Annotated in this window: 206 protein-coding genes, 9 tRNA genes, 3 rRNA genes, 3 pseudogenes and 1 riboswitch (2 of these 222 cut by a window edge); of the genes and pseudogenes, 95 read left to right on the forward strand and 126 right to left on the reverse strand. The window is 46.6% G+C overall.

Annotated elements, in window-relative coordinates:
- The 6 genes from betB to LVJ86_RS08010 form a co-directional block, all read left to right on the forward strand.
- A protein-coding gene (betB, locus tag LVJ86_RS07985) for a betaine-aldehyde dehydrogenase (protein ID WP_047760366.1) crosses the window boundary here: on the forward strand, window positions 1-176 show its 3' end. 1,288 nt of this gene lie to the left of the window's left edge; only the last 176 of its 1,464 coding nucleotides appear in the window; its start codon lies off the left edge, out of view; the stop codon is at window positions 174-176.
- Between the two features lie 121 nt (window positions 177-297).
- Window positions 298-1,980, forward strand: coding sequence for a choline dehydrogenase (gene betA / locus LVJ86_RS07990; protein ID WP_047760367.1), 1,683 nt, complete (start codon window positions 298-300; stop codon window positions 1,978-1,980).
- 37 nt (window positions 1,981-2,017) lie between these two features.
- Complete coding sequence (locus LVJ86_RS07995; RefSeq protein WP_082131232.1) at window positions 2,018-3,826, forward strand: BCCT family transporter; 1,809 nt, start codon at window positions 2,018-2,020, stop codon at window positions 3,824-3,826.
- Between the two features lie 66 nt (window positions 3,827-3,892).
- On the forward strand, window positions 3,893-5,902 hold the full coding sequence (gene betT / locus LVJ86_RS08000; RefSeq protein ID WP_047760368.1) for a choline BCCT transporter BetT: 2,010 nt from the start codon (window positions 3,893-3,895) through the stop codon (window positions 5,900-5,902).
- A gap of 114 nt (window positions 5,903-6,016) precedes the next feature.
- Window positions 6,017-6,400 (forward strand): fluoride efflux transporter CrcB, encoded by a 384-nt coding sequence (gene crcB, locus LVJ86_RS08005; protein WP_152667029.1) that lies wholly within the window; start codon window positions 6,017-6,019, stop codon window positions 6,398-6,400.
- 28 nt (window positions 6,401-6,428) lie between these two features.
- On the forward strand, window positions 6,429-7,193 hold the full coding sequence (locus LVJ86_RS08010; protein WP_047760370.1) for a TatD family hydrolase: 765 nt from the start codon (window positions 6,429-6,431) through the stop codon (window positions 7,191-7,193).
- 130 nt (window positions 7,194-7,323) lie between these two features.
- On the opposite strand, the gene LVJ86_RS08015 is transcribed toward LVJ86_RS08010, so the two are convergent.
- A complete protein-coding gene (locus LVJ86_RS08015) occupies window positions 7,324-8,808 on the reverse strand; it encodes an alanine/glycine:cation symporter family protein (protein ID WP_047760371.1) in 1,485 nt (494 codons plus the stop codon).
- A gap of 498 nt (window positions 8,809-9,306) precedes the next feature.
- Here LVJ86_RS08015 and LVJ86_RS08020 point away from each other — a divergent pair, with 498 nt between their 5' ends.
- The 4 genes from LVJ86_RS08020 to LVJ86_RS08035 all read left to right on the forward strand — a co-directional run bounded on the left by LVJ86_RS08020 (window position 9,307) and on the right by LVJ86_RS08035 (window position 12,868).
- A complete protein-coding gene (locus tag LVJ86_RS08020; protein WP_047760372.1) occupies window positions 9,307-10,467 on the forward strand; it encodes an FAD-dependent monooxygenase in 1,161 nt (386 codons plus the stop codon).
- Between the two features lie 27 nt (window positions 10,468-10,494).
- Window positions 10,495-10,938: a GNAT family N-acetyltransferase gene (locus LVJ86_RS08025; protein ID WP_047760373.1), complete on the forward strand. Its 444-nt coding sequence runs from the start codon at window positions 10,495-10,497 to the stop codon at window positions 10,936-10,938.
- A 6-nt stretch (window positions 10,939-10,944) separates the two neighbouring features.
- Window positions 10,945-12,105, forward strand: a complete 1,161-nt coding sequence (locus LVJ86_RS08030) for a UbiH/UbiF family hydroxylase (protein WP_152667027.1) — start codon at window positions 10,945-10,947, stop codon at window positions 12,103-12,105.
- An 85-nt stretch (window positions 12,106-12,190) separates the two neighbouring features.
- Entirely contained in the window at window positions 12,191-12,868 is a 678-nt protein-coding gene (locus LVJ86_RS08035) for an epoxyqueuosine reductase QueH (protein ID WP_047760374.1), read from the forward strand.
- Window positions 12,869-13,043: 175 nt separating this feature from the next.
- On the opposite strand, the gene hflX is transcribed toward LVJ86_RS08035, so the two are convergent.
- From hflX to rsmA, 9 genes are all read right to left on the reverse strand, one after another.
- A complete protein-coding gene (gene hflX / locus LVJ86_RS08040; RefSeq protein ID WP_047760375.1) occupies window positions 13,044-14,153 on the reverse strand; it encodes a GTPase HflX in 1,110 nt (369 codons plus the stop codon).
- Window positions 14,154-14,407: 254 nt separating this feature from the next.
- Window positions 14,408-15,265, reverse strand: a complete 858-nt coding sequence (locus tag LVJ86_RS08045) for a phosphatidylserine decarboxylase (RefSeq protein WP_047760376.1) — start codon at window positions 15,263-15,265, stop codon at window positions 14,408-14,410.
- A gap of 141 nt (window positions 15,266-15,406) precedes the next feature.
- Entirely contained in the window at window positions 15,407-15,736 is a 330-nt protein-coding gene (locus tag LVJ86_RS08050) for a YegP family protein (protein WP_047760377.1), read from the reverse strand.
- A 381-nt stretch (window positions 15,737-16,117) separates the two neighbouring features.
- Window positions 16,118-17,041: a CobW family GTP-binding protein gene (locus LVJ86_RS08055; protein ID WP_047760378.1), complete on the reverse strand. Its 924-nt coding sequence runs from the start codon at window positions 17,039-17,041 to the stop codon at window positions 16,118-16,120.
- The gene (locus LVJ86_RS08060; RefSeq protein ID WP_047760379.1) at window positions 17,032-17,499 is read right to left on the reverse strand and encodes a Fur family transcriptional regulator; all 468 of its coding nucleotides are present in this window, start codon (window positions 17,497-17,499) and stop codon (window positions 17,032-17,034) included. Before LVJ86_RS08060 ends, LVJ86_RS08055 begins: the two co-directional genes overlap by 10 nt.
- A gap of 162 nt (window positions 17,500-17,661) precedes the next feature.
- Window positions 17,662-18,603 carry a 4-hydroxy-3-methylbut-2-enyl diphosphate reductase gene (ispH, locus tag LVJ86_RS08065; RefSeq protein WP_047760380.1) on the reverse strand — a complete coding sequence of 314 codons (942 nt, stop codon included), beginning with the start codon at window positions 18,601-18,603 and terminating at the stop codon, window positions 17,662-17,664.
- A 57-nt stretch (window positions 18,604-18,660) separates the two neighbouring features.
- A complete protein-coding gene (gene lspA / locus LVJ86_RS08070) occupies window positions 18,661-19,158 on the reverse strand; it encodes a signal peptidase II (protein WP_047760381.1) in 498 nt (165 codons plus the stop codon).
- 185 nt (window positions 19,159-19,343) lie between these two features.
- Complete coding sequence (locus LVJ86_RS08075; RefSeq protein ID WP_047760382.1) at window positions 19,344-20,069, reverse strand: amino acid ABC transporter ATP-binding protein; 726 nt, start codon at window positions 20,067-20,069, stop codon at window positions 19,344-19,346.
- 22 nt (window positions 20,070-20,091) lie between these two features.
- On the reverse strand, window positions 20,092-20,871 hold the full coding sequence (gene rsmA / locus LVJ86_RS08080; RefSeq protein WP_047760383.1) for a 16S rRNA (adenine(1518)-N(6)/adenine(1519)-N(6))-dimethyltransferase RsmA: 780 nt from the start codon (window positions 20,869-20,871) through the stop codon (window positions 20,092-20,094).
- Window positions 20,872-21,168: 297 nt separating this feature from the next.
- Here rsmA and dusA point away from each other — a divergent pair, with 297 nt between their 5' ends.
- Window positions 21,169-22,215, forward strand: coding sequence for a tRNA dihydrouridine(20/20a) synthase DusA (gene dusA / locus LVJ86_RS08085; protein ID WP_047760384.1), 1,047 nt, complete (start codon window positions 21,169-21,171; stop codon window positions 22,213-22,215).
- Window positions 22,216-22,574: 359 nt separating this feature from the next.
- Here the strand turns inward: dusA and gdhA are convergent, their stop codons facing one another.
- Window positions 22,575-23,915, reverse strand: a complete 1,341-nt coding sequence (gene gdhA / locus LVJ86_RS08090; RefSeq protein WP_047760385.1) for an NADP-specific glutamate dehydrogenase — start codon at window positions 23,913-23,915, stop codon at window positions 22,575-22,577.
- Window positions 23,916-24,203: 288 nt separating this feature from the next.
- Here gdhA and LVJ86_RS08095 point away from each other — a divergent pair, with 288 nt between their 5' ends.
- Both LVJ86_RS08095 and LVJ86_RS08100 read left to right on the forward strand, forming a co-directional pair.
- Window positions 24,204-24,998: a thymidylate synthase gene (locus LVJ86_RS08095; protein ID WP_047760386.1), complete on the forward strand. Its 795-nt coding sequence runs from the start codon at window positions 24,204-24,206 to the stop codon at window positions 24,996-24,998.
- Between the two features lie 270 nt (window positions 24,999-25,268).
- Window positions 25,269-26,768, forward strand: a complete 1,500-nt coding sequence (locus tag LVJ86_RS08100) for an ABC transporter substrate-binding protein (RefSeq protein WP_152667028.1) — start codon at window positions 25,269-25,271, stop codon at window positions 26,766-26,768.
- A 158-nt stretch (window positions 26,769-26,926) separates the two neighbouring features.
- Here LVJ86_RS08100 and LVJ86_RS08105 read toward each other — a convergent pair whose 3' ends face one another.
- A complete protein-coding gene (locus tag LVJ86_RS08105) occupies window positions 26,927-28,726 on the reverse strand; it encodes a bifunctional chorismate-binding protein/class IV aminotransferase (protein ID WP_047760387.1) in 1,800 nt (599 codons plus the stop codon).
- Window positions 28,727-29,120: 394 nt separating this feature from the next.
- On the opposite strand from LVJ86_RS08105, the gene ppk2 reads away from it, so the two are divergent.
- From ppk2 to LVJ86_RS08130, 5 genes are all read left to right on the forward strand, one after another.
- Window positions 29,121-30,050, forward strand: coding sequence for a polyphosphate kinase 2 (gene ppk2, locus LVJ86_RS08110; RefSeq protein ID WP_047760389.1), 930 nt, complete (start codon window positions 29,121-29,123; stop codon window positions 30,048-30,050).
- Between the two features lie 389 nt (window positions 30,051-30,439).
- Window positions 30,440-32,512, forward strand: a complete 2,073-nt coding sequence (locus LVJ86_RS08115; protein WP_047760390.1) for a carbon starvation CstA family protein — start codon at window positions 30,440-30,442, stop codon at window positions 32,510-32,512.
- Complete coding sequence (locus LVJ86_RS08120; RefSeq protein ID WP_047760391.1) at window positions 32,502-32,708, forward strand: YbdD/YjiX family protein; 207 nt, start codon at window positions 32,502-32,504, stop codon at window positions 32,706-32,708. The genes LVJ86_RS08115 and LVJ86_RS08120 overlap by 11 nt, the downstream gene beginning before the upstream one ends.
- 340 nt (window positions 32,709-33,048) lie before the next feature.
- Window positions 33,049-34,620 (forward strand): bifunctional peptide-methionine (S)-S-oxide reductase MsrA/peptide-methionine (R)-S-oxide reductase MsrB, encoded by a 1,572-nt coding sequence (gene msrAB / locus LVJ86_RS08125; protein ID WP_047760392.1) that lies wholly within the window; start codon window positions 33,049-33,051, stop codon window positions 34,618-34,620.
- Between the two features lie 242 nt (window positions 34,621-34,862).
- Window positions 34,863-36,056 carry an amino acid aminotransferase gene (locus LVJ86_RS08130; RefSeq protein ID WP_047760393.1) on the forward strand — a complete coding sequence of 398 codons (1,194 nt, stop codon included), beginning with the start codon at window positions 34,863-34,865 and terminating at the stop codon, window positions 36,054-36,056.
- 81 nt (window positions 36,057-36,137) lie between these two features.
- Here LVJ86_RS08130 and LVJ86_RS08135 read toward each other — a convergent pair whose 3' ends face one another.
- On the reverse strand, window positions 36,138-37,520 hold the full coding sequence (locus LVJ86_RS08135) for a nucleobase:cation symporter-2 family protein (protein WP_047760394.1): 1,383 nt from the start codon (window positions 37,518-37,520) through the stop codon (window positions 36,138-36,140).
- A 253-nt stretch (window positions 37,521-37,773) separates the two neighbouring features.
- Here LVJ86_RS08135 and dapA point away from each other — a divergent pair, with 253 nt between their 5' ends.
- The 8 genes from dapA to LVJ86_RS08175 all read left to right on the forward strand — a co-directional run bounded on the left by dapA (window position 37,774) and on the right by LVJ86_RS08175 (window position 44,858).
- Complete coding sequence (gene dapA / locus LVJ86_RS08140) at window positions 37,774-38,649, forward strand: 4-hydroxy-tetrahydrodipicolinate synthase (RefSeq protein ID WP_047760395.1); 876 nt, start codon at window positions 37,774-37,776, stop codon at window positions 38,647-38,649.
- Between the two features lie 16 nt (window positions 38,650-38,665).
- Window positions 38,666-39,802 carry an outer membrane protein assembly factor BamC gene (gene bamC / locus LVJ86_RS08145; protein ID WP_047760396.1) on the forward strand — a complete coding sequence of 379 codons (1,137 nt, stop codon included), beginning with the start codon at window positions 38,666-38,668 and terminating at the stop codon, window positions 39,800-39,802.
- 100 nt (window positions 39,803-39,902) lie between these two features.
- The gene (locus tag LVJ86_RS08150; protein WP_047760397.1) at window positions 39,903-40,145 is read left to right on the forward strand and encodes an NGO_0222 family membrane protein; all 243 of its coding nucleotides are present in this window, start codon (window positions 39,903-39,905) and stop codon (window positions 40,143-40,145) included.
- Window positions 40,135-40,749: an RdgB/HAM1 family non-canonical purine NTP pyrophosphatase gene (rdgB, locus tag LVJ86_RS08155; RefSeq protein ID WP_047760398.1), complete on the forward strand. Its 615-nt coding sequence runs from the start codon at window positions 40,135-40,137 to the stop codon at window positions 40,747-40,749. Before LVJ86_RS08150 ends, rdgB begins: the two co-directional genes overlap by 11 nt.
- A gap of 98 nt (window positions 40,750-40,847) precedes the next feature.
- The gene (gene hemW, locus LVJ86_RS08160; protein ID WP_047760399.1) at window positions 40,848-42,023 is read left to right on the forward strand and encodes a radical SAM family heme chaperone HemW; all 1,176 of its coding nucleotides are present in this window, start codon (window positions 40,848-40,850) and stop codon (window positions 42,021-42,023) included.
- 136 nt (window positions 42,024-42,159) lie between these two features.
- The gene (locus LVJ86_RS08165) at window positions 42,160-42,549 is read left to right on the forward strand and encodes a RidA family protein (protein WP_047760400.1); all 390 of its coding nucleotides are present in this window, start codon (window positions 42,160-42,162) and stop codon (window positions 42,547-42,549) included.
- A 119-nt stretch (window positions 42,550-42,668) separates the two neighbouring features.
- A complete protein-coding gene (locus LVJ86_RS08170; RefSeq protein WP_047760401.1) occupies window positions 42,669-43,490 on the forward strand; it encodes a symmetrical bis(5'-nucleosyl)-tetraphosphatase in 822 nt (273 codons plus the stop codon).
- 204 nt (window positions 43,491-43,694) lie between these two features.
- Window positions 43,695-44,858 carry an NAD(P)H-dependent flavin oxidoreductase gene (locus tag LVJ86_RS08175; RefSeq protein WP_047760402.1) on the forward strand — a complete coding sequence of 388 codons (1,164 nt, stop codon included), beginning with the start codon at window positions 43,695-43,697 and terminating at the stop codon, window positions 44,856-44,858.
- Window positions 44,859-45,213: 355 nt separating this feature from the next.
- Here LVJ86_RS08175 and LVJ86_RS08180 read toward each other — a convergent pair whose 3' ends face one another.
- From LVJ86_RS08180 to LVJ86_RS08225, 10 genes are all read right to left on the reverse strand, one after another.
- Window positions 45,214-46,443, reverse strand: a complete 1,230-nt coding sequence (locus LVJ86_RS08180) for an HlyD family type I secretion periplasmic adaptor subunit (protein WP_047760403.1) — start codon at window positions 46,441-46,443, stop codon at window positions 45,214-45,216.
- Between the two features lie 44 nt (window positions 46,444-46,487).
- Window positions 46,488-48,677, reverse strand: coding sequence for a type I secretion system permease/ATPase (locus LVJ86_RS08185; RefSeq protein ID WP_047760404.1), 2,190 nt, complete (start codon window positions 48,675-48,677; stop codon window positions 46,488-46,490).
- Between the two features lie 31 nt (window positions 48,678-48,708).
- Window positions 48,709-49,911: a TolC family protein gene (locus tag LVJ86_RS08190; RefSeq protein ID WP_235284581.1), complete on the reverse strand. Its 1,203-nt coding sequence runs from the start codon at window positions 49,909-49,911 to the stop codon at window positions 48,709-48,711.
- 686 nt (window positions 49,912-50,597) lie between these two features.
- Window positions 50,598-51,170, reverse strand: coding sequence for a 50S ribosomal protein L25/general stress protein Ctc (locus LVJ86_RS08195; protein ID WP_047760406.1), 573 nt, complete (start codon window positions 51,168-51,170; stop codon window positions 50,598-50,600).
- Window positions 51,171-51,238: 68 nt separating this feature from the next.
- On the reverse strand, window positions 51,239-52,225 hold the full coding sequence (locus LVJ86_RS08200) for a ribose-phosphate pyrophosphokinase (protein WP_152667030.1): 987 nt from the start codon (window positions 52,223-52,225) through the stop codon (window positions 51,239-51,241).
- Window positions 52,226-52,525: 300 nt separating this feature from the next.
- Window positions 52,526-52,601, reverse strand: a tRNA-Gln gene (locus LVJ86_RS08205).
- An 8-nt stretch (window positions 52,602-52,609) separates the two neighbouring features.
- A tRNA-Gln gene (locus LVJ86_RS08210) sits at window positions 52,610-52,685 on the reverse strand.
- A 13-nt stretch (window positions 52,686-52,698) separates the two neighbouring features.
- Window positions 52,699-53,550, reverse strand: a complete 852-nt coding sequence (gene ispE / locus LVJ86_RS08215) for a 4-(cytidine 5'-diphospho)-2-C-methyl-D-erythritol kinase (protein WP_047760408.1) — start codon at window positions 53,548-53,550, stop codon at window positions 52,699-52,701.
- Window positions 53,547-54,152: an outer membrane lipoprotein LolB gene (locus LVJ86_RS08220; protein ID WP_047760409.1), complete on the reverse strand. Its 606-nt coding sequence runs from the start codon at window positions 54,150-54,152 to the stop codon at window positions 53,547-53,549. The genes ispE and LVJ86_RS08220 overlap by 4 nt, the downstream gene beginning before the upstream one ends.
- An 80-nt stretch (window positions 54,153-54,232) precedes the next feature.
- The gene (locus LVJ86_RS08225) at window positions 54,233-56,092 is read right to left on the reverse strand and encodes a tetratricopeptide repeat protein (protein WP_047760450.1); all 1,860 of its coding nucleotides are present in this window, start codon (window positions 56,090-56,092) and stop codon (window positions 54,233-54,235) included.
- Between the two features lie 293 nt (window positions 56,093-56,385).
- Between LVJ86_RS08225 and LVJ86_RS08230 the strand changes: the two genes are divergently transcribed.
- Complete coding sequence (locus LVJ86_RS08230) at window positions 56,386-56,988, forward strand: CoA pyrophosphatase (protein WP_047760410.1); 603 nt, start codon at window positions 56,386-56,388, stop codon at window positions 56,986-56,988.
- Between the two features lie 28 nt (window positions 56,989-57,016).
- Window positions 57,017-57,844, forward strand: coding sequence for a bifunctional DNA-formamidopyrimidine glycosylase/DNA-(apurinic or apyrimidinic site) lyase (gene mutM / locus LVJ86_RS08235; protein WP_047760411.1), 828 nt, complete (start codon window positions 57,017-57,019; stop codon window positions 57,842-57,844).
- A gap of 64 nt (window positions 57,845-57,908) precedes the next feature.
- Here the strand turns inward: mutM and hpnC are convergent, their stop codons facing one another.
- The 5 genes from hpnC to LVJ86_RS08260 form a co-directional block, all read right to left on the reverse strand.
- Window positions 57,909-58,724 carry a squalene synthase HpnC gene (hpnC, locus tag LVJ86_RS08240; protein ID WP_047760412.1) on the reverse strand — a complete coding sequence of 272 codons (816 nt, stop codon included), beginning with the start codon at window positions 58,722-58,724 and terminating at the stop codon, window positions 57,909-57,911.
- 248 nt (window positions 58,725-58,972) lie between these two features.
- Window positions 58,973-60,013, reverse strand: a complete 1,041-nt coding sequence (locus LVJ86_RS08245) for an NAD(P)H-dependent flavin oxidoreductase (protein WP_047760413.1) — start codon at window positions 60,011-60,013, stop codon at window positions 58,973-58,975.
- Window positions 60,014-60,412: 399 nt separating this feature from the next.
- Entirely contained in the window at window positions 60,413-60,625 is a 213-nt protein-coding gene (locus tag LVJ86_RS08250) for a hypothetical protein (RefSeq protein ID WP_047760414.1), read from the reverse strand.
- 429 nt (window positions 60,626-61,054) lie between these two features.
- A complete protein-coding gene (locus LVJ86_RS08255) occupies window positions 61,055-61,831 on the reverse strand; it encodes a ferredoxin--NADP reductase (protein ID WP_047760415.1) in 777 nt (258 codons plus the stop codon).
- A gap of 129 nt (window positions 61,832-61,960) precedes the next feature.
- Window positions 61,961-62,386 carry a J domain-containing protein gene (locus LVJ86_RS08260; protein WP_053008298.1) on the reverse strand — a complete coding sequence of 142 codons (426 nt, stop codon included), beginning with the start codon at window positions 62,384-62,386 and terminating at the stop codon, window positions 61,961-61,963.
- 185 nt (window positions 62,387-62,571) lie between these two features.
- Between LVJ86_RS08260 and rep the strand changes: the two genes are divergently transcribed.
- Window positions 62,572-64,584, forward strand: coding sequence for a DNA helicase Rep (gene rep, locus LVJ86_RS08265; protein ID WP_047760416.1), 2,013 nt, complete (start codon window positions 62,572-62,574; stop codon window positions 64,582-64,584).
- Between the two features lie 193 nt (window positions 64,585-64,777).
- Here rep and tkt read toward each other — a convergent pair whose 3' ends face one another.
- The gene (tkt, locus tag LVJ86_RS08270; protein WP_047760417.1) at window positions 64,778-66,760 is read right to left on the reverse strand and encodes a transketolase; all 1,983 of its coding nucleotides are present in this window, start codon (window positions 66,758-66,760) and stop codon (window positions 64,778-64,780) included.
- A 305-nt stretch (window positions 66,761-67,065) separates the two neighbouring features.
- Between tkt and LVJ86_RS08275 the strand changes: the two genes are divergently transcribed.
- The 3 genes from LVJ86_RS08275 (at window position 67,066) to glcE (ending at window position 70,579) form a co-directional block, all read left to right on the forward strand.
- A complete protein-coding gene (locus tag LVJ86_RS08275; protein WP_047760452.1) occupies window positions 67,066-68,550 on the forward strand; it encodes an FAD-linked oxidase C-terminal domain-containing protein in 1,485 nt (494 codons plus the stop codon).
- A gap of 80 nt (window positions 68,551-68,630) precedes the next feature.
- Window positions 68,631-69,476, forward strand: a complete 846-nt coding sequence (locus tag LVJ86_RS08280; protein ID WP_047760418.1) for a DUF817 domain-containing protein — start codon at window positions 68,631-68,633, stop codon at window positions 69,474-69,476.
- Between the two features lie 23 nt (window positions 69,477-69,499).
- Entirely contained in the window at window positions 69,500-70,579 is a 1,080-nt protein-coding gene (gene glcE / locus LVJ86_RS08285; protein WP_047760419.1) for a glycolate oxidase subunit GlcE, read from the forward strand.
- Between the two features lie 144 nt (window positions 70,580-70,723).
- Here glcE and LVJ86_RS08290 read toward each other — a convergent pair whose 3' ends face one another.
- The 5 genes from LVJ86_RS08290 to LVJ86_RS08310 form a co-directional block, all read right to left on the reverse strand.
- Complete coding sequence (locus LVJ86_RS08290; protein WP_075968073.1) at window positions 70,724-70,864, reverse strand: FeoB-associated Cys-rich membrane protein; 141 nt, start codon at window positions 70,862-70,864, stop codon at window positions 70,724-70,726.
- Window positions 70,861-72,726: a ferrous iron transporter B gene (gene feoB / locus LVJ86_RS08295; RefSeq protein ID WP_047760420.1), complete on the reverse strand. Its 1,866-nt coding sequence runs from the start codon at window positions 72,724-72,726 to the stop codon at window positions 70,861-70,863. The genes LVJ86_RS08290 and feoB overlap by 4 nt, the downstream gene beginning before the upstream one ends.
- A 50-nt stretch (window positions 72,727-72,776) precedes the next feature.
- Window positions 72,777-73,040: a FeoA family protein gene (locus LVJ86_RS08300; protein WP_047760421.1), complete on the reverse strand. Its 264-nt coding sequence runs from the start codon at window positions 73,038-73,040 to the stop codon at window positions 72,777-72,779.
- A 468-nt stretch (window positions 73,041-73,508) separates the two neighbouring features.
- Window positions 73,509-73,880, reverse strand: a complete 372-nt coding sequence (locus LVJ86_RS08305) for a DUF4870 family protein (protein ID WP_047760422.1) — start codon at window positions 73,878-73,880, stop codon at window positions 73,509-73,511.
- 50 nt (window positions 73,881-73,930) lie between these two features.
- Window positions 73,931-74,410: a YbaK/EbsC family protein gene (locus LVJ86_RS08310; RefSeq protein ID WP_047760423.1), complete on the reverse strand. Its 480-nt coding sequence runs from the start codon at window positions 74,408-74,410 to the stop codon at window positions 73,931-73,933.
- An 86-nt stretch (window positions 74,411-74,496) separates the two neighbouring features.
- On the opposite strand from LVJ86_RS08310, the gene LVJ86_RS08315 reads away from it, so the two are divergent.
- Together LVJ86_RS08315 and LVJ86_RS08320 are read left to right on the forward strand one after the other, a co-directional pair.
- Window positions 74,497-74,874, forward strand: a complete 378-nt coding sequence (locus LVJ86_RS08315; protein WP_047760424.1) for a RidA family protein — start codon at window positions 74,497-74,499, stop codon at window positions 74,872-74,874.
- Between the two features lie 80 nt (window positions 74,875-74,954).
- Complete coding sequence (locus LVJ86_RS08320; RefSeq protein ID WP_047760425.1) at window positions 74,955-75,275, forward strand: hypothetical protein; 321 nt, start codon at window positions 74,955-74,957, stop codon at window positions 75,273-75,275.
- Window positions 75,276-75,724: 449 nt separating this feature from the next.
- Here the strand turns inward: LVJ86_RS08320 and LVJ86_RS08325 are convergent, their stop codons facing one another.
- Entirely contained in the window at window positions 75,725-76,498 is a 774-nt protein-coding gene (locus tag LVJ86_RS08325; protein WP_047760426.1) for a DeoR/GlpR family DNA-binding transcription regulator, read from the reverse strand.
- 82 nt (window positions 76,499-76,580) lie between these two features.
- Complete coding sequence (locus tag LVJ86_RS08330) at window positions 76,581-77,486, reverse strand: LysO family transporter (protein WP_047760427.1); 906 nt, start codon at window positions 77,484-77,486, stop codon at window positions 76,581-76,583.
- A 173-nt stretch (window positions 77,487-77,659) separates the two neighbouring features.
- Window positions 77,660-77,768, forward strand: a riboswitch (SAM-I-IV-variant riboswitch).
- Between the two features lie 121 nt (window positions 77,769-77,889).
- Between LVJ86_RS08330 and LVJ86_RS08335 the strand changes: the two genes are divergently transcribed.
- The gene (locus LVJ86_RS08335) at window positions 77,890-78,198 is read left to right on the forward strand and encodes a hypothetical protein (protein ID WP_047760428.1); all 309 of its coding nucleotides are present in this window, start codon (window positions 77,890-77,892) and stop codon (window positions 78,196-78,198) included.
- 262 nt (window positions 78,199-78,460) lie between these two features.
- On the opposite strand, the gene hchA is transcribed toward LVJ86_RS08335, so the two are convergent.
- The 4 genes and pseudogenes from hchA to LVJ86_RS08355 form a co-directional block, all read right to left on the reverse strand.
- The gene (gene hchA / locus LVJ86_RS08340) at window positions 78,461-79,330 is read right to left on the reverse strand and encodes a glyoxalase III HchA (protein ID WP_047760429.1); all 870 of its coding nucleotides are present in this window, start codon (window positions 79,328-79,330) and stop codon (window positions 78,461-78,463) included.
- 153 nt (window positions 79,331-79,483) lie between these two features.
- Complete coding sequence (locus tag LVJ86_RS08345; RefSeq protein ID WP_047760430.1) at window positions 79,484-80,413, reverse strand: formate dehydrogenase accessory protein FdhE; 930 nt, start codon at window positions 80,411-80,413, stop codon at window positions 79,484-79,486.
- A 38-nt stretch (window positions 80,414-80,451) separates the two neighbouring features.
- Window positions 80,452-81,279, reverse strand: a complete 828-nt coding sequence (fdhD, locus tag LVJ86_RS08350) for a formate dehydrogenase accessory sulfurtransferase FdhD (RefSeq protein ID WP_047760431.1) — start codon at window positions 81,277-81,279, stop codon at window positions 80,452-80,454.
- Between the two features lie 211 nt (window positions 81,280-81,490).
- Window positions 81,491-82,143: pseudogene (locus LVJ86_RS08355) on the reverse strand (IS1595 family transposase).
- 85 nt (window positions 82,144-82,228) lie between these two features.
- Here LVJ86_RS08355 and LVJ86_RS08360 point away from each other — a divergent pair.
- Complete coding sequence (locus LVJ86_RS08360) at window positions 82,229-83,716, forward strand: subtype B tannase (protein ID WP_047761273.1); 1,488 nt, start codon at window positions 82,229-82,231, stop codon at window positions 83,714-83,716.
- Between the two features lie 274 nt (window positions 83,717-83,990).
- Here LVJ86_RS08360 and LVJ86_RS08365 read toward each other — a convergent pair whose 3' ends face one another.
- On the reverse strand, window positions 83,991-85,031 hold the full coding sequence (locus tag LVJ86_RS08365; RefSeq protein ID WP_047761272.1) for a histone deacetylase family protein: 1,041 nt from the start codon (window positions 85,029-85,031) through the stop codon (window positions 83,991-83,993).
- 178 nt (window positions 85,032-85,209) lie between these two features.
- Here LVJ86_RS08365 and yajC point away from each other — a divergent pair, with 178 nt between their 5' ends.
- The 3 genes from yajC to secF all read left to right on the forward strand — a co-directional run bounded on the left by yajC (window position 85,210) and on the right by secF (window position 88,502).
- Window positions 85,210-85,506: a preprotein translocase subunit YajC gene (gene yajC, locus LVJ86_RS08370; protein ID WP_047761271.1), complete on the forward strand. Its 297-nt coding sequence runs from the start codon at window positions 85,210-85,212 to the stop codon at window positions 85,504-85,506.
- A gap of 209 nt (window positions 85,507-85,715) precedes the next feature.
- On the forward strand, window positions 85,716-87,563 hold the full coding sequence (gene secD / locus LVJ86_RS08375) for a protein translocase subunit SecD (protein ID WP_047761270.1): 1,848 nt from the start codon (window positions 85,716-85,718) through the stop codon (window positions 87,561-87,563).
- Window positions 87,564-87,566: 3 nt separating this feature from the next.
- Window positions 87,567-88,502 carry a protein translocase subunit SecF gene (gene secF / locus LVJ86_RS08380; protein ID WP_047761269.1) on the forward strand — a complete coding sequence of 312 codons (936 nt, stop codon included), beginning with the start codon at window positions 87,567-87,569 and terminating at the stop codon, window positions 88,500-88,502.
- A 147-nt stretch (window positions 88,503-88,649) separates the two neighbouring features.
- Here the strand turns inward: secF and LVJ86_RS08385 are convergent, their stop codons facing one another.
- Window positions 88,650-89,807, reverse strand: coding sequence for a trans-sulfuration enzyme family protein (locus LVJ86_RS08385; RefSeq protein WP_047761268.1), 1,158 nt, complete (start codon window positions 89,805-89,807; stop codon window positions 88,650-88,652).
- A 291-nt stretch (window positions 89,808-90,098) separates the two neighbouring features.
- On the opposite strand from LVJ86_RS08385, the gene folE2 reads away from it, so the two are divergent.
- Complete coding sequence (gene folE2, locus LVJ86_RS08390) at window positions 90,099-90,872, forward strand: GTP cyclohydrolase FolE2 (protein ID WP_047761267.1); 774 nt, start codon at window positions 90,099-90,101, stop codon at window positions 90,870-90,872.
- An 85-nt stretch (window positions 90,873-90,957) separates the two neighbouring features.
- Here folE2 and LVJ86_RS08395 read toward each other — a convergent pair whose 3' ends face one another.
- From LVJ86_RS08395 to mtnN, 10 genes are all read right to left on the reverse strand, one after another.
- Entirely contained in the window at window positions 90,958-91,590 is a 633-nt protein-coding gene (locus LVJ86_RS08395; RefSeq protein WP_047761266.1) for an esterase/lipase family protein, read from the reverse strand.
- 218 nt (window positions 91,591-91,808) lie between these two features.
- Window positions 91,809-93,287 (reverse strand): 4-hydroxy-3-polyprenylbenzoate decarboxylase, encoded by a 1,479-nt coding sequence (gene ubiD, locus LVJ86_RS08400; RefSeq protein ID WP_047761264.1) that lies wholly within the window; start codon window positions 93,285-93,287, stop codon window positions 91,809-91,811.
- A 508-nt stretch (window positions 93,288-93,795) separates the two neighbouring features.
- The gene (locus LVJ86_RS08405; protein ID WP_047761263.1) at window positions 93,796-94,770 is read right to left on the reverse strand and encodes a dipeptide ABC transporter ATP-binding protein; all 975 of its coding nucleotides are present in this window, start codon (window positions 94,768-94,770) and stop codon (window positions 93,796-93,798) included.
- A complete protein-coding gene (locus LVJ86_RS08410) occupies window positions 94,767-95,753 on the reverse strand; it encodes an ABC transporter ATP-binding protein (protein ID WP_047761262.1) in 987 nt (328 codons plus the stop codon). Before LVJ86_RS08410 ends, LVJ86_RS08405 begins: the two co-directional genes overlap by 4 nt.
- Entirely contained in the window at window positions 95,753-96,658 is a 906-nt protein-coding gene (locus tag LVJ86_RS08415; protein WP_047761261.1) for an ABC transporter permease, read from the reverse strand. The genes LVJ86_RS08410 and LVJ86_RS08415 overlap by 1 nt, the downstream gene beginning before the upstream one ends.
- Window positions 96,659-96,682: 24 nt before the next feature.
- The gene (locus LVJ86_RS08420) at window positions 96,683-97,696 is read right to left on the reverse strand and encodes an ABC transporter permease (protein WP_047761260.1); all 1,014 of its coding nucleotides are present in this window, start codon (window positions 97,694-97,696) and stop codon (window positions 96,683-96,685) included.
- 133 nt (window positions 97,697-97,829) lie between these two features.
- Window positions 97,830-99,470: an ABC transporter substrate-binding protein gene (locus LVJ86_RS08425; protein WP_047761259.1), complete on the reverse strand. Its 1,641-nt coding sequence runs from the start codon at window positions 99,468-99,470 to the stop codon at window positions 97,830-97,832.
- Window positions 99,471-100,129: 659 nt separating this feature from the next.
- Entirely contained in the window at window positions 100,130-102,592 is a 2,463-nt protein-coding gene (locus LVJ86_RS08430; RefSeq protein WP_047761258.1) for a heavy metal translocating P-type ATPase, read from the reverse strand.
- A gap of 155 nt (window positions 102,593-102,747) precedes the next feature.
- Window positions 102,748-103,509, reverse strand: coding sequence for a type I 3-dehydroquinate dehydratase (gene aroD / locus LVJ86_RS08435; protein ID WP_047761257.1), 762 nt, complete (start codon window positions 103,507-103,509; stop codon window positions 102,748-102,750).
- Window positions 103,510-103,543: 34 nt separating this feature from the next.
- Window positions 103,544-104,248 (reverse strand): 5'-methylthioadenosine/S-adenosylhomocysteine nucleosidase, encoded by a 705-nt coding sequence (gene mtnN / locus LVJ86_RS08440; protein ID WP_152667055.1) that lies wholly within the window; start codon window positions 104,246-104,248, stop codon window positions 103,544-103,546.
- A gap of 267 nt (window positions 104,249-104,515) precedes the next feature.
- Between mtnN and LVJ86_RS08445 the strand changes: the two genes are divergently transcribed.
- The 6 genes from LVJ86_RS08445 to LVJ86_RS08470 all read left to right on the forward strand — a co-directional run bounded on the left by LVJ86_RS08445 (window position 104,516) and on the right by LVJ86_RS08470 (window position 109,357).
- The gene (locus LVJ86_RS08445) at window positions 104,516-105,649 is read left to right on the forward strand and encodes a PilT/PilU family type 4a pilus ATPase (protein WP_047761255.1); all 1,134 of its coding nucleotides are present in this window, start codon (window positions 104,516-104,518) and stop codon (window positions 105,647-105,649) included.
- A gap of 27 nt (window positions 105,650-105,676) precedes the next feature.
- On the forward strand, window positions 105,677-105,997 hold the full coding sequence (locus tag LVJ86_RS08450) for an HLGFF motif protein (RefSeq protein ID WP_414629260.1): 321 nt from the start codon (window positions 105,677-105,679) through the stop codon (window positions 105,995-105,997).
- The gene (gene ccoS / locus LVJ86_RS08455) at window positions 105,997-106,191 is read left to right on the forward strand and encodes a cbb3-type cytochrome oxidase assembly protein CcoS (RefSeq protein WP_047761254.1); all 195 of its coding nucleotides are present in this window, start codon (window positions 105,997-105,999) and stop codon (window positions 106,189-106,191) included. The genes LVJ86_RS08450 and ccoS overlap by 1 nt, the downstream gene beginning before the upstream one ends.
- On the forward strand, window positions 106,175-107,506 hold the full coding sequence (locus LVJ86_RS08460) for an MFS transporter (protein ID WP_047761253.1): 1,332 nt from the start codon (window positions 106,175-106,177) through the stop codon (window positions 107,504-107,506). The genes ccoS and LVJ86_RS08460 overlap by 17 nt, the downstream gene beginning before the upstream one ends.
- A gap of 127 nt (window positions 107,507-107,633) precedes the next feature.
- A complete protein-coding gene (locus LVJ86_RS08465) occupies window positions 107,634-108,773 on the forward strand; it encodes a 5-(carboxyamino)imidazole ribonucleotide synthase (protein WP_047761252.1) in 1,140 nt (379 codons plus the stop codon).
- Between the two features lie 101 nt (window positions 108,774-108,874).
- Entirely contained in the window at window positions 108,875-109,357 is a 483-nt protein-coding gene (locus LVJ86_RS08470; RefSeq protein WP_047761251.1) for a GNAT family N-acetyltransferase, read from the forward strand.
- Window positions 109,358-109,456: 99 nt separating this feature from the next.
- Here LVJ86_RS08470 and adk read toward each other — a convergent pair whose 3' ends face one another.
- The 4 genes from adk to lpxK form a co-directional block, all read right to left on the reverse strand.
- Entirely contained in the window at window positions 109,457-110,104 is a 648-nt protein-coding gene (adk, locus tag LVJ86_RS08475) for an adenylate kinase (protein WP_047761250.1), read from the reverse strand.
- A 153-nt stretch (window positions 110,105-110,257) separates the two neighbouring features.
- Complete coding sequence (kdsB, locus tag LVJ86_RS08480; RefSeq protein WP_047761249.1) at window positions 110,258-111,025, reverse strand: 3-deoxy-manno-octulosonate cytidylyltransferase; 768 nt, start codon at window positions 111,023-111,025, stop codon at window positions 110,258-110,260.
- The gene (locus LVJ86_RS08485) at window positions 111,022-111,204 is read right to left on the reverse strand and encodes a Trm112 family protein (RefSeq protein ID WP_047761248.1); all 183 of its coding nucleotides are present in this window, start codon (window positions 111,202-111,204) and stop codon (window positions 111,022-111,024) included. Before LVJ86_RS08485 ends, kdsB begins: the two co-directional genes overlap by 4 nt.
- The gene (gene lpxK, locus LVJ86_RS08490) at window positions 111,204-112,238 is read right to left on the reverse strand and encodes a tetraacyldisaccharide 4'-kinase (protein WP_047761247.1); all 1,035 of its coding nucleotides are present in this window, start codon (window positions 112,236-112,238) and stop codon (window positions 111,204-111,206) included. The genes LVJ86_RS08485 and lpxK overlap by 1 nt, the downstream gene beginning before the upstream one ends.
- Window positions 112,239-112,494: 256 nt before the next feature.
- Here lpxK and xseA point away from each other — a divergent pair, with 256 nt between their 5' ends.
- The 5 genes from xseA (at window position 112,495) to LVJ86_RS08515 (ending at window position 116,585) form a co-directional block, all read left to right on the forward strand.
- Window positions 112,495-113,850, forward strand: coding sequence for an exodeoxyribonuclease VII large subunit (gene xseA / locus LVJ86_RS08495; protein WP_047761246.1), 1,356 nt, complete (start codon window positions 112,495-112,497; stop codon window positions 113,848-113,850).
- An 82-nt stretch (window positions 113,851-113,932) separates the two neighbouring features.
- On the forward strand, window positions 113,933-114,880 hold the full coding sequence (gene miaA / locus LVJ86_RS08500; protein ID WP_047761245.1) for a tRNA (adenosine(37)-N6)-dimethylallyltransferase MiaA: 948 nt from the start codon (window positions 113,933-113,935) through the stop codon (window positions 114,878-114,880).
- A 442-nt stretch (window positions 114,881-115,322) separates the two neighbouring features.
- A complete protein-coding gene (locus LVJ86_RS08505; RefSeq protein WP_152667053.1) occupies window positions 115,323-115,595 on the forward strand; it encodes a hypothetical protein in 273 nt (90 codons plus the stop codon).
- A 527-nt stretch (window positions 115,596-116,122) separates the two neighbouring features.
- The gene (locus LVJ86_RS08510) at window positions 116,123-116,311 is read left to right on the forward strand and encodes a hypothetical protein (RefSeq protein WP_200900173.1); all 189 of its coding nucleotides are present in this window, start codon (window positions 116,123-116,125) and stop codon (window positions 116,309-116,311) included.
- Window positions 116,280-116,585 (forward strand): nuclear transport factor 2 family protein, encoded by a 306-nt coding sequence (locus LVJ86_RS08515; RefSeq protein WP_200900172.1) that lies wholly within the window; start codon window positions 116,280-116,282, stop codon window positions 116,583-116,585. The genes LVJ86_RS08510 and LVJ86_RS08515 overlap by 32 nt, the downstream gene beginning before the upstream one ends.
- A 36-nt stretch (window positions 116,586-116,621) precedes the next feature.
- Here LVJ86_RS08515 and LVJ86_RS08520 read toward each other — a convergent pair whose 3' ends face one another.
- The 3 genes from LVJ86_RS08520 to LVJ86_RS08530 all read right to left on the reverse strand — a co-directional run bounded on the left by LVJ86_RS08520 (window position 116,622) and on the right by LVJ86_RS08530 (window position 118,743).
- Complete coding sequence (locus tag LVJ86_RS08520) at window positions 116,622-117,110, reverse strand: DMP19 family protein (protein WP_047761243.1); 489 nt, start codon at window positions 117,108-117,110, stop codon at window positions 116,622-116,624.
- A 130-nt stretch (window positions 117,111-117,240) separates the two neighbouring features.
- Window positions 117,241-118,410: a lipopolysaccharide assembly protein LapB gene (gene lapB, locus LVJ86_RS08525; protein ID WP_047761242.1), complete on the reverse strand. Its 1,170-nt coding sequence runs from the start codon at window positions 118,408-118,410 to the stop codon at window positions 117,241-117,243.
- Between the two features lie 6 nt (window positions 118,411-118,416).
- The gene (locus tag LVJ86_RS08530; RefSeq protein ID WP_047761241.1) at window positions 118,417-118,743 is read right to left on the reverse strand and encodes a LapA family protein; all 327 of its coding nucleotides are present in this window, start codon (window positions 118,741-118,743) and stop codon (window positions 118,417-118,419) included.
- 329 nt (window positions 118,744-119,072) lie between these two features.
- Between LVJ86_RS08530 and LVJ86_RS08535 the strand changes: the two genes are divergently transcribed.
- From LVJ86_RS08535 to waaF, 4 genes are all read left to right on the forward strand, one after another.
- Window positions 119,073-120,002 (forward strand): branched-chain amino acid transaminase, encoded by a 930-nt coding sequence (locus LVJ86_RS08535; protein ID WP_047761240.1) that lies wholly within the window; start codon window positions 119,073-119,075, stop codon window positions 120,000-120,002.
- 71 nt (window positions 120,003-120,073) lie between these two features.
- Window positions 120,074-120,256, forward strand: coding sequence for a zinc-finger domain-containing protein (locus tag LVJ86_RS08540; protein WP_047761282.1), 183 nt, complete (start codon window positions 120,074-120,076; stop codon window positions 120,254-120,256).
- Between the two features lie 17 nt (window positions 120,257-120,273).
- Window positions 120,274-120,624 carry an MliC family protein gene (locus LVJ86_RS08545; RefSeq protein WP_235284607.1) on the forward strand — a complete coding sequence of 117 codons (351 nt, stop codon included), beginning with the start codon at window positions 120,274-120,276 and terminating at the stop codon, window positions 120,622-120,624.
- A 220-nt stretch (window positions 120,625-120,844) separates the two neighbouring features.
- Window positions 120,845-121,870: a lipopolysaccharide heptosyltransferase II gene (gene waaF / locus LVJ86_RS08550; protein ID WP_047761239.1), complete on the forward strand. Its 1,026-nt coding sequence runs from the start codon at window positions 120,845-120,847 to the stop codon at window positions 121,868-121,870.
- Between the two features lie 241 nt (window positions 121,871-122,111).
- Here the strand turns inward: waaF and cls are convergent, their stop codons facing one another.
- The 3 genes from cls to LVJ86_RS08565 form a co-directional block, all read right to left on the reverse strand.
- The gene (gene cls, locus LVJ86_RS08555) at window positions 122,112-123,602 is read right to left on the reverse strand and encodes a cardiolipin synthase (protein WP_047761280.1); all 1,491 of its coding nucleotides are present in this window, start codon (window positions 123,600-123,602) and stop codon (window positions 122,112-122,114) included.
- 64 nt (window positions 123,603-123,666) lie between these two features.
- Window positions 123,667-124,074 carry a YqaA family protein gene (locus LVJ86_RS08560; protein WP_047761238.1) on the reverse strand — a complete coding sequence of 136 codons (408 nt, stop codon included), beginning with the start codon at window positions 124,072-124,074 and terminating at the stop codon, window positions 123,667-123,669.
- Between the two features lie 260 nt (window positions 124,075-124,334).
- Complete coding sequence (locus LVJ86_RS08565; protein WP_047761237.1) at window positions 124,335-125,327, reverse strand: Fe(3+) ABC transporter substrate-binding protein; 993 nt, start codon at window positions 125,325-125,327, stop codon at window positions 124,335-124,337.
- A gap of 383 nt (window positions 125,328-125,710) precedes the next feature.
- Here LVJ86_RS08565 and LVJ86_RS08570 point away from each other — a divergent pair, with 383 nt between their 5' ends.
- Genes LVJ86_RS08570 through LVJ86_RS08585 form a run of 4 tightly spaced genes read left to right on the forward strand, consistent with a single transcriptional unit; the run spans window position 125,711 to window position 129,939 of the window.
- A complete protein-coding gene (locus LVJ86_RS08570) occupies window positions 125,711-127,318 on the forward strand; it encodes an ABC transporter permease (RefSeq protein ID WP_047761236.1) in 1,608 nt (535 codons plus the stop codon).
- A complete protein-coding gene (locus LVJ86_RS08575) occupies window positions 127,315-128,391 on the forward strand; it encodes an ABC transporter ATP-binding protein (protein WP_047761235.1) in 1,077 nt (358 codons plus the stop codon). Before LVJ86_RS08570 ends, LVJ86_RS08575 begins: the two co-directional genes overlap by 4 nt.
- Before the next feature lie 59 nt (window positions 128,392-128,450).
- A complete protein-coding gene (locus LVJ86_RS08580) occupies window positions 128,451-129,296 on the forward strand; it encodes an SDR family NAD(P)-dependent oxidoreductase (RefSeq protein WP_047761234.1) in 846 nt (281 codons plus the stop codon).
- A gap of 37 nt (window positions 129,297-129,333) precedes the next feature.
- Window positions 129,334-129,939 (forward strand): Maf family protein, encoded by a 606-nt coding sequence (locus LVJ86_RS08585; protein ID WP_047761233.1) that lies wholly within the window; start codon window positions 129,334-129,336, stop codon window positions 129,937-129,939.
- On the opposite strand, the gene LVJ86_RS08590 is transcribed toward LVJ86_RS08585, so the two are convergent.
- Window positions 129,909-130,064 carry a hypothetical protein gene (locus LVJ86_RS08590; RefSeq protein WP_161796059.1) on the reverse strand — a complete coding sequence of 52 codons (156 nt, stop codon included), beginning with the start codon at window positions 130,062-130,064 and terminating at the stop codon, window positions 129,909-129,911. The genes LVJ86_RS08585 and LVJ86_RS08590 overlap by 31 nt on opposite strands.
- A 360-nt stretch (window positions 130,065-130,424) precedes the next feature.
- On the opposite strand from LVJ86_RS08590, the gene rng reads away from it, so the two are divergent.
- From rng to LVJ86_RS08620, 6 genes are all read left to right on the forward strand, one after another.
- The gene (rng, locus tag LVJ86_RS08595) at window positions 130,425-131,918 is read left to right on the forward strand and encodes a ribonuclease G (protein ID WP_047761232.1); all 1,494 of its coding nucleotides are present in this window, start codon (window positions 130,425-130,427) and stop codon (window positions 131,916-131,918) included.
- 172 nt (window positions 131,919-132,090) lie between these two features.
- On the forward strand, window positions 132,091-132,882 hold the full coding sequence (cysE, locus tag LVJ86_RS08600) for a serine O-acetyltransferase (RefSeq protein ID WP_047761231.1): 792 nt from the start codon (window positions 132,091-132,093) through the stop codon (window positions 132,880-132,882).
- Between the two features lie 113 nt (window positions 132,883-132,995).
- Window positions 132,996-134,975, forward strand: coding sequence for a cation:proton antiporter domain-containing protein (locus LVJ86_RS08605; protein WP_047761230.1), 1,980 nt, complete (start codon window positions 132,996-132,998; stop codon window positions 134,973-134,975).
- A 78-nt stretch (window positions 134,976-135,053) separates the two neighbouring features.
- Window positions 135,054-135,129: transfer RNA gene (locus LVJ86_RS08610), tRNA-Val, on the forward strand.
- 12 nt (window positions 135,130-135,141) lie between these two features.
- Window positions 135,142-135,218, forward strand: a tRNA-Asp gene (locus LVJ86_RS08615).
- Window positions 135,219-135,873: 655 nt separating this feature from the next.
- Window positions 135,874-137,013: a phosphoethanolamine transferase gene (locus tag LVJ86_RS08620; RefSeq protein WP_053008343.1), complete on the forward strand. Its 1,140-nt coding sequence runs from the start codon at window positions 135,874-135,876 to the stop codon at window positions 137,011-137,013.
- 208 nt (window positions 137,014-137,221) lie between these two features.
- On the opposite strand, the gene hemE is transcribed toward LVJ86_RS08620, so the two are convergent.
- From hemE to LVJ86_RS08655, 7 genes are all read right to left on the reverse strand, one after another.
- Window positions 137,222-138,283 carry a uroporphyrinogen decarboxylase gene (gene hemE, locus LVJ86_RS08625; RefSeq protein WP_047761228.1) on the reverse strand — a complete coding sequence of 354 codons (1,062 nt, stop codon included), beginning with the start codon at window positions 138,281-138,283 and terminating at the stop codon, window positions 137,222-137,224.
- A 200-nt stretch (window positions 138,284-138,483) separates the two neighbouring features.
- Window positions 138,484-139,695 (reverse strand): heme biosynthesis HemY N-terminal domain-containing protein, encoded by a 1,212-nt coding sequence (locus LVJ86_RS08630; RefSeq protein ID WP_047761227.1) that lies wholly within the window; start codon window positions 139,693-139,695, stop codon window positions 138,484-138,486.
- Entirely contained in the window at window positions 139,692-141,134 is a 1,443-nt protein-coding gene (locus LVJ86_RS08635) for a uroporphyrinogen-III C-methyltransferase (protein ID WP_047761226.1), read from the reverse strand. Before LVJ86_RS08635 ends, LVJ86_RS08630 begins: the two co-directional genes overlap by 4 nt.
- Entirely contained in the window at window positions 141,127-141,876 is a 750-nt protein-coding gene (locus tag LVJ86_RS08640) for a uroporphyrinogen-III synthase (RefSeq protein WP_047761279.1), read from the reverse strand. The genes LVJ86_RS08635 and LVJ86_RS08640 overlap by 8 nt, the downstream gene beginning before the upstream one ends.
- A 104-nt stretch (window positions 141,877-141,980) precedes the next feature.
- Window positions 141,981-142,919 carry a hydroxymethylbilane synthase gene (gene hemC, locus LVJ86_RS08645; protein WP_047761225.1) on the reverse strand — a complete coding sequence of 313 codons (939 nt, stop codon included), beginning with the start codon at window positions 142,917-142,919 and terminating at the stop codon, window positions 141,981-141,983.
- Window positions 142,920-143,035: 116 nt separating this feature from the next.
- On the reverse strand, window positions 143,036-143,917 hold the full coding sequence (locus LVJ86_RS08650; RefSeq protein WP_047761224.1) for a prephenate dehydrogenase: 882 nt from the start codon (window positions 143,915-143,917) through the stop codon (window positions 143,036-143,038).
- Between the two features lie 70 nt (window positions 143,918-143,987).
- Window positions 143,988-144,782: a 3'-5' exonuclease gene (locus tag LVJ86_RS08655; RefSeq protein ID WP_047761223.1), complete on the reverse strand. Its 795-nt coding sequence runs from the start codon at window positions 144,780-144,782 to the stop codon at window positions 143,988-143,990.
- Window positions 144,783-144,955: 173 nt separating this feature from the next.
- On the opposite strand from LVJ86_RS08655, the gene LVJ86_RS08660 reads away from it, so the two are divergent.
- On the forward strand, window positions 144,956-145,759 hold the full coding sequence (locus tag LVJ86_RS08660) for a DsbC family protein (RefSeq protein WP_047761222.1): 804 nt from the start codon (window positions 144,956-144,958) through the stop codon (window positions 145,757-145,759).
- A gap of 175 nt (window positions 145,760-145,934) precedes the next feature.
- Here LVJ86_RS08660 and LVJ86_RS08665 read toward each other — a convergent pair whose 3' ends face one another.
- The 24 genes and pseudogenes from LVJ86_RS08665 to LVJ86_RS08780 all read right to left on the reverse strand — a co-directional run bounded on the left by LVJ86_RS08665 (window position 145,935) and on the right by LVJ86_RS08780 (window position 167,186).
- On the reverse strand, window positions 145,935-147,365 hold the full coding sequence (locus LVJ86_RS08665) for a sensor histidine kinase (protein ID WP_047761221.1): 1,431 nt from the start codon (window positions 147,363-147,365) through the stop codon (window positions 145,935-145,937).
- Between the two features lie 19 nt (window positions 147,366-147,384).
- A complete protein-coding gene (locus LVJ86_RS08670) occupies window positions 147,385-148,062 on the reverse strand; it encodes a response regulator transcription factor (RefSeq protein ID WP_047761220.1) in 678 nt (225 codons plus the stop codon).
- 168 nt (window positions 148,063-148,230) lie between these two features.
- Window positions 148,231-150,048 (reverse strand): PglL family O-oligosaccharyltransferase, encoded by a 1,818-nt coding sequence (locus LVJ86_RS08675; protein WP_047761219.1) that lies wholly within the window; start codon window positions 150,046-150,048, stop codon window positions 148,231-148,233.
- On the reverse strand, window positions 150,041-150,406 hold the full coding sequence (locus tag LVJ86_RS08680) for a DUF2069 domain-containing protein (protein WP_047761218.1): 366 nt from the start codon (window positions 150,404-150,406) through the stop codon (window positions 150,041-150,043). The genes LVJ86_RS08675 and LVJ86_RS08680 overlap by 8 nt, the downstream gene beginning before the upstream one ends.
- A 449-nt stretch (window positions 150,407-150,855) precedes the next feature.
- Window positions 150,856-151,599, reverse strand: coding sequence for a twin-arginine translocase subunit TatC (gene tatC, locus LVJ86_RS08685; RefSeq protein WP_047761217.1), 744 nt, complete (start codon window positions 151,597-151,599; stop codon window positions 150,856-150,858).
- A 7-nt stretch (window positions 151,600-151,606) separates the two neighbouring features.
- Entirely contained in the window at window positions 151,607-152,146 is a 540-nt protein-coding gene (tatB, locus tag LVJ86_RS08690) for a Sec-independent protein translocase protein TatB (RefSeq protein WP_047761216.1), read from the reverse strand.
- 3 nt (window positions 152,147-152,149) lie between these two features.
- Window positions 152,150-152,353, reverse strand: coding sequence for a Sec-independent protein translocase subunit TatA (gene tatA, locus LVJ86_RS08695; protein WP_047761215.1), 204 nt, complete (start codon window positions 152,351-152,353; stop codon window positions 152,150-152,152).
- A gap of 112 nt (window positions 152,354-152,465) precedes the next feature.
- Entirely contained in the window at window positions 152,466-152,789 is a 324-nt protein-coding gene (locus LVJ86_RS08700; RefSeq protein WP_047761214.1) for a histidine triad nucleotide-binding protein, read from the reverse strand.
- A gap of 125 nt (window positions 152,790-152,914) precedes the next feature.
- Window positions 152,915-153,235 (reverse strand): phosphoribosyl-ATP diphosphatase, encoded by a 321-nt coding sequence (locus tag LVJ86_RS08705; protein ID WP_047761213.1) that lies wholly within the window; start codon window positions 153,233-153,235, stop codon window positions 152,915-152,917.
- 32 nt (window positions 153,236-153,267) lie between these two features.
- Window positions 153,268-153,666, reverse strand: coding sequence for a phosphoribosyl-AMP cyclohydrolase (gene hisI, locus LVJ86_RS08710; protein WP_047761212.1), 399 nt, complete (start codon window positions 153,664-153,666; stop codon window positions 153,268-153,270).
- A 38-nt stretch (window positions 153,667-153,704) separates the two neighbouring features.
- Window positions 153,705-155,192, reverse strand: coding sequence for an amidase (locus LVJ86_RS08715; RefSeq protein WP_047761211.1), 1,488 nt, complete (start codon window positions 155,190-155,192; stop codon window positions 153,705-153,707).
- A 42-nt stretch (window positions 155,193-155,234) separates the two neighbouring features.
- On the reverse strand, window positions 155,235-155,996 hold the full coding sequence (locus LVJ86_RS08720) for a sulfite exporter TauE/SafE family protein (protein ID WP_235284606.1): 762 nt from the start codon (window positions 155,994-155,996) through the stop codon (window positions 155,235-155,237).
- A gap of 95 nt (window positions 155,997-156,091) precedes the next feature.
- Complete coding sequence (hisF, locus tag LVJ86_RS08725) at window positions 156,092-156,859, reverse strand: imidazole glycerol phosphate synthase subunit HisF (protein ID WP_047761277.1); 768 nt, start codon at window positions 156,857-156,859, stop codon at window positions 156,092-156,094.
- A 140-nt stretch (window positions 156,860-156,999) separates the two neighbouring features.
- Window positions 157,000-157,317: a hypothetical protein gene (locus LVJ86_RS08730; RefSeq protein ID WP_047761210.1), complete on the reverse strand. Its 318-nt coding sequence runs from the start codon at window positions 157,315-157,317 to the stop codon at window positions 157,000-157,002.
- Between the two features lie 93 nt (window positions 157,318-157,410).
- Window positions 157,411-158,154 (reverse strand): 1-(5-phosphoribosyl)-5-[(5-phosphoribosylamino)methylideneamino]imidazole-4-carboxamide isomerase, encoded by a 744-nt coding sequence (gene hisA, locus LVJ86_RS08735; protein ID WP_047761209.1) that lies wholly within the window; start codon window positions 158,152-158,154, stop codon window positions 157,411-157,413.
- Between the two features lie 132 nt (window positions 158,155-158,286).
- A complete protein-coding gene (hisH, locus tag LVJ86_RS08740) occupies window positions 158,287-158,931 on the reverse strand; it encodes an imidazole glycerol phosphate synthase subunit HisH (protein WP_047761208.1) in 645 nt (214 codons plus the stop codon).
- A gap of 67 nt (window positions 158,932-158,998) precedes the next feature.
- A complete protein-coding gene (locus LVJ86_RS08745) occupies window positions 158,999-159,304 on the reverse strand; it encodes a hypothetical protein (protein ID WP_047761207.1) in 306 nt (101 codons plus the stop codon).
- 434 nt (window positions 159,305-159,738) lie between these two features.
- Window positions 159,739-160,467, reverse strand: coding sequence for an amino acid ABC transporter ATP-binding protein (locus tag LVJ86_RS08750; protein WP_047761206.1), 729 nt, complete (start codon window positions 160,465-160,467; stop codon window positions 159,739-159,741).
- Between the two features lie 2 nt (window positions 160,468-160,469).
- Entirely contained in the window at window positions 160,470-161,144 is a 675-nt protein-coding gene (locus LVJ86_RS08755) for an amino acid ABC transporter permease (RefSeq protein WP_047761205.1), read from the reverse strand.
- A gap of 1 nt (window position 161,145) precedes the next feature.
- Window positions 161,146-161,889 carry an amino acid ABC transporter permease gene (locus LVJ86_RS08760; protein WP_047761204.1) on the reverse strand — a complete coding sequence of 248 codons (744 nt, stop codon included), beginning with the start codon at window positions 161,887-161,889 and terminating at the stop codon, window positions 161,146-161,148.
- Between the two features lie 159 nt (window positions 161,890-162,048).
- Window positions 162,049-162,963, reverse strand: coding sequence for a glutamate/aspartate ABC transporter substrate-binding protein (locus tag LVJ86_RS08765; protein ID WP_479687130.1), 915 nt, complete (start codon window positions 162,961-162,963; stop codon window positions 162,049-162,051).
- A gap of 398 nt (window positions 162,964-163,361) precedes the next feature.
- Window positions 163,362-163,952: pseudogene (gene hisB / locus LVJ86_RS08770) on the reverse strand (imidazoleglycerol-phosphate dehydratase HisB); the annotation flags it as partial.
- 7 nt (window positions 163,953-163,959) lie between these two features.
- Window positions 163,960-165,042, reverse strand: coding sequence for a histidinol-phosphate transaminase (hisC, locus tag LVJ86_RS08775; protein WP_047761202.1), 1,083 nt, complete (start codon window positions 165,040-165,042; stop codon window positions 163,960-163,962).
- 395 nt (window positions 165,043-165,437) lie between these two features.
- Window positions 165,438-167,186, reverse strand: coding sequence for a potassium/proton antiporter (locus LVJ86_RS08780; protein ID WP_047761201.1), 1,749 nt, complete (start codon window positions 167,184-167,186; stop codon window positions 165,438-165,440).
- A 308-nt stretch (window positions 167,187-167,494) separates the two neighbouring features.
- On the opposite strand from LVJ86_RS08780, the gene LVJ86_RS08785 reads away from it, so the two are divergent.
- The 3 genes from LVJ86_RS08785 to rpoH all read left to right on the forward strand — a co-directional run bounded on the left by LVJ86_RS08785 (window position 167,495) and on the right by rpoH (window position 171,267).
- A complete protein-coding gene (locus LVJ86_RS08785) occupies window positions 167,495-168,373 on the forward strand; it encodes a DUF808 domain-containing protein (RefSeq protein ID WP_047761200.1) in 879 nt (292 codons plus the stop codon).
- 99 nt (window positions 168,374-168,472) lie between these two features.
- Entirely contained in the window at window positions 168,473-170,020 is a 1,548-nt protein-coding gene (gene lnt, locus LVJ86_RS08790) for an apolipoprotein N-acyltransferase (RefSeq protein WP_047761199.1), read from the forward strand.
- 377 nt (window positions 170,021-170,397) lie between these two features.
- On the forward strand, window positions 170,398-171,267 hold the full coding sequence (rpoH, locus tag LVJ86_RS08795) for an RNA polymerase sigma factor RpoH (protein WP_152667052.1): 870 nt from the start codon (window positions 170,398-170,400) through the stop codon (window positions 171,265-171,267).
- A gap of 104 nt (window positions 171,268-171,371) precedes the next feature.
- Here rpoH and gluQRS read toward each other — a convergent pair whose 3' ends face one another.
- Window positions 171,372-172,262 (reverse strand): tRNA glutamyl-Q(34) synthetase GluQRS, encoded by an 891-nt coding sequence (gene gluQRS, locus LVJ86_RS08800; RefSeq protein ID WP_047761198.1) that lies wholly within the window; start codon window positions 172,260-172,262, stop codon window positions 171,372-171,374.
- 206 nt (window positions 172,263-172,468) lie between these two features.
- On the opposite strand from gluQRS, the gene tsaB reads away from it, so the two are divergent.
- From tsaB to LVJ86_RS08815, 3 genes are read left to right on the forward strand one after another with little or no spacing between them, the layout of a single operon-like run.
- Complete coding sequence (gene tsaB, locus LVJ86_RS08805; RefSeq protein WP_047761197.1) at window positions 172,469-173,140, forward strand: tRNA (adenosine(37)-N6)-threonylcarbamoyltransferase complex dimerization subunit type 1 TsaB; 672 nt, start codon at window positions 172,469-172,471, stop codon at window positions 173,138-173,140.
- A 1-nt stretch (window position 173,141) separates the two neighbouring features.
- Window positions 173,142-173,588, forward strand: coding sequence for a ribosomal protein S18-alanine N-acetyltransferase (rimI, locus tag LVJ86_RS08810; protein ID WP_047761196.1), 447 nt, complete (start codon window positions 173,142-173,144; stop codon window positions 173,586-173,588).
- On the forward strand, window positions 173,582-174,370 hold the full coding sequence (locus tag LVJ86_RS08815) for a uracil-DNA glycosylase family protein (protein ID WP_047761274.1): 789 nt from the start codon (window positions 173,582-173,584) through the stop codon (window positions 174,368-174,370). Before rimI ends, LVJ86_RS08815 begins: the two co-directional genes overlap by 7 nt.
- 161 nt (window positions 174,371-174,531) lie before the next feature.
- Here the strand turns inward: LVJ86_RS08815 and LVJ86_RS08820 are convergent, their stop codons facing one another.
- The 9 genes from LVJ86_RS08820 to groES all read right to left on the reverse strand — a co-directional run bounded on the left by LVJ86_RS08820 (window position 174,532) and on the right by groES (window position 184,150).
- Entirely contained in the window at window positions 174,532-174,957 is a 426-nt protein-coding gene (locus tag LVJ86_RS08820; protein WP_047761195.1) for a ClpXP protease specificity-enhancing factor, read from the reverse strand.
- A 23-nt stretch (window positions 174,958-174,980) separates the two neighbouring features.
- On the reverse strand, window positions 174,981-175,586 hold the full coding sequence (locus LVJ86_RS08825; RefSeq protein WP_047761194.1) for a glutathione S-transferase N-terminal domain-containing protein: 606 nt from the start codon (window positions 175,584-175,586) through the stop codon (window positions 174,981-174,983).
- Between the two features lie 207 nt (window positions 175,587-175,793).
- Entirely contained in the window at window positions 175,794-176,582 is a 789-nt protein-coding gene (locus LVJ86_RS08830) for a cytochrome c1 (RefSeq protein WP_082131259.1), read from the reverse strand.
- Window positions 176,583-176,596: 14 nt separating this feature from the next.
- The gene (locus tag LVJ86_RS08835; protein WP_047761192.1) at window positions 176,597-177,946 is read right to left on the reverse strand and encodes a cytochrome b; all 1,350 of its coding nucleotides are present in this window, start codon (window positions 177,944-177,946) and stop codon (window positions 176,597-176,599) included.
- A gap of 17 nt (window positions 177,947-177,963) precedes the next feature.
- A complete protein-coding gene (gene petA, locus LVJ86_RS08840; RefSeq protein WP_047761191.1) occupies window positions 177,964-178,545 on the reverse strand; it encodes a ubiquinol-cytochrome c reductase iron-sulfur subunit in 582 nt (193 codons plus the stop codon).
- 121 nt (window positions 178,546-178,666) lie between these two features.
- The gene (locus LVJ86_RS08845) at window positions 178,667-179,416 is read right to left on the reverse strand and encodes a Nif3-like dinuclear metal center hexameric protein (protein ID WP_047761190.1); all 750 of its coding nucleotides are present in this window, start codon (window positions 179,414-179,416) and stop codon (window positions 178,667-178,669) included.
- 387 nt (window positions 179,417-179,803) lie between these two features.
- Window positions 179,804-181,786: a PhoX family protein gene (locus LVJ86_RS08850; protein WP_047761189.1), complete on the reverse strand. Its 1,983-nt coding sequence runs from the start codon at window positions 181,784-181,786 to the stop codon at window positions 179,804-179,806.
- Window positions 181,787-182,128: 342 nt separating this feature from the next.
- Window positions 182,129-183,775, reverse strand: coding sequence for a chaperonin GroEL (groL, locus tag LVJ86_RS08855; RefSeq protein WP_047761188.1), 1,647 nt, complete (start codon window positions 183,773-183,775; stop codon window positions 182,129-182,131).
- Window positions 183,776-183,862: 87 nt separating this feature from the next.
- A complete protein-coding gene (gene groES / locus LVJ86_RS08860; RefSeq protein ID WP_047761187.1) occupies window positions 183,863-184,150 on the reverse strand; it encodes a co-chaperone GroES in 288 nt (95 codons plus the stop codon).
- A gap of 271 nt (window positions 184,151-184,421) precedes the next feature.
- On the opposite strand from groES, the pseudogene LVJ86_RS08865 reads away from it, so the two are divergent.
- A pseudogene (locus LVJ86_RS08865) lies at window positions 184,422-184,805 on the forward strand (thiamine ABC transporter substrate-binding protein); the annotation flags it as partial.
- 163 nt (window positions 184,806-184,968) lie between these two features.
- Here LVJ86_RS08865 and rrf read toward each other — a convergent pair.
- The 5 genes from rrf to LVJ86_RS08890 all read right to left on the reverse strand — a co-directional run bounded on the left by rrf (window position 184,969) and on the right by LVJ86_RS08890 (window position 190,411).
- Window positions 184,969-185,081, reverse strand: a 5S ribosomal RNA gene (gene rrf / locus LVJ86_RS08870).
- A gap of 134 nt (window positions 185,082-185,215) precedes the next feature.
- Window positions 185,216-188,106: ribosomal RNA gene (locus LVJ86_RS08875) — 23S ribosomal RNA — on the reverse strand.
- A gap of 466 nt (window positions 188,107-188,572) precedes the next feature.
- Window positions 188,573-188,648, reverse strand: a tRNA-Ala gene (locus tag LVJ86_RS08880).
- 64 nt (window positions 188,649-188,712) lie between these two features.
- Window positions 188,713-188,789 (reverse strand) — tRNA-Ile (locus LVJ86_RS08885).
- A gap of 81 nt (window positions 188,790-188,870) precedes the next feature.
- Window positions 188,871-190,411: ribosomal RNA gene (locus LVJ86_RS08890) — 16S ribosomal RNA — on the reverse strand.
- The 16S, 23S and 5S rRNA genes sit together here with 2 tRNA genes alongside, the layout of an rRNA operon.
- 753 nt (window positions 190,412-191,164) lie before the next feature.
- On the opposite strand from LVJ86_RS08890, the gene thrB reads away from it, so the two are divergent.
- Window positions 191,165-192,106 (forward strand): homoserine kinase, encoded by a 942-nt coding sequence (thrB, locus tag LVJ86_RS08895; RefSeq protein ID WP_047761881.1) that lies wholly within the window; start codon window positions 191,165-191,167, stop codon window positions 192,104-192,106.
- 105 nt (window positions 192,107-192,211) lie between these two features.
- Here the strand turns inward: thrB and rpmA are convergent, their stop codons facing one another.
- Together rpmA and rplU are read right to left on the reverse strand one after the other, a co-directional pair.
- A complete protein-coding gene (gene rpmA, locus LVJ86_RS08900) occupies window positions 192,212-192,484 on the reverse strand; it encodes a 50S ribosomal protein L27 (protein ID WP_047761880.1) in 273 nt (90 codons plus the stop codon).
- A 26-nt stretch (window positions 192,485-192,510) separates the two neighbouring features.
- Window positions 192,511-192,819 carry a 50S ribosomal protein L21 gene (gene rplU / locus LVJ86_RS08905; RefSeq protein ID WP_152667084.1) on the reverse strand — a complete coding sequence of 103 codons (309 nt, stop codon included), beginning with the start codon at window positions 192,817-192,819 and terminating at the stop codon, window positions 192,511-192,513.
- 269 nt (window positions 192,820-193,088) lie between these two features.
- Here rplU and LVJ86_RS08910 point away from each other — a divergent pair, with 269 nt between their 5' ends.
- Both LVJ86_RS08910 and LVJ86_RS08915 read left to right on the forward strand, forming a co-directional pair.
- Window positions 193,089-194,060, forward strand: coding sequence for a polyprenyl synthetase family protein (locus LVJ86_RS08910; protein WP_047761878.1), 972 nt, complete (start codon window positions 193,089-193,091; stop codon window positions 194,058-194,060).
- A 43-nt stretch (window positions 194,061-194,103) separates the two neighbouring features.
- A tRNA-Arg gene (locus LVJ86_RS08915) sits at window positions 194,104-194,178 on the forward strand.
- 149 nt (window positions 194,179-194,327) lie between these two features.
- On the opposite strand, the gene LVJ86_RS08920 is transcribed toward LVJ86_RS08915, so the two are convergent.
- A complete protein-coding gene (locus LVJ86_RS08920) occupies window positions 194,328-194,756 on the reverse strand; it encodes an RrF2 family transcriptional regulator (RefSeq protein WP_047761877.1) in 429 nt (142 codons plus the stop codon).
- Between the two features lie 200 nt (window positions 194,757-194,956).
- On the opposite strand from LVJ86_RS08920, the gene LVJ86_RS08925 reads away from it, so the two are divergent.
- From LVJ86_RS08925 to argC, 4 genes are all read left to right on the forward strand, one after another.
- On the forward strand, window positions 194,957-195,340 hold the full coding sequence (locus LVJ86_RS08925; protein WP_075968096.1) for a hypothetical protein: 384 nt from the start codon (window positions 194,957-194,959) through the stop codon (window positions 195,338-195,340).
- Between the two features lie 99 nt (window positions 195,341-195,439).
- Window positions 195,440-196,597 (forward strand): NnrS family protein, encoded by a 1,158-nt coding sequence (locus LVJ86_RS08930; protein ID WP_047761876.1) that lies wholly within the window; start codon window positions 195,440-195,442, stop codon window positions 196,595-196,597.
- Between the two features lie 124 nt (window positions 196,598-196,721).
- Complete coding sequence (locus LVJ86_RS08935; RefSeq protein WP_047761875.1) at window positions 196,722-198,590, forward strand: potassium transporter Kup; 1,869 nt, start codon at window positions 196,722-196,724, stop codon at window positions 198,588-198,590.
- A gap of 117 nt (window positions 198,591-198,707) precedes the next feature.
- The gene (gene argC / locus LVJ86_RS08940) at window positions 198,708-199,751 is read left to right on the forward strand and encodes an N-acetyl-gamma-glutamyl-phosphate reductase (protein ID WP_047761874.1); all 1,044 of its coding nucleotides are present in this window, start codon (window positions 198,708-198,710) and stop codon (window positions 199,749-199,751) included.
- Window positions 199,752-199,902: 151 nt separating this feature from the next.
- Here argC and LVJ86_RS08945 read toward each other — a convergent pair whose 3' ends face one another.
- The gene (locus LVJ86_RS08945) at window positions 199,903-200,184 is read right to left on the reverse strand and encodes a hypothetical protein (protein WP_047761873.1); all 282 of its coding nucleotides are present in this window, start codon (window positions 200,182-200,184) and stop codon (window positions 199,903-199,905) included.
- A gap of 216 nt (window positions 200,185-200,400) precedes the next feature.
- On the opposite strand from LVJ86_RS08945, the gene LVJ86_RS08950 reads away from it, so the two are divergent.
- From LVJ86_RS08950 to LVJ86_RS08960, 3 genes are all read left to right on the forward strand, one after another.
- Window positions 200,401-201,087 (forward strand): S24 family peptidase, encoded by a 687-nt coding sequence (locus LVJ86_RS08950; RefSeq protein WP_047761872.1) that lies wholly within the window; start codon window positions 200,401-200,403, stop codon window positions 201,085-201,087.
- Between the two features lie 141 nt (window positions 201,088-201,228).
- Window positions 201,229-201,567, forward strand: a complete 339-nt coding sequence (erpA, locus tag LVJ86_RS08955; RefSeq protein ID WP_047761871.1) for an iron-sulfur cluster insertion protein ErpA — start codon at window positions 201,229-201,231, stop codon at window positions 201,565-201,567.
- Between the two features lie 300 nt (window positions 201,568-201,867).
- The gene (locus LVJ86_RS08960; protein WP_047761870.1) at window positions 201,868-202,542 is read left to right on the forward strand and encodes a hypothetical protein; all 675 of its coding nucleotides are present in this window, start codon (window positions 201,868-201,870) and stop codon (window positions 202,540-202,542) included.
- A gap of 458 nt (window positions 202,543-203,000) precedes the next feature.
- On the opposite strand, the gene accD is transcribed toward LVJ86_RS08960, so the two are convergent.
- On the reverse strand, window positions 203,001-203,864 hold the full coding sequence (gene accD / locus LVJ86_RS08965; RefSeq protein WP_047761869.1) for an acetyl-CoA carboxylase, carboxyltransferase subunit beta: 864 nt from the start codon (window positions 203,862-203,864) through the stop codon (window positions 203,001-203,003).
- A 78-nt stretch (window positions 203,865-203,942) separates the two neighbouring features.
- Window positions 203,943-204,728, reverse strand: coding sequence for a tryptophan synthase subunit alpha (gene trpA, locus LVJ86_RS08970; protein ID WP_047761868.1), 786 nt, complete (start codon window positions 204,726-204,728; stop codon window positions 203,943-203,945).
- Window positions 204,729-204,985: 257 nt separating this feature from the next.
- Here trpA and LVJ86_RS08975 point away from each other — a divergent pair, with 257 nt between their 5' ends.
- Complete coding sequence (locus LVJ86_RS08975) at window positions 204,986-206,425, forward strand: phospholipase D-like domain-containing protein (protein ID WP_047761867.1); 1,440 nt, start codon at window positions 204,986-204,988, stop codon at window positions 206,423-206,425.
- A 101-nt stretch (window positions 206,426-206,526) separates the two neighbouring features.
- Here the strand turns inward: LVJ86_RS08975 and LVJ86_RS08980 are convergent, their stop codons facing one another.
- Window positions 206,527-206,730 carry a hypothetical protein gene (locus LVJ86_RS08980; RefSeq protein ID WP_047761866.1) on the reverse strand — a complete coding sequence of 68 codons (204 nt, stop codon included), beginning with the start codon at window positions 206,728-206,730 and terminating at the stop codon, window positions 206,527-206,529.
- Between the two features lie 140 nt (window positions 206,731-206,870).
- Here LVJ86_RS08980 and LVJ86_RS08985 point away from each other — a divergent pair, with 140 nt between their 5' ends.
- From LVJ86_RS08985 to LVJ86_RS08995, 3 genes are all read left to right on the forward strand, one after another.
- A complete protein-coding gene (locus LVJ86_RS08985; protein WP_047761865.1) occupies window positions 206,871-207,194 on the forward strand; it encodes a rhodanese-like domain-containing protein in 324 nt (107 codons plus the stop codon).
- Window positions 207,195-207,373: 179 nt separating this feature from the next.
- Window positions 207,374-208,477: an anhydro-N-acetylmuramic acid kinase gene (locus LVJ86_RS08990; protein ID WP_047761864.1), complete on the forward strand. Its 1,104-nt coding sequence runs from the start codon at window positions 207,374-207,376 to the stop codon at window positions 208,475-208,477.
- A gap of 523 nt (window positions 208,478-209,000) precedes the next feature.
- Entirely contained in the window at window positions 209,001-211,295 is a 2,295-nt protein-coding gene (locus LVJ86_RS08995; RefSeq protein ID WP_244702568.1) for a DNA translocase FtsK, read from the forward strand.
- Window positions 211,296-211,964: 669 nt separating this feature from the next.
- Here LVJ86_RS08995 and LVJ86_RS09000 read toward each other — a convergent pair.
- The 3 genes from LVJ86_RS09000 to tpiA form a co-directional block, all read right to left on the reverse strand.
- Window positions 211,965-212,050, reverse strand: a tRNA-Leu gene (locus LVJ86_RS09000).
- Between the two features lie 19 nt (window positions 212,051-212,069).
- Entirely contained in the window at window positions 212,070-212,420 is a 351-nt protein-coding gene (secG, locus tag LVJ86_RS09005) for a preprotein translocase subunit SecG (RefSeq protein WP_047761862.1), read from the reverse strand.
- A 6-nt stretch (window positions 212,421-212,426) separates the two neighbouring features.
- Window positions 212,427-213,191, reverse strand: coding sequence for a triose-phosphate isomerase (tpiA, locus tag LVJ86_RS09010; protein WP_047761861.1), 765 nt, complete (start codon window positions 213,189-213,191; stop codon window positions 212,427-212,429).
- 363 nt (window positions 213,192-213,554) lie between these two features.
- On the opposite strand from tpiA, the gene LVJ86_RS09015 reads away from it, so the two are divergent.
- The 5 genes from LVJ86_RS09015 to LVJ86_RS09035 all read left to right on the forward strand — a co-directional run bounded on the left by LVJ86_RS09015 (window position 213,555) and on the right by LVJ86_RS09035 (window position 219,088).
- Window positions 213,555-214,091 (forward strand): GAF domain-containing protein, encoded by a 537-nt coding sequence (locus LVJ86_RS09015; protein ID WP_047761860.1) that lies wholly within the window; start codon window positions 213,555-213,557, stop codon window positions 214,089-214,091.
- Between the two features lie 51 nt (window positions 214,092-214,142).
- The gene (locus LVJ86_RS09020; protein ID WP_047761859.1) at window positions 214,143-214,799 is read left to right on the forward strand and encodes a protein-L-isoaspartate O-methyltransferase family protein; all 657 of its coding nucleotides are present in this window, start codon (window positions 214,143-214,145) and stop codon (window positions 214,797-214,799) included.
- 195 nt (window positions 214,800-214,994) lie between these two features.
- Window positions 214,995-215,531, forward strand: a complete 537-nt coding sequence (locus tag LVJ86_RS09025; RefSeq protein WP_047761858.1) for a glutathione peroxidase — start codon at window positions 214,995-214,997, stop codon at window positions 215,529-215,531.
- A gap of 350 nt (window positions 215,532-215,881) precedes the next feature.
- Window positions 215,882-218,008: a polyribonucleotide nucleotidyltransferase gene (pnp, locus tag LVJ86_RS09030; RefSeq protein WP_047761857.1), complete on the forward strand. Its 2,127-nt coding sequence runs from the start codon at window positions 215,882-215,884 to the stop codon at window positions 218,006-218,008.
- A gap of 426 nt (window positions 218,009-218,434) precedes the next feature.
- Complete coding sequence (locus tag LVJ86_RS09035) at window positions 218,435-219,088, forward strand: IS1595 family transposase (protein WP_244702552.1); 654 nt, start codon at window positions 218,435-218,437, stop codon at window positions 219,086-219,088.
- Window positions 219,089-219,482: 394 nt separating this feature from the next.
- On the opposite strand, the gene porB is transcribed toward LVJ86_RS09035, so the two are convergent.
- From porB to LVJ86_RS09060, 5 genes are all read right to left on the reverse strand, one after another.
- Window positions 219,483-220,580: a trimeric porin PorB gene (porB, locus tag LVJ86_RS09040; RefSeq protein WP_047761374.1), complete on the reverse strand. Its 1,098-nt coding sequence runs from the start codon at window positions 220,578-220,580 to the stop codon at window positions 219,483-219,485.
- Window positions 220,581-221,186: 606 nt separating this feature from the next.
- Window positions 221,187-222,200, reverse strand: coding sequence for a ketol-acid reductoisomerase (gene ilvC, locus LVJ86_RS09045; protein WP_047761375.1), 1,014 nt, complete (start codon window positions 222,198-222,200; stop codon window positions 221,187-221,189).
- A 201-nt stretch (window positions 222,201-222,401) separates the two neighbouring features.
- Window positions 222,402-222,893, reverse strand: coding sequence for an acetolactate synthase small subunit (ilvN, locus tag LVJ86_RS09050; RefSeq protein ID WP_047761376.1), 492 nt, complete (start codon window positions 222,891-222,893; stop codon window positions 222,402-222,404).
- Window positions 222,890-224,671: a biosynthetic-type acetolactate synthase large subunit gene (gene ilvB, locus LVJ86_RS09055; RefSeq protein WP_047761377.1), complete on the reverse strand. Its 1,782-nt coding sequence runs from the start codon at window positions 224,669-224,671 to the stop codon at window positions 222,890-222,892. The genes ilvN and ilvB overlap by 4 nt, the downstream gene beginning before the upstream one ends.
- A gap of 376 nt (window positions 224,672-225,047) precedes the next feature.
- Window positions 225,048-225,123, reverse strand: a tRNA-Arg gene (locus LVJ86_RS09060).
- 274 nt (window positions 225,124-225,397) lie between these two features.
- Here LVJ86_RS09060 and LVJ86_RS09065 point away from each other — a divergent pair.
- Window positions 225,398-226,249, forward strand: a complete 852-nt coding sequence (locus LVJ86_RS09065) for a c-type cytochrome (RefSeq protein WP_047761378.1) — start codon at window positions 225,398-225,400, stop codon at window positions 226,247-226,249.
- Window positions 226,250-226,488: 239 nt separating this feature from the next.
- On the forward strand, window positions 226,489-227,505 hold the full coding sequence (gene hemH, locus LVJ86_RS09070; RefSeq protein WP_047761379.1) for a ferrochelatase: 1,017 nt from the start codon (window positions 226,489-226,491) through the stop codon (window positions 227,503-227,505).
- 105 nt (window positions 227,506-227,610) lie between these two features.
- Here the strand turns inward: hemH and LVJ86_RS09075 are convergent, their stop codons facing one another.
- Window positions 227,611-228,237, reverse strand: a complete 627-nt coding sequence (locus tag LVJ86_RS09075) for a bifunctional 4-hydroxy-2-oxoglutarate aldolase/2-dehydro-3-deoxy-phosphogluconate aldolase (protein ID WP_047761380.1) — start codon at window positions 228,235-228,237, stop codon at window positions 227,611-227,613.
- Window positions 228,238-228,319: 82 nt separating this feature from the next.
- Window positions 228,320-230,158 carry a phosphogluconate dehydratase gene (gene edd / locus LVJ86_RS09080; protein WP_047761381.1) on the reverse strand — a complete coding sequence of 613 codons (1,839 nt, stop codon included), beginning with the start codon at window positions 230,156-230,158 and terminating at the stop codon, window positions 228,320-228,322.
- A gap of 407 nt (window positions 230,159-230,565) precedes the next feature.
- Here edd and zwf point away from each other — a divergent pair, with 407 nt between their 5' ends.
- Window positions 230,566-230,686 carry the beginning of a glucose-6-phosphate dehydrogenase gene (zwf, locus tag LVJ86_RS09085; RefSeq protein WP_047761382.1) on the forward strand. Its footprint extends 1,337 nt past the window's final position, so only the first 121 of its 1,458 coding nucleotides appear in the window; the start codon lies at window positions 230,566-230,568; the stop codon falls past the right edge of the window.

The raw sequence follows: 230,686 nt of genomic DNA on the forward strand, positions 1-230,686 counted from the left end.
AAATTCAGGCAGGTATCTGCTGGATTAACGCTTGGGGCGAATCACCCGCACAAATGCCTGTGGGTGGCTACAAACAATCCGGCATCGGCCGTGAAAACGGTATCCAAACTTTGATGCACTACACGCAAACCAAATCTGTATTGGTGGATTTGGGCAATTATCAGTCGGTGTTTTAAAGCCGTCTGAAATATCGCCGGGCATCCTGCCTTTCCATTATCTTTTCAGACGGCCTGTATAAATAGTTTTATATGCCCTTATAGACTGAAAGGCCGTCTGAAACACCCAAAAGGGATAACCATGACTCTCAAATCCGCTTACGACTACATCATCATCGGCGCCGGCAGCGCCGGCAATGTATTGGCCGCACGGCTTACCGAAGACGAAAATGTTTCCGTGCTGCTGCTTGAAGCCGGCTTGCCCGACTACCGTCTTGATTTTCGTACCCAAATGCCGGCCGCACTCGCCATGCCGCTGCAAGGCACAACCTACAACTGGGGTTATAAAACCGATCCCGAGCCGTTTATGAACAACCGTATTATGGATTGCGGCCGCGGCAAAGGTTTGGGCGGTTCATCTCTGATTAACGGCATGTGTTACATCCGCGGCAACGCACTCGATTTCGACCACTGGGCAAAAAAACCGGGGTTGGAAAACTGGAGCTATCTCGATTGTCTGCCCTATTTCAAAAAAGCCGAACACCGTGATGCGGGAGAAAACACCTATCACGGCGCTGATGGCCCGATACACGTTACCACCGCCAAGCCCGGTACTAATCCCCTGTTTGAAGCCATGATTCAAGCCGGTGTAGATGCCGGCTACCCTCGTACCGACGATTTGAACGGCTACCAACAAGAAGGCTTCGGACCGATGGACCGCTTCGTTACGCCAAACGGCCGCCGTTCTTCCACCGCCCGCGGCTATCTTGACATGGCAAAACACCGCGAGCGGCTAACCATTCTTACCGGCGCGCTTACGGATATTATTCTATTTGACGGCAAACGTGCCCGTGGTGTGCGTTTCGAACATCAAAAGCAAATGCACAGTGTCGAAGCGCGCCGCGAAGTAATTTTGTGTGCGGGTGCGATTGCCTCGCCGCAGATTTTGCAACGCAGCGGCATCGGCCCGGGAGAATGGCTGCAAGAGGCAGGCATCACCGAAATATTGGATTTACCGGGAGTGGGCAACAACCTGCAAGACCATCTCGAACTCTATATGCAGTACGAATGTACCCAACCGGTATCCATTGCCCCTGCCACACAGTGGTGGAACAAACCCGCCATCGGTGCAGAGTGGCTGTTTAACGGCACCGGCTTGGGTGCGACCAACCATTTTGAAGGCGGCGGCTTCATCCGCAGCGATGAAAAATTCGCTTGGCCGAATATCCAATACCACTTTTTGCCCATCGCAGTCCGTTACGACGGGCGCAACGCCAGCAAATCCCACAGTTTCCAAGCGCACGTCGGCTCAATGCGCTCTCTCAGCCGCGGCCGTGTAAAACTCAAGTCGCGCAACCCGGCAGAACACCCGAGTATTTTGTTCAACTACATGAGTCACGAGCAAGACTGGGAAGAGTTCCGCGCCGCTATCCGCATCACCCGCGAAATCATGAACCAACCGGCCTTAGATCCTTACCGCGGCAAAGCCATTACACCGCCCGAGCATCTGCAAAGTGATGCCGAATTGGACGAATATGTGCGTAACCACGCGGAAACCGCTTACCACCCTTCCTGTACCTGTGCGATGGGTGAAGGCAACGAAGCGGTAACAGACAGTCAAGGGCGCGTACACGGTATAGAAGCTTTACGTGTAGTCGACGCATCCATTATGCCCGACATCATTACCGGCAATCTGAATGCCACCACAATCATGCTGGCTGAAAAAATTGCCGACCAAATCCGCGGCCGCACACCGCTGCCGAAATCCAATGCCGCCTATTACGTTGCCAACGGTGTTCCGGTGCGTGGTGCCGCCAAACGATAAGGCCGTCTGAAACGGCTATAAAATAAGGAAGTCATGTATGACGAAACACGACACTTCTCCTCAGAGAACATATAAGCAGGTCAAACAAACCACTTATAAACACCTCGGTATGTTTGATTCCGATAAAAACTTCAAACCCCGCCCTTCCTCTTCACAGCCCAATACCCGTATTGATAAATTTACTTTTTTCGGCGTATTGCTGATTGTATTGAGCGTTACCGTACCGCTGGTACTGTTTCCTGCTGAAGGAGCCGATTGGGTGGCTCAAACCAAGCAATTCGTTACCCATAAATTCGGCGGTGCCTATTTGGCATTTGGTGCGTTAGCACTGATTTTCGTGATTTATATCTGCACTTCGGATATCGGTAATATCAAACTGGGCAAGCCTGAAGATGATATCGAATTCAAAACCGGCTCGTGGGCTGCAATGATGTTCTGCGGCGGCATCGGCGCCAGTATTATGTATTGGGGTATTTTGGAATGGGTCTACTACTACCAAGGCCCGCCCTTCGGAATCGAACCTGCCACACCCGAAGCCATACGCTGGGCGTCTACTTACGGTTTGTTCCACTGGGGACCCGTAGCTTGGGCAATTTACTTGGTACCCGCTATTTCCATCGCTTATTTCGCCCATGTGCGTAACTCACCGATTTTAAAAGTCAGCCAGAGCCTGATGCCGCTTTTCGGGGAAAAATTCACCAAAAGCAATTGGGGCAAAATGGTAGACGTCTTCTTTATTTTCGGCATGATAGGCGGCGGTGCCACCACTTTAGGTTTGGCCTCTCCGATGATTACCGAAGGACTGCATGAATTATTTAACGTACCCAGCAATATCACTACCCAATTGGTTGTCTTACTGGTAACTACCATGATTTTTGCCTACAGCGCCTATCAGGGGCTTCGTAGCGGCATTCAGTTTTTATCCAATATCAATTTCTATTTGGCCATTGCCCTACTGATATTTGTACTACTGGCCGGGCCGACGACATTTATCTTGGATACCGGTTTGGAAAGCCTCGGACGCTCCCTCACCCAAATGGTCACGATGATGACTTGGACGGAAGCATTCGGCCAATTTACCGATCACGGCTTTAAAAATACCGGTTTTCCGCAAGACTGGACAGTATTCTATTGGGCATGGTGGCTGGTGTTTGCCCCGACTATCGGCCTCTTTATCGCCAAAATCTCCAAAGGCCGCACCATCCGCCAAATGGCCGTAGGGTCAATCTTTTTCGGTTCGCTCGGTTGCGCCGTATTTTTCATCATTTTGGGTAACTACGGTCTGTATATGCAGTTAAGCGGCACGTTAGATGTTGTTGCCACACTGAACAACCAAGGTGCTACCGCAACCATCTTTGCCGTACTCAATACCCTGCCTATGCCTAAAATAGTGATCGCTGTGTTCACCGTATTGGCCGTTTTATTTACCGCAACCACTTTTGACAGCATTTCCTACATTCTGGCTTCGGTTGTGCAACATGAGGTAGACGACGAACCCCATCGTTGGAACCGCTTATTTTGGGCATTTACCTTGTGTCTCATGCCTGCCGTATTAATGTTTATCGGCGACTTGTCTACTCTTCAGACGGCCTCTATTTTTGCCGGAGCGCCCCTACTGGTAATCATGAGCCTCATCATGCTTTCTACCATTAAAGCGGCCAAATACGATTTGTATTACCAACCCGACTATTCGCTAAAAACCATCCATATCGAAGAAGTACCGCACAATTCGCCTTGGGAGCAAGGGCAAACTTCAGAAGCCCCGGAAGGTTCGGTATTGGCACAACAAGCTGTGTACGAAGAAAAACGCCAACAGCAAAATGTAAAAAAAGAAGAAGAAAACTAATTACCCGTGTGGCGGCATCAAGCATTATCAAACACTGCCGCCCCACACATATAAGGAGGATTAGCTATGCACAATAGCCAGCCAACCGGCACAGGACAAACGTTACAAGTCAACAAAACCGTTTTCCTTGCCTCTTCTGCACTAACAATCGCGCTGATTTTATTTACCATCTTATTTCCAGCAGCCGGCGAAGCCGTTTTGGGCAATTCTTTACGCTGGGTGTCCGACCACTTCGGCTGGTACTACATGCTGGTTGTGGCCGCTTACGGTATTTTTTCTCTATTTGTCGGTTTTTCCCGCTACGGCGACATCAAACTCGGACAAGACCAAGACAAACCCGACTTCCCCTTTCTTGCTTGGGCAGCCATGCTTTTCTCAGCAGGCATCGGTATTGATCTGTTGTTTTTCGGCGTTTCCGAACCGCTCACCCATTACCTCACCCCCAATATCGGCGAAGGCGGCACACCCGCAGCCGCACGTGCGGCTATGGCGCAAACCTTTCTACACTGGGGCTTGCACGGGTGGGGTATTTACGCACTAATAGGTATGGCCTTGGCTTATTTCGCCTACCGCAAAAATATGCCGCTCGCGCTGCGCAGCGCATTAGTACCGGTATTCGGCGCACGTTATGCAAATGGCTGGCTGGGTAATACCGTAGATATTTTCGGGGTAGTATGTACCTTACTGGGTATCGCTACCAGTTTGGGTATCGGCGTATTACAAGCCAATGCCGGCCTCACTCATGTTTTCGGTATCGAAACCAGTAAAACGGTTCAGACGGCTATTATTATCAGTGTCGTGATTGCAGCCGGCTTGTCGGCTATGTCGGGCGTAGAAAAAGGCGTCCGCCGTTTGTCCGAAATCAATATGCTTGGCGCCACCGGGCTATTGATTGCTCTACTGGTGATGGGTCCCACCGTCTTCCTGCTCAACGGCTTGGTCGACAACATCGGCTATTACTTCCAAAACATCGTCAATAAAACTTTTCAAGTTTATGCTTACGAAGGAGAAAAAGGCGCGGAATGGAAATCTTGGTGGACCATCTTCTTTTGGGCATGGTGGGTGGCGTGGGCACCGTTTGTCGGTCTGTTCATCGCCCGTATTTCACGCGGGCGTACCTTGCGCGAATTTGTGTTCGGCGTAATGTTTATCCCTCTCGGCTTTATCTTTGCGTGGTTCTCTATTTTCGGCAACAGCGCCATCGACTTAGTCAATAGCGGGCAAGCAGCCGATTTGGCCAAAATGGCGAGCGAAGAGCCTGCAATGGGCATGTTTTTACTGTTTGAACATTATCCGATGGCCACTCTTTGGTCTACCTTGGGTGTGATTATCGGGCTGATCTTCTTCGTTACCTCCGCCGACTCGGGTGCATTAGTTTTAGCCAATTTAAGCTCGAAAAACCTTTCCAACGATACCGATGCCCCGATTTGGCTGCGCTTGTTTTGGGCTGCCGCTACCGGACTCATTACACTCGGCCTTCTCTTTGCAGGCGGTTTCTCATCCTTGCAATCTGTATCTGTTGTGGCAGGATTGCCCTTCTCTCTGATTCTGGTAGTGTATATGGTTTCCATGTGGAAAAGCCTGCGCCAAGAAGGCAACAAACGAAAAGCCAACCAAGTGGATAAAGCTTTCGTACTGGATAACGGCCAAAACTGGCGCAATCGGCTTAACCGCTTGGTTAACTTCCCAAGCGCCAAAACCGCATTACGTTTTATAGTAAAAACCTTACAACCCGCCATGCTTGAAGTGGCACACGAACTGCAAAACAAAGGTATTGACTCCCGCCTCTCGCAAGATAAAACCAACCACCGCCTCAAACTTGAAGTACTGCACGGCGAAGAGGTTGATTTTCTGTATGAGGTTCGTTTGGTCGAAGCCATTAAACCGGTTTTCGCCCTAGGGCAAGCAGGTAATTTATCGCCCTCGAAAGAGCAGGAAAAATACTACCGTGCCGAAGTTTTCCTAAGCGAAGGCAGCCAAGATTATGACATTGTCGGCTATACCAAAGAGCAAATTATCATCGATATTCTGAGCCAGTATGAACGGCATATGCAGTTTCTGCATTTAGAACGCTGATAATTGCAGGTTGTTTTCAACAAAAGCAAACAAACTGCGTTTCTATACATTTGCATAGTGCGCTAAAATAGGCAGCCGTAAGCGGTTGCCTATTATTTATCCCATACCATGCCTATATTGACCAATCTCCTCCTCATTTCCACCGGTGCCGCAACCGGCGCCGTAATACGCTGGGCCTTGGGTTTGTGGCTTGCTGATACGCTTTCGTACCTGGCGCTAGGCACCTTGGCGGCCAATTGGATCGGCGCCTATATAATCGGTATCGCTGCCGCACTCATACAATATACCGATTTGCTTCCTCCGCAATGGCGGCTACTACTAATAACCGGCTTTCTCGGTAGTTTGACTACTTTTTCAGGTTTTTCGCTCGAAATCATCAATATGCTGCAAATGCATCGTTGGATGGCTGCATTTACAACTATCTCCCTGCATCTTTTCGGTTCCCTACTACTCACATTGCTGGGTATGCTGACCGTAACGGCCTTTTTCAAAGGCTGAAACATTCACCCCCAGTTAAGCATTTGATATGTTTACCGACTCTCACTGCCATCTTGCAGACAAAGCAATATTACCCAAACTGGATACCGTTATGCAGCAAGCGGCGGAAGCCGGTATTTGCCGCTTTATCGTTCCCGCTACCCATCACGGTGATTTTAATTCCGTCGCCACTCTCAACATATATCCGCAAATTCATACCGCTTTCGGCATTCATCCTTGGTTTACGAATAGTACCTTACCCGACCACCTGCAACAGCTCGAAAAACTACTTAGAAAATACCCCTATGCACTTGTAGGTGAAATCGGGCTGGATTTCCAATATGGAAGCCCTGATACGAACGCACGTCAGCGGCAAACCGAACTACTGCGACACCAGCTCGAATTAGCCGGGCAATACCGCCGCCCTGTGATTCTACATAACCTAAAATCCACAGAAGCTTTGGTTTCTGCACTCAAAACCGCACGCTACAGTTACGGCGGGATTGCCCATGCCTTTTCCGGCAGCTTGGAAGAAGCCCGCCGCCTGATAGATTGCGGCCTCTTAATCGGAATCGGCTCACTTTTACTCAATCCCAATGCAAAAAAAGCCCGGCAAGCGGCAACCGAACTTTCTCTCGAGCATATTGTTCTTGAAACCGACAGCCCCTTTATGCTCCCTAAACAAACCAACACACCCGCCAATCTGCGCCGTATTGCCGAAACTGTAGCGCTCCTACGCGGAATTTCTTTAGCTGAACTGGCCGAACACACTGAAAACAATATCAACCGCTTACTCGATTTTCAGACGGCATAAAATCATATCCGCACAAATAATCGGTTGGAGCAAACCAAACATCTCTTTTTCTTCACCCAAAACATTCATGAAAAATCCCGCCGTATTTATCCGGCGGGATTGCAGATTACAACTTACAACAGAAAATTGATTATTTATTGTCTTTAGAAGAATCGGCCTGTTGGGTAAACTTACGGCGGATCTCTGCCCACAGCTCGGTATTTAAATGTACGCCATTTTCTTCGGGAACATACATCGGATCCTTACCCTCTTTCAACTGACGCTCGTAGTCTTTCAAACAAGCCAAAGCAGGCTTTTGCAGGAACAGAATACCGATAATGTTCAGCCAAGCCATCAAGCCGACGCCCAAGTCACCCAAGCCCCAAGCCAATTCCGCTGTTTTCACGCTACCGTATACCACTACTACAATGATGCCAATTTTCAGTAACGTAATCGCCCAATCCATTTTAATTTTGCTACTTAGATATTTGATATTGGTTTCGGCGATATAGTAATAAGCCATAATCGTCGTAAAGGCAAAGAAAAACAATGCCAATGCCACGAAAACAGAGCCGAAGCCGGGCATAATACTTTCCATAGCGGTTTGCGTATAACCTGCGCCGGCCTGAATGCTCGAACTGGGAACACCTTGGTACACAAAACCCGAACCATCAGGTTTTACAACGTTATACATACCGGTAACCAGCAACATAAAACCTGTAGCCGAGCACACAAACAAGGTATCGATATATACTGAAAAAGCTTGTACCAAACCCTGTTTGGCCGGATGGCTCACATTCGCGGCACCCGCAGGATGCGGTCCGGTACCTTGGCCCGCCTCATTTGAGTATACACCGCGTTTCACACCCCATTGGATTGCCAAACCGATCATGGCACCAAATCCTGCATGCAAGCCGAAAGCGGATTCAAAAATCAGTGTAAGTACTTTTGGCAAATCATGGATATGCAACAACACAATCACCACTGCCACAATAATATAAGCCAAAGCCATAAAGGGAACGATAATTTCTGCCGCTTTGGCGATACGTTTTACGCCGCCGAAAATAATGAAGCCTAACAAAATGGCGATAATGGCGGCAGTAACCGATTGGGGCACATCCAAAGCATTGCTCATACTATCGGCAATCGAATTAGCCTGCACGCCCGGCAGCAGCAAACCACATGCCAAAATAGCCGAGACAGCAAACAAAATACCGTACCAAGTCTGCCCCAAGCCTTTTTCAAAATAATAAGCCGGACCGCCCCTGTATTCGCCGTCTTGCTTTTCTTTATAAATTTGTCCCAATGCAGACTCGATAAATGCCGTGCTGGCACCTAAAAACGCCACCACCCACATCCAAAACAAAGCACCCGGACCACCGAAAGTAATAGCGGTTGCAACACCGGCAATATTACCCGTGCCGACACGCCCTGCCAGCGACATAGCCAAAGCCTGAAACGATGAAACACCTTCATCACTACTTTTACCGTCAAACAGCAATTTGATCATTTGCCGTAAGTGGCGTAATTGTAAAAAACGGGTACGGATAGAAAAATACAATCCCACCCCCAAGCACAAATAAATCAGCGCAGGGCTCCAAACCCATCCGTTGAGCATATTAACGAATTCCAACATAATGCTCTCTTTTCCTAAAAAATGAATATTGACGCCCCTAAATCCGTTTCGGGGTCCGGTAACGGCTTCAATTGCCGTTATCTATTTATTCCCCACAACATTATTAACATAAATACAAAATATTTATAATTTTGTTATGAATCGTAAACAGACAAGTTGGTTTCTACCTCATTCGTATGCCCTAAGCAAGCTATTTCTCTCATCGGTCGCCGTTTTTACCTATTTAAATATAAACGGATATTTCGGCTTACAAGGGGATATTGATACCCGAACCGCATACACAAAATAAAAATATCGCTTTAATTTCATAGCCTATAACACTCGCCAATACCGGCCTAATCTTTACATTAATATTAAAACCAGTGTTGTGTGGCAAAAAACGTTCAAAATCAAATAAAACAACCTAGCAGTATCTTTTACGCAACCACTATCCAGCCGTTTAACCGCCGCTGTAAATCCGCTAAAATAAAGGCCATCTGAAACCCGAGGCACCAAATTATGCAAACTATTCCCACTCATACCCAAATTGCCGTTATCGGCGCAGGCCCGGTGGGCGTATTGGCGGCCTTGGCATTACAGCGTTCAGGGCATCAGGTATTATTGGTAGAAGCAAGGCCCCAAAATGCGGTCATCCGCGACAGGCGGACACTGGCTTTATCATTTAACAGCGTGCGCGCTTTCGAAGATGCAGGCGTAAAACTCTCATCGGCAGAGGGTACGCCCATTACCGACGTACACATTTCACAACAAGGCGTATTTGGCCGCACCCTCTTGCGTGCTGAAGATATGGGCGTCGCAGCCTTAGGACGTACTGTTGATTACGCCGTGATTATGCAAGCATGCACCGATGCGCTGTCTGCCCAACAATTACGTATTTTATGGCAAACGCCCGTACGGCAAGTCCGCACCCTCAGCCGTTTTGCCGAACTGGATATTGAACAAAACGGGCATACCCACAGCATCACCGCCGATTGGGTCATTCTGGCGGAAGGCGGCCACCTTACAGATAATCTTCCCGGCCTTCGCCGCCACAGCTACGATTACCGCCAATCCGCCTTAGTTACCACTTTGGAATTCGAGCAAGGCAACAACGGTACGGCATACGAACGCTTTGCCGATGACGGCCCCTTTGCCCTACTGCCCTACCACCAAGCCTACCGGCTGGTGTGGACACGTTCCCCCGCTGATGCCCGGTCATTGGCGGATATGCCGTTTGACGACTTCGCCCGGGTATTCGAAAATGCTTTCGGCAACCGTTTAGGCCGTCTGAAAGCACGCGGAGATGCGGCAGTGTTCCCACTGCAACTCAAACAGCTCAATAAAGTTTACAGCGGCCGCGTCATCTGTATCGGCAATGCCGCACAAACCATGCACCCCGTTGCCGCACAAGGGCTGAATTTGGGCGTACGTGATGCCCTTGCATTAGCTCAGTGTTTCGGCAGCAATCCCAACCTTAACAATAATCAACTGGCGCAACAATATGCTGCACGGAGACGTCTCGACGCCCATGCGATCGTCGGCTTTACCCATAGCCTGGTTACTCTGTTCGACCATCCCGACGCCCTGCTCAAACTCGGGCGCGGCGGCATCATGAGCCTGCTCGACAGTTTGCCTGCCGCCCGCAAAAAATTTACCGAACAGCTGATTTTCGGTTTATAAGCAAACATCTAAAGAAAGCCCGATAATATGCAAACTGTTTTGCGCTGCTTTTACGAACTCGGCATCCACGAGCTATATGCCATACTGGCCTTACGCAGCCGCGTGTTTGTTGTCGAACAAGAATGCCCCTACCAAGATCCGGACGGTGAAAAAGATTTCCAAGCACTACACCTTCTGATTCAAGACGGCCAACAGCTCGCCGCCTATGCCCGTATCCTCCCCCCGAGCCAAGGTATACCCGCTATCGGCCGCGTGGTTACCGCGCCCGAATACAGAGGTAAAGGCATGGCGCGAAACCTGATGCAGCAGGCCATCGCCGTCTGCCGTAACCGCTGGCCCCAAACTGCAATTGCCATTCAGGCACAAAGCTACCTGATTGATTTTTACAAATCATTAGGTTTCACACCCGTTTCCATAGAATACCTTGAAGACGGCATACCGCATGTGGATATGCAGCTCAAGGCCGTCTGAAAAGTGATGATGATGCAAACTGTTTACGATACCCTGATTATCGGCGGAGGATTAGTCGGCGCAGCCATGGCCGTTGCCCTCAAACGCCAAAATCGCGAAGTCGCCCTGCTAGAAATCCGCCCGCCCTCTACCGATGAAATTACTTTGCAACAAGGGTGGGACGCGCGTATTTATGCCATCAGCCCCGCCAACCAAGCATTCTTGCAATCTCTCGGCGCATGGCCGTCTGAAAGCCGTATCCAAGCCGTTGCCCGTATGGACGTACGCGGCGACAACGGCGGGCGTATCGAATTCAATGCCGCGGATATCCATTCCGAACGCCTCACGAGCATCGCTGAAAACCGTTGGCTGCTTGCAGCCTTATGGCGGCAAATCGAGGCTCTAGGCATTCCCGTCATCAGCGAGCCTGCCGCCGCTATAGAAACCGACAACGAAAAAGCCATCCTGACCCTGCAAAACGGCCAATGTCTCAACACCCGCCTGATTATCGGGGCAGACGGTGCCAATTCATGGGTACGCAATCAAGCAGGTATCCAAACGCGTGAAGATGCCTACAACCATCACGGCGTAGTCGCCAACTTCCACACTGAAAAAAACCACCATGGTACGGCCTACCAATGGTTTAAAAACGGTGAGGTTTTAGCCTACCTGCCCCTGCCGGACAACAAAATCTCCATTGTTTGGAGTACTGCCGAACCGGAAAAACTCACCGCCTTATCTCCCCAAGAATTGGCCGATGCCGTTATCCGCCAAGGAGAATATGCTCTCGGGCAGCTTTCCCTGCTTTCACCCGCCTTCGCCTTCAATCTAATTCTCCGCCGTCCCGAAAGTACCATTGCCCAAAGGATTATGCTGATAGGCGATGCCGCCCATACCATCCATCCGCTGGCCGGCCAAGGTGTGAATCTCGGCTTCGGCGATGTTATCGAATTTGCCAAAATCAGCAACGGTCTGCCTGATATCGGCGCACACCAAGTGCTGAAACGCTACGCGCAAAACCGCCTTGAGCCCGTCCGCACCATGCAGCTCGGCTGCGACGGCTTGTTCAAACTTTTCGGCGAACAAAATCTGCCCGCCCTGCCTTGGCTGCGCAATACCGGCCTGAATCTGGTCAATGCCGCCGCTCCGCTGAAAAACCGCCTAATCAAACACGCCATGGGTTTATAACACAACACTTAACATAGCAATCTGCTAAAATAACGGCCTTTATCCTATTTGCACGGTTGCGAAGCCGTCTGAAACACACACTATTATGAGCGACAATACCAACGAAAAAGCTTTCGAACGCCCCACACTGATTCCGCCCGGCGGTCATAAAAAAGTGCTGCTGCACTCCTGCTGCGCCCCCTGCTCCGGCGAAGTGATGGAAGCCATGCTGGCTTCTGGGATCGACTTCACTATCTATTTCTACAACCCCAATATCCACCCCAAAAAAGAATACGAAATCCGCAAAAACGAAAATATCGCTTTTGCCGAAAAACACGGTATTCCATTTATCGATGCCGATTACGATGTCGATAATTGGTTCGAACGCGCCAAAGGTATGGAAATGGATCCCGAGCGCGGCCGCCGATGCACCATGTGTTTCGATATGCGTTTCGAGCGAACCGCCCTCTACGCCCATGAAAACGGTTTCCCCGTCATCACCAGCAGCTTGGGCATATCACGCTGGAAAAACATGAACCAAATCAACGATTGCGGTGTACGCGCCGCCGAAAAATACCCCGGCCTTACCTACTGGGAATACAACTGGCGCAAGGGTGGCGGCAGCGCACGCATGATTGAAATCAGCAAACGCGAACACTTCTACCAACAAGAATACTGCGGCTGCGCCTACTCGCTGCGCGATACCAACCACCACCGCAAATCGCAAGGCCGCCCGCCGATTAAAATCGGTGTGAAATACTACGGCGACGAAGAAGAAAATTAAGCAAGCCGCGTATATCGCAATCATCATAAAGGCCGTCTGAAAACGATATTTTCAGACGGCCTTTATGATAGGAAAATATTCGGCTACGGCTTATGCCTACCGACTACTACAAACCAATAAAAATAAAGCTGCCATACATATTATCCCAATAAACAATATTTTCGAGGTATAGAAGTTACTTCCTATCCTGCTTTAGTGCGACATACTCCACCATAGCCACACGCAAATCATCCAAACCATCACCGTTTACTGCGGAAATATTAACCGCCGCCGCACGCCCTTCGTGGTCGCGCAATATGCCTGCTTGATGCGCTTTTCCAGGCAGCAGGTCGATTTTGTTATAGACCACCAATTGAGGGATCTCGTGTGCGCCGATTTCTTTCAGCACCTCGTTCACATCATCCATCTGCCGTTCGAAATGCGGATGGGAAATATCCACTACATGCAACAAAACATCGGCCAAAGCGGTTTCCTCCAGCGTTGCCGAGAAAGCAGAAACCAGCTTGTGCGGCAAATCGCGTACAAAACCTACCGTATCGGTAAGGATAACGCTTGCCTCTGGCGAAAGATAAAGCCGCCGTGCGGTGGTATCCAGCGTGGCGAAAAGCTGGTCTTTCGCCAGCACATCAGCCTTGGTGAGACGGTTAAACAGGCTGGATTTTCCGGCATTGGTATAACCGACCAATGCAAACGTGGGCAGGCTACCCGACATTCTGGATTTTCGGCGGGTCGCACGTTGTTTTTTCACTTGTTCCAGCTGTCGTTTCAGTGCGGTAATGCGGACATTAATCAAACGGCGGTCGGTTTCGAGCTGTGTTTCACCCGGCCCTTTCAGGCCGATACCGCCTCTTTGGCTTTGCAAATGCCCGTAACCGCGTACCAAACGGCCACTCAAATGGCTTAATTGTGCCAGCTCGACTTGCAACTTACCCTCTTGGCTTTGCGCCCGCTGGGCAAAAATAGCCAAAATCAGCCCTACTCTATCCAACACACGGCATTGCAGGACTTTTTCCAAGTTCCGCTCTTGGGTGGGCGTGAGTTCGTGGTTAAACACCACCAGCTCGATTTCATGCAGGCGAACTTGCTCTGCCAGCTCTTCGGCTTTACCCGTACCGACAAAAAAAGCACTCTGCGCCCGTTCGCGTTTTGCGGTTTCTATCCGCACCAAATCACCGCCGGTGGCGTGTACCAAATCGGCAGCTTCTGCCACGGCAGATTCAAAATCACGCTCGCGCGTTTCGTTTGCACCGGAATAATCGGTACTCAACATCACACCTACCAACATAACCCGTTCGGGCTTGCTAAGTGATTTGTCGATTTGGAATAAAGAAGGTTTTCGACTCAAAATATTTCCTTTTTTTCAGGCGGCCTGCTTTCTTTGGCGCAATACCGATAAAGACAAAACAATTATCTGTAACAAGCCTGTTTGGCGGCTATCAATCAAGCATTAGCATAACCGTATTAATCATATACCATTACCAGATAAAACAAAAAACGGTTTTCAGGCCGTCTGAAAACCGTTTCCAATGATTAACCGGATTATTTATCAAACTGCTTGTCTACGGCTGCTTGCACTTTGGCCGCCACATCTTCAATCATTTCCTGTTCGCCCGCTGCTTCGGGCTTTTCAGCCACTTCAACGTTTTCGGCAGAAACTTCGGCAGCATCGGTAGCCTCCTCACTTTCGATCGGCATCAAACCGGCTTCGGCGGCAGCAACCTCTGCCTGCGGAGCGGCAGCTTCAGGCGTACTCAACGGCAAACGGGCGAGAATGGTGCTGCTGGCACTGACTTTATCACCGATAGCGACTAAAGGTTCGGCATCCAGCGGCAAATACACATCTACCCGCGAACCGAAACGGATAAAGCCGTAACGGCCACCCCGATTTAACTTATCGCCCACTTTCACATAGCATAAGATACGGCGTGCTACCAAACCGGCAACTTGTACGAATGTGATTTCGCGACCGCTGGCAGTCGTTGCCAATACGGCATTACGTTCATTATCGGTACTGGCTTTATCCAAAGCGGCGTTCAAAAACTGACCCGGGTGGTATTGCACGCGGGTAACTTCCCCGTCTACCGGCGAGCGTTGCGAATGTACATTGAAAACATTCATGAATACGCTGATTTTCAACGCCTCTACCTGACGATAGGGGTCGGTTGCTTTACCGACGACTACAATGCGGCCGTCGGCAGGTGCCAAGATTGCATCGGGTTCTTGGGGAATATCTCGTGCAGGATCACGGAAAAATTGCAGTGCAAACACGGTAAAGAACCAAAACGGCAGCGACCACCAACCGGCACAGGCAGTTACCAGCAAACTGAGAACCAACCCTGCGGTAATAAACGGCCAACCCTCGCGGGCAATAATCGGATGCGGATAAAAACGAGGCATAGTGTCTGTCTTTCTTAGGTCAATATATAGGCGGATTATAGCCGATATTAGGCTGTATGGCGAAATACGGCAAATCCTACATACCAAGGCCGTCTGAAAATCATGGTGATTTCAGACGGCCTTACCTGCTTACAAAATCGGTTACATATCCTCTACCACACCTGCATTGGCCGCTCCGCTTTTCAATACGGCGATTGCAGTTTCACGAGCATCACTGCTTGCATACATACTGCTGCTGCCGATAACTTGACCATTGGCTGCTTTGAGGTTGAAATAAAATTTACCTGAACTGGTTTCTTTTAGCTCATAACGTGCTTCGTTCGCCGCGTTTTTCCGTACTGATTCGATGCCGTTTTGTGCAGCGGCTTTCGTACTGTATTGCTCACTGCGCAGGATGGTTTTATCTTTGTCATCCAAAAAATTGAAGTGAAATTGGCCTGCATCGTTTTTGCTCAGTTCAAACTTAGACATCTTGGTGGCTCCTTATCAAAAGCACTTTACATAAGGCCATTCAAGCGGTTTACCGCAACTTGACCCGATTTTCACTCAGGGATTAATGAATCTAAAAATAATTATTTCAATAACATTTACCAGATCATTACAACACTGAATATTTGCACTATATGAAGCGTCAAGATGCTTGTCAATACAAATAAATACCTGAAAATCCTTTGACACATAATTTTTCAATGCTTTACACGATTATATGAACGATACGAAAACATTGCACAATCCGCCTCAAAAACTTCTTGCTTTTCCGTTAACAAAGCCGTCTGAAAAATAGTTTTCAGACGGCTTTGTTAAATATGCTATGGAAAAGTTGTTGCCCATCATTGGAGCAGGCTGCCTCGCTTATTCCAAAGCTTCGGTAAGTTTTTTCTCGATTAAATCGGCATCAAACGATTTGGCAATCAGCTCGAAACGACTGTCCCTCCGCCACGAAACCTGATTTGCGCCCCATTGCCCGTCCACCCAATTGAGCCATACCCATGTACCCAATACTTGGAATACGCCTTTGGCACGCACCAAGCCTTCGGTCATCTTAGGCAAATCGTTGAAAAAGTTGGTCAGTCTTTCACCGTCAAAGTCTTGCCCTGCCGGAAATGTGAAACCTTGCGACTGAAAGCCCATCGTATTATCAGGCAATGCTTTAAGGCGGTAACGTGATTTCTCAATTACCGGCGTGTCCAGCCAGGCAATATCCATCTGTGCGTTTTCAACCTCGGCTACCAAAGCTTTAGGCGGAAACAGTTTGGCGGCTTTTTCGCGGAATTCAGCCATCGTTTCGGGTGTACACAAATCGGTTTTACTCGCTACCAAAATATCGCATACGCCGATTTGGTCTTTATACAATGCCTGCATGGCGTAATCAGGATTAACAAACTGACGCGGATCAACCACGGTAAATACAGCAGCGATTTCCAAACTCTGATCCAAAGGAGGTGCTTTAAGCTCGTCAATCACACTGGCGGCATGAGCCAAACCGCTGGCCTCAATCATTAAGCGGTCGGGGACGGTATCGCGCAACATTTTTTGAACCGTATTGCTCATTTGAGGGCCTGCGACACAGCATAAACAACCTCCTGCTATTTCGGCGACAGGTATGCCGTTATCACTCAATACGGCACCATCAATACCGATTTCACCGAATTCGTTGACGATAATTACCCATTTTTCGGCAGGGTCTTTTTGCGCCATCAAGCTTTTCAATGCGGTGGTTTTACCCGTACCCAAAAAGCCGGAAATCAAATGTACTTTGGTTTTTTTCACTGACATTGTTTGCAGATTCCTGTTAATACGACGTGTTCTTCTTTCAAGGCAAAGCCGCTGGCAGCCACACCTTCGCACAAAGCCGCCCATTCGCGGCTTAGAGTTTGCTCGTCTACCGAGCCGCACCCGGTACACACCAAAATAAACGCACTGTGGCGCGCCGCACTACCACCATCATGACAATGGCGGTCACATTGGTGGCGGGCATGACTGCACAATACATAACCGTTTACCGCAGCGACCTTATGCAGCACACCTTGCTCCGCCCAAAAATCCAATGCGCGGTAAGCGGTAGGCGGTGCGACAACACCCTCGCTTTGCTGCTGCATCTGTGCCAAAACGGTGTAGGCTTTGATAACACCGCTTTGCTGCAAAATAATATCAAGCACTTGTTCGCGTAAAGCAGTTACCTGCCCGCCCGTGCGTTTGGCTTGTTCGAGAATATTGTGCTTTACCGAGTTCATAATCTTTTCAGACGGCCTATCAAGATTGTTACATTATAGCGTTATTTGTTATCCAAATCCGCCACTAAACCATATTGTCGTGATAAAAACGCCGGACAAGCCGGCGCAGAAGAAAATACTGTCGGCCTGATAACAAACCGGACATAATACTTGCAGTTACATTTAATCTTTGCGCAACTCTTTGGGCAATACAAAGATAATATTCTCTTCTACCCCTTCGCCTTCGCGCACGGCATTAAAACCCCAGCCGTCTATCTTAGCCACAACTTCCTGCACCAACACTTCGGGGGCCGATGCGCCTGCGGTAATACCCACTTTACGCTTACCTTCAAACCATTCGGGCCTCAGATAACTTGCATTATCAACCATATAGGCATCCACACCACGCAAAGCGGCCACTTCGCGCAACCGGTTGCTGTTGGAAGAATTGGGCGAGCCCACCACCACCACTACGTCACAATCTTGAGCCAAAGCCTTAACGGCCTCTTGACGGTTGGTTGTGGCATAGCAGATATCTTCTTTATGCGGGCTGCGGATATTCGGGAACCGTGCTTTCAACGCATCAATAATATCCTTGGTTTCGTCTACCGAAAGTGTTGTTTGGCTCACATGCGAGAGTTTGTCAGTATCCACCACCTCCAATGAAGCCACATCTTCTACGGTTTCCACCAACAGCATATGCCCGGGTGGCAGTTGGCCCATCGTTCCCTCTACTTCGGGATGACCCTTATGGCCAATCATAATAATCTGATAGCCCTGCGCATCCAAACGGGCAACTTCTTTATGTACTTTCGTAACAAGCGGACAAGTAGCATCGAATACGCGGAAACCGCGTTCGGCCGCTTCATTTTGAACGGCCTTCGACACACCGTGCGCAGAATAAATCAGGGTAGCACCAGGTGGCACGTCCGCCAAATCCTCAATAAAAACGGCACCTTTTTCACGCAGGTTATCCACTACGAATTTGTTATGAACTACTTCGTGGCGCACGTAAATCGGTGCGCCGAACTCTTCAAGCGCACGCTCAACAATACTGATGGCACGGTCTACTCCCGCACAAAAGCCGCGAGGATTAGCCAGCATAATGGTTTTATTTGTTGTCATTTGTATTTCTCTGTAATCGGATAAATATCAGGCTTTCAGACGGCCCATCTATAATATTTAAGCGTTTTTTTCCGGCTCTTGTTTATGCTTAAATCCGTCTAAAACCAAAAGAACCGCGCCCACACAAATAAAACTATCCGCAACGTTAAATGCGGGGTAATACCAGTTTTGCCAGTAAAAAAGTAAAAAATCGATTACATGGCCGTGAAGCATTCGGTCAATCACATTACCCAGCGCGCCACCTATAATCATCGCCGCACCCAATTTTCCGCGACAGCCGAATTCATCTTTTACAATAGCTCTCGCCAAATACGCACACACGAGCACCGCTAAGGCCAAGAAAAAATATTTTTGCCAACCGCCAGCCTCGGCCAAGAAGCTGAATGCCGCACCGGTGTTGTATACCAACGTTAAATCGAAAAAATTAGGAATGATATTCAACCGTTCGGCAAATTCAAAACGCTCCAGTACGGTGATTTTGGTAATTTGGTCTAATACGATAGCCGCTGCCGCCAGCAGCCAATATTTCATTGTGGATTTTTTTTCAGTAGCCATACATCACAGACAACCAGTTAAACAAGAAAAGCATTTTACCCGATTAGCACCCTCTAGGGGCGAATTTGCAAAAGATTGGCACATTTCACACCCAAAGCTTACAAATAATGCCGTCTGAAAGCTTTTCAGACGGCATTATTAAAACAGAACATACCGAAACAGGTTTGAGTGCACTGCTTTCTTTATTAATGCATTACCTGTTGCAAGAATTGTTTGGCGCGTTCGGTTTTGGGATTTTTGAAAAATTCCTCAGGCACGGCATCTTCGAGGATTTGGCCGTGGTCAACAAAAATCACCCGATCCGCCACCTCGCGGGCAAAGCCCATTTCGTGGGTCACACACATCATGGTCATACCGCTTAAGGCCAAATCTTTCATAACGCGCAATACTTCTCCCACCATTTCAGGATCGAGTGCGGAGGTAGGCTCGTCAAACAACATTACCCGCGGCTCCATTGCCAAGCCGCGTGCAATAGCCACACGCTGCTGCTGCCCGCCCGAAAGCTGAGCCGGCATAGCGTCTTTTTTATGCTCCAAGCCGACACGTTTCAAAAGTTCGATGGCTTTTTTCTCTGCCTCTTCACGGCTAAGCTTTTTCACTTTCATCGGAGAAAGAATAATATTCTCCAACACCGTTAAATGAGGGTAGAGGTTAAAACTTTGAAATACGAAACCTACTTCGGCACGAACCTTATTCAAATCGGTTTTGGCATCGGCAACATTCACGCCGTCTACCCAGATTTCCCCCTCCTGAATTTGCTCAAGCTGGTTCACGGTACGGATAAGTGTTGATTTGCCGCTGCCCGAAGGGCCGCACACTACGACTACTTCGCCTTGTTTTACTTCAAGATTTACGCCGTTAATAACATGCAAATCTTTAAAATACTTGTGTACGTTCTTAAATTTAATCATTGCTCTTTGTTCTTCCAACTGTTCAGACGGCCTTATTCAACAAATAGTTGCTTAACGCCACATATAATTCCGGCTTCACATGCTCGGCTCTGTCTTGCGGATTGATACCAACGGCGGCCAAATCCTCATCAGTTGCCATGTCTTTCAGATTATTACGTATGGTTTTCCGCCGCTGTGCGAAAGCCGCTTTTACCAATTTGCCAAAATGCCCGAAATCCGCCGCTACTCCCAAACGTCCCGGCTGGGGAATCATCCGAACGACTGCCGAATCGACTTTAGGAGCAGGATCGAACGACTCGGGCGGTACATCCAGCAAATATTCCATATCGAAAAAATACTGAAGCATCACGCTTAAGCGGCCGTAATCATTACTTTTAGGCTCCGCCACCATGCGCTCCACCACCTCTTTTTGCAGCATAAAATGCATGTCGTATACATCATCCGCCACTTCGCTCAAACGAAACAGCAAAGGTGTCGAAATATTATAGGGCAGGTTGCCGACGATTTTCTTTTTACCCGGCACGCTGTGAAAATCAAAAGCAAGAACGTCTCCCTCATGAATCACCAACTTATCGGCAAACGGGAGCGTTTTCAAACGTTTGATAATATCTCGGTCAATTTCGATGACATGCAGACGGTTCAATTTTTTCGCCAACGGCTCGGTAATTGCCGCCAACCCGGGGCCGATTTCGATTACCACATCATCCGGCTGCGGGCGTACTGCGTTTACGATATCACTGATAATGCGCGTATCTTGCAAAAAATTCTGCCCGAAACGCTTGCGGGCCTTATGTTCTTTCATCATCTTTCCGCATCTGGAATTTCAAGCGCGTATTGTAACCGAAAACCACACATTGTTGCGGCGAAAATCAGTTCCGGCCGCCATCTTTTCCACTTCGCAGAGCCTATCCAAAATCCGCTATAATAAGCGGCTTTACTGATTTCAAATATTTGCCGTAATGAATCATTTTGCTCTTAAATAACGCTTCTCGAATCGGCCGGGCTTAAACTACCCGCATTTGCCCCATCATTGCTTGTAACATTATATGTATGTTGCCGCCGAATATATAAAAAAAGCACAAAGTACAAAATAAAACGTATGGAAACACCAGAAAAAACCAATAAAAACAATTTAGCTATTGATTACAAAGGTACGCGCCGATTATCGGTTGCCCCCATGCTCGACTGGACCGACCGCCATTACCGCTATATGGCCCGTCAGATTACGCGCCATACATGGCTCTACACCGAGATGATTAATGCCGGAGCGGTTATTCACGGGGATCCTGTCCGCTTTTTGTTGAAAGACGAATGCGAAAACCCCGTTGCTTTGCAATTAGGCGGCAGCGAACCTGCCGATTTGGCCAAGGCGGCCGCTAAGGCAGCCGCATATGGCTATGATGAAATCAACCTCAATTGCGGATGCCCCAGCCCGCGCGTTCAAAAAGGCGCGTTCGGAGCCTGCCTGATGAACGAACCCTTATTGGTGGCCGACTGCCTCAATGCCATGCAGGATGCCGCCCCCGATTGCAGCATCACCGTCAAACACCGCATCGGTGTCGACCGCCAAACAGACTATCAAGTCGTGGCCGATTTTGTCGGAACCTTACACGAGCGCACCGCCTGCACCACCTACATCGTACATGCCCGTAATGCTTGGCTGGACGGTTTATCGCCCAAAGAAAACCGTGAAATCCCACCGCTGAAATACGATTACGTTTACCGGCTCAAACAAGAATTTCCTCATTTGGAAATTATCATCAACGGCGGCATCACCACCAATCAACAAATCAGCGAGCATTTGCAGCATGTTGACGGCGTGATGGTCGGGCGCGAAGCCTATCATAATCCTATGCTGATGCGCGATTGGGATAAGCTTTTCTACGGTAGCGATACAGAGGGTATCAGTCATGCCGAATTGGTCACCAAACTGCAAACATATGCCGCCGCACAAATCTCTACTGGGCGCGGCACCATTCTGCGCCACATGGCCCGGCATTATCTCGGTCTGATGCACGGTCTCAAAGGAGCTCGGACTTGGCGGCGTATTCTTTCGGACGCTGAGATGCTCAAGCCTAACAACCCTGCCCTACTGGCCGAAGCTTGGGAACATGTTTCGAAGGCAAACTTTGAAAACGAGCGGTAAAGCAATTAAGAGCCGATCCTTAAAATGCACCGGATCTTAAAACAACACATCAGCTATACAATATTAATATCAAGTGTTATAAACATTCATACGGCAACACCCTAGTTTTCAGACGGCATCGCCACCGCACTTGAATGCAACACCCAAACCAATCTGCCTAAATGCACCTATAAAACCGTCATCCATACATTTCTTTGATTGGTCGATAGCAATCAAAGTCTACTTTTCCCGGAAAACAATAGCAGCTCCTTTTTGGTACTGACAAAAAATTCAGCTTTTATCCGACAAGTAACGGCAAATATAAAAATGCCGTCTGAAAATTTTCAGACGGCATTTCTACGAATAAACCAAAACTACACTTATACAACACCTTGTGCCAGCATGGCATCGGCCACTTTGACAAAACCGGCAATATTGGCACCGTTTACATAATTCACATAACCACCATCATCTTTGCCGTAGCGCAAACAAGCTTCGTGGATATCAGTCATAATGGTGTGCAAGCGGTTGTTCACCTGATCTGCCGGCCATGAAAGACGCAAGGCATTTTGGCTCATTTCCAAACCTGAAGTGGCTACACCGCCCGCATTGCTGGCTTTACCGGGCGCATACAGGATACGGGCTTTAACAAATACTTCCACCGCTCCCATAGTGCTGGGCATATTCGCCCCCTCTGCCACACAGAAACAGCCGTTCGACAACAATACGGCGGCATCTTTCTCATCCAATTCGTTTTGAGTGGCGCAAGGCAGAGCAATATCGCACGGAACACGCCATGGACGCTCCCCTTCAAAATACGGCAAACCTTGCTCTTGAGCATATACGGAAAGACGCTCGCGACGCTCGTTTTTCAGCTCCATCAAGGCTTTCAATTGGGCTTCCGTCATACCCTCGGGGAAATGTACGAAGCCTGCCGAGTCGGATACGGTCAACACTTTGGCTTCACGTTGGAGCAATTTTTCGCAAGCATATTGGGCAACATTACCCGAACCGGAAACGGTAACAGTTTTACCGGCCAAATTATCATTGCGTGTTGCCAGCATCGCTTCTGCAAAATAAACCGTGCCGTAACCTGTGGCCTCCGGGCGGATCAGGCTACCGCCGTAAGTCAGGCCTTTACCCGTCAACACAGAGGTAAACTCATTGGCCAACCGTTTATATTGGCCGTAAAGATAACCGATTTCGCGCGCACCCACGCCGATATCGCCTGCGGGTACGTCGGTATCCGGACCGATATGGCGAAACAATTCAGTCATAAATGATTGGCAAAAGCGCATTACTTCGGCATCACTCTTACCTTTCGGATCAAAGTCGGCACCTCCTTTGCCACCGCCCATAGGCAGCGTGGTGAGCGCGTTTTTAAACACTTGCTCAAATGCCAAAAATTTTAATACGCCCAAATCAACGCTTGGATGAAAACGCAAACCGCCTTTATAAGGGCCGATAGCCGAATTCATTTGTACACGGTATCCTCGGTTAACTTGCACGTCTCCTTTGTCGTCCACCCACGGTACACGGAACATAATCACGCGCTCCGGCTCCACGATACGCTCAAGCAGGCCCTGGCGGGTATAACGTGGATTATTGGCCAAAAACGGTTCAAGACTCATAAAAACTTCTTCTACAGCCTGATGGAAAACTGCCTGATTGGGATCACGCTGTTTAACTTTTTGAAAAAGGCTGTTTAAATCTGTAGCCATTTAGTTTCTCCGAATATTAGTCTAGGCAGGCCGGCTATCGGGCTCCAGATACCCTGAAATCAAGCTTCGGCCGACAGTGAGGCAAGCATAACACATAATGGCACATAATGACCGCATCTCGATATTCCGAATCGCCACAAAACATATCATGAACACTTTGTAACACTGCCTGGGCCCGAATCAAATACAGCCAAAAACGGGAGCGGCATACCGCTTAAAACTAATTTTTCAAGGCTAATTTTAATATTATAATGGAGACATTTTTCAAAAATCAGAAGGCATGAAGCCATGAAAGCATATCAAGATTTGATGCGCCACGTACTTGATAACGGCGTCGACAAATCCGACCGTACCGGTACCGGCACCCGTTCCGTGTTCGGTTATCAAATGCGCTTCGATTTAAGCAAAGGATTTCCCCTGCTCACTACCAAAAAACTGCATTTGCGTTCGATTATCCACGAACTCTTGTGGTTTCTCAAAGGTGATACGAACATCAAATATTTGAAAGAAAACAATGTTTCTATTTGGGACGAGTGGGCCGACGAAAACGGTGAGCTCGGGCCGGTTTACGGTTACCAATGGCGCTCATGGCCCGCACCCGACGGGCGCCATATCGACCAAATCAGTAATCTTGTCGAGCAGATTAAAAACAATCCGGATTCCCGCCGTTTGATCGTCTCTGCCTGGAATCCTGCCTTAGTTGACGAGATGGCGCTGCCGCCCTGCCATGCTTTGTTTCAATTTTATGTAGCCGAAGGCAAACTTTCCTGCCAACTCTACCAGCGCAGCGCGGATATTTTCCTCGGCGTACCGTTCAACATTGCCAGCTATGCCCTGCTTACTATGATGGTAGCGCAAGTATGCGGTCTGCAGCCGGGCGAATTTATTCATACATTCGGCGACGCCCATCTATATAGCAATCATTTCGAACAGGCAAAATTACAGCTTGGCCGCGAACCGCGCAAACTGCCGGTTATGAAACTCAATCCGGAGATAACTAATCTGTTTGATTTCACCTTCGATGATTTCGAACTGAGCGGTTATGATCCGCATCCGCATATCAAAGCCCAAGTTGCCGTATAGGCAATACTCAGATAAAGGCCGTCTGAAACGTATTTTACAGTTTTCAGACGGCCTGTTTTTTTATAATATTGCCCGACAACTCCAATCAGGCGGGACCGATAAAATCCCCGCCGTACTTTCTTACTCTGCAAAGGATTGCAATGAAACCTTCTTTCCGACTCTCCGCCGCCGCCCTAGCTGCGGCATTAGCCCTCTCTGCCTGTGCGCCCGGGGAAAAAACTGCCGAAGAAAAACCGGCTGAAGCCAAAGCAAGTATCGTTACCCGCAATAATGTTACCGAACCGCAATCCACTCGACCCCCACCAAATCACAGGTATTCCCGAAATCAATATCGTACGGGATTTGTTTGAAGGCTTGGTTGAAACCGATGAAAAAGGCGATGTTATTCCCGCAGCCGCCGAATCATGGGAAAGCAGCGACAATAAAATATGGCGCTTCAAGCTCCGCCCTGATGCCAAATGGAGTAACGGCGACCCGCTTACCGCGGAAGATTTTGTTTACAGCTGGCGCAGGCTTGTCGACCAGGCTACCGCATCCCAATACGCTTCTTACCTACAAGCTGCCAAAATTGAAAACATCGATGATATTTTGTCCGGCAAAAAATCACCCGATATGCTCGGTGTGAAAGCAATTGATCCGCATACGCTCGAAGTTACCCTTACCGCCCCTGTCCCCTATTTTCCGAAAATGCTCTTTCACGCAGCAACCAAGCCCGTGCACCGTGCTACCGTTGAAAAATTCGGCAACAAATGGACTCAGCCTGAAAACTTTATCGGCAACGGTCCTTACACGCTCGACAAATGGGTAGTTAACGAGCGTATCGAACTACGGAAAAACCCGCAATACCGCGAAGCGGGCAAAGTACAGATCGAACGTGTCGCCTTCTTACCTATCGGTTCTCAAACCGACGATGTTGCGCGCTATCTGGCCGGAGAAGTTGATATTACCGATGCCCTGCCGCCCGAAATGTTTGCCAAACTGAAAACAGAGCATCCCAAAGAGCTGATGTTCAGCCCTTCACTGTGTACTTACTACTTTGAAATCAACAACCAAAAGGCTCCGTTTAACGATGCCCGCGTGCGTAAAGCCCTTTCGCTAACACTCGATCGTGACACCATTGTCGAAAAAGTATTGGGACGCGGTGAAGAACCGGCCTATAACCTCACCCGTGTCGGTACTGCCGATTTCGTACCTTATGTGCCCGCCTGGACAAAAACCGACTATGCCGCCCGTGTTGCCGAAGCACAAAAACTGCTGACGGAAGCGGGATACGGCCCCTCGAAACCACTGAAGTTCACATTCCTATACAACACTTCGGAACAACATAAAAAAATCGCCGTTGCCGCCGCTTCAATGTGGAAGCAAGCTTTGGATTTCGTCGACGTCAAATTGGAAAACCAAGAGTGGAAGACCTACCTCGACAACCGCCGCAGCGGCAGCTACCAACTGGCGCGCGCATCTTGGTGCGGCGACTACAACGAGCCTTCTACCTTCCTCAACACTTTGCGCAGCAACAACAGCAGCAACCGTGCTTTCTATAAAAATCCGAACTACGATAAGCTTTTGGACAAAACACTTGATGCCGGTATTACCGCTGCCGAACGCAGCGAGCTTTACCGCCAGGCCGAAGCCAAAATCGATGAAGACAGCGCGGTTATTCCCGTATACGGCTATGTGAACTCCCGCTTGGTAAAACCGCATATCGGCGGCTATTCAACGGAAGACGTATTAAACGAACTACCCAGCAAGCGTTTGTTTATTAAAAAATAAACTTACAGGCTTTCTGGTCGTAAAAAAACCGCCTCATGCAACAAGCTCCGCCAAACACATTCGGCGGGGCTTATATTTTTCAGTCTAGCGGGATAATGCCTTTATTGCCGCAACTCATTCATGATTCAAATACACCTCCGCAAAATTTTCAGACGGCCTCAATCTGTTTTTAAGCGTACTTCCATCATGCCCCGTAAAGCATTGCACAACATAACGGCTTCGGCATTTTGCAGCTGCGAGTATGTAATACGGCTTTCGCAAACTTGTCTGCAGCCCAAATAATGCTGTGTGTTCTCCAACACTTCACGGCGCATAACGCCGTCTAAAATATCCAAATCGGCAGCCGGAGTATGCCAGATACCGTTCAGCTTCACCCATACCGAGCTTCGTCCGCCCTCAAGCAAAAAACCACTGCGGTTGAAAAACAAACTGTCAAACGCTCCTTGCCGCACGGCGTGTTGCCAACCCGCATCGTAAATGCCGCGGTATGTGGTTTTGAAACGGCGTAAGTAATCGTTATCAGGCAATACGGTATCCGACACCAGCACATATTGCGCTTCCTGCCCAAGTGGCGGACATGGTGAATGTTCAAAAGACAATCCCTTCCGTGTCAGCACAATTTTTACACGGTAGACACCGATATCAGGCAACGCCCCCACATAAGCGGAAATATCAGCAGCGGCCGTATCCGGCAAAGGAAGATTCAACGCTACGGAACTGCGCCGTAAACGGGCGATATGCGCCGCAAGCAGCCGGCAGGTTCGATTTTCAACACGCAATGTTTCGAAAACACCGAATTCCGGCTGCAAATCATTTAAAAAGCGGGCTTTCCAACGACATTCGGTATATTCGTCCGCCCCCACGCTATCGGCCACGATACCCGAACCGACACCGTAAATACCTTGATAGAGGCCGTCTGAAACCGGCTTTAATTGCAAACTGCGTATCACTACATTCAAAGTGCCGTGAAAACCCAATCCGCCCGCACAAGGCGCCAACCAACCGATGCTGCCGGTATAAAGGCCGCGCGGAGCCGCTTCAATTGACCGGATAATCTGCATACTCATACGCTTGGGCGCGCCCGTAATCGAACCGCAAGGAAAGGCCGCCTGAAAAATATCCGCCGCTCCAATATCCGGCTTAGCTTGCGCCTGAACCGCACTGGTCATCTGCCAAACGCTGCCGAAACGCGAAACCTTAAACGGTTCCGGCACACGTACGCCGCCCGTAACCGCGATTTTGCCCAAATCATTGCGTAACAAGTCGACAATCATAACGTTTTCGGCACGGTTTTTTTCATCGGCCTGTAATGCCTGCGCACGCTGTTTGTCTTGACCGTCACCCAACACCGGCGCCGTTCCTTTCATCGGTTCGGTCATAATCAGGCCGTCTGAACCGATATTCAGAAAAAGCTCGGGAGAAAAGCATAAAGTCCAATTCGTTTCACCACTTTCAGACGGCAAAGCCGCCAGAGCCGCATAAGGCACAGGCTGGCGCAAGCGGTGGTAGAGTTTGAAAGGCGAACCATAAGCTTTCAAGTGCAGGCGCGTGGTGTAATTGATTTGGTAGGTATCACCCCGCGCAATCGCTTCTTGGATTGCTGCCACCGCACGCAAATAATCCGCCTCATCCGTATCGCTCTGCGGCATCGAAATACCTGCGGGAACATCTGCTTGGTATTGTTCTGCCAACCATGATTCGGGATTTTCAACAGGGTTACACTCAGCAAACCAATGCACCGCCAAATTTCCCGCCGCCGGCGCATCCAGCCCCATCAGCGGCAAGCCGAATTCATAGTCCGCCCACAATACCGCGTGCAGCCCTTCCGCCCATCCCGCCTGTAAAACAGGATCCAGCTGCGGCAAATCCTGTGCGGTCAAAAAACGGCTGTAACAGTATTGGCGGTACAACTTCGCACGATTGGCCACAGCATCGTCGAACAATACAAAATGAAGCATAAATATAACGCAATAGACCTAAAAGAAAGCAGGATTATATAGTGAATCAGCACTTTAGATACGTATGAAAAACAATAAGACGCATAGGGAAAAATCCGCTTATACGACAAGCCTATGGCCAAAGTATGGCCGAGGTACGCAAACCGCACCGAAAAATATGCCGCAATCACATGTTTTATGTCAAAAACATGTTGAAATCCGATGTAATTTTTTTGTTTATTTTTGTAAACAGCGTTAAAATACAACTGAAAGAACAGCTTCTTCCTAATACGGGAGACCTTTGTAAAAACAGTAAACAAACGGCTCTAAACAAAGCAAAAAATACACCGGCATATCAAATATGCTGTTTTTACAAAGGTCTCAACAATATTCAATCACATAAAGGAGTTAAAGTATGACCGACCATCAACTAAAACCATTTGAAGCAGTAGATTTGGGCGATAAAAAAGACAAATTGGCGGTTTTCGAAGAAGCTGTTCTGGAGCATAAAGGCCGTGTCAGCAATGAAGACTCAAATGCCGCCCCTCTGCCCGAAAGCTACCCCTACCGCACCCGCATGAGCCGCCGCGTGTATGAGAAAGAAAAGAAAAAACTACAAATCGAGCTTTTAAAAGTACAAAGTTGGGTGAAAGATTCGGGGCAGCGTATCGTCAGCATTTTCGAAGGTCGTGATGCTGCCGGTAAAGGCGGTACCATCAAACGCTTTATGGAGCATCTCAACCCTCGCGGCGCCCGTGTAGTGGCTTTGGAAAAACCGACAGAAACCGAAAAAGGCCAATGGTATTTCCAACGCTATATCCAAAATCTGCCGACCGCCGGCGAAATGGTGTTTTTTGACCGTTCATGGTACAACCGCGCAGGCGTAGAACGCGTAATGGGCTTCTGCCAGCCCCACGAATACCTGCTGTTTATGCGTCAAACTCCCGAATTCGAACGTATGTTGGTAAGCAGCGGTATTCATTTGTTTAAATTCTGGTTCTCCGTAAGCCGCGAAGAACAACTGCGCCGCTTTATCTCACGCCGCGACGATCCCCTAAAGCACTGGAAACTCTCTCCGGTAGATATCCAATCGCTTGACCGCTGGGACGACTATACCGAAGCTAAAAACGCTATGTTCTTCCACACCCATACCGGTGATGCACCGTGGATGGTTATCAAATCGGACGATAAGAAACGCGCCCGTTTGAACTGTATCCGTGCTTTCTTACATGCACTGGACTACCCGGGTAAAGACGAACAAGCCATCGGTGCAGTCGATCCTTTAATCGTACAAATGCCGAACACCGTATTTAAAGACAGCGACTTCGATGTAATTGCCGATTAATTTAGCAATATTTTGCCAACATATCCATAAAAGCCTTCTGAAATATTCAATTTGAGAAGGTTTTTTTATCATTTGACTTACCGCAACTTTCTTTATTTAAAACAATCTAACACTTTTACGGATATGTTAATCTTATCGGGTATGTTCGGTCGGATAAAGCAGACAATCAATTTTGCTGCTTTAATCCACCTGTTCGCAATAAAAACGACGGTGTATCCGCAAGCATGCTGCCATGTGCCTTCCTTTTTATTGCGGACGGCTTCTCCAACCGCTCGGCAAAGCTTCCATAGTGATGCCGTTTCGGCTTGGACAGAATCGATTACAGCGATTCAAACTGCTGATTCTTTTATAAATATACTCAACCCAACACCTCTCCTGAAGGATTTGCCATGAAACATCTGAAGTCGTTTCTGATTTGGGGCATCGTGGTATTAGTCGGCCTGGCCGCTTTTACTACGCTTGCCATGAGTCGCGGTGAGCAGGTCAGTGCGGTGTGGATGGTAGTTGCCGCCATCTCCGTTTACTGTATCGCATACCGCTTTTACAGCCTCTTTATTGCCAAACAGGTTCTCGAACTTGATGCGAACCGCTTGACACCGGCAGAGCGTCATAACGACGGCTTAGACTATGTTCCGACACATAAAGGCGTTTTATTCGGCCACCACTTCGCCGCCATTGCGGGCGCAGGCCCTTTGGTAGGCCCGGTACTGGCCGCACAAATGGGTTACCTGCCAGGTACCTTATGGATTATCTTTGGCGTGGTTTTTGCCGGTGCCGTGCAAGATATGATGGTGTTATTCGTTTCGATGCGCCGCGATGGTAAATCACTGGGCGATATCGTCAAACAAGAATTGGGAACCACCGCCGGTATCATTGCGTCAGTCGGCATCATGATGATCATGGTCATCATTATGGCCGTATTGGCACTCATCGTAGTGAAAGCACTGGCACACAGCCCATGGGGAACCTTCACCATTGCCGCCACTATGCCGATTGCCCTGTTTATGGGTATTTATACCCGTTATATCCGCCCCGGCAAAATCGGCGAAATCTCCATTGTCGGTTTTATCCTGCTGATGCTGGCAATCGTATACGGCGAAAATGTGGCTCAAAGCTCTTATGCGCACTATTTCGACCTCACCGGCGTACAGCTGACTTGGGCCATTATGATTTACGGTTTTATTGCCGCCGTTTTGCCCGTTTGGCTGTTGCTCACTCCGCGTGATTATCTTTCCACCTTCCTGAAAATCGGTACCATCGTTGCTTTGGCCGTTGGTATTTTGATTGTCAGCCCGGTACTGGAAATGCCTGCGGTCACTAAATTTGTTGACGGTACCGGCCCGGTATTCTCCGGTGATTTGTTCCCCTTCCTATTCATTACCATCGCCTGCGGCGCCGTATCGGGCTTCCATTCCCTAATCTCTTCGGGCACTACCCCGAAAATGCTGGAAAACGAAACCCATGTCCGCATGATCGGCTATGGCGGTATGCTGATGGAAAGCTTCGTAGCAATTATGGCTTTGGCTGCTGCATCCGTATTGGATCCGGGTATTTATTTCGCAATGAACAGCCCTACTGCGCTGATCAGCACCGATGCAGTACAAGCAGCACAAGTGATTACCAACCAACTCGGCTTCCCTGTTGAGGCTTCCACCCTACTGCACACTGCAAAAGAAGTAGGCGAAAGCACGATTCTTTCACGCGCGGGCGGCGCTCCTACCTTGGCCGTAGGTATGGCACACATCATGAGCCAGCTGATTCCCGGCGAAGGTATGATGGCCTTCTGGTATCACTTTGCCCTGCTTTTTGAAGCCTTGTTCATTCTTACCGCCGTGGATGCCGGTACCCGTGTTGCCCGCTTTATGATTCAAGACCTTGGCGGTATTTTCGTCAAATCTTTCGGCAACACCGAATCACTACCTGCCAACTTAGTTGCCACGTTCTTGGCTGTGGCCTTGTGGGGTTATTTCCTATACACAGGTGTAACCGATCCGCTTGGCGGCATCAACTCTTTATGGCCCCTCTTCGGTATCGGTAACCAAATGCTTGCCGGTGTGGCATTGATTATGGTGAGTGTGGTTTTGGTGAAAATGAAACGCGAACGCTATGTATGGGTTCCTCTCACTCCCGCACTGCTACTGTTGTTCGTTACTTGTTACGCCAGCCTGCAAAAACTGTTCCACAGCAATCCGAAAATCGGCTTCTTGGCACATGCTGCCAAATTTAAAGAAGCGGCTGCTCGCGGCGAAGTTCTGGCTCCTGCCAAAGACCTCGCGCAAATGCACAAGATTGCCTTTAACGATTATGTAAACTCTGGCTTAACCGTACTCTTTTTATCGGTAGTGGTAATTGTTGCCTTCTACGGTTTGCGTGTGGCATTGAAAGCCCGTAAAGTAGCATGGCCGACTTCGAAAGAAGTACCTGCCGTATATCGTAATGAGGTAAAAGTTAATGAGCCGTAATATCCTGACCCGCATCAAACGCTTGTGGAAAACCGCCCGCCTGACGGCCAACCTGATGGTAGGCGTGCCCGATTATGAAAACTACGTTGCCCGCCAACGCCAACATAATCCCAACGCACCGGTGATGACGGAACTGCAATTTCAGGATTATTGCCGCAAACGCCGCTGCGGCGCCAGCGGCGGACGCTGTTGTTAAATTTTTACTGTAAAATCCAAAGGCCGTCTGAAATGTTTCAGACGGCCTTTTGCTTTCATTTACAGCCCTAATTAATGTTGAACAATTAAAATTTCTGTTCCATGTACGAAAAATAAAAACGACGAATATCCTAACTTTCCCACAGCCAAAGCAATAGCCCTGCCATAAAAAAGTAAACATTTGTTATATTTTTACAAAATAATTAAATGCTATTGCAGAAGCAGTTAAGGTGTTACACTATAACAAAACAATAATTCTTATCATCAGTTGTTCGCTTCCCGATACGCTTAATGTCTGGAAATGCATTTTTAGTTTAAAAATACACAGTACTGGACTTCACATGAAAACTTCACGAACACTATGGGCAATCATTGTCGGTTCAGCCGTTGCCTTAGCAGCCTGTACGCCTACGGATTCCGCACAGATAGCCTCTCCTAAAAGCATTAACCACTATCTGATAGAATTAGACAATATACAGCCATCACCGCAAAAACTGTCTATACAAGAAAAAAAGCCCACCCTTATCAAATTTTGGGCAAGCTGGTGTCCGCTATGTTTAGCCGAACTCTCCACCACCCAAGCATTAATACGGGACAACAAATTAGAAAACGCCAATATTGTTACCGTTGCCTCACCGGGTTTCTTACATGAAAAAGATAAAGCCTCTTTCATCGAATGGTTTCAAGGTTTGAACTATCCCGATCTGCCTGTTCTGATTGATGAAAACGGTACGCTTGCCCGACAGTGGGGCATCGGAGTTTACCCGTCTTGGGCTGTTTTAGACGAAAAAGGCAAAGTCTTACAAATTATCAAAGGAAGCTTGAATGAAAACGCCATACTCTCTCTTGCGAAAAATCCTCAAAACCCGCCCTCCAAAGTAGAAAAGAAATTTTACCAACAAAATAAAGACGGTAATGTCAACGCTCAAAATGCACAAACCATCTACCTGGCCGGCGGATGCTTTTGGGGAGTTGAGGCTTATTTCCAGCGCATTCCCGGTGTGATCGATGCCGTTTCAGGCTACGCAAACGGCAACACCCCAAACCCCAGCTATGAAGATGTCGTCCACCGGCAAACCGGCCATGCGGAAACCGTTAAAGTAACCTATGATGCAAGCCGTTTAAGTCTGAACGATATTTTGCGCTATTACTTTCGTGTCGTGGATCCCACCAGTCTCAACCAACAAGGCAATGATCGCGGCATTCAATACCGAACGGGTATTTATTACACTGATCCTGAAGAAAAACCTATTATCCAAGCCGCACTCGAACAAGAGCAAAAAAAATACAAAAGTAAAATCGTGGTTGAAAATCAACCTCTGAAAAACTTTTATGAAGCTGAGGAATATCATCAGGATTATCTCGCAAAAAATCCAAACGGCTATTGCCATATCGATATCACCAAGGCAGATGAACCGCTGGACGGAAAACCTGTACAAACACCCCCTGCCCGAAAAGCTTTCAATGCCGAAACCTATCAACGCCCCAGCGATGAAGAGTTACGCAAAATATTAACCCGCGAACAATTCAGTGTCGTACGCGGCAACGGCACAGAGCTTGCATTCAGCCATGAATACGACAACCTATTTGCCGACGGCATTTATGTAGATATCGTTAGCGGCGAACCTTTATTCAGCTCTCGGGATAAATATAAATCGGGATGCGGCTGGCCCAGCTTCACCCGCCCGATAAAAGATCAATCCATCGTCAAAAAAGATGATTTCTCTTACAACATGCACCGTATCGAAGTACGCAGCCGCACTGCCGATTCCCATCTGGGTCATGTATTCCCGGATGGCCCGATAGAAAAAGGCGGATTACGTTATTGCATTAACGGGGCAAGTTTGAAATTTATTCCTTATGATCAAATGGATGCCCAAGGCTACGGTGAGTGGAAGAAATCCGTAAAATAAATAAACGGCTGCCCTACAAAATTTAAGGGCAGCCGAATTACTATTGAGAAAGGTTTTAACCCCACCTTTAATTGGAAATACGAACCATCAAACAATGGCTTCTGGAATCAAACCGCCTTCACACTTTTATGCGGTTTCCTATCTTATTACTTGGTTACGGATAAACCATACCGCCTTAAAATAATCCATGTAAAATGAACATACTTTTAAAAAACCCCTATAACGACAAGGATAAACTACTCATGTTCAAACACATCGACTTCTATCCGGGCGATCCTATACTCGGCTTGGTTGAAACTTATAATCAGGATCCGCGGGCCGAAAAAGTAAATCTCGGCATTGGTATTTATTTTGATAAAAACGGTAATTTGCCGGTTTTGGACTCTGTCCGCCACGCAGAAGAAGAGCGTGCCGCCACTGCACGTCCCCGTCCCTACCTTCCTATGGAAGGCCTTGCAGAATACCGCTTAGCCGTACAAAAACTATTATTCGGCAACAATTGTAGTGCCCTATCCGAAAACCGAATTGCCACTATCCAGACCCTTGGCGGCTCGGGCGCACTTAAAATCGGTGCCGATTTTTTACACCGCTGGTTTACTACTGCCCGCGCATATGTAAGTAATCCGACGTGGGACAACCATAAAAGTATCTTTGAAGGTGCAGGCTTTGAAGTCGGTACTTACCCTTATTATGATCCGGTAAGCGGCAATGTGCTATTTGAAGAAATGTTGGCTTTTTTTGAGAGCCTGCCGGAAAACAGCGTATTGATTCTGCATCCGTGTTGTCACAACCCGACCGGTGTCGACCTCAGCAGCAATCAATGGGATAAAGTTTTAGAAGTTATACAAAACCGCAAACTGATTCCTTTTATGGATATCGCCTATCAAGGATTTGGCGAAAACTTAGAAGACGACGCCTATGCCATCCGTAAAGCCGTCGTCATGGGATTACCGCTGTTTGTCAGCAATTCTTTTTCCAAGAACCTTTCTTTATACGGCGAACGTGTCGGCGGCTTGTCTGTTGTCTGCCCGAGCGAAGAAGAAGCCAAACTTGTGTTCGGCCAACTCAAACTGGGCGTGCGCCGCGTTTATTCCAGCCCACCGGCGCACGGCGGCTACATTACCGCGCGTGTCATGAATGACGGGGAGCTGTTTTCCCTCTGGGAAAAAGAAGTTTATGCCATGCGCGACCGTATCCGGCTGATGCGCCGCAAACTGTATGAAGTATTAAGTGCTAAAATCCCTGAAAAAGATTTCAGTTATTTTATAACCCAACGCGGTATGTTCAGCTATACCGGCCTCAACCCGGCACAAGTACAGCGCCTACAAGACGAATTTGCCGTCTATCTGGTTGCCTCCGGCCGTATGTGCGTTGCCGGATTAAACGACAACAATATTGATTATGTTGCCAATGCATTTGCCATAGTATTGAAATAAACCTTTAACATATTTTAAAAGGCCGTCTGAAAATTTTTCAGACGGCCTTTTTAGGCTATGGCTGTATAAGCAATATTTGCATTATTCCAAATCACCGCTTACATAAACCGTACCGCCACTCTTGTCCTCAGGCAAAACCAAATTCAAAATCACTGCCATAATACCGCCGGCAGAAATCGAATTTTGGAACAATACCGGCAGATTTTTAAATACCTCAGGCTCAAAAGCTACGCCCAAACCCAATCCAACTGATGTTGCCGCAATCACTGCTTCACGGCGGCGGATACCGTTGCTAACCAAAATACGCACGCCGGCAATCGCGATCAGACCAAACATCAAAACCATTGCGCCACCGAGAACCGGGCTGGGAATAGTCGTAAACGCCCGGCCAATTACGGGAAAGAGACCTAACAATACCAAAATTACAGCAATATATTTACCCACATGACGAGAAGCCACACCGGTCATTTGGATAACACCATTATTCTGGGCGAATGTAGTCAACGGCAGCGAACCCAGCGCAGTCGCAATCACTGACACCAAACCATCCGCCATTACGCCACCTTTCAAACGGGCAGTATATTCCTCACCTTCGATAGGTTGGTCAGAAACCATCGCCGTTGCGGTCAAATCACCCACCGCCTCAAACACACTCAACAAATAAATCGCCCCTGCCACGATAAATGCATGCCAATCGAAAGCGAAACCATACTTAAATGGTACCGGCACGGTAATCAGAGGGAGATCTTGTAAAGGTGAAAAATCCACCTTACCCATAAACAAAGCTACGATATAGCCGACAATCAAACCCACAGCAATACCGCTCATGCGCAAAAGCGGATTCTTCATACAGTTGAACAACAAAACGATCAACAATACCAGCGAAGCCAAGCCCAAATTTTCCAGCGAACCGAATGTACCGTCACTCTTAGCGCCGAAACCTCCGCCAAAATCAGTAATACCCACATGCACCAAGCTTAAACCGATCAACATCACTACTACGCCGCTAACCGTTGGCGTGATGACCTTTTTTAAATAAGGCAGCAGCCAAGCCGAAAAGCAAACCAGAAACGCCCCGACAAAAGATACGCCCAAGAGTGTAGAAATCATGGCGTTCTCATCCAAACCGCCCTCTTTCATCCCCACGCCAAGCGCAATCATCACGGTAACAAAAGAAAAGTTAACAGATTGAATCGACAACATTCCCGAACCAACCGGGCCGAGGCGGTTTACCTGAAGATAAGTACCGATACCCGAAGCTACCATCGACATCGATACCAAATAAGCAGTCATCTCCACCGGAAGCTGTAAAGCTCCGCCCACAATTAAAGCCGGCGTAATCATCGGTACGAAAATAGCCAATAAATGGGTGATGGCACTTAAAAGCGCATTCATAAACGGAGGTTTGTCTTCCAAACGGTAAACCAAATCGGGGCTTTCAGCCATTTTCGGGGGCATTGCCATTACATCTTCCTTCCCATTTAAGTTTAAGAAATGCTAAAAATTGTAAGCGCGGCATTGTATATAATTATCAGTTTTTATTCAATCACTTCATGAGCAACAATGCAGCCTACTGTTGCTTACGAAACGCCTTTCACCCTATCTGTATACGACCTTTGCAAACCTTTGCAGGCCGTCTGAAGGCAATATTTCACACAATCGGCAAAGTAAGCTACAATCGCCCTATTTACCGACGTTGAGAAATAAAGGTTTAACCATGTTAAAAGGTAGTCTGGTCGCCCTGATCACGCCGATGAATCAAGACGGCAGCGTGAATTTCGAGCAACTCAATTCTTTAATCGACTGGCACATTGAAAGCGGCACCGATGGTATCGTTGCCGTGGGCACTACCGGCGAAAGCGCCACTTTGGCTGTAGACGAACATCTGGCGGTTATCGAAGCCACCGTAAAACACGTTAATAAGCGTATACCCGTTATTGCCGGCACCGGCGCCAACAATACCCGCGAAGCGATTGAGCTTTCACAAGCTGCGGAGCGCTTGGGGGCGGACTACACTTTATCTGTCGTCCCCTATTACAACAAACCTTCCCAAGAAGGAATTTACCGCCATTTCAAAGCTGTTGCCGAAGCTACCTCTATCCCGATGATTATTTATAATGTTCCGGGACGTACCGTTGTCAACATGACGAACGAAACCATTTTGCGTTTGGCCGAAATTCCCAATATTGTCGGCATTAAAGAAGCCAGCGGCGACATTGGCCGTGAAATCGACCTCATCAACCGCGTACCGGAAGGATTTGCCGTTTATTCGGGTGACGACCCTACCGGCATGGCTTTCATGTTCTGCGGCGGCCATGGTGTCATTACCGTAGCGGCCAACGTTGCCCCCAAACTCTTTGCCGACATGTGCCGGGAATCGTTAGCAGGCAATATTGAGACTGCGCGCAAACTCAACGGACAGCTTATTCCCGTTTACGACGTTATGTTTTGCGAACCCAGCCCCGCTGCCCCCAAATGGGCGGTGTCACAATTGGGAAAATGCAATGCACATGTCCGCCTGCCGATTATTGAGCTTTCGGCAGAAGGCCAAACCAAAGTTCGTGACGCGCTTGTTGCAGCCAAATTGATTTAACTTACAGGAAGCACCTATGAAAACTGCTCTGAAACCTGTTGTTATCGCAGCCGCCGTATTAAGTATGGCGGGTTGTGCCGGCAGCAAAGACAAACTGCCTGCTTTAGATTACCAAACCCAAAACCGCAAGATCGTTAATCTAGAAGTTCCACCCGATCTGACCAATCCCAACCAAGGCAATATTTACCAACTGCCTGCCGGTTCCGGTGCCGTTCGTGCAAGTGACCTAAATCGTACGAATACCCAGCAAACAGCCGGAAGCCAAACCGTATTGCAAGATGTAAAAGGCGTTCATTTGGAACGGGACGGCAGCCAACGCTGGTTAGTGGTAGACGGTAAATCACCCGCCGAAATTTGGCCTTTGCTGAAAGTATTTTGGCAGGAAAACGGCTTCGACATCCGTTCGGAAGAACCCGCTATCGGGCAAATGGAAACGGAATGGGCCCAAAACCGTGCCAAAATCCCACAAGACCGCCTACGCAGCCTATTTGAAAAAGTCGGCCTCGGCGGCATCTACTCGACCAGTGAGCGTGATAAATTCATTATCCGCATGGAACAAGGCCGCAACGGCACAACCGATATCTTCTTCAGCCACCGCGGTATGCAAGAAGTTTATGGTGACAAAAACAAAGACACCACCATATGGCAGCCCCGCCCCAATGACCCGAATCTCGAAGCAGCTTTCCTAGCCCGCTTCATGCAATATTTAGGAGCAGACGCTCAGCAGGTTGAAAAAGAATTGGGCAAAGCCGACACTCCGGCCAAACGCAACGGCACTGCCGAACTGGCAAAACTCGAAGGCAATACCGTATTGCTTTCCGGTTCGCAAGAGCGCAATTGGCGACGCACCGCACTGGCTCTTGACCGTATCGGCCTGACCGTTGTCGGCCAAAATCTTTCAAGACACGCTTACTTGGTACAAGCCGCACCTCAGGAAAGCGACGCTGTAGCTAATAAAAAACCCGGCTTGTTCAAACGCCTGTTAGGTAAGGGTAAAACTACCGAACCTAAAGCGGCAGCTCCCGAACTGATCGTTTACGCCGAACCTGTTGACGGTGGCACCCGCTTAAGCCTACTCAATAAGGACGGTAGCGTTTATCAAGGCAATGATGCAGGTACTTGGATCAGCCGCCTGTATACCGAATTGCGCTAAGTAAAAATCGACAAGGCCGTCTGAAAACAATTTTTCAGACGGCCTTTCCTCATTAGCAGACATAAATAAATACCCTTTTATTCAGATACTTTTTCTAAATATGAAAGCACGTAAAACCTATTTAATCGGTATCGCCTTCTTTACCGGCCTCTTCATGGCATTGATGCTACTGGGCAGCTATCTGCTTTCCATCGAAAGCAAGCAATTTGCCGTAGCCAGCTTTTTATTTGCATTCGGCGCCGTATTCGGACAAATTGCCTGTTTGGCTCTTTATATCCGCCAAAAAGCCATGCTGCAAGCTATCGCAGCACAACGTGCGCAGGAGTATAAAAATGCTGAATAAAATTATATTGGCAAGTGGTAACCCTGGAAAATTAAAAGAATTTTCCCGCTGGTTTGCCGAACGTTCGATTGACATTCTTCCGCAATCCGAATTCAACGTCCCCGAATGTCCCGAACCATACGGAACATTCATAGAAAATGCATTAGCCAAAGCCCGCCATGCCAGCCGCCACAGCGGCCTGCCAGCCCTGGCAGACGACAGCGGTATTTGCGCTAATGCCCTAAACGGCGCCCCCGGTGTCTACTCAGCACGTTTTGCCGGAGATAATCCTAAATCCGATGCGGCCAATAATCTCAAACTTAGCACGGAACTTGCCGGTAAAGAGGATCAAAGCTGCTATTACGTTTGTGTTTTAGTATTGGTTCGACACGAACACGATCCCCAACCCATTATTGCCGAAGGTATTTGGCGCGGCACTTGGCAAACAGAAGCGAAAGGTGAAAACGGCTTCGGTTACGACCCACATTTTTATTTACCGGAGCAAGGCTGTACGGCTGCCGAACTTACGCCCAAACTTAAAAACCAAATCAGCCACCGCGGCCTGGCATTACAAGAATTAAAAAAGAAAATCGACCTGCTCTACCCTTCTGCCAAGGCCGTCTGAATAACCATTATCCCGCCTTACCCCCGATATTATCTCGCCCGTTTGTTTATAAAACCGGGCTCAGAAAATATGGGGAAGGTTCAAATTTCGAGCTACCAATGATACCAGTCAGCTTTAACACACCCGGCCAACTCAGCACCCTGCCACCACTATCACTTTACATTCATATTCCTTGGTGTATACGCAAATGTCCATATTGTGATTTCAATTCGCATCAGGCAAAAGCGGGCTTGAATGAAAACAGCTATATTGATGCCCTCCTAACCGACTTACAAACCGAGTTACCTAATATTTGGGGACGCCCAGTGGAAACCATATTTATCGGCGGCGGCACACCAAGCATATTTCAAGCTGCTTCTATTGATCGCCTTCTCAGCGGTATCCGCGCTCTGGTGAAATTACAGCCACAAGCCGAAATTACTTTGGAAGCCAACCCCGGCACCTTTGAGCGGGAAAAGTTCCAAGGCTTTAAAGATGCAGGTATCACGCGGCTTTCAATCGGCGTACAAAGTTTTAATGATAGTGCTCTTACTGCGATAGGCCGCATCCACAACAGCCGCGAAGCTCTCACTGCCATCGAGACGGCTCTTCAACTATTCGATAAAGTCAATATCGATTTAATGTACGCCTTACCCTCTCAAACCGTTCAAGCGGCCCTAAACGACATAGAAACCGCTATTGCGACAGGTGTTCGGCACATCAGCGCGTACCATCTCACAATGGAGCCCAATACACCCTTCGGCCATACTCCGCCTCCTGAGCTGCCGGCAGATGAAGCTGCACAGGATATTGAAGATGCCGTACACGACAGGTTAGCAGAAGCAGGATTCATTCACTATGAAACCTCCGCATTCGCCCACTCCGGCTACCAATGCCGCCACAATCTCAATTATTGGCAGTTTGGAGACTACATCGGCATTGGAGCAGGCGCACACGGTAAAATTTCCTATCCGACCCATATTGAGCGTACCGTTCGACGACGTCATCCGAAAGATTATCAGACGGCAATGGAAAATAACCCTGCGGACGCCATTGAGCGCCGCACCATTGCCAAAGAAGATTTGGCATTTGAATTTATGATGAATGCCCTACGTTTGAGCGAGGGTGTGCCTGCCTCTTGGCTGCAAGAGCGTACCGGTATTTCTCCGGCGCAAATCAGTACGCAAATTCGGGCCGCACAAACCAAAGGCTTGTTGGATACCGACCCTCTTTACTTTCGCCCCACTGAGCAAGGTAAACGTTTTTTAAATGATTTACTGCAATATTTTCTATAACCGATACCCTGCATAATTTTCAGACGGCCTATACGATAAAGAAAATAAGCCGTCTGAAAGCCCAAACTGCCGAAACATAGTCAAAGCTGATTATTTATAAGATAATCCCACGTAATTTCACACTAGGAGATTGAATATGAGTAAAACCATCATCCATACCGACAAAGCACCCGCAGCCATCGGTGCATATTCACAAGCTGTACGTGCCGGCAATACCGTTTATATGAGCGGACAAATTCCGCTTGATCCAACCACTATGACCGTAGTTGGTGAGGGCGACTTCCGCGCCGAAACCCATCAAGTGTTTAAAAACCTGCAAGCCGTAGCAGAAGCTGCTGGCGGTTCGTTGAAGGATATTGTAAAAGTTAACGCCTATCTCACCGATTTGGGTAATTTTGCTATTTTCAACGAAGTAATGGCGGAATACTTTGCCCAACCATTCCCCGCACGTGCCGCAGTAGGCGTAGCCAGCCTGCCAAAAGGCGTACAAGTAGAAGCAGAAGCTGTTTTGGTATTGAATTTGTAATATAAGCCTGCCATACTCAAAACTTCAAAGGCTGTGCATACCGCCGCGCAGCCTTTATTACTTCCTTCAATAGAAATATCAAATAAACAATGATATAAACATTTTCCACCTATCTCACTATGGCACATTATGCAATCGGCGACTTACAAGGTTGCTATGACGAACTAGAAACCCTACTGGCCAAAATCGGATTCAATCACGGCAGCGATACCCTTTGGCTTACCGGGGACATCGTTAACCGTGGTCCTAAATCCTTAGAGTGTTTGCAATTTGCCAAACGGCACGAAAGCAGCGTACGCACCGTATTAGGTAACCACGATTTGCATCTGCTAGCCGTATCATACGGTTATGGCAAAATTAAGCGCGGCGATACAATAGAACCTATCCTGAAACACCCCGCTCGCCGTCAGTTACTCGATTGGCTACATCAACAACCTCTCTTAATTACCGATAACAATTATCTATTGGTTCACGCAGGATTATTGCCTCAATGGAGTGTTGCTGATGCTATAGCACTGGCAGCCGAAGTCGAAAACGAATTACGCAGTCCCAACCCCTCCGCCTATTTTGCCGAGATGTATGGCAATAAGCCACGAAGCTGGAATCCGAAACTAAGCGAAGCAGAACGTCTGCGCATGATTACCAATGTAATGACACGAATGCGCGCAATCAGCTACAACAACGAGCTTGATTATGATTTTAAAGGCAATCCTGCCGACATGCCTGCCGGCTTACGCGCCTGGTTTGAAGCACCTGATCGCCGTCATTTAAGCCACACTATCATTTTCGGCCATTGGTCTGCATTAGGCTATTTAGATGCTTGCCGCGTGATTTCTCTGGATACAGGCGCCCTATGGGGAGGCGCGCTTACAGCCGTAGATTTGAATACCCGTAGAATCCAACAGGTTGATTCTATAGATGATATCAACTGGAAAAAATAATCCGTTTCAACAACTTACGCTCAGTTTTCAGGCAGCCTGCTGAAAATATCTCTAAAAAATATTGCTTTATAAATAAAAATGTGCTTATAAAAAACCAGACAAATTGTGATAAAAACTATAGTTATACTCTAATTTTCAGAATTTTTAGAGTATAATATTTATTCAATCAAACCCATCTAGAAAAGCACCTACAGAGGAAAAATCATGCAACATTCTTTTAAACCATTGGTTATCCGTGGGAAAAGTCTGATTCCTATCGTACAGGGCGGAATGGGCGTAGGCGTTTCTGCCTCCAGCTTATCCAGCGCCGTAGCTCGTGAAAACGGTGTGGGAACCATCGCCAGCGTAGACTTACGCCATCTGCATGATGATTTGCTGATCGAATCCAAAATTAATCCCACCGAAGAAAAATACGACAAACTTAACCGTATCGCACTTGATCGCGAAATAAAAAAGGCCAAAGCAGAATCACAAGGCCGCGGCATGATTGCCGTCAACGTTATGAAAGCTGTTAAAGATCATCAAGCCTTAGTGCGCCAAGCGTGTGAGTCCGGAGCAGATGCCATTGTTATGGGAGCGGGCCTGCCGCTAGATCTTCCGGAGATGACCGAAGGCTATAGAAATATTGCCTTATTACCTATTCTTTCAGAATCACGCGGTATCAATATTGTTTTGAGGCGCTGGATGAAAAAAGGGGTTTTACCTGACGCTATTGTTATAGAACATCCTGCACATGCGGCCGGCCACTTAGGCGCAATGACGGTTGACGGCGTAAATGATGAAAAGTTTGAATTCAAACGGGTTATCGAAGAAACCTTTGAGGTTTTTAAAAACCTCGGCTTGGAAAGCGAAAAAATCCCGCTCGTTTTAGCAGGTGGTATGGCTAACTTCCAAAAAATCCAAACTGCTCTGAAAGAATGGGGTGCGTCGGCAGTACAAATCGGCACAGCTTTTGCCGTAACTCAAGAAGGTGATGCCCATATTAATTTTAAAAAAACCTTAGCAGGAGCTGAAACAGAACAAGTAGTTGAATTCATGTCTGTAGCTGGCTTGCCTGCCCGTGGCGTAAAAACTAAATTTCTCGAAAGCTACATGAAGCGCGAAAGCATTTTACAAGCCAATGCAAAAGCTGATCCCCGCCGCTGTACACAAGGTATTAACTGCCTTTCCGTATGCGGTTTACGAGATGGACTTGAAAAAGTCGGACAATTTTGTATCGACCTCAAATTGGCTGCAGCTTGGCGCGGTGAAGTTGATAAAGGCCTATTCTTCCGAGGCAAAGATCCCTTACCATTCGGCAATGCTATTAAAAGTGTACAAGAAACTATTCACTACCTACTTACTGGGCAGCATGCCATACAGAGCTAATGAAAAAGCCTGCAAAATAAAAACAGCCGTAATCAGTAAACTACGGCTGTTTTTTACATCCCAAATTTCACCATATCTATAATCTAAAAAACATGTAATCTAAAACATGTGGTTTAAATCTTACACCTTATACCAATATACAACGCTCTCTTAGCCTTAAAATATAAAATTTGTTTTCATATATTTCTAGCCAATAAATATCTTCTCCTATCTAGACCAACGGACAATAAAAATCACTTACGACTACCCAATCCTTAAAATTAATTTATTAATTCTAATAAAAACCCCTTATCAACCTCATATCGAGGTTAATAAGGGATTTAAAGTATCAAAATAAATCTTCTGCTAGATTCAATTAACGTTCACGTAAAGCTTGTTTCATACGGGTAATCGGCTTGATCAAGTATTGGAATACAGTTTTTTCGCCTGTCTTTACATCTACTGTAGCAACCATACCCGGAATAATCGGCATATCTTTTCCGTTTTTATCTTTCAAACTATTGGTGTCGGTTTGCACGAGGATTCGATAATAAACTTGGTTCGGATCCAGCTTCATATCATTTGCTTGCGGCTGATTGGAACTGCTCATAGTATCCGGGCTGATTAAAGTTACTTTACCCTCCAAACCACCATAAATCGCATAATCATATGCGCTGATTTTAACTACTGCCGGAAGTCCGGGACTAATAAACGCCACATCTTGAGGACGGATATAAGCTTCAACTAATAATTTATCATCAAGTGGTACGATTGTGAGAATATCTTGCCCCACATTCACCACACCACCTACAGTATTGATTTTAATATCTTTTACGATTCCTCGCATCGGTGCGCGTATAAGAGAGCGATCCACCGGATCTGCCCGCATTGCCATATTTTCTTTAGCTTGAGCCAATTCGGATTCTGCCTGCACCAACTCATTATTCGCATCAGCCATATAACGATTACGGCGCTCATCTATTTGTAATGCCAAATCACTGGACTCTCGCTGCATACGCAATAATTCAACTTCAGATACAACACCTTGTGCCACCATAGGGGCCGTAATACTAATTTCACGATCCAAAGCTGCCTTGCTGGTGCTTAATCCCTTGATGGCATCAACTACTGCACGACGACGAGCCACAAAAGCCGCCTGCTCCCTTTGTTTCAACTCTTCACTGATTCCCTTCGGAAAAGTTAACTCAGCACCATAGGCTTCGGCTTTTAAGCGGGCTACCATAGCTTCCAGGTTCTGCACCTTGGCTTCACTTTCACGAAAAATAGCCGAACTGCGCGTATCATCAAGTTTTAAAATAATTTGATCTTTTTCAACAATATCGCCTTCTCTTACCCGCATCTCAGTAATCACGCCAGGATCAATACTCTGTATTACCTGCTCGCGGCTGCTGGGAATCACATTACCCTGGCCTCGAGTGACCTCCTCAATCGGACTATTGTAAGCCCAAATGACAAAGACCACTAAAAAAACAAAAAATAGAATAATGACCCAAAACTGACCACTATGCTTTTCTTTTTGCAAAGCGGCATTCAAATCATTAATCAACGGAAGATCTTTTGATTTGACATTGTTTTCACTGCTCATAATGTTGTATACCTTAATTATAAGATTCAAAGGCCGTCTGAATATTAGGCCTGCTGGCTTTCAACGGTTGTTTGCGCCTCTACACGTTGGCGCTGCTGCTTTTGGCCTGCAGCTTTTTCTTCGTTTTGCATTAATTGCTTCAATACCAAATCACGCGGACCATCCATAACTACTTTACCGTTATCCATCACGACAATACGGTTCACGATTTGTAAAACTTGCGGGCGGTGGGTCACCAATACCATAGTTTTATCTTTACCCCACTGAGCCAAGGCATTTAAAGCCATACGTTCTGTAGCTTGATCTAAGCCTGTAGTCGGTTCATCCAAAAGTACGACTTTAGGAGAGCGTAAAGTCATACGCGCCAATGCGATAATTTGTTTTTGACCACCTGATAAACCCAAACCATCCTCACCCAAAGGCATATCCAATCCCCGCGGATGGTTACGAATGATGCGGTCTAAGCCAAAACGTTTTAAAGCTACTAACAACTCTTGGTCGGTGGAGTAACCATCCAAGCGCGCCAAATCCATATTTTCACGCAGCGTCCCCAAGAATAAACGAGGAGACTGACTCAATAATGTGACTTCACTGCGCAAAAAGTTAGGATCAAGCTGACGCATATCTACGCCATCCAGTGTTACATTACCTTTCTGTGCGTCATACAAACCGCTGGCAAGTTTCAACATTGTACTTTTGCCGCTACCGATACGCCCTAATACACCCACTTTTTCACCTGGGCGGATTGTCAATTTCAAATCACTAACAGCTGCCCCTGTTTCCTCTTGGTATTCAAAAGAAACATTGTCAAAAGTAATACCTCCTTGAATATGATCCAAAGTAATGTACTTACGTTCGGGATTACGTTCAATCGGTCGTTCGACAATATTGTTTACTCCCTCCAAAGCTAATTTTGCTTGTTGGAAACGAGTTGCCAAACCGGCAATTTGTGCTAGAGGCGCCAAAGCCCGTCCTGATAAAATAACAGAAGCAATCAACGCACCCATAGTAATGCGGTCTGACGGATTATCTGCATGGATCAAATAAGTACCTAATAAAACCAATCCAACCGTATTAAGCTGCTGCATTGCAACCGCAAAATTAACGACAAAATTACTGGTGTCTTTAACCTTAATGGATGAAGCCGAAGTCTTGGCTGTATATTCATCCCAACGCTGTTGAGCCCAAGAAGTAGCATTGTTCGTTTTGAGAGTTTCAATTCCCTCAATTGCTTCTACTGCCAATCCGGAACGTTGAGAAGACTCTTTCATTGATTCATTGATATGTCTTGCCATAGGACGTTGTACTAAAAAGCCTACCAGTACAACAATCGGAATGATAATAGTCGGTACTAAAGCCAACTTACCACCCACAATAGCAATAACCGTAATAAACAAAATCAAGAAAGGCAAATCAACCAAAGTAAGCAAACTCGCACTGGTCATAAACTCACGGACAGCCTCAAATTCGCGCAAGTTGTTGGCATAGGAACCTGAAGATGCCGGCCGATCAGCCAAACGCAAAGCCATTACACGGCGAAAAAGTGCAGAACTAATAATTAAATCTGCCTTTTTTCCTGCAATATCAGTTAAGTGGCTACGGATCATTTTAGCTATAAATTCAAATGTAATTGCCAAAACTACGCCTATACTCAACACCCACAACGTTTCATAAGCTTGGTTCGGAATCACCCGGTCATAAACATTCATTACATACAAAGAGCTAACCAAAGCCAAAAAGTTGATAATAAATGTTGCCAAAACTACCTGATAATAATATCCGCGGAAGCGCCATATCACTTTCCAGAACCATGACTTCGGCAAATGATATTCAGGCAATTCTGAACGGGCATCAGATACCATTTTAGGCTTGATAAACCAACAATAACCTAAATACAACCCTGAAAGCTGCTGGTGACTTAAAACTTGAGCCAAGCCATCAGCCTGACGCACATGATATTGACGTTCTTGCCCTGTGCCCTCAATTTGAGTAACAACCGCAGCCTCTTCATTATGAAGAACCAATACTACCGGCACAGCCAATGATGGGATATCCTGAAGCTTCCGCTTAGATAAAGTATTCTCAAAACCATGGCTTCGAAGCACTTCTGTAAGCGAATGAAAATTAACATTAAGCTTTTTATCCCGAATGACTTCTGCAGATAATGCCGCTTCAGATACCGGAGCACCCAACAAACGTGTAGTTAAGGCAATGTGTTCGATAATTGATTTCATAATTTTATTCAGTCTTCAAAATAAACTTTAGTTACTTCTCTTGCTTAACACCCGCCCAATTGGCCACTTGCGACTGCGCAACCAAATACTCCAAGGCGGCATCACGAAAATCATTGCGAGCTGTTACATATTCTTGCTCGATACTTGCTAATTCAGTATAAGCACCCAACACATCGGTAAGCGTTCGACGGGCAATTTTGAATTGCAATTCATATGCACGAACTACTTCTTTCTGGGCAACAATATGTTCAGCAGTAATATCTGCACGCTGTTCGCTTTGCTGCATATCAATTGCAGCAGTCCGTGCTTTTTCTTGAACTTCTCGTGCAATTTGCTCCAATTTAGATTCTGCCGCAATTAAAGTTGCTGCATTTTTTGCAACATTATGGCGGGCTGCGACATCCAATACATTCCAAGACATGTTCATATATAGTTCTTTACTGTCTTTGGTCAGCACACCCTCAAGATTCAATGCCGGTAACCGGGCAGCCTTAGCAACAGCCAATTCCGCATTAGCACTTTCTCTTTCTGCCTGTTGAGCCAAATAGGAAGGATTGAGATGACTACCGTCAATTTTATAATTTCCGGTCAAAGAAGCTACTGAATCACTGGCAAAAGGATCTTGCAAATCATCTGCAGTAACCGGCTGGTTTGTATATTTGGATAAGCGGCTAAGCGCCAGCTCCATCGTACGACGTTGCTGGGCAATTGTAGTAGCTACCTGTAGTTGCCGAGCTCGGGCCTCTACAACTTCCGAACGGCGCCCGGTATCATATTTGGCAATAACGCTTAAATCTTTAAGTAAATTATTATGGCGATCTAAACTTTTCTGATTGATTAATAATGTTTCTTTTGCTCGTAATGCAGTAAGATATAACTTACCGATTTCACCACCTAGTTGTTCTTGTGTTTCAAAATATTTATATTTCTGATACACCTCTTTATTTTTATCACGCCTTACCGAAGCTTCAATACCTCCCCATGAATAGATATTCATAGTACCCCGTACACCCAAACCGTTATTACGATCATTACTATCATATTTATGCTTTTGGGTAATTACTTGCGTACCTGTAAGCGTTAATACCGGATAGTGCCCGGCACGGGTTGCTTTTGTGGTGCTTTTAGCGGCATTTTCATTGGCTTTCGCCTCTAACAATGAAGGATCAGAAACCAAAGCATACTTCAAGATATCTTGAAGCCCTTTAGCAGAAAGAGTTTGAGTGGCAAGCATCAGACAGATTGAAACTACTGAATGCTTTAAAACACCACTTATCATAGATGGAAACTTTTGCATAAATTCGCAACTTAGTATTTGGGTTATGCCAATATCTATCAGATATGTCCATCATACCCGATTGGAATATTTTCGTTAATATATATTTGTATCAATTCTCTTAATTTGAAGAGAGAGGGTCAATGTCATTTCATTAAAAACTTAATTCAAAACATAACAAGATAAGCCATTTTAATTAGTACAGCATAACATTATATTCAATATTTTTTACGCTTAATGAGATAAAAGGTAAATATTGTGAACCCAAAGTGTATAATTTGCCACATTACCACTTAAATTACTATTAACTACATATATAAATATCCTATCTCTTCGAAGGGATTCTCTAAACTCCCTTCTCATAAATTTAAATTTCTAAATATAAATTTCAATTCAATTTATTTATGCTATTTAAATAAATTCACTCCGCTCTTAGAGAATAAAATAAGTAGATATGCACCACAATACGGTTAGATTTAACCAATGGTACAAATTAAGCATCAACTACCTTAAATCATAGATTCAACGCGAAGTAACTTAGCTCATACCTGGCGATTGCTATTATCTCATCCATAAAAAAGATCCTACCGTCATGCGGCAGGATCTTTTCTACGAAAATTTAACAGTAAATTGACGCCTTTCTATTAGCGTTTTTTACCAGTTACAGTTGCAACGGCTAAATTTTCATTGCGCTTCAATGCAACACTTTGAACACCTTCCGGGAACTTGATATCTGATAAATGCAAGATATCGCCAGCTACAACAGAGGCACAATCCAAATCTAAAGCTGCAGGAATATCTTTCGGCAAGGCAACCACCTCAACCGAAGTTGCAAGCAAAGACACTCGGCCGCCTTGCAACTTAACTGCTTGGGAAGTTTCTGCATTAACAATATGCAAAGGCACACGGATTTTTACAGGCTTGGCTGCATCAACTACCTGAAAATCGATGTGTTGTACCTCTTGGCGGAAAGGATGCATTTGAAAATCACGCACGATAACGTCATGAGTTTTACCTTCCAAAGCAAGCTTAATTAGAGCCGTATGAAAAGACTCTTTCTCCAAAGCGTAATATACGGTTTTGTGATCGACAGCGATTGCCACCGCTTCTTGATTGTCACCGTACAAAACAGCGGGGGTTTTACCTTCGCGACGCAGGCGGCGGCTCGCACCAGTGCCCTGAGCTTCACGAACAGTAGCTTGAATTTCGTATGACATAAATATTACTCCAAATTTAAATTAAAATATCACCATCGGCCGCGACCAGCTTAAGGCGACTAAGGGAATTAAGGCAAATACATATTGCCTGCTGTTAACAGATCTTCATTGAAAAGATAAGAAACAGATTCTTCATTACTGATACGGCGGACCGTTTCAGCCAAAAGTCCTGCAATCGTAACTTGACGAATACGATCACACTTACGTGCAGCTTCCGACAAAGGAATAGTATCGGTAACAACAACCTGGTCAATTGCAGAAGAAGCGATACGGCTGATTGCTTCGCCTGAAAACACAGGATGGGTTGCATAAGCTAATACACGTGAAGCACCGCGTTCTTTCAAAGCAGCAGCTGCTTTACACAAAGTATTAGCAGTATCAATCATATCATCAACAATCAAACAAGTTCTGTCTTGGATATCACCAATAATATTCATTACTTCAGCTACGTTTGCTTTAGGGCGTCGTTTATCAATAATCGCCAAATCGCTATTTAAAACTTTAGCAACCGCGCGAGCACGAACCACCCCTCCAATATCCGGGCTTACCACTGTCAGATTCTCAATACGTTGCTGCTGAATATCATTAATCAAAATCGGTGTGGCATAGATGTTGTCAACAGGAATATCAAAAAAACCCTGAATTTGGTCGGCGTGCAAATCAACAGTTAATACACGGTCAATACCTGCCGAATATAACATATTAGCAACTAACTTAGCTGAAATAGGCACACGCACCGAACGTGGCCTGCGGTCTTGACGAGCATACCCGAAATATGGAATTGCCGCCGTAATACGTCCGGCAGAAGCCCTCTTGAGGGCATCTGCCATAGTCAGTACTTCCATTAAGTTATCATTAGTCGGCGCACAAGTAGGCTGCAAAATAAATACATCCCGACCACGTACGTTTTCCAATAATTCAACGGCCACTTCGCCATCAGAGAACTTGCTAACCGAAGCATTACCTAAGGTAATATCCAAGTGTTTGACCACTTTTTGAGCCAATTCCGCATTGGCATTACCGGTAAATACCATCAAACTGTCATATGCCGCCATATCTTCACCACGAATATTAGAAATTTCAACAGGAAACATTTGCTTCCTTCCGCTTAAGCTGGATACCAGCCGCTCATTATACGCAAGCAGACAAGAGTCTTAAAGTCTAACTGTACTTTATTTATGGTAAATAAGCTCTTTTGCTACGGCAGGATAACCTTGCAGAGGTTATCAATCCGTCTCTGGCACTCAATGCGCTGCGCAAATATTTTATTAGTATATTTCGAACGCTTACCTATCAGGCAGGCATACTGCTAAAACGTAATAAAAGCGTGCAAGTTTTCTTACACGCTTTTATTTTGGCTGGGGCGGTAGGATTCGAACCTACGCATGCTGGAATCAAAATCCAGAGTCTTAACCACTTGACGACGCCCCAAAACTGAGTGGCTGGGGAGGAAGGATTCGAACCTTCGCATGCTGGAATCAAAATCCAGTGTCTTAACCGCTTGACGACTCCCCAACACTTCAAAACTTTATATATCAAACAACGGATGCTTTGATAAGCCTGCTACGCAATATGCTTGATATTGGTTTGAAATTTGGCTGTATATAGCTTCAGCATCCTGCCGGCTCGAACAAGACAAAAACAAACAAGCACCGGATCCGGTCATCTGAGGCCTACCATATTCTTTTAAATATTGATAAGCTTCTTTTACCTCAGGATAACTTTCAAACACCACTGCCTGCATATCATTACGAAAAGGCTGTAATGCTTGGAAAGTCGGCATTATGCTGGGTTTGGAATCACGTGTCAAGCCTTGATGCGAAAAAATTATAGCGGTACTGACATGAACATCGGGTTTGACTATCACATACCAATTATTCGGTATATCCATTGATATCAGATCTTCTCCGACCCCCTTGGCAAACGCATTTTGACCGAAAATAAAAAAAGGAACATCGGCTCCCAAAGACAAGCCTAGGTCTATCAATTTTTTACGTGGTATTGCACATTGCCATAATTTATTCAAGGCCATTAAAACAGTAGCCGCATCAGAGCTGCCTCCCCCTAGCCCTCCTCCCGTAGGAATTCTTTTATCCAACCAAATATCTACTCCTTGCCTAATCCCACAATATTGTTGCAGCAATACGGCAGCCCTATAAGCCAAATCTTGCTCGGGGGGCAAATCATCTGTAGGCGTATGAAGCCGAATCAGGGAATCTTCACGCAATGCCAAAAACACAGTATCGTACAAACCTATCAAGCAAAATATGCTTTCAAGATTATGATAGCCGTCTGGCCTGCGTCCGGTAATGCGCAGATCAAGATTCAACTTGGCAGGGGCGAGAAATGCCTGAGCATTCGAGGGAACTTTCTGCTTCATGCACGATTCCTGATTTCACACTGTACCGGAGCAGATTCCGACTTAGTGTAATCAAAATAATCAAATATCAAACGCAAGCTCAGTTTTTGATCCTCTAATTGCAAAATTCTAACTTGGCCGTCTGAATTAAGCTGGCGCGAAATAATCCATCCAAATTGCTGTAAACGGCCATCCTGTAAAATTTGATGGGGGGTTCCGGCTACCCATTGCCCTGCCGCCCATACGTCAAGGTATTGCAAAGGAAGCGAGAAACCCAGTAATTGCCTGCTCAATTCGGAGGCATTCTCAGCCTCATATATACGGCCGTCGCTACCTACGGCCAACACACCGTTGTTATCTTGGCACAATTGCCCCAAAGTGTTGCCTAAAGGCGTATTTACATTGATGGTTCGTACAGATTTTTGCTGGATCCAATCAAAGTTGGCATAAGAGCCTTTCCCATCCATACGCACAGCCAAACGCCCCTCCGCATTAAAATCCGCAGATTCTTGCTGAGGGCTCCACTGCTGTGTAGTCGCTGGTTGCAAACCGGCACACGCTGCCAAAGAAAATACAGCCGCGCCGATGGTGCAAAATTTGAATAAGCTTTTACTTTTCATCATAAATTTTTATTTCTTTTTTCAGACGGCATTATTTGACGCAATAGGCCGTCTGAAAAATTAAACGTAATATTTACTACTTTTTAGTTTGACTGAGCTTTGGGCAAAGTATTTTTCTGTACCCCCAATCTCTTTAAAGTATCTGCTAAAACCGCCTTATTGCCTTTTTTGGCAAACCCCTCGGCCCATATTTGTTTGGCCTTTTCCCGCTCACCTAAAACCCATAACACTTCGCCCAAATGAGCACCTACTTCAGGATCCGGGTATTGCTCAAACGCATACTGCAAATACGGCAGTGCTGCTTGCGGATCACCTTTGCGGAAATATGCCCAGCCCATACTATCATTAATTGCAGCCGATTCCGGCTCTAAATGATATGCTGCCTGTATCAGAGAAAATGCTTCTTCTGCATCCGCTGAGGGTAAGGAAAGCATAGTATAGCCAAGTGCATTCATACCGCCTGCACTATTGGGGTTGAATGCCAAGTAACGGCGTAAATCCACGATGGCTTTTTGCGGCTGCTGCAATTTATCCGCATAAATCAATGCACGTTGGTACAAAACATCAGCCACTTGCTCATCAGCATCTTGCTGTTTTTCTGCTTGAGCCAGCAAAGAATTCAGTTCAATAATCGCTTGACGGGGTTGATCGTGCATTCCGATAGCAAACAGCTGCACCCTCAATAGATCAGAAGCGGTAAAAAAACGCCCCTGCTGCGCCGGCAAACGGCGGGCTTGTTTCGATACTACCAAAGCCTGACGCCAATTACCGCGCTCGGCTGCCATTGAAGCACGCAAAACTTCCCTATCGAATATATATTCCGGCGCATCAATTCTGTCCAACCAAACCTGCATACCGGTATAGTCTTTAGCATCGGCACTGCGCATAGCACCAATGACGGCGGCCCGGTTTTTCTGCTCATGTGTTCCGAAGCTATAAGCTTTTTCAAGATAGGTATTTACTTCCGACACACCGTTGTCACGCTGCACGGCCAATAATGCCGCCTGAATATACAAATCAGCATTCGGATTCTGTGCAAGAAGCTTTTGCAGAAGATTATAAGCTTCTTCGGTATTGCCGGAATTAATCATGCTGCTGATTTCCAACTCCTGCCATACCGGCGAAAGATTACGGGTATCGGTTTCGGTAAAAAAACGATTCAATACTTCGGGGTTTCTTTGGGCGATCAGCCGCAAAGTCAATTCCGTAGGCGGACGAATATCGGCATCCAGCTCGGCCAGTTTCTGTAAAGCCCGTACGGCATCACTGCTATTTTGATTTTGGGCACTGAAAATCACATCTGCAATGACTGCTTCGGGCATATCGGGATATTTAGAAGCGAAGCGGTGTACCGAACTGCCCAATTTCTTAGCCAAATCAGGTTGCTGCACACTCATTTGGGATAGAAGCAGAAATATCCGGCGCGTCTGCTCCTCATCCGCATCTCTGAGAACATCGTTAAAGTTGTTTCGCGCATACTCGATATCACCTGCTATCAAGCTACGGCCCCAGGCCATGCGTTTTTGCGCCGCGCCGGGTTCGGGTTCAATTTCACGCCACTTTTGAAAAATAGCCTCTGCCTGCTCATAAGCATTCAGGCTTAAAGCCATTTCCATTGCACGCTCGGCCACTTCCGAACTCCGGATACGGTCAAGCATAACCATATAAGTAGCCAAGGCCGTTCCCGCATCGCCTTTTTGCAATGCCATCTCCGCGCCCAATAAAGTAAACATCTGATTGGTGCGCTGGATAATATCGCTGCGACGTTGCTGCTCCTGCGCCCGTTCCTGCTCACTAAAATTAGCGAAACGCTTTTTTTGAACGACAACGGTTTCCTTCGGCATAACAACGGAAACCTCTCCAACAGCCGCATAAGCACTGATACTGCAACAGAGTGCCAATATTGCGCACACAGGACGGATACGGGTTTTCCCAAAAAACATAAATTGCATTCCTAAATCTACAATTCCTAAATTGAAAATAGCAACGGTAACCGCCATACTTTATCATAAGCGCAATATATACGCGTAGCTGCGAAAAAATTTTTGCAGGATTTTATATATTTAAAGCCAGCCGCTGCCAAAGCCCAAAGCCCAAACCACCATAAAGACATGTTTTAGAATTTAGAATAACGTTATCGGATATGCCATAACAAACAGGCCGTCTGAATATACCAAATCGCAAAGTATGCTATATTCAGACGGTTCCGCTATCAAACCAAGCAATCATTTTTATCATGAATACCGCTGAACTCAGCCGTTTTTTCCATTGTGCCGCACAATATCCCGCGCCTTTTCAAGCACGACGAAACAGTATGCTGAGCGAAGGCGGCTACCATGATGCCGCGGTTTTGCTGGCCGTAGTACGCCGAGAAAGCCAATGGCAGATACTACTTACCCGCCGAGCCGATACTTTACGCCGTCACACGGGGCAAATCGCCTTGGCCGGCGGGCGCTGTGATGATACGGATGACAGCCCTACCGTCACAGCACTACGCGAAACCGATGAAGAAACCGGCATCGCCCCCCAATATTGGCAAACCTTTCCTCAGCTGCCACCTTACTACACTCCCTCCGGCTATTCAGTTTTCCCCATTCCCGCCATCTGTTCCGACAATCCCAAAACGCAACCCAACACTGAAGAAGTGGCTGAAATTTTTTATCTGCCGCTGGATTTTGCCTTAAATCGGGAAAACTATTCCACCCGCACTTTTCAATACAGCCACCAATCCTTGGAAGTACCTGTTTTGCCCTATCTGCATTATGATATTTGGGGGCTGACCGCCATGATTCTCTACGATATGGCAGAACGCTATCATTTGCATCTCAAGGCCGTCTGAAAACAACCGTACAAATACGAGCGAAACCATGCCCGAATTACCCGAAGTCGAAACCACCTTGCGCGGTATAAGCCCGCACATCAATAACCAAACCGTGGCTGCCGCTACAATCCGGCAAAATAAATTACGCTGGCCCGTACCCGATCATCTTGGCGGCACACTGCAAAACCAAACCGTACGCGCCTGCAACCGCCGCGCGAAATATCTGTTGGTGCAATTCGATACAGGTATCTTACTGATACACTTAGGCATGTCGGGCAGTTTACGCATTTTCACCGAAGGCGATCCGCATATCGAACAGCCCGGCAAACACGATCATATAGATTTTACCTTCGCCAACGGTACCGTTTTACGGTATCACGATCCGCGTCGTTTCGGGGCTGTTTTATGGTTTGCCGGCGCACCCGAGCATCACCCGCTCCTGACCGGATTGGGGCCAGAGCCTTTAGAGGCAGAATTCAACACCGACTATCTATACCGGAAACTACACAGCCAAAAACGTGCCGTCAAACTTGCGTTGATGGATAACGCCGTCGTAGTGGGTGTCGGCAATATTTATGCCAACGAGAGCCTGTTTAAAGCAGGTATTTCACCCAAACGGCCCGCCAACAAAATTACCAAAAAAGAAAGCGAACGGCTCACCGAAGCCATCCGCGCCATTTTGCAACGCGCCATCGAAACGGGCGGCAGCACACTACGCGACTTCGTTAATAGCGACGGGCAAAGCGGCTACTTCCAACAGGAATACAACGTTTACGGCCGTCATAACCAACCCTGCCGCCAATGCGGCAGCCCCATACAAAAAGAAACCATCGGCCAACGCGGCACCTTCTACTGTACACACTGCCAAAAATAAACACCCTCCTAAAAAACAGGCCGTCTGAATATCTTTTCAGACGGCCTGTTTTTTAGATATATCATTATTTTTTCAACAGCGCTCTCCGCACAATATCCCACCAGTCTCTAATCGTTAAAACCGGCCTTTTATTGAATACGTCATACTGGTTTTCCTCAATTTTCTGCAGAATCTTCTGCCCGCCGAGAATAATCATGCGCAACTCGAAACCGATACGCCCTTTAAGCGTTTTGCCCAACGGCGAGCCTGCCTTCAGCATATTGTGCGCCTTTTCACACTCATAAGCCATCAAACGTCGGAAAGCCAAATCGGCCCTACCCTCGGCAATTACCGCTTCGTATACCCCGAAGCGACGCAAATCATTTTGAGGAAGATACACCCGCCCTTTTTGCCAATCGACCGCAACATCCTGCCAAAAATTGATCAGCTGCAAAGCCGTGCAGATACCGTCGCTTTGAGCAATACTACGGCTGTCGCGCTCACCATAAAGATGCAGCATCATCCGTCCGACAGGATTGGCACTCTTACGGCAATAATCTACCAATTCGCCAAAATCCTCATAACGCTTTTTCACCACATCCTGCTCAAATGCCGCCAATAAATCATAAAACGGTTGCAACGGCATCGAAAAAGGCACTACCGCTTCACACTGCAAGCGCTGCATCAATACCGTTAACGGCACTTCTCCCCGTGAAATCAAATCCAACTCAGCCCGCAAATCGGCCAAACCTCGCAAGCGCACCTCATCAGACTCGTTACCCTCGTCGGCAATATCATCAGCCGTACGCGCAAACGCATAAATAGCATGAATAGGACGGCGCAAACGGCGTGGTAACACCAGCGATCCGACCGGAAAATTTTCGTAATGATTAACCGACATTCCGACTCTTTCTATCTTTCAAAATGATTTTTCAGACGGCCTACAATAATTTAAAAGGCCGTCTGAAATATTTTACCAGTGCTACTTAAACTTAAACCCGATTGCAAAGCCTATATAGTGTTCGCAATCCGATTCTTTAAACCTCAGCCTACCAATTTACCGCCGATACCGACAATCCGGCGTGTCTATACAAACGAGCGTTCCCCGCACCGGATTCCCCTTCAGGATACTATTTATTTGGACATATATTATTTGAAGCCATTAAGCCTGCTTAAAATTTCCGCCGCACTGCCGCCCACTGCCAAAGGTGCTCCCTGTCCTGCCCAAAATGAAGAAAAGTCACTACTGCCGGCCTTCTCCGCTGCCGCCTTCAACACTCCTGCCGCCGCACCTGCCAAAGGGAAAGGTAATGCGGAAGAATGAATAGGGCCGGCCTCACGCATAAATCGGTTGGCAATACCGCGTGCAAAGCCCCCGCTGAACAAATTGGTCACCACCGTATCCTCAGCTTGCGGACTTTGCAAAGCCGCTCGGTGGGCAGCCGAAGTATCGGCTTCATCCGCCAGTAAAAAAGCCGTCCCCACCTGTACTGCAACTGCGCCCAACTCAACAGCGGCTCTCAAAGCAGCAGCATGGCTGATACCACCGGCAGCAATCACGGGAATACTCACCGATGCGGCAATATTCGGCAATAAAGTAAACAAACCTTGTTGGCGGCTGAGGTCTGTTTCCAAAAATACACCTCTGTGGCCGCCCGCTTCCCACCCTTGGGCAATTACAACATCCGCGCCATTGGCCTCAAGCCAACGGGCTTCATTAACAGTTGTCGCACTTGACCATATTTCCGCTCCGGTTGCTTTAACGGCCTCCAGAAGCTTTTTCCCGGGTAATCCGAAATGAAAGCTCACCACCGGTGGGCGAAAACTTTCCACTACCGCCAGGGCATCTTCGTCAAACGGCCTGCGCCCACCCCCGAAGGGAATATCGGCCTCACTCAAGCCGAACTCATCAAAATACGGCTTTAAAACCGCTAACCATGCTTCCGTTTGCTGTTGGGTAATTTTAGGGGTTTGATGGGCAAAAAAGTTTACATTATAGACATGTCCACCAGCCTGTTTTTTTATTTCGGCTAATGCTTGGGTTAATTGTTCGGGATTCAACATAGCCGCCGGTAAAGAACCAATCCCACCGGCAAGGCATACCGCTATCGCCAAACGCACACCCTGTACGCCTGCCATCGGTGCTTGGATAATAGGCTGCATATCTGTAAATTGTCGAAGTACGGTCATCGTTTTCTCCTATGATCGGATTGGCTCAATCCGACTGTTTCTCCATCTAACTATCACTGCTTATTTCTTATCGCTTATCAAAACATGCCCGTCATGTTGCGTAAGTCATTTTTATCATAACATTGAATTTAAATAACTCGTTTCTTTTCTAATCAAACCGCTCAACAGTCAAAATCTATTTCCCTATCAGCACCTCTCTAATCTGATTTGTAGAAAGCCGTCTGAAATCAAACATTTTTCAAATAAATCCATCTTGAAAAATACTATGGCAAACTTGCTTCCTCCACATACCGCCCCGACCCCCGTATTCCTATCGCACGGCTCTCTCAAATACAAACGCCCCGCTTTCACGGAGCATAAAAAAAGCCGTGTAAAACACGGCTTTCGATATCTTTAAAATTAAATGCCTTGGGCTTTCCACTTGGCAGCTACACAAGGATTAGGAGCAGTAAGAGTACGGCCATCTTTCGCCACATACGGTACCGGATCATACTCGCGGGTACAAACACCTGAACCGTCATAATTAGGAGCTGCAGGAGCCGGTTTGGCACCCATAGCAAACACTGAGCCGGTAGCTGCCATCAAAGCAAGAGTCAACATTACTTTTTTCATAATACTCTCCTTAAAAAATACTTCCTTTGAAATGAAATGAGCATCTGCTCGGGGATTATATTACCCATTTCAATATATTATTTGAAATTAAATTTCAAAATAAATAAATATCTAACAATTAAATATTTATATGATATGTAAATATTAATGACTTTTTTCACCCCGATAATATTAATTGCATTCATAATATATTTAAATATCCCATTGAAATATAGAATAAAATATAAAAAATACCCAATATCTATCAAAGTGAAACTTTTTATTTCATTTAAAATTAAATATTTATCTTGGATATTTGGTTTTCTAGAAAGGTGTCTGATTATGTGCGAAATTTAAGTTTGTAAGCCGAATTAGCCATAAAAAACTGCCGGGTATGCATACACCCCGGCAATTTGAATCTATAACAATAATAAAAACAATCAACTATATTTAAAATCCGTTTTCCATCATAATCTGACCCGGCACTCGGTTACGGTGCATGGAAAAACCCAAATCAAGCAGCGCCTGAAAAGTATCTTTAACCATCTCCGGATTACCGCAAATCATAAAACGGCTCTCGGCTTGTGTAAAAGTAAAGCCCAACACTTTCTCCAATCCACCGTTTTTCAACCATTCCGGCAACCTCTTCCCATGCAGCATTCCGCCCTCTTCCCGGGTAGTAAGCGATACAAAAAACAGCTTGTGGAAATAGTCTTCAATCAACGGATGCGATTTCAATTCAGCAATACGTTCGTTAAAAATCAACTCGTCAGCATAAGATACTGAATGAACCAATACCAAACGTTCGAAACGCTGCCAAATTTCCGGTTGTTCCAAAATCGATAAAAACGGTGCAATGCCCGAACCGGTACATAACATAATCAGCTCGCGGCCATCGGAAAAACGCTCGGGCAATAAAAAACCCGTCGCGTTTTTATCCAACAATACCGTATCGCCAGCCTGCATTTGTGCCAACTTCGCACTCATCGGCCCGCCTTCGATTAAAACAGCGAAATATTCCAATGTATCGGCATATTCAGCGGAAACCACAGAGTATGCACGCCAAATAAAGCCCTCTCCATCTCTAAAGCCCAAACGCGAAAACTGGCCCGCCGAAAAACGGTAGGTATCGGGGCGCGTAATGGCAAAAGTAATCAGCTTGGATGTATGCTGCTTGACCCATAAAACGGTTTCTTCGGTATATTTGGCTTCCGGCGGCGCGGCCATAAAAGCTCCTTACTGCATAAGTTTTTTAGACGGCTTAAATTATACCGAAATCAGATAAGGCCGTCTGAAACATCAACCTTAAATTGATTTTCAGACGGCCTTTTAAAGAAAAAGTACAAGATTATGACGCTATCGCTGCCGTACCGGTATATTATCTTGCGGCACAACAGGTGCTTCTTGACGTTGCAATGCAGCATAATATGCCAATCCAAAAATCAGCATAGTCAAAACGGCCAACCAAGCTGCCAACGTAGCATAAGGCAACGGCTCTTGCACTTTGCGAAAACCGCCCGGCATCGGGCTGGAAATCTTGCCATCTTGCGAAGCAAGGATTTGCTCTTCAATCCAGCGGTCATGTGCACGGCGGCTATCAGGATTGGAAAGCACCTGATAAGAGCGGTTGACCAAACTCATGATACGGTGTGCATCGGGGTGGGAATTTTGATCTGGGTGATATTGTTTGCACAACACACGATATGCGCTACGAATCGCTTCAGGCGAAGCGTCCCGCGCTACTTTCAAATTATCGTAATGGGTGTGCAGGCGTTTGGCCATATGGGAAAATTATTCAAATAAACATCTGATTATACAATTCAAACAAGAATAAATCACCTTCTTCGGTACAACCTGCCCGCTTCGTCAATTTTATAGTATTACCCGAAAAGCCGGTTCTCCCAATGCTATAATCACCTACTTATTTTTCAGACGGCCTATATTTGATTCGGCCATATTTTTATCTAATGAAACTCAATCCACAGCAACAACAAGCCATTCATTATCTTGGCGGCCCGCTTTTCGTTTTAGCGGGTGCAGGCAGCGGTAAAACGCGGGTGATTACCGAAAAAATCGCTTATATGATTACCCGTGCGGGTTACGCACCGCATAGTATCGCCGCGATTACATTTACCAATAAAGCCGCAAAAGAAATGCAAGAGCGCATCGGCGGTATGCTCAGTAAAAAGCAGACGCGCGGTTTAACCGTCTGCACTTTCCATTCATTAGGCATGAAAATGCTGCGTGAAGAAGCCCCCAATATCGGTTACAAAAAAAACTTCTCTATTTTAGATGCGGCGGATACGTCCAAAATTATCAACGAAATGCTCGGCAGCAGCGGACGAGACGCGGTCTTCAAAGCACAGCAGCGGATTTCTTTATGGAAAAATGATTTAAAAACGCCCGAACAAGCGCTTCAGACGGCTTCCAACGAATGGGAAAAACAAATGGCCGCACTGTATGCCAGTTATCAAGCTACACTGGAGAGCTATCAGGCCGTTGATTTCGATGATTTAATCCGTCTGCCTACCGTATTGCTGCAACAAAATAGCGAAATCAGGCTGAAATGGCAGCGGCGCCTGCGTTATTTATTGGTAGACGAGTACCAAGATACCAATACCTGCCAGTACGCCCTAATGAAATTGCTCACGGGAGCAGAAGGCTTGTTTACCGTAGTGGGCGACGACGACCAATCTATTTATGCCTGGCGCGGCGCTAATATGGAAAACCTCCGCAGCCTACAAACCGACTACCCACAGCTCAAAATCATCAAGCTTGAGCAAAATTACCGCTCTACCGCCCGTATTTTGAAAGTGGCCAACCAAGTTATCCAAAACAATCCCAAGCTGTTTCCCAAGACACTGTGGTCCCAATTCGGAATGGGCGAACAAATCAAAGTTGTTGCCTGCCAACACGAACAACACGAAGCAGAATGGGTAGTCAGTCAGATTGCCAAGCAAAAAATCGTGGGCGAAGGCAAAATAAACTATGCCGATTTTGCCATTCTCTACCGCGGTAACCACCAATCGCGTGTTTTTGAAGAGGCCTTGCGTGCCGCCCGTATTCCTTATCAACTTTCAGGTGGCCAAAGTTTTTTTGATAAAGCCGAAATCAAAGACATACTTGCCTATATCCGCCTTATTGCCAATCCGGATGACGACCCCGCCTTCTTGCGTGCGGCTACCACACCCAGACGCGGTATCGGCGACACAACCTTAGGTCGTCTGAACGCCTATGCCCATAGCCACGGCGGCAGTCTCTACCAAGCCGCGTTAAATAAAGACGCCCTAGCCGAACTCAACAACAAAAACCGTGAGGCAGTAGAGCAGTTTATGCAAATGATGGAAAGCTACCGCAGCCGCGCCGAAAACACGGATGCAGGCACACTGATACAAAACCTGCTTGACGAAATCGGCTACGAAGCCCACCTTCTCAATGGCGAAGAAGGCAAAGCCGGCGAAATCAAATGGCGTAATGTGCAAGATCTGAGTACGTGGCTTGCACGCAAGGGTGAAGAAGACGGCAAAAACATCATCGAAATCGCACAAACCATCGCCTTAATGACTCTGCTTGAAGGACGCGACGAAGAAGAAATCGACGCCGTAAAAATGTCGACCCTGCATGCCTCAAAAGGCTTGGAATATCCGTTTGTATTCTTGGTCGGCTGTGAAGAGGGATTATTTCCGCACGGAGACAGCATCGAAGAAGGCAATATCGAAGAAGAACGGCGTCTGATGTATGTCGGCATTACGCGCGCCAAACGCCAACTCACCCTTACCCATTGTATCAAGCGCAAAAAACAAGGTACCTGGCAATTTCCCGAACCCAGCCGCTTTATCGAAGAAATGCCCCAAGAAGACTTAAAAATCCTAGGTCGGAAAGGCGGGGAGCCGATTGTCAGCAAGGCTGAGGGCCGTAGCCATTTAGCGGGGCTCAGCGCGATGCTGGCAGGTAAAAGCAAAAACAATACCAACCTTTGAACCCATAACCATAAATAGATTTCAAACGGAACTATAATGAAACACAGGCCGTCTGAAAATTTTTCAGACGGCCTGTGCTTTATCCGGTTAAATAAATGATTAAAAAGCACCTATTTGACAGGTGCTTTTCAGTTTACAACGTAAGGATAACCAAACTACCGTTTTACCGCGCTGTAAATACCATTATAGATCATTACAAAACCGACTTCACTGCGGCAACTACATTATCCACGGTAAAGCCGAATTCCTTAAACAGCTCTTCAGCAGGTGCAGATTCGCCGAAGCGGTCTAGACCGACTACCTTACCGTTTAAGCCGACATATTTGTACCATCCGTCGCTCACACCGGCCTCAACTGCCACGCGCGGCAAACCTTCGGGCAATACGGCAGCGCGGTAAGCGGCATCCTGTTTGTCAAATACGTTGGTAGACGGCATGGAAACCACATTAACCGCGATACCTTGTTCAGCCAAAGCCGTTTGGGCATTCAAGGCCAACTCGACTTCCGAACCGGTCGCAATAATGACAGCCTGCGCCTCACCTTTAGCAGCACTAATCACATAACCGCCACGCTTGATATCGGACAGCTGCTCTTGGCTTCGGGCGACAAAAGGCAGGTTTTGACGGCTGAAAATCAGGCAGCTCGGATGATCCGCTGCTTTGACTGCTTCCGACCACGCTACCAAAGATTCGGCCGTATCACACGGGCGCCATACCGCCATATTCGGAATCAGGCGTAAGGTGGCGGTTTGCTCTACCGGTTGGTGCGTCGGGCCGTCTTCACCCAAGCCGATGGAGTCATGGGTGAACACAAAAATCGGGTTGATTTTCATCAGAGCGGCCATACGCAGCGCATTGCGGGCATATTCGCTAAACATCAGGAAAGTCGCCCCAAAAGGTTTCACACCGCCGTGCAATGCCAAACCGTTCATAATCGCCGCCATACCAAATTCGCGCACACCGTAATGGATATAATTGCCGCCGGTTTCGCGTGTGATCGCGGTGCTTTGCGACCAATCGGTCAAGTTGGAAGGGGTTAAGTCGGCAGAGCCGCCCACAAATTCGGGCAATACCTTGGCCAAAGCTTCGATACTGTTTTGGCTGGCTTTACGGGTAGCGATTTTTTCATGTTTTTCGCATACCTCGGCCAAAGCTTCGGCAACATGGGCGTCAAAGTTTTCAGGCAGACGGTGCTCCATACGGCGGACAAACTCAGCCGCTTCAGCAGGGAATTTTGCCTGATAATGGGCAAACAATTCGTTCCATTCGGCTTCAAGCTTCGCACCTTTAGCTTTGGCATCCCAGCCTGCATAAACATCTTGCGGCACTTCAAACGGAGCGTAGTTCCAACCCAGGTGTTTACGCGTAGCTTCTAATTCGTCCACACCCAAAGGTGCACCGTGGGTTTTGTGGCTGCCTTCTTTGGTAGCCGCACCTTTGCCGATAAGGGTTTTGCAGCAGATAATGGAAGGCTTTCCGGTTTCGGCACGCGCGGCTTCGATAGCGGCCTGCAAAGCATCGGTATCATGACCGTTGACATTCGGTACGACATGCCAGCCGTAGCTTTCGAAGCGTTGCGGGATATTCTCGGTAAACCAGCCGTCTACCTTACCGTCAATAGAGATATTGTTGTCGTCGTACAAAACAATCAACTTACCCAAACCGAGCGTACCGGCGAGCGAACAGGCCTCGTGCGATACGCCTTCCATTAGGCAGCCGTCGCCTAAGAATACATAGGTGTAATGATCGACAATATTCAGACCGTCTTTATTGAATTCGGCAGCCAGTTTTTTCTCAGCCAAAGCCATACCTACGGCATTGGCAATGCCCTGCCCCAACGGGCCGGTAGTGGTTTCCACGCCGTCGGTATAACCGTATTCGGGATGGCCGGGAGTTTTGCTGTGCAGTTGGCGGAAGTTTTTCAGATCGTCAATCGAAACATTGTAGCCGGTAAGGTGCAGCAGACTGTATAAAATCATTGAGGCGTGGCCGTTTGAAAGAACGAAACGGTCACGATTGTAAAATTTCGGATTAGCCGGATTATGATTTAAAAATTGCGTCCACAGCACTTCGGCCATTTCAGCCATGCCCATCGGCGCACCGGGGTGGCCGGAATTGGCTTTTTGAACTGCGTCTGCGGAAAGAAAACGGATGGCGTTTGCCAGTTGGGAAGCCATTGGAATACCTTTGTCTGATTTTTAGGAAGGGTATGCGATTATCACCCGATTCGCAGGCGGTTTCAAGGCGAAGGGAGCGGCCTACACAAATAGAGGCTATCTTACCTGAGTACCGTAGGCCGTCTGAATATTCAGGCCGCACGGATATTATGTTAGGATTATTATTTTAGCGGATGGTTCGGCAACCTGACTCTGCAGATCTCCGCCGTATCCGATTATCCGCACGTTCGTATGACCTGCAGCCTAAAAATAATAACGATACTTTCCTGCCGTTGCCCAAACGGCACGGTAACAAAGGAATCTTTATGGAACCCAGCCCGCGCACGCCCCTATCACCGCAACAGCGTGAAACCCTGCAAGCCGAATTACACCGCGAATGGCAAGGCATCCGCTTTCTCACCGAATTGGCCGAAATCACCCCTTACGAATGCGACGGCTTAGTAGCTTTCAGCCAACTGCCCTTAGGCGTGGTTTTGCCCGAAACCGAAGCCGAAGTACAAACCGTTTTGAGAACTTGTATGCGTTTGGGCGTACCCGTCGTACCTCGTGGAGCCGGTACGGGCTTAACCGGCAGCGCCATGCCCACGCCCGATGGCATCGTATTGGCTATGGCTAAATTCAACCGGATTTTAGAAATTAACCCTCAGGCGCGAACCGCTACGGTACAACCCGGGGTACGCAATTTGGCGATTTCCGATGCCGCCGCCCCTCACCAACTGTATTACGCACCCGACCCATCCAGCCAACTGGCCTGCACCATAGGCGGCAATGTCGGTGAAAATTCAGGCGGTGTACATTGTTTGAAATACGGCTTAACAGTAAACAACGTGCTGAAAGTGCGCGCCGTCACCATGGACGGCAGCATTATCGAACTGGGAGGCGCAGCTTACGACTCACCCGGTTTGGATTTACTCTCGGTCTTCATCGGCAGCGAAGGTATGTTTGCCGTAGTAACCGAAGTGGTTGTGAAACTGGTTCCCAAGCCGCGTACGGCACAAGTGATTATGGCCAGCTTTGACGATATGGGTAAAGCAGGCGATGCCGTCGCTGCGGTAATTGCCGCCGGTATTATCCCTGCCGGACTCGAGATGATGGACGGCCCGGCTACCCGCGCCATCGACAATTACCTCAACATCGGCTACGACACACGCGCCGAAGCTATTTTGCTTTGCGAATCAGACGGCACACCCGAAGAAGTAGCCGAAGAAATCGGCCGTATGATTGCAGTATTTGAGAAAAGCGGCGCCATCCGCATCCAAGTATCACGCAATGAAATCGAACGACTGGTTTTTTGGTCGGGTAGAAAAAACGCTTTCCCCGCCGCCGCCCAACTCGCTCCCGATTCCTACTGCATGGACGGTACCGTACCGCGCCGCCACATCAGCACACTGCTGCGCCACATCACCACGCTTGAAGAGAAATACGGCTTGAAATGTATTAACGTTTTCCATGCGGGCGACGGCAATATGCATCCGCTGATTCTTTTCGACAACCAGGCGGGAGAATGGCCTCGCGCCGAAGCCTTCGGTGCCGATATTTTGGAAGAATGCGTACGGCTGGGCGGCACAATCACCGGCGAACACGGCGTAGGCGTAGAAAAAATCAACGGCATGTGCGTCCAATTTTCAGAAGCCGAACGCGAAACCTTTTGGGGTGTGAAATTTGCATTCGACCCCGGCGGCCTGCTCAACGCCGACAAAGCCATTCCCACTAAAAACCGCTGTGCCGAATACGGCAGAATGCATATTCCGCGCGGAACCATGAAGTTTCCCGAATTGGAACGCTTTTAACCGCCCGATATGCCAATTTTCAGACGGCCTGCCAACCCGGGTATATAACCCGTATACGGGCCGTCTGAAAAATACGACCCATGCTGAACCGATTAGACGATTGGCTGACCCGACACCCGCTGAATCCTGCTTTACAGGGCTGGCGACGCTTTATAACAGAATTTTGGTTTTTCGGCCTGAAAGAAGCCAGAGCCTGTCTGTTTGCAGGTTTGTTTTTTATCGCCATGTTTGCCATTCCGCGCAATGGCTGGCTGGGCATACCCCGTTATGATTTGTTGCTGGTATTTGCTTTGGCAGTGCAGGCCGCTATGCTCAAATTCGGTTTGGAAAGCCGCGATGAATTGAAAGCCATCACGCTGTTTCATATCATCGGCTTTATGCTTGAAGTGTTTAAAACTTCAGGCGGCATCCAATCATGGACTTACCCCGATTTTGCGTATACCAAATTGTGGGGAGTCCCTCTGTTTACCGGCTTTATGTATGCGGCCGTCGGCAGCTATATTATTCAGGCATGGCGGCTGTTTGATTTGAAAGTCAGAAGCCACCCGCCTTACTGGCTTGCTGCATTGGCGGCTGCCGCAATTTATATAAATTTCTTCAGCCACCACTATATAAGCGATTACCGCTGGTATCTGGCCGCTTTTGTTTTGGGGCTGTATGCGCGTACAACGGTATATTTCACCCCTTACGACCGCGAAAGAAAAATGCCGCTGCTGTTGGCTTTCGTATTAATCGGATTTTTTATCTGGCTGGCAGAAAACATCAGTACATTTGCAGGTATTTGGCAATATCCCAACCAAAGCGGTGTATGGTCGCTCGTACACATCGGCAAATGGAGCTCGTGGGCCATGTTGGTCATCATGACTTTTACCATCGTGGCGAATTTAAAACACATCAAACATACGATTGCGGTATCAAAAGATTAAATTGAAAAGGCCGTCTGAAAACTATGGAACACATACTGACTACCCTACGCGGGCAAATCCTCGAAGCAACGCAAAACCATACGCCGCTGATTATCCGCGGCGGCGGCAGCAAAGACTTTTACGGAGAGAGCCGCCGCCCCGATAATGCCCAAATACTTGATACACGCGCCTACAGCGGCATTACCGCCTATGATCCGGAAGAGCTGGTGGTTTCCGCACGCGCCGGTACTCCGCTGGCGGAAATCGAAGCCGCTTTAGCCGAGCGCAACCAAATCCTGCCGTTCGAACCACCCTATTTCGGCGAAGGCGCAACATTGGGAGGGGCTGTCGCCGCCGGATTGGCCGGCCCCCGCAGAACCCATGCCGGAGCCATCAAAGATTTTGTATTGGGTGTAAAAATGCTCAACGGCAAAGGCGAACATTTGGCCTTCGGCGGAACAGTCGTGAAAAACGTAGCGGGCTATGATGTTGCCAAGATAATGGCGGGCTCGCTCGGCACTTTGGGTTTAATTACCGATCTATCCATCAAAGTATTGCCCAAACCGTTTGCCGAAACCACATTACAATTCGAAATCAGTGAAAACGAAGCTATTGCAAAACTCAATGCCTTAATGGGACAACCCTTACCGCTTTCCGCCTCTTTCTGGGCAGACGGCATCTTAAGCCTACGCTTAAGCGGCACCGAAGCGGGAGTTCAAACTGCCGTCGGCATTATCAGCGGTTTGCAACTTGAAGCCGCAGCCGCCGATGCGCTATGGCACTCGGTACGCGAACAAACCCACCCTGCCTTCTCCCTTAGCGACACCCAACGCTTGTGGCGTGTTTCCGTACCCGACACGACCTCTCCTTTGCCTTTGGAAGGCTTGAGTGCTATGGAATGGGGTAGCGGCTTACGCTGGTATCGTACGGAAGCCAAAGCGCAAACTATACGCACAGCCGCACAGCAAGCGGGCGGTCATGCGACGCTCTTTCGCGGAGAAAAACACGGCGAAACCGTATTCACCCCGCTCCCCGAATCCGTCAAAGCAATCCATCGCCGTTTGAAACAAACTTTCGACCCGTCCGGTATTTTTAATCCCGGGCGTATGTATCCGGATTGGTAAATCTCCGTATCCATAGAGGCAAGTGGAAAATTTTTATAACCGCTATGTTTATCTGTCATACAAAATAATAAGGCCGTCTGAAACGGATTTTCAGACGGCCTTATTATTCAAACAAAACATTAATACAACCACAGCCTACAAAATCTAATGGCAACCGCCGTCTTTACCGCTACAACCGCGGCAACTGCCGCAAGCAGAAGAAGATTTCGGCTTGAAAACAAAACGGCGTACTACAAAGACCACCGCCCCCAACACCAGCAGCCCGACTACCCATTCTTGAATCATAATAAAATCCTCGATGAAACCTGATACACCACAAAAGCAAAAAAGTAGGCCAACATAAACAGATAGCCCGCAATCAGCCAAGTTTGGCGGGCGGATTTGGTTTCACGTTTGATAACCGCCATCGTCGCCATACACATCGGTGCGTAAACATACCATGCCAAGAATGCAAAAGCGGTGGGCAGTCCCCAATTATTATGCACAATCGGGATCAATGCCTGTTGCGCCGCATCTTCAGACGCCGCCCCTACGGCATAAACCGTCCCCAACGCGGCCACCACCACTTCCCGAGCAGCAATACCCGGAATCATGGCAATACACATTTGCCAAGTAAAACCCAGCGGGGCAAATATCGGCTCAATCAGATGCCCCAACATACCGGCAAAACTATAATCAATCGCCGGTGCGCTTGCTCCCTCAGGCGCAGCGGGAAAGCTAATCAATGCCCATAATATCACGCTTAAAGCAAAAATTACCGTACCGGCGCGTTTTAAAAAGGCTTTTACCCTATCCCACAGGCTAATCACGATATGTTTGAAATTCGGCGTTCGGAAAGTAGGCAACTCCATCAACAAAGGAAATTGCTGGACATTTCCTCTACGTCTAGCCATGCGTTTCAACATAAATGCGGTTATCCCTGCCGAAACAATGCCAACCACATACAGTGCAAACAGAGTCAAACCCTGAAGATTAAAAACACCCCAAACGGTTTGCGCCGGAATCACTGCCGCAATAATCAGCGCATATACCGGCAAACGCGCCGAACAAGTCAGCATCGGCGCGATAGCAATCGTAACCAAACGTTCGCGCGGATCTTGAATGGTTCGCGCCGACATCACCGCGGGTACGGCACAGGCGAAACTCGACAGCAGCGGAATAAACGCCCGGCCCGACAGCCCGGTACGGGACAACAGATTATCAAGCAAAAACGCCGCCCTAGGCAGATAGCCAGAATCCTCCAATAGCAGAATGAAGGCAAATAATATGGTGATTTGAGGTAAAAACACCAACACGCTGCCCATACCTGCAATCACCCCGTTTATCAGCAAATCAGTAAGCAACCCGGCCGGCAGAACCGAAGCCACCCATTCGCCCAGCATAGAAAAACCGTCTTCAATCGCCGTCATCAAGGGCTCAGACCAAGAATACACCGCTTGAAAAACCATCAGCAAAATAAATGCCAAAATGATTAATCCCCATACGGGATGCAGTACCAAGCTATCAAGACGGCGGTGCCATCCGGGCAAAGCCATCTCGGTATGCACCACTTGGCGTAAAATACTTTCCACTTCTTCGTATAAGGCGTTACTGTCCAGCTCATCCAACCGCTCTTCAGCTTTCTCCGCATCAAAATCAACGGTTTCCACTCGCGGCAAGGTAGCCAGAGTTTCCCTAACAGCCTCTACGCTGTGATGACGGATGGCAGCGGTTTCCAATACCGGCATGCCAAGCAGGCTGCTGAGTTTGGCCACATCAATCCTCAAGCCGCGCGCATAAGCGACATCGCTGAGATTAAGAGAAATCATCATCGGCAGGCCTAGTGTTTTTAATTCCAGCATCATTCGCAGCGTCATGCGCAAATTGGTTGCATCCGCTACTGCCACTACCGCATCGGGGCGACGCCCAAGCTTACCCAAAAGCACATCGCGCGCTACTGTTTCATCCGGGCTTGTGGTTCTCAAGCTGTATGTACCTGGCAAATCAATAATCCGGATATTACGGTCACGCACGAAGACGCCCTCGCGGCGGTCCACTGTTACACCCGGATAGTTGGCCACTTTGGCATTTGCCCCTGTAAGGGCGTTGAAAAGTACGGTTTTACCGCAATTAGGCGCACCGACCAAAGCATAATAATATGTATTCATAATGATTTTTCAGACGGCATAAAATTCTAGCCGTCTGAATCCGGCAAAGTTTATTTGGTTGGACGGCAAATAATTTTGGCCGCTTCTGCTTCACGTAGAGAAAATTGTGATTGATTGCCCAAACGCACGGCGAAAGGCCCTCGTCCGAATAAGCCTTTTGCCACCAATGTCAACGGCGTACCGTTGGAAAAACCCAGATCGGCAAGACGGCGGCTGACCAGCTCATCAAGGCTGCCGAACACAGGATTGGGTTCGATAGATTCGATATAAACCACTTCGCCTTTATTCAGACGGGATACCGGCAAACGGGACATTGTAAAATTCCACATAAAAAAACAATTGGATTCTGTATTATGTGCTTGGCAAATACAGGGCTGAGATAAGCCCGCAAGAAAATATCAAATAATTAGCCGTCAGCCATATTTTCAGCATGACCGTATTCAACCAATCATATTTCAGGCGGCTAATTTTTATTTATAATTATTATCAATTAAATTTATAGGGAATGCAAGAAAGAAATTAGGCGGGGCAATTGAAACGGCCGATGATATTTTTATCTAAAACATGTAAGCGGAAATTCCATATCTACGCCAGATAATCCATGTACATATTTTTCAGACGGCCTGTCTGAGCGCAACACATTTTGTGAAATTTACTATTCTAGTTTTATAGAACAGTAACGCATACAAAGCAATGATGCCATCTGAAACATTCAGACGGCATCAAATTTTAAATACAAATACGTGGGCAATCATGCTCTCTTAAAAATAGCACACCCTGCCTTAAAACCAACCATCAGCGGATATAGGGCGATGGTCGTAGAGTTTGATAAAACCGGCCACTACACGGTAAACAAACCAAATACTTACCAGTACCAAAATCAGGCCGCCTACCAAAACCCCTAGAGTCAACACACCGATAAACAACCCTGCCACAGTAACCCAAAACGTTTTAATCAGGTAGGCAAACTGATCGTAATAAGGTGTACCCACCGCATCGTTGCGCTTCAGATAAGCCATAATCACCCCGGCCAACAAAGTAAAGCCGATAATCAACGAGGCGGCATACAAGGCATAAACAATGATGGCATAAGTGCGCAGCTGGCTATCGTCTTTCGGCGCTTGCCCCGGATGGCCTATTATTCTGTAATCCATTATTTTCTCCTTTATTAATTATCCATAATATATTACCGCGCCAACAACATTCAGGCGGCCGCCTCCACCGTTTTCGGATTAAGCACACGCAAGGCTTCAGGCCTGATCGCTACTAAAAACCCACGCTTGCCGCCGTTGATATAAATCATATCCAGATCCCAAATCGTTTTTTCCACCATCACCGGCAAAGTAGTTTTCGTGCCAAACGGGCTGGTGCCTCCGAATAAAAACCCCGTCCATTTATTGGCCTGTTTTTCATCGGCCAATTCCAGATGTTTCATTCCCAACTGGCGCGCCAAATTGCGGGTAGAAACTTCTTTATCGCCATGCATCAACACCAGCACGCCTTCTTTACGCTCATTTTGCAACACAATAGTTTTGATCACCGCATGCTCGGGGACACCCAACTGCTGTGCCGAATGCGCCGCTCCCCCGTGCTCCATATAAACAAACATTTTTGGTTCGAAATCAATGGTATGCGCCCGCAAAAAACGTATAGAGGGCGTAACCGGATAATTGTTTTTACTCATAGAGGCCGTCTGAAAAATATGCTGATTCAATCTTTCTTTATGTTACCATAACTGCCATGATTTAACTTATTATGTAAAGGAAATATATGAACATTACCTATCACGGACAAACCCCGCGCCTCTCCGAAGCTACCGTTGCCAACGGTTTTGTGTTTCTATCGGGTATGGTTCCCGAAACAGACAGTTCGGACATTACCGAACAAACTCAAGATGTACTCAAACAAATCGATAAATGGCTAGAAAAATGCGGCTCCGACAAGCGCCATATTTTAGAAGCCACAATCTACCTGCCTGATCTGGCCGATTACGCTGCCATGAATGCGGTATGGGACCAATGGGTTGATCCCCAACGCGCTCCGGCTCGCGCCTGTGTAGCCGCCGGCTTGGCGAATCCGGCATGGAAAATCGAAATCAAAGTTTCTGCGGTACAGCTTCAAAATACAGCCGATAAAAATACACGCTAAAAGCAGGTAGTTTACGGACAGGCTGAAGCCGAAGCATACTGGAAACGGAATAAAATCCAATTATTTATTGGCGAATAAGAATGAGCGCTCCTGATTACTTATATGTCAACATGGCAAACGGCCAGCTGGTTAAACACCTGCTGCCCAACCGCATGTCAGTGCTTTTGTTTGATTATATGTTGCCGCATATGGCCGATGTGGCTCCGGATTATGCAAAACAATTCGAGGGCGAGTTTTCCTGCTGCACATTTTCTATCGCCGATTTGCCCGAAAAAGATTTTATGGCCGTATACCAATTAATAATGGATGCTTGTGACGATATTAATGCCTTACAGCCTTTAAAAGGCGATTTGCAAACAGCCTTACTGGCAGACCCGCGCTATAAAAAACAGACCGCATAGCCTGTAAAATTCATAACGTCCAAAAAACGCGCATTTACGCGCGTTTTTCTTATATTCTCTGCCATCGGTGAGAAAACCAATCTGGCACTAATCTAACAATATTCTAACGACGGCTTCCCGCGCGACATAATATCTCTCATCCAGCAAGACGGTGAAACGCTGCCCGATAACCGGCTCGTCGGTGCAAATATAAATCATCCCCCCTATGAAGGTTCACCTACCTCTAGGAAATGCAGCTAATTATTCGGTTCCACCAATACGGGCTTTTAGTATTTGTTACGGCAGCCGCTCATTTTCATGATGGTAAGGCTACAACAAATAATCACCACCCCGGCCGGCGGCAAAACCGAAAAATTCTCCAAGATAAATAATGCCGCCTGAAAAATATTTTCAGACGGCATTATTTATTTACATTTTATTTTTTAACTTAAAGCACAGTATGAATCTTTTCAAACATCCCGTTCGGCAATATGGCAGCGTACGCCATGTTCATCCAGCTTTTGGCGGATAGTGTCTGACGGTTTGCGGTCGCTGAACACACAGTCAAACTCGGTAACGTCTCCCATCCTTACCAAAGCATTCCGCCCCGATTTACGGTGATCCAACACTAAATAGCGCATACGGGCATTTTCCATCATCGCCTGCATCACGCTAACTTCTTTATAGTCAAAATCCAAAAGCGAGCCGTCCTGCTCCACACCGGCCGCACTTAATACGGCGTAATCGACTTTAAACTGGTTAATAAAATCTACCGTAGCTACGCCCGTTACCCCCCCGTCTACCGGGCGCACCACACCGGAAGTAATAATGACCGTATAATCGCTGCGCCCGGATACAATCGCCGCCACATGGATATTATTGGTAATAATGCAAAGATTTTTATGATTTTTCACCAAAGCCATCGCTACTGCTTCAATAGTTGTTCCGATACTCATAAACAGTGAAGCATTATCGGGGATTTCAGCTGCAATCAAATCGGCAATATGCGCCTTTTCGTTTTGCAATTTATTCTTTTGGGCAAGATAATCATCTCCCTCCATCCCTTCGCCCAAAGCCGCACCACCATGGTAACGGCGTAAAATGTTTTCTTCGCAAAGCTGGTTAATATCACGGCGGATGGTTTGCGGTGTAACATCTAAATCGCGTGCCAATCGGTCAATCGGCATAAAACCGTGTTCGCGCACGAGGGCAATGATTTTTTCATGTCGTTGGATGCGTGGCATAGGTTCGTTTACTTTTGATTTTTATGAAATAAATTGTGCCAAATTCGCTTTCTTCACGCAAGCGGCACAGATGTGAGGTTATTCAAAATTTCATGGCGGAAAAAACAACCATCAAAACCGGGGAAATAATATTGATGATAAACCCGAAACTGATGGCCAACGGAACTGCCGCCAAACCGCCGGAACGTTGAATAACCGGCAAAGTAAAATCCAAACTGGTCGCACCGCCCACCCCCACAGCTGCACTCGGATGGCGGCGCATTAGCAACGGAATAAATACCAAAGCAAAAAATTCGCGGGCCAGGTCATTCAACAGCGCCACACTACCCCATATCGGGCCGTAGGCTTCGGTCATCACAATACCGGAAAGCGAGTACCAGCCAAACCCAGATGCCAATGCCAAACCTTTACTCCATGAAACTTCGGATTGCAAAGCGGCAAACAGCAAACCTCCTGCTAAAGAAGAAAGCGTAATCAATATACTGGTTTGCACGCCGCGCTTATTAATCAGCACCTGCCGCAAGGTAATACCGCTGCTTCGTAATTGTACCGCCACGACAAATACCATCAACATCAGGCAATAAGTACCCAAGTTTTCCGGCGGCAGCCAATCACGGCTGAGTATCCTACCCAGCATAAAACCCGCTAACACGCAACCGAGCTGCTTGATACTGCCCGTTAAGCTAATATCGGCTTTTTTTTTGCTTCCCTCCACCTTCCATGGAAAACGGCGGTCATACCACATTAAAACCAGCAAATTCATCCCGATCACGGCTATAAACAGGCAAACGGTCGATATGAAAATAGTGCTGATTTGCGCGCCTAAATTCTCAACTTGGGAAAGCGACACGCCGATCAGCAACAATATGGCATATACCAGCCACGACAGGGCTTTATCCAATAAGGGCTGATATTGTTTGGGCACACTTATAAAAAATCCGGCAAAAAGCGGCGAGAGTACGGTAATCAAAGTTATCAAACTGTTCATAGCATGAGCGCAGCAGTTGCCAAACTTTTGAACCGTTCGGACAACTCTCTTTAATGTCTTAATGTCGGCTAAGCATTATATCTGTTAGCAAACGTTAAGGCTAGGCAGAGCCCCGTATGGCTTCGAGTGAGATACGCCTATGTTGACAAGCCTGTAACGCAGGCATAAGATTAGCTCTGCATCACGAGTTGGGAAACCATGCCAACCTGCCTATTGCCGGCAAGGTGGAATGCGCGTGCAGATGCGGCTGTTGATTTTTCGACGGTAAATATCGGCATCACACCCTGTTTCCCGAAATGCAGGGTGTTTTTTGTTATCCGGCTGCTTCATCGGCAGCCCCTATGGGTGATTTATTCCCAATTGCCGCCCATTATAAAGTGCTAAACAGGATAAGGAATATCGCATGAAAATCCAGAATCTCGAGTTCTCTGTTCATACCGTTGCGGCCAGCTCGGCCATTCAGTTTGTGCTACACCGCAACGGCAGCCGCAATGAAATTATAGGTATTTACCGACCCGAAGAAAAACTGTGGCTCTGTCCGCTTGCCTTTCCCAATCACTACTGCGCCCCACTCTCTCCAGATAGGGAACTCGCTACGTTGCGTACGATTTTATTTTTAGCAGGAGCCGATGATATCGACGGCTGTATCAGCGCTCTGGAAACTTATGCAAAAGAATATGATGCCGCCCGCCGCAAACACTATGCAGCTTAAATATTCTCTTTATTGAAATAAAATGCCGTATTAAATTTTTCAGACGGCATTTTATTTCGCAATATAAAAAACACCATTATATTTCTTTCATTCCTGACGGACAGTTCGGCAGAATTTGCATTGCCTATAAAATCATGATCTATGTTGCTCTCATAAAAAAAAGCCGCCCGAAAATTTTCAGACGGCTCCTTATTTTATGATAATGATCATAACCGGATATCATAGTGACGAAAGCAGCGCATCGACCACGCTGAAAGAAACATTAATCCAATTTGGTAACGGCATCCAACAATACATCTGCGGCAAGGATTCCTAAATTATTTGCGGCCAGCGGACTATCTCCGGTTAACAGTTGGCGGTCTTGGCATACTTTACCGGTAATGTCTTTATTCATTACTTTCATGCCCAAAGCCTGTAAGCGTTCCGCTACCAACCACGGCAAACGACCGGGCATATAGCCGATATCAATATTGGCACCTTCGTCAAGTGAGTCGGGAAATACGCACAACTCATAACCTTTGAGCGGGAAGGCGCCCTGCTCATCTGCCAATGACACCAATGCTGCCGGACCATGGCACAAAGTGATGATATAGCGGTTTTTATCCAGCATCGAATTTAAAACACGCGCCACCTCACTACTTTCAGGAATAGCATTAAGTACACCATGACCACCGGGCACAAATACGGCAATATAAGGAGAATCCTCATCGGTTACCGATTCAATAATATCGGCCAATTTATGCGGCTTCTGTAACTTCGGCAGATAAGTTTCAAAAATACCGGCTACCGCCTGATCTTCCTTCGGCATCGCCCACATTTCAAACTTAACGGGATTTCCCGATAAAGTAGCGACTTCGATTTCAAATCCGGCTTCATGGATATGGAGCATCGGCAACAACGTTTCGACCGGATGGTTACCGGTAGAAAAAAGTTTGCCGTTTTGCATTTTTACATACCGCTCATCGGTAGCAATCATCAAAACTTTATATTTTCCCCCCTTATAAGGCTCGGAAAATTTGAAACTTTTAAAATCGGTTTTTGGGTTGGTATAAAGGCTGAGTGAATATTCCGAAGGGAAGTAGGCATTATATTCAGCGTGGTCGGGTACGGGCTGCTTGCTGAGATCGCTCATAGCGGTTCTCCAAAAAATAAAGTGGGGACAAAAGGATAAGTAAAAATCCTGCTACGCGATTCTACCCTCATACCTCCCGCTGGATACAACGGGCTTACGCGCTTTTACTTTCCAACAGCATATACCGGCATTTTATCTGCCAATGTAAAAAAATTATTCCGAACCCAATATCAAAAAGGGGTTTTCACCTCCGCGCTGATAGCCTGACTCACCTACTAAAATATCCAAAGCCAGCGAAGCTAAATCGTCTGCCACCGGGTCGGCATATTGTTGTTTGTCTTGCCGGTAAAGCTTACGGTAACTATGGCACGCCTCACAGCTTTCGGCTCTTGCGCCCGTCAGTACCGGGCTGAGCCCGGGTGTTTCCTCCGGATCGATTTCCTGAATACGCATGCCGCTGCTGTCACCGCAAGTGGTACATTTTGCACGCAGGGCATTCCAGCGGCTGTTGCAATGAGGACAATGCATATAGCGGAAACCTGCCAAATCCGTTTTAATCAACACTACACTTCCTACCGCTTCTGTGCCGCAGCAGGGACAGTTTACGCGCTCTTCCACCGGCGGAACATGGTCTTCGGTCAATTGCGCCGCCCATGCCGTCCAAATAACCTGCAAGGCCGCCCGCACCCATACCAAAGCCGAGCGGTCGGTATCGGTTTCATTTTTGGTTAACACGCGCCTAGCTAATTCTTCTGCTTGCTCACGTGACAATGCGGCTAATTTATCCAACTCTGCCTGTACGGTTTTCGTCACACCTATACGGCCTATCTCCGCCACTAAATCGGCCAACACACCGTAAAAATCGGCAGGCACCTCGCCTAGGGCTGCTTGCGGCAAAACGGTTTGCCCTTGGTATAAATCGGGCAGCACGAAGCTGTGTTTGTCGTAAACCGCCTGCTGCGCCGTACTCAACTTGCCTAATAATTCAAGATACACGCGCCATTCGCTGGCTTCATTTTGCGCCAACTCTTGAAAACGGGTACTGCGTTCGGCAAAAAGGTTGCTTTCAGGTGCCAACCAAAACGGTGTATGGAACAAGCCTTTTTGAATTTCGGTAATCGGTTTGATGGATATTGTGCTCATAATCTTTTCTTTGTGTATGTGTTTTGCAAAGGCTCGTTTCAGACGGCCTGCTTTGTTTCGCCGGAACAGGCCGTCTGAATATAATCGGGATGGGTATAAACCGTATATTGATGCTCCCGGGCAAAGCCGATTAATGTCATGCCGGCTTGTTCGGCCAAACGTACGGCAAAGGCCGTGGGCGCCGAAACCGCGACCAATAGTCCCACGCCCATTGCCGCTGCTTTAGCCACCATCTCATAACTGGCACGGCTGGACACCAACACCCAGCCCCGCTGCCAATCAATATTGTTTTTTGCACCCCAGCCCAACAGCTTGTCGAGCGCGTTATGGCGGCCCACATCCTCAAATAATTTGACAACAAGGCCTTCTTCTACCCAAGCCGCACCATGCACCGCACCTGTTTGCGCGCGCAAGGTCTGGTATTTGTCAAAGGTTTGCAATGCCGCCTGTATATCCTGTGCTTGAACGATATGGCCGCGCGCTACTTCAGGCAAATCCGGCCTGACCGCCTCCAAACTTTCCACCCCGCACAAGCCGCAGCCAGTACGCCCGTTCATATTACGGCGACGTTCTTTCAATAACAGGAAACGCGCCGAGGCAATCTCCAAATGAACTTCAATACCGTTACAACCATTTTTGGTTTCCACATCGTAAAGCTCTCCGACATGGGACAGAATGCCTTCGCTCAGACTAAAACCAAGTGCCAATTCCGTTATATCGGCGGGAGTAGCCATCAATACGACATGGGCGATTCCGTTATACACCAATGCTACCGGTGTTTCTTCTGCAAGAAGATCATCGGTATTTTCGGTGCTACCGTTTCTGAAACGGCTTACGATGTAAATACTGCTGATTGCATTTAGCATAAAAATAAGTAAGATAGAAATGAAAATTAAGCTGTCTCAAACATCAACAGCCAAACTAAAATTATAACAATTTATAACAAAAAATATATCTTCCACCTGAATTTATATTACTTATCAATTTACATACTATAACCCAATAACTATCAAACTATACAGGCAAGATGACTACAATGATTTTTAATAAAAAATAAGGGGCTGTATTAGATTAGCCTTAAATATCACACCAAATTCGCAAGATTTTAAGTTGCTCTTTTGGTGTACCAAAGTTAAAACGAAATTCGCATTCTTTCAAGAATAAAGGGAAAGATTTTCGGTCAATTCCATTGTACTTTCGTAGAACGCGCTTTGCCTGATTCCAGAAGTTTTCAATACCGTTGATATGGTTTTGACGGTCGACAAAAAGCTCTGAATGATTGATTCTGTGATGCGTAAATTCACTCACATCTAGCACATCATAGCTTTTGTAATAGTCCGTATAAACAATGCTATCAGGCATTATTTTTCGTTTAATAACAGGTAGTAAAGTATCTTGTTTGGTATTTTTAACGACAACAGTATAAACCTTGCCTTGACGTTTCAAAATACCAAATACCGCTACTTTCCCAGCCGCTCCGCGACCGCGTTTGCCTTTTCGTTGTCCACCAAAATAACTCTCATCAAGCTCGATTGAACCATCAAAGATTTCATCAGCTTGAAGCTCTAAATGATAGGCAGTGACTTGGCGAATTTTACGGTAAAACAGAGCTGCTGAATTGGGGTTAATATCCAATAAATTGGCAGCAGAACGGGCGGTTACCTCAAGTACAAAAAATTCAAGCAACTTTTTTGTACTTTTTTAGATAGTTTACAGTGTGTTATCTTCATTTTTAAAGGGTAACATAACTGCCAATCTAATACAGCCCCAAAAATAATTACCATATCATTTAATCAATTTTATAAGGTCAAAATCATGGTGAAAAACATATATTTTATATTTAACCTACCCCTACTACTAACTCTAGCTTCATGTACATCCTCAATCAGTCAAAATGCACTTGCAGTCAACAGCCTTGATTTCCGTAAACAGCCTGCCGTACAAAAAAGCACCGAGTTAAATGGTCAAACCATACGTTACCGCGCATACGAAGACATAGTTTATGTGAAAAATCCTGTAGATATAGAATATCAAACTATCAATATCTATATACCAGAAGCCTATTACAACAACCAAAAGATAGATGGTTATACCGCTAATACCGCACCTATTTTCCTACCTAACCAAATCGGCGGCTATATGCCGGCCAAGCCTGGGAAACCCGGCTTAGACCAACGTAGCGGTCAAGCAAACGCCTTATTGGTAGCTTTGTCCAAAGGGTATGTTGTTGCATCTCCCGGAGCGCGTGGACGCACAGCAGCCAACGGCAAAGCACCCGCGGCAATTATCGACCTCAAAGCCGCCGTACGTTACTTGCACGCCAATGATGCCGTCATGCCTGGTGATGCCCGTAAAATCATTTCAAACGGCACCAGTGCTGGGGGAGCACTATCCGCACTACTCGGCGCCAGCGGTAACAGTCAAGATTACCAAAACCGCTTAGTCAAACTTGGTGCCGCAAATGCATCCGACAGTATTTTTGCCGTTTCCGCCTACTGCCCAATTACCGACCTCGAACATGCTGATATGGCTTACGAGTGGCAGTTTAACGGTGTGAACGACTATAAAAAAATAAATATCACCATGCTTGATTACCAAGTAAAACGTGAGCTACTACCCGGCACACTTACTGAAACTGAAAAAACATTATCCACTCTACTGAAAACAGCCTATCCCGCGTACATCAACAGTTTGCATTTGAAAGACAACCAAGGACGTCCTCTGACCCTTGATGTACAAGGTAACGGCAGCTTTAAAAACTATATAGCCAGCTATTTGGCCGCATCCGCACAAAAGCAACTAGATGAAGGTAAAAACTTATCTGACCGCAACTGGCTGACCATACACAAAGGTAAAATCAGCTCCGTTGATTTTGACCTTTACGCAAAAGCTGCAGGCCGCCAAAAAACTCCTCCTGCCTTTGATGCAGTGGATTTAAGCAGTGGTGAAAACCAGCTCTTCGGCACAGCCTCAACCGACAAGCAGCATTTTACTGCCTTCAGCAAAAGCCACTCTACGGTAAAGGATAGTTCACATGCAGATAGCGCAACCATTAAAATGATGAATCCACTCAACTATATCGGCAACAATCTTGCCGATACCGCCGCCTATTGGCGCATCCGGGCAGGCAGTGCCGACCGCGATACTTCTTTGGCAGTATCTGCCATATTGGCAACTAAGCTGCAAAACCACGGCTACCATGTTGATTACGCCATACCTTGGGATGTACCACACAGCGGTGATTATGATTTGGATGAATTATTCGCTTGGATGAAGCAAATCAGCTCCCTCCCCCTACATTAGGCAAGCAAACCACACGCTCATCCAAATATAAGGGCTGCTTACCAAGTAGAGGCAGCTCTTTTCACAACAATTATAAATCCATAAACTCATAAAACCTGTTACTGCGCTCAATATAAAAATACCGTCTGAATCTTTTTCAGACGGCACTAAAATAAAATCAAAATAAATAATCAAACTACCAATTACATCACATATAGACTTTTTGCTAGATATAACCCCCAATTATTCAATCGTATCCCAATATACTATCGGCCAACCAACAAAACCGGATACGTTATCTTCTCAGACGGCCTTCTTTTTTAGCGGTACGACGCAGCCATTTGTCGTAAGCAACCGCACAGGCAGGTTTTCCCATACCGGATAACACATACAGATGGGCGGCTACACTTTTGGCCAGGCTCTCCAAATGATAACCGCCTTCCAATACCGACACCACACCACGGCATTCTTCGCCCGCTGCCTGCACCAGCTTATGCGTCAGCCAAGCATAATCAGCCTCATGCCAATTCAAACTACCACTCTCGTCCTTACGATGCGCATCAAATCCTGCCGAAAGCAAGAGCAATTGCGGTTTGAATAACGCCAATTGCGGCAACCACAACCGGCGAGCAGCTTCACGCATTTCACGGCTGCCACTACCGGAAGGCAGAAAAATATTGTGAATATGGGGATTGCGCCCGCCGACGCCTTCATCAGGAAACGGATACAGATCGGGAGCACAACTATTCAGCAACATCACACGCGGGTCATCTTTAAAAATTTCCAGTGTGCCGTTGTTATGGTGCACGTCGAAATCGACAATCGCAATACGTTGCAAACGATGTTCGGCAATCGCGCGCATAGCGCCGACAGCAACATTATTAATCAGGCAAAAGCCACCTGCTTTGGCACTTTCAGCATGATGCCCCGGCGGCCTGACTGCACAAAATGCACGCGGAGAGCGTCCCGACAATACCGTATCAACCGCCTGCACGACCGCACCTGCACCATAGCGCGCAGCAGTGAGCGTTTCACTGCTCATCACCGTGTCGTCGTCAAGCCGGTATATTTTGCCCGGTTGCGGCCTAACTGATTCAAGATACTGCAGATATTTACTGGTATGAACCAAGGCCAATTGCTTGTCGGTCACTTCCGCCGCCTCCGCACGGCGGATCCGCGGCGATATCTTCTGACGGAGCAGCTCGGCCTCTATAGCTCCGATGCGTGCCGCCGCTTCGGGATGGCCCGTACCCGGATCATGTTGTAAAAACAGTGGATGGCCTATCCACAACAAGCGCGGCTTTCTGCCCAAAAGCCGCCTTATCCACGCACGCACGCTTGCTCCTTGCTCCCGCCCTTTTCAGACGGCATCCGACAAACAGGATAAATAGGGTTAATAATCATGGAAATTACTTGGAAAAATACCTCTATCCCTTTAGAATAGCTTATTTTAAGCGGTACAGACAAACCGCTTAGCATTTTTATCCATTTATAATAGAAAGACTGGACGACACATGATTGACTTTGCTTACGCAGCCGACGCCGCCGCCCAACCGAATTTGCTGATGCAGTTTGCCCCGCTGATTTTGATTTTGGTTGTATTCTACTTCCTGATCATGCGCCCGCAACAAAAGAAATTCAAAGCACACCAAGCCATGCTGGCCGAATTGAAACGCGGTGACCGCGTGATTTTGGCTTCCGGCTTTACCGGCACCATCACCAACGTGAGCGAAAAATTCTTTAATGTAGAAATCGCAAAAGGCGTGATTGTAGAAGTTGAGCGCAACGCCGTTTCCAGCAAAGTGGCATAATCCGCCGCCTTTGAAAGCCGCCGCACGGTGGCTGTTTACATTTTATCGGCCATGCACCGTTTCGATATGCCTCAATTTAGCCGTACGGCTTTTGCACTTCAGCCGTCCGACCAGCTTTTTCAGAAGTTTGGCCCGCCGAAACCGCCGCCATATAAAATGCCGACAGCCATAAGCTGCGGCTGTTCGTTTTTATCCAGTAAAGGTTTACCATGAACCGCTATCCATTATGGAAATACCTGCTGATTGCCGTGACCCTGATTTTGGGCGTGATTTACACACTGCCCAACTTATTTGGCGAAACGCCGGCCGTACAGGTATCCACCAACCGCCAATCTATTGCGATTAACACACAAACCGAGCAACGCGTTGCCTCTGCCTTGCAAGCCGCGGGCATTGCCAACGACGGTATGTTTATCGCCGACAATTCGCTTAAAGTACGCTTTCGCGATGCCGAAACCCAATTACGTGCCCGCGATGTTATCGAAAACACTCTGGGTGACGGCTACATCACCGCATTGAACCTCTTGGCCGACAGCCCCGAATGGATGGCGAAAATTAATGCCAACCCGATGTTCTTAGGCCTTGACTTACGCGGCGGCGTGCATTTCACCATGCAGGTTGACATGCAGACGGCCATGCAAAAAACATTTGAGCGCTATTCCGGCGATATCCGCCGCGAGCTACGCCGTTTGAAAATCCGTACAGGCACCGCACGCCAAAACGGCAACAGCCTGACCGTACCATTCCAAGATGCCGCGGATGTACAAAAAGCCCTGCCCGAATTGCGCCGCATTTTGCCAGAAGCCACACTCACCCCGAACGGCAACGATATCGTACTTACGCTCTCCGAAGCGGTTTTAAACAAAGTGCGCGAAGATTCGGTTAAACAAAATATCAATACCCTGCACAACCGTGTGAATGAGTTGGGCGTAGCCGAGCCGATTATCCAACAGGCGGGAGCAGACCGCATTGTGGTACAACTGCCCGGTGTTCAGGATACCGCCAAAGCCAAAGACATCATCGGCCGTACCGCCACCTTGGAAGTACGCATGGTATCGGATGACCCCGCCCTGATGCAGGCCGCACTTGCCGGCAATATTCCTGCGGGCTACGACCTGCTTTACACTGCCGGGGAAAAACCGGTTCCCACTTTGGTCAGCAAACAGGTAGAACTCACCGGCGACAACATCAATGATGCCCAACCCAGCTTTGATGAAATGGGCGCTCCTGCCGTCAGCATCAATCTTGATGGTGCCGGCGGTACGATTTTCGGCGAGCTGACCAGCCAAAATATCGGTAAGCGCATGGCAATGGTTCTAATCGACCAAGGTAAAGCCGAAGTCGTGACCGCACCTGTTATCCGCACCGCCATTACCGGTGGCCGCGTACAGATTTCAGGCAGCATGAGTACCGCCGAGGCCAATGATACTTCTCTTCTACTGCGCGCCGGTTCTTTAGCCGCACCTATGGAAATCATCGAAGAGCGCACCATTGGCCCGTCTCTCGGTAAAGAAAATATTGAAAAAGGCTTCCACTCTACCCTTTGGGGCTTTGTGGCCGTAGCCGTTTTCATGGTTATCTATTACCGTATGTTCGGTGTTTTTTCGGTTATCGCCCTATCGGCTAACTTGCTGTTCCTGATTGCCATCTTATCGGCGCTGCAAGCCACGCTCACCCTACCCGGCATCGCCGCAATCGCCCTCACATTAGGTATGGCCATCGACTCTAACGTATTGATTAACGAGCGCATACGTGAAGAGCTGCGTGCAGGCGCATCACCGCAGGCAGCCATCAACATGGGCTATCAACACGCATGGGCAACCATTGTCGACTCTAATATCACTTCGCTGATTGCCGGTATCGCCTTGCTGATTTTCGGCTCGGGTCCGGTTCGCGGTTTTGCCGTGGTGCATTGTCTGGGTATTCTCACTTCAATGTATTCCTCTGTAGTGGTGTCTCGCGCTATGGCGAACCTATGGTACGGCCGCCGCCGCAACCTTAAAAACATTTCTATCGGTGCGGTATGGAAGCCCGAAACCACAGCCGGTAAGGAGTAAAACATGGAATTGTTCAAAATCAAACGCGACATTCCGTTTATGAGCTACGGTAAGCTCACCACCCTGATTTCCCTGATCACTTTCATCCTTTCGGTGTTTTTCTTAGTAACCCGCGGTTTGAATTTTTCAGTTGAATTTACCGGCGGTACGGTAATGGAGGTGCAATACCAACAAGGTGTTGAAATCAACCAGGTACGCCAACGTTTGAATACTGTCAGCGAAGGCGAGGTACAGGTTCAGGCGCTGGGCACAAACCGCCATATCATGATCCGCTTACCCAACAAAGAAGGTGTGTCTTCAGCGCAACTTTCCAATCAAGTGATGAACCTGCTGAAAACCGACAACCCGGACGTTACATTACGCCAAGTTGAGTTTATCGGTCCCCAAGTAGGTGAGGAACTGGTATCCAACGGCCTGATTGCTTTGGGCATGGTGATTGTAGGTATCATTATTTACCTCTCCATGCGTTTCGAGTGGCGTTTTGCAGTTTCTGCCATTATTGCCAATATGCACGACGTAATTATCATCCTCGGTTGCTTTGCCTTTTTCCAATGGGAATTTTCGCTTACCGTGCTGGCCGGTATTCTGGCCGTATTGGGCTATTCGGTGAATGAGTCTGTGGTAGTATTCGACCGTATCCGCGAGAATTTCCGCAAACCGAATATGCGCGACAAAACAGTACCGCAAGTTATTGATAATGCGATTACCGCCACCATGAGCCGTACTATTATTACCCACGGTTCTACCGAAGCGATGGTATTGTCTATGCTGATTTTCGGCGGCGCCGCCCTACACGGCTTCGCACTGGCATTAACGATCGGCATCGTATTTGGTATTTATTCTTCTATTTTGGTTGCCAGCCCACTGCTGCTAGCATTCGGTTTAAGCCGTGAAAATCTGGCGAAACCCCAAAAACAAAAAGAAGAAGCCGTGGTATAAATACCAACTGGCTAAAAAGAAAAAATGCCGTCTGAAAATTTTTCAGACGGCATTTTTTATTAATGATGACAAACCGGATCTGTTTAGTTTAAATGCCAAAATATTGATGGCACAACAACAGATTTGTCACCGCACATTCATCGGATATTATGCCAAGCTAGTATCCAAAGCTTTCGAAATATCGGCCCAAATATCTTCGATATCCTCGATGCCGACTGAAAAACGCAACAATCCTTCTTTAATACCCAATCCTGCTTTTACTTCAGGCGACATACCACTGTGGGATTGGGAAAAGCTGTGGTTTACCAAACTTTCTACACCACCCAAGCTGGATGCCATTTTCACTAGCTGCATATTTTTAATTACGCTGTTGGCTGCCGCTTTGGTATCGTTTTTTAGATAAACCGACACGACACCGCCGAAACCGCGCATTTGTTTTTTGGCCAACTCGTGGTGCTCATGCTCTGCCAACCCGGGATAAAAGACCTTGGCTACGGCAGGATGGGCCTGTAAGCGCTTGGCCAACTCTGCCGCATTTTCCAAATGCTGCTTCACCCGCACGGGAAGGGTTTTAATACCGCGCAATACCAACGCGCAATCCATCGGCCCGGCTATGGCACCGGTATTTACCATCATAGATTGCAAACGCGAGGCATGTTTTTGGTCTTTAGCAACCACAATACCCATCAGCACATCGGAATGTCCGCAAAGATATTTGGTAGCAGAATGGAACACGATATCGCAGCCCATATCCAAAGGATTTTGCAAATATGGTGTTGCAAAAGTATTGTCAATACACACCATAGCGCCGGCGGCCTTCGCCTTGGCCGATAGCAATTCGATATCCACTAGGCGCAACAGAGGGTTGGAAGGCGTTTCCAACCAGACCATAGCTACTTTGTGTTCAGCTAAAACCGTATCAAGATTATTCGGATCGGTTAAATCAGCAAAAACAACATTAATGCCCCATTGGGCGTAAACTTCCGTCAGCAAATCATATGCGCCGCCGTAAATATCGGCTACTGCCACAATAGTATCGCCCGGGCGTAAAAATGTACGCCACACGGCATCGATTCCCGCCATGCCGCTGGCGAAAGCGAAACCGGCCGCACCGTGCTCTAAAGCGGCCACAGTGTCTTCCAATACTTTTCGGGTAGGGTTGGAAAGGCGGGAGTAACGGTAAGGTATTTGCTCGCCGATTTCATGCATGGCAAACATACTGTTTTGATAAATCGGCGGCATCAATGCGCGGTTATGCTCATCACAATCATAACTGGAATGAATGGCTTCTGTAGCAAATTTCATAGCATCCGACCCATATGTAAAATAAAGATAAGGGATTTTACCACTATCCGAAAAATAGAAACAATCAATGCCGTCTGAAAGCACAAGTGATATAATCTCGCATTTACTACGGCCTTAAAAATAAAGGCACGGGCCCGCCGTATAATCAAAATTATAAAAAAACGTTGCCATGCGCAACGGCCGGGCAAACTAAAATCATTTTCAGACGGCCTTGTTTTTCAGCCGTATGCACACATTTTGGGCGGTATTGTTCAGGCAAATCCGCCGTTACCCTTAAGGAAATCCATCAGCATGAACGCCATTGCAGACGTGCAATCCAGCCCCGATTTACGCAATATGCCGATTAACCAGGTAGGAATCAAAGATTTACGTTTTCCTATCAGCATCACTACTGCCGAGGGTACGCAGCAGACTGTCGGACGGCTCACCATGACCGTTTTCCTGCCTGCCGATCAAAAAGGCACACATATGTCGCGCTTTGTGGCCTTAATGGAAGAGCAAACCGAACCATTGAGTTTCACACGCCTAAAAGCGTTAACCGAAGAAATGCTGCAACGCTTGGATTCGCACTCCGGTAAAATCAGCGTCTCTTTCCCGTTTTTCCGCCAAAAATCAGCCCCGATTTCCGGCATCAAATCTTTACTCGATTACGACGTTACCCTTACCGGTGAAATCGAGAACGGTCAGTACCGCCATACATTGAAAGTGCTTGTTCCCGTTACTAGCCTGTGCCCTTGCTCGAAAGAAATTTCCCAATACGGTGCGCATAATCAGCGCTCACATGTTACCGTTACATTATCGTGCTCCTCCGAAGTCGGCATCGAAGAGCTTATCGACTGTGTGGAAGCCCAAGCCAGCTGCCAACTTTACGGCTTGCTGAAACGTCCGGACGAGAAATTTGTTACCGAACAGGCTTACGAAAATCCGAAATTCGTAGAAGATATGGTGCGAGATGTCGCAACCGCACTTTCCGCCGACAAACGAATTTGCGGCTATATTGTGGAAAGCGAAAATTTCGAGTCTATCCACAATCATTCCGCTTATGCCTATATTGCTTACCCGTAAAGTCTCTCGTTCTCTTTTGAAAGCAAAACGCCGTCTGAAAACAGACGGCGTTTTGCATACCATTCACTTTATATATTTATATATCCTAACGCATAAAACGACCTTGCCGTAAAAACCAAGCTGACTGAGCCGCCGCATCCTTACTGAACAGCATTCCCGTATGCGAAAGCGGCAAGACCACATGATCGGCCATGTTTTCCAAACAAGTTTCCGCTACACCCACCGTGCCGTCATTTTCTCCTTCAAGCCGCAACAAACGCCCTAAACCCAACGGTTGGTTACCTGCCAAACTGCCTAACTCTATCCCCACCGGCAAAGGCGGCACCTCCCCATTCAATCCACTTAGAAATGACCCGCCCAAAACCGGAACACCCAGTCCCCAACCGTGAATTTTTACCGCTGCCTGACTACCCTGATGCGGCGTGCCCAAAGTTACGATTCGGCCGCGCACCAAATCAGGCCGCTGTGCCGCGAAATGACGCAATACCAAGCCGCCCAAACTGTGTCCGACAAAGTGTAGTTTTAATGTATTGTCTTTCTCGTAATCGGCCTCTACCTTATCAATCAAAGCCTTGCTATGCCTTTGAATATTATGTAATACACTATAATAACCAAACGTATCGGTATCACACCCGAAACCGGCCAACAACCGGGCAAAGGGCCGCATCGCCCAAGCATGCATATGCAAGCCGTGCAATAACAATACGCGTTCATTCATCAATTCTGTTACCTTTATAATTCATTATTACAACAACATAAACATTGATAGTATATGCTCGGGCCAGGCCGTCTGAAACTGCTGCAAACGGCTTTATCACTTTCAGGCAATCAACTAACCCAAAAATATTCCGATGTTTGCAAACCGCCGATAACGATACCAAAAACTTACTGCTCATAAAAATACCGCCCGGCCGAATAACGGCGGGCGGTATTTTTTTAAAGGCCCAGTTCTTGCCACAAAGCATCGACTTTCGCTACGGTAGCAGCATCCCGTTCAATCACCCTACCCCATTCCCGATCGGTTTCGCCCGGCCATTTATTGGTTGCATCCAAACCCATTTTACCGCCCAAGCCGCTCACAGGGCTGGCAAAATCAAGATAATCAATCGGCGTATTTTCGACCATCACCGCATCGCGTACAGGATCCATACGCGTAGTAATCGCCCAAATCACCTCTTTCCAATCCCGACAATCCACATCATCATCCACCACCACGATAAACTTGGTGTACATAAATTGGCGTAAAAAGCTCCAGCAACCCATCATTACCCGTTTAGCATGACCGGCATACTGTTTTTTGATACTGACCACGGCCATGCGGTAAGAACAGCCTTCAGGGGGCAGGTAGAAATCCACGATTTCGGGAAACTGCTTTTGCAACAGAGGCACGAATACTTCGTTTAAGGCCACGCCCAATACAGCAGGTTCATCAGGCGGTTTACCGGTATAGGTGCTGTGGTAAATCGGATTTTCACGCATCGTGATGCGCTCTACCGTAAACACGGGGAAATAATCTTGTTCATTGTAGTAACCGGTATGGTCGCCATAAGGGCCTTCAAGCGCGGTTTCATCCGGGTAGATCACACCCTCCAACACAATTTCGGCGCGGGCGGGCACTTGCAAATCACTACCGATACATTTCACCAACTCTGTGCGCGAACCACGTAGCAGGCCGGCAAATTGATATTCGCTCAACGTATCGGGCACGGGGGTAACCGCCCCTAAAATCGTAGCAGGATCACAACCGAGTACAACGGCTACGGGATAAGAAACACCCGGATAAGCTTTTTTATGTGCCTGAAAATCCAATGCGCCGCCGCGGTGCGCTAACCAACGCATGATCAGCTTGTTTTTACCAATCAGCTGCTGGCGGTAAATACCCAAATTTTGGCGTTTTTTATGCGGCCCGCGGGTAACCGTTAATCCCCATGTTACCAACGGAGCAATATCCTCAGGCCAACAATGTTGGATCGGCAGGCGGGTCAGATCGACTTCATCGCCCTCCCATACGATTTCCTGACAAGGCGCCTTCTTCACCACATTCGGTGCCATACTCCAAATGTCTTTTAAAAGGGGAAGCTTGGAAAATGCGTCTTTTATGCCTTTAGGCGGCTCGGGTTCTTTCAGATAAGCAAGCGTTTTACCGATTTCACGCAATTGGCTGATATTATCCGCCCCCATGCCCATGGCCACACGCTCCGGCGTACCGAAAAGATTAGCCAATACAGGATAATCATAACGGCTGCCGTCTGGCCTTACGGGATTTTCAAATAATAATGCGGGACCTTCCACGCGTAGTACCCGATCGGCAATTTCCGTCATCTCCAAATGCGGCGATACCGGCAAGGTAATACGCTTAAGCTTTTGCTGTGCCTCGAGTTGAGCAATAAATTCTCTTAAGTCTTTATATTTCATTAATTTTCTTTCAGATGGCTATTTAGCCAGCCCATACTATCGCAGGAATACCCGAAATTACCAAACGGCTTGTATTGTTTTGCTCATACCACCTAACCAAGATGTTTACTTGGCAAATCTACCTGCTACCCTAACGCGCTCTATAAAAAATATCAAAAATCCTCTCTCACCTCAGGAGTACTCAATGATACTTTTAAAATTGGCAGCCATTAACTTCACCTCAAAATAATGAAGCAAGCCCTGTTTGGAAATGGTAGTATTTTAACCTACCTACCGTGTATTCCATACTGCCACGAACGCTAAAACCAACTTTTCAAATATATAAATAGGCTTTAGTTATGCACTTTCTTGCCAATACAATCAACTTTTAAGCTTGTCGATACATCTTTGCAAGCATAAATGCCGTCTGAAACTTTGTTCAGACGGCATTAAATCCAAATGTAAGATGGCCCGATTCAGCCGCCGTATCGAAATAGCAATATAGCTTCTACATGGGCGGGTTTATCAGCTATGCGGCGATTTCCTCCAACCGCAAACAAGCCACTTTCCGGCCTTTCCATTCGCGCAATACCGGCTCTTCCGCTGCACACCTCGCCGTGGCATATGGGCAACGCTGATGCAAAGCACACCCGGTCGGCAGATTAAGCGGGCTGGGTAGCTCGCCTGCAAGCTTGAGCTGTACTTTCTGCTCTTTCAGGCTAGGGGCTGCGGATAACAATGCCTGGGTATAAGGATGCAACGGCTGCTCAAAAATGACACGGCTTTCGCCATGTTCCACCGCTTTACCCAAATACATCACCATAATATCGTCTGCCATATGCTCAACTACAGACAAATTATGCGAAATAAACACATACGCCGTATGGTATTGCTCTTGCAAATCCATAAATAGATTCAACACTTGGGCTTGAATGGATACATCAAGTGCGGAAGTCGGTTCATCCGCCACCACAATTTTGGGATTGAGCATCATGGCACGTGCCAAGGCGATACGCTGACGCTGGCCTCCTGAAAACATATGCGGATAACGCGAAGAGTGTTCCGGACGCAAACCTACTGTTTTCATCATTTCCATGGCGCGTTCATAACGCTCTTTTTTACTCAATTTGCTGTGGATAGCAAGCGGCTCCATCAACTGAAAAGCAATCGTTTGACGCGGATTCAGGCTGCCGTAGGGGTTTTGGAACACCATTTGGATTTCGGTGCGCATTTTTTTTAATTCGCCGGCTGATAATTTGGCCGTTTCGATACCATTTACTGCCAAGCTTCCGCTACTGGGCGACTCAATCAACGTGAGCTGGCGTGCCAATGTAGATTTTCCGGATCCGGACTCTCCTACAACGGCCAATGTTTTACCCGCGCGAAGTTCGAATGAAATACCGTTAAGCGCTTTAACTACCTGTTTGCCCTTGCCCAAACCGCCACCCACCGGATAATGTCGGGTCAACTCACGCGCCTGCAATACAATATTCTGCTCGTTCATTTTATTCCCTTCCATCGGGTTAAATCATTGGCAATACAGCGGACACGTCCATATGGTGTTTCCAGCATTTTAGGCGGCACCATACAAGCTTCACGCACATAAGGGCACCGTGGCGACAACAAACAACCGGCAGGGCGGTCATATTGGCTGGGCACAACCCCCGGCAGGGATTTCAAGCGTGTCTCGCCAAAAGAAAATTCAGGAATGGCCTGCAGCAATGCCTCTGTATAAGGATGAGCTGGATGTTCAAATACATATGGCACCTTACTTTCCTCTACCACTTGTCCCGCATACATCACAACCACATTTTTAGCATGCTGCGCCACCAAACCCAAATCATGGGTAATCAGAATCATGGCCATACCGCGTTCTTTTTGCAATCTGTGCAGCAGATCCATAATTTGCGCTTGCACGGTAACATCCAAAGCAGTAGTCGGCTCATCCGCTATCAATAATTTGGGTTCGCAGGCAAGAGCCATGGCAATCATCACGCGCTGGCTCATCCCGCCCGATAACTGATGCGGATAAGCTTTCAAACGGCTCGGCGCATCAGGTATTTCCACCAACTCAAGCAATTCTACTGCCCGGTCGCGCGCAGCTTTTCCTTTTAAGCCCAAGTGCGCCTTGAGCACCTCTACAATCTGCATTTCAATGGTGAAACTTGGATTCAGGCTGGTCATGGCATCTTGAAAAATCATTGAGATATCTTTGCCAATGATTTGCCGTCTGGCCCGTGCAGACATGTTCAGCATATCCTGCCCGTTAAACAGCATTTTATCTGCATGGATAGCAGCCGTATTCGGCAACAGCCCCATAAGCGCCATCATAGATACGGACTTGCCCGAACCGGACTCTCCCACTACCGCCAACACATCGCCGGCCGCCACATTCATGCTTACAGAGTCTACCGCACGGAATGCGCGCGCACCTTGGCCAAAAACTACTTGTAGGTTTTCAATGGTTAATAAAGGTTTCGCTTCCATTAAGACACCTGCTTCAGTTTAGGATCGAGTGCATCCCGCAGGCCGTCACCCATCAAGTTAATTGACAAAGCCGCAATGAAAATCGCCAATCCCGGGAAAACGGCCATCCAAACATTACTTTGAATATACTGACGCGCATTGCCGAGCATCGCTCCCCACTCTGCCGAGGGAGGCTGCACACCCAAGCCCAAAAAGCCGATAGCTCCAGCCTCGAGAATAGCCGTAGAAAAAATCATCGTAGCCTGCACAATCAAAGGCCCCATGCAATTGGGCAAAACCGTAATCAGCATCAAACGCGGCAAACCCGCCCCCATTACGCGGGCAGCGGTAACATAGTCTTTTTGCAACTCGACCAACACCGTAGCACGGGTAATACGTATGAAAGGCGGCATACATACAAGGGAAATGGCCAAAATAGTGTTGGTCATCGAAGGGCCGAGAATGGCGGCAATGATAATCGCCAGCAGAAGGCCGGGATACGACATCAGAATATCATTACACAACATTATCAGCTTGCCTGCTGATTTCGGCCAAAAAGCAGCCGTCAGCCCCAAAAATACACCGACAATCATTGCAATCAGGGTTGCAGCCAAGCCGATCAATAACGAATAACGACTCCCGTGTAAAATCCGGGACAGGGTATCGCGTCCTGCGTCATCGGTTCCGAAAATAAATTCGGATGTTCCGCCAAACAACATCGGCGGCAATTGTTCTTTGCCCGCATGGAGGATATTCGGATCATAAGGAGCAATCCAAGGTGCTAACACTGAGGAAAGCACCAATAAAGCAAGCACCAGCAAACCTGCCGTCGCACCTTTATTTTTCAAAAATGCTGTAACAAACTGCTGCCATTCACTCGGCGGCTTAACCGCTAAGGCAGAAGGTGTCGGTACAGATACAGTCATGGGTATGTGTCCTTTTATTCTGTTTTAAGCGTGACGGATACGCGGGTTAATCAAACCGTAAGTAATATCCACCAGTAGACTGATGATCATCAAAGCAGTAGCCACTAATAAGATTCCGTTTTGCACAATCGGATAATCCCGGCTGAAAAAACCGTCGAGAAGCCAAGTACCTACTCCGGGCCAGCTAAAAATAGTTTCGGTAAGAATCGCCCCTGCCATCAAAGTTGCCATTTGCAAACCTACTACGGTGATCACCGTGATCATAGTATTACGCAATACATGTACCAAAATAATGCGGGTAGGAGATAAACCTTTGGCCTTCGCGGTACGGACATAATCTTCGCCCAAAACCTCAAGCATGGCCGAACGTGTCATACGGGCAATCATGGCTAAAGGAATGGTTGATAAAGCTATGGACGGCAATAAAAAATGTTTCACAACATCCCATAAAGCCCCCATATCGCCGGATGCGGCAGCACCTAACAACCACGAACCATAAATCGGCTGTACATCAATATATTTAATGACATTAATTACGCCGGATACCGGCAGCCAGCCGAGATAATGTGAAAAGATGCCGGTAAGAATCGGCCCAAGGAGATAAATAGGCATTGAATAGCCGGCCAATGCCCCACCCATCAACATATAATCCAGCCAACTTCCACGTTTTAATGCTGCAATAATCCCCAAAGACACACCAAGCACGGCAGCAATCGTAATCGCACAGAACGCCAATTCCAAAGTAGGAACGAAATGGTGGAAAAAATCTTCTAAAACAGGTGTGCGCGTTCGAAAGGTTTCACCAAAATCACCGCTAAGGATTTTTGTTAGATAATCCCAATACTGAACAATAATCGGCTTGTCCAACCCTAAACGCTGCATCATAGCCTCGCGCACGGCAGGATCGACACTGCGCTCACCCATCATTACCAATACCGGATCTCCCGGCACCAAACGGATAAGCGTGAATGTAGTGATGGTTAAGCCGATATAAATCGGAATCATCAGCAGTAACCGGCGCAAAATATAAGAAAACATAAGCCTTACTCTGATATTTAAAATCTATTTTGATAATGATGGTCTGCATTTTCAGACGGCATCAGATGCCGTCTGAAAACACTAAAAAACACCATTTTGCCCATACAAAAGCAAAATGGTGTTTTAGCTGCTATTACTCTACGCTTACACCCTCGAAGCGAGTGCTGCCCAAGGGCTCCAATACGTAACCTTTAACATTTTTTGCCAATAAGGCATCAGTTACAGAATGCGCCAAATAAACCGCAGGTTTTTTCTCGGTTAACAGCTTTTGCGCTTCCATATATAAGGCCGTACGCTTCTCCTTATCGGTAGTAGAACGGGCATCGACAATGACTTTATCAAATTCCTTATCACAGAAACCGCCATAATTTGACCCTCCCACAGCAGCACAGCTCAAAAGATTACCGAACCAGTTGTCAGGGTCACCGTTATCACCGGTCCAGCCGATCAACATAGTATCAGCCTCACCTTTCTTACCACGGCTGAGGTATTCTCCCCACTCATATGTTACCAGCTTAGCTTTTAAACCGACTTTCGCCCAATCCGCCTGAATCATTTCAGCCATCAGTTTGGCATTCGGGTTGTACGGACGTTGAACCGGCATATACCACAGCTCGATCGAAGCGTTTTCTTTACCAGCCTCTTTCAACAATGCCTTAGCGCGCTCGGGATCATAAGCCGAAGGTTTCAAATTGGTATCCACACCCCATTGGCTTGGCGGCAGCAAACCTGCGGCACGTTTGCCGGCACCGGCAAATACAGCATTGATAATGGCATCTTTATCAATCGCCAAATCAAGTGCTTCGCGCACACGCACATCAGATGCGATACGGCCTTCGCGGCTATTCAGGCTCAGATAACCTGTATTGTAGCCTTCGCGTGATTCAACATTTACCTTACCCGATTTTTTCGCAGCCTCTACTTCCGCCACTTTATTGTAGCGCGACAGACTGCACTCTCCGGCCTCGACTTTCTGTGCACGCACACCCGAATCTTTAGTAATGGCGAAAATCAGATTATCGATTTTGACATTGTCTTTATTCCAATACTCATGATTTTTCACATAACGGATTTGCTGGTCTTTTTGGTATGACTTCAACACAAACGGCCCGGTACCGACAGGTTGGGTATTGATATTGGCTTGTTTTCCCTCGGCAGTCAGCTTATCTGCATATTCGGCAGACAATACATAAGCAAAAGGCATGGCCAAGTTTTGCAAGAAAGGCGCATTGACTTTATTTAAAGTCATTTTTACGGTGTAATCATCTACTTTTTCTACTGAAGCGACATCATCCACCATACCCATATCGGCAGCATACGGAAACTCTGCCGGGTAAGCGGCATTGAAAGGATGCTTTTTATCCAACATACGCTGGAAAGTAAACAACACATCATCCGCATTGAAATCACGGCTTGGTTTGAAGTAATCGGTAGTATGGAACTTCACACCTTGGCGCAGCTTAAAGGTATATTGCTTGCCATCTTCGGAAACTTCCCAGCTTTCAGCCAAACCGGGTTCTATATCGGTAGTGCCGATTTTAAACTGTACCAACCCGTTATACAGCGTATGCGCAGAAGCATCAAATGTTGCGCCGTCCGTATATTGGCCCGGATCAAAACCGCTCGGGCTACCTTCAGAACAATAAACCAAAGTGCTCGCACCACCGGAAGTACTGCCGCCTCCGGAAGCCGCATCTTCTTTCTTTCCGCCGCAGGCAGCCAAGCCCAAAGCAATTGCAGCCAGTGCGGTTAATTTAAATAAAGGCTTTTCCATACCTAAACTCCTCTTTACATTATTCTTAATTCATATAATGAAAACAGCCCGGTAAAAATAAATCATACAAAATAAAAAGTACAATAAAAACAATATCCAAAATGCTATTATGTACTTCAAACATATAGATTGATTTTTAGCCTCAGCCAAATAGACAACCTCAATAGGGTGAAAGCCGACTATATATGTAAATTTTTGTTTAATCAAGATTCCGATTTGTTAAAACCATTTCTACCCTCGGGTAAATTTTCAATTGTTTGCTTCTTAAAATAGTACGCTCCCAACAGGAAAGTACCCTCGCCTATGGTTCAGTCGGTTCGAATTACTACTCATGACTACTCAACTGTCTGATCTAAATAATCAGTCTGAAAAAACACACGCCAGCAAGCAGAAAATTAATAAAGCAAAGCTCTGTTATCGATAAAAAATAAGCCGCACACCTAACCGTATGCGGCTTATTCACACCCCTATTTTACGGATAATACGGTCGGAAAAATCCCCAACGCACCGAATGAATATACTACCCGCCCTATGGTGATCACGAATAAGTCATTAAACCTGTATTGAAAATCCTTTCAGACGGCCTCTTTCAAGCGGCCTGATAATGTTTTTCACAAAACCATCTAATTTTATTGCCGAATCAAATGATGTTCTCAATATTAAGCCGGATAACGCTTACCCTTTTTCAAAAGGCGCAAAGTATTGGAAACCACCAATAAAGAACTAAGGCTCATACCTAACGCGGCAATCCAAGGCGTAACAAAGCCGAAAACGGCCAACGGTACGGCGATAACATTATATAAGCTCGCCCATACCAGGTTCTGACGGATGATGGTACGGGTGCGCCTCGCCTGTTCGATAATTTTCGGCAAAACAGTCATATCATCATTTAATAACACAACATCCGCGCCATCCCGCGCCACATCGGCTCCTCCCGCCATGGCAACCGACACATCGGCTTGCGCCAATACGGGGGCATCATTAATGCCGTCTCCCACCATCAGCACTTTTCGATTTTGCCGTTGCAGCGTTTCCACATAAGCCAGCTTATCCTCGGGCAAAGCTTCCGCTCTCGCATGATCCAAGCCCAACTGTGCCGCCAGCGCATCCACGGCGGTTTGCCTGTCGCCACTGAGTACATGTAACTGCAAGCCTTGTTGCCGAAGCTCGTACAACATTTCGGCCACATTGGGTTTGATTTGGTCGCTCAACAAAAATACGGCCTGAAACCCGCGTGTATTGCCTAAAGCCACCAAACCGCCGTCATGTTCGATGACAGAAAGACGGTTCGGAAGCGCCCCGGCAATCTCGGCTACGAACACCACCCGGCCAAGCGACCATAATAATGTCTCACCGTTAATTGTCAGCATTGCGCTCACGCCATGACCGACACGGTTCAGGCGTTGCTCTGCCGTTATCTGCAAACTCTCTTCAGACGGCATCTCAAGAATGGCTTTGGCTATCGGGTGTTCCGACTGCACTTCCAACTGGCGCGCTATCTGTACGGCCTCCGCTTCGGACCAGTTTCCGAAAAGACGGGTTGCCACCACATTCAGACGGCCTTCCGTGAGTGTACCGGTTTTATCGAACACAACATCCGTTACCTGCGACAAACCTTCCAAACTATGACTGCCACCCACTAACACGCCGTCTGAAGCCAAGCTGCCGGTAGAGGCTGCCAATGCGGTCGGCGTAGCCAACGAAAGCGCACACGGACAAGTAATCACCAAAAGCGAAACCGTAATCCATAGCGCCGTCGTCATATCCGCATACAAGCTCCAACCGATAAATACGGGTACGGCCATCACCAACAAGCCGAATACAAACGAAGAAGCATATTTATCGGCCAGTTCCGCCAAGCGCGGCTTTTGCGCCAATGCGCGGTCAAGCAGGCGAACGATATGCGACAAACGGGTATTACCGCCTACTTGGCGGGTTTTAACCACCAAAGGACTGGCCGTATTAAGCGTGCCGGCGACTACTTGGCTGCCGGTTTGTTTCAGCACAGGCAAGCTCTCACCGGTTAGTATCGCTTCGTTTACTTCGCTTTCACCCTGCAATACTTCGCCGTCTACCGGAATCACCTCGCCCGGGCGCACAAGTATCACGTCATCAACCGCAAGCTGAACCACTGCCGCCTCTTCCACTTCTTCACTTGCAGGATAACCGGGCAAGCGGTGGCAAAAGGCAGGTACAAGTTTCACCAGCCGTTCGGTGGCATCACTGGCTTTACGGCGCGCCACCTGCTCCATGTAGCGGCCGCTAAGCAGAAAGAATACGAACATGGCAATCGATTCGAAATACATGCCCTGCCCAGCATTGCTGAGCAGCGCATACATGCCCGCTACCAATGTCAACAGCAATGCAATCGTTACGGGCGTATCCATGCCCACCCTGCGGTTGCGTAAATCGCGCCATGCGCCTTGATAAAACGGTACGGCCGAATACAACATCACCGGCAATACCATAAAGAACGAAGCCCAATGCAGCAATTTAAGAAACTGCGGTTCGATATCGTTATAAAGATAAGTCGGCACGGCAAACATCATCGTCTGCATCATACCCAAGCCTGCCACAGCCAAACGGATCAACGCCTGCTTACGTTTCTTTTGGGCGGCGGCTTCCTGTTTTTGGGCATCATACGGCGCGGCGGTATAACCGGTAGATTGAATACGGAGCAAAATATCCGATAAAGCCACACGGTTATTATCCCAACTAACCCGGACACGCTCGGTACTGTAATTCAAGTCTACACGCAACACACCTGATAAGCGCAACAACTGCTGCTCAATCAGCCACACACAAGCCGCACAAGTAATGCCACCCAGCATCAATACGGCCTCGCGGCTATCTCCCTCGCCTTGCTCGACAAAGCCCTGCTGTACTTCCGGCAAATCGTATAATCTGATTTGCGCCAACACTTCGTCCGGCGGCAGTGCGGCCTGCTTGGCATCGGCCGTGCGTTGTTTGTAATAACTGCCCAAGCCCGCATCAATAATGCTCTGTGCCACTGCTTGACAACCGGCACAGCAAGCCGGCTCTTCGCGCTCTTCGTAACGGATGGTCAGGTGAAGATTTTCTGGGACTTCCAACCCGCAGTGGAAACACGTTTCTCGACTCATAACTTTACTTCACCCCGCATCTGTGGTTTTTCGTATTTCATATTTTTAAAAGCTCAAAGGCCGTCTGAAAATAGGATTCACAATAATATGGCAACACCATATCCGCCGCCGCATCCCTTTTGTTTATATTCCATTATTTTCCGGGTTCAGACGGCCTATTCTTTAACCGCCATAACATCCAAAATACGGCTGAGCTCCGCCGCTTCTATCTGCCCGGGAGCAGAAGCCTTGCCTGCCGTTCCGAAAGTCATTACCGATCCGAAAAACTCGCCCGCCACGCGGCTGACTGCCCCCAAACACCCCATAGCAATCGCCACTATCGGGTGTTCGGCATAACAGCGGCTCATGGTTTCGGCGGCATCCATCAGCGTAATAACATCTGCAGCCGATTTTGGCATCACTGCGATTTTGCAAATATCCGCTCCGCGCTCCTGCATCAGGCGCAAGCGGCGGATAATTTCCTCTTTCTCCGGCGTAGCCGAAAAATCATGATTGCACAACAATGTAACCACACCGCATTGACGCGCCGCCGCAATTAACGCCTGCACCCCGTCATCACCGGCAAATAGCTCGATATCGACCATATCTGCCAGGTTTGAGGCAATCACGCGATGCAGCAGCATAAAATAGTATTCAGACGGCACTTCACATTCACCGCCCTCGGCAAATGTTCGGAAAGTGAATAAAACGGGCATATCGGGCAAGCGTTCGCGCAAAATCTTCAGGTGTGCCAATACTGCTTCGGCATTGGCCGCATCGGTCAGAAAATCAGCGCGAAACTCAACCAAATCGCAAGGGACGCCGTTTAATGCAGCTACCGCGGCATCCAGTTCGGCAGTATTTTTCGCCACCAACGGCACACAAATTTTCGGACGCCCCCGCCCGAATACCAAGTGTTTTACATTTACGGTTTTCATCCGCCACTCCCGACCTTTCAGACGGCCTTCCTATTTATAACTCGCCCAGCAGGCTGCGTACCATTTGGGCGGAATGTACCGAAGCCGTTTTTAAAAATTCTTCGAAACTCACGTCCGCCGCCTCATCGGCCGAATCCGATACCGCACGCACAACCACAAACGGCACCGCCAATTGCATACAAGCCTGCGCAATCGCCGCCGCTTCCATTTCCACCGCCAGTACGCCCTCAAAGCGGCTACGGATTTGCGCCACCGCTTCAGAGCTGTGAATAAACTGGTCTCCGCTCACAATCAGGCCACGATACACTTTTGCACCCGAAAATGCCGCTGCGGCACGATCAGCCGCCGCCACCAACCATTCATCACTTTGATAAGCCGCAGGCAGTTGCGGCACTTGTCCGTAGGCATAACCGAAAGCGGTGACATCCACATCATGATGTGCCACTTCGCTACCGATCACCACATCACCCACTTTCAAACCACGGCCCAAACCACCCGCACTGCCGGTATTAATCACACAGTCGGCACCGTAACGGCTGACAACCAAAGCAGTGGCTACGGCCGCATTCACTTTGCCGATACCGCTGAGTGACAAAACCACATTTTTACCGTCCAAACGCCCCCGGTATACGGTGAAATTGCCCAAGCTTTCGGTTTGCATGTTTTCCAAACTGTTTTTCAAAAGCTCGATTTCCTGCGACATCGCACCGATAACCGCAACAGTCCCCACCTGACTCATAATAATTCCCTTCATTTTCAAAACCATGCCATACCGCAATCATGCAAGAGCCATTGACAAAAGTTCTGTATTTGCAAATCTGTACATTATACGCACCGGGGCCGTCTGAAGCCAACAGATGCCATTTTCCGAGCCGTTCGAAAACAGCTAAAGACAGCACTGCCGTAATTGTCATTTTGTTATATACTACCGAAAACCAACCGACATATATCATCCGGCAAATCCCCAAACAGACATATGCCGGAGCAGTATTCACAGGTAATAAAAATGACGGATAACACTTCTTCACTACCCGCTAAAGAAGCACTTTACACTTGGCTTCGCCATCTCAACCGCCACAAAGGCTCCGACCTTTTCATCACAACCAACTTCCCGCCCGCAATAAAGCTGGACGGTAAAATCACACCGATTGAAGAGACTCCCCTTTCTGCCGAGCGCTGCATGGAAGTAGCCTTTTCAGTGATGAATACCAAACAAATAGAAGAATTTACCAACACCAATGAGTGCAACTTCGCCATCAGCCTGCCCGACACCAGCCGTTTCCGTGTCAACGCCATGGTTCAGCGCGGCGCAACGGCTTTGGTGTTTCGCGCCATTACCAGCGCCATTCCAAAATTCGAAAGTCTCAACCTTCCGCCGGTATTGAAACAAATCGCCCTAACCAAACGCGGTTTGGTTATTTTTGTGGGCGGCACGGGTTCGGGTAAATCCACCTCACTGGCGTCGATGATTGACTACCGCAACGAAAACAGCCACGACCATATTATTACCATTGAAGATCCTATTGAATTCGTACACACCCATAAAAAGAGCATCATCACCCAACGCGAAGTAGGCGTTGATACCGAAAACTGGCAAGCGGCATTAAAAAACACCCTCCGCCAAGCACCCGATGTGATTCTGATCGGTGAGATACGCGACCGGGAAACCATGGACTACGCGATCGCTTTTGCCGAAACCGGCCACCTCTGTATGGCTACCTTACACGCCAACAGCACCAACCAAGCGCTCGACCGAATCATCAACTTCTTCCCCGAAGAACGCCGCACCCAGCTGCTGACCGACTTATCGCTCAACCTGCGTGCTTTCGTTTCACAGCGTCTGGTACCGCGCGAATCAGGCAAAGGCCGCGTTGCAGCAGTAGAGGTGCTGCTTAACTCGCCATTGATCGCCGACTTGATTTTAAAAGGCGAAGTCCACGGTATTAAAGACTTGATGAAAAAATCAACCGACCACGGCATGCAAACTTTCGACCAAGCTTTATATGAGTTGTACGAAAGCGGCCAGATCAGCTTCCAAGAGGCCCTGAAAAATGCCGACTCTGCCCACGACTTACGCCTCGACATCCAATTACGCAGCCGCCGTGCGCAAACCGCCGGTCCGGATTTGGAATTGATTTAACGGCCGTTTTTCAGACGGCCTGAGAAAATGATGCATTATTTCAGTATCCACACCCCAAACGGCACGCATTTAGGCTTTTTAATTATGCTGCCGGACGATGAACACGCCGCCCAGCCCCAAGGCGGCCGTTTTGCCGTCAAGCTTCAAAGCGAAAACCCTCAGGTCGATAGCGCCGCCGCACAGGTATTATCCGCCCTTGAATCCTCCGATACTCCTCTTTATTGGCAGGTGGAAAAAGACGGCGTTACCCTCTCGGACGGCGAATCGGCCATCGGCCGTATCCGTAACGAATACCTCAGTCTCGGCGGCCAAACGCTTGTATTGAATGACTTAACCGGAACCCTCTGATGGAAAGCGTATACATCCTCATCCCGATCAGCATCATTTTGGCATTTATGATTGCCTATTTCTTTTGGTGGTCGGGCAAAAACGGGCAATTTGATGATTTAGAAGGCCCAGCCCACCGCATTCTGATGGACGACGATTCTACAGACGGCCTAACCTCCTCGCGCCAAGAAAGTGAAAATGAGTCTGAAAAATAACCTGGGGTTCGCCGGAAGCCGCCGTTTTGCTCCGCTTTTCGGCACCCAATTTCTCGGCGCCTTCAACGACAATCTGTTCAAGACCGCCCTGTTTGTCATGATCAGTTTCTACGGCTTGGGGCACAATGATTTTTTGCCGCCTAGCCAGATGCTCAATCTCGGCGCCTTGTTGTTTATCCTGCCCTACTTTCTCTTTTCCGCCGTTTCCGGCCAACTCAGCACCAAATATGACAAAGCCAAATTGGCACGGATTATTAAAATTCTGGAAATAGCGGTCATGTCTTTGGCGGCATTCGGTTTTTACATACAGTCCGCCCCATTGCTGCTGTTGTGTTTGTTTCTGATGGGTGCCCAATCCACTCTTTTCGGCCCGTTGAAATATGCCATCCTGCCCGATTATTTGGAGCGTAAAGAATTGCTGATGGGCAACAGCCTGATAGAGTCGGGAACATTTTTAGCCATTTTATTCGGTCAGATTCTCGGTACGGTCATTGCCGGCTTTAATCCCAATATTACCGGTACCTTGGTCATTCTCTTGGCCGTATTCGGTACGCTCAGCAGCTTTTTCATGCCTACGGTCGCCGCTAAAGACCCCGCTGCCGCCATCGACCCGAATATTATCCGCGGCACCCGCTCCTTAATTAAGCAAACCATGGCTCAGCCGCCTTTATTTACCGCTATTATCGGTATTTCATGGTTTTGGTTTATCGGTGCGGTTTACACTACCCAGCTGCCGACGTTCACCCAAATCCATTTAGGCGGCAACGATAATGTATTCAACCTGATGTTGGCACTGTTTTCTATCGGTATCGCCACAGGCTCGGTATTGTGCGCCAAACTCAGCCATCAGCAGCTGCATTTGGGTTTGGTCGTTTTCGGTGCGGTCGGACTCACTGCCGCCGGCACGCTGTTGGTTTGGCTCACGCACACCCAACACTTTACCGAGTTGCGCGGCCTATTGTGGTTTTTGGCACAAGCCAATGCCTGGCCGGTTATGCTGACCATGATTGCGATCGGATTTTTCGGCGGTTTTTTCTCCGTACCGCTTTATACTTGGCTGCAAACCGCCAGCAGCGATACTTTCCGCGCCCATGCCGTTGCTGCCAACAATATCGTGAACGGTATGTTTATGGTGGTAGCTGCCCTGCTCAGCGCCGTACTTTTATGGGCTTTCGACAGTATTACCCTGCTGTATCTGATTGTGGCACTCGGCAATTTGCCTCTATTGGCCCTACTCTTCAAACGGGAGCCTTTATTCTGGAAAGATATCAAAACCTTCGGCCGGAAAAAGCAGCGCGACAGCCATTCGGAATAAATATCGGCAAGAGACAGCGCCATCTTATTCCAACCTTTCGAAGGCCGTCCGAAAAATATTCAGACGGCCTCATAAACTGTTAAAATATCCGCCTTTAAATGATTCTTACCACTTCACAGCTTCCGATATGAATCCGACCACCCCCATCCTGCCTCCCGCCATGCTTGGTATACTCGGAGGAGGCCAGCTCGGCCGTATGTTTACTGTTGCCGCAAAAACCATGGGCTACCGCGTTACCGTACTGGACCCCGATCCGCTCGCTCCGGCCGCTGCCTTTGCCGACCGTCATTTGTGCGCCCCGTTTGACGATTCAGCCGCTCTGGCAGAGCTGGCCAAATGTGCCGCCGTCACCACCGAATTTGAAAATGTTAATGCGGATGCGATGCGGATGCTGGCACGGCACACGCGCGTATCACCTAGCGGCGACTGCGTGGCTATCGCGCAAAACCGTATTCAGGAAAAAGCTTGGATCAGAAAAGCAGGGTTACAAACCGCCCCCTATCAAGCCATTTGCAAAGCAGAGGATATTACCGCAAGCAGTACCGACTTTCTGCCGGGCATACTCAAAACCGCCACTCTCGGTTACGACGGTAAAGGTCAAATCCGCGTAACCACCCTGGCCGAACTCGAAGCCGCCTTTGCAGCCCACGGCAGCGTAGACTGCGTGTTAGAAAAAATGGTTGATTTGCGTGCCGAAATTTCAGTAGTAGTATGCCGTCTGAACACACAAGAAATCCGCACTTTCGATCCTGCCGAAAATATTCATGAAAACGGTATTCTCGCCTATTCCATTATTCCGGCACGTCTGCCCGACAGCGTTCAACAGCAGGCACGCGCCATGGCCTGCCGCCTTGCCGACGAATTGGACTACATAGGCGTGCTGGCGGTGGAGATGTTTGTAGTCGGCGACAATCAGGAATTAGTCGTAAACGAAATCGCCCCGCGCCCGCACAATAGCGGCCACCACACTTTAGATGCTTGTTGCGCCGATCAATTCCAACAACAAGTCCGCCTGATGTGCGGCCTTCCGCCGGCAGAAACCCGCCTGCTCACCCCTGCCTGTATGGCAAATATCTTGGGCGACGTATGGCCGAAAAATGGCGGTGAACCAAACTGGCAGCCGCTGCAAACCCACAGTAGTGTCCACCTGCACCTATACGGTAAAGCCGCCGCCCGCGCCGGAAGGAAAATGGGGCATTTCACCGTATTGGCCGAAACTGCGGATAGTGCATTGGAAGCTGCCCAAAAGTTACACCAATCGCTATAATTCTTGTATCCGGCAATGAAATATACGCCTGAAAATGAAAACCGTTTGGCGGCAATGCCGCCGGATGACTCCCGCCACCCACTTTTTCAAGCCTAAATGCCATGAGTCTGATTACCGTTCTACGCCCTGCCTCCGTGCACGATTGCGAACATATCTACAACGCGCATCTGTATTCCGTACAATACACCTGCGCCCGCAGCTATGACGACCGTATTCTATCGGCATGGAGCGCGCTGCTCAGCCCCGAAAGCTACCTCGATACACTGGCAGACGAATATAAAAAACTGTGGGTAGTCGAATATAAAAACCACATTCAAGGCTTTTTCCAGCTTGATTTGCGGGAGGCTGAATTAGATGCGCTGTATGTACACCCGTTTGTACATAACCACGGCTTGGGTACGGCCTTACTGCAAAGGGCGGAAGAGCTTGCCGCCGAAGCCGGTTTAAGCATGCTGAAGCTTTACGCCTCACTAAATTCCATCGGCTTTTACAAACTCAACGGCTACGAATCTTTAGGAGCCGCCATGTTACCGCTCAACCGCGAAGTAACCGTGGAATGCGAATTGATGCGTAAATATCTTTAATCGTTTCCGACAACTGCATCTTTGCAATGTCTATACGCAATAAAACGCCGTCTGAAAATTTCAGACGGCGTTTTGCAAAGCAGTTTGCTTAAATAACGGTTATTTACCCAAAGCAGCCAAGACTTCTGCCTTTACGGCTTCAACAGGTTGGGTACCGTCTACCTTGATGTATTTTGGCGCATGCTCGCCCTCGAGTTTGCTGTAAAAATCTACCAGCACTTCTGTTTGCTCGTGGTAAACATCCAAGCGTTTTTTCACCACTTCTTCTTTGTCATCATCGCGCTGAATCAGATCTTCGCCGGTAACATCGTCTTTGCCTTCAACCTTAGGCGGATTGTGGGCGATATGGTAAGTACGGCCAGAAGGCAGATGTACCCGACGCCCGCTCATACGGTTCACGATAACTTCGTCAGGCACGTCGATTTCCACCACGGCATCTAAATCCACGCCCGCCTCAACCATCGCTTCGGCTTGCGCCAAAGTGCGCGGAAAACCGTCAAACAGAAAACCGTTTTTGCAATCTTCTTGGGCAATACGCTCTTTCACCATACCGATGATGATGTCGTCGCGCACCAAACCGCCTTCATCAATAATTTTCTTGGCTTCCAAACCCAGCGGCGTACCGGCTTTAATGGCGGCGCGCAACATATCGCCGGTAGAAATTTGCGGAATATTAAAGGCGGCGGTAATAAACTGGGCCTGGGTTCCTTTACCTGCGCCGGGGGCACCGAGAAGCAATGCTTTCATATATATTTTCCTTACAATGTCATCAAATAAATGAATTTCAAAAACTGAAGCGTGTGTTGTTTGTGATTATATTAATACGTTTACAAGCCGTCTGAAAAGTTTTCAGCAAAACTTTTCAGACGGCTTCTGCATATTTTTAATACCGCCGCCACTTTATTTTTGAAGATGTCGGAATACCTCGCGCACACGGTCCAAATCTTCTTGGGTATCCACACCTGCCGCCGGAGCTTCGGCGGCGATTTCTACGGCAATCGGGTAACCGTGCCACAAAACACGCAGCTGTTCCAACGATTCGATATTTTCCAAAGGCGATACGCTCATGGCCGCATAATCCTGTAAAAAGCCGGCGCGGTAGGCATAAATACCGATATGGCGCAAAGGTGCGGCCTCTTGCGGCAGACTGCGCTCACCCGCACGCATGCTGTCGCGCGGATAGGCGACCGGCGCACGGCTGAAATAAATCGCACGGCGGTTTTTATCCAATACCACTTTGACTACATTGGGATTCATAAATTCATCGAAATCGTGGATTTCATGTGCCGCCGTTGCCATCGGTGCGCTACTGCCCGCCAAGGCGGCCGCCGTACGGTTCACCAATTCCGGATCAATCAGCGGTTCATCGCCCTGAACGTTAACGACTATGGTATCCGTAGGCAATTCCAGCTTTTGCACGGCCTCCGCCAAGCGCGTTGTACCGCTCTCGTGGGTATCCGCCGTCATCACAACCCCAATGCCGTACGTTTGGCAAGCTTCGGCAATTTCCGCATGATCCGTCGCCACCACCACACGCGCGGCAAGGCTTTTTTGCGCCTGCTCTGCAGCACGCACTACCATGGGTTTGCCGCAAATATCGGCCAATGCTTTTCGCGGCAACCGCGAAGACGACATACGCGCGGGAATCAAGACGACAAAATTATTCATTGGTGCAGCTCTTCATCGCTGAGTTGGCGGGCTTCGTTTTCCAGCATAAACGGAATGCCGTCTTTAATCGGATAAGCCAGTTTACTCTGGCGGCACCATAATTCCTGTTTTTCCTGTTTGTATTCCAATGCGCCTTTACATACGGGACATACCAGAATATCTAAAAATTTTTTTTCCATTAGGCTTCTTTCTTTGTATTCAGATTCAAACGGCCGACCAGCCACGCCGCCAAGTCAGGTTCGATTATCGCACAAACCGGCAGCACCCACACATTATCCGCGTGCAAATCGGCTAATTTTACGGCATCTTTTTCGGTAATGATGACCATATCGGCCTTGGGTAAATCGGCCGAAGTCAATGCGGCGTGGTCGGGAAACACACGGGCTTCAACCAACTCAATCCCCATTGCCTGCAAACTGCGGAAAAAACGCTCGGGCTTGGCGATACCCGCTACCGCCGCGATCCGCATATTGTTCAGACGGCCTGTTTCCAACAAAATATCAGGACGGTTCAGGCGGTAGATCCTGCCGCTTTCAATACGGCTGCCAAACAGCGGCATACCTGCCGGAAAATATTCTTTCCCATTCAAACCGTTCCCGCCGCTTACTACCACCGCATCGGCCTGTTGAACACGGCTAAACGGCTCCCGCAAAGCACCGTTGGGCAACAAATCCAAATCCGCCCGCCCGATATCGGCAGCGGGGAAAACGGCAATTTCCACATCACGCCGCAAGGCATAGTGCTGCAAACCGTCATCGGCAATCACCAATTCAATTTCCGGATACGCTGCTAACAAAGCGCGCCCCGCTTCTACGCGGCTACTGCCTACTGCCGTCGGTGCGCCAGTTTGGCGGTACAACATCAAGGGTTCGTCACCCGCATCGGCGGCACGGCTTTGCGGGCTTAATACATGTATCCCTTTACCCGTACGCCCGTAACCGCGGCTAATGATGCCCACCTTTACACCTTGGGCCTGCAAACCGCTTACCAACGCCGCCGTTACCGGAGTTTTACCCGTACCCCCCGCATGGATATTACCCACCACTACAACCGGCACCGGCAAAGCCTCGCTTTTCAGACGGCCTATCCGATATAGATAGCGACGCACACTTGATAACGCTGTAAAAATTCGTGATAACGGCCACAACAACAGCCCCAACCAAAGCCGGGGGTTTTGCCAATGATGTTCGATAATCTGATGTAATTTGGGCATATGCGGATTTTCAGACGGCCTTGATTTGAAAAACAATATTTATACGTATGAAACAATAGGGGTAATACCCTCACAGATCGTGCCGTAAGTTTATACCACTGCACTCAAAAGCATTATAACGGCAAATGCACTGCCAGGCCGCAGGATAGACAGGCCGTCTGAATCATTTGCGGAAAATATGCGAAAACATACCGTTTAGACGGCGATTTGACTATAATTCCCGTTTTGCCTTTTGCCGTTTCAGGCCGTATTGATAATGTCCGAACTTTTTACCCCTGCTGCCGTATCCGTCTCCGAACTGAACGCACTCGCTAAAAACCTGCTCGAACAAAACCTGTTCGGGCTGTGGGTTGCGGGTGAAGTCTCCAACCTTACCCGCGCCGCCAGCGGGCATTACTACTTTTCCCTGAAAGATAGCCGTGCCCAAGTTCGCTGTGCCATGTTTAAAGGTGTTGCCGCCAAACTCGGCGGTGCATTGAAAGAAGGCGACCATATCGAGGTATCGGGCCGCATCAGCATTTACGAAGCCCGCGGCGAATTTCAAATCACCGTAAACGAAGTACGCCTGAAAGGGTTGGGGCAACTCTACGAGGCCTACGAAAAGCTCAAAGCAAAATTACAGGCAGAAGGAGTATTCTCAGCGGAGCGCAAACGCGCCATTCCTACTCATCCCAGTGTCATCGGTATCGTCACCAGTTTAGCGGCGGCAGCCTTGCGCGACGTTGCCACCACGCTGAAGCGCCGTGCGCCCGAGATACCCGTTATCATTTATCCGACCGCCGTGCAAGGAGCAGGCAGCGAACTGCAAATCGCCCAAGCGATTCAAACAGCATCCGAACGCGCCGAAACCGATGTACTGATTGTTTGCCGCGGCGGCGGCAGTATCGAGGACTTATGGGCTTTTAACGAAGAAGCCGTTGTGCGCGCCATCGAAACCTGCTCCATCCCCGTTGTCAGCGGCATCGGCCACGAAACCGATTTCACTTTGGCCGACTTCGTTGCCGACGTCCGCGCGCCCACCCCGACCGGTGCCGCCGAGTTAGTCAGTCCCAACCGCGCCGAACAACAACGCAAATTGCAACAAACCGCCGCGCAACTGCAAAGCATTTTGCAGCAACGCTATTACGATGCCTGCCAACGGCTGGATTGGGCCGCCCGCCAAGTACGCCATCCGCGCCAAAAACTAACCGAACAGAAAAACCACGTTGCCGCACTCCGGCAAAACCTGCATTTCGCCATGCAAAACCACCACCGCTACGGTAGCCAGCAATTGTTGCGGCAACAGCAAATCCTTGCCCACCTTCGCCCCGACACCGCCCGTGCAGCCCTCCACATTCAAACGCTGCAAAGTAACTTGCGGCAAAACTGGCAAAACCTGTTCGACCGCAACCACCGCCGCTTAGAAAAACAAACCGCCCTGCTTGACGCCGTTTCGCCGCAACATATCCTCGAACGCGGCTTCAGTGTCGTACGCAACAGCCGCGGGCAAGTTATACGCAGCACCCAACAGCTCAAGCAAGGCCAAAAACTGCATATCGTATTTGCCGATGGCGAAACCGACGTACGCGTAACCAGCGAACAGGCCCAACCCGATTTATTCGATTATTCGTAACCTGTAAAAATTTGCCGGCTGCATATTTTCAGACGGCATCTGCAATAATATCGTCCCCATAAAGGGATACCCGGAAAAAATTATGCAAACACCGAAAGCCCTCGCCCTGCTGGGCCCGACCGCCAGCGGCAAAACCGGTCTTGCCCTGCAATTGGCGCAAACCCTTCCGGTTGAAATCATCAGCCTCGATTCCGCTTTGGTATACCGCAACATGGACATCGGTACGGCCAAACCTACGGCCGCCGAACGCACCGCAGTTCCCCATCATCTTATCGATATCATTTCTCCTCTAGAAGCTTACAGTGCTGCCGATTTCGTGGCCGACTGCGTCCGTTTGGCAGCCGAAATCCATGCACGCGGCCGCCTGCCGTTAATCGTCGGCGGAACCATGATGTATTTCCACGCACTCACCGAAGGCCTCAACAATTTGCCCGAAGCAGATCCCGCTGTGCGCGCCGCCCTGCAAGAAGAGAAACAGCGTATCGGCCTTGCCGGCCTGTATGCACGGCTGCAAGAAGCCGACCCCATTACCGCCGCCCGGCTACAACCTGCCGACAGCCAGCGTATCGAACGCGCTCTTGAAGTATTCCGGCTCACGGGCAAACCTTTGAGTACCCATTTCGCCGAACAACAAGCCTATGTTCCGCCGCTTGATTTGTGTACGGTAGCGCTTATTCCCGCCGACCGTTCCCTCTTGCACACACAAATCGCCCGCCGTTTCAAAAATATGCTGGAGCAAGGTTTTATCGAAGAAGTCGAGATATTACGGCGAAACTACCCCACTCTCAGCCCCGACTTACCCTCCATGCGCTGTGTGGGCTACCGCCAAGCTTGGGACTATTTGGACGGAAATACCGATTATAAAGATTTTGTCGACAAAGGCATCGCCGCTACCCGACAATTGGCCAAGCGCCAGCTCACTTGGCTACGTAAAATTCCGCTTGCCCATACCCTTGACCCCTATTCCGGCAATGACTGGCAACAACAAACCGAAACTTTGGCAAAACGCCACTTCGGCGATATCGGTTAAATTCCCCCAAAAACATTTTTGGCGATTTTGTTCCAAGTATTGGCGTGGAATATGGCTACAACCTTTCTTCAGGCTGCAAATTCAATAACAATTATTTGTTTTAAATAATTATTTTTCCTACCAAATTTTAGTATTTTGCCATAAAAGATAAAGTTAATCGGCAAAACAAACTGCTTTAAATATATCGGCAAACATTTGCTTTGTTATAAAAATGCCGTCTGAAAATTTTCAGACGGCATTTTTACATCTTGATTTGTATCGTCTTTATCTTCGAGCTATTAAATTTCCTTAAAAAATAAAATTAAAATATTAACAATATTTAATGTTTCCAAGTAGGAAAACATCTTTCAACAAAATACCCGTTTATCCGCCGAGTGCGCACGGGTACACTGCATTTCATCGAGACAAAACAGCTCCCGAAAACATTTCAAAACAGGAAAAAATGATGAAAAAACTTATCTTAGCCAGCGTACTGGGTTTCACCGCAACTGCCGCCTTAGCCAGTGGCGCACCAACGGACAACTACCCTTACGGTTTCCAACCACATGCGGATCTTGAAGCTCGCGGTTTGGTAAAACCAGCCCCCACCTCAGTGCTGGGCGCAGCTAAAAACGATGACAGTGTAAAACTGGTTTATACAGGTGATCGCGACGGAGCGGATTATAACCTCTTCACCATCGACAATTTCCGCGCCCGCCACGCTGACCAACGCTAACCCGCTACTATCCGGCCTATAAGAACTATCAGGGTAAAACACAAATCATACAATAATTGTCGGAATAAAATTCCAACCTTATACGGCTAATACTTTGCCTTTTTTGTGAATTTTATCCCGCAGCTCTTTTCTGAACATTGCTTAATCCACATCAGCAAATCAGATTACTGCCAAACCAGCCGGTTGAAATACATACGGCCTGAACTCCAGCAGGTCAGATGATTTATTTTTAAACCGTGTATGTGCACTATCCCTGCCTGATTTATATGGGTCGAACAAAGGCCGTCTGAAATATTCATTTTCAGACGGCCTTTTCCTAAAAATATTTATCTTTGAATTATTAATCTTAATCGAGGTAAAAAGTATACACCACCTCTTTACCCACCTACACTGCTAAATAAAAGCATATAAAACAATAATCTGATTATACCAATGGATAACCTCATTGCCATAAGGGCAATAGATGCGTTCTGCCCGCCGGGAATAAACTCTCTTTTACCCACTGCAATCAAAATAGAAAGAAAAACATGAAGATCAAAATCTTACCAATCATCGGCTTATTCTTTTTAAGTGCATGCGCCACTTCTATTACCGGCCAATCCGCATCAACGTTGGAACGCAACAAAGCCAATGTGTTGGCTTTTTATGATTTGACTTTCAATCAGCACAAGCCCGAGCAAGCAGTTGAACGCTATATCGGTCAGGAATATCTGTAACATAACCCCCGTATACCCGACGGCGGGCAGGCACTATATAGATGCACTCACGCCGTTTTTTCAAAAATATCCGCAATCACGCCCGCATATCAAACGAGTAGTCGCCGAAGGTGATTTGGTGGTACTTCACGTCAACAGTAAAAAAACACCAGAGGATCCCGGCAATGCGGTAGTAGATATTTTCCACCTGAACAATAACGGTAAGATTGTAGAACATTGGGACATCAGTATGCCTGTTCCCGAAAGCAGTGCAAGCGGTCGAGGTATGTTTTAATTCTTCCGAGAGTTTTTGTCGGCAATGCGAAAAAATTTATCCGATAAGGGTAAATTTTTCCGCGTTATCCTGCACATATTCCGCCGCCGTGATCAAATCTTGATCCGCCGTATCGTAGTAATCGGCGTCCAACTCTTCAAAATCACCAAAGCGCGCACGAATATCGTCCAGCGGAATTTCCTGTGCCGACAATTCTTCTATGGCTTCTCCGTGCTTAATATACAAAGCTTTAGCTTTATCAAGTATTTTCGGTGTCGGTTTGATACGCCAGCGGCGCAAGCTGTCGGCCAGAGGATTCATCAATACATATTCGCCGTAGCCGGCTGCAATCAACTGGATAAAACCGCCCTCTTGTACTTGGCTATCTAAATAACAATATGCCAAGAGCGTATGCTGTTCATCGTTCAACGCTGCCATTTCGGTATCGCCATGCTCTTGGGCGTAAGCCAAATAGGCATCGCTTAAAGTATAAAGAAAAGCCGCCGGATCTTGCGGATCATATTCGGGTAAAGACAAACGGTTCATAACCACATCTCTTTCAAATTCAATCAATATTCTTTACAAAAATCCACCGGCTGTTTTCATGCCGTCTGAAACGGGGTCGCCAAAAACAAACAAGCGGCTGCAATCTGAACTAAGCCGCTTGTTTCGTGGGTTAAACTTCGATACGGTTGGGCGTAAACGTTTCCCATTTGTTGCAGGCCGGACAGTGCCAAAAAAATACCTGTGATTTAAAATGGCAGTTTCGGCAACGGTACATCACCGCTTTTTGCAATTGCCGGCCGACTACCGCGCGCATCATATCCGCATCTGCCTTCCAAGTCGGATCCATTTCGCTAATCTGCAAACCCAGCAAACGGTAAACGCCTTGCAAATCGGGCTTCTGGCGTACCAAGTCTATGGCTGTTTGGGCCGCGGCGGCTTCACCGTGAAGCAGTAGTGATTTTTCATAAATCACATTAATCAAATCAAGCTGCGGAAAGGTTTTCGCATAACCCGTCAGTACATTCAAACCCTCTTGCGGCTTACCCAAAGCATCATAGGCATCATACAAACGCTCGCCCACCATGCTCAGATAAGCATGGTTTTGCTTTTCAATCGCGGTATAAGCATCAATTGCGGCCTGAAGATTGCCCTGTTTTTGCTCGATATCGCCCAAAATCATATTGGCGCGGGTACATTTTCGATTGGCATCCAAGGCTTTACGCACTTCTTGGCGAGCCGTCTCAAAATCAGATTGAAACAACGCAGCCTGCGCCAACTCGCAATGGAATTGGGCGATTTCAAATTGGTAAGTCTGCTCGTCATGACTGAGCAACTGAGCCATTTCAATCGCCTTGCCCCAGTCGCGGTCTTGCTGGTAAATGCCCAACAGCACCTCACGGGCATCTTTAGCCATATTGCCGTTTTGCAAACCGAGAAAAATCTGTTCGGCACGGTCAACCAACCCTGCGCTTTGGTAGTTCTGCCCGAGCTCGAACAAAACCCGCTCGCGCTTTTCGCCCACGGTATCGGGTGCATCCAATAAAGCTTTATGCATCGCAATCGCTTTATCATTCTCACCGCGTTGGCGGTAAAGTTTGCCCAAAGTTAAATTAAGTTCGTACGACTGCGGCTGCAAATCGGTTACTTCGGCCAATTCTCTGGCAGCGCGCCCTGTTTGGCGGTCTACCAACGCATCCAAACTTTTATAAAAACCGGCAGGAACAGTTTTAGCGTGTTTCAATACCGTTTTCATGTCTACCCGAGCCGCAAACCAACCCATTGCAAAAAATACCGGCAGCAGGAAAATCGGCAGCAGCCACATCCAAATTTCATTATCCATACGCGCTTATTCCGCCTTGGATACGGTAGTTGGTACGACAACCGTTTCAGAAGCGGCGGGAGTCTGCAGATCCTGTTCGCCCATACGCGCGGTTTTCTTCACTTCTGCCCGAAGACGGTTATTTTCGCTACGCAAGCGCAGCAAACGCCCGAACATTGCAAAAATACCAAACACGGTTCCAACTACAAATGCGCCGAACAACACGACAATCAGCGGCAAGCTTACTTCATAGCCGGGTAGGTAGAAAAATTGAACGGTCTGTACATTACTGACAGCTAGCAACAAAAATACCAATAAAATAAGTATCTTAAAAATTAAGGAAATGGCTTTCATCATCACACTCCGATAAAAAACAAGACATCCGGCCAATAGGCAGAAAGGAGATTATTATTAGTTTAAACGATTTTAGTACCTTTGCGTTATCCGATATGCCGTTATCCCTCGAGCCGTATGGTTGCCTGCACACAATCTGTATAATAGAATAATCGGATATTCAGGCCGTCTGAAACTCTCCGGCAGCTGCCACACGCACCGCGCCGGTTTTATAAAACGATTTATCCTACCGTTATCCGTGCTGCGTACCGCTCAGCCGTTTCCCGCCTGAAACTTACAGTATTCATCCAACACAAGTTTCAAATCTACTCAGAAGAAAGAAAGACATCATGGCTCAGACAATGGACGATCGCGACGGAAAAATTTGGTACAACGGCACATTGGTGGATTGGCGCGAGGCCAAAACCCATGTTCTTACCCATACTCTGCACTACGGCATGGGCGTATTCGAAGGCGTGCGTGCTTACGAAACCGCCGAAGGCCCGGCTATTTTCCGTTTGCAAGAACACACCGACCGCTTGTTTAACTCTGCAAAAATCACCGGCATGCAGCTGCCGTTCAGCAAAGAAGAAATCAATCAGGCGCATATCGATGTTGTCAAAGCCAACGGCCTGAGTTCGTGCTACTTCCGCCCGATGGCATTTTACGGCTCGGCCAAACTCGGTATTGCGCCGAAAGAAGACGATGTCCAAGTTATCGTAGCCGCTTGGGCGTGGGGCGCCTATCTCGGCGAAGAAGGGCTCAAACGCGGGATCCGATGCAAAATCAGCTCGTTTACCCGGCACCACCCCAACATTACCATGATCAAAGCCAAAGCCAACGGCAACTACATGAATTCGATTATGGCTAATACGGAGGCCCAGCAGGGCGGTTACGATGAAGCTATCTTGCTGGATGCACAAGGTTATGTTGCCGAAGGATCGGGGGAAAATATTTTTGTGGTGAAAGATAATGTTCTCTACACCCCCGCTTTAGACGTTGCATTAGACGGCATTACCCGCCGTACCGTTATCACCATCGCTAAAGAAATCGGCCTCGAAGTAGTAGAAAAACGTATTACCCGCGACGAACTCTATATTGCCGACGAAGTATTCTTCACCGGCACGGCAGCCGAAGTAACACCCATACGCGAAATCGATAACCGCCAAATTGGTATCGGCGAACGCGGCCCGGTTACTACCGACATCCAAAGCCGCTTTTTCGATATCGTGTGCGGCCGCAATCCCGCCTACCGCCATTTGCTGACTTATGTAAAATAAGCTTTTTCAGGCCGTCTGAATGCGTTTCAGACGGCCTATTCGAATCTATATCCGATATGAAAGAAACATATATGAACGACCAAACCATCGTTATCACACCACACGATTTACCGCTGCATTGTTCAGGCCCGCAAAATGAAACTTGGAACGGCCACCCGCGCGTATTTTTGCCGATCGAATCCAACAGCTCTATCGAATGCCCGTATTGCGGCGCCGTCTACCATTTGGAAGGCGAAGCCAAAGGCCACCATTAACAGCAGCGGGATACAACATGATGCGCCGATATCTTCCCCTTTTATTGGCTGCCCTACTTAGCGCATGCGGTTCACAACGTGCCGTGCGCCCCGAAGCTCCTACGCCGGTTGTCGCCGAGATACAAAACAACACCATCTCTTACCGGGCAGCCAACGGCAGACGCATCACAGCCGTTTATCTCAACGACCGCAGCCCGCTGGCCGTTGAGCTTCGCCAAGGCAGTACGGTAGAGGTTCTGACCCAAGTGAGCGCATGGGCGCAAGGGGCGGAATATAGTAACGGCAATACCCGCTGGCATGTTCAAGACAATGCAGCCACCCTCATCCGCCGTAACCAAAAAATCCGATACCAAGAAACAGACAGCTGATTGGTTCTAAAATCCGATGCCTATACCTCAAAACATTTGCAATCTCGGATAAGCACCTCTTTAATATAAAATCGATAAAGCAAATGACCAAGTAGCTAAAAATACCCGGATACCAGATAAAAACGGTATCTGAAAATGGCAGTATCGAGAAAATGAAAAGCGGCATTGCCTCAAAATATTTGCTTAACCGCACAACTCTTCCCACAGAACCCCGGCCTACATGACATCTAAAAAAATCCTGATTATTTCTCCCAGCTGGATCGGCGATTGCGTTATGACTCAACCGCTTTATTGTCGGCTACACGAGCTGCATCCAGGCTGCCAAATCGATGTATTCGCCCCCAAATGGTCTATGGCCGTATTCGAGCGCATGCCCGAAATAAACCGTGTTTTCGAAAATCCCTTCGGTCACGGCGCGATCGAACTGAAAAAACGCTGGCAGGTGGGACGGGAGCTAGGCAAACAAGGCTACGACCAGGTTATCGTGTTACCGGGTTCGCTAAAATCCGCCATCATTGCCGCTGCTACAGGCATCAAGCGGCGCACCGGATATGTGGGTGAATCACGCTATTTTCTGTTAAACGATATCCGCAAACTCGACAAAGCCGCCCTGCCGCTCATGGTAGACCGCTATACTGCACTGGCTTATGACCGCCAAAACGATTTTAACGGCCACTCCGATAATCCTGCATTCAAAATCGCCCCCAAAAGCCAGGCCGAAGCATTAAGTAAATACAGCTTGGATAACAACCGCCCTATCGTAGCTTTCTGTCCGGGCGCAGAATACGGCCCTGCCAAACGTTGGCCTGCTGCTCATTTTGCCGACTTGGCGAAACGCTATGCACAGCAAGGCTGGCAAATTTGGCTCTTTGGTTCGCAAAAAGATTTTGAAATAGCGGATGAAATCAACCGTCTTTCAGACGGCCTTTGTCAAAATCTATGCGGTAAAACCAGCTTAGCCGAAGCCATAGACCTACTTGCTTGCGCTGATACCGTTGTTTGCAATGATAGCGGATTAATGCACCTGGCTGCCGCCCTAGGTTGTAAAGTGGCCGCCATCTACGGTTCATCCAGCCCGGATCACACGCCGCCGCTCAGCCCGCAGGCAAAAATCATCAGCTTGAATTTGGAATGCTCCCCCTGCTTCAAACGGGAATGTCCGCTTGGGCACACAGACTGCCTGAATAAACTTTCTCCACAATTGGTATGGGAAAAAGTACACGAGACTTCCCGACATGGAAATTAAGAAACCATCCGTCATATAGAAAAAATAAGCCGCATATCCAAACATATGCGGCTTATTTCTGCTTAACTATATAAATACTTACATAAAATACAACGGCAAAACCGCTTATTCTACAACTATGGCGTTCTATTGCAGTAATGGCTGAAAATTATCAAGCTTATACATCCGCAATTTTTCAGACGGCCTAGCCCGCCCAATCAGTAATCTCTTCAGCGGCAGCTATACGCGGCCTATCCATGCACTACAACAGCGGGCTCATCAAACGTACTGTATTTTCAACTAATCCCCACCATCTCGGGCGCAAACGCCATACACCGGCATCAATACGGCGGCTATCGGCCAGATAAGCATACTGACGGCCGGCAATTTCTGCCGTCATCGTACGGTCATAAATGGCCAAGCTGATCTCCAAATTAAGGAAAAAGCTGCGCATATCCATGTTTACCGTGCCGAAAAGAGCATAGTCGTCATCTACGGTCAGCGTTTTCGCATGTAACAAACCGCCTTCATACAAAGCAATATTCACACCTGCTTCGAGTAAAATCGGGTAATACGCGCGAGATGCATAACGCACCATCAGTGAATCAACCTTAGCCGGCAAAATCAATGTAACCTCCACGCCCCGACGAGCAGCAGTCGTGAGTGCCAACAGCAGAGGCTCATCCGGAATAAAATAAGGTGTCGTAATCATCAGCCTGCGTTCGGCCGCATGAATTGCCGAAATAATCGTATCGTAAATCACCCTTTCGGCTTGGTTGGGTGCAGAAGGAATCACTTGGGCCACAATATTGCCGGCCATTCTTTTCCCGGGCATAAGGGCTGAAATCTGCTCGGCAAAGCCTTTTAAATACTGCTGGACTTCTGCCAGATTACGATCATCTTCTACCGCCACATCGGCATAAAACACTGCAGCCATTTCCAACACCAGCGGCCCGCTGCACCGCATCATGACATCCACCCACTCGCCGACACCCGCATTTTGTTTGAAATAACGCGGATCAACCAAGTTAAAGCTACCCGTATAGCCGATTTTTTTATCGATAATCAATATTTTACGGTGATTTCTTAAATCAGTACGGGTAAATAGCGAACGCCAAAGCCCTACCGGCAAGGCACTTTCTACTTTCACTTTGGCCGCCCGCAAACGACGCGGCCAATAGCTTCGAAAAAAAGCCTTACTACCGACCGCGTCTGCCAACACCATGCAATCCACTCCACGCTGCGCCGCTTCTTCCAATGCCTCTAATAAAGTTTCTATGCGACCTTGAGGATCAATAATGTAAAAAACCAAAACGCAGGAATGGCAGGCGGTACGGATATCGTCAAGCATACTGTCGAGAATGCTTTCGGTCGTGTAAAGCAAACTCATCGCATTGCTGTTGGTCGCGTAAAGCCCGGTAACCGATGAAGAAAGCTGGCTGATACCGCGGTAATGCGGCGACAAATCATCGCGTATTTCCAAATGAACATCAGCCAAATAACGTTCGCTGACTTCGGTATAGAAACGGTTCATCTCGGCCGTTCGTTTTGCGCGAGCCGTTCCTAACCTCGGCTCCCCCAACAACAAATACAGCGCCACACCTATAAACGGCACGACAAAGAATAAAATCAACCAGGCAAAAGTATTGCCGATATTGCGCTGTTTATACAAAACCCGCAAAGCACAACCCAAAACCGCCAAGCCGTGCAAATACAATACAATCTCACCCCAAGTAATTTGAATACCGCTCATATCCACCTATTTTTTAGCACAGTTTACGGCAGCAAGAGGCCGTCTGAAACCGTATCTCTACCGTTCAAATAACAACCGCAGCTCCCAACAAAGCCGCATAACGTAAAAATTTCCCTGCTATCAACATCAAAGTGCTATGCCAAACATTCAAACGCAACCAGCCAGCGGCAATCGGTAAGCCGTCGCCTATGACAGGCACCCAAGCCAATAAAAGTGTCCATACGCCCCACCGTTTCAGCCAAGCCAACACTTTTTCAGACGGCTGCTTTTTAGGAGGAATCAACCGCCCCATAGCATAAGACACCACACTGCCCAAGCCGTTTGCCAAGCCGGCTACCAATAAAATAATTGCCCAATGTTGTGGGTAAACATGCAATGCGGCCAAAAAAGCAGCTTCCGAAGTTCCGGGCAGAATGGTTGCCGAAGTAAATGCCGACACCGCCAAGCCGCCCAAAGCCCAAACTATATCCATAAAAATCGCGCCGTTAATACACGGCGGTTATTTTATCGGAAAGCACCACGGCAGTCTTTAAAATGGCCTCTCTTCTGAAATATACCGCCAAACCAATTCTCAATAGCCCGTACCATCGGCCAATGTTCGGATTGATACCAACACTTTATGTTCTACCCGATAGAACCCCACACCTCAAATTTACAATAAATACAAGCTTGGCTATCAACATATAAAAAGGCCGTCTGAAATTTCAGACGGCCTTTTATCATAATTTCACCTTAACGGAAGCCTGCGCGGCGCATCAGCATCACTGCCTGACGCTGGTTACGCCCCGCTACCGAAACATTAATGACGTCTTGCTTAAATTTGCCCCATTTCGCAACACGCGGATCAGGCAGCACGCCGGCATTAGCCGGATATTCGTTGTTCAGATCCGCAAATAAGTTTTGGGCTTCGCTGCTAGATAACCATTCGATGAATTTTTGCGCCTCAGCAGGCTGTTTACTGTATTTGGCTACACCCGCACCCGAAACATTCACATGAGTACCCTTGCCTTTTTGGTCGGCAAACACGATGCCGATGGGCAGGTTGGGCTGCTTCTCCATCAAACGGCCGTAATAATAAGTATTGGCAATACCTACATCACAACGGCCCGCGCCGATCGCCTCAAGCATAGCGGTATCATTGGCAAACGGAGCCACTGCCAGATTGTTCACCCACCCTTTTACTACTTGGGTAGCTTTAGCCGCACCTTGGTTAGCAATCATGGTTGCAACCAGAGATTGATTGTACACATTGGCCGAAGTACGCAAGCATAAACGGCCTTTCCATTTCGGATTAGCCAAATCCGCGTAAGTAGAAAGCTCGGAAGGTTTAACTTTGTTGGTATTGTAAAAAATAGTACGCGCACGTACAGACAAACCGAACCATTCATTTTTCGGATCACGCAGGTGGGCGGGAATATTCTTCTTCAGCGTAGCGGAGTTAACCGGACGTAACAAGCCCATCTGAGAGGCTTGCCACAAATTGCCGCCGTCTACGGTAATCAGTACGTCGGCCGGGCTATTGCGGCCTTCGGCCTTCATCCGCTCCATCAGCGGACCTGCGGTACCGCTCACCAATTTAATGGTATTGCCGGTACGTTTTTCATAAGCGGCCACAATCGGCTTCAACAAATTGTCTGCACGCGAGGTATAAACAACCAGTTCGGCAGAAAGCGCGGGGGCGGCGACACCCAAAGCCAACGAGGCAGCCAAGATTTTTTTCATCATCACTGAATTCCTTTGTCTTCAAGCCATACAAGCAAATCTTGCGGTTAACACCTTCCCTGTTCCGCAATTCCTCAACCTTATAAAAAAGATAAAAGAGGTACACTATGCCAGTATGGATAATCGCTGAAATAAAACGGCAACGGAGCTTCGGCCTGATTCTGTAAACCTTCCGTACGGCCCTATTTCCCGTTATCAAAATGGAATTAAAGACTATTCTCATTTAGATATAGAGCCATTCTACTTCATTCGAAAGCAGCCGACAAGAGAATAATAAAAGCTATCATTTATCTTAAAAATACCGAAAATATAGCGGTTTGCCATTGCATTTATTGCCTATGCCCCCGATAATCGCACCTACCGAATCAATGCAGGCCGTCTGAAACATGAACTTATCATTAATCAAACTGCTGCCGCGCGGCTGGCTGCTGTTGTGCACGCTGCTGGTTATCGTGCCATTAGCCGTTATCACCACTGCGGTAGGTGAATTTGATGCAGAAATTTGGGAATTTTTATTAGAATTCCAATTGTCGGAGCTAATCAAAAACACTTTGATACTGGTTACGGGCGTAGGTATCGGCGTTACCGTAATCGGCACGCTATGTGCCTGGCTTACCGCCATGTATGAATTTCCACTGCGCCGCTTTTTCTTTTGGGCCTTGATGCTGCCTTTAGCCGTTCCTGCTTATGTATTGGCGTTTACCCAGTTAGGGTTATTCGACTATACAGGCCCGCTCAGCACGTGGTTACGGGAGAATTACGGACTCGAACAAGGCTTGCCTGATATTCGCAATGTATTCGGATTAACTACGGTAATGAGCCTGACTTTTTACCCTTACGTCTACCTGCTTGCCCGCAACGCTTTTTCCGGAATGGGGCAACGCGCCTTGGAAGCCGGCGCATCATTGGGGCTTTCCCCCGCACAATCATTTGTCAAAATCGCCCTACCGATGGCCAGACCTTGGATAGGCGGCGGGCTGATTCTCGCCCTGATGGAAACATTAGCCGATTTCGGTACCGTATCCGTTTTCACATACGACACCTTCACCACCGCCATTTACCAAGCATGGTTTGACTTTTATTCTCTAGAAACCGCCAAACAGCTGGCGGCACTACTGATTACGACAGTATTCATATTATTGGTATTGGAACAAATCAACCGGGGCCGCCGGCGTTTTCATCAGGCGGGCAAAGCACAACAGCAACGCCGCAAATCTCTGCACGGTGTCCGCAAATGGCTGGCCAGTGCTTTTTGCAGCCTCATTTTGCTGCTCGCTTTTGCGATTCCGGTTGTTCAACTTACCGTTTGGGCTTATGAAACTTGGCCCGTCAGCTTTAACCGCGCCTTATGGCTCAACGCCTGGCACTCGTTTGCCGCATCCTTGGCAGCTGCCCTTCTGGTCGCCGCCGTCGCCTTGCTGGTGGCACTTGCCAAGCGTGCCGACCGCAGCCGCTTGGCCGCCGTTGCCGCGCGTATTACCACATTGGGTTACGCCGTACCGGGTACGGTATTGGCCGTCGGCGTATTCGTTCCGGTGGCATGGTTCGACAATTTATTGATTGAAAAACTGCAATTACCCGAAGGCAGTGCGATCATCAAAGGCACACTGGCAGTCATGCTGCTGGCTTACCTGATCCGGTTTCTCGCCGTTGGCTATGCCTCTATCGAAGCCGGATTAGAACGCATCAGTCCCTCTCAAGCCGAAGCAGCCCGTTCGCTCGGCTGCACCGGCACAGGTGTACTGCGCCGCGTTTACCTGCCTCTTTTAAAAGGCTCGCTAGGCACGGCCGTATTGATGGCTTTTGTCGATATTATGAAAGAGATGCCCATCACTTTGATGACGCGCCCTTATGATTGGGATACGCTGGCCGTACGCATCTATGCCTTCACCACCGAAGGCCAATATGCTTATGCCGCGCTACCTGCCCTTTTAATCGTATTAACCGGCCTCTTGCCCGTTATTCTGTTTTCACGAACGGAGCACAACCGATGATTTTAGAAGTTTCCGACCTGCACCTCCAATTCGGCAGCAAAACCGTATTAAACCACTTCGGCTTCAATCTGAAAAAAGGCGAAATTGCCTGTTTGCTGGGTGCTTCGGGCTGTGGAAAAACCACCGCCTTACGTGCCATTGCCGGTTTTGAACAGCCCCCAAACGGCAGCATCTCGCTAAACGGCCGCACACTTTCAGACGGCAACAGCTTTGTTCCCCCGCACCAACGCCGTATCGGCATGGTTTTCCAAGACTATGCTTTGTTCCCCCACCTCACCGTAGCAGACAATATTGCTTTCGGCATTCACCGGCAAACTACAAACGAGCGCAAGCAGCGCGTAGACGAACTACTCTTGCTCATCGGCATGCAAGGCTACGGAGAACGCTACCCCCACGAGCTTTCCGGAGGCCAGCAACAAAGGGTTGCGCTGGCGCGCGCACTGGCACCCAAGCCTGATCTGATTTTGCTTGACGAGCCGTTTTCCAATCTCGATGCAGACCTGCGCGCACGCTTGTCGAAAGAAGTCCGCCAACTGCTCAAAAAAGAAAACACCAGCGCGGTTTTGGTTACCCACGACCAACAAGAAGCTTTTTCCATGGCCGACAAAATCGGCATCATGTCGGCCGGCAGCCTCCAGCAATGGGATACGCCCTACAACCTTTACCACCATCCGGCCAATGCTGAAGCAGCCGCTTTTATCGGAGAGGGTGTTTTATTGCGCGGGCAAACCATCAGCACGCATTGCATCCGCTTAGCCTGCGGTGATTTTTGCGGTACGGTACCGATTGCCTGCCAAAGCTATCAGGAAGTAGACGTACTCATCCGCCCTGACGACATTATCCATGACGACCATAGCCCGGTACAGGCCGAAGTGCTGGCAAAAGATTTCAAAGGCAGTTATTTCACCTATACCCTCAGGTTGGATAGCGGGGAAGAGGTTCTCGCCCATGTTCCCGGTCACCACGACCACCCTGTCGGCAGCCGCATCGGCATACACATGCAGATCGAAAACCTGATAGCCTTCCCGCCCTCTGCAAACAATAAAGCAGCAAAGCCACTGTCGGCAAAATAAAAAGACAAAACGTTTTTTCAGACGGCCTTGGGTATCCAATAGCAAACGAAAAAAATCACATGAAAACCATCCTTATTACGGGCTGCTCCAGCGGTATCGGCTACGATACCGCCAAACAGATGCAGGCCGCCGGCTGGCGGGTTTTTGCCGGTTGTCGGAAAACTGCCGACGTATCCCGCCTGCAAAATGAAGGCCTGACAGACGCACTATTGCTCGACGTAACCGACAGTGCGCAAATCGAGGCTGCCTTCGAACACCTTCTCACCGCCACCGGTGGCAGGTTGGATGCCTTATTCTGCAATGCCGGCTACGGACAAGTCGGCGCCGTTGAAGACATTCCCCGCACAGCTCTGCTACAACAGTTTGAAACCAACGTATTCGGCACTTGGGAATGTATTACCCATGCCATGAAAATCTTCCGCAAACAAGGACATGGCCGCATTCTCGTCAACAGCAGCATCCTCGGCTTTGCCGCCATGCCTTGGCGTGGTGCCTACAACAGCAGCAAATTCGCACTTGAGGGCATGTGCGACACGCTTCGCCATGAAACCTACGGCAGCGGTATTTTTGTCAGCCTCGTAGAACCTGGGCCGATTGCCACACGCTTTCGCGACAATGCCCTCATTACGTTCAACCGCTATATCGATACTGAAAATAGTGTACACGCCAAAAGTTACCGCGCCCAATTACGCCGTCTCGAAACAGAAGGCGATGCAGCCCCGTTTACCATGTCTTCACCTGATTGCGCCGCCATATGCGTGAAAGCACTGACTACCGCGCACCCCAAGGCCCGCTACCGCGTTACCCTGCCTACCAAAGTTTTCTGGTATCTGAAACGGCTGTTACCCACCGTATGGCTCGACAAATTACAACGTGCCGCAGTAAGCGGCCAAGGTAAAAAATAACCGGCAAATACCATTTTTTTCAGACGGCCTATTTATAATGCATACACTTTATCTAGCTTCCGGCAGCCCGCGCCGGCGTGAAATTTTAGAAAGCCTCGGTTACCGCGTTATCCGATTGAAAGGCGATATCGATGAAACCCCTCTATCCGGAGAAGCCGCCAGCCACTATGTAGCCCGGATGGCACGCGAAAAAAATGCTGCCGCCCTGTCATCATGGCAAGCCGAAAATACCCGCCTGCCGGATTATCCTCTCATCACTGCCGATACCACCGTAGCCTTAACCGACCAAATTTTAGGCAAACCGGAATCGGCGCAGCACGCCCGCGACATCCTGCAAAGCCTTTCGGGCAGCGAACATCAGGTACTCACCGCCGTTTCAATTTACTACCAAGGCCAAACGCACCACTCTCTGCAACAAAGCAACGTATGCTTCAAAACACTCACGGCTGCCGAAATAGACGCCTATATCGCCAGTGGCGAGCCTATGGATAAAGCCGGTGCTTACGGCATACAAGGTTTAGGCGGTATTTTCGTTACCCACCTGCACGGCAGTTTTACCGGCGTGATGGGGTTACCCGTATATGAAACCGTTTCCCTATTGTCTGCGGCCGGCTACCCCGTACCGCCGTTTCCCATGCCCTGATAAATATCCAAACCGCATAGGATACAGCTCGGATGCAAGTAATATGTTCGCCTCATACGGTAGGAAATACCAGATGCAATCAATGCCGAAAAAGTAACGGCACCCGACACAATAAAATCAGCCACGATGTGTTCCGTAAAGCATACAAACTGATATTGCCTCCACTACCGTATCTGCTTTTAATTGCTATATTAAGATTCCTTTATTGTATTGGCGCAATATGGCGTTTTAGCGTATAGTAATCGGGTTTAATTTCAGTACACTACCAAGTAGCGGCAATCTCACCGAATCTGCTTTTCCACGCCCCAATACCCCAAAACGGCAACGGCCGCCTGCCTGATTTTAATGAGATTTCATTACACCGCTACGCCTTCGCCATACCAAAATATTTTTGCCATCGTCTTTTTCAGACGGCCTCTACCGCAACCATAACGCTTGGCTCAGAGCCGATGACAAAAATATTTGATTTTAGGAAGCTTTAACTTATGTTACCCAGTATTCCCCTGCCTAAAGACTGCGTGCGCCCGCCGGAAACCGTATTGGTCAACATTACCCCACAAGAAACCCGCGTGGCTATGCTGGAAGAAAACAACATATGTGAACTACATATAGAACGTAACAGCGGTCACGGATTGGTAGGCAATATTTATTTAGGCATTGTGCGCCGCGTATTGCCTGGCATGCAAAGTGCATTTATCGATATCGGATTGGAACGCGCCGCCTTCCTGCATATCGTCGATCTATTGGAACAACGGCAGAATCCGGACGAAACCCAACGTATCGAGCATATGTTGTTTGAAGGCCAATCTATTTTGGTTCAAGTGATCAAGGATCCGATTAACACCAAAGGTGCGCGCCTATCCACACAAATTTCCCTAGCCGGCCGTTTCCTTGTGCATTTGCCTCAAGACGAACATATAGGCATTTCGCAAAGAATCGAAGATGAAGAAGAGCGCAACAGCCTGCGAGAACGGCTCAATAATCTGTTGCCCGCCGAAGCCTGCCACGGCTATATCATCCGCACCAGCGCCGAAACCGCGACCGACGGCGAACTTCAAGCCGATATCGACTACCTGACCAAACTATGGCGTAACATCCAGCAACAAGCTAAAACCAGTCCGCCTGAGACTCTGCTATATCAAGATTTACCGCTCTCGTTACGCGTCTTGCGCGATATGTTCAACGACAATACCCGCGAAATCCTAGTCGATTCCAAAGAAAATTACCAACGTATGCTGGCCTTCGCCGAACAATACGTACAAGGGGCGGTAGGTAAAATCCAATTATTCCAAGGCGAACGCCCGCTGTTTGAAAGCTACAATATCGAACAGGAAATCAATCGGGCCTTGCAGCCAAGGGTCAATCTGAATTTCGGCAGCTATCTGATTATTGAAGCTACCGAAGCCATGACTACAATCGATGTCAATACCGGCGGCTTTGTCGGGGCTAGAAATTTTGACGAAACCATTTTCAAAACCAATCTCGAAGCCTGCCACGCCATTGCCCGCGAGCTGCGTTTGCGCAATTTAGGCGGCATCATCATTATCGACTTTATCGATATGGCGCACGAAGCCCACCGCGAGGCCGTTTTACAGGAGTTGGCCAAAGCGCTCAGTTTTGACCGCACCCGCGTTACCCTGAACGGATTTACCAGTTTAGGCCTGGTCGAACTGACCCGCAAACGCACCCGCGAAAACCTCAACCATGTGCTGTGCGAACCTTGCCCGACCTGCCAAGGCAGAGGCCGTCTGAAAACGGCGCAAACCGTTTGTTACGAAATCCAGCGTGAAATCGTACGTGAAGCCCGCCGTTATGATGTCCAAAGCTTCCGTATCTTAGCTTCTCCGCCCGTTATTGATTTATTCCTCGACGAAGAATCGCAATCATTGGCAATGCTGATCGACTTCATCGGCAAACCCATCTCACTAGCAGTAGAATCTACCTACACCCAGGAACAGTACGATATCGTGCTGATGTAGCCCGAGACAATAAAGGCCGTCTGAAAATTTTCAGACGGCCTTATTTCACTGAAGCCCACCATGAAGAAATAATTGAAAAAAGCAACCTTTTATCGGTAAGATACAAACATATGCTATCAGCAAACACCTAGCAATTTCAAAACACCAACCACAACATAACCGCGAGCACATCATGAATATCCAAACTACCCGCACGAATGATTCCGATTTATGGCAAACCATCCGCCAAGAAGCTGAAACTGCGGCAAAATCCGAACCAATGTTGGCTAGTTTTCTCCATCTGACCGTGCTGCGCCATACTTCGCTTGACAGAGTTTTAGCCTTTCACTTATCCAGCAAGTTGTCCAGCGCCATTATGGATGCGCGCGCGCTTTACGAAGTCTATATCCAAGCACTTAAAGACGATCCTTCGATTATCGCTGCCGTAGAATGCGATATCCGCGCGTGCTACGATCGCGATCCGGCCTGTGACCAATATTCATTACCGCTGCTTTATTTCAAAGGCTTTCACGCTATCCAAGCACACCGCATCAACCACTGGTTGTGGAAAAATCAGCGTAAAACCCTCGCTTACTTTCTGCAAAACCGTATGTCGGAAGTATTCGGCACTGATATCCATCCGGCGGCCCGCTTCGGTCACGGCTTGATGCTCGACCACGCTACCGGTTTTGTTGTGGGAGAAACCGCCGTACTGGGTAACGATATTTCTATTTTGCATGGCGTAACCCTGGGCGGTTCCGGCAAAGAAAGCGGCGACCGCCATCCGAAAGTCGGCGACGGCGTCATGATCGGTGCCAATGCCTCGGTATTGGGCAATATCCGTATCGGCAACTGGTCTAAAATCGGGGCAGGCAGTGTTGTTGTCTCTGATGTACCGGAATACACTACCGTTGTCGGCGTACCCGCACGCCCTACCGGCAAATCGGCGAATATGCCTGCCGCAGAAATGGATCAATCTATCTAACGACTATACGGACTTCAATATCCCGGCGGCACCTTGAAACCAAATCCATACGGTATATCCTGTGCTCGCCGGTTTGACCGATTCTAGCCGTCTGAAAACCGAAACCACCCGCTATGCATTTTTCCCTAGCCCCTATCGTTATCGTCTTGCTGGTTGCGGTTTTAACCGTAATCATCTGTCGCAAACTCAATATTCCATCTATGTTGGGCTATCTGTTGGTCGGATTTTTGGCCGGGCCCGGCGTATTCCATCTGATCCCGCAAACTCCTGCCACTGATTATCTCGGTGAAATCGGGATTATGTTTCTAATGTTCAGTATCGGCTTGGAGTTTTCATTACCTAAGCTAAAAGCCATGCGCAAACTGGTTTTCGGCTTGGGCGGGCTACAGGTTGTTCTCACCATTACGGCCATATTCGGCATTCTTCTACTACAAAATACCCCGGTTATTCATGCCTTTACTATTGCAGGCGCACTGGCTATGTCATCTACCGCCATCGTCAGCCGTATTCTCTCGGAAAAAACGGAACTGGGACAGCCGCATGGCCAAATGGCGATGGGCGTATTACTCATGCAGGATATCGCTGTCGTACCGCTGATGATTTTACTGCCAGCTTTAGCCGGCGGTAGCCAAGACAACCTTCTGTATGCCCTAGGTATAGCCGCCGTTAAAATGATCGCCACATTGGGCCTCTTATTCGTGATAGGCAGCCGCCTGATGACACCTTGGTTCCGTCTCGTAGCCAAACAAAAGTCATCCGAGCTGTTTATGATTAACGTTTTACTGGTTACTCTGGGTGTTGCCTACCTCACCGAGCTAGAAGGCCTATCCTTGGCTTTGGGAGCATTTGTAGCCGGTATGCTGCTTTCCGAAACCGAATACCGATTTCAAGTTGAAGACGATATCCGCCCGTTTCGCGACATCTTACTGGGCTTCTTCTTCATTACAGTCGGCATGAAGCTTGATATCACAGCCCTTATACAAGGCTGGCAAAGCGTACTGATGCTGTTAATCATATTACTTGTATTAAAAGCGTTGATTATCACGGCTATTGCCCGTTATTTGCGCCATAGCGTCGCCGACAGCATGAAAACCGCGATGTATCTGGCACAAGGCGGCGAATTCGGCTTTGTTATCCTAACCGTCTCTCATAAACTCAATATGCTTTCTTCAGAATGGGAACAAGCCGCTACCGCTGCTATTTTGGTTTCTATGATATTGGCTCCGTTCATCCTTAACGGCAGCGAAAAGATCATCAATCGTTTGGTGAAATCTGATTGGGATATGAAAGCCGTTGATTTGCAAAATATGCTGATTGCTACGATGAGTAAATCCGAGCATATCCTTATAATTGGTTACGGGCGCTGCGGCCAAACCATCGCACGGATTCTCGAACAAGAAAATATCACCTACTACGCGCTAGATCTGGATGCCGAACGCGTACGGATCGCCCGCAGCACAGGAGAACCGGTTGCATTCGGCGATGCCAAACGGCGTGAAGTACTTGAAGCAGCAGGACTATCACGCGCAAAAATGGTAGTTATTACATTAAATAACATGGCCGAAACCCGCCACATTCTCGACAATATTATGCACATGTATCCCACCATGCCGGTGCATGTTCGCGCAACCAGCGACGACTATCTGCAAACATTTGCCGAGATGGGTGCCGAAGAAACCGTATCGGATGCCAAAGAATCCAGCCTTGCATTAGCCGCCTATACACTGCTTGGATCCGGCATTTCCTATCAAAATGTACACAAAATCATCACTGATATACGCCATAGCCGCTATCAAATCTTACAAGGGCTGTTTTCCGGGAAAAACGGTAAAAAAGATTTTTACGATGAAAAAGCCAGCATCAGCCGTTATGCCTTTGCCCTTCCCGACGAAGCTTACGCTGCCGGCAAGCAAATCAAAGAAATTCCTTTGGCGGATTTTGAAATTAAACTGCTGTTTATACGCCGTCAAACCCATCAAATCCAACAATATGACGAGACTTTTATACTGGAAGCCGGAGACATTCTCGTGATCGCAGGAAGTAAAGAAAAAATAATTTCCTTTGAAAACTGGATACTACAAGGAAAAAGCTAAAATTTATTTTAAAACACTTGCAAGGAAAGCAGCTTTTTGGTTTAATTACGTTCTCGCAACATTGAGCGAGAAATAAAAGGGTGATTAGCTCAGTTGGTAGAGCGTCTGCCTTACAAGCAGAATGTCGGCGGTTCGACTCCGTCATCACCCACCAGTTTCTTTGCACGGAGTGGTAGTTCAGTTGGTTAGAATACCGGCCTGTCACGCCGGGGGTCGCGGGTTCGAGCCCCGTCCACTCCGCCAAACTTTCAAATAAAAGGCACCAAAAATCGGTGCCTTTTATTTTTCTCCGAATATTTCTTTTATAAATTCTAATTTCAGCTCATCAAAATTAATTGCATTGCCATTTTGTTGATTTTTTAAAAACTACTAAATAATCAGCTTACTAAATTATTACCAATCTATAAAGATATGTTAAAATAATTGAATATACTTCTATCTACCTACTATATTAGAAATAACCAAAGTAAAAATTGATACAATAAAATATAAAAATAATTTAATTTTTTACACCTTACTAATAATTTATACAGTACTGTTAGCCAAAACATTAGGCTACTCACCCAAAGTCCCATCAATAATTAGCTCATTTCTTTTCCTCTTTTACACAGCGAAATTATCTCGATATTTATTTGCTTTTTGCTTAGTTATATTATCGACATTAGGAGCATTTTATTTGCCGGAGGCAGTCTTAAGAGGCAGCTTATCCGGAGGTACTATTATCTCTTTATTTGAAACACATTCAAACGAAGCAATCGAATACTTACGCTCCCTACCCAGCCACTTGTATATTGGTAGTATTATATTCATTGTTTTTAGCATTCTAGTAATTCTATCCTCACGCAGGTGGAATCCTCCTCCACTTACATATCGTTATCACATAATCTTATGGTTTTTAATGATTTTATGTATCATATACAAACCTACAAAAGACCTACTCCAAAAAGAAAATGAATTCTCTTTAACACAGTCTCAAGTAGCTCCAATCGCCTTTATAGCGACAGCATTTAATCTTATTCAAGAATACTACACTGAAAGGGAATTAGCTCTCCAGGCACTTGATTTACCGAGCGACTGGGAAATTATAAGTACGTCTCCCACATATAAAAATTATGTTTTAGTAATTGGTGAAAGCGCACGCAAAGACTATTTATCAGCCTATGGCTACCCACAAAATACAACTCCATTTTTATCTACAACAAAAGGCTTAATTTTTGATGGATATATCGCCACGGCTGGCAACACAGCCTTATCATTAACTCGGTCCCTCTATCTCCATCAAAATGATGAAAGCAAACTGCAAAATAATATCATCACATTAGCTCGGCAGGCTGGTTTCTACACCTATTGGATCTCTAGCCAAGGCGGCCTAGGTATTCATGATAATGCAGCAGCGCGAATCGGCAAATTTGCGAACCAAACTTACTTTAGCTCATCAAATTTTAATAATATTAAAATTCATGATGATATGTTGTTAACCAAACTGACAGAATATTTACAACAAACTTCTTCATCCCACCGTTTATTTGTTCTACACCTAAATGGATCCCATAGCGTTTTCTGTGACCGGTTACACCATAAACCTGATATTACCTTTATTAATCAAAATATGAGCTGTTATTTAGCCACCTTACAGCAAACGGATAAGTTACTACAAAATTTAGTACACACTCTAGAAAAGTATGGTAGCTATTCTTTATTATACTTTGCAGATCACGGCCTCCATCATATTGATAAAAACAGCGACAAAGTAACTTTAGTGCATGGTTCACAAACCAAACAAAATTACGAAGTCCCATTGATTCGTATTAATAGTGATGACACCAAAAGACAATTAATCCGCTCTCAAAGAAGTGCCTATCATTTTTTAAATGGTTTTTCACAATGGCTAGGAATACATGAAAAACATTTAACATGGGAGATCGATTTTTTCAGTGATCATAAAGATGAAAGTATTAAAGTATTCAATATGCAACAGAACGTTGACTGGTCAACACTAGAGAATGATCCTGCGATTTCAGAGGCCGGATATTTTTAAAATTAAAATCAAGTTTTCCAACAGATAAGAAAAGGTATTGAAAAATTGATACGCCCTTCCTTTTAGCATAGCTAAGCCTTATATTTGCTAATACTTGCCACCATGAGGGAAATAAATACTTTATCCAATAAAAATGCCATCTGAAAAATTTCAGACGGCATTTTTATAAATATCAGCTAAAAAACCTTACGGTCTTAAATAAATCATATTAACTGTGATATTGTCGCGAAAGTTCGTGTACGGTATCGACTAGGATTTTAGCATGCTCGGGATCCGCATGTTGATTGATACCATGGCCCAAATTAAAAACATGGCCGCTACCCTCTCCATAAGCCGCCAAAATACGGCCAACTTCATTGCGGATACTATCAGGGGTACCGAATAATGCAAACGGATCAAAATTACCTTGTAATGCCACTTGCCACCCCACCCGGCGGCGCGCATCACCGATATTACATGTCCAATCCAAGCCCAAAGCATCAGCTCCGATACCGGCCAGCCTCTCCAGCCACAAACCGCCTCCCTTGGTAAATACAATCACCGGCACTCGACGGCCTTCGTTTTCACGCTTCAAACCTTGTACGATCTGCTGCATATACCGCAGACTGAAAGCTTCAAATGCCGCATCACTCAATACACCACCCCATGTATCAAAAATCTGCACGGCCTGCGCACCGGCATCAATTTGCGCATTCAAATATGCTGTAACGGCCTGTGCATTCACATCCAAAATTTTATGCAACAATTCGGGGCGGGAATACATCATCGTTTTGATAGTACGAAACTCTTTACTGCTTCCACCCTCTACCATATAACAGGCCAAAGTAAACGGGCTGCCGGAAAAGCCGATAAGCGGCACACTGCCTGCCAATGCACGGCGGATTGAAGTTACTGCATCAAATACATATTGCAGCTTATCCATATCGGGTACTTCCAGCTTCGCAATATCGGCTTCATGCTGCAAAGCACGCTCGAATTTCGGCCCCTCTCCTTCTGCAAAATACAAACCCAAGCCCATCGCGTCGGGCACAGTTAAAATATCCGAAAATAAAATGGCCGCATCCAAGTTAAAGCGCTCAAGAGGCTGAATCGTTACCTCTGTAGCCAATTCGGTATTTTTACATAGGTCTAAAAAACTGCCTGCCGCCGCACGGGTAGCTTTATATTCAGGCAGATACCGCCCTGCCTGACGCATCATCCAAATAGGCGTGTACTCTACCGGCTCTTTTAATAAAGCACGTAGGAAAGTATCATTTTTTAAAGCAGTCATATGCCGTTTTCCACTTACATTTGATAAAGGCGAATCATATCATGAAACAGGCAGATTCATTAACCTGCCATCATCAGGATATTGCTTAAACACTTTTAAAAATCAATTGGTACAAACCAAGCAATCATACCAAACCGATACATATATAAAATGCCGTCTGAAACTTTTCAGACGGCATTTTCAGCTATTTCAAAATAGTATTATACGGCAGGCAAATTCTCTTCTTCCGCTACGCTTTCCAAAGCCAAACGACGTTGTTCTTGAGCTTTGACGGGCTGTTCCATCTCATCAAAAATTTTTGCCAAAACCAAATGTGCCTGAGTTGTCGGCTTAACGGCAAGGCTGGCTTCCAAATAGCCTTGGGCTTTACCCCATAATTGTTTATCATAAGCCAACTGGCCAAGCAGTAGCAGTAAAGATGCATCATCAGGCTTAGCCTTTAACCAGCCGTCCGCAGTATCAATGGCTTGGCGTTGTGCTTTATCATCCAAATAGCGCACGCCGTCAGCAAACGGCTCAAGCAGTTCCGCTTGACGGGTTTGCGGATAATATTCTCCTACCCATTTAACGGCCTGACCATACAACCCCAAGCGTGCGTATTTCTCTGCCACAGGCAGGCAAAGCTCACCTGCTTTCGCGCTTTCAGGAATACGTTTCAAGCAAGCTTTCAAGCCACCAGCATCACGGGATAAAGCCAATAAGCGGCGATAAGCCCAATTTTCATATTCGCTTGCCTCATAATCATTCAATGCCCCTGCCTTTTTCAGCTTGGCAGTTTTATCCAATACATCCAATGCGTTGCCATGATCAAAAGCGTAACGCAACTGCAAACGTACCAGTCTGGTCAAGCTGGGGTTGATTTGCGCGGCAGCAGTCAGATTATTTTCAACTGTCGGGTAATCGCGGCGGTTTAGAGCGGACTCCGCCAATAACAAATATCGGGATAATTGCTGCTTAGGCGGCAATGACTCAATTTCCTTCAAATATTTGTCACGCAATACGGCATCATCCATTTGGTCGGCCGCATGTGCCCCCAACATCAAGGCTAAAGCACGATGATCACCGGCTTCCTTATTACCCAAAACTTTGGCCGCCTCCTGTTCCGCCTTCTGGAACTTGCCCTCAAAAAATGCCAAACCAGCACTATCCAAAGCCAAGCCGGCCTTACGGCTTTTACGAGCAATACCAAAACGCTCCATACGGCCCGGAATATTCAACAATTCGGCAATTAGCCTTACCAACAGATATAACACGACAACTGTCGCAATCAATCCGAGGATAAACGCATGCAGGTTTACCCGCAGCATGGTTTGTTCCGCAACAATATAAACATTGCCGCTGTAAGTGCTTGAAGCGATTGCTAAGCCAACTGCTACAGCAAAAAGGATGATAATCCAAATCAAACTTTTCATACTTTATCCCCTTTAACTTGACTGGCAGGTGCTTCGGCAGGCGCAGCAGGAGCCGCCTCCTGTTTTTCAGGTTGTTTTGGGGAGGTTTCCGGAGAAGACGCCTGAGCGGGAGCTGAGGCTTCGCTGGCTGCATTATTTTCAACCGTATCCGAAGCAGAAGCGACAGGCATAGCAGTACGTACGCTATCTTGGTAAGCACGCACCGCGGTGAGGCTGGCTTTCAAGGCATTATCGGAAATCATGCGGACATCTATAGCTTTCAACTCCGCCAATTCTTTCAGCCAAGACTGCGTAGCCGGAGAGGCCGGATCAAAATACTGCTTCACAGCGGCTTCAGCACTATTAAGATCACTTTGGTAAACTTCGCCGTTATGGCGGAGCAAAGCCGTACGTGCATCTAATAAGTGCAAGCGTAGGTTTTCCCTCACAAAATAAACTTGTTCGGGTGCAATCAACATTGCATCGTTGTTATTCAGATGGCGTACCTCAACTACACCTTTTAAGCTGGCTAAGATTTTATTCCAAGCATTTTGCCACCACGGAAGGTTTGCATCATCCTCCGGCAAGGGTTCGGCCTTGCCCGGTTGCAAAGTGTTATCTAGCACCAGTGGCAATCCGGCGACCGCGGTTTCCAAGCGATCCAATCTCAAAGAAGTAGCCGAAATGTCCAGATAGGGGCGGTTTTTTAATCCAGCCAAGTCGCTGCTGATTGCCTGTTTGATAGGCAGCAAATCAGGCTGGTCAAAACGGCTCAAACGGCTTTCAATGCTTTCCAACACCGTTACAGCCACGGGTACGTTACCTGATAACAAAAGCTGCTGCGAGGCCAAATTCAATGTTGCTTCTACTTCGTCTACCAACCAATTGGCACGACCTTTCAATAATTCTTGATAAGCGCGGTTAGCCGCTGCAATTTGTTCGGCATTGGCTTTTTGGCCTGTAGAAAGTTGTGCCAGCAGGCTTTCCACCTCAGCTTGTTTTCGCAAGTTGTCTTGTAGAAGATTGGCATTTTGGCTTTCACCCAATGCGGCTTTATCGATTTTTTGATCAAAACTCAACTGCTGGGTTTTTAACAAGTTTTGGCCTTGAACAAATAAAAAGCCGCTTGCTCCCAAGCCCAACAAAGCCAGTACGAGGGCGCCTACGGCCAGGCCTTTTCCTGAAGACTGTTTGATGACCACGGGGGCTGTTGCCGGAGCGGGATTTTGATTGGTTTCAGACATAGGTTTTCCTACAGATTCGTTTTTCTCAGATATTTTTTCGGCCTTTTGGCCTGCTGCTTGTACGACAGATGGGGAATCGGTAGCGGGCTGTTTGCCGCTATCGGCTTCAGTAGAAGATACAGCGCTTTCTTTAACTGCATCATGCTCGGGTTGTTCTACCGCAGGCTTGGTTTCAACTTGCGGATTTTCAGACGGCGCATCTTCGGGTTTACTCATTTTTTTCTCCGTACAACGCATGATTCAAGGCGTGCGCATCCAACTTCGGAATCACCCGGATATGTTCGGCACCGGCAGCTTTTAAAGCCTCGGCGATACGCACATGATGAGTCAAGTATAACAAGGTTTTCAATAATTGCGCCAATGACGGCGGTACTTGCCCGAATAAAAGACGGACACATTCTGCCGACGCCACAAATGCCGCTTGCGGCTGCTGTTGTTGGAACCATACCCAATCAAGCTGCCGCTCCCGTCTGAAATATACTTCGGCGACATCAACGGTAAAGCCCTTTGCCGTCAGCTTTTCTATCAACCAATTACGCCCGCCGTACCCGCGCACGATCAAGATACGTGCAGTTAGGGGCAATTGTTTCCATACGGGCAATTCCCAAACCGCTTCGCTGTCATTTCCCTGTGAGGGACAAAGCACTTCGTACGGGCAGAAAACGGACAATCCTTTTTTCGTGCCCTCGCCAACCGCAATATGCCGGGTACTGCTATTCGTGAAATCAACTGCCCGGGCACTTACCGAAACCGCACTCGGGCTTACCCAAAACACCGCATCTGCCTGTCGTACCCGCTCATTCAAACTTTCTACGGCCTCATGATCAGCTTCTATATCCATAGGGCTGAATATTTGCGCACGCCAACCCGCTTCTTCACATACCGCAACATCGGCAAGAGCCTGCCGGGGCGGGCGGACAATTAAAATCAGCGGGGGAAACAAGGGGGCTTTATGCATACATAATAAAATGGGCGTTAAAGGCATTACTCTGAGCAATATCAAATCATTGCCTTTTATTTTCAGACGGCCTGATTGGATATTTCCAAGGCCGTCTGAAAATATTATTCGGCATTCTCGGCCAATACGGCTTTAATCAGCTCGATCGCACCGTCATCCGCCAGCTTTTTCGCTACCGCACGACCTAATGCATCGGCATAAGCGATGGGAGCTTGTGCGGAAGCTTCTAAAATCATAGAGCCGTCAGGATGGCCTACTAAACCGCGCAAAGTCAACATACCACCTTCTTCGGTACAATACGCGGCCAAAGGAACTTGGCAACTACCGTCCAAAGCGCGGGCCAAAGCTCTTTCGGCCATAACACAAGCATTAGTTAACGCATGATTAAGCGGATTCAGCACAGGTAATAAGTCGTAACGATGCGCGGCAATTTCTATGCCTAGTGCACCTTGCCCTGCTGCCGGCAGGCTGTCTATCGGCGAAAGAATGACACGGATACGATCGTCCAAACCCAAACGTTGTAAACCTGCTGCCGCAAGGATGATGGCATCGTAGTCGCCGTTATCAAGCTTGGCGAGCCGCGTTTGGACATTGCCGCGCAAAGGCCGGATTTCCAAATGCGGGTAACGGGCGCGCAGTTGCGCTTCTCTGCGTAAACTGGAAGTGCCGACTACGGCACCGGCCGGCAATTCTTCCAAACGTTCGTACAGGTTAGACACGAATGCATCGAATGGGTTCGCCCGTTCGCCGATGGCGGCAAGCATGAAACCTTCGGGTAGTTTCATCGGTACGTCTTTAATGGAGTGTACGGCCAAATCAGCCCGACCGTCTTTCAATGCCTGCTCCAGCTCTTTGATAAACAACCCCTTACCTCCTATTTTGGAGAGGGTTTTGTCAAGAATCTGATCACCTTGAGTGGTCATCCCCAAAATACTGACTTCACATTGCGGATATAAAGCTTGTAGTTTGTCTCGGATATGTTCGGCCTGCCACATGGCTAAAGCGCTTTCCCTGCTGGCGATAACGAGTTTGTTCGGTGTCATTGTCTTGCCTGTTTTTAATAATATAAAAATTAAGTGAAGTCTAACATGAGCTACAATTTTCAGACGGCATCGTGTAATCGGCTATGCCGTCTGAAAATTAAATGTTCATTTAAATATTATTGCCCTGCCTGCCAATCATCTCTGGTTTGCTTGGCTTTTTCAAAATAGCGGTAAAGTGCGGCTGCATCGGCTTTTTCCAGTATTTGCTGCAAATAGGCCAACTCCTGTTGTTGCCCGGCCAACAAAGCCTGAAGGCTCTGTTTGTTGGCCAGACAGATATCCGTCCAAATAGCCGGATGGCTGGAAGCGATACGGGTAAAGTCACGAAAACCTGATGCGGCAAACTCAAGGTAAATTTGAGCATCGGCATGTTCGGCAATTTGATGCACATAGGAATACGCCAGCATATGCGGCATATGTGATACGGCGGCAAAAATAGCATCATGATCCGCCGCATCCATATGATAGGTAACGGCTCCTACGGCCTGCCATAACTTTTCCACCCGATATAAACTGTTTAGATCTTGCTTTTCGTGCGGGCAAAGAATCAGTTTTTTATCTTGATACAAACCGAATTGCGCCGCCAATGCGCCATGCCTGTCGGAACCGGCAATCGGATGGGCCGCAACACAACGCGGCAAATGCTGCGGCAGGTATTGCCTAAATGCAGCCAAAGCAGATTGTTTGGTACTACCGACATCGCTTACCACCGTTTGTCCGGGTAATAAAGGTGCCAATTCGGTGCAGATAGCAGGCAAAGTCGCAACCGGAGTAGCAATCAATACTAATTCGGCCCCCCCTATACTATCTGGGCAAATATGATTGTAAGCGGCATCTATTACTTTACGCTCAATAGCCCGCTCAAGATTGTCGCCGTTTAAATCAATACCTGTTACGCGTTCGACCAACCCCTTGCGTTTCAAATCAAGCACAAACGAACCGCCTATCAGGCCGACACCTATAAGGCAGATTTGTTTGAGGGGGGCTAAACTATTCATAAACGGATAACAGATAATACGGTTCAAACAGACATGCCGTCTGAAAATGTTTCAGACGGCCTTGATACAATTAACGCCAAGCCGCGATAAACTCGGCCCAATGTTGTTTTTCGTCAACCTGTGCTCTTAAATAATTTTTCAAACGTTTGACTTCCATTTCATATTGGTCGGCATCCATCGCGCCGCTCAGCAACCGAAACCGCAAATACATTAAATAAGTATTGGCCGCATCCGTTTCGCAATAATCACGGATATCTTTCATATTGCCTGCATGGTAGGCTTCCCATACCTTGCTGCCGTCCATGCCGAGTTTTCCGGGGAAACCACATAATTTTGCCATATCATCCAAAGGAACACTTGCCCTCGGCTGATAAAGTGCCAACAGATCCATCAAATCACAATGACGGTTGTGATAACGGCTGATGTAGTTATTCCACTTAAAATCACGGCTATCGCCAAAATCACCGTCACCAGTATCCCAATAACGGGCAGCCGTTACACCGTGAATCAAAGCGCGGTAATGCAATACCGGTAAATCAAATCCGCCACCATTCCAGCTGACTAATTGCGGCGTATGATTCTCTACCAGCTCGAAAAACTTTGCGATCATGGTTTCTTCGCCGTCACCGGCTTCACCAATCGTACCGACATGAATCTTATCCTGCCCCCAGCGCATACAACATGAAATAGCCACGACCTGATGCAGGTGATGCTGCATAAAATCACTGCCTGTTTGCGCACGGCGCCGCTGTTGTGCAAACGCTACCACATCAGCATCGGGCAAACTCTCAGGCAAATCATGTAATAAACGGATACCCGCCACATCGGGAACGGTTTCGATATCAAACGCTAAAATCGGAATCATGGGTTATTTTCTCCGCGGATGATGGCATTTTGGCATGAAGTCGGCAGTGCGCCAAGTTTCAACAACAGTTTTTTATACTGTTCCTACAGTAATTTGCCCCATACCTGACTTTTCGGCATAATGGCCGTCTGAAACTTTATATATGACCGGATATCCGGTTGTTCGGAAAACTTATGAAACAAAAATTACTCAAAACTCTATTGTCTGCCTCTTTATTCTCTTTAACTGCCTGCGGTCCGACGCCTGTGAGCAGTGCCCAAACCCCTGAATCTGCACAAGCAAAAACACCCGCGGCAGAATCAACGCCTGCCGATAATACCTTGGCCGCAGCCCTCACCGCCAAATTGGAAAAAACTTACGAAGGCCAAAAGCTGAAAGTACAGAGTGTACGCGACACCCCGATCAAAGGACTTTACGAAGTTGTGGTAACCGGCAATCAAGTCGTATATGTTGATGCGGATGCCAATTACATGCTGGTAGGTGATTTAGTTGATATCAATACCCGCAAAAGCCTAACCGAAGAGCGTTCCGCCGAACTGAACAAAATTGATTTCAATACCCTGCCTTTAGACCTTGCCATTAAAGAAGTACGCGGCAACGGTAAATTGAAAGTCGCCGTCTTTTCCGACCCCGACTGTCCTTTCTGCAAACGCTTGGAACAAGAGTTTGCCAAAATGAATAACATCACCATCTACAACTTTATGATGCCGATCGCCAAACTACATCCCGATGCACAGCAAAAGGCAGAGCAAATCTGGTGCCAAAGCAACCCTACCGCGGCATGGACAGCGTGGATGCGCGAAAATAAGGTTCCGCAACCGGTGGCCGCATGCGACAACCCTGTGGCAGAAACTATGTCTTTAGGCGAGCAATTAGGATTTAACGGCACACCTACTTTGGTATTCCCTAACGGCCATACCCAAAGCGGTTACTCCCCAATGCCTGAGTTGCAAAAGCAGATTGAAAAAAATCAGTAATCCCATCCCAGTCATAACCAACCATAAAAACTACCGCCGATAAGAAGCGGTAGTTTTTTATTCTTTGATTGCTAGCCAATCATACTGACTAAAGGTCGTCAAATAATCCAAAGGCCGTCTGAATTTTTTCAGACGGCCTTAAACCAACTTACCATAAAAAAACAATCAGCTCTAATCAAACTTCTGTTATTTCCGGTTTTCCAGCCAATCTCGGCTCGGCTTTTTTGGGAACCTTACACTTGGGCAACGTCACCCGCATACACAAACCATTGGGCTTCACATTTTCAGCAATGATTTTGCCATTATGCTGGCCGATGATATGTTTGGTTAGTGCCAAACCCAAACCTGTTCCGGGTTTGTGGGCACTGCTGTCGGCACGGTAGAAAGCCGTAAAAATATGCGGTAACTGGGCTTCATTTACGCCAGGGCCATTATCTACAATATCGATAATCCAATTACGTGAATCCTGCTTCAGATTTACAATAATCGCACTACCCTCGGGGCTGTAGTTCATCGCATTACGGATGATATTGTCAAATGCGCGGTATAAATAGCTTTCATTGGCATTGACACAACCGTCTTCGGCGATTTTAGCATCTAGCTTCAACTCCACATGCTGATGATTGGTTTCTGCAATGGCTTGGCAATCTTCAACCAACTGCTGTAAAAAAGGCAACAGTTTTAAAGTATCTTTTTCCAACTGTACATTAGCCGTTTCCAAACGCGACAAAGTCAGCAACTCGCCTACCAAAGTATCCATCCGCACCAATTCGCTTTCCAACCGTTGCAGATATTGCTCCTGTTTATGCGGCTGAGAATGGATCAAACCAACGATTGCCTGCATTCGGGCCAGTGGCGAACGCATTTCATGAGATACGTGATGCAGCAAATGACGCTCTTTTTCAACCAATTTTTGCAGCTGCTGCGCCATTTTATCGAATTGTACGGCCAAGTTTGAAAGCTCGTCTTCACGATCATCAACCTGTTGTGAAATACGGGTTTCTAAATCACCTGCTGCCAAACGGCTCATACCGCGGTCTAGAATGCGGATAGGCTTGGTAATATTGTTAGCCAAAATGTAAGCCAGCAACAAACCGACTAAAATGATAAAGCTGAGAATGATAAACTCATGCCAAATGGGTGCCAACTGCAAACCCGGAATAAACAGAGGGCTAGGCGGACGTTGTATTTGGGGATTATTCCAACCTCGGATAAAAAACAGATACTCTTCGCCCCAACGGTCATATTCGATATGCGCCAACGGCGAATCAGGATGCTCCATGGCAAACTTGTATGCGGCATCGATCACTCGATTATCAATACTGCGGCCAAGAATATCCTTACGATCATCGCCAGTAATAATGTACACGTTTTGAGCAACAGGATTATCCTGCCACTCCCGCAGAATTTCACGCGCACCAAATTCTCCGCGCACATTAAAAGCGGAAATCATGCTGCTTAACAATGTGGTCTCAATCGTCCGCCGCTGTTGGAAATGATTTTCCGCAATCGAATTTTGAACCAGCCAAAAAGAAAAACTCGCCACGAATATAGCGCAGATAATGACTGCACAAAACGTGGCGAAGATACGTTGAAACAATTTCATTTAAGCAGGCTGCATCAACTTAGTTTTTTACAAACAAATAGCCTAAACCGCGCACCGTTTGAATCAGAGACGCATCACCCAACTTATGACGGATGCTGGAAATGTGCACGTCGATACTGCGGTCAAATTTAGCCAGTTTGCGGTCTAACGCTTCAATGGACAAAGTTTCTTTGCTGACTACTTGTCCGGCATGGCGCATCAGAACTTCCAGCAAATTAAATTCCGTACTGGTCAATTCCAGCGGTGCATCCCCAATGGACGCTTGGCGTTTGGCCGGATAAAGGGTCACATTGCTCACAGAAATACTATTGGGACTGTTGCTTTGTTCGCCTATTTGCTGTGCGCGACGCAAGATGGCATTAATACGTGCCAAAAGCTCACGCGGGGTACAAGGTTTAGGTACATAATCATCTGCACCCATTTCCAAACCGATAATGCGGTCGATATCATCACCTTTGGCGGTGAGCATGATCACCGGAACGGTACTCTGGGTACGCACGTTTTTCAAAACGTCCAAACCGTTCATCTTCGGCATCATAGAATCAAGCACTACCACATCATACTGGCCGGAGAGAATTTCCTGCACACCGGCTTCGCCGTCGGGTACGCTGTTGACGTTCAAACCTTCGGCAGTAAGATATTCGGTAAGCAACTCGGTTAGCAAAGCGTCGTCATCGACCAGTAATACGCGACTCATATTTTGTCCTTTTGGATTAGTCTTCTTTTATCGGCTGCATCACCAATGTGTACAGTTAGTTGCAATCTTAACACGCATTTCATAACAACAGGTAGCATGTTTCCTGCTGCTTTTGCGCTTTTTTGCAATGAATGCAACGGCCTTTACATTTCTAACCGTTCAGGCCGATTATTGTGCCGAAAAACACGACTTGGCTTTTGGATTTACCTCTTCATAAGCTCGGCAATGAAAATCGACTTGCTCGCGCAAACCTTCAAAATAAGGCGAATCATAAATTTTCTTCCGATAAAAGGGCAGCATATTGGGGTAATATTCATAAGTTTTACGCAACCATTCCTGTGCCTCCGCCGTTTTCCCTTGCCGGTAAAGATAAAAGCCTCTCTGATATGCATTCGCATAAGGCCTGAACAATTGGGTTTGCATTGCAGCCTCTTGCGCCCACTGAGCCGGCATGGGGTCAGCGGGATCGGCCCTTTTAGCCAGGGACATTTGGGCATAGTAGCGTAACATCGGTTCGGTGGCGGAAATCTTAATCAAGCCGTTTGTTTTTTGAAGAATATCAGCAGGTGTATCACTATTTTTCTGGCGGCTGAATTCGGCCAACTCAGTATAAACTGCTGTTAGGCGCACAATACCTACGGCTAAAAACAACACCACCACTGCCCCTGCCCAATTTTGCACGGTTCCCCTCAAACCATAGCGCAGATCCTGCTTATCAGCAGGAGACAAGCTCATCATCAAAGCAAACGGTACCAGAAAGTAAATGTACCAAAGCGGGTATTCGAGCAAACTATGACACAACGATACCGCCATTAATGCCAAAAGCAATAAAGATGCCTGACCGGCAGGCCGCCTGAACATTCTCCAAATAGCCGCCAAATAGCCTCCCACTACTGCCAGCGTACCAACAATCCCGGTTTCCGCCAACAATTGCAAAATCAGATTATGTGAGTGGGTAAATAGAACATTCAAACCATGCGTACTATATACCTTTGGAAAGATATTGGTTGAAAAGCCTTGCAATGACAAACTTCCCCAACCATGCCCCCATAATGGCGCCGTCTGAAATACTATCCAGGCCTTACGCCATTCAATATCGCGCGCCGACATAGCAAAAGTACTGCGCTCAACCCGCGAAAGCGCCGTATCGTATTGAACGTGGGAGAACCATGCCAGCACCGGATTCAGTGCATACTGCATGAATACCGTCAAGGCCAACGCCAAGCCCATCAAAAGTACTGTCCGATTAGCTTCTCGCCCAGCCCTCAACCGCCATAAGGGCAAGAGCAAACCGACGGCAGCCACATAAGTAAAAATAGTACGTGAATTAACCAAAGCCAAAGCGGCGGTTAATGCAACAACTGATAACAATCCTCCCCATAAAGGCAGACGCCGCTGCGACCACAAATAAGAGGCCGCCAATATGCCCCACATCAGGTAATGCCCCAAATGGTTCCGCTGCCCAAGCTGGCCGCTTACCTCGCGCAAACCGCGATAAGCCACAATACCGCGCAAAGGCGGCCAAGCAGCCCATCCCGTAAATTGCATCACCGCTACTGCAGCCTGTAACAACGCACCTATCAGCAACGCCCATGCTAAAACGGCCACAACCCTATCTTGTCCTAATTCAGCCACCCAGCCACGACATGCCCATGCAGTTAAAGCCAGAATTATAAAAGTCCATACCGTCATGTCACTGAAGCCGGGGTAAATCAAGCCCATCAGTCTTGCTTGCAACCACAAACCTGCGGCCAATACCAAAAAGTAGACGGCTGTTGCCGGCAAACGTACATTCAATACACCGTAAAAAGCACTTAAAAACACCAGCAACAAAGCTGCAGCCAAAGAGCCGTTCTCAAGGTAAAAGCTCGAAAGCGGCCCTACACGATATAAAGATAAAAACGGAGCGATACAAATTAATGCGATGCAGAACCACAATGGCCAATCATCAACTCTCCGGTTGCTCGAAAAAATATTATTAAACATGGCCGGCAGCCTTTCTCTGTGTGCGCACAAACATCAAGCAAGCCGTAAAAAACATTACGCTCAAAACCAATGCAACCACAGAGCATCCCCTGCTGGCAGCAGTCGCATCAAAAATCCTCATGACAGCCTCGGCCATATAGGCAAGCACCAACATACAAGACCACTGAAAAGTATAAATCCGCCCTTTTAAAATACCGGACAAAGGCAAACACAACGGCAAAGCTTTTAACGCCAACCACGAACCGCCCGGGCGTAGCGGAGCCAACCACAATTCCCAAGCCAAACTGATTGCAATCAAGCCTGCCAAGCTAACAATAGCCAAGCGTTGCCATTTTAAAGAGGTTGTATTTTGAATCATATTTATTAAGTGTTAATTTTCCAAACTATTTCCGCAAACATCAGATTTGCATCTGCAACGCCCAATCTGTAACGGCTATAGCCTGTCTAAAAATATTGCCAAATTTCTATTATCGTAAATTTGCACCCTGTCTGCCAGCCTTAAGCTCCCAATATAAACAGCTATCTATGCCTTTCTATCGGGCAGGCTTACTGCCGCCATACAGGCTAGGAAATCAAAGCTGTTGTTTCGACCGGCTTGACTTTCCCTATATCTACACAACCTTAAACAAACCTACCGTAAAATATTGACAATATGTTTGTTTCAGCCAATGACGAGGCCGTCTGAAAACCGAAATAAGCTTTCAGACGGCCTCTGAATAATTTCAAGTTATTTAGTTTCTCAAGCACTAAATATAAGCAGCTTACGATACGAAATTTTTATCCGTCTATGCAAATACAGCCCGAAAATTATTCTTCCGAATTTTTTTCCACCGGACGGATAAAACCGCAGAAACGCAAACCCACCTCATAAAGAATAATCAAAGGCAGGGCCAATAAGAATTGGGAAATCACATCGGGCGGCGTAATCACGGCTGCAACCACGAAAGCCCCTACAATCACATAAGGGCGCGCCTGTTTTAACTGCTCTACCGATACTACGCCCATACGGTTCAACAACACTACTACAATAGGGACTTCAAATGTTGCACCGAATGCAACAAACATACCTAACACAAAGGAAAGGTATTTATTAATATCGGTGGCCATGCTCACGCCCTCGGGCGTTACGCCCGCAAGAAACTTAAACACAACCGGAAACACCAGATAGTAGGCGAACGCCATCCCGATAAAAAACAGCAAAACGCTAGAAACCACCAAGGGGGTAATCAATCGCTTTTCATTTTTATACAGGGCAGGAGCGACAAACGCCCATATCTGATACAAAGTATTCGGCAGCGAAATCAAAAAGGCCACCATCAATGCCACCTTCACCGGTACAAAAAACGGCGTGATCACATCAATGGCAATCATATTCGTACCTTTAGGCAGTGTTGCCATCAAAGGCTGCGCTACAAAGGTGTAAAGTTTCTGCGCAAAAGGCATCAGGCATAAAAAACATACCAAAATACCCGCCACCATCAAAATCAGACGGCGGCGCAATTCAATCAGATGCTCAACCAACGGCTGGGCGTTTTGTTCTATTTCTGACACCGTTTACTCACTTCTTTCGAACACGCAACCGAGGCTTGGGACGGTATCGCGGGCGCATATCTCGCTTTTTCTGCATGGCTTTTTTGTGTACAGATGCCGTCTGAAAACCTACCGCACCTGTTGGGCGTACGATTGATTCGGCCTCGTTTGCCTGCCAAGCTTCACGGTATACGACCGACTGCGCCAACGGCTGCCCCTGCTCGTCCACACCGAAATCTGCCGGTGTACGCTGGGGAGGTAGTCTTTCCCAAGCAGGTGGTTCCAAACCTGTAGCAACATCACTCAGCTCGCTACGCGCCGTATCACCGACGCTACGGATTTCATCCCGAAACTGATAGGCCGCAGACTCAAATTCGCTTTTGGCTTTTTTGAGTTCGTCCATTTCGATTTGGGCATTCAATTCCTGCTTTACATTGTTTACCATACGCTGAACCCGTCCCATAAGGCTGCCGGCGGCACGCGCTACTTTAGGCAGGCGCTCCGGCCCGAGGACGACCAGGGCAATAACGCCGATAACAATCAGCTCGCTGAAACTGAAATCAAACATGGTTTAAGCCGATTTGTTATCGTCTTTTTCGTGCTCGATCACGTCTTTTTTCGCTTTATCCGCCTCATTACCCTCATTCAGGCCTTGCTTGAAATCATGCACGGCACCGCCGAGATCTTTGCCGACATTACGCAATTTTTTAGTTCCAAACACCAGCACTACGATCACCAGTACGATCACCCAATGCCAAATAGAAAAGCTACCCATATTTTTTCCTTACAAATCTAAAATTCGATAAATAAACTACTGCCGGCTACAAGACCGCCCGAAGCAAATATATTATTTTAACTTACTTTGATAACCGTTTTATTTCAACATCTCAAACCGGCGTACCGAGAAGATGGATATGCAGGTGGAAAACCTCTTGCCCGCCGCCTTTACCAGTGTTGATTTGGGTTTTGAAACCGTTGGACAAACCGGCCGAGCGTGCGATCTCCGGTACTTTCAACATCATTCTACCCAACAACGCCTCGTGTTCAGGCGCTGCATGTGCCAACGAATCAAAATGCACTTTCGGAATCAGCAACAGATGTACGGGAGCAGCCGGCTGAATGTCTTTAAAACACAACATTTCGTCATCTTCATATACTATAGTGGCCGGAATATCTTTCTCGACAATCTTACAGAAAATACAGTCACTCATTATTTGCTCCCAAAATCTTGCGGTTTTGAACACCGCAACCGTAAAACAGCCGTCTGAATCGTGCTTAAAACATTTCAGACGGCACGGATTATCTCATATTTACCAGAAATGATTTTAATATAAAATCACTCTCCCTGCCGCGCTGCTTTCTCGGACAAACCCGACAAACCTTCACGGCGTGCCAACTCTTGTACCACGTCTTCAACCCGTAACCCGTGATGCGCCAGCAATACCATAGTATGAAACCATACATCGGCCACTTCGTAGACCAGATGTCCGCCACCACCGTCTTTCGAAGCCATCAATACCTCTCCGGCTTCTTCAATCACTTTTTTCAAGATTTTATCCTCTCCCTTGTGCAGCAGTTGTGCCACATAAGAGCTTTGCGGGTCGCCTTCTTTCCTGCTGTCGATAACATCTTGGACACGGCTCAATACGTCATTCATTTTCTCTACCTATAATATTTTCAGACGGCCTCTTAACGGCTGTCTCCGTAAATTTCTTCTTCGCTTTTTATCACTTTGTCGGTCAGCAGCCATTCGCCATCACGCCACACGCGGTAAAAACAGCTCTCTCTGCCGGTATGGCAGGCCATGCCGCCGTTTTGTTTAATCAGCATAACTACCGCATCACCATCACAATCCAAACGCAATTCATGCACTTGTTGGGTATGGCCCGACTCCTCGCCCTTCATCCACTGCTTTTGACGCGAACGGCTGTAATAATGGGCAAACCCGGTTTCGGCGGTTTTTTGCAAAGCTTCGGCATTCATCCAAGCCACCATCAATACACGCTTGGTTTCCGCATCTTGGGCAATGGCACAAACCAACCCTTTTTCATCAAATTTTACGCCCTTCAGTAATGCTTGCGTATCCATTCGTTTTCCTTCTGCTGCTATGCTATATATATAAACCTTTATAAAGGCGGCACACGCTGCGCCCACGGGTTGATGCTTTCAAGTTCGGCTGCCAATTGTAACAGCAATTGCTCTTGCCCGTGCGCCGCTGCGAATTGTGTTCCCACGGGTAGGCGGTCTTCATGCCAATACAGAGGCACACTCATGGCAGGCTGCCCGCTCATGTTAAAAGGTACGGTAAAACCGACATACGCCAAAGCCTTACGGCTTTCCCGCTCGATAAGCGGATTATTTTTTAACAACCGCCCCAATCCCAACTTACCCAATAGCAAACTGCTTATACGCTGCTCGCTTTCAGAGGGAGCCAATTCTCCGACAAACGGCGTCAAACGCGGGCAAACAGGCGTAGCCAGCACATCATAATCCCGATGAAACCTCTCCGCCGCCACAGCTTGAGCCAACAGCAAATCACGCGCCCAATAGGCTTCGGCTGCACTTAGCTGTTTACCGTAAGTCATCAACGCCCATGTAGATGGCTCCATATCCTGATAGCTGATTTTACGGCCGAGTTGTTGTGCCAGCTGTAATTGCAAGTGCGCCAACTCTCCCGCCAACACGATCAGCATGGCCCGCCCCAATTGTTCGGCGTCGGCAAAATCAGGGGCGGCCTCTTCAAGGTTGTGTCCCGCATCAGCCAACAGTTTCAAGCTATACTCGAATGCTTGGCCGACTGCAGCTTCTACTTCTCCGCCCAACCACGGTTTACGCCAATAAGCGATTTTCAAACGGCGCAACGGCTGCTTGATGCCGTCTGAAAAAGATTGTGCAGGAGGGCATGCATAAATCGAATGATGCTGCGTTTGCGCGGCAATATCCAGCATTAATGCACTGTCGCGCACACTACGGGTGAGCACATGCTCGCATACCATTCCCTGCCATGCCTCCCGAATCAGCGGGCCCGAATCCACTCGGCCGCGACTCGGTTTTAAACCGAACAAACCGCAATTATGCGCAGGCAGTCGTATAGAGCCGCCTCCGTCTCCGCCATGCGCCACGGGTACGATACCAGCCACCACGGCTGCTGCCGAACCGCCGCTGCTGCCTCCCGGAGTTCGTTCTGTATCCCAAGGATTACGGGTAACACCATATATTGCTGATTCCGTATAAGGCAACAAGCCCCACTCAGGCGTAGTGGTTTTACCAAAAATACGCAAACCGGCGCATTGGTAAGCAGCAGTCAGATGACTGTCGGCCTGCGGGATCCGCTGCTTCATCAGAGGATTGCCCGATAACGTCGGCACACCCTGCCAATCAGCCATCAAGTCTTTCAACAAAAAAGGCACGCCTGCCAAGGGCGCATTGCTATCGGCACACTGCCAAGCATAAGCCTTGCCGCGCCAATCTTGAGCCAACAGATTTAATGAAGGGTTTACGCTGTCTAAACGTGCTAAAGCAGTTTGCAGCAACTCGTCCGCCGATACTTCGCCTCTTCTCACCAATTCTGCCAAGCCTATCGCATCATAGCGTCTGTATTCTTCAAACTGCATCGCGCCCCCTTACGGCATTGGTCTTTCAGACGGCCTGCCCGATTATTTCAGTAATGCCGCCACTACTGCCGCCAAAGTCATTACAAACAATACCCAACGTAATGTTTCAGGCTTTACACTTATAGCGGTCAACACCCCGACTTTGGCACCGATCATACTGCCTACCGCCAATACCAAGCCGATATCCCACCATACTTGGCCACGCCAAACAAATACGGCCAACGAAACCAAAGTAAACCCAAGCGTGCAGCATACTTTTAAAGCATTAGCCCGCACCAAATCATAATGTAGCAGCCCTGCCAATACGGGCAACAGTACAAATCCCGCTCCTGCCTGCACAAAGCCACCGTACACACCTGCCAGCCACAAACCGAGACGCGCTTTCGGATTTTCGGATACTTGCACAGGCTGTACATCGGGCGCCACCAACAACATCGAAGGTTTGAAAAATGCCAGCGCCGCCACGCTCAACATAGTGATCAGCAGCATCGGTTTTAAGATTTCAACCGGTGCAAACGAAGCCGCCAACGCGCCGCAAAGCCCGCCCAGAAGCGTCGGCCATAAAATAGCGGGCAAGTCCTGCTTCGGCAGTCTGCCCGCTTTATTGAATCCGAACAATCCCGATACCGATTGCAGCAACACCCCTACCCGGTTGCTGCCGTTGGCAATATCCGCCGGCACACCGAACATCATCAGCACGGGCAGAATCAGGTTCGATCCGCCGCCTGCCATCATATTCACAATCCCGGCAACAATACCGAGAACGCCCAGCAAAATATATTGGGCAATACTTAAATCCATCATGCTCAACCTTTTGTCAGGCAATATACCTTTTTATGCCGTCTGAAACTATATTTTCTGACAATAAATACAAGCCTTTGAATACGAAACCATATCACCTATAACCGTACTTCGATACCCGCCGCCCGCATCGCTGCTTTGGCCTCATGGATACGCACTTCACCGAAGTGGAAAATACTGGCCGCCAATACCGCATCGGCTTTGCCCTCTTTCACACCATCTATCAGATGCTGCACATTGCCGACACCGCCCGAAGCGATGACGGGAATATCCACGGCTTCGCTGATGGCGCGGGTAAGCGGCAGGTTGAAGCCGATTTTGGTGCCGTCCCGATCCATACTGGTCAGCAGAATTTCCCCGGCTCCCCGAGCCTGCATATTTTTAGCCCATTCAACCGCATCCAGGCCCGTAGCCTTCCTGCCTCCGTGGGTGAACACTTCCCAACGGGTATTTTCGGCATTCACGGCTTTGGCATCAATCGCCACCACAATCGCCTGCGAACCGAAAAAACCACTGGCTTCGTTCACCAAGTCGGGATTGGTAACCGCAGCTGTATTGATACTGGCCTTATCTGCTCCCGCATTTAGCAAACGGCGCACATCGGCTACGGTGCGTACCCCGCCCCCCACGGTAAGCGGTATAAAAACTTGTGAGGCAACTTCTTCAATTACGTGCAAAATGGTATCGCGGTTATCGCTGCTGGCGGTAATATCAAGGAAGGTCAGCTCGTCTGCCCCTTCATCATTGTAGCGTTTGGCTACGTCGACAGGATTACCGGCATCTCGCAAGCCGACAAAATTGACACCTTTGACGACACGGCCGTTATCAACGTCTAAACAGGGAATAATGCGTTTTGCTAATGCCATAATTTTTCTCAGGAACAGATGGCGGCCGAAAAAATGCCCGGCTGCCTTTACTAAAGGAAACGGCTGTCTCATCAGACAGCCGTTGTATCTTAACACTTTTTAAATAAAGCGGTAAATTGCATAAGGTTTTTGGAAATGGTTTAGAGCAACCACAGCTGCACCCAGTCTCCGATATTTTGGGTAAAAAGAAAATATCCGACGGCAGCCAAGCCCGACAAAGCCAGCGAAACAATAAAACTGCCGGCAAAACGGTTAATTCCCCAAAATACGGTGGCAACATATGCCCACGAGGCCGTCATCGACAAGCCCCAAGCCGCATCAATCACAGGCAATTCGAAAGCCATCACCGTACGCAGCAACACTACCAAAATCATGAATGAAAGGCTTTCCGTAAGCGCATAAATATCGCGGTCGGACGACCACACGCACCAAAAGCCCAATATAAATGCTTCCAACATACAACAATCCCTTAATTAAATGACGGTTTAATTTATCAATAAATTATTATCGGTATCGAACCGTTAAAACCGCTTTACCCCCTCAACACCAGCCTACCGGGCGGACAAAGAATCTGCCAGCTGCTGCGCTTGGGCAAAATCAATACTGCCTTCGTAAATCGCCCGACCGGTAATAGCACCGGCCACACCGCTGTCTTCCACGGCACACAATGCGCGGATATCGTCCAAATCCGTTAAGCCGCCTGATGCGATAATCGGAATATTCACGGCTTCGGCCAACTTAACCGTGGCCTCTATATTCACACCGCTCATCATGCCGTCGCGGCCGATGTCGGTATAAATAATGCTGTTTACCCCGTCATCTTCAAAGCGTTTGCTCAGATCGATAACATGATGCTCGGTAACTGTTGCCCAACCGTCGATCGCTACCATACCCTCTTTGGCATCCAGGCCCACAATGATATGGCCGGGAAACTGTTTGCAGGCTTCACGCACAAACGCGGGATTTTTTACTGCCGCAGTACCGATAATCACATCACTCAAACCCAGCTCCAAGTATTTCTCGATAGTAGCCAAATCACGGATACCGCCGCCCAGCTGCACGGGAATCTCTTTAGCGACGGCAGCCAAAATCCCGCTAATGGCCTCGAGATTTTTCGGTTTGCCTGCAAACGCACCGTCCAAATCAACCAAATGCAAGCGGCGCGCACCTTGTTTGAGCCAATGCAACCCCATATCTGCAGGGCGGTCGGAAAAAACCGTTGCTTGCTCCATCAGGCCTTGTTTCAAACGGACACACTGACCTTCTTTAAGGTCGATTGCAGGAATCAGTAACATTTCGTTTCCAAAGATAACGGGGTATCTGCAAAAATAATTTTTGAAGATACATGGGTTTTTCAGCATAAATTCAGACGGCCTGCTGGCAAACAGAGGCCGTCTGAAAGAAGATATTTTGTTATTTTACACAAATTATCCATTCCAGCGCAAAAAATTACGCAAAAGCAATAAACCGCCATCATGGCTTTTTTCGGTATGGAATTGTGTGGCAAAAACATTATCCCGCCCTACCACACAAGCAAACTGACTAGGATATTCGCTGGTTGCCAACACGATTCGGCTATCTTCCGGTGCGAAATAATAACTGTGAACAAAGTAAAAGCGCAAATCTTGACCTATACCCTCAAACAATGGGTGCCGTTGTGTCTGATGCACGGTATTCCAGCCCATATGGGGTACTTTCAATTTATCGCCGTACTCATCGTATTGGTTGGCGGCAAATCGTTTCACCTTGCCGGCAAACCAACCTAGCCCGGGCGTATCACCCTCTTCACTGAAATCGAATAAAAGTTGCGCACCCACGCAAATGCCGAAAAAGGGCTTATTTTTTAATCCGTCGGCTACCGCTTCGCCTAAACCGCTTTTTTGTAGTGCGCCCATGCAGTCGGGCATGGCCCCCTGTCCGGGAAAAACAATCTTATCGGCGGCAAAAACTTCTTCGGGTTGATCCGTTAAAACAATATCAGCAGCCACATCTGCCAATTTTTGCGCCGCCTGCACCGATTTTAATACCGAATGCAGATTACCCATACCGTAATCAACAATAGCTACCTTCATGTATTTCCTTATCCGACAATGCAGTACAACATGATGATCATGCTGCCAATACTATTCAAAATAATGACTAAAAACTTTGGTGGGCAGTAGAGAAATATAAATAGACAACAATAGCGGGCAATAGTGCGCCGATTAAGTATGCGACCAGCCATTTCGCCTTTTGTCCACGACAACGGCGTAAGAACATCAAATACGCCCAACAGTAAAAACCAAATGCTGTTGCAGCAATCGGCGACATTTCATCGCCTACAACTGCCAACCCCATAAAACCCAAGCACAAGCCGAAAGATAGTGCCCACGGCCAAGCCGGGGCATTACGTCCGATATATTCTTGCAATTTACCAAATATGAGCAACAATAAAGTAGGAGTCATACCAATTGAGCAACTATTCCGAATTTGAAAAGTATGTGGATTACTTACATGGTCTCTCAGAGTCCACATCCATCACTTCAACCACAACCGGCAAATAACTGCGGTTCATTTTATCTTATGTAAAGATAGTAAAACATCTGACAAGGCGATTGTATGTTTCAGACGGCCTATTGCCAAGTGTTTATTACAATCTTTCCCAACCTATGTCTGCAAGCAACTATAAAAAAAAGAAATATTTGATTTATATCTAAATTTCGACATTCTACTTCTTTTGTAATGGCGGCAAACTAAATAATTAGGCTGTTCTATTTCTTCCACCCAATGATTTCTTTATATTTTCCAAGGCCGTCTGAAAAGTAAGTTTCAGACAGCATCTTAAATATTAATAAACAAAAAGCCCGGTTTCCCGGGCTTTTGCATGACTTTGGCGGTATTTAGTGATTGAGGATTTTAGATAAAAACTGCTGCGCACGTTCGCTACGCGGGCTACCGAAGAATTCTTCTTTGGTACAGTCTTCCACAATTTGCCCGGCATCCATAAAGATAACTTTATTGGCAACTTGCTTCGCGAAGCCCATCTCATGGGTAACGCACATCATAGTCATACCCTCTTTGGCCAAGCCTACCATCACATCCAAAACTTCTTGAATCATTTCGGGGTCAAGGGCTGAAGTGGGTTCATCAAACAGCATAGCAACCGGATCCATACTCAATGCACGGGCAATTGCTACGCGCTGCTGCTGGCCACCTGAAAGTTCGGCCGGGTATTTGTGCGCATGGGCACTCAAACCTACACGGTCAAGATATGCCAAACCTTTCTTAGTGGCTTCTTCTTTACTACGTCCCAATACTTTGATCTGCGCTACCGTCAGATTGTCGGCAATGCTCAAATGCGGGAACAATTCGAAATGTTGGAACACCATTCCGACACGGCTACGCAACTTGGGCAAATTGGTTTTGGGATCTCCAACAGAGGTGCCGTCAACAATAATCTCACCTTTTTGGAAAGACTCCAAACCGTTTACACACTTGATTAATGTTGATTTTCCGCTACCAGACGGACCGCATACAACCACTACGTCGCCTTTGGCAATACTGGTATTACAGTTGGTCAGGACTTGGAAATCACCATACCATTTGTTCACATTTTTAATTTCAATCATTTTTATATCCGCATTCTTTTTTGCAAACGTTTCACGCCAAAAGTAGCTACTGCACTCACAGCAAAATACACCGCTCCGGCGAACAGAATATAAGGAGTCAGCAAACCCATCAGATCACCGCGCACATAAGAAGCACGGAAGAAATCTACCAAACCGATGGCAAATACCAGTGTCGTATCTTGGAACAAAATGATGCTTTGTTGCAAAATCAGCGGCAACATTTTGCGAAAGGCCTGCGGCAGAATCACCAAACGCATGGTTTGGCCGTAAGTCATACCCAATGCTTTTGCCGCATTGACCTGCCCTTTCGGAATCGATTGGATACCGGCACGAACCACTTCGGAAAAATAAGCGGCCTCAAATACCATAAAGGCAACGGCACATGAGGCAAATGCTACATTGATGGTGAGATACTGCCCCGTTATCAGGTTGTATACCATTGGAACGGCGAAATAAAACCAAATCAATACCAGCAACAGCGGCACCGAACGAAAAAAATTGACATACAGCTTGGCAGGCAACGATAAAAATTTATAGGGAGACAAGCGCGCCAACGCCAACAGCGTGCCGATAACCATACCGCCTACAACCGCAATAGCAACAATTTCCAAAGTAGTAGTGATACCGTCAATCAGGCCAGGAGCAGCGGCTTGCAGTTCTGAAATACCAAAAGCCATCTTATTTACCCTCCGCCATCAAACCCGGCACGCGATATTTGCGTTCGAGAAAGCTCATAAACATAATCAGTGCCAAATTGATAACCAAATAAATCAATGTGGCGTAAGTGTATATTTCCAAATTATTTTGCGTATATTCGGCAATCGTTTTGGTTTGGCTGATTAGCTCGGAAACGCCGACCAATGAAGCGACTGAAGCGTTTTTAAAGCAGTTGGTCAACTCCGAACTCAATGGCGGAAGAATCACACGGAAAGATTGCGGCAGCAACACTTGGCGGTAAACCTGAGCGGTTGTAAAACCGAGTGCGTAAGCAGCATTGCTCTGCCCCTTAGGCAAGGATTGAATGCCGGTACGAACTTGTTCACATATCCGGGCGGCCGTAAACAACCCCAAGCCGACACTGGCTGAAAGCATAGCGGAAGTGTTGGGGGCAAGTCCAAAAAACCACCATTGTTTCAAACCTTCCGGGAAAAAGTTAGGAACAACGTAATACCAGATAAAAAGCTGTACCAATAAAGGCACGTTACGAAAAAGTGCAACATAAGACGAAGCAATCATCTGCATCGGCTTAGAAGGCAAAGTACGCATGATACCCAAAGCCGTACCGAGTACCATAGCGATAATCCAAGCAATACTGCCGATAAGAAACAACCAGCCGATACCAGAGAGAACCCAGTTGAGATAGGTTTCGTTACCGATACCGGTGCTGTCAAACAGCACGCCCCAATTCCAAGAATAACCCATTACAACAACCTCTTTTTCATTCTTATTTCAGGTTTCAGGCCTCAAGCCAATGCCATATATTTGTCATGCCGTCTGAAAATATGACGTTACGGCAATCAAACAGCGGATACGGCCTGCGTATCCGCTGCTTCTCATACAATATATTGGCCTGGCGCCGGCTTACTCGGCCGCTTTATCGGTCGGATTGGCAATAATAGCTTTCACTTGCTCCGACATCGGGAACTCAAGGTTCACGTTTTTAGGCGGAATCGGTGTTTCAAACCATTTTTTATACAAAGCATCAATTTCAGCGGTATTTTTGTAAGTTTCCGCCAAAGCGCCATCCACTACGGCTTTGAACGGTGCATCACCTTTACGCATCATACAGCCGTAACGCTCGAACGACATAGGTTTGCCAACGATTTCCCATTTAGCAGGGTCTTGTGTTTTCGCACGCTCGCCGGCCAAAAGAATATCATCCATCATAAAAGCCTGAGCTCGTCCGTTAAACAGCATCAGTGCGGCTTCACCGTGGTCTTTGGCAGAAATAATATTCATACCGAGTTTTTCTTTATCGTTATATTCCTTCAGCAAACGCTCGGACGTGGTGCCTGCCGTCGTGACAACGGTTTTTCCTTTCAAATCGGGGAAATCCTTAATGCCGGAATCTTTAGCGACCATCAGACGGGTGCCGATTTCAAAGAAGGCATTGGAGAAATCAACTTGTTTTTGGCGTTCCAAATTATTAGTAGTCGAACCGCACTCAATGTCGACCGTACCGTTGCTAACCAATGGGATACGGTTTTGAGAAGTTACCAAATTGTAACGTACTTTCAGATCCGGCATATTCAGTTCTTTTTTCACCGCCTCAACAATTTTCAATTGTAAATCATGGGCATAACCTACCGGCTGATTGGGCTGATCGGCAATATAAGAGAACGGAATCGATGAATCACGATGCCCCAAAACAATCGTACCGGATGATTTGATTTTGTCCAAGGTACCTTGCGCGCTAGCAGCGGGGGCTGCCCCCGAAGCGGCGGCAGGAGCAGATGAAGAAGATTCCCCTCCGCAAGCAGTAAGACCCAAAGCCATCAGGCAAGCGAGGCTGAATGGTTTTAATACAGTTAGTTTCATTTATTACTCCTAAAGAAGTTTTTATTGTTGATGTCGCCGATCGGAAATACTATTTTTGCTTCACCGACCTTCATGTAAACCATGCTAACTTAACCTTTTTTATTTGACAATCAGCTTAATATGTAAAAACTATATAAATTTGATTCTTAAAAGATAATAATAAAAAAGCAGCATTCCACCTAATATTCAATTGTTAACAATTAAATTATATCTATATAAATAAACTATTTTTCTTAACAAAAATATGCCGCCTGATTTTTCAGACGGCATATTTTTTCGCTCCAATCACGTAATTTAAAGATTCCAATTATTTTTGTGGCAAACTTCTTGTTATCAATATGAAAATATCAGCAATATCAAGCCGTAAGTGTTCCCTTAGTAGAAGGCATTTTGCCTGCCATACGCTCGTCCAATTCAACCGCCATACGCAAAGCACGTCCAAACGCCTTAAATACGGTTTCTGCCTGATGGTGGGCATTGTAACCGCGCAGATTGTCAATATGCAGGGTCATCATGCTGTGATTTACCAAACCGTGGAAAAATTCACTAAATAAATCTACATCAAAACGACCAATCATAGCCCGGGTAAATTCAATGTTATATTCCAAGCCGGGTCTGCCGGATAAATCCAACACAACCCGGCTTAAAGCTTCGTCCAACGGCACATAACTATGACCATAACGGCGGATGCCCATTTTGTCGCCCAGCGCCTGTTTTAAAGCCTGTCCCAAAGTAATACCGATGTCTTCAACCGTATGGTGATCATCTATATGCAAATCGCCTTTACAAGTAATGTCCAAGTCAATCAAGCCGTGTCGGCTGATCTGGTCAAGCATATGCTCTAAAAATGGCACGCCCGTATCAAAACGGCCTACGCCGGTTCCATCTAAATTAATAGTAACGGTAATTTGGGTTTCGCTGGTATTGCGGGTTACGGTTGCTGTACGCATAAAATCAATTCCCATAAAGTTGTCGGATCACGGCCAAAACAGCATCATTCTGCTCGGGCGTACCCACCGTAATGCGGACGCATTGATCCAGAAGCGGATGCATACCGTGTAATTTTTTAATCAAAATTTTGTTTTGCTTCAATGTATCAAACAGAAGCTGTGCATCCGGAACGCGAATGGTAATAAAGTTCGCATCACTTGGAAAAGCTTTCAGACGGCTTACACCAGAGAGCTCGGAAAACATTCTGCCGAGTTCCGACTTCAGTTTAGCGGTATTCGCTTCAATCAAATCCGCATGCTCCATTGCAAATTTAGCCGTTAACAAGCTAAGTTGGTTCATATTGTACGGCGGCACAATTTTTGCCAACTCATTCATAATGACAGGGCTGCCTGAAGCATAGCCGATTCGGATACCGGCAAAGCCTATTTTACTCACAGTCCGAACCACTACCAGATTTTCAATATGCCCAGCTTCATTTAAAAAACTGTCGCGGCTGAAAGGGCCATAAGCCTCATCTACCACAACGATACCCGGAGCCGCACGCACAACCGCCATAACTTCTTCCCGTCTGAAGCTCACACCGGTCGGATTATTAGGGTAAGCTAAGAAAACTAACGCCGGGCGGTGCTTTTCAACAGCCTGCAAAACTGCAGGTAGGTTCAAGCTAAAATCATCATTTAGAGGAATACCTACATAGTCCAAACCATAAGCCACAGCGTTGTGCTTATACATGACGAAACTAGGCTCAACCGTCAACATAACGGCATCCGGCTTCGCCACCAGCATGGTAAGCAACTGAATCAGTTCGTCCGAACCGTTACCCAACACGATTTGCGCCGCGTCAGGGATACGAAACGCTTTGCGCAAAGCCTGCTGTAAACCGCTGGTAGCCGGATTCGGATATAAATGGATAGGTGCGGCAGCCAAACTGCTCTGCCATTGGGCAAGTAATTCGGGAGAAGACGAAAACGGATGATACGGACTCTCCATCGCATCCAACTTAATAAAATCCTCAGGTAAATCAGCTACCTGATAAGCCGTCATCGCACGCACATCGGCACGGATAATATCTTTAAGGGCAGACATTTATCTATCTCTCAACTGAAATTTTCGTATTCCCATCCGATAAGCACTACAAGGCAGTCTGTCAAATAAACCAACAACCACCCATATTATTTAATCTTTAAAAATAATATGAATACTTATACCGATAAAGGATGGCCAGTCTGCAAATGTATCATAAAAGACTGCGTATACGGTATAGGCACACAGATTTATCAGCAACTGGCCAGTAATCCCGTTATTAAAAATATGATATGGCCACATATACTGATATTCATATAAATGATACCTACCCTAGCCGTCTAAAATATAGCGAACTCTAGCCAATAGCCGTCGAATCCTAAATTATTTCAAAAAGCAAAAAACCACCCGAACTAAACGGGTGGTTTCCTAGTATTAACAAATGATTGCAAGATAATTTATACAGCCTCCGGAGAGCCGTCTACCGGGCACTTTAACCCCAGCCAGCGCATATTGCCGTCTGCATCCACTTCTTTCAAAGTCAATACAAACTGACCGATAGCGATACGGTCACCCTCTACAGGTACACCTTCGAAACGTTTTTTAAACAAAGCCTGTAATGTTAGGTTTCGCTCTGTCTCATCCAAACTCAAACCGTAGGCATCTGCCAAGTCACTCGCCATACTGGCCGGATTAACGACGAACTCACCGAAGAAGCTTTGAGCCAACCCCATGGAAGTGCCGGTTTCGGCAAACCTCTTGGCCAATACATTGATTTGGTCTTCCGGCACAATATACCAAGCCCGATCGCCGGCCTGTAACCGAGTATCCAATGAAAGCTCGACCCGATTATCGTCACGAATCAATGCGAAACAACGGGTTGCAAGCAAATCCAAATCCCTAGCAACTTCATCGGGATGCATGCCTTCTACCTCAGCATCCGCAACCACTTGGTATGCAAACAGCTGTACGGAAGAGCTTTCCGACAACCATATTTCACGGCTGTCTGCAGGCTCCGGCTTCGGAGGAACAGTAACTTTCAGCCAATGAGCCACTATGGGAATGGTTGCGCCTTGAATCAACAGCGACAAAATCACTACGGCAAAAGCCACGTCAAATAATAATCTCGCATTCGGCACGCCCATCATCAACGGCATCATTGCCAAAGTGATCGGTACCGCGCCGCGCAAGCCTACCCAGCTAATATAAGCCAATTCGCGCCTGCTGTAATGGAAGCGCCAAATACTGCTGATAACGGCTATCGGACGGGCTACCAACATCAAAAAGGCTGCGATAACCAGTGCATCCATGCCGTGTTCCAGCAAACGCGAGGGAGAAACCAGCAAACCCAATACGACAAACATCGATGCTTGAGCCAGCCAAGCTAAGCCATCCATCACCCGCAAAACATGTTCCGTAGCATGGCTGCGTTGGTTACCAACCAAAATACCTGCCAAGTACACTGCCAAAAACCCACTACCGCCGAGCAAATTGGCAACCGCAAACACCAGCAGGCCGCCGGAAACAATCAGCAGGGCATACAACCCTTCAGCAAGATTCAGACGGCGCACCAAGCGCGACAACACCTTACCGCCTAGAAAGCCCAGCAGCAAGCCCAAACCGAGCTGTTGTACCAACATTAGTAAAAAAGAACCGATACCAGCCTCTTCAGGATTTAACGTCAGCGCAATCAAGGCGGTTACCAAGAAAATCGCCATAGGGTCATTGGCACCGGATTCGATTTCCAAAGTCGCCTGCACCCGTTGATTCAGGCGTACGCCGCTATTACGCAGCAAACTGAATACCGCACCCGCATCGGTAGAGCCTACGATGGCCGCCATCAAGATGCCCAAGCGCCAGTCGACACCCATATAAAGTGTGGCGAATACACCCAGCAAAGCCACCGTGGCAATTACACCCCAGCTAGCCAATACGGCGGAAGGTTTCAAAGCGATGCGAAAACTATCCAATTTCGTACGCAAACCACCATCTAGAAGAATCACGGCTAAAGCCAACTGACCTATTAAGGTAGCCGTTACAAAACTGTCAAACTGAATACCGCCGATTCCTTCCTCTCCTGCCAGCATCCCAACACCGAGAAAGAGTAACAATAACGGCAACCCCAACCGGGCTGACAGCGTAGTTGAGATCACGCTGATGAAAAGCAGCAATCCCCCAAGCAAAAATAAACTGTTAATACCATCCATTTGTTTTAAATAACCGTCAGAAAGAATAAATTAGCAGAATTTTAGCATATTTCTATATGTATCCTTTGTACAACACATAGTTTTTTATTATTTCAAACATTTCATGACCAATAATGTCAACTCTCTACAACGTAGTATAAAGTTTTAACCTGATATAAAAAGGCCTTGCATAACCTCTTTACTGATTTACACACTCATCTATATAGATTAAAACACCACAAAACATACAAAACGAACGCCTAAAAGTATAATCTATCTGTTTTCAGACGGCCTCTTCCGTCATTTTATCCAACCAAACAGGATCATTCATGGCATTTGCTTCTTTATTCACTTTACTTGATGACATTACCGCTGTTTTAGATGATGTAGCGATGATGACCAAGGTGGCGGCAAAAAAAACCGCCGGCGTGGTCGGTGACGACCTGGCCCTAAATGCCAATCAGGTCACCGGCGTTTCTGCCGACCGAGAGTTGCCTATCGTATGGGCGGTCGCCAAAGGCTCCTTTGTCAATAAGGTAATTCTGGTGCCGCTTGCCTTACTTTTATCCGTATACCTGCCGGTATTGATTACGCCACTACTGATGATAGGCGGCGCATTCTTATGTTTTGAAGGTGCCGAGAAAATATTACACAAGCTGCTTAACAAGCACAGTACTCATGCAGACTCCCCAAGCGCCAGCGATGAAATCATTGACGAAAAAGCCAAAATCAAAGGGGCTATCCGAACAGACTTTATCTTATCTGCCGAAATTATCATTATTGCCTTAGGTGTAGTCGGCTCTTATAGCATCATGACCAAATCATTAGTCATGGCCGCTATCGGCCTCGGCATGACCGTACTCGTATATGGTTTGGTAGCTGGCATTGTGAAAATGGACGATATCGGCTTTTGGCTCATGAAGAAGCGCAGCGCACTATCTCGTGCCGGCGGACGCGCCATTATTGCCTTTATGCCCTGGTTTATGCGCGGATTAAGCATTGCCGGAACTTTAGCCATGTTCTTAGTAGGCGGCGGCATCATTGCCCACAATGCGGGCTTCATCCATCATTTCCTTGAAAAAATGCACTGGAACAATGGCTTATACAGCATGTCAGCCAATTTGGTGATAGGTTTACTGACCGGATTATTTATCTGCTTGGTTATTTTGCCCATAGTACGCATGTTTTCGAAAAAACAAGCCCACTAAACTGCAATCTTAAAACCAGTATAATCCGAGGCCGTCTGAAACTTCCGCCAACCGGCCAAGACAATTCAGACGGTCTCCTACCTATTCATCCCAATACTTATGAATACTATTCAAAAACTTGAATCATATTGGAAAAAGCCCTTTATTTATTGGCCGCTACTTATCGCATTCGCAGCAGCCACACCTTTAACGTTCGCCCCGTATTATCATTTTTGGCTGATGCCCATTTTATTTGGCGCACTTATCCGGTTGATTGAACGTCGCCCGCGTTATGCCGTCCGTAGTGCATATTTTTTCGGACTAATCGGATATACGGCTCAATTCTACTGGGTACACACAGCATTACACGATGTATCCGGCCTACCCAATCTCTACGCAGTACCATTTACCTTCTTGCTACCTGCATTTTTAGCCCTTTATCCTGCCGCTGCATTTTGGCTATGGGAAAAATTTACATTGCCCCGTTGGCTGCACATTGGGGTAGTACTTCCCATTTTATGGACACTTACCGAGTTTGCCCGGGAACGTCTGCTTACAGGTTTCGGATGGGGCGCATTGGGATACTCACAAATCGCTGATAACAGCCCGCTTGCCGGATTCGCCCCCATTGGCGGCATCCATTTGGTTACACTTGCGACTGCATTTTGCGGCGCATGGCTGGTTTTATTCATTAACAACGGCGGCCACACCAAACTGCGCCTTACCGCATTAGTGGTTTTAGCTGTCATATTATCGGCCGGCTTCTCTGCCCGTAATATGCAATTTACCCGCCCCGACAATACCCGCGCCACTATAGGACTGGCTCAAGGCAATATAGAACAAACACTTAAATGGAGCGACGACCAATTCGCCCCAACCATCGAACGCTATTATGAGCAAGTAGCCTACACACATGCTGATATCGTTATCTTGCCCGAAACAGCCATACCGGTTATCAGGCAAGCACTCCCGCCCGGCCTAATCAACCAATTTGCCGACCAAGCCAAACGTAACGGTAGTGCTTTGGCCATAGGTATAGCCCAATATACTGAAAATGAAACCGGTTATTTAAATTCGGTTATCAACTTGGCCGACTACGACCCGGACAACCCGAAATTTCCTAGTTACTCAAAAAACCACTTAGTACCTTTTGGGGAATACAAGCCGCTGCCATCACTTATTCAACCTCTTTACAATATCATGGATATGCCTTTGGCAGATTTCCAGCGCGGCGGCTCAAACCAACCAATTTTTCAAATGGCTAACCAAAAAGTTGCATTTAACATCTGCTATGAAGATGGCTTCGGTGACGAACTCATTGCAGCGGCCAAGCAATCTACTCTTTTAGCCAACGCCAGCAATATGGCTTGGTATGGCAAATCCAATGCTATGTTCCAACACTTGCAACAATCTCAAGCACGTACTTTGGAACTCGGCCGCTATATGGTACGCGCTACTAATACCGGGGCTACTGCCATCATTAATCCGAAAGGGCATGTAATTTCCTTAGCCCCCCCCAATACTGCCATTGTGTTAGAAGGCGAAATCGAAGGCTATACAGGAGAAACGCCCTATATGAGACTCGGTGGCTCTTGGCCTTTGGTGATTTTACTAAGCATTCTCAGCCTTATTCTCTATACAGCCGGTAAACGCCGCCATATTCCCTAACAATCTGCCTGCTTAAGGCATTGAAAAAAGATAAAAGATAGAAGTATAAATTTATCTATTTCAAGGCCTTAAGCAGGATTTCTCCATATCGGCAATATCGTAATCCCCCCTTGCATGATATTACCCAAACAAACATTGCACACTCTCCATATCCCGAGTAAACTACTCAAATATTAAAAAACAATCAATTTTAAAAAAATACAAAATTTAACCTATTGCCCATTGAATCTATACATAATTTAGTTATCTAATTCAAAACAACCAACGCCAATCGGTTGAATGCACCTCGTTAGCACACCCTCTAACTCTAAAAACCATGCTAGAATAAACGCCCCGCTGCTACTGTAAAGCAGCAGGCTCATACACAAAGGAAAAAACTGATGACCATGAATACCGCTTTGACCCTGCCTGTTCCTACCGGCCACGGCAGCTTGGAGCAATACATTCATACTGTAAACAGTATTCCCATGCTCACCCCCGAAGAGGAAACTTCTTTGGCCGAGCGCCAACTCTCCGGCGATCTCGAAGCCGCAAAAAAATTGATACTCTCCCACCTGCGTGTAGTGGTTTCCATTGCCCGCGGTTACGATGGTTACGGCCTAAATCAAGCGGATCTCATCCAAGAGGGAAACATCGGCCTCATGAAAGCCGTAAAACGCTTTGAGCCCTCACGCGGCGCCCGTCTGTTTTCATTTGCCGTTCACTGGATTAAAGCCGAAATACATGAATTTATTCTGCGCAACTGGCGCCTGGTTCGCGTTGCCACCACCAAACCCCAACGTAAACTGTTTTTCAATCTGCGCAGCATGCGTAAAAGCCTCTCCGCTCTTTCTCCTAAAGAAGCACAAGCTATTGCAGATGATCTGGGCGTGAAATTAAATGAAGTGCTGGAGATGGAACAGCGCATGACCGGGCGGGATATCGGCATCATGGCTGAAAACAATGATGACGAAGACAGCTTTTCTCCCATTGATTGGTTGGCCGATAACGATAACGAACCTACTCAGCAAATTGCGCAAAAAGCCCATTACGAGCTGCAAACCACAGGCTTGCAAAATGCGTTGGCTCAGTTGGATGACCGTAGTCGCCGTATTGTTGAAACCCGCTGGCTGCAAGACGATGGCGGCATGACTTTACATGAACTGGCTGCAGAATACGGTGTATCTGCCGAACGTATCCGACAAATCGAAGCAAAAGCCATGCAGAAATTACGCGGCTTTTTAAGCGAAGAGGTTGATGCCGTCTAAAAAGCTACTTTATCTTTAAAGTCTCTACAAAATAAAGGCCGTCTGAAATTTTCAGACGGCCTTTTAATCATTTTTATAGTTTTGAGATATAAGCCGGAATTAGGCTACTCTGTGCAAATAGCCGTTTTCGGGAGGTTGGAAATATCCCAACAACCTACTGCCCAATCTAGCAAATCTTTTGGTCGAGCCACCTGCGGTGCTTCCGGGAGGTTTAAATAAGCCAATACCTGTCTTAAGAGATGCTCACAAGCATTCAAATCCAAAGCGGGAGCTAAAGTCTGCTTTGACCACTTCTGCCCTTTTGCATTCACCAGTAAGGGCAAATGTGCATATTTGGGTATTTGAATACCCAAACATTCTTGAAGCCATATTTGACGTGGTGTAGAAACCAGGAGATCCTGCCCGCGCACAATATGCGTAACGCCTTGTTCCGCATCATCCACTACAACAGCCAACTGGTATGCCCAGTAGCCATCTGCGCGTAATAAAACAAAATCTCCGATTTCTTCGGCTAGATTTTGTTCATAATACCCGACAATCCTGTCTTCAAAACCAAACTCCTGCCTAGGCACCCGCATCCGCCAAGCCGGCTTCTTATTTAGAAGCCGTTTCTTATCCAAAGTTGCACAGTAGCCGTTATATACAAATCCGTCTGCCCCTATAGTTGCGGCTTCCTGCCAAACCTTACGGCTGCAATCACAAGGGTAAACTAAATCTTGAGCTTTCAAGTAGCCTAATACTTGTTGATAAGCAGCATCCCGACTACTTTGGTACAAGACCTGCCCATCCCATTCAAAGCCGAACGCTTCCAAAGTGCGTAAAATATGATCGGCCGCACCGGGCATTTCGCGAGGCGGATCCAAGTCCTCCATACGCAACAGCCAGCTCCCCCCGTGCGCTTTGGCATCGATATAAGAAGCTACTGCCGTTAATAGAGAGCCAATATGTAACAGGCCCGTTGGGCTGGGCGCGAACCGTCCAATATAATTAGTCATCAAATATTCACTAATTAAAAATTATGATTTAAAACTCTGAATCCCTAACTTTTATTCCGAATGAATCCTAATATGATTCAAGATAGAAGGGGAATTTTATAACAATTTGCACACTGGTCTACCGGACGATTTCAGACGGCCTCTTTCATTATCCATGCTATTGAAGTGTTATAATACCCGCTGTTTTACACGATACCGAAAAATTTATGCTCCCAGATTTCTCCCGCCCCATCCTTGCCATTGATACCAGTACCAGTTATCTATCAATTGCATTGCATACCGATAGCCAGCAATTCCTATACCATGAAGATGTCGGCCCCAAGCAGTCTGAACTGATTTTGCCTCATATCCGTCATCTTATGGATGAAGCCGATATTAAAATTTCAGATTTAGGAGCTATCGTATATGCACAAGGGCCCGGAGCATTTACCGGATTGAGGGTTGGGGCAGGTATTGCCCAAGGTTTGGCCACTCCATTTCATATCCCGTTAATTGGTATACCTTGCTTAGATGCAGTTGCCTATCAAGTTAAAGGGGAATGTATTTTAGCCGCTACAGACGCCCGCATGGGCGAAGTGTTTTACGCATGGTTCGATACCTGCACCTCGCAACGGCTAAGCGACTATCAAGTCGGTAAAGCCACTGCCATTCCCTTACCTGAAAATGCCAGCAACCCACAAGGTATCGGCAATGCTTTTTCATTGGCAGAGCCTCCCCCGCTAAACGGCAAAAGCGATATGCCAACCGCCTCAAAATATCTTGTATTAGCGAAAACACAACGCTATCCTGCCACTGAGCCTGCTCATGCCGAACTTTTATATGTTCGCAACAAAATTGCGCTAACCGCCAAAGAGCAAGCCGTACGTAAAGGGCTATAGTATGTGGGAAATACGCAGAGCCATAGAGGCAGACTGCCGTGCATTGGCAAATTTGGATGCGACAGGCAATCCCTCGCCTTGGACAGATAAACAATTTCAGACGGCTTTATACAACCGCCATAATGAAATTTGGGTCATAGAAAATAAACAAACTTTGGCAGGGTTTATCGTTTGGCAAACCATTGCCGATGAATCGGAATTACATTTGCTTGCCGTTAACCCCGCGTTCCGGCGCCTGGGCCTAGCTTCGAAGCTACTACAAAAATGGTTTGAAAAAATTAAAGAACAAACTGTAAAACGCTGCCTGCTTGAAGTACGTGCCGGAAACCAAGCAGCTCAAGCCTTATATGTAAAGCACGGCTTTTGTGAATGTGGTCGCCGCCGGCACTATTACAGTTTACCTGACGGCAATCGTGAAGATGCTGTATGGATGGAGAAAATATGCTAAGCAGTCGCTATATCCACTTGCATGAAGCTTTGGGCTTAGGGCCAATATGGCTTCTACGAGGAGCCAAAGTACTATCTTCCGACCATGAAAGAAATACCCACGAAGCCGAGAAAAATTTTACAACGGCAAAGCAAATACCGACTCCCCACGATTCACATATAGCATCACAACCCCAACCTGAAAATCATGCCCGGTTAGCAGCTATGGCAGCCATCGGATCACTGCCTGCGTCCACCGGCATGACAATCCGAAAAAATCAGGTAGATATTTCCGCATCATATTCCGACGCTCATTCTTCAAAAAACACGCAAAGCCAATCTATAATTGAAGCAACCGTTGCCCCGACAGCGAATATCAAACCTGTTCCGCTAATGATTGTCAGCATCTGCCCTGCCCCCGAAGATAACTTAGCAGGAGAATTATTTAGCGGGGATGTTGGCATTTTACTGAGTAACATGCTGAAATCTATTAATTTATCAAATGACACCGTATATAAAACTACCTGGGTAAACAATACAGCTATCTTTAGTCCTAATCCGACAACCGAACAAATCTATGCAGCTCTACCCCGTATACAAGCCGAATTGAAGCAAGCTGAAGCCTCTGCCATATTGTTAATGGGGCAAATTTTCGAACAACCCGAACAATCTGATGTGCTAAACACCTTATGCGGTAATACTCCCCACTTTATCATTCCCCATCCTGCACGCCTACTTCGCCAACCACAACTAAAAGCCGAAACTTGGAAAACACTAAAAAAAATCCAGTCATTACTCAAGTAAAGATAGGTTAAACTTGTAAGTGCCCAATAAAAACAATATCAATATCATAAAATTTCGCAAATCACAAATCTACATAAAAATAAGTAAAAGCTGTTTCTCATCCTTCCCAATATGCCGGAATAAAAATAACCGCTCTTCAGAGCGGCTATTTTTCAATAGAATTACTTCACTAAACGCAAACCTTTTTTAGCTTTGGCTTTTTTATCTGTCGAGCCATCTTCAACAGCTTCTGCCGTCTCCTCCTCTACGTGGATAGTTTCTTTTCTCTGAGGTTCATAAGGCTCTAATTCAAAACCTAAACCTTCGCCATTTTCCCGAGAAAAAAAGCTGATTACATGCCCGACAGGAATCCATATCTCATGTGCAACGCCACCGAATCTAGCAGAAAAACTGACCCATTCATTATCGATTACCAAATTATGGCATGCACTTGCACCAATATTTAATACGATTTCGTTATCCCGAACATATTGCATCGGAACACGCGTATGTTCATTAACCCATGCCACAATGTGCGGCGTATAGTTATTATCCATACACCATTCATATAATGCACGTAATAGATAAGGTTTGGTAGAAGTAGTCATTTTCTATCCTGTTCCAGACGGCATTATCGGCGCATAGCTTTTTCTGCGGGAGTAAGTGCCTCGATAAATGCTTCGCGCTGGAAGATACGCTCAGCATATTTCAATAATGGTGCAGCACTCTTGCCCAGTTTGATATCATAATAATCCAAGCGCCAAAGCAATGGAGATAATGCCACATCAATCATCGAAAAATCTTCGCCCAATACATATTTATTTTTTGCAAATGCCGGAGCCAACATAGTCAAGCCTTGTGCAATTGCCTCACGGGCTTTCGCTTGCTCTTTATTACCTGCCTCAGGGTTTTCTAATACTTGGACATGACTGAACAGCTCTTTTTCCATACGGTACAGTACTAAACGACCCCGCCCACGCATTACAGGATCACCAGGCATTAACTGAGGGTGCGGGAAGCGTTCATCAATATATTCATTAATAATATTAGATTCATGTAGAATTAAATCACGCTCCACCAATACCGGTACCTGATTGTAAGGATTCATTACGGCCAGATCTTCCGGCTTATTAAAGATATCAACATCCTTAATTTCAAAATCCATGCCTTTTTCAAACAAAACAAAACGGCACCGTTGGCTAAATGGACAAGTAATACCCGAATACAAAGTCATCATAATAAATACTGCTCCTAAACAGGCTCGGTTTCAGACGGCCTTTAATATTTGCAAAGTTAGCAAATTATAAAGAATTTCTTAAATTTCTTCCACAAAATCAATTCAAGACATTGATTTAAATATAAATTTCACCAACGTATCATCAGGTTAAAAGTCAAGAAAAAAGGCAAAACCTATTGGTTCTGCCCTCTTAAATAATCTACTTAATTAATGCACATCTTTCCAATATTCTTTTTTCAGGAAGTATGCCAAAGGTAACATAACTGCCAGCAAGAACATTAAAACGATATAGCCAACCTGTTTACGCTGTATTTGGGCAGGCTCTCCCATGTATACCAAGTAATTCACCAGATCACGGGCATAGTCATCATATTCTTTTTCGATAACCTTACCATTGGGTAAACGTCGACTGTGTAAGCCAGTGGACTCCCAATATAACTTGGGTACTAAGTTACCATGCTCATCGGTTTCCATTACAGGGCGGCCTTTAGCATCCAATTCTACCGCACGAATACCTTGTTGTTCCCACAAAGGATGAGGCATTGCCGCATTAGGTAAAACGGTATTATTCCAACCTGTCGGGCGGGTAGGATCTTTATAAAAACCGCGCATATAAGCATACAAGTAGTCTGCACCGCGTGAACGGGCAATCAAAGTCAAATCAGGCGGAGCAACACCAAACCATTTTTTGGCGTCCTCAGGTGCCATAGCGGCCTGCATCACATCACCAACTTTATCTGTGGTGAACATCAAATTTTTCTTAATTTGATCTTCAGTCAAACCTAAATCTTGCAGACGGTTAAACCGCATACCTGAGGCCGAATGGCAAGACAAACAGTAGTTGGTGAAAATTTGAGCGCCGCGCTGCAAGCTGACTTGATCACCCAAATCAATATGGACTTTTTCATAGTTCGCGTGACCACCTGCCGCAAAAGCCGCCCCCATCGGAACTGCGAAAAGCAGTACGGCAAACCAATTTTTAAGTGTTTTTTTCATTCTTACTGCCCTCATCAGATATTGGTTGCAAATAGGTAAGAACCAACCAATGTGATGGCTACATATACCCAGAACATCATGCGTTGCTTGCTGGTGCCCATGGTTACACGCTCAGGTACTTCGCGGTTTTTATCAATCTTGGTATAGAACGGCATTCCCAAGAAGAAGGCAAAGTAAATGAAGCTCAAAATTTGTGCCACAACTGTACGTACGTTGGTTGCAGGCAATGCCCCCAAAATACCCAAACCAATAAAAGATATTACAAACAATACCAGCATGGTTTTAAAGATCGGACCGCGATAGCGAACAGACTTAACCGGTGACTTATCCAACCAGGGTAACAAGGCAATCAAAACTACTGCTGCCCCCATACCCAATACGCCCCACACTTGCGTTCCAAAGAAAGAAGGAATAGCACGCAAGATTGCATAGAAAGGCGTGAAGTACCATACCGGAGCAATGTGCGCAGGCGTTTTCATCGGATCAGCCGGGTCGAAGTTAGGTGCCTCTAAGAAGTAGCCGCCACCTTCAGGAGCAAAGAACATGATTGCACAGAATACAATCAGGAACACTACTACACCCAGAATATCTTTAACGGTGTAATAAGGATGGAAAGGAATACCATCTAAAGGAATACCATTTTCATCTTTCAATTTCTTGATTTCAACACCGTCCGGATTGTTTGAGCCGACTTCATGTAAAGCGATCAGGTGAGCCGCCACCAAACCAACCAATACCAAGGGCAGAGCAATTACGTGCAAAGCAAAGAATCGGTTCAAAGTAATATCAGAAACGTTAAAGTCACCACGAATCCACACTGACAAATCGGGGCCGATTACAGGAATGGCGGAAAACAGGTTAATAATTACCTGAGCACCCCAGAAAGACATTTGCCCCCAAGGTAACAGATAGCCCATGAAAGCCTCTGCCATTAATGCCAAGAAAATCAGCGAGCCAAATACCCACACCAATTCACGTGGTTTTTTGAATGAACCATAAATCAAACCACGGAACATGTGCAGATACACGACAACAAAAAACATGGATGCACCAGTGGAGTGCATATAACGGATAATCCAGCCGCCCGATACGTCGCGCATGATGTATTCGACAGCGGTAAAAGCAGCAGGAAGATGGTATTGGTTCAGGTTACCGTCGGGTTTGTAGTTCATCGTTAGAAAGATGCCGCTAACGATTTGAATCACCAACACCAACATAGCCAATGAACCGAAGAAATACCAGAAGTTGAAGTTTTTAGGTGCGTAATATTCGGTTACGTGCTCTTTCATCATTTTAGACAAAGGGAAACGCGCGTCCACCCAGCCTAACAATGATTTATTTTCATTATTGCTTTGGTTTGCCATAATGGGTCCCTTTTCTTTTAACCTTCACCAACCAAAATAGTGGTGTCGGTCAGATATTTGTAAGGCGGAATAACCAAGTTGGTCGGTGCCGGTACGCCTTTATATACGCGGCCAGCCAAATCGAACTTGGAACCGTGGCAAGGACAGAAGAAACCACCCTTCCAGCCCGCACCCAGATCAGCAGGAGCCACATCCGGACGGAATGTGGGAGAACAGCCCAAATGAGTACAGATACCGATGGCAACGAAAATTCCCGGCTTCAAAGAGCGCAGCGGGTTTTTACAATCTGCCGGCTGGTGGTCTACTTCCGATGTTGGATCTACCAATTCCCCATCCAAGGTTGGCAAATCTTTTTGCTGCTGCTCAGTACGATTCAGCACCCAGATCGGCTTACCTTGCCATTCTGCAGTCAGCAGTTGGCCAGCTTCAATTTTGCTGACATCGATTTCTACCGGCGCGCCCGCTGCTTTGGCTTTTTCCGATGGGAAAAAGCTGGCCACCAGCGGTGTAGCCACGCCGAGAGCGGCCACCCCACCGGCGCCGGCCGTAGCCAGCGTAAGGAAGCGGCGGCGTCCTTGATTGATTTCTTTATTATCCATTATTCAGTCATCCTAATTATGGGAAATACCGAGCCATTAAACGCCGTAATTCTACCTGATTTTATAGGGATACTTAAAGTATTATTTAAAATAACGTAAAGTTTTGCGACAAACTTTGATTTTATGCAGGGTTTTGTTCGTCAAAAAAATCAATTTGTACACCAAACTCTTTCTCTATGGCCTCCCCCAACGCCATAATACCGTAACGTTCTGTGGCATGATGTCCCGCACTGATAAAGGCGATCCCAGTTTCATTAGCCAAATGATATTGCGCCTCAGAAATTTCTCCGGTAACAAAAACATCCACCCCCTCATTAATAGCTGTTTGGAAAAATCCTTGTGCACCGCCCGTACACCAAGCTAATTTACTAATTTTCTTCTCAACATCCCCAACAACAACCGGGATTCTACCAAGCTGCTTTTCAAGCTGTACTGCCAAATCTGCCAAAGTTTGCGATTGGTTAAGGCAGCCTATATTTAACAGATTCTGTTCGCCACACTGCCGCTCGGTTATCCATCCCATTCGTGCTGCTAAGCGAGCATTGTTACCCAACTCGGAATGAGCATCGAGAGGAAGGTGATAGCCAACCATATTGATTTCATGTTTCAACAATGTTGCAATTCGTTGTTTTTTCCAACCGGTAATTGTTTGCAATTCATTTTTCCAAAACATACCATGGTGTACCAAAAGCATATCCGCACCACTATCTGCAGCATATGTAATAGCAGCATGGCTGGCAGTAACAGCCGTTACAACTTTCTTAATATTTTCGGCACCCTCAACTTGCAAACCATTTGGAGCATAATCTTTGAATAGATAGGGCTGCAACATATCGTCACACCAGGCTAATAACGTTTGGCGTGTAATCATTAGGACTCCAATTCTCTAACTATTCAGACGGCCTGTATCAGGCCTGGGTTTAACTAAAAAGATTTAAACAAATAAAGCCGGCTTCTCAAACTATAACGGCTCTATAACAAAATTAATAATCAAATAGTGTTTTCGATATGAAAACTACATCTCGATTTGTCTGCATTAAATAATACATAGTTACCTTTCCATATAACTTGTTACAAACAATGCATAACTACGATTGTTAGAATAATTTACCAGATAGAATTTTATATCAGATATTTTATTTTTAATTTCCGTTTGCTTCTCCTACTTTTTATTATACCGAAGCCCAAATATAAAAATGCACCAAAAATAAAAGGCCGTCTGAAATATTTTCAGACGGCCTTTAATCTTTTCAATCGGTTAACTACCGATAATTCCTCCATCATCTTTAGTAATAACAACCGTTGCTGCACGCGGCCGGCCACCTTGTGGTCCGTCCGGCCAGCTGGAAATAGCCAAAGGATTTGCCGGGTCTGTATCTCCCTCACTCGGTTCCCCCGGATGCTGGATATTGATAAACATAGTACGGTTATCAGGTGTAAACGCGATTCCGGTAATTTCCGAACCATTCGGCCCGGTTAGGAAACGGCGGTACTCATTAGTACCCGGAATAGTTGCAACCATTTGATTATTGCCCATACCTGCATACTCTTTGGCATTTAATGTTGATGTAGAAACGTCTGTTTGAATCCACAGCACACCACGATTATCAAAAGCCAATCCGTCAGGGCTACCGAAATCATCACCATTAATATTGCCTTGATGTTCTGCTTTTACAGCATTTTTGTTACCAGCCAATACCAAGATATCCCATTTAAAGGTAACTTGTGTACCATCACCATTACTTTCCTGCCAGTGGATAATATGTCCGAAACGGTTATCGTTGCGAGGATTGGCGGCATCGGCTGAAGGCTTACCTGCTTGCCCACGCTGATTATTATTGGTAAGGGTACAATAAATGCTGCCTGAAATAAACGGATCTGCCGTAATCCATTCAGGGCGGTCCATTTTGGTCGCACCTAGCATATCAGCGGCCATACGGGTTTTTACTAATACTTCACCTTGGTCTTCAAACCCGTTTTCGACAGTCAAGCCGTTTTGTCCGTGTATCAAAGGTAACCAATCCCCGCTTCCATCCTCATTAAATCGTGCAACATAAAGGATTCCCTCTTCCAGCAAACGCATATTCGCAGCGCGATTATTTGGTTGGTATTTATTTTTTGATACAAATTTATAGATATACTCAAACCGTTGGTCGTCTCCCATGTAAACAGCCAGCTGCCCGTTCGGCGTTACAGTAACCTTAGCACCTTCATGTTTGAAACGCCCCAGCGAAGTATGTTTACGCGGAGTCGATTTAGGGTCAAACGGATCAATTTCCACAATCCAGCCAAAACGGTTAGGCTCATTGGGGTTTTTCTCACTATTAAAACGATCGTCTACTTCGCTCCATCGGTAACTATCATCATTTTGGCCGATACCATAACGCTTTTCCAAAGGTGTAATCTTGCCACTCGGATTCGTAAAAATATCACTCCAGTTTTCCTCGCACGTTAGATATGTTCCCCAAGGAGTATAGCCGTTGGCACAGTTCTGCATCGTTCCAAGAATACGCTCACCTCGTGAATCAGCGTGCGTTTTCATCAAACGGTGACCTCTGGCTGGCCCGGTAACACCCATAGGAGTATGCGGCGTAATCCGACGCGCATAACGAGACGGACGGACAACATCCCAACCTCTAGCACCTTTTTTTACCTCTATTACCGAAACGCCCATCGCATTTTGACTTTTACGCGCTTTGTTTAAATCCCAATTGGCCGTACCATCTTTGAATAACAAACCATTATCAACATATTCATGATTCATGGCCAGCAAACCGTGATTACTGCTTTCCGAACCTAACGGTAAAGGAAAAAAAGCCATACCGTCATGATGCATACCAGCCTGTAATGCTTGCTCTTGTGTAGTGTTAGAAGCATCTGTTTTAAATACCGGCATTTTCCCTGGAATACCGACCGGATCCCCCCACTTATAAAATGCACGAGCCGTATATCCTTTCGGTACAATCACTTGATCTTGAGTTGAAAATGGCACTGAATGAAAATTCAGCTTTTTTGCCCGTTGCATCCTACTTTCCAATACGGCTGCTTGTGTAGAACTATGGCCACCGAATAAACCCAATGGCAAAACGGCTGCCACTCCCAGCGCACTACTACTCTGCAATATGCTACGACGTGATACATGCACATTCATTACATGTGAAAATGCAGTATTACTACTTTCATTACTAATCTCATCGGCATGGCTGTTTTTAATCAGATGATTTTTTAGAGGTCGGCCCATGATTTTGTCCTTTTAAATTGAGTTTTTACTTAAAATATAAAACATAGTAAGCATAACTTCTTAAAATGACATTTTTATGTGCGTTTGATGACACTTCAATTACAGCCACTACAGGATATCAGCTTCATATTTAAATGTTTTATCAAATCCTGATTAATTTAATGCGAAAGTAGTTCTCAGTATTCCTTACCATTGAATGACAAGAAGCTAATGCAATAAATACATTGATTTTCTTAAACCCTAACCAAACTTTATATGTTGATACATTTAAGAATCAAAAAATAAAAAAGCCCGCAAACAGTGTTTGCAGGCTTTAAACTTGTGGGTACTTTTCAGACGGCCTTACATCATACCACCCATGCCGCCCATACCACCCATGCCGCCCATATCTGGCATAGCAGGTTTATCTTCCGGGATTTCAGCAATCATACAATCAGTAGTCAGCATCAAACCTGCAATAGAAGCAGCATGCTGTAATGCAGAGCGGGTTACTTTCGCCGGATCCAAAACACCCATCTCAATCATATCACCGTACTCACCGGTACCAGCATTAAAGCCAAAGTTACCTTGACCTTCCAATACTTTATTCACAACTACGCTTGGTTCATCGCCAGCATTTGCAACAATTTGACGAAGAGGCGCCTCGATTGCGCGCAGTACAATTGCTACACCTGCATCTTGATCAGCATTGCTACCTTTGAGGTTTTCCAATGCAGAGCGGGCACGCAAAAGTGCTACGCCACCGCCCGCTACCACACCTTCTTCTACAGCTGCTCTAGTAGCATGCAAGGCATCATCTACACGGTCTTTTTTCTCTTTCATTTCAACTTCAGTAGCAGCACCAACTTTGATCACGGCAACACCACCGGCTAATTTAGCCACACGCTCTTGAAGTTTTTCCTTATCATAATCGCTGGTTGCAGTTTCAATCTGGGTACGAATTTCTTTCACTCGGGCTTCAACGGCATTCTTGTCACCTAAACCATCGATAATCGTAGTATTTTCTTTACCTACTTCAATACGTTTAGCTTGACCTAAATCATCCAGAGTAGCTTTTTCCAATGACAAACCTACTTCTTCAGCAATAACGGTACCACCTGTAAGAATAGCGATATCTTGTAACATAGCTTTACGACGATCACCAAATCCAGGAGCCTTCACTGCAACGGTTTTCAAGATACCTCGGATATTATTAACAACCAAAGTTGCTAAAGCTTCACCCTCAACATCCTCTGCAATAATCAACAACGGACGGCTAGTTTTAGCAACTTGCTCCAACACAGGCAGCAAATCACGGATATTGCTGATTTTTTTATCAAACAGCAATACAAATGGATTATCCATACCTGCAATTTGCTTTTCAACATCGGTTACAAAATAAGGAGATAAGTAACCACGGTCAAACTGCATACCTTTCACTACTTCTACTTCATTTTCTAATGATTTGCCATCTTCTACGGTAATGACACCTTCTTTACCTACTTCATTCATAGCTTGGGCAATGATGGCACCAATTGACTCATCAGAGTTAGCAGAAATTGATGCAACCTGAGCGATTTCTTTTGACTTTTCAGGTACCGGCTTCGCAATATTTTTCAACTCCTCTACCAAGGCAGCAACAGCTTTATCAATACCTCGTTTCAAATCAGTCGGATTCATACCCGCTGCTACATATTTCATACCTTCGGCAACAATCGCTTGTGCCAATACGGTAGCAGTAGTAGTACCGTCACCTGCAACATCCGAAGTTTTAGACGCCACTTCTTTAACCATTTGAGCGCCCATGTTTTCAAACTTATCTTTTAATTCAATCTCTTTTGCCACAGATACACCATCTTTAGTGATATGTGGACCGCCAAATGCACGATCTAATACTACATTACGTCCCTTCGGACCTAAAGTTACTTTAACTGCATTAGCTAAGATATTCACACCATTTACCATTTTTTGGCGAACATCATTACCAAATTGTACGTCTTTAGCTGCCATTTTCATCTCCAACTTTAACTTAAATATATTTATAAGCAGGCCCAATCTTATTTAGATGGCGCCTTTTGTTCATATTAAAACAACAGATTACTCTACAATGCCAAAGATATCTTCCTCGCGCATTACCAATAGTTCTTCACCATCAGCTTTAACAGTTTGACCGCTGTATTTTCCAAAAATTACTTTGTCGCCAACTTTAACATCTAAAGAACGACGCTGGCCGTCTTTACCAACTTTACCTGCGCCTACGGCGATTACCTCACCCATATCTGGTTTTTCAGCAGCAGCTCCCGGCAATACAATACCTGAGGCAGTTTTTTCTTCAGCTTCCAAGCGTTTAACAACTACACGGTCATGTAAAGGACGAATGGTCATGTGTATGCTCCGATAAAATATAACAATACCTGCAAAGGCAGATGTTTCAAACAAAATCAGTATTTGTACTCTAACAGTAAATACAAATACCGGATTTCAATACTTACCTAAATAAGGGTGAATACAACAAATTCAAGTAATTTTCAAAATTATTTTGTACTCATAAAAATAATCAAAGTTAGTCAAATTGTGGTTATATTTAAATACTTAGAATTAGTAACCTGCAAAAATAAAAATTTTCATATACTACAAATATCTTACATGATCTGGTGGTGGCGGTCGTCCATTGATAGTCAGCTACACCACCAGTCCTGCGGCGGAGGTTTTCTTCAGCAAGGGCCGATACAGGGTTCCGCCGACAGGGAACCTGCTACTCAAAGGAGGCGTTTACCGTCAGGTAGAAGGCGCGGCGGTATTAAGAGGAGCGGCCCAACCGGCACTGGCCGGCAAGCTGGTGGCCTTTCTACAGGCCCCCGAGGCGCAACAGGCGCTACCCGCCGAAATGTGGGTCTACCCAGCCATCAAAGGCACCCGCCTTCCTCTCGCCTTTAGCTTTGCAGAGCCGCCGCCGGAGCACAGTACGCCCGGTTACAGCACCATCACCCGCAAACAACAGCAGTGGGTCAACCGCTGGATACGCACGGTTTTGCGCTAAAGCTAAGTATGCAGGACCGAAGCAAAGCCAAACAGCCGTACAATCCCCATAGATTGTACGGCTGTTTTTAGAAATCAGTATTTTTTAGTTTGTTTACTTGTTAGTTTGCTTTTCAAGAAGCAAATTAAAAGCCCCGGCTTTACCGGGGCTTTTAGGAATGGGTGTCTGGCAGTGACCTACTTTCACATGGGAATCCACACTATCATCGGCGCTGAGTCGTTTCACGGTCCTGTTCGGGATGGGAAGGCGTGGGACCAACTCGCTATGGCCGCCAGACTTAAACTGTCAAATTGATAAAGCCGTTATGGAAGGTTTATTCCACTTATTTATTATTTAATCAACGGTGATGGTATCTTTATAATCAAGACTTACATAAGCTTTTTCATTTCGGGCAAAGCCCTTCAAATGATAGAGTCAAGCCTCACGAGCAATTAGTATCGGTTAGCTCCATGCATTGCTGCACTTCCACACCCGACCTATCAACGTCCTGGTCTCGAACGACTCTTTAGGGTGGTTAAACCACCAGGGAAGTCTCATCTTCAGGCGAGTTTCACGCTTAGATGCTTTCAGCGTTTATCTCTTCCGAACTTAGCTACCCGGCTATGCCACTGGCGTGACAACCGGTACACCAGAGGTTCGTCCACTCCGGTCCTCTCGTACTAGGAGCAGCCCCCGTCAAACTTCCAACGCCCACTGCAGATAGGGACCAAACTGTCTCACGACGTTTTAAACCCAGCTCACGTACCACTTTAAATGGCGAACAGCCATACCCTTGGGACCGACTACAGCCCCAGGATGTGATGAGCCGACATCGAGGTGCCAAACTCCGCCGTCGATATGAACTCTTGGGCGGAATCAGCCTGTTATCCCCGGAGTACCTTTTATCCGTTGAGCGATGGCCCTTCCATACAGAACCACCGGATCACTATGTCCTGCTTTCGCACCTGCTCGACTTGTCGGTCTCGCAGTTAAGCTACCTTTTGCCATTGCACTATCAGTCCGATTTCCGACCGGACCTAGGTAACCTTCGAACTCCTCCGTTACTCTTTGGGAGGAGACCGCCCCAGTCAAACTGCCTACCATGCACGGTCCCCGACCCGGATAACGGGTCTGGGTTAGAACCTCAAAGACACCAGGGTGGTATTTCAAGGACGGCTCCACAGAAACTGGCGTCTCTGCTTCAAAGCCTCCCACCTATCCTACACAAGTGCCTTCAAAGTCCAATGCAAAGCTACAGTAAAGGTTCACGGGGTCTTTCCGTCTAGCAGCGGGGAGATTGCATCTTCACAACCATTTCAACTTCGCTGAGTCTCAGGAGGAGACAGTGTGGCCATCGTTACGCCATTCGTGCGGGTCGGAACTTACCCGACAAGGAATTTCGCTACCTTAGGACCGTTATAGTTACGGCCGCCGTTTACTGGGGCTTCGATCCGATGCTTGCACATCTTCAATTAACCTTCCAGCACCGGGCAGGCGTCACACCCTATACGTCCACTTTCGTGTTAGCAGAGTGCTGTGTTTTTAATAAACAGTCGCAGCCACCTATTCTCTGCGACCCTCCGATGCTTACGCAGCAAGTGCTTCACATTAGAGGGCATACCTTCTCCCGAAGTTACGGTATCAATTTGCCGAGTTCCTTCTCCTGAGTTCTCTCAAGCGCCTTAGAATTCTCATCCTACCCACCTGTGTCGGTTTGCGGTACGGTTCTGATTTAGCTGAAGCTTAGTGGCTTTTCCTGGAAGCGTGGTATCTGTCACTTCAACTCCGTAGAGTCTCGTTATCACTTCTCGGTGTTATGAAAGTCCGGATTTGCCTAAACTTTCCACCTACCGGCTTGAACGACCTATTCCAACAGGCCGCTGACATAACCTTCTCCGTCCCCACATCGCACTAAATCAAAGTACGGGAATATTAACCCGTTTCCCATCGACTACGCATTTCTGCCTCGCCTTAGGGGCCGACTCACCCTACGCCGATGAACGTTGCGTAGGAAACCTTGGGTTTTCGGCGAGCGGGCTTTTCACCCGCTTTATCGCTACTCATGTCAACATTCGCACTTCTGATACCTCCAGCAACCTTCTCAAGTTACCTTCTTCGGCCTACAGAACGCTCCCCTACCATGCTAATAAATTAGCATCCGCAGCTTCGGTTATAGATTTGAGCCCCGTTACATCTTCCGCGCAGGACGACTCGACCAGTGAGCTATTACGCTTTCTTTAAATGATGGCTGCTTCTAAGCCAACATCCTGGCTGTCTGGGCCTTCCCACTTCGTTTACCACTTAATCTATCATTTGGGACCTTAGCTGGCGGTCTGGGTTGTTTCCCTTTTGACAACGGACGTTAGCACCCGCTGTCTGTCTCCCGAGGAACAACTTGATGGTATTCTTAGTTTGCCATGGGTTGGTAAGTTGCAATAACCCCCTAGCCATAACAGTGCTTTACCCCCATCAGTCTCTTACTCGAGGCACTACCTAAATAGTTTTCGGGGAGAACCAGCTATCTCCGAGTTTGTTTAGCCTTTCACCCCTATCCACAGCTCATCCCCGCATTTTGCAACATGCGTGGGTTCGGACCTCCAGTACCTGTTACGGCACCTTCATCCTGGCCATGGATAGATCACTCGGTTTCGGGTCTACACCCAGCAACTCATCGCCCTATTAAGACTCGGTTTCCCTACGCCTCCCCTATCCGGTTAAGCTCGCTACTGAATGTAAGTCGTTGACCCATTATACAAAAGGTACGCAGTCACGGAACAAGTCCGCTCCCACTGTTTGTATGCATCAGGTTTCAGGTTCTATTTCACTCCCCTCCCGGGGTTCTTTTCGCCTTTCCCTCACGGTACTGGTTCACTATCGGTCGATGATGAGTATTTAGCCTTGGAGGATGGTCCCCCCATATTCAGACAGGATTTCACGTGTCCCGCCCTACTTGTCGTATACCTAGTACCATCATTGCAATTTCGAATACGGGGCTATCACCCACTATGGCCAAGCTTCCCAGCTTGTTCTTCTATCGCAACAATTATCATATACAGGCTCCTCCGCGTTCGCTCGCCACTACTTACGGAATCTCGGTTGATTTCTTTTCCTCCGGGTACTTAGATGGTTCAGTTCTCCGGGTTCGCTTCGCTTATCCTATGTATTCAGATAAGGATACTCAGCAAGCTGAGTGGGTTTCCCCATTCGGACATCGCGGGATCATAGCTTTATTGCCAGCTCCCCCACGCTTTTCGCAGGCTTACACGTCCTTCGTCGCCTATCATCGCCAAGGCATCCACCTGATGCACTTATTCACTTGACTCTATCATTTCAAGAACCTTTTTGACTTCGCCTTCATCCCGTTGACTAGGCAATCCGGCTTAAGGCACTTACTTTGATAAAGCTTACTGCTTGTTGTGTACCGATCCTGCCTTTTGTTTTTCAGGACCGGTTGATACAATCATCACCCAAATACTGTGATCGAATTGCTTATTAAATACTCAGCAAGGCTTTTCTTTAAAGTTTGAAAAAAAGCAGTTGCAACCGCTTCTTTCCCAATCCGACCAACATTGTCTTTGTTTGTTGATTTCGGCTTTCCAATTTGTTAAAGATCGATGCGCTTTCCAAGCAACTTCTTACATATGCAATACAACATATGCCAGCCGCTGGCTTACTTCGCAAATCAAAATGAGCTGGCCATTATAACAGCCAACTTCTGAAAGTCAACTAAAAAGAAGCTTTTTCGCGCTTCTTCACTTCAACTTTCTTTCGCTTTGATTTGCAAAGTATGGTGGAGGCAAACGGGATCGAACCGATGACCCCCTGCTTGCAAAGCAGGTGCTCTACCAACTGAGCTATGCCCCCAGTATCGGGTATCCTGGCCCTTCGCTTTCCAAATCCGCTACCGGACTCTTCTGCTTCATGCGTTTGGTGGGTCTGGGAGGACTTGAACCTCCGACCCCACGCTTATCAAGCGTGTGCTCTAACCAGCTGAGCTACAAACCCAAGGCCTTGTTTACTTCCTTTGCATCTCTAATTCCACAGCTTACCGATAAGTGTGAATGCCTTAAACCTCTTCTTCTCTAGAAAGGAGGTGATCCAGCCGCAGGTTCCCCTACGGCTACCTTGTTACGACTTCACCCCAGTCATGAAGCATACCGTGTTAAGCGGGCTCCCGAAGGTTACCCTACCCAATTCTGGTATCCCCCACTCCCATGGTGTGACGGGCGGTGTGTACAAGACCCGGGAACGTATTCACCGCAGTATGCTGACCTGCGATTACTAGCGATTCCGACTTCATGCACTCGAGTTGCAGAGTGCAATCCGGACTACGATCGGTTTTCTGGGATTGGCTCCGCCTCGCGGCTTGGCTACCCTCTGTACCGACCATTGTATGACGTGTGAAGCCCTGGTCATAAGGGCCATGAGGACTTGACGTCATCCCCACCTTCCTCCGGCTTGTCACCGGCAGTCTCATTAGAGTGCCCAACTAAATGATGGCAACTAATGACAAGGGTTGCGCTCGTTGCGGGACTTAACCCAACATCTCACGACACGAGCTGACGACAGCCATGCAGCACCTGTGTTACGGTTCCCGAAGGCACCCCTCCGTCTCTGGAGGGTTCCGTACATGTCAAGACCAGGTAAGGTTCTTCGCGTTGCATCGAATTAATCCACATCATCCACCGCTTGTGCGGGTCCCCGTCAATTCCTTTGAGTTTTAATCTTGCGACCGTACTCCCCAGGCGGTCAATTTCACGCGTTAGCTACGCTACTAAGGTATCAAGTACCCCAACAGCTAATTGACATCGTTTAGGGCGTGGACTACCAGGGTATCTAATCCTGTTTGCTACCCACGCTTTCGAGCATGAACGTCAGTGTTATCCCAGGGGGCTGCCTTCGCCATCGGTATTCCTCCACATCTCTACGCATTTCACTGCTACACGTGGAATTCTACCCCCCTCTGACACACTCTAGTCACCCAGTTCAAAACGCAGTTCCCAGGTTGAGCCCGGGGCTTTCACATCTTGCTTAAGTAACCGTCTGCGCTCGCTTTACGCCCAGTAATTCCGATTAACGCTCGCACCCTACGTATTACCGCGGCTGCTGGCACGTAGTTAGCCGGTGCTTATTCTTCAGGTACCGTCATAAGCTCAGGGTATTAACCCAAACCCTTTCTTCCCTGACAAAAGTCCTTTACAACCCGAAGGCCTTCTTCAGACACGCGGCATGGCTGGATCAGGCTTTCGCCCATTGTCCAAAATTCCCCACTGCTGCCTCCCGTAGGAGTCTGGGCCGTGTCTCAGTCCCAGTGTGGCGGATCATCCTCTCAGACCCACTACTGATCGTCGCCTTGGTAGGCCTTTACCCCACCAACTAGCTAATCAGACATTGGCCGCTCGAATAACGCGAGGCCCGAAGGTCCCCCGCTTTCCTCCTCAGAGCGTATGCGGTATTAGCCATCCTTTCGGACAGTTATCCCCCATTACTCGGTACGTTCCAATGTATTACTCACCCGTTCGCCACTCGCCACCAAAAGAGCAAGCTCTTTCGTGCTGCCGTTCGACTTGCATGTGTAAAGCATGCCGCCAGCGTTCAATCTGAGCCAGGATCAAACTCTTATGTTCAATCTCTAACTTTTTAACTTCTGGTCTGCTTCAAAGAAACTGACAAAGCGTAGATAATCTACATCTTGTCTGTTTTTGTCGCAGTGTGAGGCCCAAGGCACTCACACTTATCGGTAATCTGTTTGTTAAAGAGCAAGACCGAAATTATAAACCACCAAAATTTTATCTGTCAAGACTAAAAGCAACCAATCCGTTTACTCAAAATCCCAACCGTGGTACAATCTACAGTCAGTTTTATTCACCGCCTCAGCAGCGAAGAACCGAACTATACACAACCCAAACAAAATCCGTCAACCCCCAAAACAAAAAATCCCCCAGAAAAAATTGCACCCATCTGTTTTACAACAGAATTTTTTATAACTAAAAATAGACAAAACAGTACATATCCAACAGCAAACACTACAAAAGCATTCAATCTTCTTAATTTCGCAAACTCCCGAAATAATCAAATAATCGCGCGACACCAACTAGTAAACTTTATTCGCATGATACAAGCTTGCCTACGACGCTTTACTGCATTGCGTTTATTTTTTTATTTTTTAATGTGCATCTTGATAGAACGCATCTAAACAAACTTAACAGATGAATTGTTTTCAGACGGCCCAACTCGTATAAGCCTTTGCTACAATAGCAAACTGATATGTTTCTTAGTAAGGCCCGTTTTAAGACACTTAAACAATAACCCCAAACTCATGTGTTTTTGGTATGATTAATTCTTTAAAACAATTCTTATCGTGTATTTAGGCGGTGACCATGTCAGTATATACAAGCATCTCAGACCAAGAGATGCATGATTTTTTACAAGCTTACAATATTGGCAAATTTCTCTCACTACAAGGCATTGCACAAGGCATTACCAACAGTAACTATTTTATCAATACCAGCCAAGGCCGCTTTGTACTCACTGTATTTGAAGCACTAACACAAGCAGAACTACCATTTTTCTTAAAACTAAAACAACACTTAAGCCAAAATGGTGTAGCCTGCCCCACCCCAATCCCTCAAAAAAATAATAAGCTAGAAGCAACACTAGCCAACAAACCCGCATGCATCGTCAGCTGTCTGAATGGAACCGATGCGAGCTGGCCAACCACCCAACAATGCTTCAATACAGGGAAAATGCTTGCGAAAATGCATATAGCCGGACAAGATTTTCCTCTGCATATGGAAAACCCACGCTACTTATCATGGTGGCACGAGGCTTCAAAAAAACTATTTCCTCTATTAAACAAAGAAGATTCAATACTGCTTAAAACTACAATAGCCAATATTGATAAATATCCTACAGAACACCTACCCAATGGAATTATTCATGCAGACTTATTTAAAGATAATGTCTTATTACAAGGAGATGAAGTTTCCGGATTCATTGACTTCTATTACGCCTGCAACGGAAGCTTCATATACGATATAGCCATTGCAATCAATGACTGGGCACGAAATTCCAACAACATCCTAGATAACAGTCTAGAGCAAGCCTTTCTAAGTGGGTACGAGGAAATTCGACCGCTAACGGAATCAGAGCGCTTATACTACCCAATTGCAAAACGTGCAGGCTGCTTACGATTCTGGGTATCTCGCCTTCTAGATTTTCACTTTCCCCAAGAAGGAGAAATGACGTTTATTAAAGACCCAAATATATTTAGGGATTTATTACTAAGCTTCAACCAACACCAAACTCAAATATATATTTAATGACTAGACTCCAAATTTAAAGCATTTTAGATCATATTTAACCATAAACTAAAGCCCCGAAAGACGGGGCTTTAGCTACATCAAAAAGCTTAATGAAAAAACAACTTATTCATCAGCACCCGTATAAGGGCGCACACTTACGGTTTTGCGGTTCAAAGCACCTTTAGTTGCAAATTCAACATAACCATCTACTTTTGCAAAAAGAGTGTGATCCTTACCCATGCCTACATTATCACCAGCATGGAAGCGTGTACCACGTTGACGAACAATAATAGAACCCGCAGGAATCAATTCATTGCCGTAGGCTTTCACACCCAAGCGCTTGGCTTCTGAATCGCGACCGTTTTTAGAGCTACCACCAGCTTTTTTGGTTGCCATTTTACGTTACTCCTAAACTGATTAAATTAAGCGATTGCTACGATTTCGATTTGGGTGAAATTTTGACGGTGCCCTTGGCGCTTTTGATAATGCTTACGGCGGCGCATTTTGAAAATGCGTATTTTTTCACCACGACCATGAGCAACTACTTTAGCAGTTACCTTAGCGCCCTCAATAAACGGAGCACCTACTTTTACAGACTCACCGTCAGCAATCATCAAAACTTCATTCAGTTCGATTTGACTGTCGAGTTCGGCTGGTATCTGTTCTACTTTCAATTTTTCGCCAACGGTAACCTTATATTGTTTACCGCCAGTTTTTACGACCGCGTACATACTCAACTCCATGAGAATTTTTAGTTAAATCTTTTCGTACACCCTGTACGAAACTATAAATTTTAAACAATACACTTAAATCTGTCAAAAACTTATTTGAGCATATGCATTGCCATCCTTATAGTCAACACCCTACATCAACTTTAAAATATTCACGGAATCCATGCACATATACAACATTACTGCTATAATCGTTGACTAAATTATTGCAGTGTTGAATATACAACAAAGCTTACCATACAACAATTCCATCCATTCTGGGTTCTCCCATGCTTGAAAACTTGCCTTATTTCCAACGTCACCTACCCGATGACCTTGCCAGAGTAAATGTTGTCATTAACCAAGCTGTTCAATCCGAGGTAGCTTTAATTTCCCAAATCGGCACATATATCATTAGTGCCGGAGGCAAACGTCTGCGCCCCATTATCACTATTTTGGCAGGTAAAGCATTAGGATATGATGAGCAAAAACTTTACTCTTTAGCCGCTATGGTTGAGTTTATCCATACATCTACGCTGTTACATGATGATGTAGTAGATGAAAGTGACTTACGTCGAGGTCGAAAAACTGCCAATAACCTTTTCGGGAACGCTGCTGCAGTTTTGGTAGGTGATTTTTTATATACTCGCGCATTTCAACTGATGGTAGAGTCAGGCAATATGCGAATTTTAGAGATTATGGCGGATGCTACTAATATTATCGCTGAAGGCGAAGTGCTGCAATTGATGAATATTGGTAATACTGAGATTACTGAAAATGAATATCTACAGGTTATACAATACAAGACAGCAAAACTATTTGAAGCAGCCGCTCAAGTAGGAGCTATCTTGGCAGGAGCAACACTGGAACAAGAAACCGCACTAAAAAACTACGGCATGTATGTAGGTACTGCATTTCAAATAATTGATGACATTCTTGACTACTCCGGCAATCCCGATGAAATCGGTAAAAATGTCGGTGATGATCTGGCAGAAGGCAAGCCTACCTTACCTTTAATTTATCTAATGCAGCATGGGGGAGAGGCATCAAAAGATGTGCGCCACGCACTTGAAAATGCCGACCGCAGTTATTTTGCGATTATCCATAAACACATTACTAATTCAGATGCCTTAGCTTACGCAACCGAACAAGCAAAAGTAGCGGTACAAAATGCGCTAAACTGCTTGGATATTCTACCTGATAACGAAACTGTCCAAGCGATGCACCAATTAGCCAAAGAATCTTTAGCCCGAGTATCCTAGAATAAGGATACACAGCGCAGCACAATACTTATAAAAATAAAACCTCGCCGTAGTTCAACGGATAGAACGTATGCCTCCTAAGCGTAAAATACAGGTTCGATTCCTGTCGGCGAGGCCACATATTCAGAAAATATATTTAAAAATAAACTCAATAACTTAAAATAAAATTCCTAACACCGAAAGTGGTTTTGAATATTTTGAATATAGCTTCTCCTCAAGCTACGCCCCACTCTAACTTCTTCTTTCCTTTGCAACTTCCCATATTAATCATTCCTCTTTAAAGTACAATATCTCATAAGTTGGTTTATTAACCAAATCCGCCAAAGTGAATCCATCCAAATAATTTAAAAAAGCTTTTATTCCCCCTCCGATAATATCAATTAAACGACATCCCGGAGTAATCAAACACATATTTCCCTTACCCATACATTCCACTAATTGCATCGGTTCCATATAACGCACCACCTCTCCTACATTAATTTTTTCAGCGGGCCTGGCCAAACGTAACCCCCCTCCTTTCCCCCTCACACTTTCTAAAAATCCTCCTTTTACCAGAGCCGTTACTACCTTCATCAAATGGCTCTTAGAAATGTCATATTTATTAGCTATTGTAGCTATATTTACCAAACCATCATTATTAATGGCTGTGTAAATCAAAACACGCAATGCATAGTCTGTATGCTGAGTTAGATACATAACAACCTCGATATTGACATAAACATTAATCTAAGCAATTGAAACAAAATATATTTAATTTTCTAAATAACTCAAAGCACAAGCAGCGCGAGCCAAATAATCATTCAGCACAGCAAATTAATTATTTGGCATTTGCTTTATTTGTTTATAAGTTTCATAATATATGAAACTTATAAACAAATAAAGCAAAGCTAACTGCTATGAAACCCCAAAATCGCCACTCCGACTTAATCTTCTACTCACGCGAACATCATCACACTCTAACCTTATGTCTACATGTTCTGCGTAATCCAACATCCAATCACCAACAGGAAATAGAAGCACATCGGCCAGACTTACTGCATCATTTCCAGCAAGAAGAAATTCAATTCAAGCCGTTATGGCAAAAGCTTCCCATTAGTTTTCGCCAACGATTTGAACAAGACCATACAGTGCTTCGTCAACTACTCACAAAGCCTGATTATACGAATAGTGATTGGAATAATTGCTTTGCAAGCTCATTACGAGATCATATCCGTTTTGAAGAAAGAGAATTATTTCCCGCCATTGAACGTTGTGTTAGCACTTCAGAAAAATCATATTAACATTCAGACTGCCTGAAACTTTATCTCCTTAATCCAGCCTCATGCCTCTATAACGAATGAATATAGATCAAACTTAATTTAGACAACAAGGAAATCATAATGACGACGCTGTTTAAACAGCCTATTTGGGCAATGGCATTTCGCCCATTATATGTAGCAGCTTCCTTATTCGGCATAGTTTCTATACTGTTATGGGGATTCGGCTACTCCGGTACAACTGAAATGCCATCATTTTATTGGCACGCCCACGAAATGATTTGGGGTTACACCGGAGCGATTGTTGTTGGATTTCTCCTGACGGCCGTAGCCACATGGACCCAACAGCCTCCTGTACGGGGACTATCTTTAGTCATCTTAGTATGTTTATGGTTATTTGCACGCTTGTTTGCACTATTACCGGGTTACGCAATATTCAGCGGTATCACAGGCACTTTATTTTTCTGGCTGGCGGCGGCATATATGGCTCTTCCTGTGATCCGAAGCCATAATAATCGAAACTATATTACTGTATTTACATTATTTTTATTTGGCTTCAGCCATGCAGCTTTTCATTGGCATATACATCAATTTCAGACGGCCTCTATATTAAAAGCACTGACTGCCGGGCTAATAATAATCGCCGGATTTATCGGCTTGATCGGTATGCGGGTAATTCCTTTTTTCACTGCAAAAAGATTAAATATATCTGCCCAACCCACTCCTACATGGGTGACGTTCTCCGTTTTAGCACTTCCTATAATAATGTCCATACTAATACTTACCGGAAAATTCTCGGCGATTCTCGGTATTTTGGGCCTACTGACAGGCCTTATCAATCTTATCCAAACTTTCCGCTGGTGGCATAAAAAAGTATGGCATGAACCTATGCTGCTAGTTTTATTTGCCGGTTATCTCTTTACTGCACTAGGATTAATAGTTATCGCGACAGCACAATGGTTGCCGGCATATTTAAGCTTAGGTATACACCTAATTGGTGTCGGCGGGATTGGTTTACTTACCATCGGCATGATGGCACGTACAGCACTTGGACATACTGGGCGTGCAATTTACCCTGCTCCCACACTCGCTCGCTACTCCTTTGTAGCCATGCTGCTAGCCACCCTAGTCCGCATCCTCGCAATATTTTTTACAAATAAAACAGCTTATTTCCATAGCATACGGATATCAGCCTGCCTCTTCGCTCTAGCCCTGCTACTTTATGCGTGGCAATATATTCCTTGGCTTATTTCACCTCGAGGAGACAATAAGCCTGGCTAATAATTATTTTTTAATATAATTACTTATTAAAAAAAAACATCATTCCACACATGAATTGTTTAACTTTACACAGTGTGGGCGTACACTCACTATCATCTTTCAATATATATATGACAAATATAAAATGCAACATCATCGCTCCGCCCCCGCCATGGTTTTGGCTGCTTTAGGTATCGTTTATGGCGATATTGGCACCAGTCCGCTTTATACTCTTAAAGAAACTTTTTTAGCGTCACATATGCAAGTGGGAGAAACGGGTGTTTTAGGTTTTGTCTCATTAATCATATGGGCTCTGATTTTAATTGTTACCCTTAAGTATGTATTCTTCATACTGCATGCAGATAATAAAGGAGAAGGCGGGGTAGTCATTCTGATGCAGCAAGCCCTTCAATTTCTACAGGGCAAGCCGGCTTGGATTGTAATGATGATGGGGCTGACCGGAACGGCCATGTTTTTTGGCGACGCCATGATTACTCCGGCTATTTCAGTCTTATCTGCTGCCGAAGGCCTGACTGTTATAAGTCCCCAGTTAGAGCATTTCGTATTACCGATCGCGCTGACAGTATTAGTAGCATTATTTATCATCCAGCGTAAAGGTACACAACATATCGGCAATTTTTTTGGCCCGATTATGCTGCTTTGGTTTTCCTGCCTCGCTCTAATCGGCCTATATCAAATCACACAAAATACTTCAGTATTACGCGCTCTGAACCCTTATTACGGCTTATATTTTGCTACTCACCACGGTTGGGGCGGATTTGTCAGCTTAGGAGCAGTAGTTTTAGCCGTTACTGGTGCCGAAGCCTTATATGCCGACATGGGGCATTTCGGACGCCGTCCGATTCAGACGGCTTGGATTGCAATGGTTTTACCTGCTTTAGCACTTAACTATATAGGCCAAGGAGCACTGCTGCTTCGTAAACCGGAAGCCATTCAAAATCCTTTTTTCTTAAGCGTACCGGAATGGGGACTGGTTCCTTTGATTATCCTAGCCACCTTAGCAACTATTATTGCCAGCCAAGCCGTGATATCCGGTGCATACTCGCTTACCCGGCAAGCAATCCAACTTGGCTTTACTCCTCGCATGCAAATCAATCACACCAGCGAAACGGAGATTGGCCAAATATATATTCCCTCTATCAATTGGATGCTCCTAGGCGTAGTTATCTTAGTCGTACTCGGATTTAAGAACTCTACTAACCTTGCCTCTGCTTACGGCATAGCCGCTACCGGAACCATGGTACTGACCACGTTAATGTTCTGTATTGTCATGATCAAAAAATGGCGTTGGCCCAAGCTTGCCGCGTTCGGCCTAACAGCAATTTTCTTATGTTTCGATTTGGCATTTTTCTCATCCAATCTACTAAAAATACCTACCGGCGGCTGGTTTCCCGTGATGATTGCCATTATTTTAGTATTTATTTTCAGTACTTGGCGTCGCGGTCGGGACCTTCTTAATAAAACCTCTGCCGAACACGAGTTGGATTTATCCTCCTTTATTGACAACTTGGATGATTACCCACCTCAAACTGTTCCTGGCAATGCCGTATTTATGGTTAGCAATCCCTTCATAGTACCCAAAGCCTTGTTGCACAATTTGAAACACAACAAAGTATTACACGAAAATAATATTCTCCTAACCATACAAACCCAAGATGTCCCCAAGGTTCCCGAAACAGAGCGAATCTCTATTGAAAAACTAAATACTAGATTTACCCGAATCATTGCACATTACGGTTTTCAGGAAACCCCCCGGGTCAACCAAATTATCCGACTTGCCCCAAAAAAAGGGATTACGCTGGAAATAATGGAAACTTCTTTTTTTCTGTCTCGAGACAGTATACGCACTAGTAGCCATACGCCACCTAAAGGTATGGGCAGGCTACGTACGCGCTTTTTTAAATGGCTGTACAAAAACAGCACCCCTCCCACCGACTATTATCGGATTCCAAGTAATCGAGTTGTAGAAATGGGTTCACAAGTCACCTTATAAATTAAAAATGATAGCCAAGCCTCACAGCTTGGCTATCAACCTTTTCAAACAACTACAATACACTTACACTACACCATAATTGCAGCTATACGATTCTAAACAAGCAGGAGTATTCTCATGGCCAACCATATTAAAATAGGTATTGTAGGCGCTACCGGCTATACAGGAGTTGAGTTACTCCGCCTACTCGCCTCTCATCCCAAAGCCGAAGTAACAGCCGTAACCAGCCGCAGTGAAGCCGGGATAGCGATTTCTGACTACTTCCCCAGCCTACGCGGAACCTACGATCTAAAATTTCTTTTACCAGAAGAGGCATCTTTAGAACAATGCGACGTAGTTTTCTTCGCCACACCCCATGGCGTAGCTATGCGAGATGCCCCTGCACTACTAGAGCGAGGAGTAAAAGTAATTGATTTATCAGCTGACTTTAGGCTAAAAGATATCCCCACATGGGAACAATGGTACGGAATGCCCTTCACCGCAGCTGATACGCTAAAAGAAGCTGTTTACGGCTTATGCGAACTTAATCGCGAGCAAATCCAACATGCCCGGCTAGTTGCCAATCCGGGCTGCTATCCTACCTGTGTTTCACTCCCCTTGATTCCTCTACTGAAAAACCACCTGATCAATACAGATATGCCTTTAATTGCAGATTGTAAGTCAGGCGTATCAGGAGCAGGCCGTAAAGCAAGCATCGGTACTTTATTCTGTGAAGCAGCAGATAATTTCAAAGCCTATGGTGTTACTGGCCATCGCCACCTACCGGAAATAAAACAAACTATCAGCACCCTGCAAAACGGAGCAGAAAAAGGCTTTGTATTTGTTCCTCATCTCACACCATTAATTAGAGGTATGCAGGCTACCCAATATATCTACTTAAATGATGATGTCGATCCTTATTCGATATTACGTGATTTTTATCACAACAGCCCATTCATTGATATTATGCCGCCAGGTAGCAGCCCCGAAACACGCACAGTTCGAGGAGCCAACGTATGCCGTATTAGCATTCAAAAAGCTCCCGAAAGTGATCTATGGATCATCCTGTCTGTCATTGATAACTTGGTCAAAGGAGCAGCAGGCCAAGCCATACAAAATATGAACATCATGTTTAACTTTCCAGAAACCTTTGGCTTAGACCTGCCGCCTTTATTGCCATAAACTCAACCGAATTTCCCTATACCAAAATAAATACTAAGATACTTATTAAAAAGCCTGTATATCAGTCTATTAGCCTTAATTCACATCTGATAAACTTAGGCCGTCTGAATTTCAGACGGCCTAAGCCTAATGCGACACACCAATTCAAAGTTTAAGGCTCGTAAACTACTGCAGCAGCCATACCCTCTTCATCTAGATTTCCATAATATACTTCCCACTGACGAGCCGCATCCAAAACATCACATTGCCGAGCATAAACCACCTGCTTGTGACTCATAACGTGCCAAGCTAAATTATTTAGCGTTTCACAGCGTAAATCCGAAAAGGACACCTCTGCCGATTGGGCTGTTGAGTTCCCTGCAAAAAATCCCATAAAAACCAGGGAAAGAAAAACAACAAAAACCAACATACGCAACTTTCTTACTTTCACCATGACTCTTCCAAAACTTTAATTTTTCTTAATCATAGTAAGAAAAAACTAAAATTTCAACTTTTTTTATCTTTTTTTAAATAAAAACTAAACAATAATCTTGAATTACAATAAAAAATAAATTAATATTTACATAATTGAAACTTATTTTAAATCGAAGCCATGGTTAGAGATATAAAGCAGCTCTCTACCACTTCTCTGTACTAGAAAGCTTACAACATGAACTCTTTTAAAGAACGATTGGCATATCTCTGGCAAGATCAAGCCAAACAAGCAAAAATCGCCGCAGATATAGATATGACAATTGCAGGCTTTAGCCGCATTTGGAATGAAGGAGGACTTCCCAAGGCAGAAACATTAAAAAAAATCAAACAACTCAAAGGTTGTAGTATTGACTGGCTTCTTACGGGGGAAGGAGAGCCTTTCCCAAACAAACGAACCAGTACAGCAATCGCATATGATACATTGGGCAATCCAGTAGATATGGATGAATTTATCTTTGTGCCAAGGTATAATATCCAAGCTGCTGCAGGACACGGACAACTGGTAGGTAATGAAAAGCCTGAATTTTCTATGGCATTCAGACGCTACTGGATAGAAAACTATATTACCCGTGATATTAAAAATCTATCCGTTATCTCAGTCAAAGGGGATTCCATGGAAGGAGTTCTGAATGACGGGGACTCGATTCTCATCAACCACTCGGAAACCATACCCCGCGACGGCTTATATGTATTAAGAATTAATGAAAACCTTCTTGTAAAACGCCTACAACTTATGCCGGGTGGTATCATTAACGTCATATCTGCAAATGATGCCTACCCAACTTTTGAAATACATTTGAGTCAGATAAATGATGAAATTGCCATTATCGGGCGGGTAGAATGGTTTGGCCGCAATATTTGAGGCTTGCCTAGTAAGTTACATATGCCGTATGTAAATTTCCAAAAATAAACTTGAAACATCCATATAGAACCCTATTTATCAATCAGCAAGAAATATTTCTCAAACTGAGAATACACCACTTAATCAACGAGGAATCACATCATGTCTGAAGAAAATCCGATTACCTTTACAGACAGCTGCTGTAACAAAGTAGCAGACCTTATCGCAGAAGAAAATAACCCAGACTTAAAATTACGGGTTTTTGTAAATGGAGGTGGTTGTTCAGGCTTCCAATACGGATTCACATTTGACGAAATCAAAAATGAAGATGATTTCGAAATAACTAAAAATGGCCTTACTTTCTTAGTTGACCCTATGAGTTACCAGTATTTGATCGGTGCTGAAATTGATTACACAGAAAGTCTTCAAGGTTCTCAATTTGTGATCCGAAATCCAAATGCAACCACTACATGCGGATGCGGGTCATCTTTTTCCGTTTAGATTAAAATTAACCGACATCATTTGTATCCATAGAGGGGCCTCTTAAAAGGCTCCTTATTACTTCATAAGTTTAAATGTTTATCTTATAATTGCTGCAAGAATCACCCAACTATCAGCAAGCAGTAGCTTTCTAAAATTATTTAAATAAAATACCGTTTATCTTAAAAATTAGCCACTAATATCTAATTTAAATTAACTGCCGTGCTTTATAATACTCTAATTTAAACTAATGTGATACTATTAAGAACCTATAGCATACACACACTTTCCCTTTTATCTGCTGAACGAAATTAAATCAAAATGAATAAGCAACAGCCTCTTTATGATGTCTATGTTTCTTATCCCCCAAATATAGATCAAAATAAAATCAATGCTTGTATCCGAGACAACCTTTCGGATTCTGAAGCAGAAGAACTTATCAAAGGCCTTGCAGAGAAAAAGCAAGTCATTATTGCCGAATGGTGTACTCGTGACGAATGGGAAAATGCTCAACAATATTTTAGTTACTTGGGCTTGGATGTTATCACCCGGCAATCCCTAGAATTAGAACAGAACCACACTGAAGAGCTGCATACTATTGGTAATGAAACACGTATTGATTGCCCGGTTTGCCATACTTTAATTGAAAATATTGAACATACTGACGAATGCCCAACATGCAGTCTGCTATTGAAAACAGCCTCAGAAAGCACTATTCAACATAAACGTATCGAATGGCAAGAGCGTATCGCCTTCGAGTCACTGAAGCAACAAGAAATTGCTTATAAATTAGAACAACAAAAACAAGAAGAAGAAGCCCGTCTTAGAAAACAGATTCGTGCAGAATTAGAAAAGAAATTACGTCAAGAATTAGATGATAAAAAACTATCGCAATTAAAATCCTCACATAAAAATTCAAATTTAATTATTATATTAGGCTGCCTTTTAGCAATTTTGCTGATTGGTGTAGGGTATATTATTGCAAAAATTTTATAACCTCTCTTATGTTATTGAGACGGTATCAAATTATATAGAAATTAAATCTTTAGATACCCTCCAAAGTTCTCTTAATCATTTTCGTTGTTATATTTAGATATATTCATAAGCCCCTACTCTAAATAATTTTCTCCAGAATCACTATTGCTCAATCCTACAAGAGAGAAAAATACTATTCACCTTCTAACTATCACTCTATCTCATCATTCACCAAATTCTTAACATAAAACTTGATTTAAAAATATTTAACATTAAATATCAAATATTTATCTCAAAATGATACTTACAATATTTTAAGATAGAAGCTATAATTTTTTTCTACTAGTTAAAAATTAATTTTTAAAATATAAATAAGCTGCGTTATTTGGATTTTGAAAATTCAATCTCATAATAACGCAGCTTATGACACAAATAGGGCAATCCTATTTAAATCAAATAAATTTTACTAAAAAATATTTTTACTCTACCTTATCCCGACGACGCAATAACGTAATCAGATTGCAGATACGCTGCTTCATTTCACGACGATCGACAATTTGGTCTATCGCACCTTTTTCCAATAGAAACTCAGCCCGCTGAAAGCCTTCAGGAAGGGTCTCACGTACTGTTTGCTCAATCACACGAGGGCCGGCGAAACCAATTAAAGCATTTGGCTCAGCCAATACAATATCGCCTAAAAAAGCAAAACTGGCAGATACCCCTCCCATTGTAGGATCAGTCAATACCGAAATAAAAGGTAAGCCCTTTTCGCTCAAAAGATGCAGTGATGCACTGGTTTTCGTCATCTGCATTAATGAGTTCAACCCCTCCTGCATACGGGCTCCGCCTGATGCCGCCACACAAATGAAACTACAGTTATCAGCAACAGCACGACGCACACCTTGTACAAAACGCTCTCCGACAACAGAACCCATTGACCCACCAATAAAACGGAACTCAAATGCCGCCACAACCACAGGCAAGCCATTCATAGTACCTTTCATAACAACCAATGCATCTTCTTCACCGGTTAATTTACGTGCTGCCGAAAGACGGTCCGGGTATTTTTTGCTGTCTTTAAATTTAAGCATGTCTACCGGTTTTACATTAGAACCGATTTCTTCACGGCCATTTTCATCCAACAGCAAATTTAACCGCTCTCTGGCATTTAATGCATTGTGGTGCCCGCATTTTGGGCATACTTGGGCATTTTGTTGCAAATCAGTAGAGTAAAGCGTAGCCGAGCAAGAAGGACATTTGCTCCATAGTCCTTCCGGCACTACAGAGGTGCTTTTATCCTCTCTCTTAATTTTAGGAGGCAGAATTTTATCTAACCAGCTCATGGATTGCTCCTTAATTTGAGTTTTAGCCGTCTGAAAAATCACAGACGGTGTATTTTATTTCTAGTAATTCCGTGAGAATCAACGGATAGCATTTTTTAATTCATTTACCAATCTGCCGACAGCTTCCGCTTCACTGCCTGCATGATCTTCTATTTCTTTTACAATACGGCTGCCCACGATAACGGCATCAGCAACAATACTGATTTTGTACGCACTGTCGGCGTTATTGATGCCGAATCCCACACCGATAGGTAGTGTTGTATATTTACGTAAAAGCTCAATTTTACGCGAAACGGCTTCAGTATCCAACTGTGCCGAACCTGTTACGCCTTTAAGAGATACATAGTAAATAAAGCCACTTGCCAACTCAGCAATTGTTTGAATGCGCGCCTCTGTCGTTGTAGGTGCAATCAAAAAAATACTGTCTATACCATTTCGCTTCAAGGCCTCATGTAAAGGGCCTATAGTTTCCACCGGCGAATCAACAGTCAATACGCCATCTACTCCCACTTCTGCCGCAGCTTGTGCAAAAACCTCATAACCCATTTTGTGTATCGGATTGAGATAGCCCATCAATACAATCGGAGTTTCTTGATTAGAACGGCGAAATTCGCCTACTATTTCCAATACAGTTTTCAACGATATTCCATTGGCTAAAGCACGTTCTGCCGCACGTTGTATAACCGGTCCATCTGCCATAGGATCAGAAAAAGGCACGCCCAATTCAATAATATCGGCACCGTTTTCCACCATGCTATGCATTAATTGTAAAGTGGTGGAACTATCCGGGTCGCCCACGGTTATATAAGGGATAAGTGCTTTGGAACCATTTAGGACTTTGAAGGTAGACTGTATTCTGCTCATCGGTATGCTCTTTATTATTCAGATGGCCTGCAACAATTTCTGCCGCCACTTTTACAAGCGTACTAGTATAGCATTGCTTTCAAAGCGCCTGAATGATAATTTTAAGAAGGTAAAAAGCCGTTTGACCTATTTCCTATAATTTAATACTTAACATACAACATTCTATGTTACCAGCTTAATGATTGGTTTGGTCCTTCATCATTCCATATATGATATGCAAACTATCTTTAAACCGGTTCTTCATCCCCCAACCATCTATGGATATTCATTCTGCAATCCCGATTGTCGGAACCTCCGGCGAACTCACCGAACAAATGATGCTTCGTGCATCAGGCTTACCTCCTCGTTATGGTAATCGTATCAAAGTATTGCTTAATTGCTCTGAAAATTTTACCGAATGGGAGGCGGCACTGCTGGAAGCTAAAGAATCCATTTGTATTGAAATGTATATCTTTGCCCCAGATAGTTTCGGTAAACGCCTACGTGATATTTTGCTAACTAAGCTTGCAGAAGGTATACATGTAGCCTTGGTATATGACTGGCTGGGAAGCTTGAATGCCCACCTTCGAGGTTTTTTCAAACCGCTGAAGGCAGCTGGAGCCGAAATCCGCTCCTATAACCCTCCCAAATGGACTAGCGGTGTCGGCATTTTCTCGAGAAATCATCGCAAATCCATCATAATTGATGAACAAATTGCATTCGTTAGTGGCCTATGTATTTCAAATGCTTGGAAAGGCAAACCAGAAAAAGGGATAGAAGCTTGGCGAGACACTGGCCTCAGGCTCGAAGGCCCCATTGTGCAAGATATATTGGATGCATTCGAAGATACCCTTATCTCTGCCGGCGGCACACCTCTGAAGCTTAAGCGTTATACCTACGAAGATACCCCTCCTACCGGTAGTGTACGTGCACGTGTTTTGGCAACCACTCCTGAAAATATCAATACCCTACGTTTCGATTTAAATGTTATCGGGCTGTCCAGCCAAAACCTATGGATTACCGATGCATATTTTATGCCGACACGAATGTACGTACAGACTTTAATTAACGCGGCCAAGGCTGGAGTTGATGTACGCATTTTGGTCCCACGGACATCTGATATCAAATGGATAGGCACTGTATCACGCACACAATACCGGCCATTGCTCGAAGCGGGTGTACGCGTATTCGAATGGAACGGCACGATGATTCATGCGAAATGTGCCTTAATTGACGGTCAATGGGCACGTGTGGGTAGCACCAATTTGAATATGTCTAGCTGGTATGTAAACCGCGAGCTGGATATATCGATAGAAGATTCTTCTACGGTTTATTTACTAGAACGCATTTTCTTAAACGATCTCAACCATGCAACAGAAGTTATCCTTAATGAAGGAGCACATACCGAATTTAAAGAAGCACGGCGTAAAAAATTCAAACTCATGCAGCGGGGCCGCACAAAAGCCGTTATGCGCCAGGCCATACAGCTCAGCCATGCGTTTGATATCGGCTTTTCCGGCACCCGATTAGTAGACGAATCAGAAGCATGGGCCTTTCTTACCATCGGTATTACCATCCTCCTACTGGCGGTTACAATATATTTCATACCGCAAATCATTATTTGGCCGCTGCTGCTGTTACTTATTATCGGAGGCAGCGGTACTGCACTACATGCAATCAAACAATTACGGAAATTCAAACAAAACAAACACCGCTGAGCACAAAAAAATGCCGCTTGAATTATCTTGATACGCAATTGCCCTTCTTTCGCTTAAGCTATTACCAAAATAAAAAATAATTAATAAAACAAACGGTAAAGTCAGGAAAGGAAGGCAATATGCGTATTAGCGTTATCATAACGGCGGCTCTTCTTGTCGGCGGCATATACTACATACAAAACAATCCCCACATTGAAGCAAAACTGCATCAATTTTTCAGCTATGAGCATTTGCTCACGCCAAAATTCGACAAAATGCCGAAATAATGAAATGATGCCGTCTGAAAGTTTTTCAGACGGCATCATTTCATTAGGCTAGAAGTTTTACCGTATCAGTTTTAAAATTTATCCAAACATATTTTTGATGCCGGATAATTCAAATATTAATCAAAATAAATTAGCCGACAGCATACAGTAAAACCTCTACATTTTCGGAACACATCATCATGAGCATTCCCCAACTCTCTCCGACAGAACTTAAACAATGGCTTGATGAAGGCCGGAAAATCATTCTGCTGGATGTGCGTGAAGACGAAGAAGTCGCTTTCTGCGCCCTACCCGGCCACACGCATATCCCGATGAATATGCTTCCCCTACGCCAAAACGAATTACCTGACGGGCTTCCTATCGTAGTTTACTGTCACCACGGCATGAGAAGCCTTTATAGCGCTATGTATCTTGCCGAGGCAGGATTCGAATCACTATACAACCTGCAAGGCGGAATAGATGCATGGTCTCAACAGATTGATCCGAATACTCCTCGTTATTAATCAAACACATTCAAACGGCCTTCCCTTTCCACTCCCCAAAGTACTTTCAGGCCGTCTGAAACCCGGCTAATCCTAGTGCTGATAAAGAAGTAGATCTAAATGCCAATCAAAAGTCCAACTATGTAACAACCACGCCAATCGCGCTAAAATAACCGTTTTATATCAAACCGACTTCTCTTATGAGCCAGCACCTTTATATCGGTATCATGTCCGGCACCAGCATGGACGGTGTAGATGCCGTCCTTATCCGCACCAACGGCAGCCAATGGCAATGCGCCGAAGGCCACGCTTTCCTGCCTTATTCAGATACTCTCAAACAAGAACTACTGGCTCTGCAACACAACGGCTACGACGAACTCCACCGCAGCCGTTTGCTGGCACAAAAGTTGTCCCGCCTCTATGCCGACACCGTTGAGCTGCTGCTTGCACAACAAAAGCTCTCTCCAACCGATATACGCGCCGTCGGCTGCCACGGCCAAACTATCCGCCACGCGCCCGAACATAGATACAGTATCCAACTCGCAGATTGGGCTTTATTGGCCGAGCTTTGCCAAATCAGTGTAATAGGCGACTTCCGTAGTCGCGATTTAGCTGCCGGAGGGCAAGGAGCACCCTTAGTACCCGCATTTCACCGCGCCTTATTTGCCTCACCTGACGAAACGCGTGCCGTTTTAAATATCGGCGGTATCGCCAATATCAGCATCCTACCTCCCCAAACACCTGAATTCGGCTTCGACACCGGCCCCGGTAATATGTTGATGGACGCATGGGTCCAACATCACTGGCACCAAGCCTATGACAAAAATGGGGAAAAAGCTGCCCAAGGCACAATATTACCCGAGCTTCTCGATTGCCTGATGCAACATCCTTATTTCCAATTAACACCGCCTAAAAGTACCGGGCGCGACTTATTTTCATTAGAATGGCTGATGCCGAAAATTCAAAAGGATGCAAACGCACATGATGTTTTGCGCACTCTATTGGAATACACCGCACTCACCATACACAACGCTCTTACCCGTTTTTCCCCCCAAGCCCGTAATATTTATTTGTGCGGCGGAGGTATTCAAAATGATATGCTGGTTAAACGGCTACAAACCTTAGGTGACTCAGCCGAATTCAACTACCACAGCACTGAAGCACTTAATCTCAATCCACAATGGGTAGAGGCTGCCGCATTCGGCTGGTTAGCCTCGCGCTGGTACGATCAACTACCCGGCAACCCCGCTAATGCCACCGGAGCATCAGGACCGCGTATTCTCGGTGCCTGCTACCCGGCCTAAAACGAAACCAAATAGCAGCCAAAAACTCAAATAACACCATCAGCTGCAAAATCATAAACGAAATGTGCAAATATTCTTCTAATATTTCCGGTTTCCCCACATATAGGCCGTCTGAAAATACAATCACCCGAATTCAGACGAACTACAGGAAAACCAATACCAATAAAGATAATCTGCAATTTAAAACACCATCGGACAATACATCGTTTTTATTTTGAATAGCTATACTATATAATTTAAAGATTTTGGCCTTCATCCCAAGAAAGGCTTTCAACAAACCGCACCGTCCAAAAACCTTTCAGACGGCCTACGCTACCCGACAAACAGAAAATACTGAAAATAATACAACTTTCAAAGAGGCAATAGAAAAAACAAGGCTACGATTATTACCGGCTCTATTTGTGAATGCTCTTGATATGACAACTTATGGCTACCAAACCCTCTAAAAAAAAACCATCCCGCATCCAATACCAAAACTGTTAAAAAACAGGCCACAACGCCACCGCGCAAACCTAAAGGCGTTGTGAAGAATACGACGAAGCGTCCGGCTCGCTCCGCACATGCCGTCAAACTGATAAACGACACTTTATGGCTTTTTGGATTGGCCGTAACCGTTTATATAGCCCTTGCCCTCGCCAGTTTTACCATGACTGATCCTGCATGGTCGCGCAGTGTGCCCGCTACAGAACAAGTGCGCAATCTCGGCGGGCTCTTCGGTGCATACTTGGCCGATGTCGGCTACTATTTATTCGGCTTATCGTTTTGGTGGTGGGTAATTGCCGCCAGTATTTATCTGTATAAAAACTTCCGCTTGATACAAACCGAAGAAAGCAAACCCTACAATACTGCCGTAGCCTTTACCGGTTTACTAATCCTGCTGATTTGCAGCCCCGTATTAGAAGTTTTCGCCTTCCAAGAACGTTTAGAAAACACCCTGCCCGTAGGTGCAGGCGGCTTAATCGGTACATTTGCCGCCCAAGGTATGAGCTGGCTATTGGGCACTTCAGGCAGCCTTCTCATTTTACTTGTTATCCTTCTTCTCGCATTATCGCTGGTCGCACAAATTTCATGGCTTGATATTCTTGAAAAAACCGGTGCCAAACTTGAGTGGCTATGGATGAAACTGAGCCGCAAGCAAGAAAAATTTATCAAAGATTTACCAGATGCCAAAACCACCCGCCGCATGGTACGCGAAGCCAAAAACATCACTGCCGAACCGGTAGAAACAATCGAAGGCACCACAAGTAACCGCAAAACCGTATCGGTATCCGTTGCACCTCCTCCCGCTCCTGTCCAAGCTCCTCTCTTTGATGAAAAAGGCCAAGCTGCCGAACCGTTGCCGCAAGGAGAATACAGCAAGCCCTCACTAGGTTTGTTGCGCCAACCTCAAGGCGAAGCCCCTGTTATCAATCCTGAAGTGTTACAGCAGACTGCGGAACGCATCGAGGCTAAACTTGCCGAATTCGGCATTAGCGTTCAAGTTGTTTCCGCCACAGCCGGTCCTGTTATCACCCGTTTCGAAATCGAGCCTGCCCAAGGCGTTAAAGGCAGCCAAATTGTTGGCCTATCCAAAGACTTGGCCCGTTCGATGTCCTTACAAGCCGTACGCATCGTTGAAACCATTGCCGGTAAAAATACGATGGGTATCGAACTACCAAACGAACGCCGCCAAGACGTTATGCTGAGCGAAATACTCTCATCACCGGTTTTTACCGAAGCCAAATCCAAGCTAACCGTCGCCCTTGGAAAAGATATAGCCGGCATTCCGGTTGTAGGTGATTTAGCCAAAATGCCGCACCTTTTGGTAGCAGGTATGACAGGATCGGGGAAGTCCGTTGGCGTAAACGGCATGATTATGTCGATGCTGTTCAAAGCCACGCCCGAAGAAGTCCGCTTCATCATGATCGATCCCAAAATGCTTGAACTTAGCATTTACGACGGCATTCCCCACCTGCTTTGCCCTGTGGTTACCGATATGCGTGAAGCAGGCCAGGCACTCAACTGGTGTGTAGCCGAAATGGAAAAGCGCTATCGGCTCCTTTCGTATGCCGGTGTGCGTAATTTGGAAGGATTTAATAAAAAAGTACGCGAAGCCAAAGAGGCCGGCAAACCGTTACTCAACCCCTTCAGCCTGAATCCTGACAATCCAGAACCGCTTGAAGCCCTACCGATGATTGTCGTTGTTATCGACGAATTGGCAGACTTAATGATGACCGAGCGCAAATCTGTCGAACAACAAATCGCCCGTCTTGCCCAAAAAGCACGTGCTGCAGGCATCCACATGATAGTCGCAACCCAACGACCCAGCGTAGATGTCGTTACCGGCCTGATTAAAGCCAATATTCCCACACGCATGGCCTTTACCGTACAAAGTAAGATTGACAGCCGCACCATTCTCGATCAAATGGGGGCGGAAGAATTACTGAAATACGGTGATTTATTATTCCTCCAACCCGGCAATGCAGAACCGACACGCTTGCAAGGCGCATTTGTATCCGATGACGAAGTCCATCAAATCGTTGCCCATATCAAGCGTCAAGCCCCGGCCAATTATATTGATGGCATACTGACGGGCGAGGCTGCATTGGAAACTACTAATGTTGTCAATCCCAATGCCAACAGTGACGAACTATTTGATCAAGCAGTAGCTTTCGTATTGGAATCTCGTAAAACTTCTATTTCTTCTCTGCAACGCCAACTTCGTATCGGCTACAACCGCGCTGCTAATCTGATGCAGGCACTCGAAGATGCAGGTGTCGTTTCTCCCGCTGATGTCGGTGGTAGCCGCCGTATTCTTGCACAGAAGGATAACTTGTAAAAACCTATTCCAATCAGGACATTAACCAAATCATTGCTGTAAACAACAAATGCCGTCTGAAAACTTTTCAGACGGCATTACATTTACATATCTAAAAAATTCTAGATCTAAGCATCAGTAAAGAATCTTTTTTACTTGATGCGGTTGCAAAACCCAAACAACTAACTCTGCAAAATAAAGCCGTTCTCAAGCCCGCCTATACTATTGCCAATAAACCGGGGGCTTTACCTTCCACCAGCTCAAAGAGTATTTCAGTAGCACCACAGCCTGCCACGAGTGATACAACAAGGCATTTGCCTATTGAAAACAACTTTTCTTTTTCGTTAGGGCGGTACTTAACCATAATTTATCTACCTGCAGGATAACAGCTAAATGCAGTCTCATCTTCCATTTGAAGGCTTAAGAGCTTATTTGTTGGCTTGGCATTTTTAATTTGGCAGTGGTTGGGCGGCACTTTGGGGATATTTTTCCAAGGCACTTGAACGATCCCACAATATACCTCTCCTTAATTAATTTGATAGGATTGGATCAAATGCTATCGGATATAAAATCAGCAGTGAAAAATATAAAAATCAGCTGAACGCCGTATCTTTATTTAATCTTGCGGATGTTACCGGATGATATAGAGTGTAAAAAAAACAGCCCAAAAATTGGACTGTTTTCTTTTAATGGTGCCGACAATGAGACTTGAACTCATACGACCTAGGGTCACTACCCCCTCAAGATAGCGTGTCTACCAATTCCACCATGTCGGCATATACTTAAATTTTAGTCTTACTGCTGAGGTTGAGAACTTGCTACAGCAGGAGCCTGTTGTACCGGCTGAACATTTGCCGGCTGACTTTGCTGCACATTAGTAAAATCCAAACCATGCGAAGTTGAATTACTATAAATGTAAACCATTGCCATGCAGCTTGCAAAGAATACAGTTGCTGCAATCGCAGTACTTCGGCTTAAAAAGTTTGCATTACCACTTGAACCAAACACACCTTGTGCGCTACCGCTGCCAGAGCCGAAGGTTGCACCGGCATCAGCACCCTTACCTTGCTGCATCAATACCAAAATGATCACAGATAAGGCTGCAAAGATGTTGATAATCCAAATAATGGTTTTAAATGCTTCCATAAATTTCTACGATTCTTGTGCGGCATTGATGATTGAAGTAAATGAATCATATGCCAAAGATGCGCCGCCAACCAAAGCGCCATCCACATAGGGTACGGCAAAAATATCGGTGGCGTTATTGGCATTCACACTACCGCCGTAAAGAACGCGAATCTTAGCATCATTACCGTGCATTGACAAGATCTGTTCATAAATAAATTGATGCATTTCTGCAATCTGCTCTACCGTAGCCACTTTACCGGTACCAATTGCCCATACCGGTTCATAAGCTACTGCTATGTGCTTAGTATCCAAACCTTCCAAAACACTCAATTGATGGGCAATCACTTCTTTCTCTTTACCGGCCTCCCGCTCTTCCAAGCTCTCACCTACGCATAACAGCGGAAGTAAGCCGACATTCAATACATTTTCGATTTTCTGACGTTGTATTTCATTTTTTTCACCGAAATACAAACTTCTCTCAGAATGGCCGATTAATACGATATCAACACCAATATCAGCCATCATTTCGGCAGATACTTCCCCTGTGTAAGCACCATTGCCCGCAAAGCGGCTGACGTCTTGAGCACAAGTCAAAATCCGGTTATTCAGCACTATTTGCATAGCATTATGCAGTTGCAGCAAATAAACAGTTGGCGCTGCCAAGCCGATACATACCCGGTCAACTTGAGGCAAAATACGGAAACGGTGCATCAAGGCATTATTGTTCTGTAAACGGCCGTTCATTTTCCAATTGCCGATAACCCATTTTTGATTCCACAAACTTTCCATAACAAATATCCCAAATGACCTTGGCGCACTTTATATAAAAAATAGTAGCTAAGAAAATAAATCACACACGCACATATAATAATTCGCTACCCAACACAAACAAGTGTTACAAACGATAAACATTAATGACTAGCTTTATTTTCCAACTATATTTTTAAAGAATTACAGCTGATTTTAATGTAGGCAAGTGTAGTAAATTATGAATAAATTAGCAATACTGTTGCGGTATCTATGATATTTGCTCCGAGTTAAAAGCTGCAAGCATGCAATATCCCCTTCTCTGCCTATATTTGCTTGACCCGAAACACTGAAACAGCAACAATTATACCGCTTTGATTTCCAGTTATTTCAAACCTTTAAACCATGCATGAAATCCATCTTACCCACGGCAACAAAGAAGCTATTTACCAACAGTTATTACCACAAATCGAAAGCCTGATCAGCGAAGAGCCGAGCTTGATTGCCAATTTGGCCAATATTGCTGCGGTTTTAAAAACAGCCTTCGACTGGCTCTGGGTAGGTTTTTACCTAGAAGACGCACAACGGCATGAGCTTGTACTGGGCCCGTTCCAAGGCCCTGTGGCATGTACGCGCATCCCGTATGGTCGTGGGGTATGCGGGCAAGCGTGGGCTGGCCGAAAAACCATTGTTGTCAGTGATGTTAATGTCTACCCCGATCATATTGCCTGCTCCTCCCTTTCCCAATCGGAAATTGTCGTTCCTATTTTTGATACGCAACATGACAGCCTAATCGCCGTATTGGATGTTGATGCCGACACTCTAAACCGATTCGATGATACCGACTCCGCCTACCTCGGCAAATTAGCTGCACTGATTGCCCAACAGCACAGCAAAAGCGAAACAACCGATACTATTAAAGCAGACGTAAAACCATTATAATCGCGCATAACCTATAAAACACCCGAATAACACAATATAGCGGAGCAAAAAATGAATTTCGAAAAAGCACGTTTCAATATGGTAGAACAACAAATCCGTCCATGGGACGTGTTGGACTTCGACATTTTAGATGCCTTGAGTGAGATTCCCCGTGAAGCCTTTGTGAGCGAATCCCACAAGCCCTATGCTTATTCTGATACGGCTCTCCCTTTACCCAACGGCGGCAGTATGCTTGAGCCTAAAATCGTTGCACGTATGATCCAAGGTTTGGATTTGACACCGCTGGACAAAGTTTTGGAGGTCGGCACCGGTTCGGGCTATGCTACCGCCGTTTTACGCAAAATGGCAGGAGAGGTTGTTACAATTGACATCGACGCCGAACAACAAGCCCGCGCCAAAGAAGTGTTAGATGGATTAGCGTTGAACAATATTACCTATCAAATCGGTGACGGCCTAAGCGGAGAAGCAGGCGGTTCACCATTTGATGCCATTTACATCGGTGGTGCGGTTAATAGTGTACCCGAAATCTTAAAACAACAATTAAAAGACGGTGGCCGAATGGTAGTCGTTACAGGCGATGCCCCCGTGCAACGAGCCCGCCTGATTATTCGTAAAGGTGATAAATTTACCGAAGCCACTTTATTTGATACTTTGATTCCGAAATTATCAAGTAAAACTGACGCTCCGGCAGATAAATTCAGTTTTTAAGCCTGAGCCTAAACAAAATACCAAAGCAAATTTAAGAGGCCGTCTGAAAATTTTCAGACGGCCTTTTCGTTAAATAACAGTTATCCAGCCTATATACTTAACTGATTTCAGGCCCAATTACCACATGTGTAAGTCATGTCACCAAATCTCAGACTATAATGGCTACTTACACCCACTATATAAAAATGAAAGATTATGAAACAACTATACAGCTTTAGCGCACAAGATTCTTCAGGGCAAACCATCAACATGACGGACTATGAAGACAAGGTTTTGCTGATCGTTAACACTGCCACACGTTGCGGTTTAACTCCGCAATACCAAGAATTGCAGGCTCTATATAACCGCTATGCAGATCAAGGTTTTGAAATTCTAGATTTCCCCTGCAACCAATTTCGCACACAAGCTCCCGAAGCAAGCGGAGAAATTGCACAAATATGTCAAACAAAATTCGGCACCAAATTCAAAATATTCGACAAAGTCGAAGTCAATGGCACCAACACGCACCCTATTTACCGCTACCTGAAATCTCAGAAACCTCACGATAAAGGCGGCTTAAAATTTAAAGACTTGCTACTCAAGCTGGCTGCGTTGGGAACAAAACAGGAAAATGGTGACATCAAATGGAATTTCACAAAATTTCTAGTCAATCGAAAAGGCGAGGTGATCGAACGTTTTGCTCCCAGTATGCCTCCAAGTGAAATTGCACCATATATAGAGGCTCTGCTATAACTCGAATATCCTAGCCGTCTGAAATCTATTTAAGAAATAAAATTTTCAGACGGCATAAATACCCCCTATTTTTAACCAAAGCTTATCGAAATAATTTTTAAACAATATACCCATAAACCGACCTATCCACCCCCTCTCAACCCATCATACCGGCTCGATTCTTAATCAACATAGCTCTCTAAAAATAGCGATTATTTGCTATAATCAGCTTTCAGACGGCTGTTATACAAAGCCGTCTGAAAAAAATCCTACTATATTTCGCCGTACCTGCCTGAAACCCTAACCATGCGCATGAAAACCGTGTGCATCATTAGTGTTTTAGCGGTACGGCATCAACCGAAAGGAACAATATGTTCAATAAACACGTAAAAACCTTCCAATATGGTAACCAAACCGTTACCTTGGAAACCGGCGAAATTGCACGTCAAGCCGCCTCAGCCGTTAAGGTATCAATGGGCGATACCGTTGTTTTGGTTGCCGTAACCGCTGCCAAAGAGGTCAAAGCCGGACAAGATTTCTTCCCGCTTACCGTTGATTATCTGGAACGCACCTATGCAGCCGGCAAAATCCCCGGAGGCTTCTTCAAACGCGAAGGCAAACAAAGCGAAAAAGAAATCCTAACCAGCCGCCTAATCGACCGCCCCATCCGCCCATTATTCCCCGAAGGTTTCTACCATGACATCCAAATCGTTGCCATGGTTGTTTCCGTTGATCCGGAAATCGATTCCGATATCCCCGCGATGATTGGTGCATCTGCCGCCTTGGTATTGAGCGGCGTACCTTTTGCCGGACCTATCGGCGCCGCACGCGTAGGCTATATCAACGACCAATATGTATTAAACCCGACTAAAACCCAATTAGCCCAATCTAAAATGGACTTAGTCGTAGCCGGCACACAAAAAGCCGTTTTGATGGTGGAGTCGGAAGCACAAGAATTACCTGAAAGCGTTATGCTTGGTGCCGTTGTTTTCGGTCACGAACAAATGCAGGCAGCCATCACCGCCATTAATGAACTGGCAGATGAAGTAAATCCGGAAGTATGGGATTGGAAAGCTCCGGAAACCAACGAGGCCTTGGTTAGCCAAATCCGTGAAATTGCCGGTAATGCCATTAGTGAGGCATTTAAAATCCGCCAAAAACAAGCCCGCAGCGCCAAGCTAGATGAAGCATGGAATGCCGTAAAAGAAGCCTTGATTACCGAAGAAACCGATACCCTGACAGCAAATCAAATCAAAGGCATCTTTAAACAATTGGAAGCCGATGTAGTACGCAGCCAAATTCTTGACGGCCAACCCCGTATTGATGGCCGCGATACCCGTACCGTACGTCCGATTAATATCCAAACCAACGTATTGCCGCGCACCCACGGTTCCGCTCTGTTTACCCGTGGCGAAACCCAAGCATTGGCAATCGCTACTCTCGGCACATCACGCGATGAGCAAATTATCGATGCCTTAAGCGGTGAATATACCGACCGCTTCATGTTGCACTATAACTTCCCGCCTTACTCAACCGGCGAAGTAGGCCGTATGGGCGCTCCCAAACGCCGTGAAATAGGACACGGCCGCTTGGCAAAACGCGCCTTAGTTGCAGTATTACCCTCACCCGAAGAGTTCAGCTACACCATGCGCGTGGTATCAGAGATTACCGAGTCTAACGGTTCTTCATCTATGGCTTCCGTATGCGGCGGCTGCCTGAGCTTGCTGTCAGCCGGCGTACCGCTGAAGGCTCATGTAGCCGGTATCGCCATGGGCTTGATTTTAGAAGGTAACAAATTCGCCGTTCTAACCGATATTCTCGGTGATGAAGACCACCTCGGCGATATGGATTTCAAAGTAGCCGGCACAACCAATGGTGTCACTGCCCTGCAAATGGATATTAAAATCCAAGGCATTACCAAAGAAATCATGCAAATTGCTTTGGAACAAGCCAAAGAAGCACGTTTCCATATTCTCGGCCAAATGAAAGAAGCAGTAGAAGGCCCCCAAGAGCTGTCGCAACACGCTCCCCGTCTGTTTACAATGAAGATCAACCAAGACAAGATTCGTGATGTCATCGGCAAAGGCGGGGAAACCATCCGTGCTCTAACTGCCGAAACCGGTACTGAGATCAACATTGCAGAAGACGGTACCATTACCATTGCCGCTACCACGCAAGAAGCGGGAGATGCCGCAAAACGCCGTATTGAAGCCATCACAGCCGAAGTAGAAGTTGGCAAAGTATATGAAGGCACCGTAGTTAAACTGCTGGATAACAATGTTGGCGCTATCGTTTCTGTGATGCCGGGTAAAGACGGTTTGGTACACATCAGCCAAATCGCACATGAACGCGTGAAAAACGTAAGCGATTATCTTCAAGTAGGCCAAACCGTTCAAGTGAAAGCTTTGGAAGTAGACGATCGCGGTCGCGTGCGCCTATCTATGAAGGCTTTGATTGAAGCCCCCGAACGAGAAGAGCGTCAAACTGAAGCAGAATAAATTCTGCCACGGCTTGTTACAAGGCCTCTCTCAACAGGATCATACCAAAGTAAACTGCACTACCGGACAATCCGATAGTGCAGTTTTTATATCCACAACCGCTCGGCACACTGGTTTCAACCCTACTTCCCACCCAGATCAACTGATCGACTATTTATCTTCTTAAACCTGATTCAGAACTGCTTATTTGCTAATTAATCTACAACAAATTTTCATGTAAGAAAAAGCCACTCTTTTATCTTGAAAAGTAATTTGATGCCGCTTCCCTACGAAGATTTCATAAGTTTGTTACTGCATAATCAAATAGCACTCGCCGTATTTTCTCATCATTTCTTATACATATATGATCTTCACAAAAATCTCATCAGGCTGATTTGAATAAAATTTGGGGCTGTATTAGATTGGCAGTTATGTTACCCTTTAAAAATGAAGATAACACACTGTAAACTATCTAAAAAATTACAAAAAAAGTTGCTTGAATTTTTTGTACTTGAGGTAACCGCCCGTTCTGCTGCCAATTTATTGGATATTAACCCCAATTCAGCAGCTCTGTTTTACCGTAAAATTCGCCAAGTCATTGCCTATCATTTAGAGCTTCAAGCTGATGAAATCTTTGATGGTTCAATCGAGCTTGATGAGAGTTATTTTGGTGGACAACGAAAAGGCAAACGCGGTCGCGGAGCGGCTGGGAAAGTAGCGGTATTTGGTATTTTGAAACGTCAAGGCAAGGTTTATACTGTTGTCGTTAAAAATACCAAACAAGATACTTTACTACCTGTTATTAAACGAAAAATAATGCCTGATAGCATTGTTTATACGGACTATTACAAAAGCTATGATGTGCTAGATGTGAGTGAATTTACGCATCACAGAATCAATCATTCAGAGCTTTTTGTCGACCGTCAAAACCATATCAACGGTATTGAAAACTTCTGGAATCAGGCAAAGCGCGTTCTACGAAAGTACAATGGAATTGACCGAAAATCTTTCCCTTTATTCTTGAAAGAATGCGAATTTCGTTTTAACTTTGGTACACCAAAAGAGCAACTTAAAATTTTGCGAATTTGGTGTGATATTTAAGGCTAATCTAATACAGCCCCTAAAATTTTATCATTTGAAATAATTAGGCGGCCTTAAACAATATCCGCTATTGAAATGTATTTTTTCAGACGGCCTGAGCCTACCTTTAATCAATAGCCATATGTTTTATTACGCAAACATAAATCAACCAATCTACTTTGCTTCCCAACTTTTTCAGAAATATCTTATCTCTATCTACATATCAAGAACTAAAGGCACTATTGTTATGACTACCCCAAAGCAGATACATTCCCCGCTCTTTAAATAGCAATGCTAATCCAGCACACCCTTCCCTCACACTGCACAACAACACTACAATCCGAGCAGTATATTTCACTTAATAATACAAAAAGAGCCTGCAAAGCAGGCTCTTTTTTAAGACTAACCGTATAGATTAGAATTTGTGACGCAGACCAACCAAACCAGCGGTAGTTTGGGTTTTGTTGTCACCGCTACCAGCTTTCAACCAACCAGCTGAAACCATAGCAGTGGTACGTTTAGAGAAATCGTAATCGGCACCCAAAACGATTTGGTCATATTTAGCAGCTTTACGCTCTGCATCAGTCAACTCTGCACCTTTAACTTTAAAGCCATGAGCATAAGATACACGAGGAGTCACATTACCGAAGCGGTAAGCAGCAGTAGCAGCAACTTCATGAGCTTTAATGCCAACAGAATTATCAGCTGCTGCATCATATTCTGAATCACTAGCTAAAGCAGCTAAGTAGCTATCGTAGCTATCCCAACCATTGGTGTATTGGTAGCCCAAACCAACAAACAGGTTGTTAGCATCATAGCCAGCTTCTACACGGTGAGCTTGGCCAGATTTGCTTTCACCGCTACCAGCGATATAAGCAGATTTTTTATAACCCACGCCATATTGAGCGAAGAAACCAGCATTTTCATAGTTCAAACCAGCGTAGTAGCCAGAAGTATCACTAGCTTCGTCATCACGACCAGTAGTTACACCCAAGCCACGAACTTCAGTACCATTATCACGTGGTGTATATTGTACATTACCGCTAAAACCAGCAAATACAGGTGAATCGTAACGTACAGATGTTACACGCTTACCAGTGCGAGTGAACATACCCAAGCCCAAGGCGTTATTATTGTATTCCCAGGGGTCAACAGTACCCATATCGTTCAATTGAGTGCTCAGTTTACCAGCACGTACTTTACCGAAGTTACCTTCCAAGCCGATGAAAGAATCACGACCAGCCCAAGTACCACCGCCAGCAACAGAAACATTGTTTTCAACTTGCCAAATAGCGTTCAGGCCAGAACCCAAGTGCTCGTGCCCTTTGAAACCGATACGCGAACCGAAGTCAGCAATTTGAGTAGTAGTGTCGCTTTTTTCAGAAACGCCATCTACAGTAACTTTAGTTTGAGCAACCTCAACACCGGCTTTGATTTGGCCGTACAGAATAACGTCAGCAGAAGCTGCCACAGGCAAAGCTGCCAGAGTCAAAGCAATCAGGGTTTTTTTCATTGCTGTATTCCTTTTCTATGTTTTAAGAAAACAAACTTAAATGGAGTGTATGAAATCCATCCAAGCTTTTGCATTCATCGCAACGTTAGCGATTTCATGTCTGCTAATATAATTGCTTCGTTGTAAAAAAACAAACTTTATCACCAGTTACCGCTCTATCAAGCTCCTAAAAGTGTAGGGTTTAACCTACACTTTTTTATAAAATACATAAAAATCAAAATATTAAAAAAATAACAAGGCATATGTGCAGGTTTACAACACTTAAATCGGATTTGTTGCAATTTTGTTAAGAGAGATCTGATTTAGGGCTTTCTAATATCTGTTGAAAACACTGAATTAGGCCGATTTCAGAGGCTTGAATAGGGTAATTTTACGGTATTTTAATGGTTATTTATATCTGTATCATTTGCCTAGGCATTCAATGCAATTAGCATGAAAGAGAGCTTTCTCTTTCTTAATTTAATAACTCTCCACCCAATCTTGATGTATTTACAATAGTTACAAAATTAAAAACCATCTTCATTATGTGCGCATTTTATGAAAAATAAAAAGGCCGTCTGAAAATTCAGACGGCCTTTCCTATACTTAAAATACAGTATTTATGAATTAGTTTTTATCCAAATCAACTAATTTATTTTGAGCAATCCACGGCATCATGCCGCGCAACTGCTTACCTACCACCTCGATCGGATGTTCGGCATTAATGCGGCGGCGAGCCGTCATGGCAGGATAATTTGCCGCACCCTCTTGGATAAACATTTTTGCGTATTCGCCGGTTTGAATACGTTTCAAGGCCTTACGCATGGCATCTTTGGTTGCAGCAGTCACCACCTCGGGGCCGGTTACATATTCGCCGTATTCCGCATTATTGGAAATAGAATAGTTCATATTTGCAATGCCTCCCTCATACATCAGGTCGACAATCAATTTCAGCTCATGCAAGCATTCAAAATAAGCCATTTCGGGTGCGTAACCGGCTTCAACCAGGGTTTCAAAACCGCATTTCACAAGCTCAACTGCGCCACCGCATAATACGGCTTGCTCACCGAACAAATCGGTTTCGGTTTCTTCACGGAAATTGGTTTCGATTACACCGCCTTTAGTTCCGCCATTGGCGGCTGCGTAAGACAAGGCAATATCACGGGCTTTGCCTGATTTATCTTGATAAACGGCAATCAAAGTCGGAACACCGCCGCCTTTTTTGTACTCACTACGCACAGTGTGACCCGGCCCTTTAGGAGCAATCATAATAACGTCTAAGTCTTCACGAGGTACGATTTGGTTGTAATGCACGTTAAAACCATGTGCAAACGCCAATACGGCACCTTGTTTCAAATTGGCTTCAATCTCATTTTTGTAAACGAACGGCTGATTTTCATCCGGCAGCAAGATCATCACTACGTCGGCTGCTTTGGTTGCCTCGGCAACGCTCAATACTTTGTGACCCGCTGCCTCGGCTTTTTTCCATGAGCTGCCCGGGCGTAGACCAATCACTACATTGACCCCCGAATCTTTCAGATTCGCCGCATGCGCATGTCCTTGAGAGCCGTAACCGATAATAGCAACGGTTTTACCTTTAATCAGGGAGAGGTCTGCATCTTTATCGTAAAATACTTGCATGTTTACATTCCTTATGAATGATGGATGAGGGATTATCCGGTTTATTTTTAAATCGGTAGGCTGGATATATCACCTTAACCTACCTCTTGCTATTTCAAAACTTCAATACCAACAAATAATATACTTATATATAAGTATACGGTTGTTAATTTTTCAGACGGCCTAAATCTACTTTTAAAGTTTTAAAGCCGTCTGAAAACATCAGACTTTTAAAATCCGTTCACCGCGCCCAATACCTGCAGCACCCGTACGAACAGTTTCGAGAATCAGGCTTTTATTGATGGTTTCTAAAAACGCATCAAGTTTATCGCTTGTACCCGTTACTTCAACCGTATAACTTTTATCAGTAACATCTACTATATGTCCCCGATAAATTTCGGCCAACCGTAATATTTCATCACGGTCTTTACCTACTGCACGGATTTTTACCAACATCAGCTCGCGCTCGACAAAACGACTTTCATTCAAATCAACTACTTTCACCACTTCAATCAGTTTATTGAGCTGTTTGGTTATCTGCTCTATCACGGCATCATCACCGTGAGTAACAATAGTCATGCGGGAAAGTGTTTTATCTTCGGTAGCTGCAACAGAAAGTGAATCGATATTATAGTCGCGGGCAGAAAACAATCCGACCACCCTACTCATCGCACCCGATTCGTTTTCCAATAGGATAGATAAGATGTGTCTCATGGTACGCTCCTTGTATCGTAATCACGATCGTTTACATCGTTTACATCACTATCTTGCGGTGTTTCACGCATATGCGGCGGCAGTACCATTTCATCTAAGCCTTTACCGTTACCTACCATCGGGAAAACATTTTGTTTTTTATCGGTAATGAAATCCATGAATACGAAACGATCTTTTAGTGCCAATGCCTCACGCAATGCACCTTCTACATCCGAAGCTTTTTCGATACGCATACCTATATGACCATAGGCTTCGGCCAATTTGACAAAATCGGGAAGAGAATCGAAATAGGTTTCTGATTCACGATTACTGTAATAAAGCTCCTGCCATTGGCGCACCATTCCCAAGTAACCGTTATTCAAGCAAATGGTTTTAATAGGCAGCTTGTATTGCAAGCAAGTAGAAAGCTCTTGGATATTCATCTGAATAGAACCTTCGCCGGTAATACAGCAAACATCTTTGCTCGGATCGGCAAGATAAGCCCCCATTGCGTAAGGCAAACCTACGCCCATCGTACCCAAACCGCCTGAATTCAACCATTGGCGCGGCCGGATAAACGGATAATATTGCGCAGTAAACATTTGATGTTGGCCGACATCCGAGGTGATAATGGCTTCGTTATTGGTTATCTCCGCCAATGTTTGTATCACCATTTGCGGCAATATGATATCTCCCTCCATCTGAGGAATGCGCAAACAGTGGCGACTACGCCAAGATTCGACCGTTTCCCACCATTTACCCAGCAGCGCCTCATTAAATGACAGCTCCTGCTTTTTCCAAATACCGATCATTTCACGCAAAACATTTTTCACGTCGCCCACAATCGGAATATCAGCTTTCACGCGCTTGGAAATACTTGAAGGATCGATATCGATATGGATAATTTTTTTAGGCTTCTCCGTAAACTTTGCCGGCACTGATACTACACGGTCATCAAACCGCGCACCTACTGCTAATACGATATCCGCATTATGCATAGCAAGGTTGGCCTCATAGGTACCGTGCATGCCGAGCATGCCGAGAAACTGTTTGTTTGTAGAAGGATAAGCTCCCAAACCCATCAGCGTACCGGTACAAGGTGCTCCCGTAAGCTGTACGAACTCCACCAACTCTTCTGAGGCATTACCTAACACAGCACCGCCGCCGAAATAAATAAGCGGACGCTTGGCGGCAGCCAACATTTGAATGGCTTTTTTAATCTGACCGGTATGACCGTGAGTAACCGGTTGGTAAGAGCGGATAAAGATATCTTCCTGCGGATAACTGAATTTTGCCATTGCCTGGGTGACATCTTTGGCAATATCAATTACTACCGGCCCCGGCCGCCCCGTTTTAGCAATTTGAAACGCTTTTTTAACCGTTTCCGCCAATTCGTGGATACTGGTTACCAAAAAGTTATGTTTCACACACGGACGTGACACACCAATCATATCAATTTCTTGAAAGGCATCCGAACCGATAGCAGGCGTTCCCACCTGGCCGGAAATCACCACAAGCGGAATCGAATCCGCATAAGCAGTAGCGATACCAGTAATCGCATTAGTAGCACCGGGGCCGGAAGTGACCAATGCCACGCCAACTTTTCCGCTGGTTCGTGCATAAGCATCGGCGGCATGTACCGCTGCCTGTTCATGGCGTACTAAAATATGCTGGAATTTATTAAGTTGGAAAAGCGCGTCGTAAATTTCAAGAACTGCGCCGCCAGGATAACCGAAAACGTATTCAACGCCCTCGGCCTTGAGACTTTGCACAAGGATTTGCGCACCTGATAATTGCATGGTTACCTCTTTTGTGTTGCGCGTAAACCAATAGGAACCGCCGGTTTCGCCACCGCACCTGTAATGCTATTTTCACAGGCAGCGATTTAGGGTACGCGCACTGCAAAAATCCGGCGACAACCAAGCAACCCAATCAATTGACTTAGACGCTTGAGAGTTTATCGAGTAAAGAAAAGATACAATAACTGAAAGCTCAATACCAAGCAAGGTAAAAACTTTCATAATTTAACACAAATTATTCATAAAGCAATTAACCTATGATTCTTAAAAGAAAAACAAATATAATTACAGCCGATACTTAAGATATTAAACAACAAATCAAATGTGAAGATAATAAAAAAGCAGCCCCACCGGCTGCTTTTTCAAATCACAATTTTGGCGCACCCAACAGGGATCGAACCTGTGGCCTCCAGCTTCGGAAACTGACGCTCTTCCAACTGAGCTATGGGTGCATATAAGCTGACTATTATTGCATAATGTACAAATAAGCACAATATTTTAACGATCCGCTCTTCCTACCCTGGCTATTCTCCCTTTTTTTCTACATGAGGCTCAATCAGCCTTTTCCCTACAAATCGACCGTTTTTTGAGCTAAACTAAACTTTAAAGATTGGAAAGACACCGCGAATTCAGTATAATCCAGCAAATTATTGTTAATTCAATTTAACAAAATACTTTTTTCATAATATTTTCGTCACAACTACCAAAAACGGCGAGGCCAACCAAATGAATCAACCGAACAACAATAAAGCCCATGGCTCTGCAATCACCACTTTCGTGGGCGGTATCGTTATCCTGCTTGCGGTATTGTTTTTACTGGTGAAACTGGCAACAAGCGGCTATTACAGCGATGTTCAAGAAAGCAGCCAATCTGCTACCGAAACCCGTATTATGCCTGCAGGCAGCATTGCCATGGGTGACGGCACACCGGTGGGCGAGCGCACAGGCGAGCAAATTTTCAATAAAATCTGTATTCAATGTCACGCTGCCGACAGCTTAGTGCCCAACTCGCCTAAAATTACCCATAATAACGAATGGGCTCCGCGCATTGCACAAGGCCTTGATATGCTCTTCACTCATGCATTGAACGGTTTTAAAGCCATGCCTGCCAAAGGCGGTGCTGCCGACTTGACCGATGACGAATTGAAACGTGCCATCGTTTACATGACCAACCAATCAGGTGGTAATTTTGAAGCTCCTGCCGTAGGTGCCGCATCAGATGCGGCTGCGACTGATGCTTCTGGTGCTGCTGCAGCATCAGATACTGCCGCAGCCCCTGCAGCTGCTCCGGTAGCAGTTGCCGGCGGTGCAGATGGCAAAAAAGTATTTGAAGGATTGTGCATGGCTTGCCACGGTGCAGACTCCGCTATTCCGTTCTCCCCAAAAATCACACATAATGCCGATTGGACTGAGCGCTTGAAACAAGGCAAAGCCACCTTGGTAAAACATGCTATCGAAGGCTTTACCAACCCCAAAGGCGGCGTAATGCCTCCCAAAGGCGGCAATGCCAACTTAACTGATGCCGAAGTAGAAGCCGCAGTGGTTTATATGGCTAACCAATCCGGCGGTAATTTCTAAAATTTCTTCAATTAAAAAAGCGTATCTTTGTATAGATACGCTTTTTTATTTACTCTTTCTGAAAAGTATATTCGACATCGCCATCTAAAAAACTCCCTGGCCATTTTTGCTTACCAATATTCAATTAATGACCGTGATTGTTAGAGATTAAAACCTTTGTGTTCGCATTTCCCTACCTTTAAAAATAACGTAAGATGCCGTCTGAAACTGCATCAAAACCTTTATCAACAAGGATAATCATGCCTCGCTTCCTACCAGAACCCGCCATCTCCCATAATCTGCAGGACCAGACTGCCGTTATACTCATTAACCTCGGCACACCTTCTGCCCCCACCTCAGAGGCAGTCCGCCCGTATCTGCGAGACTTCTTATCAGACCAGCGGGTAGTTGAGCTACCTAAAGCTCTATGGCAGCCGGTATTGCACGGTTTGGTATTGACATTACGGCCTAAAAAAAGCGCACACGGTTATGAAAAAGTTTGGTTTCCTGAAGGCTCTCCACTGGCTGTTTACACCAAACGGCAGGCTGAGGCTCTATCTGCCAAATTAGGCAACACAGTTATTGTCCGTCATGCTATGACATACGGCGAGCCTTCCGTATCCCGGGTTATAAACGAATTGAAAGCCCAAGGTGTATGCCGCCTCTTGGCAATACCACTCTATCCCCAATATGCTGCCTCAAGCACAGGCGCGGCATTGGATAAAGTATTTCAAGTTTTATTGCAACAGAGAAATCAAATGAGCTTACGTACTGTTGCGCGCTTTTATGATCACCCCGGCTATATTGCAGCCATGAAACAACATATTGAAGCATATTGGCAAGAATATGGACGCGGCGACAAACTGATGCTTAGTTTTCACGGTATTCCGCAAGCTAATGAGGAAAAAGGCGATCCCTATCAATATGAATGCAGGGAAACAGCCCGACTGCTGGCAGCTGCCTTGAATTTGAAAGAAAATGATTATATCGTTTCTTTCCAAAGCCAATTCGGCAAAGCCAAATGGATCGGACCCAGCACGCAGGATTTATTTGATACGCTTCCCAAGCAAGGGGTTAACAAACTGGATATATTCTGCCCGGGTTTTGTCAGCGATTGCTTGGAGACTATGGAAGAAATCGCTATTGCCGGACGGGAACAGTTCCATGAAGCCGGTGGTACACAATATCACTATATTCCCTGCCTCAACACCAACGCAAACTGGATAAACGCACTGGCAGACTTAGTTTTGCAAAACCTTCAAGGTTGGTCGCATTAGTTAAAGTTTTCATGTTAAATAAGGCCGTCTGAATATATTCAGACGGCCTTAAATTTCCAATGCGGGCTACTGCAAAATTTACCTAATCGGCAAGATTTACCAGACTCAAACTCTCTTTAGGGCAGCCGCCTCTTTAGCCAAACGGGTAATGGTATCCCAATCTTTATTTTTTACCGCCTCTTTCGGCGTCAACCATGAACCACCCACACATAATACATTCGGCAACGCCAAATATTCGGGAGCGGTTTTCAAGCTGATGCCGCCTGTCGGACAGAAGCGCACATCGGCAAACGGGCCGTAAAGTGCCTTTAACATCTCCGTTCCACCCACAACCTCGGCAGGAAACAGCTTCAACGTATCGATACCGTACTCCAAAGCCAGCATAAGCTCCCCTGGGGTAGCCACTCCCGGAATCACGACCGTACTACTTTGCTGAGCCGCTTTAACAAATTCGCCGTTCAAACCCGGGCTGATGGCAAATGCCGCCCCCGCATCTTCTACTGCTTTTAACTGTTTGCTGTTAACAACCGTACCGGCACCCACAATTGCTCCTGGCACTTCTTTTTTAATCAATCGGATAGCATCAATTCCAACCGGCGTACGCAAAGTAATCTCCAATGTTGGAATACCGCCCTCTACCAGCGCATGAGCCAAATCTACGGCAGTCGACAAATCATCAATTGCCATTACCGGAACAACCGCACCAGCACTTAAAATTTCACGTGCATTCATAAAATTGTATGCTCCACAAAAATCACATATCTTTTTCAGACGGCCTAATTCATATTAGAATTTTTAGGCCGTCTGAAAGGCATTAAACGAAATCACCGCCGAAACTCATGGCTCCAGTTTCTGCACTGCTGGACAAACTACGGAAACCAGCAAAGAGTTCCCGGCCAATGCCGTGACTACGGGCAGACAAGTCCGGAACCGGAATCTCTCGCGCATTAAATTCGGCTTCATCCATCAACACATTCAATTCGCCCGTCTCAGCATCAAAGCGCAACATGTCACCGGTACGGATTTTACCGATTGCCCCACCCAACAAAGCTTCAGGGCTCATATGAATGGCTGCCGGAACTTTACCCGAAGCTCCCGACATACGCCCGTCGGTTACCAAAGCAACTTTAAAACCGCGCCCCTGCAATACACTCAGCTGCGGTGTTAACTTGTGCAATTCAGGCATACCGTTGGCTCGCGGCCCCTGAAAGCGTACAACGGCGATAAAATCGCGTTCCAACTCACCTCGGTCAAAGGCAGCCAACACCTCACGCTGATCGTCAAAAACAATTGCAGGCGCTTCGATCACGCGGTGCTCAGGCATAACCGCCGACACCTTAATTACGCTACGGCCGATATTACCCTTCATCAAACGCAACCCACCATCGGGAGAAAACGGAGCCGATGCCGGTCGTAAAACGCTGTCATCTTGGCTCACTGCCACCGCATCCCGCCATTGAACCTTTCCATCTACCAAGAACGGTTCGCGCGTATAAGCACGCATACCGCGGCCAACAACGGTATCCACATCTTCATGCAGCAAGCCCGCATCCAGAAGCTCGCGAATCACAAATGCCAAGCCTCCGGCCGCCGCAAAATGATTGACATCCGCCTTGCCGTTTGGATAAACCCTAGCCAACAACGGCACAATATTGGAAATATCATCAAAATCATCCCAATTAACGATAATTCCCGCCGCACGGGCAAATGCAATCAAATGCATAGTATGATTGGTAGAGCCGCCTGTTGCCATTAAACCAACAATTGCATTCACAATTGATTTTTCAGTGATCATCTCGCCCACGGGCAAAATCCTGCCTTTTTTCACCGCTTCGGCCATATGCTCGCCAGCCGCCCGTGTCAAAGCCTCGCGCATCGGCGTATTCGGATTTACGAACGCCGAATTAGGCAAATGCAGCCCCATCATTTCCATCATCATTTGGTTGGAATTGGCCGTACCGTAAAAAGTACAAGTACCCGGGCTGTGATAAGAAGCCATTTCACTCTCAAGCAAAATATCCCGCCCTACTTTCCCTTCGGCAAACAACTGGCGGATTTTCGCTTTTTCATTATTTGCCAAGCCGCTGGTCATCGGACCTGCCGGCACAAACAAAGCCGGCAAGTGGCCGAAACTCAATGCACCTATCAGTAAACCGGGTACGATTTTGTCGCACACACCGAGATAAAATACCCCGTCAAACATTTGGTGCGACAAAGCTACCGCCGTGCTCATGGCAATAACATCACGGGAAAACAAGGAAAGCTCCATCCCTTCGTATCCCTGGGTAATGCCGTCGCACATAGCAGGAGTGCCACCTGCAAACTGAACTGTTGTGCCGTGCTTAAAGCATTCTTCCTTCAACCAAACTGGAAATTCTTCAAACGGCTGATGGGCAGATACCATATCGTTATATGACGATACGATGCCAAAATTAGGAACCTCTTCTTGTTTTAACTCGATTTTTACAGCTGAGGGAGCTGCCGCGAAAGCGTGTGCCAAGTTTGTACAACCCAAATTACTGCGCTGCAGCCTGCCTTTTCCGGCAGCCGCACGGATACGCTGCAAATAAGCTGTTCTGGTGGGCTTACTACGCTCGGTTATACGCTGGGTAACTGCATTAATCGTAGGATGAATGGCGGTAGTCGTGCTCATTTTATTCTGCCTTTCTGGCTGGACAATCAAAGCATTACGTTATATATGAGGATGGAAACAGGCCGTCTGAAAAATGCTTTGCCATACCATGTAAAATAATGACCCATGTAATTTGGCTACATACAACCGAATTAGCAATCGGCACTTTAATATGTAGTTTTATAACATGATATCACCGAAAGATGGGCTGGTCTTTACCTAAATCAAATATTTTACCCAAAACAACATAGACAAAAACTGTAGTGGCGTGTAGGATTGCTACGAATCATTGTGGTGCATGTCCAAACATTCCCACCGTCATACAATATTATTATAATAGTGTTGTTATAAAATAAAATATTTCCGGTCTCATTACAGCCCGAGGGTCAGCAAGCACAAACCTTTTGTGGAATATGAAAGATAACGCAATGAATACACAAACAAACTTTGACTTGATCTTGTTTGGCGCCACCGGCGATCTGGCCATGCGCAAACTGATTCCCTGCCTTTATCAGGCACACGCCGCCGGCTTGCTACACCCCGAAGGCC

This window comes from Neisseria arctica, from assembly GCF_022870905.1.
In the GTDB taxonomy this organism is placed as follows: Bacteria; Pseudomonadota; Gammaproteobacteria; order Burkholderiales; family Neisseriaceae; genus Neisseria; species Neisseria arctica.

Bases quoted from the DNA above. Each gene is read 5' to 3' on its own strand.
- LVJ86_RS08580 (WP_047761234.1), top strand. From the start codon at position 128,451: ATGAAAACCATCCTTATTACGGGCTGCTCCAGCGGTATCGGCTACGAT.
- tatB (WP_047761216.1), bottom strand. From the start codon at position 152,146: ATGTTTGATTTCAGTTTCAGCGAGCTGATTGTTATCGGCGTTATTGCC.
- LVJ86_RS08460 (WP_047761253.1), top strand. From the start codon at position 106,175: ATGAGTCTGAAAAATAACCTGGGGTTCGCCGGAAGCCGCCGTTTTGCT.
- LVJ86_RS08105 (WP_047760387.1), bottom strand. From the start codon at position 28,726: ATGCTTCATTTTGTATTGTTCGACGATGCTGTGGCCAATCGTGCGAAG.
- kdsB (WP_047761249.1), bottom strand. From the start codon at position 111,025: ATGAATAATTTTGTCGTCTTGATTCCCGCGCGTATGTCGTCTTCGCGG.
- LVJ86_RS08345 (WP_047760430.1), bottom strand. From the start codon at position 80,413: ATGAGCACAATATCCATCAAACCGATTACCGAAATTCAAAAAGGCTTG.
- lapB (WP_047761242.1), bottom strand. From the start codon at position 118,410: ATGGATAATGAAATTTGGATGTGGCTGCTGCCGATTTTCCTGCTGCCG.
- LVJ86_RS08130 (WP_047760393.1), top strand. From the start codon at position 34,863: ATGTTCAAACACATCGACTTCTATCCGGGCGATCCTATACTCGGCTTG.
- LVJ86_RS08630 (WP_047761227.1), bottom strand. From the start codon at position 139,695: ATGAAAAGTTTGATTTGGATTATCATCCTTTTTGCTGTAGCAGTTGGC.
- hisA (WP_047761209.1), bottom strand. From the start codon at position 158,154: ATGTTACTGATTCCTGCAATCGACCTTAAAGAAGGTCAGTGTGTCCGT.
- secF (WP_047761269.1), top strand. From the start codon at position 87,567: ATGGAATTGTTCAAAATCAAACGCGACATTCCGTTTATGAGCTACGGT.
- thrB (WP_047761881.1), top strand. From the start codon at position 191,165: ATGTCAGTATATACAAGCATCTCAGACCAAGAGATGCATGATTTTTTA.
- LVJ86_RS08450 (WP_414629260.1), top strand. From the start codon at position 105,677: ATGATGCATTATTTCAGTATCCACACCCCAAACGGCACGCATTTAGGC.
- LVJ86_RS08835 (WP_047761192.1), bottom strand. From the start codon at position 177,946: ATGGCAAACCAAAGCAATAATGAAAATAAATCATTGTTAGGCTGGGTG.
- LVJ86_RS08165 (WP_047760400.1), top strand. From the start codon at position 42,160: ATGAGTAAAACCATCATCCATACCGACAAAGCACCCGCAGCCATCGGT.
- LVJ86_RS09075 (WP_047761380.1), bottom strand. From the start codon at position 228,237: ATGAATGCACGTGAAATTTTAAGTGCTGGTGCGGTTGTTCCGGTAATG.
- tpiA (WP_047761861.1), bottom strand. From the start codon at position 213,191: ATGGAAAGTTTGTGGAATCAAAAATGGGTTATCGGCAATTGGAAAATG.
- LVJ86_RS09025 (WP_047761858.1), top strand. From the start codon at position 214,995: ATGAAACAACTATACAGCTTTAGCGCACAAGATTCTTCAGGGCAAACC.
- LVJ86_RS08560 (WP_047761238.1), bottom strand. From the start codon at position 124,074: ATGGATATAGTTTGGGCTTTGGGCGGCTTGGCGGTGTCGGCATTTACT.
- rimI (WP_047761196.1), top strand. From the start codon at position 173,142: ATGTGGGAAATACGCAGAGCCATAGAGGCAGACTGCCGTGCATTGGCA.
- LVJ86_RS08420 (WP_047761260.1), bottom strand. From the start codon at position 97,696: ATGTTTTCTTATATTTTGCGCCGGTTACTGCTGATGATTCCGATTTAT.
- secG (WP_047761862.1), bottom strand. From the start codon at position 212,420: ATGGAAGCATTTAAAACCATTATTTGGATTATCAACATCTTTGCAGCC.
- LVJ86_RS08190 (WP_235284581.1), bottom strand. From the start codon at position 49,911: ATGCTTGCCACTCAAACTCTTTCTGCTAAAGGGCTTCAAGATATCTTG.
- msrAB (WP_047760392.1), top strand. From the start codon at position 33,049: ATGAAAACTTCACGAACACTATGGGCAATCATTGTCGGTTCAGCCGTT.
- gdhA (WP_047760385.1), bottom strand. From the start codon at position 23,915: ATGGCTACAGATTTAAACAGCCTTTTTCAAAAAGTTAAACAGCGTGAT.
- LVJ86_RS08990 (WP_047761864.1), top strand. From the start codon at position 207,374: ATGAGCCAGCACCTTTATATCGGTATCATGTCCGGCACCAGCATGGAC.
- ccoS (WP_047761254.1), top strand. From the start codon at position 105,997: ATGGAAAGCGTATACATCCTCATCCCGATCAGCATCATTTTGGCATTT.
- LVJ86_RS08045 (WP_047760376.1), bottom strand. From the start codon at position 15,265: ATGCCTCGTTTTTATCCGCATCCGATTATTGCCCGCGAGGGTTGGCCG.
- LVJ86_RS08100 (WP_152667028.1), top strand. From the start codon at position 25,269: ATGTTACCGAACCGCAATCCACTCGACCCCCACCAAATCACAGGTATT.
- LVJ86_RS08325 (WP_047760426.1), bottom strand. From the start codon at position 76,498: ATGCCACGCATCCAACGACATGAAAAAATCATTGCCCTCGTGCGCGAA.
- groES (WP_047761187.1), bottom strand. From the start codon at position 184,150: ATGACCATTCGTCCTTTACATGACCGTGTAGTTGTTAAACGCTTGGAA.
- hisF (WP_047761277.1), bottom strand. From the start codon at position 156,859: ATGGCATTAGCAAAACGCATTATTCCCTGTTTAGACGTTGATAACGGC.
- rpmA (WP_047761880.1), bottom strand. From the start codon at position 192,484: ATGGCAACCAAAAAAGCTGGTGGTAGCTCTAAAAACGGTCGCGATTCA.
- ilvN (WP_047761376.1), bottom strand. From the start codon at position 222,893: ATGAGACACATCTTATCTATCCTATTGGAAAACGAATCGGGTGCGATG.
- LVJ86_RS08910 (WP_047761878.1), top strand. From the start codon at position 193,089: ATGCTTGAAAACTTGCCTTATTTCCAACGTCACCTACCCGATGACCTT.
- LVJ86_RS08020 (WP_047760372.1), top strand. From the start codon at position 9,307: ATGCAAACTATTCCCACTCATACCCAAATTGCCGTTATCGGCGCAGGC.
- LVJ86_RS08930 (WP_047761876.1), top strand. From the start codon at position 195,440: ATGACGACGCTGTTTAAACAGCCTATTTGGGCAATGGCATTTCGCCCA.
- LVJ86_RS08230 (WP_047760410.1), top strand. From the start codon at position 56,386: ATGAATACCGCTGAACTCAGCCGTTTTTTCCATTGTGCCGCACAATAT.
- LVJ86_RS08715 (WP_047761211.1), bottom strand. From the start codon at position 155,192: ATGCAGTTTGAAGAATACAGACGCTATGATGCGATAGGCTTGGCAGAA.
- LVJ86_RS09065 (WP_047761378.1), top strand. From the start codon at position 225,398: ATGAATCAACCGAACAACAATAAAGCCCATGGCTCTGCAATCACCACT.
- LVJ86_RS08575 (WP_047761235.1), top strand. From the start codon at position 127,315: ATGATTTTAGAAGTTTCCGACCTGCACCTCCAATTCGGCAGCAAAACC.
- LVJ86_RS09015 (WP_047761860.1), top strand. From the start codon at position 213,555: ATGCATGAAATCCATCTTACCCACGGCAACAAAGAAGCTATTTACCAA.
- LVJ86_RS08945 (WP_047761873.1), bottom strand. From the start codon at position 200,184: ATGGTGAAAGTAAGAAAGTTGCGTATGTTGGTTTTTGTTGTTTTTCTT.
- hemH (WP_047761379.1), top strand. From the start codon at position 226,489: ATGCCTCGCTTCCTACCAGAACCCGCCATCTCCCATAATCTGCAGGAC.
- LVJ86_RS08220 (WP_047760409.1), bottom strand. From the start codon at position 54,152: ATGATGAAAAGTAAAAGCTTATTCAAATTTTGCACCATCGGCGCGGCT.
- LVJ86_RS08095 (WP_047760386.1), top strand. From the start codon at position 24,204: ATGAAAGCATATCAAGATTTGATGCGCCACGTACTTGATAACGGCGTC.
- LVJ86_RS08180 (WP_047760403.1), bottom strand. From the start codon at position 46,443: ATGAGCAGTGAAAACAATGTCAAATCAAAAGATCTTCCGTTGATTAAT.
- LVJ86_RS08485 (WP_047761248.1), bottom strand. From the start codon at position 111,204: ATGGAAAAAAAATTTTTAGATATTCTGGTATGTCCCGTATGTAAAGGC.
- LVJ86_RS08815 (WP_047761274.1), top strand. From the start codon at position 173,582: ATGCTAAGCAGTCGCTATATCCACTTGCATGAAGCTTTGGGCTTAGGG.
- LVJ86_RS08030 (WP_152667027.1), top strand. From the start codon at position 10,945: ATGATGATGCAAACTGTTTACGATACCCTGATTATCGGCGGAGGATTA.
- LVJ86_RS08255 (WP_047760415.1), bottom strand. From the start codon at position 61,831: ATGGCCGCGCCGCCGGAAGCCAAATATACCGAAGAAACCGTTTTATGG.
- petA (WP_047761191.1), bottom strand. From the start codon at position 178,545: ATGGATAATAAAGAAATCAATCAAGGACGCCGCCGCTTCCTTACGCTG.
- dusA (WP_047760384.1), top strand. From the start codon at position 21,169: ATGGAAACACCAGAAAAAACCAATAAAAACAATTTAGCTATTGATTAC.
- LVJ86_RS08195 (WP_047760406.1), bottom strand. From the start codon at position 51,170: ATGTCATACGAAATTCAAGCTACTGTTCGTGAAGCTCAGGGCACTGGT.
- LVJ86_RS08585 (WP_047761233.1), top strand. From the start codon at position 129,334: ATGCATACACTTTATCTAGCTTCCGGCAGCCCGCGCCGGCGTGAAATT.
- LVJ86_RS08520 (WP_047761243.1), bottom strand. From the start codon at position 117,110: ATGAACCGTTTGTCTTTACCCGAATATGATCCGCAAGATCCGGCGGCT.
- LVJ86_RS08850 (WP_047761189.1), bottom strand. From the start codon at position 181,786: ATGGGCCGACCTCTAAAAAATCATCTGATTAAAAACAGCCATGCCGAT.
- LVJ86_RS08135 (WP_047760394.1), bottom strand. From the start codon at position 37,520: ATGGCAATGCCCCCGAAAATGGCTGAAAGCCCCGATTTGGTTTACCGT.
- LVJ86_RS08985 (WP_047761865.1), top strand. From the start codon at position 206,871: ATGAGCATTCCCCAACTCTCTCCGACAGAACTTAAACAATGGCTTGAT.
- LVJ86_RS08705 (WP_047761213.1), bottom strand. From the start codon at position 153,235: ATGAATGACGTATTGAGCCGTGTCCAAGATGTTATCGACAGCAGGAAA.
- LVJ86_RS08655 (WP_047761223.1), bottom strand. From the start codon at position 144,782: ATGATTCCGATTTTAGCGTTTGATATCGAAACCGTTCCCGATGTGGCG.
- betT (WP_047760368.1), top strand. From the start codon at position 3,893: ATGCACAATAGCCAGCCAACCGGCACAGGACAAACGTTACAAGTCAAC.
- LVJ86_RS08060 (WP_047760379.1), bottom strand. From the start codon at position 17,499: ATGAACTCGGTAAAGCACAATATTCTCGAACAAGCCAAACGCACGGGC.
- ubiD (WP_047761264.1), bottom strand. From the start codon at position 93,287: ATGAAATATAAAGACTTAAGAGAATTTATTGCTCAACTCGAGGCACAG.
- tsaB (WP_047761197.1), top strand. From the start codon at position 172,469: ATGCTCCCAGATTTCTCCCGCCCCATCCTTGCCATTGATACCAGTACC.
- LVJ86_RS08820 (WP_047761195.1), bottom strand. From the start codon at position 174,957: ATGACTACTTCTACCAAACCTTATCTATTACGTGCATTATATGAATGG.
- feoB (WP_047760420.1), bottom strand. From the start codon at position 72,726: ATGAATACATATTATTATGCTTTGGTCGGTGCGCCTAATTGCGGTAAA.
- rdgB (WP_047760398.1), top strand. From the start codon at position 40,135: ATGCTGAATAAAATTATATTGGCAAGTGGTAACCCTGGAAAATTAAAA.
- tkt (WP_047760417.1), bottom strand. From the start codon at position 66,760: ATGGCTTCCCAACTGGCAAACGCCATCCGTTTTCTTTCCGCAGACGCA.
- pnp (WP_047761857.1), top strand. From the start codon at position 215,882: ATGTTCAATAAACACGTAAAAACCTTCCAATATGGTAACCAAACCGTT.
- LVJ86_RS08935 (WP_047761875.1), top strand. From the start codon at position 196,722: ATGCAACATCATCGCTCCGCCCCCGCCATGGTTTTGGCTGCTTTAGGT.
- folE2 (WP_047761267.1), top strand. From the start codon at position 90,099: ATGAACGCCATTGCAGACGTGCAATCCAGCCCCGATTTACGCAATATG.
- ppk2 (WP_047760389.1), top strand. From the start codon at position 29,121: ATGACCGACCATCAACTAAAACCATTTGAAGCAGTAGATTTGGGCGAT.
- LVJ86_RS08755 (WP_047761205.1), bottom strand. From the start codon at position 161,144: ATGGCTTTTGGTATTTCAGAACTGCAAGCCGCTGCTCCTGGCCTGATT.
- LVJ86_RS08015 (WP_047760371.1), bottom strand. From the start codon at position 8,808: ATGTTGGAATTCGTTAATATGCTCAACGGATGGGTTTGGAGCCCTGCG.
- LVJ86_RS08665 (WP_047761221.1), bottom strand. From the start codon at position 147,365: ATGAAATTGTTTCAACGTATCTTCGCCACGTTTTGTGCAGTCATTATC.
- rng (WP_047761232.1), top strand. From the start codon at position 130,425: ATGTTACCCAGTATTCCCCTGCCTAAAGACTGCGTGCGCCCGCCGGAA.
- hemE (WP_047761228.1), bottom strand. From the start codon at position 138,283: ATGACTGCTTTAAAAAATGATACTTTCCTACGTGCTTTATTAAAAGAG.
- LVJ86_RS08305 (WP_047760422.1), bottom strand. From the start codon at position 73,880: ATGGATTACAGAATAATAGGCCATCCGGGGCAAGCGCCGAAAGACGAT.
- xseA (WP_047761246.1), top strand. From the start codon at position 112,495: ATGTCCGAACTTTTTACCCCTGCTGCCGTATCCGTCTCCGAACTGAAC.
- trpA (WP_047761868.1), bottom strand. From the start codon at position 204,728: ATGAGCAGAATACAGTCTACCTTCAAAGTCCTAAATGGTTCCAAAGCA.
- LVJ86_RS08565 (WP_047761237.1), bottom strand. From the start codon at position 125,327: ATGATGAAAAAAATCTTGGCTGCCTCGTTGGCTTTGGGTGTCGCCGCC.
- hisI (WP_047761212.1), bottom strand. From the start codon at position 153,666: ATGGATACGCAAGCATTACTGAAGGGCGTAAAATTTGATGAAAAAGGG.
- betA (WP_047760367.1), top strand. From the start codon at position 298: ATGACTCTCAAATCCGCTTACGACTACATCATCATCGGCGCCGGCAGC.
- LVJ86_RS08425 (WP_047761259.1), bottom strand. From the start codon at position 99,470: ATGGAAAAGCCTTTATTTAAATTAACCGCACTGGCTGCAATTGCTTTG.
- LVJ86_RS08315 (WP_047760424.1), top strand. From the start codon at position 74,497: ATGAACATTACCTATCACGGACAAACCCCGCGCCTCTCCGAAGCTACC.
- cls (WP_047761280.1), bottom strand. From the start codon at position 123,602: ATGAGCGGTATTCAAATTACTTGGGGTGAGATTGTATTGTATTTGCAC.
- LVJ86_RS08465 (WP_047761252.1), top strand. From the start codon at position 107,634: ATGAATCCGACCACCCCCATCCTGCCTCCCGCCATGCTTGGTATACTC.
- LVJ86_RS08750 (WP_047761206.1), bottom strand. From the start codon at position 160,467: ATGATTGAAATTAAAAATGTGAACAAATGGTATGGTGATTTCCAAGTC.
- LVJ86_RS08385 (WP_047761268.1), bottom strand. From the start codon at position 89,807: ATGAAATTTGCTACAGAAGCCATTCATTCCAGTTATGATTGTGATGAG.
- LVJ86_RS08075 (WP_047760382.1), bottom strand. From the start codon at position 20,069: ATGATTAAATTTAAGAACGTACACAAGTATTTTAAAGATTTGCATGTT.
- LVJ86_RS08605 (WP_047761230.1), top strand. From the start codon at position 132,996: ATGCATTTTTCCCTAGCCCCTATCGTTATCGTCTTGCTGGTTGCGGTT.
- LVJ86_RS08960 (WP_047761870.1), top strand. From the start codon at position 201,868: ATGAATAAGCAACAGCCTCTTTATGATGTCTATGTTTCTTATCCCCCA.
- porB (WP_047761374.1), bottom strand. From the start codon at position 220,580: ATGAAAAAAACCCTGATTGCTTTGACTCTGGCAGCTTTGCCTGTGGCA.
- LVJ86_RS08545 (WP_235284607.1), top strand. From the start codon at position 120,274: ATGATGCGCCGATATCTTCCCCTTTTATTGGCTGCCCTACTTAGCGCA.
- LVJ86_RS08360 (WP_047761273.1), top strand. From the start codon at position 82,229: ATGGTGAAAAACATATATTTTATATTTAACCTACCCCTACTACTAACT.
- LVJ86_RS08720 (WP_235284606.1), bottom strand. From the start codon at position 155,996: ATGATGGATTTAAGTATTGCCCAATATATTTTGCTGGGCGTTCTCGGT.
- LVJ86_RS09035 (WP_244702552.1), top strand. From the start codon at position 218,435: ATGAAGATAACACACTGTAAACTATCTAAAAAATTACAAAAAAAGTTG.
- LVJ86_RS08730 (WP_047761210.1), bottom strand. From the start codon at position 157,317: ATGTTGGAAGCATTTATATTGGGCTTTTGGTGCGTGTGGTCGTCCGAC.
- LVJ86_RS08675 (WP_047761219.1), bottom strand. From the start codon at position 150,048: ATGTTTAATAATATTTTTTCGAGCAACCGGAGAGTTGATGATTGGCCA.
- LVJ86_RS08445 (WP_047761255.1), top strand. From the start codon at position 104,516: ATGACGGATAACACTTCTTCACTACCCGCTAAAGAAGCACTTTACACT.
- ilvB (WP_047761377.1), bottom strand. From the start codon at position 224,671: ATGCAATTATCAGGTGCGCAAATCCTTGTGCAAAGTCTCAAGGCCGAG.
- LVJ86_RS08760 (WP_047761204.1), bottom strand. From the start codon at position 161,889: ATGGGTTATTCTTGGAATTGGGGCGTGCTGTTTGACAGCACCGGTATC.
- LVJ86_RS08825 (WP_047761194.1), bottom strand. From the start codon at position 175,586: ATGATGACTTTGTATTCGGGTATTACTTGTCCATTTAGCCAACGGTGC.
- accD (WP_047761869.1), bottom strand. From the start codon at position 203,864: ATGAGCTGGTTAGATAAAATTCTGCCTCCTAAAATTAAGAGAGAGGAT.
- adk (WP_047761250.1), bottom strand. From the start codon at position 110,104: ATGAAAGCATTGCTTCTCGGTGCCCCCGGCGCAGGTAAAGGAACCCAG.
- LVJ86_RS08470 (WP_047761251.1), top strand. From the start codon at position 108,875: ATGAGTCTGATTACCGTTCTACGCCCTGCCTCCGTGCACGATTGCGAA.
- LVJ86_RS08780 (WP_047761201.1), bottom strand. From the start codon at position 167,186: ATGGATGGTATTAACAGTTTATTTTTGCTTGGGGGATTGCTGCTTTTC.
- dapA (WP_047760395.1), top strand. From the start codon at position 37,774: ATGTTAAAAGGTAGTCTGGTCGCCCTGATCACGCCGATGAATCAAGAC.
- LVJ86_RS08330 (WP_047760427.1), bottom strand. From the start codon at position 77,486: ATGAACAGTTTGATAACTTTGATTACCGTACTCTCGCCGCTTTTTGCC.
- LVJ86_RS08920 (WP_047761877.1), bottom strand. From the start codon at position 194,756: ATGTATCTAACTCAGCATACAGACTATGCATTGCGTGTTTTGATTTAC.
- LVJ86_RS08320 (WP_047760425.1), top strand. From the start codon at position 74,955: ATGAGCGCTCCTGATTACTTATATGTCAACATGGCAAACGGCCAGCTG.
- LVJ86_RS08260 (WP_053008298.1), bottom strand. From the start codon at position 62,386: ATGGCCAAACGCCTGCACACCCATTACGATAATTTGAAAGTAGCGCGG.
- LVJ86_RS08830 (WP_082131259.1), bottom strand. From the start codon at position 176,582: ATGAAAAAAACACTTAAAAATTGGTTTGCCGTACTGCTTTTCGCAGTT.
- LVJ86_RS08570 (WP_047761236.1), top strand. From the start codon at position 125,711: ATGAACTTATCATTAATCAAACTGCTGCCGCGCGGCTGGCTGCTGTTG.
- LVJ86_RS08700 (WP_047761214.1), bottom strand. From the start codon at position 152,789: ATGAGTGACTGTATTTTCTGTAAGATTGTCGAGAAAGATATTCCGGCC.
- rep (WP_047760416.1), top strand. From the start codon at position 62,572: ATGAAACTCAATCCACAGCAACAACAAGCCATTCATTATCTTGGCGGC.
- LVJ86_RS09020 (WP_047761859.1), top strand. From the start codon at position 214,143: ATGAATTTCGAAAAAGCACGTTTCAATATGGTAGAACAACAAATCCGT.
- secD (WP_047761270.1), top strand. From the start codon at position 85,716: ATGAACCGCTATCCATTATGGAAATACCTGCTGATTGCCGTGACCCTG.
- cysE (WP_047761231.1), top strand. From the start codon at position 132,091: ATGAATATCCAAACTACCCGCACGAATGATTCCGATTTATGGCAAACC.
- LVJ86_RS08785 (WP_047761200.1), top strand. From the start codon at position 167,495: ATGGCATTTGCTTCTTTATTCACTTTACTTGATGACATTACCGCTGTT.
- gluQRS (WP_047761198.1), bottom strand. From the start codon at position 172,262: ATGACTAATTATATTGGACGGTTCGCGCCCAGCCCAACGGGCCTGTTA.
- LVJ86_RS08275 (WP_047760452.1), top strand. From the start codon at position 67,066: ATGGAACCCAGCCCGCGCACGCCCCTATCACCGCAACAGCGTGAAACC.
- LVJ86_RS08035 (WP_047760374.1), top strand. From the start codon at position 12,191: ATGAGCGACAATACCAACGAAAAAGCTTTCGAACGCCCCACACTGATT.
- hisC (WP_047761202.1), bottom strand. From the start codon at position 165,042: ATGTCTGCCCTTAAAGATATTATCCGTGCCGATGTGCGTGCGATGACG.
- groL (WP_047761188.1), bottom strand. From the start codon at position 183,775: ATGGCAGCTAAAGACGTACAATTTGGTAATGATGTTCGCCAAAAAATG.
- hpnC (WP_047760412.1), bottom strand. From the start codon at position 58,724: ATGTCGGTTAATCATTACGAAAATTTTCCGGTCGGATCGCTGGTGTTA.
- yajC (WP_047761271.1), top strand. From the start codon at position 85,210: ATGATTGACTTTGCTTACGCAGCCGACGCCGCCGCCCAACCGAATTTG.
- LVJ86_RS08680 (WP_047761218.1), bottom strand. From the start codon at position 150,406: ATGATTCAAAATACAACCTCTTTAAAATGGCAACGCTTGGCTATTGTT.
- LVJ86_RS08200 (WP_152667030.1), bottom strand. From the start codon at position 52,225: ATGGCGGCATATGACAGTTTGATGGTATTTACCGGTAATGCCAATGCG.
- bamC (WP_047760396.1), top strand. From the start codon at position 38,666: ATGAAAACTGCTCTGAAACCTGTTGTTATCGCAGCCGCCGTATTAAGT.
- LVJ86_RS08050 (WP_047760377.1), bottom strand. From the start codon at position 15,736: ATGTCTAAGTTTGAACTGAGCAAAAACGATGCAGGCCAATTTCACTTC.
- aroD (WP_047761257.1), bottom strand. From the start codon at position 103,509: ATGAAAACCGTAAATGTAAAACACTTGGTATTCGGGCGGGGGCGTCCG.
- LVJ86_RS08635 (WP_047761226.1), bottom strand. From the start codon at position 141,134: ATGAGTAAACCCGAAGATGCGCCGTCTGAAAATCCGCAAGTTGAAACC.
- LVJ86_RS08055 (WP_047760378.1), bottom strand. From the start codon at position 17,041: ATGTCAGTGAAAAAAACCAAAGTACATTTGATTTCCGGCTTTTTGGGT.
- LVJ86_RS08430 (WP_047761258.1), bottom strand. From the start codon at position 102,592: ATGAGTCGAGAAACGTGTTTCCACTGCGGGTTGGAAGTCCCAGAAAAT.
- LVJ86_RS08405 (WP_047761263.1), bottom strand. From the start codon at position 94,770: ATGAACGAGCAGAATATTGTATTGCAGGCGCGTGAGTTGACCCGACAT.
- LVJ86_RS08185 (WP_047760404.1), bottom strand. From the start codon at position 48,677: ATGAAATCAATTATCGAACACATTGCCTTAACTACACGTTTGTTGGGT.
- glcE (WP_047760419.1), top strand. From the start codon at position 69,500: ATGGAACACATACTGACTACCCTACGCGGGCAAATCCTCGAAGCAACG.
- miaA (WP_047761245.1), top strand. From the start codon at position 113,933: ATGCAAACACCGAAAGCCCTCGCCCTGCTGGGCCCGACCGCCAGCGGC.
- LVJ86_RS08620 (WP_053008343.1), top strand. From the start codon at position 135,874: ATGATTTTATGTATCATATACAAACCTACAAAAGACCTACTCCAAAAA.
- LVJ86_RS08250 (WP_047760414.1), bottom strand. From the start codon at position 60,625: ATGAAAAAAGTAATGTTGACTCTTGCTTTGATGGCAGCTACCGGCTCA.
- rsmA (WP_047760383.1), bottom strand. From the start codon at position 20,871: ATGAAAGAACATAAGGCCCGCAAGCGTTTCGGGCAGAATTTTTTGCAA.
- LVJ86_RS08660 (WP_047761222.1), top strand. From the start codon at position 144,956: ATGAAACAAAAATTACTCAAAACTCTATTGTCTGCCTCTTTATTCTCT.
- erpA (WP_047761871.1), top strand. From the start codon at position 201,229: ATGTCTGAAGAAAATCCGATTACCTTTACAGACAGCTGCTGTAACAAA.
- LVJ86_RS08640 (WP_047761279.1), bottom strand. From the start codon at position 141,876: ATGCATAAAGCCCCCTTGTTTCCCCCGCTGATTTTAATTGTCCGCCCG.
- hchA (WP_047760429.1), bottom strand. From the start codon at position 79,330: ATGAGCGATCTCAGCAAGCAGCCCGTACCCGACCACGCTGAATATAAT.
- hflX (WP_047760375.1), bottom strand. From the start codon at position 14,153: ATGTTGGTAGGTGTGATGTTGAGTACCGATTATTCCGGTGCAAACGAA.
- LVJ86_RS08670 (WP_047761220.1), bottom strand. From the start codon at position 148,062: ATGAGTCGCGTATTACTGGTCGATGACGACGCTTTGCTAACCGAGTTG.
- ispE (WP_047760408.1), bottom strand. From the start codon at position 53,550: ATGAAGCAGAAAGTTCCCTCGAATGCTCAGGCATTTCTCGCCCCTGCC.
- mtnN (WP_152667055.1), bottom strand. From the start codon at position 104,248: ATGAGTCAGGTGGGGACTGTTGCGGTTATCGGTGCGATGTCGCAGGAA.
- LVJ86_RS08120 (WP_047760391.1), top strand. From the start codon at position 32,502: ATGAGCCGTAATATCCTGACCCGCATCAAACGCTTGTGGAAAACCGCC.
- LVJ86_RS08505 (WP_152667053.1), top strand. From the start codon at position 115,323: ATGATGAAAAAACTTATCTTAGCCAGCGTACTGGGTTTCACCGCAACT.
- lnt (WP_047761199.1), top strand. From the start codon at position 168,473: ATGAATACTATTCAAAAACTTGAATCATATTGGAAAAAGCCCTTTATT.
- LVJ86_RS08925 (WP_075968096.1), top strand. From the start codon at position 194,957: ATGAAACCCCAAAATCGCCACTCCGACTTAATCTTCTACTCACGCGAA.
- LVJ86_RS08170 (WP_047760401.1), top strand. From the start codon at position 42,669: ATGGCACATTATGCAATCGGCGACTTACAAGGTTGCTATGACGAACTA.
- LVJ86_RS08025 (WP_047760373.1), top strand. From the start codon at position 10,495: ATGCAAACTGTTTTGCGCTGCTTTTACGAACTCGGCATCCACGAGCTA.
- LVJ86_RS08535 (WP_047761240.1), top strand. From the start codon at position 119,073: ATGGCTCAGACAATGGACGATCGCGACGGAAAAATTTGGTACAACGGC.
- LVJ86_RS08845 (WP_047761190.1), bottom strand. From the start codon at position 179,416: ATGATTACACGCCAAACGTTATTAGCCTGGTGTGACGATATGTTGCAG.
- LVJ86_RS08950 (WP_047761872.1), top strand. From the start codon at position 200,401: ATGAACTCTTTTAAAGAACGATTGGCATATCTCTGGCAAGATCAAGCC.
- lspA (WP_047760381.1), bottom strand. From the start codon at position 19,158: ATGGCTACTGAAAAAAAATCCACAATGAAATATTGGCTGCTGGCGGCA.
- LVJ86_RS08415 (WP_047761261.1), bottom strand. From the start codon at position 96,658: ATGACTGTATCTGTACCGACACCTTCTGCCTTAGCGGTTAAGCCGCCG.
- LVJ86_RS08175 (WP_047760402.1), top strand. From the start codon at position 43,695: ATGCAACATTCTTTTAAACCATTGGTTATCCGTGGGAAAAGTCTGATT.
- argC (WP_047761874.1), top strand. From the start codon at position 198,708: ATGGCCAACCATATTAAAATAGGTATTGTAGGCGCTACCGGCTATACA.
- LVJ86_RS08650 (WP_047761224.1), bottom strand. From the start codon at position 143,917: ATGAATAGTTTAGCCCCCCTCAAACAAATCTGCCTTATAGGTGTCGGC.
- LVJ86_RS08245 (WP_047760413.1), bottom strand. From the start codon at position 60,013: ATGACCGTACTTCGACAATTTACAGATATGCAGCCTATTATCCAAGCA.
- mutM (WP_047760411.1), top strand. From the start codon at position 57,017: ATGCCCGAATTACCCGAAGTCGAAACCACCTTGCGCGGTATAAGCCCG.
- tatA (WP_047761215.1), bottom strand. From the start codon at position 152,353: ATGGGTAGCTTTTCTATTTGGCATTGGGTGATCGTACTGGTGATCGTA.
- lpxK (WP_047761247.1), bottom strand. From the start codon at position 112,238: ATGCCCAAATTACATCAGATTATCGAACATCATTGGCAAAACCCCCGG.
- LVJ86_RS08225 (WP_047760450.1), bottom strand. From the start codon at position 56,092: ATGTTTTTTGGGAAAACCCGTATCCGTCCTGTGTGCGCAATATTGGCA.
- LVJ86_RS08335 (WP_047760428.1), top strand. From the start codon at position 77,890: ATGAAAATCCAGAATCTCGAGTTCTCTGTTCATACCGTTGCGGCCAGC.
- LVJ86_RS08310 (WP_047760423.1), bottom strand. From the start codon at position 74,410: ATGAGTAAAAACAATTATCCGGTTACGCCCTCTATACGTTTTTTGCGG.
- hemW (WP_047760399.1), top strand. From the start codon at position 40,848: ATGATACCAGTCAGCTTTAACACACCCGGCCAACTCAGCACCCTGCCA.
- LVJ86_RS08410 (WP_047761262.1), bottom strand. From the start codon at position 95,753: ATGGAAGCGAAACCTTTATTAACCATTGAAAACCTACAAGTAGTTTTT.
- LVJ86_RS08975 (WP_047761867.1), top strand. From the start codon at position 204,986: ATGGATATTCATTCTGCAATCCCGATTGTCGGAACCTCCGGCGAACTC.
- fdhD (WP_047760431.1), bottom strand. From the start codon at position 81,279: ATGCTAAATGCAATCAGCAGTATTTACATCGTAAGCCGTTTCAGAAAC.
- LVJ86_RS08980 (WP_047761866.1), bottom strand. From the start codon at position 206,730: ATGATGCCGTCTGAAAAACTTTCAGACGGCATCATTTCATTATTTCGG.
- LVJ86_RS08745 (WP_047761207.1), bottom strand. From the start codon at position 159,304: ATGACTCCTACTTTATTGTTGCTCATATTTGGTAAATTGCAAGAATAT.
- edd (WP_047761381.1), bottom strand. From the start codon at position 230,158: ATGAGCACGACTACCGCCATTCATCCTACGATTAATGCAGTTACCCAG.
- LVJ86_RS08530 (WP_047761241.1), bottom strand. From the start codon at position 118,743: ATGAAAGCCATTTCCTTAATTTTTAAGATACTTATTTTATTGGTATTT.
- LVJ86_RS08395 (WP_047761266.1), bottom strand. From the start codon at position 91,590: ATGAATGAACGCGTATTGTTATTGCACGGCTTGCATATGCATGCTTGG.
- LVJ86_RS08150 (WP_047760397.1), top strand. From the start codon at position 39,903: ATGAAAGCACGTAAAACCTATTTAATCGGTATCGCCTTCTTTACCGGC.
- ispH (WP_047760380.1), bottom strand. From the start codon at position 18,603: ATGACAACAAATAAAACCATTATGCTGGCTAATCCTCGCGGCTTTTGT.
- LVJ86_RS08510 (WP_200900173.1), top strand. From the start codon at position 116,123: ATGAAGATCAAAATCTTACCAATCATCGGCTTATTCTTTTTAAGTGCA.
- LVJ86_RS07995 (WP_082131232.1), top strand. From the start codon at position 2,018: ATGACGAAACACGACACTTCTCCTCAGAGAACATATAAGCAGGTCAAA.
- rplU (WP_152667084.1), bottom strand. From the start codon at position 192,819: ATGTACGCGGTCGTAAAAACTGGCGGTAAACAATATAAGGTTACCGTT.
- LVJ86_RS08115 (WP_047760390.1), top strand. From the start codon at position 30,440: ATGAAACATCTGAAGTCGTTTCTGATTTGGGGCATCGTGGTATTAGTC.
- waaF (WP_047761239.1), top strand. From the start codon at position 120,845: ATGACATCTAAAAAAATCCTGATTATTTCTCCCAGCTGGATCGGCGAT.
- ilvC (WP_047761375.1), bottom strand. From the start codon at position 222,200: ATGCAAGTATTTTACGATAAAGATGCAGACCTCTCCCTGATTAAAGGT.
- LVJ86_RS08765 (WP_479687130.1), bottom strand. From the start codon at position 162,963: ATGGCTTTGGGTCTTACTGCTTGCGGAGGGGAATCTTCTTCATCTGCT.
- hisH (WP_047761208.1), bottom strand. From the start codon at position 158,931: ATGAAGGTAGCTATTGTTGATTACGGTATGGGTAATCTGCATTCGGTA.
- LVJ86_RS08290 (WP_075968073.1), bottom strand. From the start codon at position 70,864: ATGATTCAAGAATGGGTAGTCGGGCTGCTGGTGTTGGGGGCGGTGGTC.
- hemC (WP_047761225.1), bottom strand. From the start codon at position 142,919: ATGACACCGAACAAACTCGTTATCGCCAGCAGGGAAAGCGCTTTAGCC.
- LVJ86_RS08280 (WP_047760418.1), top strand. From the start codon at position 68,631: ATGCTGAACCGATTAGACGATTGGCTGACCCGACACCCGCTGAATCCT.
- LVJ86_RS08300 (WP_047760421.1), bottom strand. From the start codon at position 73,040: ATGTCCCGTTTGCCGGTATCCCGTCTGAATAAAGGCGAAGTGGTTTAT.
- LVJ86_RS08010 (WP_047760370.1), top strand. From the start codon at position 6,429: ATGTTTACCGACTCTCACTGCCATCTTGCAGACAAAGCAATATTACCC.
- LVJ86_RS08540 (WP_047761282.1), top strand. From the start codon at position 120,074: ATGAACGACCAAACCATCGTTATCACACCACACGATTTACCGCTGCAT.